Raw genomic sequence first — 230686 nt, forward strand, 5'->3', positions numbered from 1 at the left:
CTCCTCTTACTTCTGTAAACGACACTCCGACAAGGGCACAAGGACTTGATGGATGGCCAGATGGAAGAATCAAGCGATTTATCAAATACCGTGTTAGCTTACTAGAGACCGCCTTATCAATTTCACGCTCAAGCTTAGCTGTTGGTTATTTTCCGACTTTTCTAGTCGATCTACATAATAAGAATGTTAAAAGTGAATTTAAACTTCATGAAATAAAGATTTCTAAACTTGATTCAACTAAGCAACCAATATATCTTGTAAAAAGAAAAGAAGATCAGGAAAATAGAATTACAAAAGTACTTGGTAAAGTACTACGAAAACTTAAATAGAGTAACTTGAATCAAGAATAACAAGAGGGATAATGAAAAAATTAGTTTTCTTCGTACCAAAAGCAAATGCTGAAATGGTTAAGAATGCAGTATTTGATGCTGGCGCAGGGACAATTGGAAATTACGATCGCTGCTCTTTTGAGGTTGAAGGTATTGGACAATTTAGGCCAAATCAAAACGCCACCCCACATATAGGAAGAGGTGGAGAGCTAGAAAAAGTTGTAGAGTTAAAAGTTGAAACAATTTGTCCTGATAATAAAGTAGATGAAGTAATCGCGGCATTAAGAGCGGCCCACCCATACGAAGAGCCAGCAATAGATCTCTACGACCTTATTAATTTTTAATAGATAAAATCGAGGAGTATCGATGAGCACATTAAGTGAAAAAAGCTGTATTCCATGTCAAGGCGGAGTTCCACCTCTTCCACTTGATGAAAAGCTACAACTAAAAGACCAGATTGATCCACGTTGGAGCTTTTCAAATGATAAGAAGCGCTTGTGTCTTGAACTAACATGTGAAAAGTTTGAGCAACCAATGGCCATTGCAAATGAAATAGCAAAGGTTGCGGATAAGCAGTGGCATCATCCTGATCTGTATATAAGTTTTGGAAAACTAAGAGTCGACTTATGGACACATAAGATAGATGACCTCGTGGAAAGTGACTTCATATTTGCGAGTAAAATCGATCAGATCCTAAAGTCACATAAGCTTTAAAATAATATTGTATACGAATGGTATAACTTCAATAGCAATAAGAACAATGATGACAATTTCCATCAAATGACTTTTATGGTTATTTACTTCTGCCATATACATTTGTGAAACATCAAGTAAGTTTTTTAGTTTTTGATCCACAAGAGATTGCCATTGTTCTACTTGTAAACGCTTCAAACAAATACGAAATAAGCGTGCATAGTAAATATCTCCAATAACCTTAACGGAATTCTCAATTCGATCGACAAGTTCACTTGTTTCAAAATATAACTGACTTGCATCCTTAGCTAAGACAGAAATTTTACTAAAGACAGAAGGATTTTTTTCCACGACTTGGCGATATAAACCTGAAAGTTTCTTATCAAGAAGATCATCAAAGTAGCGAAGCTCTAGGAGCTGTATATTTGCAAATTCAATAACATCACAAATATCATGTCCATCAACTTCAGAATAAACGAACGCATTATCCCAATCGATTGCCACTAGATCATCCGGTCCATACGATATCGTACAATCGATAACCGGAGCGAGCATGGCCGGACTAAGTTTTACGTTCTTTTCCATTGCTAATAACTGATAAACAAAAGAGTCTTCTAGCCAATAATCCTTATTATGATATTTTGGAGAAGTAACGAAAATACTATACTCTTCACTTTGTTCCCAAGTCTTAGGCTTAATAAGAGAATCCCCTAACGACTCCACAAAGAAGTTGATTCGTTCTCGACAGAAGTTCTCTACAGAGTCTCCCTGAGACCAATTCTCTACCCATTCAATGAGCTCCTTCTTCTCAACAAAGAAAGGGCATTCGATATCAACAGAAAAAGAAAGCGCACCATAACTCCAAAGTTTAACGGTTACAGCAACTTTCATATTTTCGATTGAATGATCTCCTAAGAAAACCACCAAAGGAGGATCTTGAAATAGCATATTTTTAGAAGGTCTATTTAAGCTAAATTTTTTTAAGATAGTAAGGCTTTTGAGCTTTTCATAAGCTTTGTCTAATTTGACTTCGTGAGCGATATCAAAAATTCGATATACTTTTAGGACACCCATTTTCTTATTCATAAGTCACCAATACCTAATTTATGGAAATAGTGAAATAACACATTTCAACTGTCCACTTCCATATTTTGCCATTTTTTCAAACTCATCAATACCTACAGGGATGTTTATATTATCGACCTTATCTTGATTATCTTTCAAATCAGGATCATTAAAATAAATAAACTCGTCATCAATATTAGTTATGACAATCCAATGCGGAACTTTCGTCTCCGTCAATCGATAGGCACTAATTAAAACTAAGGCCAATCCTCCGCCTTCTATTATCTCACGGATTTTACTGATGCCATAATTTTTAAAGTGAGTTTTTACACCTACTTCCTTGAGTTTCTTTTCAAAATTACTTTGAACTAGCTCAATCACCTGTTTTTTCTTCTTATCTCGTACTGTGTCAGTAAAAAGAGATGACTTTCTATTGATGTAAATTTCAGTTTTAAGGCCGCGATTCGCGGCTGCAAGAGCAATCCCATGAGGGCCACATCCACCATGGCCAGATGCCATATAAATGGTTGTGGCCTCACGCCATAGATCTAACTCTAACTCTTGATTAAGCTTAATTTTTGGACGTAAAAAGCGCAGTGCCATCATCAGTGCACTCGGGCCACAAGTGAAGTCTGTCGTTTGTTGATAATAAGGGATATTTCTCTTTGCCTTGAGCGGAGCTTTACGGATCCTCTTCTCATAGCAAAGAGCATCTTGATGATCCTCATAATAGTCATGTTTTATCTTAAATTCTTTATATCCTAACTTTTCATAAAGAGAAATGGCCCCCTTATTAGTGCGTTTAACCTCAAGGCGCAAATATGAACATGAGTGTTCCAAACCCACTTTCTCGGCCAATAACATAAGTTTTTTTGCCAGCCCCTGCCCTTGATGGCCTTTACTTATAGCAATTGAGTAAATACGTCCTAAAGAAGTCCCTCTGTGAAAAAGAACTAGGATATAGCCAGCAATTACCTTGTTAACAAGGATAACTTTTAAGGCCCCATGAGACTTGGTAATGGCGTACTTAAAATTCGTGGCGCTCAGGCGATCGCCATCAAATGACTCCTCTTCAATTGCAAGGAGTGCGTTCAGATCTTCTAAGGTTGCATCTCTAAAAATATGCATAAAAAACTCTCGCTTTTTTTTAATAATTTATATTATTCTTGTGTAAAAAAATATCTTTATTTTTATGTGGAGATAAAAAAAGATGGAAAAACTTGTTGTCATCGTTGACCGTCTAAAAGATTGGCAACCCTACTTCCCAACTGACCAGGTCATTACGGCCAAGGACTACTTATCAAAAGAAGAGTACCAACAACTTAAAAACTTAAGAGTTTTAAACCTTTGTAACTCTTCCAAGTACTTATCTCTTGGTTACTATACTTCCCTTATTGCCGAGGCACGAGGCCATAGGGTTATGCCAACGGTAAAGACTATTAATGATCTTTGTAAGAAGAAGCACTACACTTATGATCTCGACGAACTACAAAGCTTGGCACAAGAAGTGGCAACGAAGTATATCGACAACAAAGAGGAAGTTCGCTCAATTGCTTTTCGAGTCTTCTTTGGTGAAACCAAAGAGAAGCTCTTTAGGAATATTGGTAAGGTAATTTTTAATAACTACCCTGTCCCTATTTTTGAAGTACGCTTGGCCTTTAATAAGATTTGGAAGATTAACTCAATCGTACCTGTTCATATTTCTGATCTCAGTGAAACACAAGAGACATTCTTCGCTGACCATTTAGAGAAATTTAACAATCGTATTTGGCGTCTTCCAAATGCGAGGAAGCAATACAAATATGATTTAGCAATCCTAGTGGATGATAAAGAGAAGCTTCCTCCTAGTAACCCAGAAGCAATCAAGAAGTTCATCGAGATTGGTAATAAGAATGGACTCTATGTTGAAACAATTTCTAAGTACGACCTTGCACGAATCAACGAATTTGATGCTCTTTTTATTCGTACAACAACATCTCTAGTAAATCCTACCTATGCATTTGCAAAAACTGCTGTTGATGAAGGACTTATTGTCATTGATGATCCAAATGCTATTTTGAAGTGTACGAATAAGATCTATCTACACAACCTCTTTAAGAAGAATGGCATAAATACGATTAAGAGTGAAATTGTTAGTGACTACAACGAAGCAACACTTAACCTTCTTGTTGAAACGCTGAAGTTACCGATGGTTTTAAAGATTCCAGATGGAAGTTTTTCAATTGGTGTGACAAAAGTAGAAACTAGAGAGGAATTAAAAGAAGGCCTAAAAGACTTTCTACACAAGTCAGCTCTTATTTTAGTTCAAGAGTTCCTTTATACAGATTTTGACTGGCGAATTGGAGTGATTAACAAAAAGCCTTTCTATGCTTGTAAGTACTTTATGAGTAAGGAACATTGGCAGATCTATAATCACGCAAGTGGTGAAGAAGATAGCTCAGGAGATTCGCTGTGCTTAGCGATCGGGGATGTTCCACAATATGTAATCGATACTGCGACAAAGGCCTGTGCAAAAATTGGTGATGGACTCTTTGGTGTCGATATTAAAGATGACGGAAAGAAAGCTTATGTCGTTGAGGTCAACGATAATCCAAACCTCGATTTTGGAGTTGAAGACGAATTAATTGGCGACGAGCTTTATGAAATTGTTATCAAGCATTTCATCCATAAAATTGAAGAAACTAAGAATCTTCATTAGAATCATAAGTGTGGCCTAGCCACACTTTCTTTAAAGCTTCATAAAGCGCTTCATTAATATGCATTAACTTAGCATCTGAACTTTGTCCCAAGAGATATATTTGCTTAGCAAAGTCACCTATTACAGGTGCTTCGTTTGGGTCTAACTTCTTTACTTCCTCCGGATACGCTTCTTTTAAGCGCTTACATATACTCATTGTTTTGCCCCCGTTCTTGTCACGGTAAGCAGCTACACCAAATGAGCGACAGACTGCCGGCCTTGTTGAATAATTCATACAATAACCTTTAGTCCCATCTTCAGAGTTACGATGATAGAAGACACAAGTTTTAGAAGGAGTCCCTTCAAGTTCTTCTAACAACTCTTCAACTCTCTCAATTCCCTCGTCATTAAGTAGACGGAATGCACTAGGTAACATTTCTGAAGTTGAAGCAGATATTTCCTGACTCAAGCAACATGCTCCACACCCACTAAGGCAAGGTAGTTCCTTGGTCAATTGATAGCTAGAGAAAGTCTTTGCAGACTCTTCAAAGATTGATTCGATATGCTTAGAGATCTCTTTATTTAAATTCACAAAACCTTCAACATGTAAAAACCGAAGGCCATTCTATTCATAAAAATTTAATTGGCAATAAAATTCGACATGCAAAATCGCTTCAATAAATTCAAGAGCTTAGCGTTTAGTAATTTATACAACACAACTACTCTAGATAAATTTTCTAGAGTATAAAGCATCCATGAAAATCATAATCACTACCCTATTTCTAAGTCTTACGACGTATGCAAAAGTTTTTAATGTTATGGCCCCTCTACTTGTAGGTGATCCAAATAATTTAAACTCTGATTATTCCAAATATCAAATTGAAGACTTTAAAAGACAGTTACATGAAATAAAGGCCCTGGGGGCAACAGGTGTCAGTACAGATATTTGGTGGGGATTAGTTGAAAAAAATGATAACCAATTTGATTGGCAATACTATCAGCTCTTAAGTGACTTAATTATTCAAGCAGGTCTAAAGTGGGTTCCAATTCTTTCATTCCATCAATGTGGTGGTAATGTTGGAGATACATGTAACGTCCCTATTCCAAATTGGCTTTGGAAAAAATACGGACAAGATGCCATGTCAAAATCAGAGCAAGGTAATTACTCAAAAGAATTCTTATCTGTATGGACAACTAAAAATGCCATCGGAGAATTTTACGATGTCATGCACTCGTTTAATTATCACTTTGGTCACAAGATGAATCAAATTTATGAAATTAATATTAGCCTTGGCCCTGCAGGAGAGCTTCGTTACCCTTCTTATAACTCCCACGATTATGGCACAGGATATCCGACAAGAGGAGCAATTCAAGCCTACTCAAATCCAGCAATTGAAAGCTTTCAAAATGCAATAAAAGAAAAATATAAGAGTGTTAATGCCTTAAATAATGCGTGGGGTTTTGGATTACAAAAATTCACACAAGTTTTCCCACCAAATCCGAATTTCTTTTTTTCAAATAACGAACAGTATACTCAATATGGGAAGGATTTTTATCAGTGGTATTCTAATAGCTTAAAACAGCATGGAAAGCGCATACTATCTGCGGCCATTGACGTCTTTAGAATGCACTCACATATTCAACTAGGTTTTAAAGTACCAGGAATCCACTGGCGTGTGGCACCTGGAGGGGATCGCCTAGCAGAGTTAAACGCAGGCTTAATCTCTACAGATAATGATATTTATAGCGATAATACGGGTCATGGCTATAACCGTATCATTGGTCTTGTTAACGAACTTAAGGCCGAGAAGAGTTTTTACAATATCAACTTTCACTTCACTTGCTTGGAGATGGATAATTTTGATGGACCTACACATGCCCAAAGTTATGCTAAGGCCCTTGTGTTTTGGGTTGCTCAAGAAGCAAGTCGACAAGGAGTAAGAATTCTCGGCGAGAATGCATTGGCAGGAACTTTATACTCGCAAAGAGCATGGGATAATATCGCCGATGCCCTTTACTTTGGAAATTATGATGGTGTTACATTTCTTAGAATGGGAACAATTTTAAGCAGTGGACTAGCAAGAGACAACTTCTATCGCCTTACTCATCCACACTAACTTTTTTAAGTAGAAAGTCTGCTCTATCGTCCAAGGCTTTGTAATTTTCGCTTGAAAGCTTCCCTCCAGAAAGAGAAAGCTTTCTCACACTATCTCCGATCACAAAGTCATGATAGTAATTATTTAAATAGATCACATTTGAGCTTACACCTAAAACCATTTGATCTCGCCTTGTAATACGCATAGACTGATCTATTGTTACCTCTTCTAAGTTAGAAAAGAATCTTAAGAAATAATAATTTCCAACAATCCTCCATTTTCCTTGAATAAATTCCGCCTTACTACTAGGCTTCTCCGAATATGAAACTGTTTTAGAGAACCAAGCATTCATCGAATCACATTTAAAATTACCGATAACTCGAGAGGCATACGTATAAAGTCCCTGCCAACGAGCAATGCTTAAAGAGCTTAAATTGTCACATTCTAATTCAGATGAGTTTTCTCTTTCATTTTGTGCAAACTCAAATGGATGATAATCAAAATCAGAAGGGTTATATTCTGTTTTATTAATTACACTTTCAATCCATGCCTTATAGTCTGGTAAGAATGTATACATCCCCTTTCCTGAAGAGCAATCGAGATCCTCAACACCATCAAAAGCTGCTTTAGCATACCCTTGAGTCGCCCCAACTAAGTAAGTTTTATCATCAATCATAACCGTGGCAGGACCACCAGAGTCACCACGACAAGCTCCGTTGTCGTCTTCATAAAGTAGAATTGAACGCTCTAAAAGATTGCGCCTTATATCCATTGCTCTTACTTCAACCTTCTTGGCCCTACCAACAACTCCATTAGCATCTTGACCAAAGCCAGTAAGCTTAATCTTTCTATTTAAAACCTTATCACTTTCTGAAGGATCAAGAATTTCTATAACTTCAGCATTCTGTGGTGCTTCTTCTTCCAATTCAAGAATAGCGATATCAAAGTTATGCCCAAAGTCTCCTCTTACTGATTCGAGGTTATGCATTCTTAGCAAAGTATCCTGTGCCAAGTGGACTTCTTTAATATTAATAAATTTAGTACTGTTAGAAACAAAGGCAACTTGCATATTCTTAAAAGAAGAGCCAATCAAACAATGGGCAGCAGTAATAATGTGATTCTTGGAAATGAGGCTTCCAGTACAAAATGACTTAGCCAGATCATTTTCTTTAGTTATAGCAACCGTATATTTGAGTTCCTCTGCTTGAATCGCTAGGGACTCTCCACCAATAATGGCATTCGCTTGTGCTTTAACTTCCATCGCTCTTTGGGAACAAGAAGTAAGTGAAATTAACAGGGCAATACATAAAGGAATATTTCTCATGCAAAGAATGTAGCAAAAGAGAGCACTCGCAAGTAAAACTTCGTAAAATCTAGATAGTAATTATATGTAAAACTCTTGGCCAGTTATCGTGTTTTCAGCAAGTTAGGCACTCACCGAAGCAAGTAAATCTTATCTGGCACCTATTCATAACTACTTTATTTTATTACAAAGCATTATGACAAAAATAAAACTTCTACTCCTAGCACTTCTACAATTATCGATCTATGCCATATCCTTTGAAGGTAAGGTCCTCTATATCCATGATGGCGACACCATGACTGTTTATAGTGACTTCCTTGGCAAGAAAAAGAATATCCGCATGCTAGGAATTGATACTCCTGAAGTAGACTTTAATGGTAATACTCAAGGACAAATATCTCTTGATGCTAGAGACTATCTAAGAAGTCTTGTGCCAATTGGAAGTATGGTAACAATTGATCTTGGAAGAGATGGGGACCTTAATACTCGCCGTCTACTTGGAACAGTCTTGTATAAAGGTCAGGACATAAATTATGAGATGCTAAAATCGGGGCTAGCTGTTCCTTATTTTATCGAACCTTTTGATAAAGAAATCATGTACAAATATATGGAAATTTCTGAAAGAGTCTTTCTCGAAGAAATTGGTCTTTATGCACTAGACGTTCAGCTTCCTTACGAGTTTCGCATGAGTGTTCAAAATCGAGTTGGAACAAATTACGTTGGTGACCTTAAGACGAAAATCCTTTATTCACCTGAAGATGGCCATCTTGTACCACCTTATCGCAGACTCTTCATCCGTTCTTTTGAAAGAGCGATGCAACTGGGCTACAAATTATTTACAAATTAATTATTCACAAACGTGCCTAACAATTTCGCTTACACCATCACCTGATTCAACTTCAGTTGTGTAGATAAATTCGTTATCCTTTGGCCCGTATGCGATAGCCTCCTGTTGAGGAAGCTCTTTTGTTCTAACAATTCTAAAGTCAGTCTTTGCTTCTAATTTTCTTGAATTAAATTCCGCTAACGAATTAAATTCAATATTAAATTCGAAAACTGCCCCATAAGTTAGAACAAGTAGTGTTTTCCCATCTTTAGAGATATCCATTGCTGTCGCAATCCTTCCCCAAAGATTGTAGTTGTACAAATGAAATGGAAGATCAATAATTGCAACTTCCTTTAATTCCATTTTTTCTTCTTTCTTTACACCTTCTTGGATTTTTTCTTTTTCGATTTTGAATAGCTTCGCTGGCATTGCACGACGGTTTTCTTCATCGACAATTTTAGTTAAAATATAAATATCACCACTTGGATGAACAACCATACTTTCAGCATCGTACTTTTCTTTATTTGGATAAACTAATCTCAAAACAAATTCAGGATCAATCTCTTTGGCATCATCTTTAAGCTTTGCTTCATTAAGAGCTACGACAGAAAGGAACTTTCTCTTCTTCTTATTGTCTCCAATGTCGGCGATGTAAACACACTTTTGCTCACCACATGGACCTAGAGACATATCTTCCATATCATATGGTCGGAAATTATTGATTTTAACTTTCTTTGTATTCTTCCCTGTGAGAGTTGTCCAAAAAATCTCAGGGCCTGATCCTGAATCATTTAAGTTATACATTCGATCATCATAAATCTGAGAGATTGCAATTCCAGATGTCTCATTTAAAACAGTATTATCAAGCCTACCAATTACCTGTGGTTCAGACCATTTCTGACAAATAGCAAATGTTGAAATTGACACGAGCGCAATTGTGATTAGACGTAACATAGATCCCCCAAAATGTTGCTGGACTATTAAATCACCCGTCGTTTACTATGACAATACACATGCATGGAGAGATTAAATGCTAGACTTTAAGGCAAAACCAATAATTGCAGTTATTTACCTTCGCCCTCTACTTGGCTACCCGAGTCATCCTGGGTTAAATAAAGTCATCGACTATGCTCTAGAAGACCTTGAAGTCTTAAGAAATTGTGGAGTTGATGCTGCCCTTTTAGAAAATGAGCATGACAGACCTTATACTGTTGAGGCTTCAAAGGAAGTCATCGCAAGTATGAGTGTTGTGGCCAACATGGTTCAAAGACAAGCAGGTAACTACCCTATAGGCTCAGAGTTTTTAATCAATGATCCAGAAGCTTCACTAGCTATTGCTAAGGCCGGTGGAAACTCATTTATTCGTACAGACTACTTTGTCGATCGCATGGCACGAGAAGAATACGGTGGTGAAATGAAAATTGATCCACAAAGCTTACTTGATTATCGAAAAAAGATTGCGGCAGATGACATTCAGCTCTTAACAGATATTCAGGTTAAGTATGCGACGATGTTAGAAGAGAAGTCTCTTGCCCAATCAGCTCGAGAAGCTTATGAATACAAGAGTGCTGCCGCCGTAGTTTCTGGGCGCGAAACAGGAATTGCTCCTAGTGTTTCAGAAATAATGGAGGCAAAAGAAGGCGCACCAGATCTTCCAATCATTATTGGTTCTGGCCTTTCTCATAATAATCTAGATGAACTCTATCCTGCTCTTGACGGCGCTATCGTTGGAAGCGCGCTTATGACAGACACTCGTATGGATTATGAAAAGATTGCACCATTTATGGATATCGTAAGAAGGCTTAGACAATAATGTATACCTTCATTGGTGATGCTGGATTTGATGTATATTCAACATCAAATGAAAAATTTCTTGGAGGCTGTTCCTTAAATGTAGCAACCCACTTTAAGAGAAACTCAAATTTTAGAGCAAGCCTTATTTATCCTGCTGCAAGTGATGGTCAAGAGATCATCAGTCATTGCCAAAAAGAAGACATCCAAACTCATCCACTTGAACGAAGTGGTAAGACACCAATTCAGTTTATCGAAACCCTTGAAAGTGGAGAAAAGAATTTTACAGAATACCAATCAGGCGTAATTGAAGATTTTGCATTAACAACGCAAGAAAGGCATATGATATCTGCCCTCGAAGGCTACATCATTTGTCCATTATATACTCAGATCCTTCCATTTATTGATCAACTTATTGCTTGTTCACCTAAAGCGAAATTCATTTTCGATTTCCACGATGCGAGTGAAATTGATATTGAAAAATATCTAAAACATGCAAGTCTCGCTCAGTTCGGCTTAGTTAATGGCCATCCTCTCGAAGACTTTCTCTATGACTATGTAAAGAGTCACGAGATTGAAATTTTAATAACAAGAGGAAAAGATACGATTAGCAAGTTATCAAAAAAACAAATTGAAAACTACAACCCAATCCCATTAGAAACAGTGGTCGACTCGACCGGAGCTGGCGACGCATTCCTAGGCGCATACCTCGCCCTCAACAATATCGAAAAAGCATCTCAATATGCAAAATCTATTTTATCTGTGAGGGGCGCGGGTACCAATCGAGAATTCAAAGACTTATAGTTAAAAATTAACCAATCCAAATACAAGTGCCTAACTACTTATTAGTGGAAATCTTCATTTGTACCCGCGCCCCATTTTGAAAAATATTAATATCAAAATGAAAATAAAGTGCGCAATATCGGTGTAAGACTTATTACCTCTAAAAAATAAGTGAGGTAAAAATGAATCAATTACTAATTAATTTTAAAGAATCAAAAACATTAAATGAATTAACAGAAATTCTAGATAGTGGATGGCAAATATATAAATCTAATGCATTGTTATACAGCAGCTTCACATTAGGTTTTTCATTATTACTATGGGCACTTTCAATTATCCCATTTGCCTCCGGTTTACTAACACCATTTTTTTTAGCATCGTTTTACACAGCAATCATCAAATCAGAAACGAAAAAAGAAATTACAATTTATGATTTCATTGCAATTCCTAAAGAAAAATTCAATCTAATTTTTATTAGCGGCTCCTTGTCATCATTGATTACATTCTTTGGTTTTATTCTCTTTATCCTTCCAGGACTTTACTTTTTCGCTTCTTATCTTTTTGTTATGCCTTTAACTCTAGAGAAACAAAATGATAAGTCTAGTGCATGGGAGATATTAGAAGAAAGTAGAAAAATATTTACAAACAATTATAAAATCATCACAGCTGCAGTATTTGTTTATATTGCTCTAGCACTGCTTGGAGCACTAGCACTCGGTCTAGGACTTTTTATCACAATACCTTTAATAACTTGTATCAATTATCAACTTTATAAAAAAATTAAGTAACAACTTATGGCGCTTAATGCGCCATTTTTTTTAGCGAGGTAATAATGCCTAAGAAAAAATTAATCCGACAAGGAGAATTCCCCTACCACGTTACAACTCGTAACAATAACAAAGACTGGTTTAGCATACCTATGCATGAAGTTTGGGATATTTGTAAAGAGTCCCTAATTTATGCACTAGAGAAAGAAAAAGTCGAAATAAACTGTTTTGTTCTTATGTCAAATCACTATCATTTACTTCTGACTACTCCTGATGAAAATATCGATCGTTTTATGATGCATTTCAATTGGAGAATTAGTTATTTAATTTCTAAAAAGACAGATAGAATTAATCACAAATTTAGCAATCGCTATAAATGGTCAATCGTGGCAAATCAAAGTTATCTCTATAATGTTTATCGCTATATTTACCAAAATCCGATACGTGCAGGAATCTCTGAAGCTTGCATTGATTATCCTTACACATCACTACATTTTACTAGTTTTGAAGCACAGCTATTTAAATATCGGCCTCATATAAATTATACTGGAGCTAAACAACTTATAGAAAGGAAGTACGATACTGACTTTGATAATTGTATCAGGAATTCCTTAAAGAAAAGCTACTTTACTCCAAAACAGAATATATCTGCACTTTATCTAAAAAGATTAAAAGGCATTAAGATTGGAATGTAACAAGTGGAAATCTCGATTGGTACCCGCGCCCCTTTTTAGGAGGCATAAAGAGGCTTAAGTTTTATTTCACCATTTTTCAAATGCTATCTCATGAATTGAAGAAATAAATCGTCGCTCACTTCCTGATTCCTTTTCTTGAAAGATGATATATTTGAAAACCTCAGAAACTACCAAAGCAGCTTCTTCTAAGTTATATCCATATGAAGAAACAACAGACTGTCTGATCAAACGATCAATTACATTTACAGGACCACTACCACCAGCACAAGCAACTCCAACAGAATTATTTCTAACAAGATCAATATATGGATAACTCAATCTTTCATCTAAGTAACTAAGTGTAATGTAGTCACCTCTAGATTCTTCCGCTGCACTCATGACCTCGGTAATTGAATCAGCATCTTTTCCACGTGGCATAAGTCTTGTGACTAAATTTCGATAAAAAACTATCGATGGCGTTGTTTCGATAGAAACGAGTGTCTTCTCTTTTGGTAAGAGATTTAGAATCGTATTATAAAGAGTTGTCTTGCCTGAACCAAAGTCTCCTGCACAAAGAATACCTTTATTTGATCCAACAATTTCTGTAATAATATCTTTTCCTTTTTCTGTAAGCGCATTTAAAGAGACATAATCCTCAAGAGATAAAATTTTCTTAGGAAGTTTTGTTAATTTAAGCGAAGGGCCTTTAATCGATATCGGAGAAAGAACAACTGAAACAGTTAGAACTTCTGTTATATATCTAGAGAAGGACACTTGATCTTTAGTTATACTAAAACGATCTTTAAGTGCGTTGATGACACTTTCATACTCATCTTTACTATTGAAGCATTGTACAGGGTGCCAGCTATCATTTTTTTTAACTGATACATCGTGATAAGCACCAATGCTAACTTCATCAATAGATTCGTCACATACTAATTTATATAAATTTCCAAGTACTGCTTCTAATTGATCGTTCATCTTCTCTCCTACAGTTAATATCTACTGTAAGCTTATTTGTTATCTTAAAATAAATCACCTAGGGACTTCCCTAGGAGGCTACTAACCACCTGAATTTAAGTGCATTAGTGACGGCCTCTGTACGCTTACTTGCTTGAGTCTTTTTGAAAATAGAGCTCATATGGTATTCAATAGTCTTTTCAGATATAGAAAGAGCATTGGCGATCTCTTTATTCGTGTAACCAAGAGAGACCAAATCTAGTACTTCAGCTTCTCTTGCAGTCAAAGGATTCTCAGACGAAATCGCCGATTGATCGACTGATTTTGTTAAAGACTCCAGGGTTTTAGCGACTCGATTAAGGCACAGTGATTGGTTTTTACCTCGTGAGTAAAGACGACATTCTTTTGCTAAATTAAGTAATTCTGCCTCAAGGGTTTTGATAGCTACTCCCCAAATTAAACTAAATTATTAAAAACCAAAAAATCCGTAGTATTCCTATCGGTTAATATCCTTGAAATAATTAGCTTATTTGATCTTTGGAGAGAGTTAAGTTACTGAAGTCTCGATTGGTACCCGCGCCCCTTTTAAGTAAGAATTACAGGAGGAGATGTCATATGGTCTAAATAGAGTTAATTAAGTTGAATATTGAATAAAAAGGGACAAAGAGGGGCAAATGAAGATCTTATCACTACTTACCATTCTATTTACTCTAAATGCCACAGCAGGCTGTCTTGAAGACCAAACAAGCTGTGACTACGAATTTCAAGGCTGTGTGAATTTTGCGATTCAAATGCCATATGAAAAAGATATCTCTTCAATGCTCTATCGCTGTCAGGAGAAATACTTAACAGTAATCACTTATGAACAATGTATGTCAGTGGCAGAAGAAATGATCTTCATGAGAGACAAGAATAAGGCCCGCGCAATATGTGGAACACAATTTGGTGGTGCATTTAATTTTGATCAATGCCTAGCTCATGCTGAGGCACAAGCCTATACTGAAGATATCACTCGCCTAGGACTTGAATGTTTTGAAAAACAAAAAGAAACAATCACACTAGCACAGTGCTCACAGGTTGCTGCACTTATGCACTTTATTAAAGACAAGAACTATATCAATCGATACTGCTTTGAAAAGCATTTCTAAATACAAAGCCTCCGAAAGGAGGCTTTTTTATTTTCGCACTAATTCAAGATATGCATACATTGCTCTTCGCTTGAGCTTCTTCGAAAAACCAAGAACTTCGTTGGTTGAAGAGACCCCCGCATAAATCGAAACTTTCTTTTTCTTAAAATATTTCAATGCTTCATAGTATAGCAGTTTTGAAACACCACGGCCTTGAGCATCCGGATGAACTGAAATTGACATTATATGACCTATCTTAGTTCTTGTAATACTTGGAACGATGAAACCAATTGCCTTCCCGTCCTCAACAGCAACTAACGCATCCACATCATACTTAATAAGACCATCCACAAAACCCAAAAACATCTTACGGGGAAAATTCTCACAGCGTGAAGTTGCACTAAACTTGTGAGCAAGGTACTCAATATCGACAACCTCATCTCTTAATTCTTTATTGAGTTTTACGATTTTAACATTCTTATCAAACTCATATTTTGAAAGGTACTTTAGGCCATCATCAACACTTGCCAGAAGCTCCTCTCCACGGCTTCGGCCGCCTAACTCGAGCAATTGATTATATATTTGTGACTTTACTGGAACATAGAAGTGTGCTCTTTTAATGCGTTTAACATTTTTAAACACATCCTCGACCATGTCTCTAGTTTCAAGTACAGACCATTTTGGAGCAATTTGAACATCAACTTTTATTATTCTAAGACCTATATCATTTGAAGCAAAGAACTGATAAAGGTATTCATTTTTCTTCTCATCATGACGTGTGAATTTAGAAATATCACTTAAACTCTCTCTAATATCATTTTTACGAGTTGAAGTGTATTTTTTTGGTACAGGGATGTCCTTGCTTTTGCAAAATTTCACGAGAGCAGAATTATCATATAACAAATCAAGGAGCTTTCTATTCATTAATAATCCAATAAACTTTTAATAGTTGGATGATCTACTTTTTCTAGCTCTGCCTTGATATACTTCATCGAAGTTGCAAAACTACCATCATTCCAAATGCTAGAAATATTAGCTTCTTTTTCTTCTATTAATTGTTTTGACGTTAAACCAATTTTCTCAGTTTGAATTCTTGTGATGATACCAACCAGCTCACCTGTTTCACGATCAACTAATGGAGATCCTGAATCACCACCTGAAGAATCACAACCTGTAGCAATTGAATAAACCTTATCAAGCTTTCTTACTCTATCATCTCCAAAAATAATCTGACAGTCATGAGAATTCTCGTAACGTGCTAGTCCAAGCTTCTCATTATCAAAGAAACCAAATCCGACAGTAGTTAGAGGAGTTCCCTCAACGGCAACTTTATCAAAATTTAACTTCACAGCTGTTACAGTTTCCATAAGAATTGATTCCTTATCCTCCATGTCGATTGAAACAATCGCAAAGTCTAAATCATCACTATAGAAAACAAGCTCTTTTGCTTTTAAAGAAAATTTTGGTCCGGCAATAAAATGAAAAAGCATATCTTTAAAGTTTTCACGATCAATAACATGGGCAGCAGTAGCAACAAGATGCTCTCCTGCAAAATGGCCGAGATAAAAAGCTGTACCAACATTCTTCAGTGTTAATTTATTGGCAGTATTTACTACGCCGAGTCCAGTGATTAAGATTGAGCTCTTTAGTGCTTCTACATCTGGCGAATCATTTTCACTAATATGAGTACGATTCCATTCATCACCAATAATATACTCTTTAATATTTAGATCTCTTCTCTGATTCGAAAGTACATATTTAAGATAAACGCTTGGGTAATTAATACTTTCGTAGAGCTTAATAATAGCTTGATAAACTGACCTTGAAGAACAAGTACGCTCGATGCGATTAACTTTAGTTACATAAGCTCTAATATATTCTTGTCTTAAATCCATGAGATTCGTTATATATACACCGTCATCACTCATATTCTTAGTGATGCTTGTAATTTCGACCAGAGAGCTTCTTTCTTGCTCCTCACTACACAATTGTGCTTGAGTATTGAAAGTGATTAAGAATAAAATTAGAATAATTGGTAAATTAAAGCGCATTTTCTATTAGACCTTTTTTAGCGTTTAGTTTCTTTTTAGTTAAACGAATTAGACGATTTAAGGAGATATATCTCTCCTTTCCTTTACGCATACAAAGTTCATTACTTTCACTAGCAATTTCAATAACGGCATTGCGAACTTCTTCATATGAATAATTTGAATTCTTATATTTACGATTGACTCGTTTTACAAATGTATAGAATAGATTATTGTCACGACTATATTTATTCTCTTGTAACTCAAGTACTTCTTCTTCGATTTTAGAATCTATATCCTGATTAGCAATTTCTTCTTCAGAGAGCTCAGACATTTTTAAAATAATATATGTTCCAATAATTCCTTTTTCATTTTGTAAAAGATCAAAGAAAGAAGCAACAGCAGTAATCCCAAGAACAATTGGGATAGAGAATGGAACAAACGCCACAATAAATACAGCAATAGGATGACCAACAACTTTTGCTAACCAGTAGTAACCTTTTAACTTATATACCCAATCTTTATCCGTCTGATTACTTGACTGGTCTTTAGGATAGAATGTCTCAATTTTATCTTTATAGGCGTCCATACACTGATATTCAAAAGTGTTTGCCTGGGCAGTACTCCATAAAATCGAAATACATAAGAATAGGGTTTTAAGTATTTTCATCATATTTGTAGAAAAGAGAATAAATGAATTTTTTATAAAATACTTAAGTATTGAAATAAGTATCTCGGTGTTCAGGTAGTATACACCTCCACACTTACCTATAATATTAACTACTTAGACTCAATCCATATTTAAACATTCTTTAATCCAATCTAATTATCTCAATACCGAAAAAACCAATGTGGAAAATAAACTTAACCTAGACATTCTACTCGAAAATATTGATGGCATTGCCTATCGCTGCTTAAATGATAAACAGTGGACAATGCTATTTATGACTTCAGGAGTAGAAAGGATTCTTGGGTATAAACCTGAAGAATTAATCAATAACAATGAATTATCGTTCGCTGATATCTACCACCCTGATGATGCTCTTAGAGTTTGGAATGAAGTCCAACTTGCTATTGAAAATCACACATTCTTTACCATTGAATATCGAGTTAAACATAAGAAAGGTCATTATATTTATGTGTGGGAGCAAGGCATCGGTATTTATGAGAATGGCAACCTAATTGCTATTGAAGGCTATATTTGTGATATCACAATTAAAAAACTTACAGAAATGGAGCTAATGGAGATCGTTGAAAAGCAAGCAAAAGAACTTCTTAAGAAAAAAGAAGGTGAAATTGAAAGAGCGAACTTTCAACGCATTTTAGAGCTCACAAAAGGAATGGCCCACGAATTAAAAAATCCTCTTACATTGACATTAAATTCTTACCAAATACTTAGAGCTGAGATTTTTAGAAAAGAGCGTCGTCCAGAGAGAATTGATATGCTCCTGTCTGTTATGAAAGATGCCAATACTCGAATAAATGATATCGTAGAAACAATTGATTTAACTTTTCGTTCCGTATCTAATATCAAAGAAATTTTCAATGTAAGTAAACTAATCGAAAAAAGTTTAACTATCGATTATAAGCAAGAAATAAAAGAACAAAATATACACTTATCAATTTCCGAAGAAACCTCTAACTATAACCTATTCATAACCGGGCAAAACTTTATTCAAGCTCTAAAAAACATAATAAAAAACTCAATCAATGCACTTCAAGAGAGTAGTAAAAACAACAAGAGAGAAATAAGTATAAATATCGAAATTGATAATAACAATCAATCGTTATTACTTAAAATTAAAGATACGGGAATAGGCATCTCACAAGAATATGTAAAAAGTGTCACTCTCCCCTTTTATTCTGCAACCTCACAAAAAACGAGTGGTGGATTGGGGCTGGCAATTGCAAAATTCTTACTACATAACGATAAAATTGATATTTCATTTAAAAGCGATATTGGTAATTGGACAGAAGTTACTTTAAGTATTCCAAAGGAAAGGTGGAGGCATAGCGATGGCGATTAATATACTCTTTGTTGATGATGAAGAAGCTCTACTTGAACTTATCGAAATGATATATGAAGAAGATGTTCTAGCAGGAAAACTAAGTACACAATTTGCATTATCAGGAAAGGAAGCTCTTACAAAACTAGCTAGTGATAAAGGTATAAACATAACTGTACTCGTCACCGATATAAATATGCCTGACATGAATGGTATAGAACTTGTAAAAGAAGTTAAAAAGAAATATCCACATATCATCATCTATATGATGTCTGCTTATGGTGATCAAAAAACACTAGAAGAAGTGAGTGAACTTGATATTAAGCACTACTTTAATAAGCCTGTGGACTTTAGTGAACTCAAATCAACTATTGAACAAGATCTAAGCTAAACATGTAGAAGATAAATATTGCAATCAGTTCTTTTCATTATATCTAAAGTAACACTACCAAGAGAAAGGTGTTCAAAAATATAATGCTGTGGTTTTAAAACCACAAGATCTGACTTTTCTTCTTTAAGTAACTCTTCAAGACGACGTGCTGGTTCAGCATTGAGAATCATCTTTAATGTATAGCTCGCTTCAACACCTTGTTTCTTTAACAGTGCCTGTGCCTTTTGAAGCTCATCCTCGGCCCCCTTATGAAGCTCAGACATCTCATTAGAAAGGACTTCTCGAGGAAATAGCCCATCAGGGAATACTTCCAAATTATAGCTCACAAAATTAATTGGAACGATACAATCCATATGAACTTTAGCGTTGTTACATTTTGCAAGATTTGCAACTTTTGCCAAATCATCTTCATCAATTGACTCATAAGGAATAAGATAAGTTATTTTTTTAAATGTATCGACTCCAGATTTATTGATAAGAACATCCTTATTCAAATTAAAAAGAGATTTTTCTGCAAATGTATTGAGAAAGAATCGATGTAGGTCACCGTGATGACTGGCACCGACAGACAGGACCTCCATTTCAGGGTCTTCCTTCAAATGCTCAATTCCTTCATTTATTGATCCCTCGAAGTTTTCAAAATCAATATCTTCTTTATCAATATCAAGACGTCCAAGGGTTGCGTTCACCATCTCTAAAGATGTTTCTTCAATTCTCTTTTTCCAAATAGGATCTTCAATTCGACGCGACAGGGCCGAAGACGTGTGAAACTGTTTTTCTATCTGAGGAGAAATTGTATCGATATGGTAGAGAGAAGGTTTTAATCCTAGGGCCTTAGCAAAATTAAAACCTGAACGAATATTTTTTTCAGAACCTTCATGAAGGTCTGAGCAGATAACCAGTTTTTTCATGCTGCCTCCAAGTATATATTATTTGGCAAATGGATTTAATAAAACTTAAATTAACTCTATATATTCAAAGATTGGACTGCTATCACTTGTACTTTAGAGCCAGTTAACTTGGCGCTAGACTTGCTATGATAATACTCATGAAGTTGATGAATACTAAAAATCACATCCTTAGCGTGATGTACGTCTTATTTTTATGTCTAATTCTTGGTCAGAAGTCTACATATTGTGCAATTATTGACAATAATAGCGAGGACAATATCTACGCTTCCCAAAAAGACAAAGAGCGTTTTGAGATAAAGAATCTAGTTAACGAGACGGGATTTGATTATGGGATAGACCTCAGTGATCAAGACCTAGAAGAAATTGCTGAGAGTGTTGGAAAATTTAAAATTTCTACACTAAGCTTTTCAAAAAGTCGCTTTAATCGTGAAGGTGCCATCGAGTGGTATCATAATATTCGTAACGTTAGTAAAGTATTTTACAACGTTATAACTGATCATAAACACTACAATGAGCATACTGCGGTTAGAGCTTCAATAAATATGGCCCATCAGCTTGTTTCATGGTGGATAACTCGAATAAATTACACCCTAGTACATGAAGTTGCTCATGGTGAGGCAATAAAAGAATTCGGCGGAAAAGATATCAAGCTATGGGTTGGAAACGACTCTTTTGATAGTGTTGGTGCATTCTATCTAGCATTCATGTCAACATATAATCGAGGTGCTATTAGCTACACAGTAGATACATTAAGTCCTGAGCAAGAAGCAGCTATTTCAGCAGCTGGCATTAACTCACAACTGCGTTTAGCAGAAGAGATTGCAGAAGAAAGTATTATTAATCGCAGGTTTGATCAAAGTGATGCCCTTCACTATATATTGAATAAAGTCATCTCGACAGTTTACTATCAATACGATCCAAATTCGAATATGAGTGACCTCGCCCACTACGCGCAAGCACTTCATCAGCAAGGAATCATCCATGCAGATGAAATTGATTCTACAAAAGAGTATATCTCGAATATTTCTTTCTTAGCGACACTCTTATCAGGTAGAACCTGGGAGGCCGTAAACGCTTTTAGTGACGAAATTATGTTAAATAAACACTACACTGACACGTATGCATTCAAAACACCAGTGGGCGAAGTAACATGGCCAGAATTTGCAGCATTCCTAAACAATAAAGGAGTTAGTGGAAAAATCTCAGCGAGCCTTCTAACAGAATCTCGCATGACATATCACTTTTCATTTGAAACACCACTAATTGGAGAAACAGCTAACGAAGTAGGTTTAGGATTTACATATAAGTCAGATAGTTGGCAAACAACAGTTAAGACATATTTTAACGATCAAGATGGCCGTGGTGCTACAATTAGATCTCAATACGATGTTGGAAGAAAAAATGGATTTTCTTTCTTTGCTGAGGCCAAGGCCGAAAATGGTACACTTAACCAAAGAAGGCATCAATACAGCCTAACAGGACAAGAAAGTAACGAATTTGAAACTAGTTTTAATATTGGGGTTGAATACCGTTTCTAAGAACGATAGAAATTTACAACGCGTCCCTTTTGCTTGCGGCTTTGATGAGATTCTAACTTCTCAAGGCCAGCAAGATTGTCCAGTGCATTCAGCATAATTTCATCCCAACCAGAAATAAATAGCAGATAAAACTTGGCCCCAGAATCAATTAGATCCTTAAAGTGAGCAATAAGCCTTGGAACGTTATCTGTACCAACTGAATCGTAGAGATAGTAAACATCACGGCCGGCAAAAGCCTGAGGATTTTCTAGGAAATCACAAGTTTCAAATTTAACATTATCTAGTTTAAAATAGCTAGCAACTGATTTTGTGAACTCAACTCTTTCCTCAACTAACTCAAGACCTAGATAATCAAGCTTCTTATCCATCATTAAGGCCATATAGAGCAAAGCACGTCCTGTTCCAGAACCAAGATCACATACACTTTTTATATCACTTCTAGAATTGATAAAACTAATCAAGAGATCAAGATCATCATAGCAGGCCGTATAAACGTGATAATTTTCTCCAAAGATAACATTATCATCGTCACCATTACACTCATTCCCCTCTTCATATTCTTCAGGATAAAGATGTTCAATATCTATAATACGAAGAAGCCTGTCATAAATTAAATCACGGAAACTTGGATCAAACTCACCACGAGCAATAATTTTTTTAACAGATTTGAAGATCTCGGTCATGAGTGGGAACTCAATATTATCAAAGAACCTCTCTCTTAAAACAAGAGCATCTCGACTATTGACCTGACAAATCTTATTTAAAAACTTACTTTGTTGATCGATCGGTCCTGCTAGAACCTTTTTCCATTTTTTATCGGCTTTTTGAAAGAACATATTTTCAAACTAGCACTTATTTTTGGATGAGTTAACTAAAACTTTTGAAGAAACACTTAAACATTGAAATTATTCACTGTATTTCAAGTTCTAAGTTCAGGATAGCGTTCACTCATTAAATTAATGAGTTTATCGAAATCCACAGGTTTTTCAAAATAATCGAGGGCACCTAGCTCTTTTGCCTTATTTCTGTATGCGTTACTTGAATAGCCTGAAATCATTATCGTATCGATATTTGGAAATCTATGATTAACTTCTTTTAACAATTCAAAACCATCAATACCAGGCATATTGATGTCTGTTAATATCAAAATAATATCCTGACCATCTTCACTCTCCAAAATCTCTAAAGCATGGGCACCAGAAGTTGAAAAAGAAAGAAGCATTTTATTGGCCTTAACCCAGTCTTCAAAAATATGCTCAAAGATGAATAGCACATCCTCTTCATCATCAACTAAAAGTACATGAACCCTAATCACGAAATCTCCTTAGGAAAACGAATCTTAAAAATTGTAAACTCGCCTTCTTTTGACTCGACAAAAATCTCACCATTATTCTTCTCTATAATCGATTGTATGATAGACATACCAAGCCCAGAACCTTCCCTTCCTGACTTTGTCGTAAAAAATGGCTCAAAGATATTATTTAGGAATTTTTTTGGAATCCCTTCACCGTTATCTTTAATTTCGATTAGTATATAATGATCTTGATCAAAGGTTTGAACAGACAACAAGGCCTGACCATCTATATTCTTAAACTTCTTATCTAGAGAATATATTGAGTTTTCGAAAAGATTTAAAAAGACTGATTGAATATCATTAGTGAATACATGTAAATCTTCACTTGTATTTAGAGAGTATTCAAATTTGAGATCAACACCATCCGTTTTCAATGAAGAAGCATGATAGGCATACTTGAAAGACTCTTCAATAAGCTTATGTAATGAATACTTTTTCTTTCCATTAACCCTGGTATCCAACATAACATCTAGGATATTTTTAATTCTTAAGCTATGGGTTGAAATTATATCAAGCGCTTTACTCAAATCTTTTGAAACTTTACTATCATCACCACTCAAGCGCTCATTAAGAACCGTAGCAACCTTACTTGCATTTAAAATGAGATTTAGAGGATTCCTAATTTCATGAGCAATGCCTGTAGTTAATCTACCAAGCGCGGCCAACTTTTCTTGTTGAAGCATTGTCTCATGAGACTTTTTTATGAATTCTTCTTTCTCACTTACTTCTTTTTCAATAATCTCATTTAAGTCAGCAATTTTTTGATTTGCGTTCATCATAGCAAGCTCGACACCGATGCGACTTGCAAATAAATCAACAGCTGTTGCCACAAAAGTAGGATCTTTTATGGGAATTGTACTCAATAGAACAATCAAGCCGAGAAAATCGCCAGAAGGAAGTAAGACAGGAGCACCAATATAAGCGTCGACCTCCATATTCTGAAGCATTAGATCTTGTGGATAGTCTACGCATACATTCTCAGGATGCATGCAAACTCGTTTCCCCGTAATTACATCATGACAAGGAGTACCCTCAAGATCATATTCTAAATTATCAATAAATTGCCCATTAGATATAGCAAAATCTGTAAGAATAATATTGGGGTCACCTTCTTTAGGGCGACCGACAAAAATAAAATCAATCTCTAGATAGGTAGCAATATTCTTTAAGAGACTCTTTATGTAATCTGCACCACTTAAGTGCTGATTTATATTATAAATCTCTTTAATAATTTTAATTTTATCTTTCTCATCCATTAGGCTTACCATGACGCCTCACTTTATTAACGATATTTCATTATAAAAGAAATGCATAAGACATGGGTTTAAGAAATCTAAAGAAAAGTTTGGATGATATTAGCGCCTTCGACGACCTTTGTATCGTTTCTTGGCCTTAGGTTTAGATAAAGGATAATCATGATGAAATGGATGATCTAATACTTGAGAAATATTCTTTCCAATAAGCTTTTGAACATTACGAAGAAAAGGCAAATCTTTTTCACTACATAATGATAGTGCCACCCCCTCTCTTCCGGCCCTTGCTGTTCGTCCGATACGGTGAACATAGTATGTTGCATCTTCCGGCATATTATAATTAATAACAAGATCTACATCATTGATATCAATACCTCGAGAAGCAATGTCGGTTGCCACAAGAACTCGAATGGCACCAGAAGTAAAGTCTTCAATCGCCTTATTCCTCTGTCCTTGCGTTAAATTACTATGAATCTCCCCAACACTAACATCGCTGCGTGCAAGAAGTTCAACAACTTCAGAAACAGCATACTTGGCCTTACAAAAAATTATAATTCGCGATTTTGTTTTATCCTCTAATAAACTTAAAAGGAGATAATTCTTATTTTCTGCCAATGTAAAATAAACAGATTGTTCAATCTTATCTACTGTTGAAGATTGCGCAGCGACTTCAACTTTTACAGGTTTATTTAATATTTGATTTGCTAGTGTCTCGATTTCTTTTGGCATAGTCGCTGAGAATAGAACTGTCTGATGTATACCTGGAAGCCTACTCGCTATATCAACAACACCTTCATAAAATCCCATATCAAGCATCATATCCGCTTCATCAAGGACAAAGGTTTCAACTTGGGATAATTTAATGAATCCTTGCTCCATTAAGTCGATAAATCGCCCAGGAGTTGCTACGACAATATCGACGCCTTCATTTAGAGCAACTATTTGCGGAGCACTACTGACCCCGCCCATGATAACAGTCGAACGAACGTCGCCATTTTTTGAAAAGGAGAGAATACTTTCGTTAATTTGAGTTACCAGCTCTCTCGTTGGAGCAAGAATAATAGCACGACAGTGATTAGGCATAAGTTGCACTTCACATGTCATGAATTTTTCAATCATTGGTAAAGAAAATGCCGCGGTTTTCCCAGTTCCCGTTTGTGCGATTCCCAATAAATCACGGCCTTCAAGTAAAGTGGGTATCGACTTCTCTTGTATAGGAGTAGGTTTAACATGGCCAATATCAACAAGTGCATCCTGAATACATTTGCTTAGCTTAAAAGAATTAAAATCTACCATAGAGATTTATCTCGCATTTCACTCTTCTTGAAGAAATAGATTACTTAGAAACAGCTCTTGATTTTCGAGCAGGTACAACTTCTTGTTCATCAACGACATGACCATTTTCATAGAAGTATCTAAGAACACCTGTCTCTTTTGTTGAAGGCCTATAAACGCGGCCGTCAGCTGTCGTACACTCTGACTCAGAAGCGTTTGGCTCACAGAAGACTTGGTGTTTGATTGATTCTGTCAGTCCACCGTACTCTTTTTGTATTTCTTTACATTGAGGATCTTTAGTTGGTGCAAGTTTCCCACCTTTATAAACAAACCCACACTTATTAGAAAAATTCACACCATTGATAGATTGTGTGACAGAGTTAACTCTCCCCTCATTGTCGTATGTGAATTTTGTCCTGACTTTATCAACTGTTTCCTCTAAGAGATAGTCACCGCTTTTCCAATTTGCAATTTTAAATGAGTACTTAGGATGAACCTCGCCATTGTCGGCCACACAACTAAATGTCGTTGTCTTATTCTTACCATTCACTTCGGTAAGCTTGTAGAGATAACCAGATGGACACTTTTGCGAGTGTTTATAATGATCGACCTCATTTCTGGCAGTGACTGATGTGGAAGTTATTAAGATAAGAAGAATACTTAGTTTTTTCATAAGTACTTTATCGGTTCAAAATTCAACTTACTTTAGCATTTTAGTCAATCATCTTAGTAAATATATGAAATTATTAAGTTTAAAAAAATTATGTAACAAAAGATGCTAATGCTTCGAAAGACTAGAAAACATAACTAATAAACCTGATAAGAGGAAGAAAATGAAACAAATATTATTAATTGGTCTAGTATTATTCACATCCTGCAAAACGACAAGGCCACCATTATCCGAGTTTTTTGGAGAGAGCTTAAATAAGCTCACTTATTTTGGTGAGAATAAACCAAAAGAAGAAGTTATCTCCTTAGGGCAAAAGCTTTTTTATGACACGCGCTTAAGTAAGGATGGGACTGTTAGCTGTTCAAGATGTCACCTACCACAGCTACACTTCTCTGATGGCCTTCAAAAGTCTAGAGGGACAAAAGATCGTTCTGCTCCTAGAAATGCACAAACGTTAATAAATACTGCAGGTCAAATCTCACAACATTGGGATGGAAATAGACAAGATGTTGAGGAGCAAGCAGCAAAGTCATTCTTTATCAAAGTCCCTTTTGACCTTGATAATGAAGAGCACTTAAAAGAGAAGTTAATTAGCAATAATTATGCTCAAGATTTCTTTAGAGCATTTAATGTAAAACTAGAAAGTGAAGATGCGAAGTCTCTTGTTAACTTATCTGCAAAAGCTATTGGTGCATTTGAGAGAACACTTGTTGGGCCATCTCGTTTTGATGATTATCTTGATGGAAATGTTAAGCGTCTGACAGTACAGGAAGAGAGAGGACTTAAGAAATTCATCGATTATGGCTGTATTGGATGTCATAGTGGTCAACTTGTTGGTGGTGAGATGTATCAGAAATTTGGTGTTGTTGAAGATCCTTACAAGTATACAAAATCCGAAAAAAGGGACCTAGGCCGTTATAATTTTACAAAGAATGAAGATGATAAAGAGTTCTTTAAGGTTCCACCGCTTAGAAATGTAACTAAGACTGCTCCATATTTTCACGATGGAAGTGTTGCAAATCTTGACCAGGCCGTCTACATCATGGGTAAGGTTCAGCTTGGAATCGATATTGCAAAACAAGATCGTGACGATATTATCGCTTTTCTATCTACTCTTGAAACAAAAGAAGAGATTATGAAGCAATTATCAGAAATACCAAGTTTGCCTTAACTTAGTTATTCTTTCCAATTTGGATTGATTTTACTAGTGAGAACATGGTCTTGCCAGCTTCCTGCAATCATAAGGTAGTTTCTAGCAATGCCATGTTCTTCAAATCCAAGGGATTTAAGAACTTTACTACTTCGAATATTTTCAGGAATATAATTGGCCTCAACTCGATGAAAATTTAGTTCATTAAACATATAATTGATCCCACAAGAAAGTGCTTCGTTCATATATCCAAAGCCTTGAAACTTCTCACCTAATTTATAACCAACACGACAATTCTGAAAAGGTCCACGCTCAAGTGTTGTGAAGTTAACCATACCTATTAATTCACCACTTTCTTTCAAAAAAATATTGAATCGAACCGATGTCTTATTTTGAAACTCATCTTTGGCATCTTGAATCTTCTTTGCCCAGTAATCTAACATGAAAAAGTCATCGGGTTTCTTGGGATCCCATGGAGCAAGATGGTTTTCATTATTTTTGTAAAATTCAAGAGTGGCAACTTCATCACCAAGTTCAGGAATTGCTAAAAGAAGTCTTTGTGTTTCAATTTTCATTAATAAAATATAAACGAAACAAGAACTCATGACAACGAAGTCCTAATATTTCTTAAGTTCTTACTTTACCAAACTTGCTTTGAGAAAATTTCAATTTTTCAATAATCTATACTCATGAATGAGTTAATTAAAAATCATCAAGATCGATTTATCGCTCAAAATACTGGCCTATCAGAAGAAGTGATCGATGCTTATTACCGAATTCCTAGACATCTTTTCATCTCTAAATTTAAGGATTATCCAGATAACTGGGTCGACTTAGATGATGATAATTTGGAGCGCTACCTTCCTCTACTCTATGCCGATCACCCACTGGCGATATTTGGCAACCAAGAAGTTGTCTCAACAATTTCTCAACCTTCTTTCGTTCTAACAATCCTCGATTTATTAAATTTGGAGCCAGGTCAAAAAGTCTTTGAACTTGGCTGTGGAAGTGGATGGAATGCTGCCTTGATGGGACATATTGTAGGAAGAGAAGGAAAAGTTATAAGTGTTGAAATTATTCCAGAACTAGTTAAGACGGCCAGAATATCATTAGATAAAATGGGCATTAAAAATGTAAAAGTAATTGAAGGAGATGGAACAAAGGGCTTCCTTGAAGATGCTCCTTATGACAAAGCAATCTTTACGGCCGGAGCTTATGATCTACCTAGTGTTTTTCATAAACAATTAAGAGATGATGCTACTCTCGTTTTTGTTCTGAAAGGAAGTCTTGAGGCGGATGTGTTATACGTATTAAAAAAAGATGATGTAGAAGGGTGCTTTATTTCAACCAAAGCAATTGCCTGTAGCTTTGTACCAGTCATAACGAGTTCAAAGCATAAAGTTTCAGAATTTAATCTTTCGATGGCCCTAAATCATACTCTTAAAATCTATCCAAATATAAAAGAAGTGGATGTCCCCTGCCATCACATGATGAAACAACACGATTCTCTTTTTGTTTGGGTATAAATATTTTATTAAGCGATTTCTTTGGAAATAATTACTTTTGTACCACGACCTAGCTCTGAAACAAATCTTACATTAAGACCTAACTCGCGACATACTTTTCTGATGATAAAAAGGCCAAGGCCTCGCCCTTGTTCACCATGAGTTCCAAGAGTACTTTTAAAGAGTTTATCCTCATTTCTATTAATTTCGTTAACAAGACCTGAATCAATCCCGATACCACTATCTTTACATGAAAGGAAGAACTCGTTATCAGTCATTTCAATTCGAAAACAAACCTCAGAATCTTCAGGCGAAAATTTAATTGCATTTTGTAGGATATTACCCAAGATACTATCTTTAAAAGCCTCTTTATTAGTTCTGATAGTAAAGCTCTTATCAATCTCTGATTCAATTCTTAACTTAATATTCTTCGCTACTGATTGATCTTGGTATTCAAAAATTAATTCTTCTAATAAGTCCCAAACAACAACATCAGTCATCAAAAATGAGCTAGAATTATCATCAACCACATTTCGTGTATTTTCAATTATTCCCTTAACCGACTTATAATAGATATCTAGTTTTTGACTGGCCTTTTCAATTTCGCCACGTGCGATTAATCTCTTCACATGTTCAACAATGAGCATTTTATTAGCAATATCGTGACTTATGATTCTATTGGCAAGTAGAACCTCTTTATGGGCCTCGCGGATTTTCCTTTCGGCCGTCTCAAGCTCTAAATTCTTTTTTTCAAGATCATTAGTATGTTGAAGATTTTCAATTATAAGATTCTTATAATACTTATCGAGCTTAAATAACCTTAGGATAACAATTTGGAGGGATGCAAAGATTGAAGGCGCCCCCATGTGCTCATTAACGTGATAAATTAGAATATTTTTATCTTGGCTTATTTCGACATCCCATGACATCGAATCAGACACTAGCTTTGGCAAGGCCAAGAAAACGATTCGATACATATCCACAAAAACTGGAAAAATATCTTCAGGACGATCAAAGGTCAGCTTAATATCAAATGTGGTTTTGCCTGTTTCTATTAACTCGATCTTAACTGCGTCTGTATAGAACGTCTTAAATGAGTATTTTAAGATAAAGTCACCCACAAAGCGAAAGCTGATCATTCGTGAAAGAATATCTAAGACACGTTTTACGTACTTATTAGTGAGTCCATGTTTCGTCATCGCCTCGTAAAACTTTTCATATTTATCATTTAAAGCTTCAGTAATGAGACGGTAATCATTCCACGTCATATACTTTTTTTCATCGCTAATAATGTCATAGTCATGCCCTAGATTTTCAAAGAAAACCTTTGGATCATCATTATTTTCAACGATGTAATTTATGTATGCATGGACTGCTTTATTGCTGACGTTCAAGTCTTCCCCAAATTTAGTGGAATACTACCCCATAAGACTTATTTAATCTAGAGTATTGAGCAATTCTTATCTCAAGGTTAACCATATAAGTAGCTGATCTTTTGATGAAAAATTAACCAAAATTAAAACTATGAATCTGTTTTACTGCTAATATAAATTTAGTGCTAGTTCTTGTTGGAGAATGACCACTCTGCGTACAGCATATCGTTGCGTGTGCGGCATAACAAAAAAGCCCTTCTCACTGAGTAGGGCTTTTTTATTTCATGACATGCCGAATACCTTACCTTAGAATTTCTAAATGAATTTGGCCCTCTTTGATTTTGACGGAACAATTACCTTCAAAGACACATTTACAGAATTTATTTTCTATTCAGTAGGTCCTAAGAAATTACGTCTTGGAAAGCTCCTACTATCCCCTTTTATTCTTGCTTATAAGTTAAAACTCTTATCAGGCCCAACGATGCGTGCGCTTATCGTTAGATATGCCTATTCAAGACAAAGCACCACAACTCTTAAGCACCAAGGCCAAAACTTTTCTCAATCATTTCTTCCAAAGGTTATTAGAACTAATGCACAAGAAGAGATCGATCGCCATAAGAAGCTAGGAAACAAAATTGTTATTGTGTCGGCCTCTTTGGATCTCTATCTTGCTCCTTGGTGTGAAGCTAATGGTTTTGATCTTATTTGCTCTTCCCTAGAATCTAAGAATGGCAAATATACAGGTGGCTATTACGGTGGGGACTGTACAGGCCATATGAAGGCACAAAGGGTCAAAGAGAAGTATGACCTATCTAGTTTCGATAAAATCTACGCATATGGTGATACGGCCGAGGATCAACAGCTACTAGAACTTGCTGATGAGCGCTATATGTGTTGGACGAAAATCTAAGTTTTCAGTCAATAAATTATACATACATTCAACTCTACGCTGTACTTATCCTAGCCCCCTAATCTATATTAAACAAAAATGGGTTACCTAGGAATTGTTATGATTAGAAAATACATCATCATCTTTGCTCTTTCATCATTTGCATTTGCTAGTGAAAGTGAATTAAGTGTTGCGACTAAAGAACTATGTAAGAAGATTGGTAAAAACCATGCGCAAGACACTGTTCTTTGTAACAAAATTATTAAAAATGATGGGCCTCTCGATATCAATGTAATTCCTGTCTGCTCTGAAATTGCAAACCACTCAGTATTCTATGGCATGACTTGTGTAGAAAAAGCTGCGGGTAAAAAATTTCCAAAGAATGCCACTCAAAACTGCATTAATATCGCAAAGAAAGTTAAAGAGAATTCAGTCAATGCTATTGCTTGTGTTGAAGTTTCTGTAAATAAAGAATTTGATAATAATATTTTAAAAACGTGTGATGTATTGGCAAACTACTCAACGTTTAATGGGTATCACTGCCTAAGTTACGCAGCTAATTCGAATTTTAGTGCCCCTGCTGCTGAATTTTGTACAGCAATGGCAAAAGAGACAAAGGACTTTGCAACTTATACATTTAATTGTTTGGAACTAACGGCAGATAAGAATCTATCTGAAGACGACTTGGCCCCATGTTTTGAAGAGTTACTTAATGGTGGAGAATTCGCTCCATTCAAAGCAAAAGAGTGTCTGCTACAATTTTAAGTAATTAGTAGATCGACTGCTCAGAATAAGTTGTAAATAATTCCAAAGCTTCAATACCGGCCAGAGAGTTACCAGTGGAATCTAAAGCAGGAGACCAAGTTGAGATAGACATTTCATTTGGGATAACGCCGACAATTCCACCTCCAACTCCAGACTTAGCAGGTATCCCTACTCGGTATGCAAAATCACCGACTGAGTTGTAAAGGCCACACGTCATCATTATGGCATTCATTCTCTTATTTTGGCTCTTAGTTAATATCTTTTTTCCATTCCACGGGTTTTGCCCATTTGAGCTAAAAAGCCTAAACGATCTGGCCAGATCAACGCATGACATTTCAATGGAACAAATCGTTGTATAAATATCAATTACCTTCGATACTTCATTATTGATATTGCCATAGCTTTTCATGAAGTACGTTAGCGCATAGTTTCGATTGGCAGTAGCAAGCTCTGACATTCTAACAGATTCATTAATAAAGATATTTTCGTTTCCACTTAACTCACGAATAAATTTTAAAACTTCATTTACAGGATCTTTATAGAGATCAATAAGTGTGTCGATAACAACGATTGCACCGGCATTAATAAATGGATTGCGAGGAATTCCTTCTTCGTTTTCAAGAAGAACAAGAGAATCAAAACGATTTCCAGATGGCTCTAGGCCAACACGTGACCAAAGTTTGGCGTCTAGTTTTTGATAAGCTAGAACAAGAGAAAAAACTTTAGAAATAGATTGAATAGAAAACGCTTTTTGGGCATTCCCAATAATATATTCGTGTCCATCATTAGTACAAATAGACATTCCAAATTGATTAGGATCAATCTTTCCAAGCTCTGGTATATAGTCAGCAACTTTACCTTTTCCGATAATAGGTGAAATCTCGGAATAAATCCTTTCTAAAATATCTGTATAATTCTCTTCCATGACTAGTAATATAGCTTCAAAATCTTATTTTTTTAATTTTAATTTTAAATATTATGAAACTCTTACTTACTACTTACTTAGATTTGAGAAATCAGGCATTTCATGATTCCACTTTTGATAGATTTTTTCGAGCTCTTTTGACTTTAGAAGAGTTTCCATATTCTTATCGAAGATCTTAATTAGCTCTTCAGACTTCTTTGTACGAGCGTATCTAACATAGAGGTTCTTTGTAATAACAGGCTTCATTACGTACTTGGAAGGGTCTAGCTTTAGCGCCTTAAATTTCGGCATAATCGTATTTTTAGAATCAATGAAGAAATCAATACGTCCCTTTTCTAAAAGCCTAAGACCATTATCCGTATCCTGAAGCTCTTTCCAGTCCATCTTAGTTTTTAAATATTTGTGATAATCATAACCACGAACCCAGTAAACTCTTTTACCAGCTAAACTCTTTGGGCCCTGCCAGTCTTTTAAAGTCCCCTTTTTGAAGACGACTAGTGTGTACTCAACATCAATAGGATATTGAGGGTAAATTGACTCTTTAACTGTATTGTATGCTCCAAGCATGGCATCTTTGTGATTTTCATTCACATACTTAACGGCCCTAGGCCAAGGAACGAAGGTATAGTTAACTTTGATATCAGAGAGTGAATAAGCTTTCCTAACAACTTCGAAGTAGAGGCCAGTTCCATCTTTATTTGTAAAATCTTTCCATTCAGGCGTTGAGATCTCAATTGTTTTGATCTCACTTCCAATACTCAGATTAGACCATATAAAGAGAATAAGAAATTGTATTAGAAGGTGTTTTGTCTTAACCATAACAATTCAAAGGCTATATTAACCAAATAGTATTGACAAGAAGGTACGCGCCACTTTTTCAAGATATCAGTATGTTAGATGGATTAATTTAGTTTTAAAAACTTTTCGATCTTTTTTAACTTGGCCTTATCTTCACTAATTCTATCTTTGATTAAGGCCTTCTTCTGTTCAAGATTCTTTTTGAAATTTTCACAAGGCTTACCCTTTTTAATAAAAGAGTCCATCCCACGTTTAATCTCACTTAGTGTAAAGCCCAATTCCTTTGCACTAGAGATAAAACGAATCTCTTTCAAGTTTATCTTTGTATAGATCTTATAACCATTAATATCTCTTTGCGGAGGTGATATTAATGAGATCTTCTCATAATAACGAATCGTATCTCTTGATAAACCACTAATATTCTCAAGTTCAGAAATATTCATATTTTCCCTTTACTGTGGAGTTACTCCATACCCTATTATAAATTCAAAGGAGCTTATATGTTAATAACTCAAGTGCGAAATGCAACAATTTTGATTAGCTACAAAGAAAATCTTATTTTAGTCGACCCAATGCTTGCTAATAAAGGCATGCTGCCACGTCTTCGTTTCTTTGGTTCAAGCGTAAAGAACCCAACAGTTGAACTTCCGGAAACGTTTCATCAGCAAAAGGGACAGATTACTCATGCCTTAATTACTCATTGTCAAAAAGGGCATTTCGATCATCTTGATAGTGCCGGTAGAAAATTTTTAAGAAGAAAAAATATCGCTACATTTGCGACTCAAAAAGATGCAAAATACTTAGAATCAAAAGGAATCAAATCATGGCCACTTGAAAAAGAAGATAAATTCTTTGATGGTTCAATTCGTCAAATTCCGGCCCAACACGTAAGAGGTTTTCTCTATCCTTTTCTTGAGCATGGAGTTGGTTATTTTATTAAATTACCAAATCAACCTTCTCTCTACCTTATGGGAGACACTGTTCTTACACCTCGAATTATTGAGTTTATCAAACAAGAACAACCTGACTATATCGTAGCGCCAACAGGAGTTGCCCAATTTGATATTGGCTCACCACTACTTCTTCCTAAGAAAGACATAAAGAAATTAATCGAGATAAGCACAGGAACAATCATTGCAAACCACATGGATGCTCTTGATCATTGCCGCCTATCACGAAGGGAATTAAAGGAATTAATAGGTAAAGAAGCAAGTAAGAGAGTCATCATTCCTGAAGATGGAGAGAGTATCAAACTAAATTAGGGGGGCGAAATGCCCCCTACTTCTTTATCAGCTCAATCACTTTTAGAGTTGCTTCTTTGGCAGATGCGGGATTTTGTCCTGTAACCAATCTTTCATCGACGATAACATTTTCACTCCAGGCCTTACCATAGATATGCTTTCCACCTCTTTGAGCAAGCTTTTCTTCTAATAAGAAAGGAATGATATCAAGTTGCTCAATCAAAGCCTCTTCTTCTCTTGTGAAAGCAGCGAACTTCTTCCCATCAATAAGATACTTTCCATTTGATAATTTGATATCTGAAAGCGCGGCCGTTCCATGACAAATTGCTGAGACAACTCCACCCATTTCATAAAGCTCTTTTGAGATGCGATTGACTTCTTTATTATTGGCGAAGTCCCACATTGCACCTGAGCCACCACTATAGATCACAGCTGCATAATCTTTTGGATTAATCTTTGCTAGTGGAATCGTGCGAATAACCTTGGCCATAAGACTCGCATCTTTTAAGAAGCGATCATTATAGCTGTCCTTTTCGGCAAAACTATTCATATCAATCGGTGCACTTCCACCTTGTGGACTGGCGATATCAACTTTAATACCGGCCTTAATTAATTCGTAATAAGGATGTGTTAATTCCGGTAACCAAAAACCTGTCTTCTTGCCAGTGTTTCCTAATTTATCATGGCTTGTGACAACAATTAGGACCTTCTGGTTTGTTTTGGCCTGAGTGTTAGTTCCTAGACCAAGAGTAAGTAGTAAAGCTGAAATTTTAAATAACATACGCATATTTTCTCCTTTATCGTTTGTTGATTATGGAGTTAATATAGCGTGGCCATTTTTTGATTTCCTTTACATAGGTTGAAAAGTTGATTTTTTTAAGAACGAGAAGCCTTTTCTAACCACAATTCACCCTTCTGGCGCATTTCTTCGTTTCGAGCAGGGTGCTCTGGATAGTAGATCTTATCATTGTCAGGCTCACACTCCCCTGCACAGAGATAGTAAATAAAGTCGCTAGATTTATTAATAAGGGTGTGGGCAACACCTGAGCCGGCCTTAAAATCAATGCCAGTAAATGGTTTAACAACTGACTCCTGACCATCTAGGTAGACATGAGGCTCACCTTCAAGAACAAAGACAAACTCCTCTTCCACAGAGTGGGCATGAGGCCATGACGTCCTCTTCCCCACAGGAATTCGTTCAAGCCAAATTGCGATATTCTTCATCCCAAATTTTCGGCTTAAGCAAACACCATTTGAGAACGTTTCAGTATCTCCTGGATAAGAAAAGCTATCATTCGTTAGGTTATCAAATCCATTATAGACCTCAATAGAATCATCTCTTAAGCTCTCATCAAACTCTCCCGGCAGTCCATCATGTCCCCCTAGAATTTGCTTGGGCATGTCGTCCCACCACTTATCCCCGCACTCAGCTTTTAAGCTAGGATCTAAGTGAAAGTGGTATTGGTTATCGGGTTTAGTTCGATCCCCCGAAACAAATAGCTCACAAGGAGAATCATAATTATTGATAAAGCAGTGACCGACACCTGTCCCCGCAGGAAAGCCGATGCAGTCACCTTTGCTCATTTTTCTAATCTTTCCATTTAACCAAAGATCAATTTCGCCAGAGATCACATAGACAAATTCTTCTTCTAAGCTTTCTGCATGAGGCTCAGATGTTCGGTACCCCGGTGGAATTTTAAAGTAATGTGCCGCTACTCTTTTTAATCCAAAGTGCTTTGACATATTTGCATTTGTTCCACCAACCTTTAATTCTTCATTAAAGTGATCATCATTGATCTCTGTAATATCAACAAAGTGGCCCACATCTTTCAAATCTCTTTCCAAATCTAAGTCCTAGTTAAACTAATTTCTCTTAGTATAACCGAAACAGAAAATTTTAGAAATTAATGCAAGAAAACTTTTGTTCAGCAGTCGCCATTATACTTGGTGATTGGAAGTCAATACGATGATGAAACTTAACGTCGTCATGTAGCCTAAAGCTCTCGCCCCCACAAATATTAACAATAGAATCAAGGGCCATTTCAAATGCATCTAGCTCAGCATGCTTACCTGCTAATATATTAGCGACTCGTGAATGAGTGTGAAAGTACAGGGCCTTCCCCTTAGCGGTGAAAATATCTTGTGCAAAAGTATTTAGTGATAAGAGCGCACAGGCCATGATAATGATAGATTTCATTCTTTCCTCCATTTAGTTGAACTAATAATGATCAAACTTTATGGATAAGAAAAATAAGTATTAAGTGATTATATAATAAGATTATTTTATTTCTTACGATCGTAGCAACACTATATCCAGAGGAGGTAATGGAACCCTATTTCTGGCATTCAAATTGCTCTATATATAGCTAAACTACCTATAATTAAGGGATTTATATGAAGCTTTCACTTATAAATTTGATTAGTTTAATGACAGTGTTTACTTTTAATACACTAGCAAGTGACTGCGATTTTAATAAGAAGAGCATCGACCCTTCAGCTGAGATCATCGGAAATATTAAGCTTATAGAAGTTGCGACAAATGCCCTTCGTATTAAGAGAGGCAATCTTGATATCAATACAGACCTAAGCGAAATTAAAAAGATCGATCGTAGAAAGCAAAAGAATAAGAACTCACCAAAAATTTTAGATGCGGTAGGAAGAATTGATATTCGTTTTTCAAATGGAGATAGAGCGAGCTGTTCGGGAACATTAATTGCGGCCAAACCGGGACAATCTAGCCGTACAATTAGCTCCGCTGGACACTGCTTTGGAAATACAAAGACAAAGTCAAAGTATGATATCAAATATATCACATGGATAACGACGACAAAGAGTGGAAAGAAAATCGCAGCAGACCTTACTCTAGAAGACTTAAACCTTGACCATGACAATGCTCTACTTTCTATGAAGTACAAAATTCCATTTTCAACGATTACACCTGCTCTTTATGAGAATGAAGTGGCCTTCGACCCAAGTGATATGATTTTCTATAATGAGAAATCAAAAATTATCGCTGCCGGTTATAGCACTGATGACTACCTTGGAAAGAATGGAGAGGTCTTAACTTACGACGACCAAATTACTTACAACCACCTTAATAGGTCTTTATCAGACGAGTTTAATCACATCTCAAGTATTACTTTTGAAACTGTTTCATTTTCTGGTGCAAGTGGCGGTGCTCTTCTAATCGATACAGATCTTTCTGAAGAAGATATCGAAAACCCATACAAGCAAACATATTATATCGGTACACTCATTCAGGTTGGAGGTAATGGTGCTGAGATATACGGATACAAAAATAGAAGCACAGTGGGAAGTGATATGACAATTTCAAGATCGTATCAAATGCTTAACCCTGAAATTATCAATCATTTGAATGACAAATAATAAATTTAGAGTAATAAAGACAAATGAGTTTTAATGATCACCTGGTCCTCGCCCCTATTCGCGGCGTAACCAACTATGTTTATCGCAATGCCTTGGAGCAGACCTTTTCTGGCGCCGATAGTGCCATCGCTCCCTATATCGTGACGAAAGAATCAAATGAACTCAATGAGCGTCAACTCCACGATGTTCTTCCAGAAAAGAATCTCATTCCTACCACGGCCCAAATTCTTACAAAGGAAATTGATCAATTCCTATATGTAGCCAATATCTATAAAGACTTTGGTGTTAAGAAAGTTAATTTGAATATGGGCTGCCCATATCCAATGGTGGCCAATCGAACAAAAGGCTCAGGACTTCTTCTTCATCCTCAAAAAGTAGAAAAGCTCTTAACGGGAATTAAAGAAAAGTGTCCCATCGAATTTACGGTTAAGATTCGCCTTGGGCGTGAGGATGTCTCAGAAATTAAAGAGATCATTCCCATGATTAATAAATTAGAAATTAATGATTTCACAATCCATGCTCGCTACGGAAAACAGATCTATGTTGGCGGTGTTGACCTTGATGCTTTTGAAGAGTGCCTACCTCTTTTAAATACACCTCCTTGCTATAACGGTGACATTAATACAGTTGAAGACTTCAAGACTTATAAGGCAAGATTTCCGCAGATTAATCGCTGGATGGTAGGACGCGCGGGCCTTTCAAATCCTGCCCTCATGGCACAAATCAAAGGCTCAAAATTTAATGAGCAAACTTATCTCGCAAAATTCATTGAAATGCATAAGCTTATGACTGAAGAATACCTCTCAATGGATAATGCCAAATCAGACTACCTACAAAAGATGCGAGGCCATTGGCTCTACTTCAAAGATATCTTTGAAAACGAACATAAAGTTTATAAGAAAGTGAAAAAGGCCAAGTCCATCGAGCACTACAACGACGTTGTAGAGTGGATCTTTGAGCAGGATCTTAATCCTGATTTTTTAGATTAAACTTTGGTACCAAGTTTCTAAGATAGCCTCTTTAATATTTTATCAATCTCTTTCAAAGCATTCTCTTTTTCTTTTATCTCTTGTCTTATCTCTTTTTTCTTTCGGCCAAGGTCATCTTTTACACCATCACAAAGACGACCAAGTTTTCTCATATTTACCAGGGCCAATCTTATTTCATCAAGAGATAACCCTATTCGTTTGCTACTTTTAATGAAGAGAAGGTCATTAACATGATCTTTGCTATATTCACGATAACCATTCATGCCCCTTGCTGGAGAATTAAGAATCTTAATCTTCTCGTAATATCGAATGGTATCACGTGTAAACCCTGATTTTTCTTCTAATTCTTTTATTTTCATATGCACCTTGACTATGGAGTTACTCCACACTTTACCATAGTTCTGAAAAAGGAGAAACTATGAAAACAAATTCAGGAATTCAACAAATTAGAAATGCAACCGTTATCATTAACTATGGAGGAAAGAGAATCCTCGTAGATCCTATGCTCTCAGACAAAGAGTCTTTTCCAGGATTCGAAGGAACGGCAAACTCTCACCTACGTAATCCATTAGTAGAACTACCTCTACCAATTAAAGAGATCACTAATGTAGATGCTGTCATTCTTACTCACGTCCATCCGGATCACTGGGATGAAAAAGCGAGTAATAGCATTTCAAAAGATCGTCTCATTTTTTCTCAAAATGAAAAAGAGAAGAGCTTCTTAGAAAGCAATGGATTCACAAATGTACAAGTTCTTGATGGTGAAACAACATGGGAAGGGATTACTATGATTAAAACCTCAGGCCTTCATGGAACACCAGAGGTAGTAGAAGCTGTTGATCTTCTCGATGAAGTATGTGGAATTGTATTTAAACATCCAGATGAAAAAACATTCTATATTGCGGGTGATACTGTTTGGAATAAAGACGTACAAGAGGTCATCGACACTCATAATCCAGATACCATTCTCTTAAATGCTGGTGGTGCCGTGATTGAAGGTCTCCCTCCGATCATTATGGATGAAAAAGATGTTGAAACCGTTGTTGACTACACAAAGAATGTTCAAATTATCACGACACATCATGAGGCAGTAAACCACTGCCTAACGACTCGTGAAAGCTTGCATACATACCTTAAAGAAAGAGGAAAAGAAGATCGTGTTCAGTCACCTAAAGATGGCGAATTCGTAGCATTAAATTAGGAATAAGATTAAAAAGGGCACAAATTAAGTGCCCCTTTTTTATCTATAGTACGTGATACTTTTTCGTTAAATTTCCAAAAAGGCCGATTACTCTGATTACGATGATTACGATGATTTCACTTTCATTTTATTTTTAAGTCACTTCTTAAATGATTTATGACAATTTCACTTTTGCTTTTAGGTACGCGGACACTTTTCGCAAAACCAATCACTTACTTGCTCCCATGACTATAATCTAGAGCTATTTTATTATAATGTTCATTCAAATGAAGCTTTCAGCTTAATTATTCAGCTCTTTACTCTAGTTTAATGGGCATTTTTTTAATTCTTAACTAAAAAAATGATCTAACTTGCTGAAAGTGCAAAAGGTGTCCGCGTACCAAGTTTACCTGGTTAAACAGGATCTCTCCAATCAATAATTTCGAGACCTGAAGTATCGATCGAACCTTTAACAAAGATGTGCGGTACCTTACCCCATGCAGGTGCACTTCTCTCGCCTCTGCTTTTCCAATCTTCAAAGAAGCTCAAAGCTTCAGGAGGTACGATTTTAATTTCTTCATAAGTATCATGATTGATAATTTCAAAACATGAATCGGGGTCTGTCTCTAGTCCGAATTCATACTCTGGTCTATTCATATCAAAGATTACCAAGTCTAACTCTTTTAAGCTTGAAACTGGAATCTTAAAGAATTTTACTGACTTATTAATATCAGGAAAGACTGACTTTAATGCTTGAAATACTAAAGAAGGGTGTATGGATGAACAATGAAGCACCTCTCCTCTGCGACAGTTCAACTTAGGAATATTCTTGAGGGGAAGCTTTTTACGTTTAGGATGATCATCATATTTTTTTATTTCCGATTCAAAAACATGCGGCATTCTCTCTTTTAGATCAAAGAGTGGGTGCAGCCACTGACCTTCAAAATCCACTGGTACCCCGTGATATATAAATGATGCCATATAATCCCTCTCTTCTAAACTAAACTCTTAACAAGTAATAGGCACGGATTATGCTCATCCCATAGAGTTGGAAAAACTTCGAGTTTCTTAAAGCCTAGGGCCTCATAGAAGAGCCTCGTCTTCTTATAGTACTCATCTTCACTTGAGCTATCGACAGTCTTCACTTGTAGAAACTCAAATTTCTTTTGCGCCATAACTTTTTCAGCTTCGGCGACAAGTTTTTGACCTATACCCTTGCGATGATAGCTTGAGAGAATTCCCATGACATAAATTTCACAACTTAATTCACCATGTTCTTTGATACTTAAGAAGCCTATTGCCTCATCACTTTCATAAGCAACAAGCATGGCCATTTCTTTAGACTTATTTACATAATCAACAATCGCCTCTTCAATTCCAAACCACTTTGGAAGTGAGCGCAGGATTGTGTTGCAGATTTCAGGGTTTCCGCTTACTAAGAATTTGATTTCCATAAATAGATTATAACTTAAATCCCATAATTGTCACAATTCAGTCTAGACCCAGGTTACTAGAAACCTGTTTTAAAGCTTATCAGCTATTAACTTAGCCGTTTCATTTAACTTGTCTCTTGATGACTCATCAGGATCAGTGCCTGAAAAGCCCATTCGATGCCCGTCGCCTGTGAACCTTGGAGCGATATGAAGATGAGAATGTGGAACTTCTTGGCCAGCGATTTCTCCGTCTGAAAGAAAAAGATTCGCTCCCTCGCAAGATATGTCAGACTTCTCTATGGCCTTTAGTATATTTTGAGCTACATTAAACATCTCTCCGACCATATCGCTATTCACTGTAGAAAATCTCTCATGGTGCTCGTTAGGGATAACCAATACATGCCCTTTATTAATTGGATTGAGGTCCATGAATGCCGTGACCTTGTCATTCTTGTAAACAAAGCTAGCATCAGCCTCACTTTTTAGGATTTCACAAAATATACAATTACTCATTACAGCTCCGAAAGATTAGGTTAGGTTCTTGGTGATTTTCCAATCCCCTTGCTTAAAGAAAGATATATGGAGCTATGTTTACAAATCGACGGAGCTTTGCAAACAATTAGAACCTAGCCTAGAACCTTATTTAAAAAGAAAATAATACAATGATATTATTTTCTTTCCTTAATTATCATTCTTTGATGTTTTAACAAGTTTAAAATATCATTATATTGATTATTATCTTTAAAGAAAAAAAATCTGAGGGGGCTCTCTTTACCAAAAGCAGACTTAAATAAAAGAGCATAAATTACATAAATAAATGATACTCCTATTGATAAAATAATAATTTCATCTATGCTATTTACCATTTGTAAAACACGATTAAATGCTGATGTAAAAACAATAATAATAAAAGCTGAAATACCATCAAGCCCCAATACTTTAACTGGCTCTGTTTGTTCACATTGAACAATCACATCCTCTATTAGTAAATCTATTTTCTCTAGTTTATAAACCTTATTCTCTTCTAGTATTTTTTTCATTAATTTAGAACGATACTGAAATAGTTCATAACAATCCCAAGGCTGCCATCCAGTATCAATTTTATAATTTTCTTTGATATGCCTACTAATCAATCTCCCTGAAACAAATCCACTAAAGAAAGAAGAGAGTAAAAACAAATAACCATACTTATTCATCTCCCTCAAGTCTCCATTAACCTCTATAAAGAAGTATACGAAAAGTATAAATGAGATAAAAATTGATGCAATTGATATTTTTATCTTAATTGGTTTATATATGATACTTTTGAAAGACACATTATTTTTGTAATCTTCCAAAATCATATTAGTAAAACTATAAACACTCTCCATTACGCTTCTCCTCGAGAACATCATAAAAATAGAATTTTGCTTTAGGTGAATACTCATTAACCTTGCATTAAGAAAGAGCACATGGTGCCTTTTTCTATTTAAATGTATATTCCTCATTAGTTCTAACAAATTAAAAAGAAAATAAATTACTGTTATACCTATTAATTTCAGTTAATAGCTCACTATAACGATCTGCAATTTCTCGATAGTCTCTATCTCCATTATTGAGGTATAAATCAGTTATTTTTTGATAATCTGATGAAATTTTTTCTTTAAAGCTATCTGTTACGACCCCCTCTTTTCGCTTGAAATCTTTGAAAAGCTCTTGATATCTATCTAGCTTTTGAAAAAAATCCATAGGGTCCATAATTCTCTTACTACCTCTTATTCCCCGTTTAGACTCATACTGAATTTTTCGTTGAAAAGAGCTTATTTCACTAATCTCCCCTTTTAGCATTTCAATAATTTCAAAAACTTGTTTTGAGTTGAGCTGAGTATCTTGAATCTGAGCAGGATTAGGAATCGAGAGTAATTTAATCAAAGAATTTATGTGACCATTTTCTTGAACGTTCTTCATTGTATCATTAATTCTATCAGATATTTCTTTCTGATCTTCAAGTACATTTTTATATATCAAGGAAGAACTATATTCATAAATTCTTAAAATATTAATATCAAATATCTTTTTCGTATTTTTTTCTTGAATCAATACAACAGGTTTATCAAATGCTTGTCTGATTCCTAGCTCAAACAAAACATTAGGGTTCCTCGTTGATAGATCACAAATTGCTAGCGGTGCTTCAATTATTCTCTTAATAATATCTACATGTATCAAGTTTGTTGACTTAACATCATCTGCCCTAATCGCTTTAAACCCCGCGATATCACAAGCAGGTCTAATTATATCATGATAAACCGAAAGAAAATGGTCCTGACTTCTATCATCATTTCCTGATATTGGCATTATAACAAAACATTCTTCCTTTTTATTACTCATACTTAGTCCTCAATATATTGAATATTATCTAATTCAATTACTTTTATTATATTTGAAGTTTGGTTTCCAAATGCTTTTCCTCTACTTATTGTCAACGATAAAGCACATAAGACATCTAATTCGTTAGGAGTCATAAACTTACTATTTCATCCTCTAAGCCCCCCACATTCAAAACAAACTCTTTTACCTTAGCAGGATTCTTTAACTTTGGTTCTTGGTGCCCTTCCATCACTCTGCGAAAAAACACCTGGAACCATACTATTCAAAACATAATGGCCAACTAACAAGCTTACACAAAAACAGAATTAAAGCTACGCGATAATCAAAGAAGAACTCGACATTCATAGTTTCTTTCTTTCTAAATAGCTACCAATCTTACTGTATAAAAGGTCTGAAACTTTTCTTTCCAAGTTACAACCAAAGTCTTTTATTGCAAAACCAAAATATGAGAACGCTATACCGATGACACTGGAAGCATGCCCCCATTCTTCATAGCCAGAGCCTTTGGTTGCATAATATCCAGTTAGCCATACAATAGCTACCGTAACAAATTGAAGAAGTCCCCTGATCGACAAAGCACACAAATCACATACCTTTCTAAGCTTTCCTCTATATGAAAGGATTATATTTCCTTGAGATTCAATCGTTGTATCTTTCCTTTTTAGAACTCGATTCTTTGTCTTTTCCATTAACTCAAAGACATGCTCATCGTTGTAACTCATCCCTTCTGTCACAGAAAGAATTTTAACAGACTTCTTTAAAAAGAAGTCTCTTCTTACAAGATCATAATCTTCTTTCGAGATCTTCTGCGTATCTCTTAGCATTCTGAATCTATTTAAAAACTCTTTCCAAAATCTATCATCCTCATGAATTATAGCTTGATAATTAGACACTACTAAATGTTCCGCCCAATCAGGAAACAAGTCAGGGTTCATCATCCAGCACATATTTGTTACCCAGATATCATTAGCGATAACAGGAGAAGATTCTTTATCAAAGTCATTTTTTAAAAATTGATTTACATTAGAGACCAAAAAGTTGCTTGTAGTTACAAAAATATGGCTCTTGTCTTTTAATGTCGACTTACGCTTGTACTCTCTCAACTGGATTACTTGTCCGACGCATCTCACATCATGATTTACGGCTAAATATTCATTATTCGCTTCCGATTGTAAAAAGTTTATTAACCCTTCGGAATCAATTTGATAATCTTCTGTAAACTCTGGATTTCTCACCACGGAAATATTTTTTTTACTTAGAACAGAATGATAGCGACTTAAATAATTTCTTAAAAACTCATGATCCCACATATTCATTCGGAGCAACTGAAGAGTTGAGTCCCTAAAGTTTCTTAAATTTTTACTTTCAAGATCGTTTGCCCAGGCTTTTAATATGTTTTCAAACTCAGTCCTAGTACACTCAAAGATTGCCATCTTAGCTTTAAGACTATTACAAAGTTCTACCATCTCTTCAATTACGACTTGTTTACTCTCGCCACTAAAGCCCAATAGTCCTAAAATGAGAGGAGTATCTAAGTAAAATGTAACATTACTCAGATTACTTTGGTTATCTCTCATATCTGATGAAGTCATATAATTCTTTAAAAATATACCTTTAACATGAGAAATGAAATACTTAAAAATCTCTGGTTCTTTTTCATTAATATGCTTTAAAAAGCTACTAAATAAAAAGCTTATATTATTTAAGGACTTACCTTTAACTTCGACCTCCCCACCAACGGCGAAAAAATCAATAATCTCAACTTGATACTTTGAGAGATATGCTACTAATGCTTCCTGAGCTTGATCAATTGACATATCTTTTTCAAAATTTGATTTTACATAGCTAACAAAGCTTTCAAGTAACTTAGTATTTGATCTTAGAACCTCATTCTTTACATCTATAAAGTCAGATGTCGTATCTACAATTTGGCTTCTATTAGGAGTATAAACACCTTCTTTTTTAGAAAAGAAGTCGAACTTCTTTTTTGCTCTATTTAAAATCAACTGAACTACAGAGACCGGTAAATCAAAATTTAGGTAATTTAAAAAAATCTCCTTACCCTCCTCAACAGTAAATGGATTAAACATGTTTTGAGTATTTAACGTTGCAGCAAATAATAATGCACAATTATCGTAAACATCACCCTTCTTTCTGACGTTGATACTCTCTAACATTGCATAATTAACTAAGTAATGATTCACTTTAACCTCTATTATTAGTATACTGAAGAGTTTCCCTAACCTCTACTATAAGACTCCTATCACTCTACTGTTGAATTCTGAGTTTTAATTCCAGGTGCCTTTTCGTTAACCTTACGAAAAGATAAAATACCTGGAACCTAACTTATAGATTCTAAATTTACTCACTAAATCTTTTGATCTTAGCAAACTGAAATATCTCAACAACAAAGTCTAACCAAGGAGCCGACTTTCCTAAAAAACTATTGAGACTATTAAAGAATACCTCTCCCATAGATGCTATATTAATTCTGACCTGTTCATTATACTCATGTGCTCTTTCTTCAAGGTCAACACAATCAATTATCTTTCTTATAAGTTCTTTAGAAAAATATTTTTTGAACTTTGTATTATTTAATAAATAGATTAAGCTCTTCATTAATTTATCTTTGTGAGCTTCCACATTCCTTTTATTTGAAAGATCATATTTAAGAGATAACAATCTCTTTATCTCGCGGTTACAAGCTTTCAATTCTTCGAAAAGCATATAAAACATATAATCAAATGCCTTCGTAGCCCCATTATTCTCACTCGAAAACTTCAATCTTTGTAACTGATAAGATGACCATAAGTCTTCAAAGAGTTCACTCTTCTTTGAGGTAGAAAATAAATTTTTAAAAAAGTTTTTTCCAAGTTCATCTAGGCTCGACTTTGAATTGAAACGCTTATAATACTCTTCCATATGTTTTGAAAATTTAAGAAACTCATTTTTAAATTTAGTCTTAGATACCTTAGTCATACTTCTATCTCCCAACTCCCCATCGCCATTCCCCACCCAAAACTTAACCCACACACACCACCAAAACCTCTACAATTCCAATCACATACACACCATCTCAAACCACCCCAATAACAAAATGAACACCTTACAACTCCAACCTAAACTGGACCTCAAGACTTTAAAGTCAAAAAAAATTTTCGAAAATGTTAAGTTACTCCTCACACAAAAGAGGATTTTCAAAGTGCCAAAATTACCAGAGGAAAAGGCAACGGTGGACCTAAAAGGTTAGAATCGTTTTGGTCTGTGGTCAATAAAAGGAAAAGCCATTTCTCAATGGCTGTAACTATTTATATTACTTTCTTATCATTTATTAAAGTTGGGGCTATTGGGACTAACAATAGTCATGTACAACGACACTCGCTACAAACCTCTCACCTCTATTCTTCACAACAAGACCTAAAGCAATCAATGCTAAGATATTCCAACCTAAAAAAATTAGTACTCTATGAATATCAAAGTCATAAAATATTATTAAAAATATTGGTCCAAGAATTGTAATAGAGAGTAATGCTGCAAACGAATCTCTAAGAGATAGATACTTTTTATGTAATTCAAACACCATAGGGTCGTACTTATACTTTTTATATATTTTCATCCAAAAAGAGTTTTGTTTTCGGCCCTCACTCGGAACAGGTGAATAGAAATCAATTAGCTCATCATAGTCTATACGATTATCGCTCTTTAGAAGCTTTGAAAATACTCGACATCCCGGAAGCTCATCTCTCAAGCGCAGAAATATTATCTTCTCTTTTATTCCAGGGAAAAATATATGCGAAACGATTACAGTCAATAAAAGAAAAACACTTTGAGGTACTATATCTTCTATATATAAAGTCTTATAACTTCCTGTCCTGAGAAGATTTATAAACATTATATCTGCTAACAATATAGAAGAAATAAAGCCCCAATAGATGGGGCACTTTAAGTTCCTGGTTTCCACTTTATAACCTATTTTCAGAATACGAAGAAGAGTCTATTAATAAACTAATCGACGTCCCCTGAATTTTGGCAACACAACCGATATAGTATGCATCTTCAACATTGCTATAGAAACTGTTTTCAAACTTTTCAGCAAAGCTCTTATTTGCTACATATATACTGATACTGTCAGAACTAAATTCTAGAGTTATGTCTCCAGCTTGATTATTAGTTATAATACTGCCATATTTCTTATATTTATCATAAGCAATGTATTCAGATGGAGCATTACCTATTAAGACTAACTTAGGTTTTAAGACATCAATAAAGTCCCATTTTCTATCAGACTTTCTACCATGGTGAGGTGCTATTAATACGTCAACATCCTTAACAGTTTCATTCCAATTTTCAAGAATATGATCCCAAGTCTTATTTTCAGAGTCACCAGCAAAAATCATTTTAAACCCTGCTGAAAGATAAAGGATGACATATGAGCAATCATTAAAATCACCCGAAGTATTAGCTTGTTCAACTAGCTCACTTGTTGGTGCTAAAATATATAGTCCGTCACCATTGTCAACAACAGTACTTCCTTCGTTATAAAATGTACCAGTTGCTCCGGAATTGAGGCAAAGATATGTAAGGCCCTCATATTTACCACTTCTTACTGCTTGATATGCGTCCCAATCTTCTTTAGCATACGGTGAATTATCCCAGCTATCTGTATCAATCTCCTTATTGTTTTTTGTATCCCAAAAGTTAGAAACATCAACAGAGTTTAAGAGCTTAGCAAGCCCTCCCATATGGTCCATATCAGGATGAGTTAAAATGAAACGAAATAATTGATTGATAGATTTTCTTACCATAAACTCTAAAGGGTCTGTTGGATTTGCCTTTTGATTAAAGTTTCCAGAGACACCTCTACTATCTGATAAATTGACAGTTGCATCTTTTGACTTGATGCCTCCTTTGTTTATATCAATCATAGTGTTTCTTCCACTATTATGCTCTATAATTGAGCAATCTCCATCACCGACATTTAAAAAGTGTACCTTAGACAATTTGTTCTCCTTATTTAAACAGTTAATATTACAAAGGTGCCAGCCTTCTGTTACAAGATGGTATCTTGATAATTTTTGTCAACCTTTCCTAAAGAAATAAAAATACGTTTTACATGTGATTACCTTATTGTCACAAAGTGTCATTTGAAAACAAATAAATTAGAAGAATTATTACAAGAAGAAAGTATCAAACAAGATTCCAATGAATTAATAAAGTATGCAGAGCAAGTCATAAGAAGAGAGATTGGCCCAAGGGATGTTCTAGCGATTTTACTCCGACTACAAATTCAATATAAATAATCATATTAACGACATTCAGGACAATTCAAATGTACTTAACATAAGTAATTATAAAAAGAGAGAAAATGGGTCTTAGGGCAGGCTCTGGATAAAAGCCTTAAACCCATGCAAATCACTCGCGACTCCACGAACAATGACTCGACTATTTCTTATAGACATTTCGACTAGCTTTGGGATTAGTTTATCATTCGTTATTGTATTTTGCCTTTTCCAAACATCAATTATCTTTTTAGCACCAGTAGCATTAGAATGTACCTTGATGGAACGGTACTTATGAATTAATCGAATTTCATCAAAGTTTACATTGTATGAGCTAAAGCTAGTGTTCCAAAGCTTAACACCATCTTCCAGTTTATAACCTTCTTTAGTGAAAACATACTCAAACATCATAGCTGCGTTAACAATAGGACTTTCTTCAGGATTTATGATGTTAGGTATCCCCATTTTTACAACTGTGAATTGATATGAAGGAGCTTCTGTTATTACACGTAAGAAATAAAAGAATAACTTTGTAATCAAATCATCTGCGAGGGATACTTTAAAGGCTTTTTCAACAAGCTCATAGTTTGTTTTTAAATCATCTAACATCGTTGAATCTAAAATATTTTGATTCTTTTCACCTTTAAACACTCCAGTCCAAGGGGCAAGATGATTAGACTTATTACCATCTCTCGTATTATAAAACAGCTCTCCTCCTACAACAAAGTAGTTATCAAACAAAATTGCCAAAGCAATACTCAGCAAAGAGCATGTATCTAAATCAAAAGGATTCGAATTATGGTCAAATGATGAACTCTTTGATTTCAGTATAACTTCAGAATTCGCTAGTTTCTCAGGAAGAGAAGAAAGCCTAGGGAATTTATTAAAAAAATGATCATGAAGCATATAGTGGTCTGCACCAATATTCGATACATTGTATGTATGTACGTAGCTAGTATCTCGATGAATAGATAAATTATTATTAACAACCAAGTCTTCTTCCAACACAATATTATATGTCTTAAAAATACTTATATAATCCAAACAAATCACCTCGAAACAATTTCTATTTACAACAATATTAATCACCATAAGAAACGAAGTCAAATTTGTTCGTCCTGTTTACCTGTGTTAAAAGGGTCTAATAAGGACTAATTAAAGTAACCTAAGATAAATATATTAATAATAACAATAAGCTAGGTACACATTGCCAGAATTACCAGAAGTCGAAACCATCAAATCACAACTCTCCCACGTTCTCCCAATGGAGATCGAAGACGTCGAATACTCGGACGTGAGTGATTCGATTGTGAAAGATAAGGACTTCAATCCAAAAGGCATGACTCTTGAGCGTGTGGAGCGCCAAGGAAAAGTTCTGCGCTTTTTTTTCACTGATCAAGACGGAAATGAATGGCGTGCAATTTCAGGTTTAGGGATGTCGGGATCGTGGCGAATTGCCACGCAGCCAATTACAGAAAAGCACACGCATATAAAACTCATTGGCACAAATGCCAAAGGCCCACTTCACTTGGGCTACATCGACCCAAGACGCTTTGGAGTCTTTCATCTCTACTCTCCACCAAATGAAGCGACTTGGCTTACGCGCTTAGGACCAGATGTTTCTAAAGCAGAGTTTACACTTGAGTATCTTTTGATGCTTAAAAAAGAGCGTCCTAATAAAGTTTTAAAACCGTTTCTTTTAGAGCAGAACTTTTTTTCAGGTGTGGGAAATTATATGGCCAGCGAAATATGCGCACGTGCGGGAGTTCGCCCAACTCGTAGGATGAAGACACTTACAAAGCTTGAGCTTGAAAAAGTTTTTATGGCAGTAAAGATTGTTTTAGATGATTCCATTAGCACTGGAGGCACAACTTTTTCTGGTGGCTATCAAGATGCCTTTGGTGAAAAAGGTGAAGGTGTAAAAAATCTTGTGGTGTTCTATCAAAAGATTTGTGGACTTTGTAAAGAGACAGAAGTTAAGAAGATCACACTTGCTCAGCGAGGGACTTACTACTGTCCTCACTGTCAGAAATAAGACTTACTCCACAATTAGATAATCTTCAATCTTATAGTGATTTAATTGATTTACTAAATAGAGTCTTCCCTTCTTTGTGATGATACGAAAGAAGTCATTTCCTATTTCAGGGTCACGAAGTTTTTTTCGAAGACGACTAAGGCTTACATCCATTGTGTTCTCACTAGTTGAACCAAAGAGAATGTCTGAAAGCTTTCCCTTTTCTCCATTGCCCGCGCGATTGATGAGACGAAAGAGTTCCATGTCAGTTCGGCTTATGATGTGAAAGAGTTTGTAAATTTCCATTAAGTGAAAGCGGCCATAGAGGGCGTCGATATACTCCTGCTCCCCCATGCTCTTTAGCACACACAGGTTTCCGCCAAGCGGTAGAAAGCGATTTAGGTTTGGCTGAGTAAAGTCATCGATCACATAGACAAATTTTAGAGTGGTATATTTGATTTCTTCAATGAGCTCATCTGGAATTGTATCGAGTTCAATAATAAGAAGTTCTCCAACTCCTGTTTGAGAAGGTAGGACATCTAGGTATTCAATGGTAAGTCCGAACGCTTCTTCAATAGCATCCGCATGAAAGAGTTTTCTCTTCTCACTTGTGTAAGCCAATATTTTCATTTCTACCTCTAAGTAATTTTACTTGAAACGACTAGGTAGGAATCTTAATTTTTTCTAATAAATGTTTTGGTATTTCGTAATTCGTTAAACGACTGACCACATAGAGTCTTCCGCTCTTTGTGATAATACGAAAGAAGTCATCGCCGATATTTGGATCACGCAGCTTCTTTCTTAAACGACTTAGATTAACATCCATTGTACTTTCACTAGTAGAGCCAAAAATAAGTTCACTTAATTTAGACTTCTCTCCATTGCCTGCCCTTAGAATGAAGCGAAATAGCTCCACATCAGTATGACTAACTAAGTGAAGTATCTTAAACATCTCCATTTGATGAATACGACTTGTTAGAATTTCCATGAAGTCTTCAAATGGAGTGCCCTTAACAGCAAATAAATTTCCACCAATTGGAAGCAAACGATTTAAGTTGTGCTGCTTGAGCGTATCAACAATTGTTACAAATTTAACTCTCGTATACTGCGCCTTCTCAATAATATCATCAGTGATCTCATCGAGATCTAAAAGCAGAATTTCTCCAGGGCGAAGATCAAATGGTAATTCATCTAAATACTCAAACTTGGCACCATAGAGGGCCTCGATTTCCGCTTCCCTAAAGATTTTCTTATGATTAGATGTGTAAGCCTTTAATTTTATTGACATAGTAAACCTTACGTATTTGTAAGTAAATAATATTGCCTAAACATATTATCATCATGTTGTACCAATAACAATAGTTGGTAAATAATAAAACTGGAGGTTATGGATGAAAGAAAGAAGAGTGTTTGAGAACATCGCTGAATTAATTAGAGTCAAAAGACGTTCTTTATCACCTAAGGTGTCACAACAAGGATTGTCGTACCGCCTAGGTTATAAGAACGGGCAATTTATAAGTAATATTGAACGTGGGCTTTGCTCAGTACCACTACGTTCACTAAATACTGTATGTAGTGTTCTAAAAGTATCTAAGGAAGAACTTAAAGAAGTACTACTAAAAGACTATGAGCAAACTATTGATAACTACTTTGCAGAAGCTGCCCAAGAAGAGGCAAGCACTATTGTAGAAGCGAGGGACGCTTCTTCTAAAGATAAGGAACGAAAGGGAAATTTTGAATTTGCCAGCAGTTTAGTAATCTAAGTAAGTCACTAGGAAAGGTGACTAAATTCCCCTCAGGTGTACTTAAAAAGCACTTCGATTCAATATAATCTGAGTACACCTGAGGAACTTTTTTCAAATTGAGAATAATAGGCCATAATGCATACACATAAAAGTACACGCATACGAGGTCTAAATGGAAACTCAATCCCCATTACAAAAACTAATCAATCATTTTAAAAATAAGCGCGGCCAAATTTATACGGCCTCGTTCTTTTCAGTTTTAAATAAAGTATTCGACATTGCTCCTCCCCTTTTAATCGGTCTTGCCGTTGATACAGTCGTCAAGCAAGAAGACTCATTCCTTGCAGGTATGGGAGTGACAGACAAAGTTGAACAAATCTACATTCTAGGTTTTCTCACATTTGTGATTTGGGCCCTGGAGTCATTATTTGAATACTTATTAAAACTATGGTGGCGTGGACTGGCCCAAGAAGTTCAACACGATCTTCGTATGGAAGCCTACGATCATCTTCAAAACTTACACATCTCTTTCTATCAAGATAATAACTCTGGGAATTTAGCGACAATTCTAAATGACGACATCAACCAACTAGAGCGCTTCTTAGATGTTGGAGCCAATGATATTATTCAAACCCTAACAACAGTTGTCTCTATCGGTGGAATCTTCTTTTATCTTTCTCCGCAAATTGCCCTACTATCATTAACACCTGTCCCATTTATTCTTTGGGGAAGTTTCTACTTTCAAAAGAAGGTACAACCTCGCTATCAAAATGTTAGAAGTGAGGCCGGACTACTTGCGAGTATGCTTGTAAATAATATTGCAGGGATGATGACGATTAAGTCATACGTTGCTCAAAGATTCGAATATGACCGCTTAGAGAAGCAATCAAATCAATATGCTAAGGCCAATAAAGATGCCATTCGCGTCTCTTCTTCTTTTAGTCCAATCATTAGAATGGCCGTTCTTTGTGGATTCCTCTTCACTCTAATCATCGGTGGTATCGATGTTCTTGATGGAAAGCTAGAAGTTGGTTCTTACTCTGTTCTAATCTTCTTAGTTCAAAGACTACTTTGGCCACTAACAAGACTTGGTGAAACTTTTGATCTTTACCAAAGATCAATGGCCTCAACATCTCGAGTGATGGAGCTAATTGAAACAGAAGTTAAAGTAACTGATGGTGATAAAGAGCTTGAAGAATTTAAAGGAGCTGTTGAATTTAGTGGTATTAACTTTAAATACGATGAAGAAGACAACACTGGTCTTAAAGATATCAATCTTAAAATTGAAGAAGGACAAACTATTGCACTTGTTGGGCCTACAGGCTCAGGAAAGTCCACAATGCTTAAACTTCTTCAGCGTTTTTATGATCCACAAATTGGTTCCGTTAATTTTGATGGCCACAATATTAGAGAGCTAAAGCAGAATTCACTGCGCTCTCACATTGGGTTTGTCTCACAAGAAACTTACCTCTTTCATGGGACTGTCTTAGAAAATATCATCTACGGCTCTCAAGGAGCATCTGAAGTTGATGCCATGAGGGCCGCAAAACTTGCAGAGGCACATGACTTTATCGAGCTTCTACCTAACGGCTATCAGACAATCGTTGGTGAGCGCGGCCAAAAACTTTCAGGTGGTCAAAGACAGCGTATTGCCATTGCACGTGCCATCTTAAAGGATCCGAAACTTTTCATTTTTGATGAGGCCACAAGTGCCATTGATAATGAAACAGAAGCGGCCATTCAGCGCTCTCTTAAAACGATCACAAAAGGACGCACTACTGTCATGGTTGCCCATAGGCTTTCAACAATTATTCATGCGGATCAGATTTGTGTTTTAAATGAAGGCAAGATTGAACAACGTGGAACTCACGAAGAACTTATCGCTCAAGAAGGTCTTTATAAAGCACTATGGAGTGTTCAGACAGGAACTGCTTAGAAAGCAAACTTTAGAAAGCAAATTTTAAAGACGAATAGATGGTGTCGTTAGCTCGGTAAGCCGACCAATAAGAATTCTTATTTGGCGACTTAATCAGCTCGGCACCTAAATTTAAACTAGCAGCGCCACGCCAAAAAGCATAAGTCGCTTCAGCTTTTAAGATGATATCATCGCGATCAAAGTCATACTTTAAGTCCCCCATCACATTGATGAAGTCATTAAAATAATAACGCCCACGCATACCAAGAGCATTACTCCACTTCGCAGTATCAGAGAAGAAATCATCTGATCCACGCTCATTATTTGTCAGAAGGTTGATATAGTTTAAAGAAAACATATAGTAACCTTGATTGACGTTAAATGAGACAGAGGCGTAACTTTCTTTTTCGTAGTTAGGCTCAATATTGAAATACTCAGATTCGAATTTCTTATTTTCTTCACGGCTAAAGTCAACAACCTTAAAGTCGTTTCCAAAAGTCGCCGTCGGATCACTCATATCAACACCGGCAACCATTTGCACGTCACCTAACTGCTGCTTATATTGAATCCCATAATAAAGATGGTGGTTAACAACCGGTGAAGCATCAACTGCAATAACGTCGCGATCTTGGTCAAAGCGAGCATCAGCATTCATCTGAAGACTATTTTGTGGCTTATAGATAAAGAAGGCCGAAAGCTCAGAACTCTTCTGCTCATTCGTTCCAGAAAGTCTAAAACCAAGAGACTTATTCTTTACAACATCATTATAGATATTAGGCATATCGATCGTGTAATAAAGAGGAAGAACATTTCCTTCAAGCACAGTGTACTTTGGTGGAAGTCTTACCCACTCACTCTTACTCGACACATTCCCATCTTCAATTTCAAGCCCTGGATTCATTCCTGGAACAAAGAAGTATGAGAAGAAAACTGAAAAATTTAAATTCTTATTAAATTTGCGATCGTATTGAATACCAACTAGACCTTCTTTCTTTTCAGAAAGTAAGTAGAAACCTTGGTTTGGATTTAGAGTACTAAGTAGCCAGTAATCTTCGTTCTCATTCCATCTAAGAAGCTGGCGGCCAAGAGAGATACGATTATCTTCATCTTTAAACTCAATATAAGCTTCAGGCATTGAAAAGTTGAAAGCAGGCTCTTTTGTAACATAGGCCCTCGCAGCAAATTCACCATAAACCTTACCATTCCACGCTCTTGTCTCGTAATTTCCTTCGATTTGGGCCCAGTCGTCATACTCAGACTTTTTAGCTGGGTCATTTAATCGTTGAAATTTCTCATATGACACACTTCCATCTAGCTGTGCGTAGACAGCAAGGCCAGAAAGCGACACGCATAGTAATGTAATTTTTTTGATGAATTTATTCATTAAAGTTAATTAAATCAGAAAAGATTCGTAAATAGAAGTCTTTAACTCGGATTTGGTATCTATTACCTTGGGTGTTAACACTTTTGACAGTATAGTGTTAGGAATTGTGCACACTTTTAACGCATTACGTAAAAACATTTCAAAATATTCGGTTATTCCTTTTCATTTAACTAGAAATTTTCTAGAATTTGGGTGAGGGAATTATGATTAAACACAATAAGCTATTGAAATTACGAGATTTCATTACCTACCTTCTGGTAGTACTACTAGTTTCGTCTTGTGGTTTCGTCAACGATGACCCTGTCGAAGGTGCAGACATCGCCGAGTATGACGGAATTTCAGCTAGTTGCAAAATCGACACGGATCGTATCAAAAAATTATTCGAAGTTAATATCGAAAAAGACCTTAATTGCGTTCAAGATACACTAAATAAATTCAAATATGTTGAGTCCAGAGATAATCGTTTCTTCTTCCGTGAAGATATCGTGAAATTTGCTCGCAAGTATATGGATAACCCAGCAGGTTCTGCTGACGATATTATTGAAGGCCTTGATCTTCTTTTTAAATTAAACACTCTTTTACAAAGAGATATTCCGGGACAAATGTCTCGCACGAAGATTGATTCTTTCTTTCAAATCCTAAAAGAGTTTAACCGTTCAGCCGTTAAAATCGTTGCAACAGTTAAAGACCTACAAGATGTTAAATCAAAAGAAGATTACTATAAGACCTCTGCCATCTTAAGAGCACAGGCCGATGCGTTTTCTTCAAACTTAAATGAAATCCTTCAACAAATTCCTGGACCTGCACAGGCCATCGATATTCAAAGTCTAATCCTCGACATTACAAGAGACCTAAAAGACTTCAAACTTGGTAAGGAACTTCTAAACTCTCTTCTATTTGCTAAGAAACTATTTCTTGGTGGTTCACGTATCTACGTTGACTCAGATGAGTTTGCCCAACTTTTCACTTTCTTCCCAGTTTTCCTACAGAATACAATCGATATCTTCTTCCTTAAAAAGGAATACTTCGAAGATGGATCAGAATACTTCAACAAGCTTGCTAATAACCTAGAAGAGCTTAAGCTCTATGTTTACGAGCACCAAAAAGAAGAAAATATCATCACGATTGCCGATATCAACAATATCATTGATGAATTCTTTAACGAAGATGATGACTTTATTTCAACAATTCTCGGTACGACTAAAGATACCAACGTTAAACTTAAGTCACTTATTCGTTTTGCAAAGAGAGATCTAATTCGTGGAAACCCAGAAGTTTTCTCTTATGCAGACGTTGAGCTATCTCTTGGAGTTGTTAACGTTGCACTTAGATCTTTTGAGTCAGTAAATGTCTTAAATGATCTAGTTAAAGACATTGAAGAGAAAGACTTCAATAGAAAAGTTGAGATTAAAAAGCAATTCCGTGCCGAAGTTGGGCGCCTAAGTGAGAATGCAAAGAAGTTATTAGACGAAGATATTTCAATCCCTCGTGACCACGAGATGAATGTTCTTAAGTTCGCTAATGATACGATCAAGCTTTATGACATCGACCTAATCGAAGATGTTGTTAAGTCATTTATGGCACTGAAAGTAGTAACAACTGGTGGTAGCCGTGAAACTCTCCTATTCCCAGAGTTAATGACACTTCTGACAAAGACAGATCCACTTGCGGCCCTATTCTTTGACCTTAAGTTTCTTGCAAAGGAATACCTTGAGAAGACTCCACTAGAAAAGAACAACTTTTTCTTAGCTCAAGTTAGATCAGTTCAAGACCTTATTCTAAGTGATCTTGAAAATGACCAAGTAATTACTGTTACAGATATTAATAAGCTAATTGAACAATTCTTTAGTAAGCCAGAAGACCTTGATAAGGGAATCGCCATTAAGAATCTTGTTCTTAACTATAAAGATAATATTCTAAGGCTTGCTCCAGAAGTTGATTATCTTTCATTTAAGCAATTTAAATCAACTGTAAATGTTGTTGCAATCGTTTACCGCTACCTAGCATTCCTTGATATGCACATTGAGAATGTTAAGCTATTTAAAGACGAAGACTCAAAGACAGCAAGAAAAGTTATTTCGAGAAAGGAATATGTAAATCAATTCCTTTCGATTAAAACGGAACTAGCTAATTACCTACTGGATAAAGACTTTGTTAACCAAGATGGTCTTATCAAGTCACTTATTGCTCGTCTTAAAGAATCAAGCGGAATGTTTAAAGAACCATTTAACTGGAAGCTTTACTCAGAGGCCATGGCACTTAAAGGTCTAGTACTAGGTGGAAATAACCTTATTCTAAATCGTGATGATCTTTATTATTTAACTGAGAAATCAGAATCTCTAGCAGAAGTACTTTATGATGCCTTCTTCACGGACTTCTCTGATGATACTCAATCAGTTCAAAATATTGCAAAAGTTCTTGAGCTGCTTCGTAAGACTCGCTCAATCTTCCACCCTATTGAAGAGAAGAAGAATTACTTTACAGCAAAAGAGATCCTTTCATTTGGTGATGAGCTAATTAAAGAGCTTAATCGCAAGTCGGATAATCCAAAGGATGAAAGTGAACTTCTTAAAGTTTCAAATTTTAAGCGTACACTAATCGACTTTACTCAGCGTATTTTTGATCCAATCCCTCGCTCAGAGCTGATGTATCCAATTCCATGTAAACCAAACCCAGCTTACGATGCCGATAAGCAAGGTAGTTCTAAGTGGATTTGTTCAGAGCTTGATCCTCCGGGAAGTGAGAATTTTGACCTAATGATTACAAGTGATGCTGTTAATCGCATCCTAGATATTGCAGATAGTGCATTTGAGACACTTTTATTCTCAGACTCAACTTTCCAATTCTTTGACGATAGAATGAATTCGCCTAAGCCACTTTATATCGATCGTCGTGAGTACCCAACGGAGAGAGAAGTTCCGGAGTATAAGTACATCACTAAGAAATCATATGTTGTTCTTATTGAAGAGTTTACTAAAGTTGCTCGTGACTATCGCTACTTTAGAAATAAAGACGGATTCCCTACTTATCAGGCGAATATCGTAAGAAACAAGACTGGTTTCAATTCGATCATGCTCTTTAGAAATGTGCTTCCACACATGCTAGAGGGTTATAAGACAGAGGGTGATACAACTCCTCCAAGACAGTCAAAAGGTTTATCAGATAACCAACTTAACAACGCACTAGTTGGACTTAAGGCCGCTCTTGAAGAAATGGGACTTTGGACTGAAGACTTTAAAACTTTTGGTGAAAATATTCTTCTTCTATCGGATCTTTTCCAGGCAACTTCTGGTGGTGACCTATTCATTAACCTAGATGAAGTAAGTGAGTTTATCGAACTTATCTTTACTGCAGCTAAGATCACGACTCTTTTAGAAGAAAATCTTTATGAGAAGAAAGAGTGTGACACTAGAGTTGATGAAGCAGGCTTCTCTGTAATGGACTCAAAGTGTATTCGTACAAAATTCTTTGATAAATTATTTGGTGAGAGCGAGCTGAATCTTTCAAAGTACTTCCCTCGCCTGAAAGAGTATGTAAAGAACAACAGCAGAGAGCATGTTGTTGAATTTATCAAAGGTGTTGAGATCTTCTCAAGAAGTGTTGAAGATGTTGATAAGATTTGGTGGAGAAAGAAAGACTTCACACTTGTTATTGGCGCAATGTTAAATATCGAATCGACTTATATTCGTTTTGATAGAAATGCAGATAATAAACTAGACCGCGGTGAATTAGATCGTGGTTATAAGGATGCATATAAGAACGCAATCATTAGTATTGCTAAACTAAAAGGTAAATTAAAGACCTTTGGACGTACAGCATTTTTCTACCTATTAAAGTACCATAAAGACCCAGGTGTAGTTAATATCGCTTGGACTCACGTATGGTTTAAGAAATACTTCAATGATTTTGAGGCCAAGCGTCTTGATATCAGTGAGCTATTGAGATTCTTAGTTGACAAGCGTAAGCCAGAAGATCCTTCTATTATGTTTAAAGAAGAATTAGCTGCTTGTGCTCTAGGTAGATCTGACGTTGATGAAGATGAGCTAAACGAGATTTTCAAAGGAATGAGTATTGAAATGATCGAGGCACAAATTAAGAAATGTCACGCTGACTACGTTCAATCAAACGGAAGTGAAGCATTTTATGGAAATTTTCATTAATCAAACTGTTGCCATCCTAATCGATGGCAACAATATCGAAAGAAGTATTCACAGCGTAACAAATAACTCAAATACCATGGTTAATTTTGATACGCTCATCCCAAAACTCTTAGATAATCGAGGGCTAAATCGCCTCATCTATTTTAGAGAAGGAAAGAATATCTCTTCTAAACTAACTGAGCGTCTGCACAATCACTACTATGGATCAGTAATTCCATGTCATAAGAGTGCCGATATCCCTCTGACAATTAAAGCGACACAGCTTGCCTCGAAGGTTGATACGATTATTATCCTTTCAGGTGATTCTGATTATATCGAATTAGTTCGCCACTTAAGAGCAGAAGGTGTCCGTGTTGAAATCGCCTCAATTCCTGAGACGACTTCGAGCCTGCTTGTTGAAGAATCAGACTATTATCACGAAATTGATGAAAGTGATTGGTTTGAACTTCAAGGCCAGACAAGACAAACAAGACCTAAGAAGTATAGCAAGAACAAAAGAAACTAAGACTTAAGTAGGTATCGACTTAGACAAAGCTCCGAAAGAGAGTGATCTATTTCCTGTAGTTTATCTTTTAGATCATTTACAGCAACAAGCTCTAGCTCGATATCTTCATCTTCATCAAAGTTTTGTTTCCCATCTGGGCGACAATTCTTTGCGAGATAAAAGTGAGCAGTATTGCTCATAAAGGCTGGGTTAACACTTACAGGCCCTAGACTTTCCCACTCGTCACTAATATAGCCAGTCTCTTCTTCTAGCTCTCTTTTAGCTGCAGCAAGTGGATCTTCTCCTCGCTCAACTGCACCGGCAGGAGTCTCGATTGTGATTACATCTTTTCCAAAGCGATACTGCTTAACAAGAACGACTTTATTGTCTTCGGTAATGGCAACAATATTTACCCAATCAGCAAGACGGATAATATCATAAGGGCCAGCACCAATTGGTTTTGTAGGATGATTGGCAACAATGGTTTCATACAAAAAGATATTTCCGCGGTAAACGTTCTTTCTCTCTTTAATAATCCATTTTTCCATTACGGCCCCTAAAACTCCATTAGCATGGCGGCGTCATTTGCCTTTGTCGCCTCTAAGATTTTCTCATTTGTGCGATCTCTTAGTTCAAGATACTTAATGAAAGCATCTTTTCCAATTTTTTGAAGTAGAAGATCGTCATACTTTTTTTGAATTTCACGATCAAACGCCATTTCTTCTTCAGTTGGATTATAAGTATAGTTTTCACCATACTTTTCTTCTAATTGATCATGCATTTCTTCAAATGCTGAAACCTTATCATTGAAAAGACCCTCTCTCATACTGAGGTAATCTTTATATTCTTTCTCAGTAAGCCCAAGGTCATTAATAAATAACTCTTTTACATTTGTAAGCCACTCTTCTTCAAGGCGATCAAATTCTTCTTCTTTTGCCTCTAGCCTTCTTTCAAGTTCTTCATCATCAACAACATCAAGATCTAGGTTAGGAGTTCCCTCATTGGCACCAAGTGCTTGGGCCTCCTCACTTCCTGCAGCAACTTTCTTAGCAGGAGTATCCTCAAATTCGACGACATTAACTTGAGAAGTCATCACTTCTAGAGAGTTTTTATCGTTAGCAATATTTGTCTTAGATTGTTTTGTATTGAAAAAGTAGAAACCACCAGCTGCGATGGCAAGTATGATAATTGTAATTACGATTTTTTTCATAAATTAACTCAAGGTTTAATATTCTCAAATATAATATTAGCACCTAATCGCTTAGCTGTCCTCATTTGTTCTTTAGTTCTTACTGTCCAAAAGACAATATTATTAAAAGTAAAATGCTTGATGATGCTAAGCTGTAGCTTTGAGTATGTATCGATATCTAGTCCAATATAATCTGGCCTGATAACTGGAATAAAAGTCATATTCTCAAGAATCTTTTGCTTGAGAGGATTAAGACTTGTATCACTAAAATCTCTTGTTACAAGTAGGCCCAAAATAACGGCCGGATAGTGCTTTCGAAACCACTTTAAACAAAATGGATTAAAGGATTGAATCGTATAATCCCCTTCATAGCCTTGAAGAAGTTTCATGACTTCAGACTCAAGCTCTCCATTGTGTTCGATAACCTTCAGTTCAATGATAAGAGGAACTTGTCCATTAACAAGATCGAGGACTTCCTTAAGAGTAGGAATCTTCTCTTTTGTTTCTTTGATATAGAGCTGTTTTAGGCTATCGAGAGTGTATTGAGATACTTTGCCATTGCTGCCCGTTAGACGCTCTAGGGTTTCGTCGTGAAAGACCACGACATGGCCATCACTTGATAAGTGTACGTCTAACTCAATAGCATAATTATGTTTAATGGCCGCCTTAAAAGCGGCCATCGTATTTTCAGGTTTTTTTTCGTCGTGTAAACCACGATGAGCAATATAAGTATCGAGATAAAATGTCATTATAATGTTCTTAAGAACATACGAAGATCCGATTTATCCTCATCACTAAGTAGTTCATTACCCTCTTTATCCGTAAAGATTCGTTCGTAGTGACCTGAGTTTGAAAGCCCTGGTAACTTTGTATTGTAGTAAGCTTCTCTAATTCTGCGCTCCTCAGGAATATCCATTCCAACAGGAAAGCCATTACAATCATAATCAAAGTCTAGCATCGGATCAACTGCTGGGATCTGATAGAACTCTTTTACTCTTTGCGCTGGCGGAGTCATTAGCTCACAAAGATTTGGAATTGAATTATTGTGCATATATGGCCAACGGGCCCAGATTCCGTTTAGTGGTGGTGGTACATATCCTTTTTGTGGCTCCACAACAGTCTTCATCCATTTAGAAATTGCTAATTCATTTAAAGCCTCAGCAAAGTATGCTGTACCTTGATAGCGAAGAGGATCTGTTCCAACATCCTTAACAGGTGTCTTTTCATGATAGATAAGCTTTTTCGTCTTAATTTGTTCACTCTTGGACATAAGTGCAGAAAAAGGAAGATCCCAATTCTTCTGGTATTCTCCGTGACATTTCTGACAACGATTCTCAAAATGCTTTTGTCCTCGCTTTGCTGATTCAATATCAATACGTGACACATCAAAGAAATCATCAATACGTGGTGCTTTTGTTGAGAAGGCAGCTGCCGTAAGCTCTTTGATAATTTCAGGATTATCTTGTAACCATTTTTCTAATTCATATAAATCTGTTCCACGCCCAAGCTCATTCCATAGGAAGTTTGTAAAGATTGGGTTACCTGCAACAATTGATCCATCTGATAGCCAACGAGTTTTATACTTAAGCGTCCACCATGGCATTGGCTTAGAGTCGGCAACTGTTGAAACAAGAGGATTAAATCTTGGAAAGACTTCATTAAGTTTAGACTTTGATGCGTACTCATCTTGTTTACGATGAGCAAGAGAGAGAGCAACTTGAGGAAGTGAAGTATCAAGTCCAAGTACCATTGGTGATGTTGCTCCAACAGAGTGGATATTCTTCTTTGTTCTCTTAAGCATTGCAACTTCACCATCTGTTGCATTTGTTACTTTTTGAAATGTCTTCGTCGGAATAAATGGAAGAAGTTTTTTTGCTTTAACAAAAAGTTCATTGGCCTTCACTGTTTTATTTGTTAGGCCCATAACAGTTGTTCCAAAAAGGCTTGCTGAGTGACAAGTGGCACAGCTAAAAGTTAGCCCTTTTCCCCACTCAGTATCAACAATACTAGCTCCCATATAATAATCAGGCTTATGCCCTTCTGGATAAGGGATACGATAAATCCCCGTTGCATCTTCATTATTATATGGATTAAGTCCTAGCCATTGATAGAAAGATTCAACACTATTAACACCAAATTTCTTTTCACCAAGTGTCGTTAAAACAAAGTTTACAAATTTTTCGTCGCGTAGTTCAAAGAAATTATTAAAAGCTTCATATGGAATAAGAAGTCCTGTTACACTAACTGGCCAAACCAGTGCGTGCTTTAGTCCATCTTGAGTTACTTGTTCGTATTCATCTTGAGATAGTTGGTAGAGGTTTTCGCGATTCTCACCCTTTTCAATTTTAGCATCACGTCCCCAATCTGGTGCGTATGAAAATGCAGATAAACTAATTAGTAGTAAAAGTAGTGATTTCATCCTCTCTCCCCTCTAAATTTTTAGAATAAGATTAACTTCTTTCGAGTGTAATCTTCCATCGCATACGCGATCCCCTCACGTCCAAGTCCAGAATCTTTTATCCCTCCATAAGGCATGGCATCCATGCGAAATCCTGGGACGTTATTGAAGATAATTCCTCCAACATCGATTCTTTGACTTGCTTCCTTCATATTTACTAAGCTGTTTGTAAAAACACCAGCTTGGAGTCCATATTTTGAATCATTTACAAGCTCAATGGCCTCTGAAAATGAGTCATAAGGCTCTAAAATCACGACAGGACCGAAGATTTCCTCTGAAACAACCTTCATATCCAAATCTGTATTAGTTAAAACTGTTGGAGCATAAATATGGTGGTCTTCATCAATAATATGCCCACCACACAGAAGCTCGGCCCCATTTGATATGGCCTCTTGTACCCACTGATGAATTCTCTCAAGAGCACCTTCATTGATGACAGGGCCATTAATCACACTCTCATCTTTTGGGTCACCTGAACCAATTGTCTCGACCTGCTCAAGAAATAATTCAACAAATTCATCAAAGATTTCACTGGCAATAAAAACTCTCTGAGTTGAGATACAAATTTGTCCTGAATATAAGAAAGAGCCATTAACGATTTGAGCTGTCACAGCTTCCATATCTTCAACGTCATTAACGATAACGGCCGCATTACCACCAAGCTCAAGAAGACACTTCTTCTTTCCGCTTAAGGCCTTTAGCGCCCAACCAACTTTTGCACTTCCCGTAAAAGAGAAAACACTAATTCTTTCATCTTCTAAAAATCTTTGTGCAAGAGCATCTTCACAAATAACAATATTCACAACTCCTTTTGGAAAACCAACTCTTGAAAGTAGCTTTGCAAAAGCAAGTAGAGTAATTGGAGTTTGTGGTGATGGTTTAACAATAATGCTACATCCGACAGCAAGTGCAGGAGCGATTTTATGAAGTGCAAGGTTTAGTGGAAAGTTAAATGGAGAGATACCAAAAATAATCCCTTCCGGTTCATGGCGAATCATGGCCATCTTATCTGCACCAGGCCCATATGAAAGGTCAGGCGTTTCACTGCTGTGATGACGAGCTTTTTCAGCAGAGAGCCTAATTGTTTCCACACAACGAGCAACCTCACCCTTTGCATACGATATTGGCTTTCCCGCTTCCATACATATTAAATGAGAAAAGAACGAAGCCTCTTCTTCTAAAAAGTCAGCAAGCTTAAATAGTAATTTACTTCTTTGGGCACTATCAAAATTTTTATATTCTTCGAATGCATTTTGTGAAGATTGAATAACCTTTTCGTATTGGTGAGAAGCTAAGAGATCAACTTCATTTAAAATACTTTGATCGTATTTATTAAGGACTTCAATAGAGCTTTCACCATAGAGAAATTCATCATTCACGAACGAGGAACGAAATTGCGAAAAATTTTGCATAAAAAAACCACCTTGCTAAGGTGGTATTGTATCTATTCTAAAAATAATGGGTCAATTAATATTGCTTAAAAATCAAATTCACTACCAGCGTGTTGAGTCGATAATTCATAACTTAATGAAGGATTATCTTTTAGAAAGAGTTCTTCTCCACCCATAAATAATTTGATGGAACACAGATAGCAAAGTTTAATTTTAACTTCTCTTCCATTGAAGCTTGAGTATAGTCTTGCCTTAATCATTTTACTTCTGCGAGGTCCGTTGGCCAAAGACCAGTTACGCCCTGCAGCTGAACACGCATCACACATAGCTATCACCTTCATGTTATTTCAGATACATAAAAACTGTTTAACAACGATTTCTATAGATTTTATCGTCATTCTAAAATAAAACTTAATAAATTTATAGTTACTGTATTTTCAAGCATTTAGGTTTTACACATTTGGCCTAAAGTGCCAATCTAATGGGTCAGCAAATATTCTCTGGCCAGAAAAAATTCCCTCATGATACCTTTTATAAGTTATTGAAAATCAACGAATTCGGAGAAGTTAATGACTGCAACTATCAGCCCATTAAAAGTAAAAAATCATCTTGCAACGGCACCAACAAATGCCCCAATCTATGCAACTAAAATTCATAACTTAGCGGGAGAGGAAATCACTCTTGCAGACCCAAAAGCAACAAGAGCTCTTGTGGCCCTAATGAATCAACACGCAGTTATTGGTGGAGCAGCTTGCCACTGGGGTGGACCTGCGGCCTTCGCAGAGATGATGAGTGCTCTTCACTCGATTATGTTCTCACAAGGACCAAATTGGTTTGAGAAATTTAACTTCGTAAACGATGCTGGTCACGCAGAAAATGGAATTTACGCTCTTCGTGCAAATCTTGGTTTTGATGGACTTACATTTGAAAGTCTAAGAGGCTTCCGTTCAATAACATCAAAACTTACTGGTCACGGTGAAGCTCACTTAAATCCAGAAGGTGTTTTCATTTCAAATGGCCCACTTGGTTCAGGACTTCCTCAGGCACAAGGTCTTGCTCTTGCAGATAAGGCAATTGGAAATGATCGTGTAACTGTTTGTACAATCTCTGATGGTGGTTGTATGGAAGGTGAAGCTCGTGAAGCGATGGCCGCAATTCCTGGTCTTGCACAAAAAGGTAAAATGAATCCATTTGTTATGATTATCAGTGATAATAATACAAAACTTGGTGGGCGTATTACTGAAGATAGCTTCGATATGAAAGGAAGCTTCCTTGCTCTTAGAGAAATGGGTTGGGATCTTGTAAGAGTTGAAGAAGGACACGACCTAGAAAGAGTTTATCAAGCAATCGAAGAAAATATTGCAAAAGCAAAATCAAATGAACTTAAGCCAATTGCTCTTGTTATCAAAACAATCAAAGGTTACGGTGTAAAATCAACTGAAGAAGCAAAGTCTGGTGGTCATGGTTATCCTCTTGGAGCATATGATGAAAAATTAATTTCATTTCTTGATGAAATTTATACTGGTGAAACTTGTCCAGAAGAGTTTAAAAATTGGGCAAATGAAATCCTATCTTCAAAGCCAGCTCCAAAAGAAGCTTCTAAGTCTTCGGCCCCTTCAGACAAGGTTCAGCCAGGTCTTGCAAATGCTATGATTAAAGCAACAAAAGAAGGGCTTCCAGTTTTTTCTGTAACTTCAGATCTTGCAGGTTCAACTGGTGTTTCAGGCTTCCATAAAGAATTCCCTAATCACTATGTTGATATTGGTATTGCAGAATCGAATATGGTTTCAACAGCAGTTGGTATGGCAAAACAAGGATTCATTCCTGTTGTTGATACTTTTGCACAATTTGGTGTAACAAAAGGAAATCTTCCTTTAATCATGTCTCAGCTTTCACAAGGTGCTGTAATTTGTTTGTTCTCACATACAGGTTTCCAGGATGCTGCTGACGGTGCTTCACACCAAGCAACAACTTACTTCTCTGCTGTAGCAGGAATTCCAAATACAACAGTCATTGCTCTTTCAACGAAAGAAGAAGCTGAAAGCCTAATGTATCAAGCAATTAAGAGATACGAAGAAGCAGTAAACAAAGGAAAAACACCAGAAACAACTGTATTTTTCTTTGGCCGTGAAAAACATCCAGTTTCATATATTGATGGTGCAAACTACGGTTGGGCCAAAGCTCAAGTTCTAAGACAAGGTACGGACGGAATTATCGTAACTCACGGTCCACTTGTACAACAAGCTCTTAAAGCTGCGACAGAACTTGAAGCAAAAGGTAAAAATATTACTGTTATCAATAATCCATTTATTAATAAGATTGATGTTGAAACATTCAAGGATCAGCTAGCAAAGAATGGAAATAAAATTGTAACTGTTGAAGATCACCAACTAACAGCTGGTGCTGGAGCAATGCTTTGTCATGCTCTAAAACAAGAAGGACTTGAATTTAATCTGAAGTCACTTGGAAATGATGGCCACTTTGGTCAGTCTTCATACACTGCACTTGAGCTTTATAAGAAATTTGGCTTTGATGCAGATGCAATGATTAATCAATTCTAATTAAATATAGGCCTCAGAAATGAGGCCTTTTTTATTACCTTTCTTAGGCCATTTTAAAATACGTTAAAACCGATATCCCCTTCAAGTAACTCTAATAATGCAATAAGGAGGAATCGTGTTTCATTCCAAAAAATTACTCTATCTCATTACCCCCGCCCTACTCTTAATCTCACTACTAGGTTGTACCCGAGCTGAAAGATATTCATTCACTAATGATCCTAAGCCTGCATCAAGGCACACTCTGGATTCTCACAAGGCCGTTTCCCAAGAGTTAAACTTTGATGATGATCGAGACTTTAAAGATTCTCAAAAGGGTTTTATTGCAAAACTTGAAGGGCCAATTAAATCAAAAGATGGAATGAAAGAGATTTTTGATCCTGCTAAATTTCCTTCCCTCACACAAGGAAAGCCACCTGAAACAGTAAACCCAAGTCTTTGGCGTCAATCACAGCTTACGTCAATTAATGGGCTGTTTCGCGTCTCTGACCATATTTACCAAGTCAGAGGAATTGATCTTGCAAATGTTTCCTTTATTCGTGGAAAAAAAGGATGGATTGTTATTGATCCTCTCATGACAACAGAGACTGCAAAGACAGCTTTAGAACTCGTTAGAAAGAATGTAGAAAATCTACCTGTAACGGCCATTATTTTCACACACTCTCATCTTGATCACTTTGGTGGAGTCTATGGAATTGCCAGTAAACGCGAACTTGAAAGCGGCAAGATTCAAATTATCGCTTCCAAGGATTTTGTGTATGAATCAGTAAGCGAAAATGTTATTGCAGGAGCGGCAATGAGTCGACGTGCAGAATATATGTATGCACGAACATTAGATTTTGGAGCGCAAGGATCTGTTGGTACAGGACTAGGAAGCTATACGGCCAATGGTGAATATGCCATTGCGAAGCCGACGACAATTATTGATAAAGACAAAAGCTTAGTTGTGGACGGCGTAACCATTGACTTCATGTTTACACCAGGCGCAGAGGCACCAACAGAAATGATGGCCTATTTTCCAAGAGACAATGCACTTTGTGGTGCAGAGATCTTAAGCCATACAATGCATAATATACAGACCCTAAGAGGAGCTCAAGTAAGGGATAGTCTTGCGTGGTCTAAGCATATTCAAAGGGCCCTTGAAAAATATAACAAGGCCGAAATTCTTTTTAATTCACATCACTGGCCGACCTTTGGAAATGATCGCGTTGTCTCACATATGGCCTCGCAAAGAGATCTGTATAAATTCATTCATGACCAGTCCGTCAATCGCTTAAATAAAGGTCTTTCTGGAACCGAGCTATCTGACAGTATTAAATTAAATAGAAACCTCGCCAAAAACTTTGCCAATCGTGGCTATTACGGAAGCCTAAGTCACAATACACGTGCAGTATACGATAAATACCTTGGCTTCTTTGATGGTAATCCTGCTCACCTAAATCCGCTCCCAGAAGTAGAATCAGCAAAGAGAACGATTGCTTATATGGGAGGAGCCGGAGACGTCTTAGAAATGGCCATCAAAGATTATAAAATTGGTGAGTATCGCTTTGTTGCAGAAGTCTTAAATAAGCTTGTCTTTGCACAACCAAAAAATGTGAAAGCAAAGCAACTTCTGGCAGACACTTATGAACAATTGGCCTATCAATCCGAGAATGCGACTTGGAGAAATTTCTATGTTCAAGCAGCTCAAGAATTACGTTACGGAGTTGGTCGGCCAGCACCGGCAACGGCTTCACCTGCAATTTTATCTCAAATGGATACTGAATTACTCTTAGATTATCTCTCTGTTAGAGTTAATTCTGAAAAGGCCAATGGCACAGACTTAACACTTGAATTAAATATTACAGATAGGAATCAAAGGTACTACTTAACCCTTAGAAATAGTGTTCTTAACTATTCAAAGAAAAGACCTCAAGAACAAAATCGCCAGCTCGCTTCATCTGATAATGCATCAATTAACTTAAAGCATGGACAATTAGTTAAGCTTGCAATGGGAGCAGTTTCCTTTGCTGAGCTTGATGAGAAAAATATTAACCATAGTGGGGATAAGAAAGTTTTCGATGCCCTTAATGAAACATTAGATACTTTTCCTAATACATTTAATATCGTGACACCTTAAAAAAAAGCCTCTGTTTTACAGAGGCTTTTTATATTCTACGACCATTTTTTCTTCTAGATCTTTATAACAAAAATTTTCAGGTGTAATAGAAGGTAGAATAACTACTTTGATTTTTCTACGTTTTAAAAAATTCCAACGGATTCCTTTAAAAACACCTTTTCCAGAAAAAGAATAGAAACTTCCCCATAGACCTTTAATAACAATTGGAACGACTTGAGCATTCGTTTGCTCTACAACCTTCTTAATACCAGGCTGATACTTTCTAGGCTCACCATCACGAGTAATCCACCCCTCAGGAAAGAAGCCTACACAGCGCTCTTCATTTAGAGTGCTATTTAGTTTTGAATAAGCTTCATCAAGAACCCTTGGGTCCTCTCTTCTTGTAGCGATCGGAATCAAATGTCCCTGCATAAAGAATTGCTTAAGCCCTGGAATATTATAATAGCGGTGGTCAATTACCCAGCGAATAGGTCTTGGAGAAAGACTCATGACAACACCCCAGTCAACAAATGATGTGTGGTTGGCAGCAATAACAAGCCTTCCTTCTTTTGGAATATTTTCTTCACCTTCAATTTGAATATCATAAAGAAAAGTCGTAAAAAGCTGCACAACAAAGCGCCACATTTCTTCATGGAAGAAGTAGTAGCAAATTCCTGCATAGATCAGATTAAGGGCACCAAGAATGAGTAGATTATCTAGAGCCGTTGCGCCAGCACTCTTAAGAAGAATAATTGAAACAGCTGCAACAACCATAAAGATAGCATTCCAAATATTATTGGCCGCGATTGTTCTCGCAAGCTTCTCAAGAGGTGCACTATGCTGCATAAAAGTTAATTGTGAGATATAGAAATTCCCACCAAATATTGTAATAAGTAGAAGATCAATAATTGCTCTTAGAGCAAGTGGTTGTGCAAAAAACTCAGCAGGAGGCATCAAAGCGCCTGTCACTGACATTGGCCACTGTGTAGAAACATAGTAAAGATCAAAAACAGCTAGCGACATCCCCACTGCTGCAACAGGAACCATTCCCACTTCAATTCTCTTACCAGATAGCTTTGAGCAAATCCAAGAACCAAGCCCCATCCCTACTGTAAATGTCGCCATAAAGATTGAGGCAACCATTTCACTTCCGTAGAAAACATTTTTAATAATGGCCGGCATAACTGAAAGAACAAATGAGCCTAGAAACCAGAACCATGAAACTCCCATCATTGCACGGAAAGAGTTCTTCTCTTTTACAGAGTTAATGAGAAGTTGAAATGTTGGTTTAACAAATGTGTAATCAATTTTTACATCATTATTAATATCGTTAATTTTATTTTGAAAACGTGCTGTAATAACACCAAGTACCGCAAATATTAGGATTGCAAAAGCGGCCGTATCAGTAGCATCAGGTGCTGCAGCGGCAAGCCCTCCAATGATTGTACCAATAAGAATTGCAATAAAAGTTCCCCCACCAATAAGTGCTGTTCCTGTCGTTAGCTCTTCATCTTTTAAAATTGTCCTTAAAGACGAGAACTTAACAGGTGAAAAGAATGACGACTGAGCACCCATTAAAAAGAGTGTAAACATTAGCAGTCCGTAACTCTCTGTAACGAAACCAATCGCTCCACAAAGCATAAATGCAAGCTCAGTAAATTTTGTTACCTTAATAACTTGCGCCTTGTCGTAGTGATCTGAAATTTGACCAGATGTAGCAGAAAATAAAACATAAGGAAGAATGAAAGCACCACCAGCAAAAGCAACTAATGATTCTGCACCAAGTCCAAATAGAGAGACATTCTTATATGTAATTAAGATAATTAGAGCATTTTTAAATACGTTATCGTTTGCGGCACCAAGGAACATCGTCCAAAATAGAGGCCAAAATTTTCTTTCTTTATAGAGCATTGCTAATGACATTGTTTTTCCTTAAATAATTCTTAACAATATTGTACTATTATTTACTAATACGTAATGACGCATAAACCCGAAAGGAATTTATATGAAACTATATCACTATATCCATTGTCCATTTTGTGTAAGAGTTCGCATGGCACTTGGTTTCTTTGAAATCGAGTATGAATCAATTGTACTAGATTACAATGATGAGAAGACACCTGTCGAGCTTACTGGCACAAAGATGTTACCAATTATGGAAATTGATGGCGTCATTATGAACGAATCACTTGATATTATCAAGGCCCTTGCAATTCACAGCGATAAAGATTTGAATCTATCAAAATTAGATAGCGAAAGCTTTAAGCTGCTTAATGATTACCTCGATCAACTTGGAAAAGATGTTCATAACTTATGCATGCCTTACTGGGCGTGGTCAAAAGAGTTCACTCCAGAGGCAAGAGAATACTTTATTAATAAAAAGTCTGCTAAGCGTGGCCCATTTCACTTACTTGCGCAAAATAAAGCAGAATACTTACATAGCTTTGAACAAACGCTGACTCAGCTTCCAGCAAAACTTTTACCTTACTATGAAAGCGACAAGTTTACGATTCTAGATATCCTTCTAGCATCACATATTTGGGGAATGTACATCTTTCCAGAGTATCAATTTCCTCCGCAAATTCACATCTACCTTCAAAAGGTGAAAGAGCTAACAAACTTTAATTATCACGAAGATTTCTGGCGCAACTAGCGCTAGGACTTCTTACCTAGAAAAATCCAAATAGGTCCAATAAGAAGGAATTGAAGATCTTCAAAAAAAGAAGGCTTCTTTCCTTCTATTTTGTGACCAATAAACTGCCCAACCCAAGCAACAACAAAGACAACAATCCAAGTAATAAAAAAATATTCCGCTAAAAAATTAACAAGAAAGAATTGTGTTAAGAGCATAAATGGAATCACTAAGCTAAGAGCGACAGTGATGGCCTTTAAATTTTTTAGTGAAAGATAGAAAAGACTAGCAAGAATAACAAAGGCCCATGCCCAATTAAAATAGCCAAAGATCGCAGGCTTTGGAATCGCCCAAAGCATTCCCAATAGTGACCAAGTAATCAATGGAACACATACTTCGTGAATGCGTTGATTTGTTTTATTCTGATGAGATTCACCGTACATCTCAAGCCACGTTTCTAAACTTCTCATTGAGTATGCTCCAAAAAACAAAGGGAGACCATTTGGTCTCCCCTCATTATATCATAATTGATTTTTAAATTATGAAGCTGCTTCTTCTTTTTCTTCAGCTGCGTCAGCGTGAGTCTCAACAACCATTTCAGTTTCTTCAACTTCTGGCTCAACGACAACTTTTGGAAGGTGACAAGATACAACTGATGCAGTTGGATCGATAGACCAAGCTAGACCAGTTGGTAGAGAGAAGTGCTCAAGTGCCCAGTGTCCATCAAGCTCAAGACCAGTGATATCGAATTCTAAGAATTCTGGCATATCTTTTGGTAGACCTTCTACTTCAACTTCATGCATATTGAAGTTAACTAGACCACCAGCTTTTGTACCAATAGCTTCACCTACAAAGTGGATTGGAAGAGAAATAACTACTTTCTCTTTTGCAGATACTTTATGGAATGAGCAATGTACAAAGTCTGTCCCGAGGTGACCTCTTTGAACATCTGCTAGAGTTACAAGGTGCTTCTTACCTTCAAACTCTACTTCAAATACCTTTCCAGAAGTATGTAGGAATTTTGAAAGACCCTGCTTTGGAACCATAAATTGAGCTCCTGCAAAACCTTTTCCATAAATAGTTCCTGGAATATATCCGTCTTTTCTCATTTGAGTTGTTGATCTTCCCGGTTTTCTTGTTTCAACTTTTAAAATACTAGTTGTTGACACATTTTCCTCCTGTGTTCCGTGGATTCAATAGATAGTATTCTATCGACCGTTCATAAAAAAAATTTAGAATAAACTTGAATAAAAACACACAATCACCTATTTTTCTCCTATGAAAACTGACTTAAACACACAACTACTAAACTCTTTTTATATCCCTGCAAGTGACATCACACCTACTAATGCCCAGAAGGTTATGATTATCTTACACGGCCTAGGCGATAGCCTTGAGTCTTACAAAATATTCACACAAGAAATAAATGTAACCGGTCTAAGTTACTTGCTCTTAAACGCGCCAAAGAAGTACTACTTCGGTTACAGTTGGTACGATATTCCACCTAATAATCCAGTGCCTGGTATTGAAAACAGCGTAAAAACTCTAACGAAGATTATTGATGAGATCGTAGAAAAAAATAGCAATATCGACTACTCGGACATCTTTATCGGTGGCTTTTCTCAAGGTGGTTGCGTGAGTCTTGAGACGGCCTATCAACTCGATCACAAACTAGGAGGAATTGTTCTAATGTCCCCTAGAATTTATCCAGAAAGAAGGCCTCAGCAATTGTCAAAATGCCTCAAAGAAACGGCCATTTTTTGCGCTCATGGAAGCCTTGATCCAGTAATTGATATTAATCAAACAAAGGCCGGAATTGATCATCTTGTAAGCCTAGGGGCCAATGCACAATTCCATGCCTATGAAATGGAGCATGAAATTGATATTGATGAAGTGATTCAGCTACGTAACTGGTTGAATGAACATCTATAATTTCTGACACTTGCCCTAAGCTATTTCCAAAACTACCATTATTAGGTAAGATAGGAGCAAATGAAACTCAGGAAATAAAGGAATCAATATGAGCGATAATCCATTCAACATTCTAGGTAAAGAATCTACTCCTATCAATCAAGGAGAAGCTGTTTCTGGTGCCGATAAATCAAAAGAACTAAATGAGCAAATCGAAGCACTAATTGGATCTGCTGAGCTTTTCTTATTCATGAAAGGTACACCTGATATGCCAATGTGTGGTTTTTCAGCAAATACAATTGCAATGCTAAACTCTGTTGGTAAACCTTATAAGACTTTTAACATTTTAGAAGATATGGATATTAGAGAAGGTGTAAAAGTTTACTCTAACTGGCCAACTTACCCACAACTTTACTTCAAGGGTGAGCTTGTAGGTGGTAATGATATTATCACTGAGATGTTCCAATCAGGACAACTACAAGAAGTTCTAAATAGCTAATTGATTATTTAAGCATCGACGCTAGGCCTTACTATGTTTTGGCCTAGCGATATTGAAAACGTTGTATACTCAAAGTCTTTTTCAAAATCTAAAATCATATTATTTTCTAATGCTAACTTTTTCGAAATACTAAGGCCAAGACCTGTTCCCTCACCGACATCTTTCGTTGTGAAGAATGGTGTGAAGATATCTTTAGCAACATTATCTTTAATCCCATCACCACCATCCTGTACGTAGATAGTGAACTGATCTAGCATTGACTCTTCAACCCAAATTTTTATCCAACATTTCTCAAGAGATTCAAATTGATGAACCGCCTGATAAGAGTTAGTGAGCAAGTTTAAAATGATTTGATAGAACTCATTTTTTTTACACGCTACTTCTAAGTCACTAAACGGATTTTTAAAATCAATATAAATTTCTCGACCAGTTTGGGCCTGAAATAACCCCAATGAATCCTGTATTAAGTTATCAAGGTTATGTATCTCTTTAGTAATTGAGTTTGAGGAGCGAGAGTAAATCTTTAAACTATTAGCAATATTTTCAATGCGATCCACTTGCTTAATAATACTCTCTAACTTTTTCATATAAGAAGGATCGGAATCCTTGATCTTACCAGCATAACGATCTTTCAACTGTTCGGCCTGAATGCGTATAATACATAATGGATTATTTATTTCGTGTGCAATTCCTGCAGACATTTGTCCAAGAGAGCGCCATCTTTCAAATTCTTCAAATTGCTTTTCTTGCATTTTCAAAGTTACGCGATTGATATGTTCTTGATGAACATCGCGAATTTGAACCATATAGCGACCAACACCTTGAATAACAATATAGGTTACACTAATACGACAAAATCTTTTTTTAGAACGACGCTTGCGATAAATAGGATGAGTAACTTTTAAGGCCACGCCGTCCAAACGTTTTGCTTGTTCAAAAGTATTTAAGAAGAACAAATACTCTTCATCATCAAAGATAACTTCTGAAAACTTGTTTCCCACAAGACTTTGCTTTGTCACCTTATTAATATCTAAGATCACAAGTTGATTATTAAGAATGAATAAATCATCATCGGTGGCGGTATAGAAATTTTTGAACAGAGTCGAGATAAAATTCTCAGATCCGGCATTAATATTACGACTGTAAACCTCAATAAATGACGGGCTTGTCCCTGTAGCTGAATAACCTGGCTGTAGCCAAATCTCCCACTGATCTCTTTCGCCTAATAAATTGATTGATTCAGAAAAGAAGTGGCAAGCTTCACCATTCTTTACTCTTTCGACTTGATCAAGAAAGAACCCCTTCTTTTCATCAGGAGTATATTGAAATAAATTAGTGCCAACAGTTAACCCATAACCGAGATATAAATCATTCACATAAATGCAATCTCCATCAAAATCGATGTGACAGTAATGGATATTCGAATTTAATAGCTCCTTGCGAAAGCTACTATTCGGTTTATTCACTTGGCGTCTCGTCTCAATCATAGCGATAATGATTGTTTTAAATCAACTTCTTCTAAATATAAAATCGCCTCTATTTTATTAGAGGCGATTTATGTAAAAAAATATTAATATGTATTTTCTGAAACAGAATTATCACTGTCATTAGAATTAGATGAAACATTTGACTCATCTGAACTTGCAGCTTTTTCATATGTATCAGGAATAAGTGACCACTTACCGCCACCTTCTGAACGAATAATATAACCGTAATCATGAAGCTTTCTTCTTAGGTTATATAAGTGAACATCCACTGTTTTTGGGTGAACAGTTGTATCTCCCCAAACATTATCTAAGATATCATCGCGACTTACGATACGATGTGGAGAATTAATAAATAGTCCCAGTAGTTGTTTTTGTTTACTAGTTAAGTGCTCTACTTCTTTACCATCTAGCAGCATCGACTTGTGAGCAATTGGTTGAACCATTCTTCTTGGACTACCATTGAATACATTCTCAATCTTAACGATTAACTCATTTTTCTTAAATGGTTTTGTTAAGTAATCAAGTGCACCTTCCATAAAACAGAATCTCAGTGCATCAATATCATCGATACTTGAAACGATGATAAATGGAATCACCATTAAACGACGATCTTTTGAATGATTTAAGTAAGTCATGAAGTTACCATCATCAAGCATAAGATCTGCAATGATTAGTGCTGGATTCTTTTCAGTATTTGATAGAGCATTTTGAAACTCTTCAATAGAAGTAAAAAATCTTAAGTTGTTGTAGCGGTGAACGAGAGTTTGTTCGTAAACAAAACGACATCCCTCATCATCCTCTAAAATCCAAATTTCCTTGTCCGTTGCCATTGTCATAATTCAAACCTCACCGATAAATTGTTGTCCCCATCAAGAATTTCGTAATCCTTTCCCTTAGCTAAAAAGTTATGAATTCCGATGTATCTTCTTAATGATTTTTCGTTTTCGTCACCTAAGTTTAAGATGGAATCTAACTCTTGTCTTAAGTATTTGTTTAATTCTGACTTAATAAAAATTAATTTTCTTAACTCGTCTTTAATTTCTAAGGTGATATGGAATGTATCTCTTCCTTCTTTTTTTGCCAAAGTTGAGAATAAGTGGGCAAAAGAGAACAAGATTTCACATAAATCGTTAGCTTGTGAACCTTTTACGGTTACATCATTAGCAATATTCCAAGTTAAATCTGCAAAATGTTTCTTTAAGTAGATACGTGCTTGACCGAAGGCCCTAGTAGCGATTTTGCTAATTGGAACTTCTTCATCTAAGAAATAAGGTGTTGATTGCTTAAGAAGATTTAAATCATTCTCAAAGCGTTCAAGACCTTGATTTAATTTTTTAACAAATGGGTTATTTTCATCCTGATCCTGCATCAATTCATCAATACAAAACCTAATTAAATGCATATGACCCGAGTAATCATGGGATAAAACTCTTAGCGTTTCGTTAAAAGCTTCTCCTCTATCCAATTCATTATTCATAGAACCTGCGCTGTTTTTTAATATATATTTTGTTTACATACCAATAAATATTGCTTATTCATAGTAAAAAATCACGCATATCAGTAAATCATTGAAATTAAAGAAGAAAGAAGGAGTATTTTTTATACTAGATTGGACAATATCCAAAAGATATTCTAGTTTCGCCACATGGAAAATAAATTTTTAAACGCTGGCAAAGACGAAGTTTTTGCAAAGAAAATTGAAAAAATATCAGATTTTGAATTCAATCAAGATGTGGCCTCTGTATTTGATGACATGGTATCGCGAAGTATTCCAAATTATCATGAGATTCATAAAATCATCATCGACCTAACAAGACGCTTCTATCAATCTGGAACAGTTTATGACTTTGGTTGTTCGACAGGAACGACGATGCTTTTAATGGCCGATTACTTTCGCCAAAACGACAAAGAGCTTCCACAATTTATCGGTATTGATACTTCAAGACCGATGCTTGAAAAGGCGGCACAGAAGCTTAAGTCTCACGGTCTACAAGATAATGTTGAGTTATTAGAAGAGTCGATCACTGATGTAAAAATTGAAAATGCCGGTATGGCAATCATGAACTACACTCTTCAATTCCTACCAGTTGAAGAGCGCCTTAATGTTCTTAAAAATATCTATAACGGGCTTAATGATAATGGCTGTTTTATTTTGGCCGAGAAAATTATCTGCCAAGATGAGCAAATTGATAATCTTTTGATTGATCTTTATTATGATTTCAAACGTAGAAATGGATATAGTGAGATGGAGATTGCTCAAAAACGAGAGGCCCTAGAAAATGTCCTGAGGCCCCTAACTCCACAACAACAACTTAAAATGTTAGATGAAGCAGGCTTTAAGAAATCTGAAATGATTTTTAGATGGTATAATTTTGCTTGTTACCTATGTATCAAATAGGAAGAGAATGGATAGTTTAGAGTATTTAGAAAAATTTGGTAATCGTGTTGATATTGAATCTTTAAGACAACTTAAAGAAGACAAGCTTCAAATGTTTCGCACAAAATATCAGAAAGAATACAAAGAGATCTTTGATGTCATCCCATCTCTTCAAGAGAACTCGAGCGAAACCCTTGAAACTGCGACAAAGCTTATTCCATGGCGAAAAGGACCTTTTCAAGTTGGAGAGCTTGATATTGATGCCGAATGGCGCTCAGATAAAAAATGGGAAAGACTAAAAGAATCTCTTCCAAATTTAAAAGATAAGGTTGTTTTAGATGTAGGCTGTAATAACGGCTACTATATGTTTGAGATGGCCAAACAAGAACCAAAGTTAGTTCTTGGAATTGATCCTGTCTTACACAATCAGGCCCAATTTGAATTCATTAATCACTTTAAGAAATATGATAATTTAAAATTTGAATTATTTGGTATCGAAGATCTTCCAAATTTTAGATCATTCTTTGATGTTGTTTTCTCGATGGGCGTTCTCTATCATCACCGTCATCCACTTGAGCAATTAATCTCGATCAGAGAATCTCTTGTTCCTGGAGGAGAAATGATTATGGAAACAATTGGTATTCCAGGAGAGGAGACAATCTGCCTATTCCCAGAAGATCGTTACTCAAAGATGAGAAATGTATGGTTTCTTCCAACTCTAAGCTGTCTTAAGAATTGGATTAATCGAACAGGCTTCATTGATATGGAAGTTGTCTCTGTTTCAACGACAAATTTTGAAGAACAAAGACAAACGAAATGGTGTCCTCCACCACATCAATCCCTTGAGGACTTCTTAGATACTGAAGATCAAACGAAAACAGTAGAAGGCTATCCTGCTCCAGTAAGGTTTTGTATTAGAGCAAAGAAAAAGCCGAATTCACCAATAAAGACTTTTTAATGATTAATAAGAGCAGAAAGGCCATTTACCTTAGTTTCGGAATTGCATTTGTGATTCTTGCTTTTATTGGTATTTTTCTTCCTCTTATTCCAACAACTCCTTTTCTTCTTTTAAGTGCCTACTTCTTTTCGCAAAGTAATGAAAAGTACTATCAGTGGCTACTAGATCATAAGATTTTTGGCCCAATTATTACTGACTGGAATAAATATGGAGTTGTGAGTGTAAAATCTAAAATCATTGCCATCTCAATGATCGTAGCACTCTTTTCATATACGCTAATTTACGTTGAAGTGAATCCGACGATAAAAGTTATCGTTTCATTAATTGGTATTGGAGTTATTGTTTTCTTGCTAACAAGACCGAGTAAAAGAAAGTTATAGTTTATATTTTTGGCCCTTTTCAAAAATATAGCACTCTCCATGAACAACAATTTCTTCATCAGTAACGACTAGGCCACTCCCATCAGGACAAGCATAAATTGGAAAACGAGAGAATATAGAATGTCTCTTTAACTCGTCATCGTAGCGTTTTGATTTACGATAATGAGGAAAAAACTCGAAATCAATAATATTCATGGCCTTAAAGTCTGTGACATCATCGTCATTATCATCACGATCCCATGGCGGAAATGATGCTGTCATAATATTTGGAGTCGTAATAATTGCACCAGCTGAAAGGCCTGTTAAAATTCCACCATTTTCGACATAATCGATGAGTTCTTCAAACATCCCACTTTCTTTTAAGTGCTTTAAGAAATAAAACGTATTACCTCCACCGAGATGAATCACGTCACTTTGAAGTGCCTCTTCTTTGAGAGTTCTGTCAAATTCATGATCAACAGGAAGATGGATAAACCTTTTAAAACCTATTTTCTTATAGGCCATAATTAAATCGATAAAATCTAATTCTGATTCGTAGGAACCTGCTGGAATAAAAGTTATACTTGGAGATTCACTATTACAAAGCTCTAAGATATGTTCGTCAATTTCGACATTATCACAAAAGTCGCCACCACCATATAATCCAATTTTCATTTCTTAGATGCCTTCTCTATAGTCTCTTACAATTTTAAGAAGTTCTTTTACAATTGGTTTTAAATGTTTTTTCTCGTTTGCCACACGATCACTCTTTGGACTTACATTATCAGGGTCAAACGTTTGGTGTTCTCTAAAGTCACGAACAACATTGAAGATAGTAAGTGGGTCAAATTTCTTATACTTCTTCATCATAGAATCGACGATACGAGCAATACTATCACCTGTTACTCTTTCAAACTTGTTTATAATCGATGAGCGCATAACAACTTCAAGAAGAATATCATCAAATCTCTTCTTAGATTTTTTAGCAACAAGATGTAATAATTCAATATAGGAATCTTGAAATGCATCGATTTTATTTGCACGATATGTATTAATCTCTAAATCAGATTGACTCGCATAACTAGACTTAGCGATATTGATAAATTCATCTCGTGTAATCCATTCACCACGGCTTAAAATAAGCTGAGGATATTCACGTAGAATATCTCGCATACTAAAAATGGCATCCCAGCAAATACCATCACTCACCTCATAAAGACCAAAGCTAGATTTTGCCTTTTCAAAGTAATAGAATGGCTTTTGTAAATTTTCAATCTTATGTGAGTGCTTCTTTACCAGCCAATCATGATACTTCGGAGAAATCCCAATTTTAGAAATTAGGTTATACTTCTTTTGAGTTTCAAAAATTTCATCAAATTGTTCAAGGTACTCACTAGTTGAAAAATCAGCTATCGCTTTCTTTTCTTTTGTTTCTAAAAAGTCCACAATTTGAATAAAGGACTGAACAATATACTTCGCCTTATCTTTTTGTTCTTTAATGGTAGTGGAATAACGTTGAACATCATCGAATCGGTATTCATGATGATAAAGACCAAACTGTCTAATCGAACCATAATCGATGATACCACCATTCATAAGAATATTATCGCCATCCCAATCAAGCCAACAAAAGATATAATCATCTTCAAAATTAGCAGCAAGCTTTGCAAATACTTCCACCTGTTTCTTTAAAAAATAACGATATCTTGCCTTCGCAGTTTTTGGGACTCTTTGCCATTCACCATTAATCTTTTGGCGATCAATATAGTAATTAACAATATTTTTTAAAGCATCATAATTGGCCTGCTTTAGATGATTAAACATATGAGAAGGTCTAATTAAGTTACTATTGGCCCTAACATTAATTGAAATATTGTCTTTAAATTTAATGATGGCCAAACATCTCTCTGTCTCATAGTTATTCTTTTGCATAACTTCAGAGAACATTAGAGTTGCTAGTCCTTCATCAAACTCAGAGTAGCCACATCCATACGAAATAGATGGATCACCTGTTTTAAAGTATTTATTTTGTATATGGGTTGCAGGTGATAACTTTGTTGCTCCAGTCCCCTGACTCGAGATATCCCAAGTAAGCCCATTGTGCTCAACTGTACCATTCCAGATCGAGCGTCCATCACCCGAAGTCTTTCCCTGCTTATTTGGATGTTGTAGCTGCAAGTAGCGAGTTGCCATATAGCGATTTGGTAGAATCTCATCTTCTGGATACTCGATCCCATTTTCAATATCGTATTCATTGATAATCACAATCGAGAAAGTCTCAAGAATTCTTTGGGCCAAATCTTTAGTCAAAGTATTATCATGGCCTTCAGAAATTAAACCCATCTCTTTTGCCAATTCAAAATTAAAGTAAGCAACACTTCCCCCATGTCTTTTTCGGACTTGATACGTGATAAACGAATCCGGACAACTTTGCTGCAGAGGATGTTTTCCATTAATTTGACTAAATTTAGAATAATTTAAATTCGATTTACTAGATAACTTATTATTTGTTTTGCTACTTATCTTTAATGAGCCCATACCCAGATTATATCTTAACTAAATCAGCAAATTCTTCCCTACGAAGAATTTGCTATTTATAAATGCCATATCTGAGTATTTTGGTTTGTTTTGAGAATTAAGGTAGGACGTAAACCTTCTTAATCTCAATATTTGAAGCTGGAAGATTTTGAAATGGACCATTTCTTCCAGTTTTTGACTTCTTGATTCTATTAACAACGGCCATTCCACTAACAACCTTTCCAAATACAGCGTAACCATACTGAGATGGAGTCGGCCCTGAGTGATCCAGGAAGTTATTATCTTTTACGTTAATAAAGAATTGAGAAGTTGCAGAATTAATCACAGAAGTTCTTGCCATTGCAATTGTTCCAAGAACATTACTTAGGCCATTTGTTGCTTCGTTCTTAATTGGCTTTTCTGTTTTTTTCTTCTTAAGACTTGTATCGTATCCCCCACCTTGAATCATGAATCCGTCAATAACACGGTGAAAAATAGTTCCATTGTAGAATCCAGAATTAACGTAGCTTAAAAAGTTTTTTACTGTTTCGGGTGCCTTTTTATCATACAGCTTAATAGTGATGTCCCCATAATTTGTCTGCATCATAACCTTAGTGTCTGCATGAACGCTTAGGCCAATTAAGATAATAAAAAGTAGTTTTAATTTCAATTTCATTTTTCTTCCTCGAAGAATTTTTTAAAGTTAATAAATTCTTCGTGTTCATTATAATCTAAAAATTTATTTTTAGCGAGAAAGTCTATATTGTGGTTCCCCCAATAAAAATCATCGTCAACTTCAAATGTTGGAACACCAAAGACGCCTTTATCAAACGCTTCATTGATAACAAGCTTTAATTCTTTCTTCAAATTACGATCACTATCTAAACGTTCATACTCTTCTAGTGTCAAACATTTTTCAGTAATAAATTCTTTAAACTGATCATAGTCATTAAAATCATGACCGTATTTCCAACCAAAATGAAATGTATTAAGAATAAAGTTTGCCTGTTTTAATTTATCATCCCTAAGTCCAAGGGCCATTCTTAAGTAAGGTAAAGAATTGAACGGAAGCATTTTTGGTGAAGTAAGTTTTACTTCCATTTTATCCGCTGTCCTTAACGCCTCTTTAAATAAGTAGAGTGCTTTATTCTTAGTTTGTGCAGGAGCACTCATCTCATTTAATGCAAATAGCCTTCCCACCATCACTGGACAGAAGTTAATTTCATATTTCTCAGAAAGAAGCCCTGCGTCTAACTGCAACATACTTAAGTATGAGTAAGGAGATGTAAAATCAAAGTAGAAATTTAAGTTTTTTTTCATTTATATACACAATTGTTATTTAAAGATTGGTTCAAAAAAATTATACTCTCTTCGTGATCAAGTTCATTTATCGTTTCTTATTATTGCTTCTTCTTTTCATTCCAGCAAAAGAAATTCTCGCTACAGAGTCAATTGTACAAATTAATAAAGAGACTTTCAAAGATCAAAATCATAATATTTCAAAATATGTTGAATATAAGCTATCTGATAATAAAGAATACACACCAGATGGATTCACGACGAACGATAAAAGTGTTTTAAACTTAGAATACACAAATAAAAATATTTATCTTCGCGTTCAATTTAAAAACTCACTCGAGCATTCTGTACATAAAGAGCTGTATTTTAATACTCACACTTTTAGATTAAATGAAGTTTACTTTCTCAATCAAGACAGTAAGCAACTTTCTAATTTTCCTAAAGATAAAATCAATTCAAATACGACACTCCATAAATCGCTAAGTATCGATCTAAATCCAGGAGAGAAAAAAACGATTGTTATCAAAACTCATAGTCTTCATAAGTTTGATACAAAGGCCTTGCTTGCAGATACTAAATATATTCAAAAAACAGAGCAAACCAGGATAATTAGCTTATCTATTTATCTAGGCTTTATGTGTACGTTATTAATATATAACCTGATTCTTGGAATGATAAATAAAGAATCAATCTATATTGTCTACTCAGTGTTTATCTTTTTTATGATTAACTCTGTCTTAGCATTATCTGGATACACACAAGGAGTTCTTTCTTTAGACAACCATATTAAATACCTTGGTGTCTATGCAATGATTTCATGTAACTACTTATATAAGTTTACAAAAGATCTCTTGAGTATCGACTTCTTTAAGAAGCCTATTATTAAGAAGGCAGAAAAAATTTATGCTCTGATATCAATTACTCTAATCACCTCAACCGTCTTCTCTTTCTTTGATTCATATAATTTTATCATTGGACCACTTGTCGATATTTACGTCTTAACACTTGTGATCTTCATTATTTATATTTCGATATATACTAATATTACAAACCCAACGATTGAATCAAAAGTCTATCTTCTTTCATGGCTCATCATGAACGTTGGAATTTTTGCTTATTTTGCGACTATCTATGGATTCTTTACCGATAACGACTTCACTCAAAACTCTATCCTCTTAGGAAATATGGTTGAATCATTTACTCTTTCAATTGCCTTAAGCCTTAAGATAAATAGGCTACAAAAAGAGAATGAAATTAGCTTTATAAAGAATCTAGATAAGCAGAAATATATTCGCTTACTAAGAGTTCTTTCACACGATATTGCAAATTCTTTATTTGTTATCATTGGTTATTCAAGCCGTTATATTCGACGTGGTTACGTTGAAGAAGCTAGAGCGTGGCCAAAAGTCTATTCGGCCTGTATGCACATTAAAGATATTCTCGATAACGTTAAGGCCGAACAGGAATTAATTAATAATGAGCCACAGCTTGATTATGTAGAGATTAAGAGTTTACTGGATAATATTCAAACTATCTTTACACCTCAATGTGAACGAAAGAAAATCTCAATCGAGGTTCCTGAGGTTAAACAAGAGCTTAGAGTTTATTCAAATCTTGCCATCCTTACTCATCAGATTCTTGGAAATATCATCTCCAACTCAATAAAATTTACTCAAAACGAAGGAATGATAAAGATCTCATGTACGCAAGTGGATCAAGCTTTAAAGCTAGAAATACAAGACAACGGTATAGGGATAAGTAAAAAGAAGCTTGAACAAATCTATAATAAGATTGATACGGGAATAAGTTTTGGAACTTTAGGAGAAAAAGGTTCCGGTTTTGGTTACTTCATTATTCGCTCATATTGCGAATTACTTAAGATAAAGTTCACAATTGAGCGAAAACCCGTAGGTACTCTAGTCGCACTTTATATCCCCCTTAATAGTCCACAGAAGCTATAAGTTCAGATAGTTGTATAAATTCCTAATTCACCATAAAATTAAACTAATAGACTTTATTATTAGTTTTAATGAAATAGGATTTATGAATTACTACCCTCTAAGAATCACAACGATTGAGCCAGAAAGCGTTATACCGTTTGATTTGTATATTTACTTCAAAGAGACTTATCTTAAATATCAAGATGCTGGTACGGCCATATCACAAGAGAAGCTCGAAAAGCTAAATAAACAACAAGTTGCAAAGTTCTATATTCTTGAAAATGAAGTTGATAAATATCAGCAATATATTAAAGATCTTCTTGATTCGAAAGTTCAAGACTTTGATCTTCCTCTAGAAGAGAAAGTTGAAATTGTAGATGGTGCTTGTAAAACAGCGATTGAGCAGTCACTCAATGCACCAGAAAAAGAAGAAAATTACCAAATGACTGAGATAGCAGCAGTACAGCTTAAAAAAGTTCTCTCATCTGGCCCTGATGCTTTGAAGAAGTTCTTCGAAAAGAAAACAATCGATTCAAATTTAATTATCGAACACTCAATGAATGTTGCGACTCTTGCAACGAGACTTGCAATAAGAGTTGGTTGTAATGATAGTGACATCTCAAATATAGCCACAGCTAGCCTACTACACGATGTTGGTATCACGCGATTAAATAGCCAAGACCAAGAGCTATTTAAGAAACCAAAAGATGAACTCAGCGATGATGAAAAAAGAGTTTACGGCCTTCACGTAAAAGATGCAGTTAGTGCATTGAAAGACAAACCATGGGTAACAAAAGGTGTTCTTGATCTAATCGTAAACCACGAAGAAGTAAAAGGTGGTTCAGGACCAAATAAACTTAAGACATTGAGTTTGCCGATCATGATTATCTCACTCGTAAATACATACGACAAAATGGTTACAGTAAGTAAAATGAATGCTCGAGACGCACTTACAGAACTTACAATGAATCAACTTAATCACTATGAGCATGATGTGATTAATAAATTTAAGGATGTCTTAATTGATGAAGGTATTGTCTAGTCTATTCGTTTTAGTTCTTCTTCTCTCATCTTGCGACACAAAAGTCGTCGATGAGAATACTTGTGATATTGAGTCGATGAGATGCTATCGCGGTTATCCTCAATCATGTGACTTTATAAAAAAATGTAGTGGAATAAAGCATAAATTTACAAAAGCAGTATGTTCTAATGCTTTCAATGAACTCTTTAGAGGAGCAAATTCTAAAGATGTAATAAAAAAATACTCCCCTAAGATTCTTCATTGTTTCAACGATAAAGAGTTTCACAACTTCAATATCGATATGAAGCTAAGACCTAAAGATTGAATCTCTAAGTCTTTTAAATAGTGATCGCTGAGTTTTGATACGAGTTCTCGACTTGAGCATATTTTTAGATGAATCTAAATTAACAAATTCTTTTTCACGATTTTCAATATACTGATTAATCTCTAACTCTTTTTGTGCACTTGTGAAATTCTGACGAAGCTCTTTTGCGTGCAATTCATTTTTAGCAGTTATTTCTCTAGCTCTTTTTACGGCCTGATTAGCAACAGAACTCTTTTGGGCCTGAAATTTTCCGTCCCAAGGCCTTTGCTGCTTCTCTAATACTTCCTCAACGGCCGAAACAACTTCAACTTTCTTGGCCTGCTTCTTAGCTGTAATATCATTTAAACCAATGGCCATAATTAAAACCTATTACTTAAATTTCCAAAGTTAGCTTGCCCAAGTCCACCAAAAACTCTTGCCTGATGGGCCGGAAGTTCCTCTTGCTCAGACTTTCTAGTGTGATAGTTCGAAATCGCATGATGAATTTGCTTAAATAGCTCGACTGTATCCTTTGCAATGGGCTTTCCTGCTGCATGTTCTGCAATTGAAAGATTAAGGGCCATTGCCTCTTCAGCAGATACAGACTCTTTAATACCAACAGTCGTACAGCCTGCAACATTCTGATAGTACCAATTTAGAATATCGTTACTAAGTTTCTTATTCGTAGAATACTTAGTTGGAACAAAAATTGATTCAAAATCGAGTCTCATTTCATCTTTAAATTCTTTTAAAAAGTGAGAGAAAACTCTGAAGTTTCTAAAATTATTAATTTTACATTCAAGTGGAGAAACAAGAGCATCACTTGCTACAAGAGCATTAGTTGTCAGCTTATTCCAGTTTGGTGAACAGTCCATAATCACAAGATCAAAGTGTTCTTTTAAAGGATCGATAACTCTTTCCTTTAACCAAAATTCACGACGGTTAATATTATTAAGAGAGTCGTTTAAGGCAACAAGCTCTGGCGTCTCAGGAATAATAAAAAGATTTGGTAATCCAAGCTGAACAATGACTTCATCAAGAGTTGCCTCACCAGAGAAGTAATCACAAAGACCTTTTGTTTGATCTAATTTTTGAATTAATTCATCAAGGCTACCACTGTCATCAGACTCAGTGTCATAACCAAGTGACGTCGTCACATCTCCTTGAATATCAAGGCCTACGACACAAACGCGCTGTCCGTGAAGAGCAGCTGTGCGTGCAAGATTTAGTGCTAGAGTCGACTTAAGAACTCCACCTTTTGTTGTGAATACACAAACAGAAGTAGGCTTATCAAATTTTTTGAAATAACCAATTTGTTCACCAATTTGTGGAAGTAAATTAACCGGCCAACCTTTTCTAAAAATTGCTCCACTTCTATACTTGCGAGAAGCTGGAATTTGACCAGAAGATTCAAGATCTTGAATATCAAATTTTAGATTTGGGTCACCATATATATCGGCCACTTTTTTAAGTGGGTAGAAATTATCCATTATTAAGTCTCCTCCATAAGTACTTTACTTATAATTTTACGCATTTAGTGGAGGCTGTGTCAAAAAAATCATACTCACAAATAAAGCTATGATACTATTTGGATGTGGAAGCTCTAGCTCTTGATCATATTTACGACTTTAAAGGACACAAGGCGCAGATTCGCGAGATTAGTCCATTTGACAAGAAAATGCTTCTTGAAGGTCTGCACGAGATGGAGCCCAAGTCTATCTATCATCGTTTCTTTGGTGCAAAGAAAGGTTTAACAGCAAAAGAGCTTATCAATTTAACTGAATTTGATAAGAGATTTCATTATGCCATTGGCGTGGCAACGATTACTTCCCCTGCTCATCCAATGGGGGTTGCCCGTTTTGATATTCACCGAGATAATTCAAAAGTTGCAGAATTTGCGATAACAATCATTGATAAGTATCAAGGACTTGGTATTGGAAAGGAGCTACTAGGTTTATTAATCTTAGAAGCAAAGTCTCGAGGGATTAAAATTCTTGAGGGTGAGATGCTCAATACAAATACCCAAATGATTGCCTTGGCCCAATCCATGACAAAGACGCATGGATGTGAGCTCAAGTTATCACGAAGTGAACAAGGAGTTCAGACAATAAGCCTGATCCTTCCCTCTTAATCACCTACTGGCGGTTACGCCCTTTAAGAACTTCTTTTCCGCCCATATATGCTCTAAGTTTTTCAGGAACATAAACAGATCCATCTTCTTGTTGATGATTTTCAATAAATGGAACAAGAATTCTTGGCGTAGCAACCATTGTATTATTTAGCGTGAATACGTGCTTAACGTTTCCATCTGCATCTCTGTAGCGAGTATTTGTTCTTCTTGCTTGCCAGTCATGAAGTGCTGAACATGAGTGTGTCTCACGGTACTTTTCTTCACTTGGTACCCAACATTCAATATCGTACATACGGAATTTACCTGCACCCATATCACCCGTACAAACTTCAAGGATTTGATATGGAAGCTCAAGCGCCTTACAGAATTCTTCTGCTGCTTCAAGAAGTGACTTGTGCCATTTTTCAGACTCTGCTTCATCACCTTTACAGATAACGAACTGTTCTGTTTTTTGGAATTGGTGTACACGGATTAGGCCCTTTACATCCTTTCCATAACTTCCTGCTTCCCCTCTAAAACATGGAGAGAAACCTGCATATAAAATTGGAAGATCTGATTCACTTAGAATCTCACCACCGTGTAGACTATTTAATTGAACTTCAGCTGTTCCTGAAAGATAGATATCGTGCTCAGGAATATAGTAAGCATCTTCTCTTCCTGTCGGGAAGTGACCTGTACCATATAGTGCATCTTCTCTTGCCATCGATGGAGATGAAACAAGTGTAAATCCCTTTTCAGTTAGCATATCTAGAGCAAGACGGTGCATGGCCATCTCTAAAAGAACCATGTCATTTCTAAGAGAGTAAGAACGTGAACCACAAACTTTTGCGATATTTTTAAACTCTGCCCACTCATTCATTTCTAAAATTTCAACGTGGTGTCTTGGTGCAAATGAGAAATTTGGTTTATCACCTTCAACACGACTAACTACGTTTTCACTATCGTCTTTACCAACTGGTGCATCTTTTGATGGAACCATTGGAACAACGTACATCAGTGCCTTAAGTTTTTCTTCAAGATCACTAATTTCTGGATTCATTTCCTTAAGCTCGTTGGCAATTTCCTTACCTTCAGCAATAAGTTTTGGCCTGTCTTCGTTAGATGCCTGAGGGATTAATTTTGAGTGAGCATTTCTCTTCTCTTGTAAATCCTGCTGCTTTGTCTTTAATTCAGAGAGTTTCGAGTCAATTGTCAGTAGCTCATCTAGGTCTAGACCGATACGCTTATTTGCAATTACCTCTTTCATTAAATCAACATTTTCTCTGATAAATTTGATATCTAACACTATGCACTCCAGTTTATTTTTATAGTTGTTAGAATAACCTAAAACCACTAAAATTGACACTCTAAATTGCTTTAAAATCAGGGAGTTACTCATGGCATCATGTCGTTATTGTGGAAAGGAAATTACTTGGATGAAAGATGGGCGTAAAAACGTTCCAGTCGAAGGAGACGGTGCTGTCCACAAGTGTGAGAATATGATCAATGCCCGTAAGAGCTTCCGCAAAATCACTCCAACAGAGATCGATCCAGAACTACTTAAGCAGTATGAGAACGCGATAAATGAGAAGGCCAAAAAATAATAGCGGCCCCAATCAAAATCATTGCTAGACAATAGAATTGTCCCACAGAAAACAGGTTAAAGAAGAGCCCAATTTGTGGATCAGGAGTTCTAAAGAACTCAACAATGAAGCGACCAATTCCATAAATGATAAGAAAAAGGCCAGAGTTTAAAGCTGGTCTTTTTAAATTCTTTTTCAAAGTAAATAAAATGAGAAATAGGACAAATCCTTCGAGGAAGGCTTCATAAAGCTGTGAAGGATGGCGAGGGCTTGAGTCGTAAAGTCTTGGAAAAATCACTGCCCAAGAAACATCTGTCACTCTCCCCGCAAGTTCTCCATTGATAAAATTTGCGATTCGCCCAAACATAATGGCCGGGCCTACACTTGTTAGGACAATATCTGTTAGGGCAAAGAATTTAAGTCCGTGCTTTTTAGCGTAATAATATGTCCAAAGAGCTCCACCAATAAGTGCACCATGAAAGCTCATGCCACCTTGCCAAAAATAGAAAACGCGCTTTAAGTCTTGTGCATAGTAATTAAAATTATAAAAGAAGATATAAAAGAGCTTTCCACCTGCAAGCATCATAAAGAAGCCAGTGAATAAATAATTTAGATAGTGATGAAATGAGACACTTAGTCCCTCTCTTTTTATGAGGTATTTTCCTAAATAAAGTGTCCAGAAGTAGCCAAAGAAGTAGGCCAACCAATACCAAGCAATCTTAACTCCCAAAAAATCGAGAGCAATTGGATTAAGATTGTGGACATAGTATTGCATTAATTAACCGTGAGATTTGTGATTAGCTTATTACACTCGTTAGTTAAATTATCCATGTGTTTGTCTTCAATTGCAAATCTCTCTTTATCTTGTGAGAAACGCTCTTGTTTTGATAGCTCTTTTCGAGATTGGTGAGTTGGGAAATGTTTAATTTCCTCATACATTGAAAAGATAATCGGATACTCTTCGTTTTCAACAAAGTCCACGCGGTCAATAAGCATTCTTAAACGAATACAGGCTTCACTTGCCTCACATTGTTTTTGAACAAAGGCACGAGCAATTGTAATAAGACTATCGCGCACGAATGCCTGGCGCTCTTTTTCCTTTGCTTCCATCTTGTCATGTTCAGCAATGCGCTTTCTCGTCTCTTCTTTAAGCTTAATATAGAAAAAGCCTACCCCCATTGAAAGGATAAATACTAAAACTGATAAAATGATAAATGCGATATTGTACTGTTCTTGAGTCATGGCCAATTTATACTGCTAAATCCTACATATGTGAAGGTTTTGGTGGATATGTTCCCTCTGGAGCTTCAACAAACCACTGCTTAACCTGCTGAATTATCGTGGACTGATCTTGAGGAAGACTCCCTCCAATTGGATACATATTTGAGACGTGATTAATTCTAAGTAAAATTTCTCGAGAGGCTTTTATCCCAGAGAGAATGTCGTGCATCTCCCCTAGTATCTCCTTAGTCGTAAGCATTTCAAAGCCTCGTTGTACCATTCGGTAATACGGAGTCCCCTCAACCGCCATTGTCGTAAGAAATGACAGGTAATCTGGTGAAATTTCAGAAAGAACTCTCGCCGTCTCCTTTACATGAGTTTCCGTGTGCTTCTTTCCACCAAGCCCCAACATGGCAATCACCGATAATTTCATCCCTGCATCCATGACTTTTTTTGATCCATCAATCATATCTTGGGCGCTATTGCCCTTAACCGTCATATGGAGAACCTTGTCACAACCAGACTCCATCCCAAGATAAGCGATTCCTAGTCCTGCTTCCTTTAGGTAACGAAGCTCTTCTTCAGTCTTATCCAGCATATTCTGTGCTGTTGCGTAGACACCGACGCGAATATCGCCAAACTCCTCGCCAATTGCCAAAAGACTCTTATAAAGGTCTTCAGTTGGGGCCCCAAGCGCATCTCCATCACATAAAAATACTTTAGAGGGACGCATTTCAAATCGACGATAGTAAGCTGCCGCCTTTCTGATATCCTCGATTACCTCGACGCTGTTTCTCTCTTTATAAGTCTTAGATCGATACATATTGCAATATGTACATTTATTATTGGAGCAACCAATGGTTTGTTGTATAAGGAGAGAACGTCCTTCAGAAGGAGGACGGAAAACAGGTTCGTGATATTTTATCGGGAAATCGTAAAACATGGCGCTACCTTAATCGATTTGGATTATTTATGAAAGAATATATCATTGAATCATATGCAGAGAAATACCTAGTTACTTCTAATATTGAACCTGAGTTCAATATTCTTTGTGATACGAAGTCGATTGCTCACCACCTGGCCCTATCTCTTAATTTAGGAACAATGGAGACTCCTCTTCAAGGCCCTGAGCTTTTCACATTAATTGGAAATGTTCGCGGTATAAAAACATATAGCCTATCTCTTGTTTCACCAAACCTTAGAATTGATGAAGAGGCCGATATTAATGACTGTTGCCAGAGTGGATGCAGCGGTTGTCCTTACTTTAACGGGTATTAAATTATGACTAAATTTAGCATTACGGCCAAGGCCAATACAGATACAACAGCAGCGGACCTACTTGCAGAAAAATGTGCGAAGTCAGGAATTGAGCTTTCAAAAATTAAGATCAAAAATCTTATGAAACAAGGTGCTTGTTGGACAAAGACTGCAAAGCCAGAACGTATTCGCAAGGCCAAGACAGAAATAAAGCGCGGCCAAACAATTAAATTATATGTCGATCCAAATATCGGTGAATTCGATATGAGTTCAGTTCAATGTATGCATGAAACTCACCACTATGGCGTTTACTTCAAACCTGCTGGACTTCTATGTCAGGGGACAAAGTATGGCGATGAATACACAATTCTTCGCGAAGTTCACAAGCGCACTGGTCGCGAACCTTTTCTCATTCACAGGCTAGATAAAGAAACAGCAGGCCTTATGATGATTGCATATACAAAGAAAGCTGCTCGAGCGTTTTCTGATCAAATTAAGAATCACAAAATTCAAAAGACGTATCAGGCCGAAGTCAAAGGGAAGCCAGAAAAAGTTAAGCGTCTTGAGAGTGTTATTGATGGAAAAGATGCTGTTCTAGAATATGAAGTGAAGAAATACCTCGATAAAACTGCTCTTGTAGAAGTTAATCTTATCACAGGCCGTAAACACCAGATTCGTATCCAATTTACTGAACTTGGTTTTCCAGTTATGGGAGATAATCGTTATGGTAAAGGTAATGGAAACGACACAGGTCTTGCCCTTATCGCTTCAAAATTAGTTTTTGATGATCCGTGGAGAAGTGGAAATTTAGTGACTGTTGAGCTTCCTGAAGAAAAGAGATTATTTTAATTACTTCTTTGTATTTTTAATACTATCTAACGAGATATTCTTAACTTTCAAGTTAAGCTCTTTCGCAATTGATTTTTTAACGAGTTCATTTTTATAGTCGACGATTGGATTCTTACTTCTTCTATTGATTGGAAATAAGTATTGGTCTTTTTCAAAAAATGCGATGTCGATTCTTCCGGCTTTCATACGCCAAAACTTAACATAGATTAAACTGACGTGCATCTATTACTTAGACTTATGCTACGTGTTCATTTTTAGAATGTAATATCAAGCTATTGAACATTGAATTCTAAATCAACTTTGTCGTGAATAACCTTATCTGCCACAGTGCCCAATAAAGATGATCGATATTTAATGCCAAATTTTGTTCGGTCAAAGCTAACTTTCCCCGTGGCCTTCTTTCCATCGTAGATCATATCGAATGTTAGTGGACGTGTAATTTTCTTAATCTTAAAGTCAGCAACGACTTTATATTTATTCTTTGCAATCTTTGTAATTGATTTTGTTTCCATCATCGCCGTTGGATATTTTTCGATCTCAAAGAAGTCACTTTGGCGAAGATGATTTTGTAGCTTATCCTTCCACTCACCTTCAAGATCACGCACATCGATTGTATTCATCTGCACAGTAAAAATTCCCTTAACAGGTTCTCCTTTATCATTGTGCTCAATCGTTCCTTTTTGAAATTTAACATGGCCCCAGTGCTTGCCACCAACTTTACTTGCATGCCATTTCAAAAAGCTTTTATCTGTATCGATCTCTTTAGCGAACGCTAGAATAGAAAGTAAAATACAAAAACCGATAATCAGCAACTTCATTCACTATCCTCCAAAAACATAACAACGTTAATAGTTGTAAGTATTCTAAGAGAAAACGAGATACGCTAATAACTAAGTTTTCTTAAAGTTTGGTTAAACCGGTAAAAGAAAGGCATTCTCAAGATCAATAGCTAGTTTAACTTGAGAGCCAATGCTCACTTGAGAAGAGTCGGCCAATTGGAATCTTAGAATTTTTGCATTCATTGTCGCAACTTCAACAAAGTCATACTCTCCGTGCCTAATTATCGACTTAACTCGTCCTTTTAGTTGTCCCTCACCTTCAACAAGCTTTAGGTATTTTGGACGAAAGGCCAGATAAACAAATTGATTATTTGTTTTGAGATTATCAGTTACTTCAAATTGACCAAAGTCGTTCTTAACAACGACACGCTCACCTTTCCTCTCTGTGATTGGTCCTGCAACGAGATTAATCATTCCCCCGAAACGAGCGGCATCAATTGAGAGTGGCCTGTCATAGAAGTCTTGAGGCCTTTGATATGTTTGAAGTTTTGCTCCACTAAGATAAATAATTCGATCACTTAATGAATAAGCTTCTTTCAAGTTGTGAGTGACAAAAAGTAATGAGATTTCATTTTCTTTGAAAATTTCAAAAATTTCATGGCACAAGGTAGCCTTTAGAAATTCATCAATATTAGAAAATGGTTCATCTAGTAAAAGAACGTCTGGTGCAACAACCATTGATCTCGCAAAAAGAAGTCTTTGCAATTGTCCCGCCGAAAGTTGATCGAGCTTCTTATGATCTTTATATTCAAGGCCAAAGATTTCAATCATATCACGTACGCGATTCGTATCAGCACTTGGCTCATGGGCCAGTAAATGACTTTCAATATTTTCAAAAACCGTTAGGTCCCAGTTAAGATTATCAACACCTGAAACCATCTCAATTTTTAAGTTCTCGGCCTTCTCAACTTCTCCACTTAAGGGAGTTAGCTTTCCCGTAAGAATATTAAATAAAGTCGTCTTGCCTGTTCCAGAAGGACCAAGAAGAGTTAAAACCTCACCCTTATGGAGATCGAAAGAGATCTTATCAAACTGACAAATTGATTTTTGATCAAAATTATAAGTTAAATTATTTACCGCTAATACTTTCATTAACCCTAGACTCTCCCAATGAAGACAATCTGTAAATACAGGGTTTAAGCAGAATTTAAGAAATCTTTGTTCAAAAGAAAAAATGTTGCCTACGACAAGTAAATTAAACCCCTAAGGAGTCTTTATGAATTTTGACAAGGATCTGATTATTGAATCATTTGCGAGAATTGAGCCCAATTTAAAAAATTTCACAAATGCTTTCTTTGATAATGTCGTTATTCTCGAACCAGGTATGCAGAAAGTATTTGCTCATGCTGACCGAGTGCAACTAAAGGCATCCTTTATTAGGGCCCTAAGTATAACAGTCAATAATTTAAAGAACCCGGAATACCTGAAATACTACCTGCAGGGACTTGGCGGAAACCAGATTAAATACGAAGTTTCAGAGACTTATTTTCCAATATTTGAAGAAGCCTTCATTCAAACATTAATGCTTTTTCATATGAATTCTTGGACTCCTAAACTAGAGACAGCATGGCGCGATTGCTTCTACTATATCGCAGAGTATATTTCTGACGGCATGGTGGATGCGACCCTGCGTAGAGAGTTTGAAGAATTTTTAGAGAAGAAAGAACATGTCGACTCTTTTAAAAAGGCAGCCTAACTACTTTCTAAAAAGTGTTGATTTGATTGTTAAATAATCACTACCTTCTTGCCACGTTTCACTTACTTCAACTTCATCTTCTGCAACGAAGTAGAAACGTAAAGTAAAGCCGTCTTCTTTTGAATAAATTGTAAGCTCGTCATTGTTAATGAAGCCAGAAACCTCTCCTTTGTAATAAAGAAGCGGCCCTCTTACCTCAAAGACAGAATAGGGATATTCAGCACTAAGGCCATTACAATTATATCCACCCTCTTGTATTTTAAATTTCGAAGCATCGTAAAAAAGCTTAAAATAGATTTGAGAACATTTTTGAGTTGATTTTGGAGTTTTTGCAACACCTTCACCAATCCATTTCCCACCAATACTAGCAAATGATAATTGAGTAAATAATAAGAGAGTGATTAATTTCATGAGTTAATTATCTCTAGCTCTTGCCCTATAGTCAAAGGCCAACGACTTAAATATAATAATTGCTATGAATAAATTATTCCTTACCACGCTAATTTTTATTTTAACTTCTTGTGGCAGTTCAAAAACATTTTTGGGCCAAGAACAAGGAAGTGTCTACTCTTCGACAATATTAAAGAGAAACCCTAGTGATGGTGCAGAAGTTGCTTTAAAAGCACGAATTCATAAGAAGCTCAAAAATAACTACTACCTCGTTCAAGACCAAGAGGGCATGATTCTCGTGAGAATTCCTGAGAAGTTATTTGGCCTAGATACTGACTATAATTATCAAACCCTCTTTCTCCTGAAGGGTGAAACAGATAACGAATCAAAGCACTTCTATGTTGAAATAGAAGAGCTTGAAGTCATTAAGCCTTAGTCAGCTATTTGCCTACTAATCCTCTGAGCGACAAATATCATCTCCGTAGCGACGACATTCACCGTCTGAAGCACGAGAATCGCAATAAGGAGTACAGGCCGCATTGATTCCACAGAAATCTTCTTTATACCTACGACATTCGCCGTCAGAAGTTCTTGAAGCACAATGGGCAACGCATCGCCACTGACGATCCTGAGGTGGCCTGCCATCTTCAGTACAATAATAGCGAGTACCATCCACAACGACAGTTACATCTGCACTCACATTGGAGGCTAAAAAGAATAGAAATGTAATAAGAATGAGATTTTTCATCCATCCATTAACTCACAACCCTGACATTTTGTTTAGACTGGCCGCACATAAAGTTATGAATGACACTTTAGCTCAGGCATTTTATATTGAGCGAAACAATAAGGAGATCACATGGTTTCAGATATTTTTGACCCAAGTGCTTGGAAAGAAGTTGAAGGCTTCGATTTCAAGGACATTACATACCACCGCGCTGTAGATCAAGGGACAGTTAGGATTGCATTCAATCGCCCAGAGTGTCGCAACGCATTTAGACCTCAAACTGTTGATGAGCTTTACCGCGCCTTAGATCACGCAAGAATGTGGAGTGATGTTGGTGTTGTTCTTATTACAGGAAACGGGCCATCACCAAAAGATGGTGGTTGGGCATTCTGCTCAGGTGGCGATCAAAGAATTCGTGGAAAAGACGGATATAAATATGTTGATGGTGACGGAACTCCAGACCCAGCAAAACTTGGAAGACTTCACATCCTTGAGGTGCAAAGACTAATTCGTTTTATGCCAAAAGTAGTTGTTGCAGTAGTTCCTGGTTGGGCAGTTGGTGGTGGACATTCACTTCACGTAGTTTGTGACATGACGATCGCTTCAAAAGAGCATGCAATCTTTAAACAAACGGATCCAGACGTTGCTTCATTTGACTCTGGTTACGGTTCAGCATATCTTGCTCGTCAATGTGGACAAAAACGTGCACGTGAAATCTTCTTCTGTGGTTTCAACTATAGCGCCGAAGAAGCATTTCAAATGGGTATGGTAAATAAAGTTGTTCCTCATGCAGACCTTGAGAAGGTTGCGCTTGAGTGGGCCAAAGAGATGAATTCAAAGTCACCAACAGCAATGCGTATGCTTAAATTTGGATTCAATCTTCTTGATGATGGTTTAGTTGGTCAACAGCTTTTTGCTGGTGAAGCAACTCGCCTAGCTTACGGAACTGCTGAAGCACAAGAAGGCCGTGATGCTTTCGTTGAAAAGCGTGAAAAAGACTTCTCACAATTTCCTTGGCATTACTAAAATAAAACGGGGGCCTCCATGCCCCCTCGTTCTCTCTACTTCCATGAGAAAATTGTTGATAAATATTCTTTTGTTGCATTTTGACCTCGATCAATTATTGTCACCCCTATTTGATAGAACCCCTCAAGATCATATTTTCTTTTAAAAAAATTCTCACTGAAATGATTTGATACAGTGAACTCATCAATCGTTTTACGGTCCAATATTTCGGATTCATTTTCACCAGAGAGGATCACTTGATAAAGAGTGTACTTATAAAATAGTTTATCAGCACTCACACAATTATCATCGGCATCTTTAAAGTGGAATTTTGGTAATTGTTTTCTAAATAATGGTGAATAATCAATTCGAGCAACTTCTTTTTCATCAGGAGGGGTAAAATCAAAACGTATAGGATTTGTCTCGATAATGACTGATTTTCGATTCCTCTTATCAACTGATTGAAAGTATACTTGAACCTCTTCACACTCTTTATAACCTAATCTAATTAAATCATGGCCATCAAGAAGTAGTTGATTTGTATTTTGCGGGAGTTTCTTCCATTCAACTTGTAGATAACTTTCTTTAGAGTAGTATCCGTAGTAAATCTCATTTACCTCTGACTTGTATTGATGATTCCAATAAAACCTTAACGGAGCCACCTTTGAGCCCCAGTTAGGAACCGGAGATTCATGAATAAAGCGATATGGAAATGCGACGGAGTAATTATAGTTAACATCAATCACCTGCTTTGCACCTTGATAACTTTCAAAGAGATTTACTTCATAAATTTCATATTGATTTCTAGAAAGCATATGAGAACTAGAGTTGATCATCGAGTAATGTCCATTAAGACAATTAACCTGTTCAACATTTTCATTGCTCACATCAAGTAAGCGAACATAGCTCCCTTGAGAACAGTCGCCTTCGATTAGATGATCCATCGAAAAGATATCAATTCCCTTAGGGGCAAGTCTAATATCATCTGAAGGAATATAATCAAATGAAGTTGAAAAATTATTTGTTTTATAATCAATATAGAAGTCATGGCATTCTGCAAAGATGGTTGTCTCCCCCTCAAGATCATATTCTTCAGGATAAACAATAAATGCGCCATCATCTTGTCTTAGAGGGATGTTATGGCCATTAAGAATAATATTCTCTGATTTTTTTGTGTATAACCTTACATGACCATTGAGATAAGAGCGACCACAGGTCCCACTGATAATATGACGACCTCTTGCCCCTTCATCGTACTTTCCTTTAGGAGCAATAAAGTGAGGTGAAGTTTCGGCTTGCTTAAAATAATAAAACAACATTCTAAGATTTGATCGAAAGTCCCCATTTAACCCTTCGATAGGAACCTGGTAAAGCATTTGTCCAGACTTCTTTCGTGCCAAAATATCAAGTTTATAACTGAAGTTTCCATTGAGACAGTCAATAATATTCCCATCAACACTAACGCGATCAAAACCTTTACAAGTACCGATGATATCGAGGTTATCATCAAAGACACCGACGATAGTCTCACTTAGAAAAATTGAATGATCATCATTTCTAAATTTAATTGGCCTAACAGTAAAATCAGAACTGTTACCATATTCATCAACTTGATTAATATAAAGATAAGTCTCAATACTTTCGGCATTGATTTTTGAAAAATAGATTGGCGCAAGAAATATACCGTTAGAACAACCTGCAGTTTTCACAAAGTCTGCAATATAGCTACCTCTTATAAAGACCGTTCCTTTTTTCTTACATCGACCAGAAACGTAAATAGTACGCCCGTAGTAATATCCGGCCATCGGCGTATCAACGACAACTTTTCCAGGCTTCTTTGTCACCACATTAGGAATTGAAATGGTAATTGAATAACCATCTTGAGTAATAAAAACGTCCTGGCGACCTTCGATATTATCTTGAAAGAATAAAACCTTGCGATACTTGTCATCAAAGCATTGAGAAGAGTATGCCTGATCTCTTGCCAAGTTATTTGAAAAAAAAGATATCAAAAGATTATTTGTACATTCCCCTTCAATAACAACTCTTTGTCCATTTAATCTTCTAGAGACTAAATGTGCTGTAAGGGATCCTTTTACAAGTTGCTGAGTAGTATTGACAGAACTAATCGTACGACTACGTTCTTGGCAGCCTTCAAGAAGAAAGATGAGAATAAGAATGGTGTAAATATACTTATATTCCACACCATTCTTATCGAGATTACGTCATTTTATCGAACTTAAAATTGATTAAAAATTGCCGTTAAAATTAATACGATAATTAAGTTACCAAAGAAAATTATATCTCTGAGGCTTATCGTTAAATTCAAGGCCTTAACAATCTCACTTTTTGAAGGAGATTTACCATTCTTTAACTGAAGTTGTTTAAATAGCTTTGATTCGATTTTCTTTTTAAAGTGCTGATCTTTAAAAAAAGCGATCCTGAGTCCAATTATAAGACAAACAAAGTATAACCACAGATTAGAAATTCCTAAATCTTTAGCAAAGATGTAAGTGATAATCATTGGTATTTGAACTACGATCAAATAAACAAAGAGAGTTAGAATATTATTTTGTATGCCAATAGTGAGCATTACATTAGCCTTTTAACGACTTCTAAAAATAAAAGCCAAGTCTTTTCAACTGAAGCAATTGAAACTTGCTCATCAGGAGAATGGGCACCAGTAATCGTCGGGCCAAAGCTAATGATGTCTACATCAGGCATCGCTTTAGAAAGGATTCCACATTCAAGACCTGCGTGAATAGATGAAATCTTAGGAGCTTTACCTCTTAAGTCTTTAAAGACCTCTCCTGTAATTGAAAGAATCTTAGATTCTGGATTTGGTTTCCATCCAGGATATGCTCCTTCAAGAATGGCCTTCCCATCGAGATCTTTTTGAGCTGAAATCATTTCTTGAGCAAAGTTATCTCTCGCCTCTTCACTCGCACTACGAATGAGATTTGCCATATTAAACTTTCCAGCTTCAAGAGTGATAACACCTAAGTTTGTCGATGTCTCCACGACACCTTCAAAGTGTTGATCCCAAGCTTTTACACCGTGTTGACAATTACTAATTGCAGATAGAACTAGCTTAGAGTCCTCAATTGAAAGAGCATTTGCTTCTTCATTTAAAGTGGCCAATTCAAATTTTAGGCCACCTTCTGCATGTTGATTTTTCTCCCAAAGAGATTCAAAGTTTTCACGAATCTTTGGAAGGTTCACTTCGCTTGTATAGAAGTCAACAAAAGCTTCTCTTGCAATAGCATTTCTTAAAGAGCCGCCCTTTATTGATACAAGTTGGATATCATCAACGCCTGCAAAAACATTTGGGATTAACTTATTTGCATTAAGACGGCCACGGTGAATATCAATTCCAGAGTGCCCACCTTTTAAACCTTTAATTGCAATTCTTTGACGTACGCCTTTAGCAGCTATTTGATTAAATTCTTTTTCAAAAATTAAATCAACACCACCGGCACATCCAATAATTAGCTCATCTTCTTCTTCAGTATCAAGATTAAGCATAATCTTACCTTCGAAGTGATCACCCTTTAGCCCAATTGCTCCATGCATTCCTGCTTCTTCACAAGCTGTAAAAACACATTCTAATGGAGGGTGTGCAATATCTTTACTTTCAAGAAGTCCCATCGCAAAGGCACAACCAATACCATTATCCGCACCTAGAGTTGTTCCATTTGCACGTACCCAATCACCATCGATAATCGTCGTGATAGGATCTATTTTGAAATCATGTAAGTTACCTTCATTTTTTTGAGCAACCATATCAAGATGGCCTTGAAGGATAATAGGAGCCGAGTTCTTCCCCCCTAGCTGACCAGGCTTTTTGATAATGACATTGTTTACTTCGTCACGATATGTTTCTAAACCTAAACTCTTTCCAAATAGAAGTAATAAAGTTTGTACTGCCTCTTCGTGGTAGCTGGGCCTAGGAGTATCTAGTAATTTTTGAAAATTTGACCAAACATATTTTGGACTTAATTGATCGACACGTGATTGATTCATAAAATAACCTACTTGTTATGTTTATAAACAATCTACTATGAAGATCAATTTTAGCAAAGCCCAAAAGCTATGCTGCTTCTTCGCCATCATCTTCCTGTGAAAAAGGAAAATGTGGAAATTGAGGGTGATTTTGCGCTTCTTCAATTAAGTACTTATCGACAATATGTGGACGCCAACTCAAGTAAACACCATCAAATTTATCGAGACTTAAGTTTTCATCGTAATGGGGGCTTCTCTTCACATCCATATGATAGATATCGATACTGCCTTCTTTTTCAAAGTAATTTCTAAGGTTAGAGCCTCGAGATAAGTAGAGTTTGCGCACCGTCGACACGTCTGCAGCAGATTCAATATTCAAAATGATATTATAGTGGCGATAATCCACTGCTAGATTGATCGAATTACACTTTAAATCTGGCTTATAGTCATATCTTTTACAATCACTTGTCCCCAAATTATGAATGAGCAATACTTTTTCAAAGATTGCTCCACCATGCTTTTGTGCTGCTCTTGCGCGAGATTTCGAAATCGTTATGGAAGCGGCCCCTTTATAGCGCAAAAAGTCAAAATCAATTCCTGCAACAAAACCTGGTCGCAAGACATCATTAAGTAAGAGAGTAAAATCACTCTCATCTGACATGGCCACTAAGTGAGACAACTTAGAAGTGCTTATGGCCAAGTAGCGTTTTTGGCCATAGATATTCTTTAGCTCAACAATCGCCTTTGTCCCTGCATAAACTTCAATCCAATTTACTTGTTTTCTTGTTTGAAGCGCAATGTCACCAAAGATACCTGAATCAGGCCCTCCCATTAGGACATTACAGCCAAGACTTTTCATTAAGAGCTTAGAAAAATGCTGCACATAAGATTTATGTACATTTATATATTCTAACAACTCCTCTTTAAAAAAGATTTGTTCACATAATTTTTCCAACTCTAATTCGAATTCTTGCTTTTTCATGTCTGACCTATCGTCTTCCAAACGATACGCACTGAGTTAAAAAAAGTTAATTTAGTCAAGCCTCCTTAAAGCTGATAACGACTAGCAAAAGGCCCGAAAAGATGATAAAAAAGCATGTATAAATCAAATACAAAAAACTGAATTTAACTCAAAAAGTCGAGGATCTATGTCTAATTTTCTAGAAGATTATCACGCACATGTTGAGGAAAGGGCCAAAGAAGGTATTCCTCCATTAGCATTAACAAAAGAACAAGCAACAGAAGTTGTAAAACTTCTTGAATCTGAGCCAACTCAGGAGCTTTTAGATCTTTTAAAAGATCGTATCAATCCAGGTGTTGACCCTGCTGCACAAGTAAAGGCAAGCTTTCTAATTGGTATTACAAAAGGTGCACACACTTGTTCACTAATTTCAAAAGAATATGCAGTTGAATTATTAGGTACAATGGTTGGTGGTTTCAACCTTCAAGGCCTAACTGATATCGTAGCAGGAAGTGATGAAGCACTTGCAAAGCTTGCTGCTAAAGAATTAAAAAACCTTCCTCTTGCAGTAAACGTTTTTGATGACGTTAAAAAACTAGCAGATGGTGGAAATGCTATTGCTAAAGAGATCATCGAATCTTGGGCAAACGCAGAATGGTTTACTAATAAGCCACAAGTTGATGAGTCAATCAAAACTGTCGTTTACAAAGTAGACGGTGAAATCAATACAGATGACTTCTCTCCTGCTCCATTTGCATTTACAAGAGCGGATATCCCTCTTCACGCAAATGTTATGGGTGGATCACTTTTCCCAGAAGGTCCAAAGCAAATCTCAGACCTTAAAGAAAAGTTTAACCTTCCTGTTACTTTCGTTGGTGACGTTGTTGGTACAGGTTCTTCTAGAAAGTCAGCAATCAACTCTCTTCTATGGTGTATTGGTGACGATATTCCTTTCGTACCTAACAAGAGACGTGGTGGTGTTATTATCGGTCAAACAATTGCTCCGATCTTCTTTAACACTGCTCAAGACTCTGGTGCTCTTCCAATCCACGGATTTGATGTATCAGCGCTTACAACAGGAACAGTAATTGAAGTTCGTCCACTTGAAGGAAAGATCCTTGATGAGAAAGGTAGCGAACTTGCAAAGTACGATGTTGCTCCAGAAACAATTCTAGATGAGTATAGAGCTGGTGGTCGTGTTCCTCTAATTATCGGAAAAATGCTAACAGATAAAGCAAGAGCGTCTCTTGGACAAGGAACTGCTGATGATTCAGGAATCTTTGCTAAGCCACACACAACTCTTGCACACGAAGGTCAAGGTTATACTCTTGCTCAAAAAATGGTTGGGAAAGCATGTGGAGTGACAGGAATTCTTCCAGGTACTTCATGTCTTCCAAAAATGACAACAGTTGGTTCACAAGATACAACTGGGCCAATGACAAGAGATGAGATGACTGAGCTTGCATGTCTAAAGTTCAATGCTGATCTTGTAATGCAATCATTCTGTCACACAGCTGCTTATCCAAAGCCAAGTGACGTTATCACTCACGCAACTCTTCCAGAATATATCAGAAACAGAGAAGGTGTAGCACTAAGACCAGGTGATGGTATTATCCACTCTTGGCTTAACCGTCTTCTAATTCCAGATACTGTTGGTACTGGTGGTGACTCTCACACTCGCTTCCCTCTTGGAATTTCATTCCCAGCAGGATCAGGGCTTGTCGCATTTGCTGCGGCACTTGGTGTTATGCCACTTGATATGCCAGAATCAGTTCTTGTACGTTTCACAGGAAAGTTACAACCAGGTATCACTCTTCGTGACGTTGTTAACATGATTCCTTACCAAGCAATTCAAGAAGGCCTACTAACTGTAGAAAAGAAAGGTAAGAAAAATATTTTTGCTGGTCGTATTCTAGAAATGGAAGGTCTTCCAGATCTTAAACTTGAGCAAGCATTCGAACTTACTGATGCAACTGCAGAAAGAAGTGCTGCTGGTTCAACAATTAAACTAAGCCGTGAAACAGTAGTTGAATACTTAAGATCAAACGTTGCTCTTATGCAGTCAATGATCGCAAACGGTTTTGGACACGTTGGAACACTAGAGAGACGTATCGCAGAAGTTAATGATTGGATTGAAAATGGTGAGCTGATGGAAGCGGATGCAAATGCTGAGTACGCTGCTGTTATCGAAATCAATCTTGATGAAATGAAAGAGCCAATCGTTGCTTGTCCAAACGATCCAGATGACGTTAAGAAACTAAGCGATGTTCAAGGTGATAAAATTGATGAAGTATTCATCGGTTCTTGTATGACAAATATCGGTCACTTCAGAGCGGCAGCAACTGTTCTTGAAGGTCAAGGTCAAGCTGATGCAAGACTTTGGATTTGTCCTCCAACAAAAATGGATCAAGATCAACTAACAAGAGAAGGTTTCTACGCGAAGTTCGCTGCTGCTGGTGCTAGACTTGAAATGCCAGGTTGTTCACTATGTATGGGTAACCAAGCACGTGTTAAAGATGGTGTAACAGTGTTCTCAACTTCAACTCGTAACTTCAATAACCGTATGGGTAAAGATGCTCGTGTTTACTTAGGATCTGCTGAGCTTGCTGCTATCGCTGCAAAACTTGGTTACCTACCAAAACCAGATGAGTACCTAGAGATGATGCAACCACTTCAAGGTAAGGACGATTCAATCTATCGTTACCTAAACTTTGATCAGATGGAAAATTTCTCAATTGATGAAGCTTAATAAAAGCAACATAGATAAAAAAGAAAGGGAGCTTAATAGCTCCCTTTTTTTTATTCGCAAAATTCTTTAATTACTTTCTTAACTCTTTTGATCTCAACTTTCCTTCCCGTATACGGAGCAAACTCTCCATACCAACGATTATAGTGAAAGAATTTATCTCCATAATTGTAGCGAACCTTTTGCAGCTCTCCAGGAAAATTACTATCAACTGCATAAAGAGTATAACCTGTTCTCGTCTTCTTCATATCCACAACAAGCCAAGCGTGAGCATCGATTCCCTTAATTTGTAATTTCTGATAAGTCACATCACCTTGATTAACAACGCGATCATAAAGTCCATCCATCATCTTTCTCATACCATTTTCGCTTCGCTTAGCTGTTCCAAGTAAACCAATCACCCACTGCTGATTAATAAACCCATCAGTTCTTTGCCAGGCCTCAAGTTCATTTTGAATTAAGTGATCATTATCAATTGAGAACTCTCTTAAGTTTCGATAACCAGGAATCTCAACGACACTACGGCCTCGACGAATTGCTTTTATGATAGTCTTCGCTTCATCTTCTGATGGTTTCGAATACTCTGGCCTAAAGATTCCAAGATAAAGGGCATTACGATGAAAGCGCGAGTGCCACCAACAAACACCACCATTAAGAAGGCCTCCGTAATTTCTAAAGCCCATGTGAGCACTTATCTTTGTCATCATCTGATTCCTAACAAAGTGCTTATTTTCTCTTTCTTTACAGAATTTCTGCTTAGTCGTTTGGGCCATGGCAGAATGTGCGCTAAATGTTGTTAACGCTATCAAAAGTGATAGATAAATAGATCTCATAGAATCGTCCCGTGTTTTTGTTCTAGATGGATTTCTATAACGCGTCGCCGCCAAATTCAAGGGAGCCTATAAAATCTTCTGTAAAACCATGGGAGTCTTTTGTAATTACGACTACTTAGATTGTTTGCTTTGACAAATCTTCGCTTTCGGATTCATTTCACAAAGAGCTTGCTTAAGCATCTGATTCTCTTCTTCAAGCTTTTTAGTTCTGGCCTCAAGAGAAGCAATATCTCTTCCCTGATCCTTTGAAATAGAAAATAAACTCTTAACAGCTTCAATAAGCGGCGCAACTAATTTTGCGTAAGCAACACTTAAATAACCATTCTCATCTCTTGATACGGCCTCAGGAAATACCTTCTCTACGTTTTGAGCAATAACACCGATATCTCTTCCTTCTTTAAAGTTCTTTTGAGGAAATTCATCTTTTCTCCACTCGAAATAAACTCCATCTAGAAGAGAGAGCTTATCTAAAATTGAGATTTCACTAGAGATCGATGTCACTTTCTTTTTGAGACGCTCATCAGATGTTGAGTCAAAGGCTGCTGTCCCTCTAACTGATCCATTTACATCTAAGGCAAAGGACCCACTTGGCGTAGTTGTAAGAATCCCTACGTTTCCATTTGTTCCGTTTACATTTAGCACATCAGTAAGAATGGCATCCCCAACTGATAGATTAATGTCTCCAGCAAATGCATGCATGCGCATTCCATTAGCTGTTTCAGGTGCTGAGTGAAATAGCATGACATCAGACCATGAAGCATCAGGAAAATCTGCGGCCCAGTCATAATTTGAATTAAGAAGCGCAAAACCGGCTTCTGAACCATCCGCAAGGAGTGTGAAGTTTACTTCAGAAGAAATTCCAACATTAGAATCTTGAATTTTCATTTCCGCATGAGAGTCCGAAATATGAAGATCGGCCGCTGGTGTATTTGTTCCGATCCCAACATTACCACCAAGGTTTACATAGAGACCTTCATCTAGACCAGAATAAGAAATATAATTGGCCCCAATTTGAAAGTTCTGCGTGGCCATGTGACTTCCAAGATCATCACCAGATACTGTAAGATCCGCAGGTTCCCACTCAGAAAAAGTACCATTCCAAGTTAAGACTTGTCCGTTAGAAGGAGGATTTGGAGATACACTTCTAGATTGTAATGTCGTATCACTTGCAGGAAGATTATACAGGTTTGTTGCATCTAAGGAAGGCAGTTTACCATCTAATTCAAGACGAAGTAACTCTCCACCCGCATTTGATGTTAATAGAGTTATGTCGTAATAGTCACCAACATCAGAAATACTAAAGTCAGTGCTAAAGTTAAAACCTTTGAATTGAAGTTCGCTACCATTCTTTTGTGCAAATACCCCGTAAGAACCACCGAGATTACTGGCCGTATTGACTTCACCTGCGGCAGCAATACCTGTTAATTGTGAACCATCGATAGCAGGTAGTCGTCCAGAAGCATCAAGACGTAGTAATTGGTTTGCTCCATTAGAAGTATTAACTCCCACTTGAACATCATTTACATTTTCAGTAATAGCAAGGTCACTCGTTACTGTCAGACCTTTTAATTCAAGATCAACACCTGTCTTTTGTTTAAATAAGCTAGCACCACCGACACTAGAAATCGTATTAGACTCCCCACCTGCTCCCGCACTTATTGTTTGCGGCTCCCATTGAGAAGCAATGTTATTCCATACAAGGGCCTGCCCATCAGTAGGAGCAGTAGAAGCAACGGCACGAGATTGAATTGTATTATCCGATGTAGCAATACCAGTTAACTGTGAACCATCAACAGCAGGCAAACGTCCGAAAGCATCAAGTCTTAGAAGCTCGTTGGCCGCATTTGCAGTTGTTACATTAATTTGAACATCATTAGTATTACCTGTCAGAGTAATATCACTTCCACCAGTTAAACCTTTAAAGACGAGATTCGTTCCAACTTTTGCTTGGAATAAACCTTCTCCTCCAGCACTAGAAGCAGTATTGGCTTCACCACCGGCACCACCAGTAACAATTGTAGTTGGCTCCCATTGAGAGCTTGTACTATTCCATAAAAGAGCTTGTCCATTGGCAGGAGCAACAGCAGATACTGTACGAGATTGAATTGCTGTTGCATCAGAGCTTCCACCAGCAATCCCTGTTAGAAGAGATCCATCAATCGCAGGTAGACGACCAGAGGCATCCAGTCTTAAAAGTTGATTTGCACCATTTGATGTATTGATCTGTAGATCAACAGTATTCGTACTACCAGAAACAGTGAAGTCTGTAGATCCTTGAAGACCTTTAAGAATTAAATCAACACCCGATTTTTGCTTGAAAAGTGAAACTCCTCCAGCACTTGAGATTGTGTTATTCTCACCAGACCCACCACCAGAAATAATCGTTTGTGGCTCCCACTGTGAAGTTCCGTTATTCCAAACAAGCGCCTGTCCATCGGCAGGAGCAGTTGTCGCAACATTGCGAGTCTGAAGAGTTGTCGCATCAGAGCTTGCAGCAGCAAGTGTTTGAGGCTCCCACTCTGAAACAGAATTATTCCAAGTAAGAACCTGGCCATCAGTTGGCGCAGTTGATGAAATATCCCTCGTTTGTAAGCTAACAGCATCACCTGATGCAGAAGCCGCAATACCAGTTAAAAGAGATCCATCTAGTGCAGGAAGACGTCCGAAAGAGTCAAGACGAAGAATCTGTCCCGCTCCATTTGAAGTATTTATTCCGATTTGAATATCATTTGCATTTCCTGTTAAAGAAATATCAGTAGTATTTGATAGCCCTTTAAAGACTAAGTTTGAGCCTACTTTATTTTGATAAATTGCTTCGCCACCTGCACTTGAGGCCGTATTAACTTCACCACCAGCACCTCCAGCAGTAATAGTGGCAGGCTCCCACTGCTGACTTACATCATTCCATAAAAGTGCCTGACCATTTGTAGGTGCGGCAGCAGAAACATCTCGTGATTGTAAAGTTGTATCCCCACCACCTGCTGCGATTCCAGTTAGCAAAGAACCGTCGAGTGCCGGAAGACGACCAGAAGAATCTAATCTTAGAAGTTGATTGGCACCGTTGGCCGTATTGATTTGAAAATCAACTGTATTTGTACTCTCATTAATAACGAAATCAGATGAACCTAAAATACCACGCATAACAAAGTCCACACCAGACTTTTGCTTAAAGATAGAAGCACCAGATGCCGTCGACATCGTGTTAGTTTCACCACTTCCACCACCTCCACCAGAGATGCCTGTTAACTGCGAACCATCAAGAGCAGGTAGTCTTCCAAGAGAATCAAGTCTTAGAAGTTGGTTTGCACCATTTGCTGTGCTTATTTGAAGACCAAGAGAGTTTGATCCTTCAGTAATATTAATATCAGAAGATGGAGAAAGACCTTTAAACTGAAGCTGACTACCAACTTTTTGTTTGAAGATTGAAGTTCCACCAGTTGAGTAAACTGTATTGGCCTCTCCAGTTCCACCTCCACCACCGCTTGCGATAGTTGAAGGAACCCAAGAAGAATTAGTACTGCTCCAAACAAGTGCCTGGCCATCAGTAGGAGTGATATTCGAAACGAGTCGATTGTGAATTGAAGTTGCATTTGTTGAAGAACCGCCTTCATCTGTACCAATAACCCAATTTGTTCCATTGAACTTTAAAATTGAGCCTGAGATTGCTCCACTTGTATCTGTATCGTAAAGATCATCAACTGTGAGATTAACCGCACCTAACTTTCCATTAACAGAGGTAACGCTAGAAGTTGGTTGATTAGCAGGTGCCCACTTTCTTGTGATGGCATTGTATTGGAGTATCTGCCCATGAGAAGCACCAAGATCTGGAAGATCAACATTAATCGTAAACGTGCTTGCACCATTTGCACTTTGCAAAGTCATCGTAAGAATTTGATTTAGAGGAAGAAGAGTATTCGAAAGAGCATCTGCAATGATTTCTCCCTCATTTTGCGATCCAATTGAAAAGTCTGAAGTCGTCCCACTCTTATCAGTGATGCGAATATTTTCAACCTTATGAAGACTTGAACCTACAATTCTAAGCTTATCACCTTGAACACTAATATTGCTTACCTGAACTTCTCCACGTGAATTTTCACGACGTTGAATCTCAGGCACACAACTAGTAACCAGTAGCTGTAGGCATAAAATATGAATGTATGATTTCTTAAATATCTTCATCATTTCGCCTCTTTATCGACGAGCTCAATTAAATTCGTATGAGAATTTTAATACAAATTAAAAATCGGCAAATAAAGTACTGAAATGATAAGAGGTAGACTAAAAAGATGGGGCATTGCTGCCCCAAAAATACGGCATTTTAAATACTTATAAAATTATGAATTTGTACAAAGACGCTCTTCCACAATGAGATGAGAAATATTGTACTTAGCTAAAATTTTCTCGCGGTAGTATTCACTCCCCTTCAAATTACAATTGTAAATCATCACTTCACAAGCATGAGCATTTGGAGCAATTCTCCAGAGGTGAAGGTCTGCTATTTCTATATCATCATCGTGAGAGAAAAGTTTTCTAATCTCTTCCTCATCAAATAATTTAGAGTTCCCATCAAGTAGTTCCCAGACTGTATCTTTAGCAAGTCCCCATGCCCATTTTAAGATAACGATGGCACCTAGAATTCCAATAATAGGATCGGCCCAGTTCCAACCAAAATACTTTCCAGCAAAGAGTGCAGCAATGGCCATGACAGAAGTTAGAGCATCGGCAATAACATGAAGAAGTGCTGAGCGGTGGTTGTGGTCATGAACATGGTTATGGCCATGACTGTGATCGTGACTGTGACCGTGATCATGTCCATGATGATGATCATGGGAGTCCCATAGAAGAACTGCACTTAGGATATTTACAATTAAACCAATGATGGCCACAAGGATGGCCGTTTCAAATTTAATTTCCATTGGATTTAAAAAGCGGCCAATAGATTCAACTCCCATCACAATAGCAACAATTCCCAACATAAGCGCACTTGTGTAGCCTCCCAAAGGAATCATCTTACCTGCACCAAAGCTAAGCTTTTCATTAATTTTTTCAGAACGTGCCAAGCGGTAAACGATAACAGTTATCCCAAGTGCACCAACGTGAGAGCCCATATGCCAGCCATCAGCAAGTAAGGCCATTGACCCCGTAAAATAACCATAGCCAATCTCTGCTACCATCGTGACAAATGTTAAAAGAATAACAAGCATCGTTCTCTTTTCATTTGAGCCTAGACGATCATCTTCTAGGACATAATTATGTGGTTCTAAATGTTCTTTATGTTTCATACTTTACTTCCAATAAGTTTTTATTAAATTTACTAATTCAATTGCAGCTTCATCCTGAGGAGTCTTTGGGTCAAGTGGTGAAACCATCACATGGTTCTTCACATGTTCTTCAATCAACTCTCCAGTTAGGCCATTAAGTCCACCGCGACACGCGGCCAGAGTTTGTAGAATGCTGTAGCAATCCTTATCTTCTTCAAGAGCACGCTCAACCGCTTCAAGTTGTCCCTTGATACGTCTTATTCGCGTGATAATTTTTTTCTTATTTTGATGAATATGGGCCATCGTTAACCTCCGCTCACTATACTATACCCCAGTATAATATATAAAGATAGAGCGAAGAAACACCATGTAAAATCAGCTACTTAACAAACGTTGTTAATCAAAGCTTTGTCTAAAGTATGAACGAGGAAATTTTAAAAGCTCAAGTTTAGGAATATTGAAGTCCCCAATTTTTGTATCATTGAGTGTTACGGCATAGAACTCATTCTTGCCTTCTTTTCCAATAACGAAAACATTTAACTCCTCACCTTGCATGAAGAGCTTGTGTTCACCAAACTTACGGTATTCACCAAAGGTAGTCTTTTGATCTTCAAGTGGAAGTGTTTCCGGTCCTAAAGGTAGACGAAAACGATAACTACTAACAAGGTTTCCAGCAACAATCATGGCATTACCGCGATTAAGTTTCGTTGTGGCCTTGTTAATGAAGTAATCCATAATATAAGCGATAAGATCGACATCTTTTAAATTAAGGTCATAAATCTTTTGTTCGTTACCTTCTAAACGAGACTGACGATTTAAAATCACTTGTGAAATAAAAACATTTCCTGAAGGATGTAAAATACGAACCGTATTACCTTGATCCTTTGAAATATCCCAGGCCCATTCTGTTGTTGGAAAAAGTGGTGTTAGTGTTACAGTTTTTGAATTCATATTTGGATCCTAATCACATTGTTCCAAGTAGTAAAGATCTTGGTAAGTTTCTCGCTTTCTTATTAAACGATTTTTATCGCCATCAACAAGCAACTCACATGCTCTTGGTCTTGAATTATAATTACTAGACATCGTAAAGCCATAAGCTCCACAAGAGCGAATTGCTAACAACTCTCCCTCACTTAGTTCAAGCTCCCTATCTTTTGCAAGATAATCCCCTGTCTCACATACTGGGCCAACGATATCAAAATTTTCTTTTATTCCTCTAATTGATTGATCGACTTTGATGACTTCTTGCCATGCTTGATAAAGGGCTGGTCGCATTAAATCATTCATTGCCGCATCAACAATAGCAAAATGCTTCCCCTCATTTTCCTTAATGTACTCAAGCTTTGTCACAAGTATTCCCGCATTAGCAGCAATCGCTCGACCAGGTTCAAAGATAAGTTCTAACTCAGGATAGTCCTCAAGGCTCTTAATTACTTGAGCAAGATATTCACTTGGATGAGGAGGAACTTCATCACGGTATTTAACTCCTAATCCCCCTCCTAGATCAATATGCTTAAGGGGCGTACCGTTTTTTCTTAGAGTATCAACTAATTGTTTTAGCCTCTCTAATGCCTCTAGAAAAGGACCGATATTAGTTAGCTGCGAACCAATGTGGCAGTCAATGCCTTCGACACTGATCGAGTCTAATGAATGTGCGATGTCATAGACTTCTTGCGCTTTTTGAAATGAAATACCAAATTTATTTTCTTTTAAACCTGTTGCAATATATGGGTGCGTTTTAGCATCGACATCTGGATTCACTCTAATTGAAACCGGTGCCTTCTTTTTCATTTTTTTAGCAACTTCATTAATTCTTCTAAGCTCAGCTACTGATTCGACATTTAAGCATTTAATACCTTTTTCAAGTGCAAACTCAATTTCATCATAAGACTTTCCTACCCCAGAAAAAACCGTCTTTGATGCTTGTCCACCTGCTGCCAATACTCTTTCAAGTTCACCACGAGAAACGATATCAAAACCACTGCCCATTGCGGCCAGTTCTTTTAAGATATTAATATTTGAATTCGCCTTAACTGCATAACAAATTAAATGACGATGTTCTTTTAAAGGTTCTTGAAAAGCTAGAAAGTGTCTCTTAAATGTTTTCAAAGAATAGATATAAAGTGGAGTTCCATACTTTTGAACAAGATCGGCTACTTTATTATCCTCTGCAAATAATTCATTTTCTCTATAATTGAAAAAATCCATTTTAGTCCTTATCTACTTCTCTAGTTATTAAGCTGCATTCATACAGCATTCCTAATCCGCCATTAAATGATATTTTTAAGAAACCTTGGCCTTCTTCTTTTAATTTAAAACCGTACTTCTCATGCATCTTAATAGAGGTTTTATTTTTTGCATTAACAACATAATAAGCTTTCGTTGAAATTTGCCCAATGTGTTTAAGTCGCTCTTGAGTTAAGAGATCACCAATACCACGGCCACGATATTCTGGAAGAACAGTAAGTCCCATAAGATACCAACCGACAGGTGCTTTGTACTTATACTGATTGACCATTTCTTGTGTATAGAGAATTGATCTTCCATAACCAACTATTTCTTCATCAAGAATGGCAACAATCAGATGAAAACCTTTTAAGTTTCCACCACGGGCCAACTCTTTTTTCGTTCTTTCAAAAAAGAAAGAATAATCAAGGTTTGGATCAATATTATTTTCATTAATAATACGAGCAATAGCCTGAGCATCATCATACCTAGCATATCGTGTTTTTATTTCGTCAGGTACAGGCCTAGACTTGTGATCCACAATATAAGGACAGTATGAATTATACTCTTTATATGTTTTAGACGATGACTTCAATGTTTGAGTAATTAACTTTTTAAACATAATTTAATCTATTATAGCTCATCCATAAAAGTGGTGGAGATTATTAATTCAATTAATAAAGTTTTTATTTTAGATGATGTTCTTATGTGTTTTAATTGTGACAAATACAAACTATTTAACAATGACCGACCAATTTACTCATGAAAAAAATATATAAAAAGATATTCATAGGCTTGGCCCTTACTTTCATCACTGGCCTAGTCATTCTTATTCTAAATTATAAATGGGTGATCAAAAAGTCTCTTGCCATGGCGGGAGTAAGAATAGAGCAAGTTGAAAAAATCAGTATAGGCCATTGGGCCCTCCATAACTTGAGCTATCAAATAGATGAAAAGAATATATTAAAAATCAAATCTGTTAATATCGACTTTTTAGAAATTGATGTCGATGCTAAAAATATCGATCGCTATTTGCAGGCGCTAAATTCCAAAATAAAAGTGAGGGCACAAGAAATTCAATTACAAAAATTCAAACTAAAAAGTATGAATTGCTTTGTTCATAAGAAAGAAGGAACAATAATTGAAGTAAGCCAAATTTTTATTCCTGACTTTGGTTCTAAGAATCGAGGTAACCTAACTTTTAACTTAGTAAATCTAAAAGATATTCGTTTCAAATATAACGATCTTGATATTAACAATGTCATTAAATACTTTGATGCATCTTTAGGGCTCTCTGGATTAATTAACATCAATGCACAAGTGAATGGTGATATCAAAGCAAGTGTTTCAGGAAAGAACTTAGTCTTAAAAGGCTTTAGGGTTGATGATGTTATTACAAATTTTTTAGACACTCGCAATATTGGAATCATCGACGCCGCGGCCGTCTTGGCCTTAGGACCAATAGGCCTTCTCTATACAAGTGCGGCCAGTCTTGGACAAACGATTGGAGGTTTTCGAGGAGGAGACACAAACCTTAAGCAAGTCAATGCTGCAATAACACTTACGGGAGATATTATAATCTTTGAAGATGTTGCAGTGGCAACACAAGAACACTTAATCGTTGCTCAAGGTGGAGCCAATATTGAGAAGCAAACTTTTAAAGATCTCGTTGTTTCAGTAATTGATGAAAAATATTGCCCGGAACTGCAACAGATTATTAAGGGAACATTTTCAAAACCAGAAATTTCAAAAACCAAGGCCTTCCTCGACACGGCCACGGCCCCAGTCTCAAGTGTAACTAGTTCAACATTCCAATTTGTCGGCGTTGGAAAATGTAAGCCAATCTATAAAGGCGTTGTTAAGCATCCTGAGCTAGAGTGAACAGTTTTTAAAGAGCGCAAAATTTAAAATGACACATTACACATAGTGAGAAAAATCATGGAGGAAAGCGGCTCCTTGAGGTATATTTGATTCTAATTGTTAAACTTAAACGAGGATAAGACTATTAGCGTTATATCTGTACTTATTTTTCTCTTTCTTTTTGGTATTGCCTCAATGGGCTATGTCTACGCTTACCGTGGAACAGAAAGATATGAGAGCTTAAACTTCTATCTCCGCAAAGGCTGGCCAATTTTTGCACCACTTAACTGCCTACTTTATATGTTCACTAAGAAGAGAGCAGCTAAGCCAATAATGAATCTTGCAGACTTTCCAGAGTTAAAACTAGTTCAAGATAACTGGGAAACAATTCGCGATGAGGCGGTAAATCTTAGAGAAAATGGATATTTTGATAAAGTAAAAGATCCAACTTCAAGTGCATATTACGACATTGGTTTTAGAACTTTTTATAAATACGGTTGGTCTAAATTTTATCTTACTTGGTATGGAACGACTTTAAAGTCAGCAAAAGAGCTGTGTCCAAAAACAGTTGAACTTGTTTCTAAAGTTCCTGGTGTAAACGGTGCCATGTACTCAATTCTTCCAGTAGGATCAAAACTAACAAAGCACTTAGATCCAGTTGCCACATCACTTCGCTACCACTTAGGTTTAAAAACACCTAACGATGATCGTTGTTATATTAATATTGATGGAACTGACTATTCTTGGCGCGATGGAGAGGCCCTACTATTTGATGAGACCTATCTTCACTTTGCTTTCAACAATTCTGAAAATGAAAGAATTATCCTTATGCTTGAAGTTGATCGCCCAACGAATATCATAGGAAAAATCATTAACTTTATCTTTAAGCTGATTATGAGAATTACTCTCGTTCCAAATGTTCCGGGAGATCAAAGAGGACTAGTTAATGCCATCTTTGGAGCAGTAACACCTACTCTTTTAAAAGTAAGAACTCTAAAAGAAACAAACCTGGCGCTATATAAAATTATTAAACATACAGTAAATCTAACATTACTAGCAATTGCATTTGGTTTAATTTACTTAGTGCTAACTTTTATTCAATCGTTATTTTGAAAAACTAGAAGCAACATAAGCGGCGACGTATTCTTCAAAGTCTACGTCGTCTAATTTCTCAAAGTCCACCTGACGCTGCATCGATGCATTCTTCTCAAGCTCTAATTCTTCTTGAAAAACATGATTTACTTCTACAGCGGCCAGCTCCTTACGATGCTCTAGCGCAAGATCCTTCATCGCCTGAATATGACCTTTCTTTGAAACAAGATCAAATACTTTTTGTGAAAGAGTGTTAGCAGGATCAATTAACTTACGTTGCTCTTCAAGAGCAAAAAGTAATGCTTTCTTACGCTCACCATCTGATATAGCATCAATGACTTCGGCCATTTGATTAAAGAATGTTGCTAGATATTCTTGGTAATTTCTTTTCTCACCATCAACGCTAATTTCTAGGCCAGGCTTTCTTCCCTGCCTAACAATAAGCTGATTATTATCCTCAATCTCATTATAAATTTCACGATTGCATCTATCCGCTCGCAAGAATAGGCACGACAATAAGAACGCATCTAAGAAGTCCATTTGAACTTTGGTAATTCCATTCTTTGCAAATGGGTTGAGATCGAGAAGTCTAACCTCAATATATTCAATCCCCTTGCTTCTTAGGCTAGCAAGAGCACTCTTGCCAGGAGGAGCAATTCTTTTAGGTCTAATGATTGAATAGAATTCATTTTCAATTTGTAGAATGTGAGTGCTAATTTGCTGAAGCTCTCCTTTCTCATTCCTTAAACCAATCTTATCAAAATCTGCAAAATTCATTTGCAGAGCTTCTTCTAAACTATCGCAATAACTATCAAGACCGTTATAACAAATTCGAATACCGTTTTGAGAAGCACCTGTATAACCAAGTCCCCCCATCCTTAAGCATGTCCCTTCTTTCGAGCCAAAAGTTTTGCCATATTTCTCATCTTCATGAATCACATCTAGTGAATGTTTCTTACCACTAAGGAAGGACTCATGAACAGAAACAGAGTTTCCAAAAAGATATAAGAGAATATTTGAATAACTTCTAAAGTTTCGACAAAGATTTAAGTATTCCTCATTAATAAAAAGTTGAAGCGATAAAAAGCTTCCACTTAACTCATGCCAATTTTTCCAAAATTCATCTGTCATTGAAAAATTGTAATGAAGTCCCGCAATCGCCTGCATTGATCTTCCATAGCGAAGGCCAAGACCAGAGCGATAAAGAGTCTTTAAACGGCCAGAGTTACTCTCTCCGTAGTAAGCAAGCTTAATATCTTTATCTTCCGGTAAGATACAAGGCATTGATGATGGCCAGATGACTTCACTTGAATCTTGTTCTAAAACATAGTGTTGAAGATTTCCCAGAGTTTTTAAAGTTTCATCATTTGATTTTGAAACAGGAGTGATGAACTCAAGAAGACTTTCTGCAAAGTCGGTAGTTATCCATTTATGAAGAAGTTTTGAACCAAATTTTGGGTCATGATCGGAACTTGCAAGCTTGCCATCTTCAACCATTACACGAAGGCCCTCTTTCTCAAGTCCTTTATTTACATTAAGGATTGAATCACTTCCGTATTTTTCTTGATAGTTTTTGAGTGCTTGCTTATTAATTTTAACCGTCATAAATCGTCCTATATTTCGCATCTATAGTACGCTTTCAGCATTACGCAAGCAAGCTAATCTTAACCTAGTTAAGATTCCCAATACTTATTGGCAGCTCATAATTTATTCCAAAGGCAAAGTCATCATTCTTCGTTTGCCCTAGCATTAGAGCGAAGTTAGACGCGCTATCAGCATAGAAATGAAATAATGCAGGATATAGATTTAAACGAACCCTAAAGTCTTCAGAACTGTTCATTAATAGTGACGCAGCTTGTCTTCCCATGGTTTCAAGAAAGTAACCATAAGCAAAGCGCCCCTTCTGCTCTAGTGGATCAGTAAAGGCCATCCCCGCAGCAACAGAATGAGAAAGATCTCCGTTATCGTAAGTAAGCCCTACTAGATTCATCATTCCCATATAAAGGAGCGGCCTAAACTTATTAAAGTGTAGAAGCTTAGGACGCATAATATAATTTAGACCAACGTTAAAAAAGTCCTCATGCTCAACATCATAGACTGGCATGAAGTGCCAAGTTGTCATCCCCATTTCATCAACCATGAAATTCATAAATGGATCATTTAATCCAAGTAGAAATGCCGCCACGTCATAGATATATAAGTCTGCAATATGATCAAGTGCAGATACTTCAGGTTGAGTTGTTTCATTGGCCTCATTACCAAAGTGCATCGCATAGGTCACAATAAACGAAAAAGTCTTGGCCCATTTAATTCCATAGTAATCAGAATATTCCATGAGCTTCTTAGTCTCGTAAGCTCCACCGAATGTATGTAAAAAAATATTAGGTAGGACGCGATTACTTAGAAACTCTTCCTTTAATAAAGTATCAAGGCCACCATTCTTCTTAATCGAATGAATAGGATCTTTTACCTTGTTCCAAACAATCTTATGTTTCTCAAAATAGTCCTTCTGATTGAACCAGTAAGGATTTTGAATGACATCAAATGAACCGTTAATATAGAGCTGAATTGGAAACCAAGGACCATCGGTTTTCTCATTAAAAATAAGATAATTTGAGCTTTGAGCTATAACTTGAACAGAGGTAAATAAAATTATTAAAGAATAGATTAATTTTTTCATATTTATGATTAACTGGCTTAATTATCGCAATGTATTATTGGCCATAATGTAGCTTAATTTATATAAGAACACATCGTGAAAAGCTTTATTATTTCTATATCTTTTACATTACTTGCCCTGTCACTGCAAAGAACTTCTTTTGCAAAAACAGAGTATTTCTACCAAGATCGAGACCATACTAAAGAAGAAATTTTTAAAGATGTTGGATTCGTCTTTGGTATCTCTTTAATCGCTTATCCACTAACTCAATGGGATACAGTAAGAGAAGAAGGTTCATGGGATGTTTACCGAAGTAATTTTGGAAAAATAGTTTTTGATCGTGATGAGCCTTTTTGGAACTATATGGTTCACCCTTACACAGGCTCTCAAATGTTTCTTTACTATCGAGCCCGAAATTATCGATACGCTGATGCTCTGGCACTAACTTTTGTTTCAAGCACAATCTTTGAGTTTCTCATCGAAGTTTATACTGAACCAGCTTCTGTTCAAGACCTTTATCAAACACCTGTACTAGGTGCGGTTATGGGCTATGGATTCGAAAAACTATCAATGCAACTTCTTAACGGAGATAGTAAAGTTGGGCATTTCTTTGGTCACCTTATTAACCCGATGACTTTATTTCCTTCAATTTTTGAAGGGACATCATACGCAGTCATTGCGCCAAATATTGATAAGAAATCAATTGGATATTACTTTCATGCAGAATTTTAAACTGATCATAATATTCATACTTTCTATAACTTCTGCCTATGCACAAAAAGGACCTTATGAGTTTTATCTAAGAGCAGGGGTAACTTTTCAAAATACTATCTTTAACGAGCTAGATGACGATCAGTACGAAAATAAATACGATATCGAAGACCGTGAAGAATCAAAAGCGCTTGGAATGTATACACAATTTTCATTTCGCTTAGAAAGAATTGAGATTGGACTTGAGTCACATACAACATTTGGGCGAGGACGAGACTTACGTTTCGCATACGAGAATAGAGTTCTTGAAGGCGAAGGAAATTTTAGATCCTTTAATATCACTCCTACGATACGAATTAACTCAGATGTTTACGAAATTGATTTTTTAGACTTTATTGGATTCAAAACTTTCAAAGCATATATCAAATTTGGCCCTAGCTGGCTTCTAAACTCACTTGACCTAGATGACTTTAATATTAATACTAATGGTAAGTCACTTAAGATTAATTATGATTCATTTGGTGGAGCACTTGCGATCGGCGTTGAACAAGTAAAGACAGTTGATCACTTTCCATTCTTTGCAGAAGTTTCAGTTGCCGCTTATCGATCATACAAGGCGACTTTAGTCGATCGTACAAACCGAACGAAAGTAGAAATTCTGCAAGAACAAAGTGCACGAGAAGATATTAATTCATTCTCAATTTTTTACACAATAGGAGCATCTCTATTTTGAACACACAAGTAACTGATAAAGATATTGAACAAATTGAAGCTTTTCTAAAAAGAGAGGCCAGAGGTATTCTTGAGGTTTCAGCAAGAACAGCTGATGCAAGGCCTGCTTCAATAAAGGTTACTCCAGTTGTTGATAAGGTTCCATTTCCAACAATCTACTGGCTAGTTGATCCTGTTGTTTACAAGGCCATTAGTCAGATTGAGGGACAAGGATTTACAAAAGAACTTCAAGCAATGATTGATGCAGATGAAGAACTTAAAGAGAAAGTTAAAGCTATTCATGAATCATATCGTGATGAAAGAGTAAAACTCTTTAAAGAAATGAATCTCGAATTACCAGATAATATGATGCCGATGATTACAGATACTGGAATCGGAGGACTTAGAGACTTTTATCACCTTAGGTGTCTTCATATGTTTTACGCCTACCACTTAGTTCGCCCTCACGTAATTGGTGAAATGGTTGATCGTAAACTAAAACAGTCTTAATTCAATTTAACGATTTGCTGTTATGTGATGGTAAGTAAAGCCAATACTCCACACTAAAGATACTCCTAGGTGGATATAGGCCGACCATTGCCTTAAAAGATCATTATCACTTACCTGAATTAGATAACCCGATAAACTCATAGCAACAAAGAGTCCTATAAGAAAAATTCCTGATGTACGAGATTTTTTATAACCACTTAGAATTCTTTTGTAGATATGATTTGAAAAGATTGTACCGACAAAGAATAGTAGAAAAGGTACCGACAAGATATGTAGTTTTTGCATCCAAATAGAAAGAGGATGAGTTTCAACTCCCCACTCTCCTTGAATCTCCATAAAGTACTTGGCCACAAAATAGATTGTACCAGTAACAACAATGAAGTAATTTGAGGTAAATAGGTTATTCTTTTCTGAAGGAGTCATAGCTTAAACTAGATTATATCTTTTTGGAGATATAGCGACAACCATACTAAAAATTTTGTACTATTTGAAGAAAGCGTTGCCCCCGAAACAATATCAATTGAATCGGGCTTCTGAGATTTAAATCGAGATAGCCAATTTGATTTCACCTTATATTCTGAAGGCTCTTCAAATTTAACAATCGCTAAACTTTCAATATTATTTTTAACCACGTGAACATGGAGAACTTGATTCTTCGTTCGAACAGTATCTGTAAAGACGAAGTCATAAGACGTTTCATTCTTACATTCTCTCTTAAAAAACGAGTAAAAACGACGAATATCACGTGTAGGATACTTCGATTTGATTGTTTCAAACTCTTTATCTGTTAAGAATTTAGACTTCTCAACAAACGAACAACCAGGATACTTCTTTGAAAGAGTTTCCTTGATTCCAGCAAAAGCTTCTCCCTTTGCCAGAAATAAAAAAACAGTAAAGAGGAAAATCCCCTTTACTGCCTTTATATTGAATAGATTTGAAAATCTTAGTATTCCCATCCGATCCCGAAGTTTACTTCTTCTGATTCACCTGCATTAGATGCATTGTTTAGTTTTGTGAAATCAGCTTTGAAAGAAACTTTATCAAGTGGCTTATACATAATACCAGCTGTGATATTTTCTTTATCGTTTGCTTTATCAGCTACACCAACAGATGAGTCAACTTCATCTTGAGTGTTATAACTTTCGTATCTTACATATGGCATAATTGAGTAAGTTTTACCATGAGTAATATTGTAAGCTAGATCAACATAATAACCTTGCATTACGTCAGCTACAACTTTTGATGTTGCTGCTGAGAATTCTTTACCATCAAGAGTTGAGTAAACATATAATGCCTTCACTGTTAGGCCTTTGTAGTTATATGCTAAATGAACATCGTAGATATTGTGCTCACCTTGTGCTGCACCGTTAGTTGTACCTACATAGATTGATGTCCCTAGATCTAGACCAAAGTCAAAACCATAGTCAACTCTAGCAACGTGTGACCAGTGACCAGCAAGAGCTTGAGCACCTTTTTGACGTCCACCACGTACACCTGTCTCAGAGAAACCATTCGTTCCATCCCAAGACTTTAGAGAGTTCATGATATAGTACTTATATTCAAGATTATTCCAAGTACCGTAGATACCTAGACCGTTTTCACGCATTGTTGTTGGGATAATTGCATTTTCAAGTCTTGGACGCTTAACACCAATAAAACGAGTTGGCTCGTGCTCAGTGTTTACGATACCGATTGGAGTAAGTAAAAGACCTGCTTTAAAGTTTAAAAGATCAGAGTGAGCATAACGAATTTCTGCAAATTCAGTATAGATTTCATCAGCGTGCTCAATTTCGATCTCAGTCATGAAAGACCATTTGTCGCTAAACTGATAACCTACGTAAAGAACGTTTCTTAACGTGTCCCACTGTGCAGTACCTTCACTATTGTCAGTGTAGATAATCTCACCGTAACCACCAAGGCTAACCTTTGACGATAGGCCCTTAGCTTGCATACTTTGTACTTCTTTAGAAAGAATATCAATTCTTCTCTCTAACTCTTGTGTTGTAGCAGCACTAACTGTAGTTGCTGCAATTAAAGCGATAAACAACTTCTTCATTTATTCTCCTATTAAACTTTTTGTTTGAATTACCAAACGGATGTTAATGAGAATTAAATAAAAGGTCAAGTCACTAAACTAGACAATATTTTTAGTTGTTTCTATTTGCGCTACGCTCGAGAATGAAGACAAATAAGAAGCCGATGACAACCAGCATAACAGCAAGAATATCTTCTGTTGTCAGCGCCGTTGGAAAATAAAGGCTCTCTGATAAGACCTTCGTCTTGCCACGAATCACAACAGACTTTGTCACTTCTCTCCAAGGCCAAACCTTAGATAAAGTTCCAAGAAGAATCCCTACTAAAAATGCCATTGTGCGCTCGCGGAAATTCTTCATAAAGAAGTTTAAAACCTTAGAAAAGCTCACAAGACCAGTTAAACAGCCAAGAGCAAAGACACCAATGATAACGAGGGCACCTTCTTGAAATGGATTTTTTAGAGCACCTGTTACGTATTCATACTTTCCTAAAATTAAAAGAATGAATGAACCTGAAATACCAGGAAGGATCATGGCCGTAATTCCGATAAGGCCACAAATATAAATAAACCACAAGTCAGTTGGAGTTGTTACCGGAACAAGTTGTGTAATAGCAAAACCAATAGCTCCACCTAGGGCCACCATCGCTAGGGCCACAGGGCTCTTACGATCCTTTAAGTCTCTTGCAATCACAATGATTGAAGCTGAGATTAAACCTAGAAATAATCCCCATGTAGGAACAGGGTGATAATTGATTAGATAGTGCATTAGCCTTGCTAAAGAAAGCATGGCACCGAGTATCCCTATTGCCAAAGGTATAATGAATTTTAAATCAATCTTCTCTGAAACATTTTTAAAATTTAATGTCACCACATCTTTGATAAGATTTTTATCAATGGCCGCAACAGTCTCAAGAAGCTTGTCATAAATACCAGTTATAAATGCAATTGTTCCCCCAGATACACCTGGGATTAGGTCGGCAATGCCCATAAGAAAGCCCTTGCAAAAAACAAGGGCCATATTTTTATTGATCATATTATTTACTCTTTATTCTCTTGTGCTTCTTCTTTTGCAAATGGAGTATCTTCCCAATCAACAGAGTGTTTACACTCAGGACATTGAAGCTGTTTTCCCCATCTCTTTGTTTCTTTAACGCCCATTACGCCAAATCCACAAGCAGGACAATCCATTACTTTAGGCTCATTCCAAAGAGCTGTTTCACATTCAGGATAATTCGTACATCCGTAGAAGATCTTCCCATAACGAGATTTCTTCTCAGCAAACTTTCCTTTTTTACATTTTGGACAAGTTACATCGATTGTATATGGAAGTGTCGTTTCACATTTTGGATATTCTTCACAACGAACAAAGCGACCAAACTTACCTTTTTTAACCTCAAGACGTTTTCCACACTCAGGGCACGGATCTCTAAACCAATCTTTTGGAAGTATTTCAATTTTACCGTCAAGGTGCTTTTTAAAATCGTGAGTAGAAGTACAATCCGGGTAGTTACGACAAGCAAGGAACTGACCATTACGTCCCCACTTAATCAGATACTCTCCGTCTTCACATTTTTCACAGTGAATTCCAGTTGGGATTTCTTGCTTCTTGAGGTTTTTCATTTCCTCTTTTGCTTTTTCAAGAGTCTTTTCAAAACCTTGCCAGAATTCCTTAAGTACCTTCTTCCACTTAATTTCACCGTCTTCAATCTTATCAAGTAGCTTTTCTACATTGGCCGTAAAAGCAACGTTCATGACATCTGGGAATGATTCGATAAGCATTTTACAAACAACAGTTCCAAGCTCAGTTGACATGAAACGGTTTTCAACCTTTTCAACGTAACCACGATCTTGAATATTTGAAATAATTGAAGCATATGTCGATGGACGTCCAATTCCCTGCTCTTCTAAAGCCTTAACAAGTGAGGCTTCATTAAAGCGTGGAGGAGGAGAAGTCCAATGTTCCTGCTCAGCAGGTCCATTTTTTGCTGGCATTTGTTCGCCGACCTCAATAACTGGTAGCTCACCTGTTGCCTTTGGTGTGTCGTTATCATCCTCATCATCATTTCCACCACGACGAGAAGCTTTCTCTGCAGCAGCTTCCATATAAACAGTTCTAAAACCTGGAAACTTAATGATTGAACCATTGGCCTTAAAGAAGTGACCTTCACATTCAAAAGTTACGGCCGTTTGATCAATAACAGCTTGGCTCATTTGAGAAGAGATGAATTTATTCCAAATAAGCTCATAAAGTTTTTGTTCATCTGGCTCTAAATCACCTCTTAGCTGATTTGGAGTATATTCAAGAGATGTCGGTCTGATGGCCTCGTGGGCATCTTGAACCTTACTACTTCCCTTCTTCTTATATTCAATAGGCTCCGGTGATAAATACTTTTCACCGTATTGATCTTTTACGTATTCGCGTAGTGCATTTAATGATTCAGGCTCAGTTCTAACAGAGTCCGTTCTCATATAAGTAATAAGACCGACTGTACCAAAGTCAGTTGTTGCAATCCCTTCATAAAGTTTTTGTGCAACCATCATTGTTCTTTTTGCTGTGAAGCCTAACTTATTGGCAGCTTCCTGTTGAAGCTTTGATGTCGTAAAAGGAGGTGTTGGGTTTTGTTTTCTCTCACGTTTCTTAACGTCAATTACTTCAAACTCTTTCCCATTAACATCTTTTACAATTTGTTTTGTGAACTCTTCATCAGTTAGTTCTGTTTTCTTCTTGGCATCTTCACCATAGTATTTGAATTCAAAAAGAGTTCCATTTTTTTCCATTTCACCATGGATAGAAAACCATTGCTCTGGAACAAAAGCTTTAATTTCGTCTTCTCTTTCAACAATAATTCTAAGGGCAACCGACTGAACTCGCCCAGCAGAAATACCACGTTGAACCTTATCCCAAAGGATTGGTGAAATCTTATAACCCACTAGACGATCAAGAACTCGACGAGTCTTTTGGGCATCATACATATTAACATTTAGCTCTACTGGATTCTCAACGGCATTCGTTACAGCATTCTTAGTAACGGCGTTGAAGATTACTCTTCTAATTTTTTTACGCTTACCAATTTCTTCAGCAAGATGGAATGCGATGGCCTCTCCCTCACGGTCCAAGTCGGGTGCCAGGAAGATTTCACTTGCATCTTTTGCTAATTCTTGAATTCTTTCGATTTTTGCTGCTTTACCAGCTATAGGAACAAGGTCGATCTCGAAGTTTTCTTTGATATCAACACCTAGTTTAGACTTTGGAAGGTCTTTAATGTGTCCGTTTGAAGCAACAACTTGAAAACCACGGCCAAGATATTTCTTAATCGTTTTGGCCTTTGAAGGTGATTCCACGATGACTAGTTTGTAGTCTTTTTCTTTAGATGAAGAAGCTTTCTTTGCTGTTTTTTTGGCCGTTTTTTTAGCAGCTTTCTTTGCTGTTTTTTTGGCAGTTTTTTTGGCAGTCTTCTTCTTTGTTGTTTTCTTTTTACTTGTTGTTTTTTTTGCTACTTTTTTCGAGGCCTTGTCAGAGGCAGCATTTGTTGTAGCTTCACTCACAACTTCTGATTGTGTCATGACGTTCACTTTCTCCTGTTATAAAAAAACAAGGTGCGTTACAGGAACGCACCAAGGGTATCTTAACATATTTTTTGCTAGCATAGATTAATTTGAGTCACTATTCAATAGTTCTTCAATTTCTTCGATGTCATATGGAGTCAATCCGTAAGGGTTTTCCTTAGTGTTCAGATCTTCATCCATATATTTTAGACCTTCTTGTGATTCAATTTCATTCATTGAAGGTAGTGCGTTAGGATCTTTAGCCTTCACACCTTTCTCAATTAAATTCAGGTCTTGACGCTCTAAGTAAGTATCTTCGTCGATCTTTTGCTCATTTAATTTTGTTTCAGCATCAATCAATTCTTTCTCAAGCTTCTCTAGTTCTTTAAGATCTCGAGCTTGTTCCTTAATGATCGACTTCTCTCTTTCTTGGCGTTCAAGTTCTTCAAGTTCATCCTCTTCAAGACGAATTTCATCAACTTGTTTAAGCAGATCTTCCCCAAGATTGTCTAAATTTAGCTCAACATCAAGTTCTTCAAGAGCAAGGTTTTCTTGCTTACCAAGATTCTTTGCACGTGTGTTATTGCGTAACTGCTCGGCCATCTTTGCTGTCGCTTCAGATTTTGTCAGAGCAATATCTCCAAGATCAAGCCCTGAGTTACTATAAGAAACAACTGCCGTAGCAAAGTTATCAGTTACAGTAATAACAGTTGCCTCACCTTTTACATAAGTAGGTTGTGAACTAATTTGTTTTCCTGTTCCTCTATCCATAAAAGAGTAAACTTCAAAAACATTTCCAAGCTCAACTCCGTCAACTCGACCTCTGTCTAAATAGACAACACTTCCAAGGGCAAGCCCACGATCTTGTTGCTTATAAGAACCGATAATCGCAGCTTCAATACGACGTGGGTTATAAGTCTTAAAGATCTTAGCAATCTTTGGAGTATAAACAGTAAGCCTAGCTCCACGCTCAATAGTTTCAACAATTTCGTCAACAGCAACTTCCCACTTATTATCTTCTAACTCACGAATTGCCTTAACTTGACCAAGAATTGTATAGCGTAAACCTTCACGATCCGAGATACGGTGAGATACTTTTCCATCTGGTTGATAAATTGAAAACTTATCACCTGGCCTAACCTGTACACTCTTATCAAACTTAACGTAGATATGTTGGTCTTTGTGAATTAAAACCGACTCGTCTTGCTTATCTGAGATATAACCTAAATCTTGAATATGATTAGTTGTAAGAAAAGTATTTAAATAGAATCCATGAGAAACAGTGATCTCTTGTCTTTCAATCGAAGAAATACCATTTTTGTCATATTGAGTATCTGGCTCTTCAATAATGATACGAGAAATTGGTGGCGCATACTTTTTATAATCAGTATTTAACTCAATCTCAGTCATTGAAAGAACATCATCATAAGAAGACTCTGTTAGTGATTGAAAGAATGCACCTTTGTTTACAAGTGTCCTTCTCTCTTTTAACCAATCTGATTTTATATCGTCACCATATGCTGAGAATGCACCAGATGAAGCAACCTTAACGTTCTCAGAACGACGAACTTGACTTCCATCATCCTCAAAAGAACCAAAGGCAACTTTTGGAAAAGAACTCTCACTACCAGTAGAAAATACTAGAACTTGTCCTGGCTCAATTTCGTGTGGATTTGTAATCTGAGGGTTCATCGACCAAATTTTTGAATAATAAAAACCTGATCCAAAAAGATTTTGTGAAATCTTCCAAAGCCAGTCGCCATCTTGCACGATATACTTATCGACTTTTGCAGCTGTTGCAAGCTCATTCCACTCTTCTTCTGGAATTTTCTTTTCAACAAATTTTGCAAGATCGAGAAGCTCTTTCTCTTCCTTTCCTACATTAAAAAGATTTTTATCAATTGTTACATTTTGATTACTAACATTTTTTTGTGCAGCTTTTTCAGGCTCTACAATATCAACATTAGACTCTTGTGTTTTTGTATCAACATCTTTTGCAAGTATATCAATCTCTTCAAGATTATCTGCGTTCTCTAAATTATTAGCATCAATCTTTTTAAGATTTTCATCAGTAAGAACTTCCTCGCCAGGAAGTGTTTTCTTTTGATCACTTTTAATTGAATTTAATTCGTCTGAAAGGACTTCATCTGAAACATCCGTTTGCTGAGGCTGATCTGTTTCTTCCTCTAAAAGCATAAGAAGGTCTTTATCATCTAAAAGCTCTAGATCCTTAAGATCATCTTGCGCACGCACTTGTCCCATGCTCATGAGAAGAGATACGATACAAAAGAATAAGCTTAGATTTTTCTTCTTCAAACTATGCCCTATGCTTCACCAAAGAAATCGTGAAGGATTGAATAATACTTCTCTTTCTTCTTTGCTAATTTTAATTTATCTGTACAAACAATTAGTCTTCCTAAACTCTTAATAACAAGACCTGAAAAAGCGTGTTGTCTAAGAATTTCTTCATATAATTGCATAGCAAGATCAAATTCTTGTTGTGCAAAAAGCATTTCTGCTAGATAAAACTTTGCTCTTACTTTAATTTGGCTATGTCTTGACCCCTCAAGATCTTTTAAAATTGTTAACGATTGATCAAGGCGATTTTGGGCCATTAAACCTTCGGCTTGTTTTAAAAGATTTAATTCTTTTTGTAGAAGAACATCGTCAGTTTGTTCTTGCTTCTTTTGTGCTACCACTTCATTAGCAAAAACATCTACAGTCTCAGCAACATTATTACCTTTTGCACCTTGTAGATCATCAATCATACTCAGCTGTACTTGCTCGGCAGACTCTTTGCCACCTTTGGCCTTGTATTGCTCTGCTAAGCTTGGTGCTTTAGTATCTTTTAAAAGCTTATCGTACTTTTCTAGAAGTTGATCGTACTGGGCCTTTGGAACCATTTGTTGTTTAGCTGCTACTTGCTTATCTTCTTCAATTGGATAGCCTTCTTCATCAAAAAGAGTTTTTCTTTTTGACCACGAACAAGATGTCGTTGCCAAAGCTAAAATTAATACTGAAGTGAGTGGAAATCTCTTCCTGAAATCTTTCACTTGTAGTCCTCCATGACTTGATAAAAGAGTGGCCTTTAATAATATTTTAGGTTACAAAGCGTTTAAGTCAATGAAATTTCGTGCATAGGCAAAGACTGCCAAGCCAAATAACTAAATAAAAAACAAACTTGTCGAGTATTTTATGAGTGAGATATTTAAAACAATTGTAAGAGTACCAAAGAAAGAATCAGCATATTTCTACTTTCAACTTGAAGCAAATGAAGGCCTATGTTTCTACTCAACAATCGAAGGCGACAAGCACGAAGGCCATCGCGACATTGTTGTTCAAGCACACCCTAGTCTTGTGCCTGAAGTTAAGTACTTACTGAATAAATTAGCTCAAGAAATTGATCTTCAATTTATTGACTAAATTTTGTACATCTACGAGAAGTTTTCAAACCCGACTAACTCAATCAAATTAAATGATATAACTCCCAAAAAACCGTAAACCAAAAAACGGAGAGAGATTATGTCACCAGCAATTAAAAAAGTTGCTAATACTACCCTATGTGTATTGGCCTGCCTTCAAATGGCATCTTGTAAGGTCGTTACCAATAAAGGCATTAACAATCATTTTAATGATTTCAAGCTAAGCCTTGAAAGCTCTGAAAAATCAAACTTATCTGACTCTAAACTTATGATGGCAAATGAGTTACAGATTAAATCTGAGCAAATTGCGAAACTCATTAATAGTGCTCCAAAGCTTGAGACATGGACTGATTCGAAACAAACTTATGGCTCTAACGATCGCAAAAGAAGAGTTCGTACAGTTGAAAAATATAATGAGAGTAAAGAGAAAATTCGTAATTGGATGAAGCAAGTAAAAGATCTAACACTTGATATTCACGCGATTACTTTTGATGCTGGAAAAGACTCTTACCGTAAAGATGAAAATAATCGTCTCATTAATACACCAGAACAAATGGCGCAGAATGAAGTTCTTGCACTCTACTCTCTTACTTATATGAGAAATCTAAGTGAAGGTTATTCAAAACGTTCAATCGGTTATATCGAAGAGATCTCTTCTGATAAAATGCAACGTTTTACTGAAAATGATGAAGCATTCAAACTTGAAGTTCTTCAACAGCATATGGCCTATATCGGAATGATGAAAATCATCGACCAAGATGCTAAGAAGACTCTTACTAAGCTAAAGGCGATGAGAGATGCAAATATTCTTTCTCCAGAATTAAGTGAAAATATCAACAATCTTCTTAATACTGGGAAGCAAGAAAATGCTGAAAAACTTGAAAAATTCAGTGAGTATAAAAAAGAAGCTCTAACACAAGAGCAAAGAGCTGAATTTGATAAGGCCCTAATGACTTACGAAAATGTATTTGGAAAGAAGTCACTTTTATTTGATCCAGCGAATCCAGATCACCCTCTTATGCACCTATTTGTTGTTGCCTCAAACCTTTCTTGGGGTCTAATTAACACAATGGTTGGTGGAGCATTTGTTGCAACTAAAGTACTACTAGTTCCAGTAAGCCGTGGAGTTAACTTATTCATAAACTTCCTTGAAGCAGTAACACCATACCGTTATGCAAGAATGATTGAATTTGATCTTCCACGTATCAGAATAGCTGCTTCAAAAATGCAGATCTACGCTGACGTATGTGGACTTGGTATTGTTCCAGGTAAAATGTCTGCAGGACTTTTTGAATTAGACTTCTGCTCTGGATACCGTTTCGCTTCTGGACACGAAGCTGGTCATGCTAAACAATCAGCACTACTTGGACCTCTATACTTCCCTGCTGCGATCCTATCTTATGCACTAGTTGGTGGACATGGTGGTTTTATTGAAGCATGGGCAGATATTTGGTCAGCTCACTACCACTAAGAAATGGACTAACTAGCTAAATGATTTTCAATAAGAAAAACATATTTAAGAATTCTCTAAGGGGCCAACTCTGGCCCTTAGGGATTTTCGCTATTTCGATGCTTTTTGCAAAAAGTGCATTTTCAATAACTTTCAATCTCATTTCTATTAATGAAAAGCTTCGCTATACAATTAATCAAACTTTCATAGAAAAAGATGTGATTAGAAATGATAACTACTTCATCTTTCTCGATCAAGACTTCGATGGAATCCCAGATGCTATGGATAATGACATTGATGGTGATGGTTACGACAATATCATTGATGAATTTCCAGAGGATAAATCAAAAGTAGGAAGTGATATCAATAACAATGGCATTATCGACTTTGTTGATTTTGAGTTTAGCGACAATATTACTGACGAAGAGAGATCTGAGGCAAGTTCATTACAACTTGAGATTTATGATGATTATAATGTCCTAATCATCCCAGCTGCAGAAATTAGTTTGAAACAAATCCGTCTTGTTAAAGAGTTACTCGACATTGGCTTTACTGAGACAACGCAAAATTTAAAATTCGTCATTTTTGAAACAACACATCCAACGAACTGGCTTACAAAAGGTAAGTATGATGAAGAGTGGAAACAAGTTGTTATCTATAAAGATCAATTAAAGAATGATGAAGAAATTAATCTAACACTTACACATGAGTTCTTTCACTTTGTTCAAAAAGAAAATCCAAAGCTATATCAAGATTTCATCAGCTCTGTTGGTTGGTCTTTAAATGAAAGATACTTTACATATCAGCATAATAACGACCAACATTATCCAGAAATTAATCTTTCTGAAGCCAAACTAAGATTAACAAATACTAATGATTTATTAGTGTATGATAACTTCCCTTCTGCATACTCAACAGTATCACCTGAAGAAATGTTTGCAGAAGCTGCAACAGCTTACCTGTATCAAGAGAATTCAAAAGAAAAAAGTTTTGAAAAGAGATTTACTAACTTTGAAGCATTCACAAAAAGTTATGCTTTCAAAATTTTTAATGATTTATTCTCTATTTTTTAAAATCACTATTTAAAACAAAACGCTCCCATTTATTCTTAATGAACCATTCAGTTACACTTTTAAATGGGGGTAAATTCTCTCGTTTTCGTGCAGCATTTAGCTTTCTTAGATCTGGCCTATAATAGGTACCGATGACCTTTCCAGAGCGCTCGATAACTTGAAACTCGTTTGAAACTGGATTGTAGCGATAAATATCATTCTTACTTCTAAATGAGATGATGTTATCATCACTAGAGCGAGCAAACTTCTCTGCATTTTTTAAGTATTGCTTATCACTTACAAAGTTAAATTCATCACCGTGCTTCTTTGCGTGCCCCACAAGAAGGCCTTTGTCTTTAAAGCCACTTGTTTTGAACCCTTTACGATAAATCATCTGTTGAAAAAACATTGGATCGATCTCAACACCTCGATCAAGAAGACTTGTCATCTCCTGTCTAATCTCGCCTTTAATTCCTCTTTGACTCATTATCTTTTGAGACTCGATCGCTCTTGTAACCTTTTCATCTAGGTCCTTGCACTTCTTTCCTGAAGCAGCAATATTGAAACTAGAAGTGATGAGTATTGATATAATTAAAGCGCGCATGCTGCATACTCCACTGTAAGGTTTACGTAATTAGCTGATGAAAGAGAATTTACCTTATCAAGACCCTCTTTATTATTTGTCGTAAGAACTTTATTAATCAATTCCCCGACTTTATCCTTTCCTAACTTTCCAACATTCTTTAACTGATCAAGAAGTTGGAGAAATTTTGCTGATGATGTCACCCTTTTTGATAAGTCCGCTAACGAAGTCATAGCATTAGCAAGACCTAGTGGACCTTTCATAATAACATTAAGAAGAACGTTAGATCCTAAATTCCCCACAAGTGCACAAACTAATTGAACTTGCGACTCAACTGACATAGCACCAAGGGCATCCCCAAGAGCGGCTAATTTCTCATCTATTTGCGTAATGAATTCTTTTGTTGTCTCATAAGTATCGACTGCACTATTCCAAAATTTCTTTGCTGACTTAACTGGAGATTTTATAAAATTCCAAACCCCACTTCCAACATCTTGAACAAGCCCGCCAGTCCTTGCCCATGCAGCACTAAGCGCCTTCTGTACACAGCCACTTGCTTGTGACATCAGATAGTCTTTATTGAACTTATCAATTGGAGCTTGGAGATCATTGATATTAACAATCTCTTCAAGCTGATTTTCACACTCTAATGCGTGGGCCTTTGGAATAATTAGATCTAAGAGAGTGTACTTCTTAAAGCTACCTTTCTTAATCTGTTTTGCAACAAAGCCCTTTACACTTTTTACGATCTTATATTTTTCAACTTTTGAGATATTTTCAAAATAGATAGATACTGGAGTGCTATTAACATTGAAGTTTACAACCTCTCCTCTTTCAAGTTCTATAAATTTATTTAAATGATTAGAATCTGCCTCTAGTCCAAGCTTAATTAAGAACCTTTCACTTCCTTTAGTAAAAACTTGATTGGCCAAGAAGTGCTCTGAGTAGTTTTGATAAAAGCCACTGAAGTCCTGATACTCATATTCAGCAATAAGGGACTTAGCTAACCCTTTAAAATCATTCGAACGATCTTGGTATTTAAAGTCATTTGATGAATATGCACATAGGCCGTAAATAGTTAAAATTAGAATTAAAATTCCCCTCATTCAACTATTTTAACTTAATTTTATCTGTAAAAATTGAGGAAATATATTACCGCCATCTAACTGTCTAAAATTTGTAGCCCCTATGTAAATACAACAAAAACACACTAGTGATTTACCTATCAAGATATAATGGCACAAATATAATTTTGTTTAGGGAGAATTTATGAGAGGACGTAAGTTTTTAAGAATATTGGCATGCCTAGTATTCGTAATTAATGCTCAAGCCGAATGCTTAGTAGAAGATTTCTTAAGAGATGGTCACTGCCCAGGAATGGGAGAAGATAGTGTATTTCAACCTCGCTACGCCGAAGATGGAATTATTAACCGTTACGGTGAATATACTTTCGCTCCTTCTTATCAAACGCTTCCTGTTGGCCTTACAAATGGCGAGCTTGCACTGATTGGAGCAACTGCTGGTACGGCAATTTTACTATTTAATAACGATGAAGAGTTAATGCAATTTGCTCAAGACAATCGTACAGAAGTTTCAGAAGAAATTGCTTTTTGGGGTGAAAAAGCTGGAAGTTACCCTATCCAACTTTCTGCCGCAGGTTACGCTCTGGGTGTTGTTATTCAAAATGATGAGATCAAAAGAATCTCAAAAGTTGCACTTAAGGCAACTGTATTATCGGGACTAATCACAAGAGCTGCTAAGATGACTTTTAGCCGTGTTAGACCAAACAAAACAGAAGATAAGAATGATTTTACTGGATTTAATTGGGATAACGATAACGTTTCATTTCCTTCGGGACATACTACGACAGCTTTTACATTTGCGACAGTAATTGCAGAACACTACAAAGATGAATCAAAATTCATCCCTGTTCTTGCGTATACAGCAGCAGCTATTGGTGGTTGGTCACGTGTTCACGACCGTGCACACTGGGCAAGTGATGTTGCTATTGGTGCTCTTGTAGGTCACATAACAGGTAAACTAATTTATGCAAGTGAGTACAACCCAGAAAGAAACGAAAAGTGGGATATGTCGATTCACCCAGTTGTTGCTCCTGATTACGTTGGTTTTCACTTTGAATTTCGCGGAAGAAAAAAGAAAGATACTTATGCTCAAGACTTCATGAAAAAGTGTAAGGATTTCTATCAAGAGAACCCAGCTGGTGTTGATCCAGTTAGAGAATGTACAAGACTATATTTTAACAGCGTATTTGATAAATAAAAAAAGGCCCTTTTAAAGGGCCTTTCTTTTTTTAGTAATTTAATTCGAAAACAAGTGGAAAGTGATCAGAATATCCAGCCTTAGCTTTCTTAGTTGCTAAGTGATCATAACGATTCGGTGCTGTTTGCACTTTCTTTGTCTCTACTTTAAATCCGCGATCTCTCATCTCTTCAATGTCTTCTTCATAAACACTTTGAGGTTGAGGTTGGCGAATAAAATCTGGTGCATAAATCTTGTAAGATTTTAAATCAACTCTAATAGGATGCTTATCACCTAGCATAACCTTTGGTACAAAGACGCGGTCTAAGTGATTCCACTGAGAATTTTTAGCATAGTAGTAAGTCCCCGGTGGCATTTCTTGCACTTTCTTTGCATTTGATTTTTCTGAGCGAAATACCTTTTCAACATCCACTATCGTTCCATCCTTTAAAAGAACGTCACGCATTGGGTGCTTATTGCCAGCTTCCTTTAGCTCTGGAATCGTATTGAAGTCACCGACAGCAAGAACTGATGCCTTAGCATTTTTCTTCATGATTTCATCAATTCTAGATTTTAAAGTTGTTGCCGCTGTTACTCTTGCCTCATCAGGGTTTCCTAAACTTGGCCAGTGGTTAGCAAAAACATATAAGTCATTATTTCCTAACTTAAATTGTACTTCAAAGATATTACGAGAAGGTCTCTTCTTTAAGTAATCACTCTTTAGAACATGCTCTCTTTTTGAAACATACTTGAAATCTTTTGTTTCATTAAAAAGAACAGCAAGGTCAACTCCACGGTAGTCCGGTGAATTAGATGTATAGAATTTCTTATAACCTAAAACTTTCGCAAGTTGTCCGATTACGTTTTCATTTTCAATTTCTGAAACTACTAATAAATCTGGAAGTTTTTTTCTTTCTTTAAGAACAACGTCTTTAATTTGAGATAGCTTAAGATCAAGTTTCTCTTGAGTCCAATCTGCAGAATAACATTCTTCACGACGGTACTTAGATGAAACCTTCTTACAAGCTTCAACTTTTCCTTTAGTATTCTTTGGAAGGTATGACCAGTCGTTCTTTCCTTCATCTTTTTGCGTATCGAATAAGTTTTCAACGTTATAAGACATCACTTCAATTGTTGCTGCATAAGTCGTTGAAAATAATAAAAATAAAATTAGGGCCTTCATATACTTCCTCTTCTAAAAATTCAAAGACAGAGTCTATAGATTCTCTTTAATCCAGTTAAGTACGTCTTCATGGTGTGACTTAGTTTTCACTTTATCCATTACATATTTCAGACGACCGTCTTTGCCAATAATAAAAGTCGTTCTGATAACACCCATGTATTCTTTACCCATGAATTTCTTAAGTCCCCAAACACCATACTTATCCATCGACTTGTGCTCTGGATCTGATAGAAGGTCAAAATTCAGTTTTTGTTTTTCAATAAATTTCACAAGACGTGCTGGCTCGTCTGGAGACACACCCAAAACAACTGTATCGGCCTTTGCGAACTCTTTCTTATAATCACGAATACCGCAAGCTTGTGTTGTACATCCTGGTGTCATCGCCTTTGGATAGAAATAAAGAACAACGTTCTTCTCACCTTTAAAATCTTTAAGGCTTACTTTTTGCTCATCTTGGTTAAGCATTGTAAATGCTGGCGCCATATTTCCAACTTTTGGAAAACTCATATCAACTCCTTTAATTGTTTTTAATTTACCAATTATCTCTTTTCTTTCTTAAGTCTTTAATTCTTTCTTTATCACTCGTCATCAAGAAGAGGTTAACTCTCCTTTCTGTTTCAAAATTGGTTTGAAATCCAATGCTACCTTCAGATTGCACTCGCTCAAGTAACTCTTTAGCTGCCTCATTCTCTGGGTCATTGGCCAAGGTAAAGTTTAGATTGTTAATAATGTAATCATGGCCAGGCCATAAAATAACCTGATCCTCGACTCTTTCATTAAGTGCTAAAATAGTCTTAACGAAGACTTCAAGATTGCCGCCATTTTTACAATTTCCAATGCCTGCATTAAAAATCGTATCCATTGTAATGATCTCAACCTGCTTAGCTGATTCAAAAAATAGAAAGCATAAGTGGTCCATCGTGTGTCCTGGAGTCTCGATGACTTCCATTTCCCCTAATGCGGTTGAAATTCTTTCTCCATCAACGAGTATGCGGTCAATTGTTTCAAAACTATCTTTATGGCCCCAAATCTGAGCGCCATGCTCTTTTACTAATGCCTCAACACCTGCCACGTGATCATAGTGTCCATGCGAGAGTAAAATCACTGCAAGTTGACGATCATTATTGGCCAACCATTCGTTGATTAATTCGGGATAGATAGGATCAACTACAGCAACTTCTGCATTGCCCATTTCGACAATGTAGTTGTAATTGCGTAGAGGTGAATCGGTATAAATTTGGTGAACATTCATAGGCAAATACCTTTTTTTTTGTCATGATATAGAGGTCATAACAAATATAGAAGTTAAAAAAAAGGAAGCATATGGTCAATCTTACGATCGCATCAAAAGTATTTATTTCAGTCCTTTGTATCAAAGGATTAATTGAGGCTTACCTAGATAAGAGAAATATTAAACATATCGGTAAACACTTTAATGCTGTACCGGAAGAATTCGCTGACAAGATCTCACTAGAAGAGCATCAGAAAGCTGCTCGCTACACTATGGAGAAGCTTAATAAGGGACAACTGTTCAACTTCCTGGGCTATATTATTCTTGTTGTTTGGACTCTAGGTGGTGGACTTGACGCACTTAATAAATCAATTCTGACACTTGGATTATCACCGCTATTAACTGGAACGGTTTTCATTTTGGCATTCAGTTTCATTAATTCAATACTTGGCCTACCAGAGGCCCTTTACTCAACTTTCGTTATCGAAGAAAAGTATGGATTTAACAAAACAACTTTTAAAACTTTCGTAATGGATATGATTAAAGGCTCACTGCTAGGACTAATTATCGGAACTCCACTAATCTATGGAATTCTTTGGATCATGGAATCTTTAGGACAGTATTGGTGGGCATATGCATGGGCATTTCTAAGTGTGTTCCAACTATTACTTATGTGGATTTACCCAACTTTTATCGCACCAATTTTCAATAAATTTACAGAACTTGAAGAAGGAGAGGTAAAAGAGCGAATTCTTGATCTTCTAAAGCGTGTCGATTTTGAAAGTAAGGGGCTTTTTGTGATGGATGCTTCACGTAGGAGTGGACATGGAAACGCTTATTTTACAGGCTTTGGAAAGAATAAGCGTATCGTCTTCTTTGATACTCTGATTAATACATTAAGCGCTTCAGAAGTAGAGGCCGTACTTGCTCACGAGCTAGGTCACTTCAAGCGTAAGCATATCCTTAAAATGATGATTAAAGCTTTTGTCTTCAGCTTCATTGGTCTTTTTATCCTAGGTCAGCTGATGCAAACATCATGGTTCTTCGAAATGCATGGAGTACATACAACTCAAACTTACATGGCCCTAACTCTATTTTTACTTGTTAGTGGTATCTATACTTTCTTTATTACTCCAATCTCATCTTGGGCATCGAGAAAGTATGAATTTGAAGCTGATGAATTTGCATCAATTCATTCAAATCCTCAGGAGCTTATTAACGCTCTAGTGAAGATGTATAAGGATAACGCTAGTACATTGACTCCAGATCCAGTTTACAGCTCATTTTACCACTCTCACCCACCAGCACTGACAAGGGTGAAGTTTCTAGAAACATTTATCAAAAAATAATAAATATTCAGGGTAAGTTTGGCACCGCTTAAACTTACCCTCACTCTTAAAAATGTCCTCTCCATTGTAAGAATCCCATCTCAATCTTACATGTTTAAAAAAATTACTACACCGGACCGATTCTCTTTGTCTAAGGCCTAAATCCTTCCTATTCTAAGCATAATTCTATACGTGAGGAAATTATGAAACTTTTACTAGCAATGGCCGTAATCGCATGTCTTGGTATTAACATGAATGTATCTGCAACTGAGATCTTAAAGAGTATTCCAGTTGAAGACCAAGGGCCTGAAAAAGATGAAAAAGATTCTAAAAAAGAGGGTGACTCAAAGAAGACAAAAGAAGATAAGCTACTTCAAATAGCAAGTCGCTAATTCCAGCTTATTTTACGGACCTGGCCTTCTCAAGAATCTTTTCAATATTAGAAAAGTCTTTAACAACTTTCCTCATTTGAAGAAGATACTTCTTAGACTGTGGGCTTTGTTTGTGAATTGCATGAATATACTTATTCAGCTCGCCCTCAAGTAGTCTGGCCTCAGATACAAAAAGGGCGATTAACTTCACCTGTGCCTCAAGCACATCCACTTCAGTTGAACTTTTTGCTAAATTTAAGATTTGTGTATGAGTGATATCGCCTACTGGCTTAGCACTTAGATCAAGATTATTTAAACTACCAGTGCTCTCTTCAGAACTTTCACCTAACTTTGATAAATCAACACTTTTGATCTGATTCGTAATCGAAAACTCTAGAACATTAGATGGATTTTCATCTTTAGAAGAAGCTGAAACCTTTGACACTTCTGCAGAAGTTGCTGGCTTCTCAATATTGTCTTGATCTAATTTCTTGGCAGTTGACAAGATATCCCCCCGAATTAATCTTAATTTATTTATCGGTTAACTCTTAGCTTAACTTTAACCTGTTTTTAGTTAGATTCTATATAAAATTAGCCCTTTAACTCATATCAACAAAGTATTTTTTTTTTAGATTCGAGACAAAATTGAAAGGTATTGAATTCACATTTAGGCCCTACCAAGTCTTGGTAAGTTATAAATTTCAAATGTTTTTCATTGTATTTAAATATTTGGCCTTTAAAAATACTGATTTTTCAAACTTTAATTTGAAAAGTGCCAAAAGTTTGAGGAGTAACGGAACTTATTAAAGTGTCAATTTTCATAAGAAGTAATTTCTTTTTTCGACAAACTTCTTTTAGCTTTTTAACAATTTTGTTAGATTATGCCCTCATTAATTAACGCATTTTTATTCGAGCTTAGAAGGTGAAATTATGAAGAAGCCTATTGCTATCATTGACTGTGCTATCAACAATCCGTCTTACAATTGTATGAATCAAATGATTCAAAATTTTAATATACCGACGACATATCATTGGGTATCTCAATTTGGATGTGACTCACTAGATAAAATTGAAGAGGCCAGTGGCTATATCATTTTCGGCTCAGACTCAAACGTATACCAAAGACTTGATTGGCAAGTCGATCTTGCTAAACGTATGAAAGAAAAATTAGAACAAGATATCCCTGTTATGGGAATTTGCTTTGGCCATCAACTGATTGCCGACATCTTTGGCTCAACAGTTGATATGGTTAAACCTGATAATCAGCTTTTTGAAGGGACCAGAAAAACAAAAATTCTCATGGATAAATTTGGTTTTAATAAGGGTGAAGAATTTAGTCTCTTTATTACCCATCACTACGAAGTGAAAGAGCTTCCAAAAGGTTTTGTTCACCTAGCAACTTCAAATGATTGCTTCCTTGATGGGATCGCTCATGAGACTCTTCCATTCTTTAGCTTCCAAGGCCACCCTGAGGCATCGCAAGATTTTGTCGATAGTCATATTGAGATGACTCTTTCAGATGAAGAGCTAAAGTCAGGTTACGAAGGTGGACGTAAAGTAATCAAAAATTTTATCGACTATATTCAAACTCGTTAGAAAATTAGTTTTTTAACTATTTCCCTAAGATAGTTAAAATAAGGTGTACGATACTTTTCAATTTCTTGATATTGTTCGTGTCGTGCGCCTTCTATCTTTGTAATCGTAAAACTTGTGTCTACTTCCTTTAAGTACCTTTCAAGTTCAGGAACACTAACTAGCTCATCAGCAGTTCCATAAGAAATATATTTCTCCACTTCATCATTAATAGGCTTTGAAAATACCTTCTTACTACAGGAAACCATTTCAAGTAGAAGTTTAGTGTGAAGCTTTTGAAGATTAAACGGATCGTTCTTAAATTCTTCAACAACTTGATTACGGTGAGATAATGTATTTAAGTCAACAAGGCCACCAAGTGGTATCGACATTTTAATCGAGGCCAGCTTGCTAAAGTACTTGCCTTTCACTTTATTAACAAACTTTGCGAAGGGACCACCTACTCCAACAGGAGGAGCGTTTACAATTATAGCTCTAGGTTTTGGGCCATCTTTTAAGTTATTCTGAGTGAAGCCACAAGTGATTAGAGCACCCATCGAATGTCCATAGAGAATATAATCTTCCATTTTATAATTCTCTCTTAAATGCTTAATGCAATCTTCAAGGTCTAACATATACTGCTCAAATGGATCGATATATGCTTTTTCTCCACCACTTCGGCCATGACCACGAAGATCATATTGAAAAACGTTTACATCAAAGCCAAAAATTTCTTGTAGGTATTTATGTCGACCTAAATGCTCACCTATTCCATGAGTCGCTATTAGCCAGTACTTAGCACCGTGCTCAACGACTTCGGTATACAATTTGACACCGTCACGCATAGGAATCGCTCTTTTAATTGGCTCCATATTTTACCCTTTGATTAATTTTTATTTAGCTTTTATAATTATACTTAAATTTAAGGAAAAGTAATGTTTTGTCCAAAGTGTTTAAGTAACAGTGTACATCTAAAAGAAAAAGGCGTCATTCATATATTAGTTAATGGCCGCCAAAAAGATACTGGCCGCTTTCTATACAACTTAGAAAGACGTAGTGAAATAGCTCAGAATATTTCAAATAAGATTCTTGAGCATTTCAAATGGATGGCAAGCTTTCAAAATACGAAGCCAGTAGAACATGTGAATATCATCACTTCTGATGCTAAATGCGACAATGGTTGTGCGATTCCTCTAACGCAGAAGTTTTCGCTTCTTGACCATTTAGTTTCAACAAAAGAAGTGAGGAATATGGTTCAGCTCCACGCTAAAGAATGTGGCCTAGACGTCGACCTCGACATTTAAAAAGTAACCACCATGCTTTCGCATATTCACACAACCTGTATCTAAAATAAGATACTGACCTTTTATTCCCATTAAAGTCCCCTCAATAACAGGATTCTTATCGAAACCAAGAGACTTAACCTTCTTTGGAAATTCAATTACTGGATATTCAATATGAGTCACCTCTTCTTCAATATCATCAAGACCAAAACTATCAATTAAGTCTGCAAAGTCATCATAGATCTGATCGCGAAGCATTTCTAAATCTTCATCTGCAACTTCATTCATAAGCATTTTGCGCCAATTAGTCTTATCCGAAAATGCCTTTGCAATCTCAACCTCGATCTCTCCAGAAGTTTTTCGATCAGGCACCTCTAAAATAGGTAGAGCATACGATGCTCCTTGATCAATCCAACGAGTAGGAATTTGCGTGTGACGTGTGATCCCTACTTTCACATGAGATGATACAGCAAGATAAACATAGTGAGGAATCATACAATTCTTCTCTCCCCACTCTGGCTCGCGACATGTTCCTTTATGAAAATGGCATAGCTCAGGCTTTACGATACACGTGTCACATTGTGCAAGTGTAATCATTTCTTTATAAGAGTAGCCTTGGGAATATGATTTCTTAATTAACTCACCAGAATAGACAGAGTTTATCTGACCATCAAAACTTAGCTTGATCTTCTTTTCAAGAAGATCATTCATATAAAGAAGCTCATCACCTAAAGGTAAATGATAGTGAGCTAGTCCGTCCTCAAGAGACGTTTTCATTTTGCGAATATTTCCACTTAACATATTTCTACTTTCCTAAAAAATCTTTTAACTTTTGAATAACTGGCATTGGTATTTCATGGCCACCTTGGAATGGATGGAATTCATATTCATTAACCTTCTCAAGATAACTCTTAAGCTTCTCACTCAGAAAATATGGAAGAATAGGATCAACACTTCCATGCGATTGAAAAATTGGAATATGCTTAATATGCTTTGTATTTTCTGCAATATGCGCTTCATCAAATAAAGTAGATGAAAGTAAGAAGAGACGCTCAATTAAATGAGGTTCTTTATATGCAACGGCAAGACTTAGCATTGAGCCTTGTGAGAATCCCCCTAGGAATACTTCTGTGCTATTCTTTTTAATCTCTTTGATCAAATGAACTAAGCGATCACGCATATCTTCGATTCCATCAGGAACACTCTGAGAAAAGAAATCTTCGATTCGTCCTTCCATCGAAGCTTGTTGAAGTCCCATCATATCGATTGGAAACCAGGCACTTCCCTTCATTCCCATTCCAATATCAACTTTCATCGGTCCATCGACAAAATACCAATTGAATTCATCCTTTGGATCTAGATACTGATATAGAGGAGCTAAATCTTGAAAACTTGCTCCATATCCATGAAGTACTACGATTGACTTATTTGTACTTCCTTCTTGTAGTAAAATATCAAAATCATTAATTCTTGTTACTCTCATTTCTTTGTCTCTACTTTTGATTTACGATTTGGATATACATAGCGACAGATTGGACATTCGAGTCCAAAACATGATCTCGCCTTACAATATTCGCGGCCATAGAAGATAATTTGCAAGTGAAGTTTATTCCAAAGATCTCTTGGAAAGAGTTTCTTACAATCCTCTTCTGTTTGTTCGACATTCTTTCCCTTTGTTAGGCCCCAACGCTGAGCAAGCCTGTGAATATGAGTGTCCACAGGAAAAGCTGGTACATCAAAAGCCTGGGCCATAACAACAGAGGCCGTTTTATGACCGACACCAGGAAGCTTTTCAAGATCTTCAAAACTTGCTGGAACTTCTCCATCATGTTCATTAACAAGAATTCTTGAGAGATCATAAATGGCTTTAGACTTTCTTGGAGAAAGTCCACAAGGTTTAATGATTTCTTTAATTTCTTCTTGTGTTAACTTCATCATGTCGCGTGCGTTATCGGCCTTTGCAAAAAGTGCCGGCGTCACCTGATTAACTCGTTCATCTGTACATTGTGCTGATAATAAGACAGCTATCAGTAAGGTGAACTCATTCGTATGATCTAGAGGCGTTGGAGTCTCTGGATAAAGCTCCTCAAGTGCCTCGACAATATAGTCTGCTCTTTCTTGTTTTAACATCTTCTTTCCTATTAATTTGAACCATAAAAATTTAGCAAATTATCCATGAAAATGCTAAAATAACGCGTAATGAGATACATTTTCATCAAATTAATCCGCTTTTACCAAATAGCAATCTCCCCATTTCTCGGGGCAAATTGTCGCTATACTCCAACATGCTCTCAATATGGAATTGAGGCCTTTTCCAAACTGCCATTTCACATAGCATTTTGGAAAACAACAAAACGTATTGCGAGTTGCCACCCATGGTCAAAAGGCGGATATGATCCTGTAACTCTAGACTGTTGCCATAAGGATAAGCACAAATGAAGTTTTTAGTTTTAATATTTTTTTCTCTAGCATCTCTTGCCACAACATCAATCGACAATTTAAAGAAAGAATTTTTAGATAAGGGTGACGAATTAAGTTACTTCTTACAATGGGATAGTGGTAAATCAAGATCCCTCGATTCAAAAAACTCTTTTATCCCCGCTTCGATTTTTAAAATATTTTCGGCTTATTACATCCTCGATAAATTAGGTACAGACTATCGTTTTAAAACATCGATTGCCTCAAGAGGACATATTTCAAACGGGACACTAAAGGGAGACCTTATCCTAAGTACTTCAGGTGACCCCTACTTTCTAACAGCACAGGCTTATGATCTCATTGATGCAGTAAAGGCAGCTGGAATAAAGAAAGTTGAAGGAAAACTCATTGTTGTTAATAATTTTGTCGATCTAAATCGTATAGGAAATGTTGGACTAGATGACCAACCATATAACCAAAGTATTTCAGGCCTTAACATAAATTTTAACCGTTTCAAGTCGATCGGACGTGACGATAAAAATATTTTCCCAACTCACAATGGCCTAGAAATTAAAAAGTCACCTAAGCCACTAGGACCTGGAGAAGTTTTTCGTCATATCAAAAATAATGAAAAGGAATCATGGGTTTATACAAATTCCAAAGATTACTTTCTAGAAGTACCTATAAGAGACTCACTACAGTTTAATGCTAATTATTTTAATCATCACTTAAAGATTGCGGGCATTGAAACAAAAGGCGTGGCGTTTGAAGAAAGTTTTACTAAGTCTAAAATTTTAAACACTGTCTACTCTGTGCCTTCTTTAGATATGGTAAAATTATCTCTTGAGTACTCAAATAACTTATTTATTGAAACACTAGTCTTAAAAGCGACAAAGAAAGATAATTTGAAAGATGCTGCTCAAAAAATGGTTAGCGACTTAAAGCTACCTGTTAAAGGCGAGCTTACTAATAGTTCAGGACTGAGTGTTAACATAGAAATGTTAGCTCAAGATATTGTTAATTTCATCAATAAGAACGCATATAAGAAATTTGGCAATAACTACTTCATTAACCTACTTTCAATTACTGGTCACAGTGGTTCTCTACATCGCAAGTATTTAACTAATGAAGGGTTTGAAAAGTACCGCTATAAAACAGGAAGCCTCGACTTCGTTTATAATATTTGCGGAAGAAGCTTTGAAGCCGATCCTGTTACTTTTTGTGTTATGATCAATAATCCAAAAAAGAGACAACTTCTAATGGGTCCAAACTCTGCAAAGAATGAGAAGTTAAGACAAGAAGCAAAGGCTTGGAGACGCTCTAAAGAACGTTTCAGTGAGCTTTTAATGTATGAGTTAAACTAAAGATTTGAAAACTGACGACAACAAGGTCTATCTTTAATTAGCTTTAAGAAATGATAAAATTTTTCGTTTGTGATAATAGAATCTTGAGTGACTAATGCTCGGTGAGAATACTCTTGATCGTAGTGAGTAGAGATAATGAGTTTATCTTTTAAATTTTTATTATCTTCCAAAAACTGAGTTAGGTAAGACTCTGTTACGACGGCAATATCTCCACGTCCCTTTAAGATACTTAAAATATTTCCTTCATGTGAGTTGGTATAGATTAATTTCGCATCGTATTTCTGATCAATATCAAAATCAAGAAATCCATAGTGATAACCATCATACAGCAGAATGTTCTTCTTTTTTAAATCCTTTAAGTAAGCATGAGTTCTATTCTTATCTTTTTTAGCGATAAATTTTTCGCCACCTTTTAAAAAAGAAGGAGTCATATCATATTTTATGCCACGTTCTTCCCATCCCCACCTAGGGCTTTCAAATAAAATTAAATCAAAGCGCTTCGTTGTAAAGTCTCGATAGCGACGTCTTGCAGATGTTTCCACAATCTTAAATCGATATTCACTCTGAACCTTATTAAGCTCTTTTATAACTTCATAAACTAGTCCAGACTTCTTTCCATTTTTAGAAATATAAAATGGTGGGAATTGATAAGCACCAACCTGAACTTCCTTGGCAGCAAAGAGAGAAGTAGAGAAAGCAAATATTAAAGCGTACTTAGTGAAGTAATTCACTAGCTTCTCCACTATATCTAGGTAACGATAAGATAAATTTCGTATTTTCAGACTTCGAATCATATCTAAGATAGCCATCATTATTTAACATCATCTCATAAGATAAACTAAGTCCTAATCCTGTTCCCTTATTTACATCTTTAGTCGTGTAAAAAGGCTCCATAATACGGCTTTCGATTCTTGGATCAATCCCTTTTCCACTATCAATGACTTCGATATAAAGATTTTCGAAATCTTGTTTTATAGAAACGATAATTAATCGTTCGTCTAATTCCTCAATCGCATCAATCGAGTTATTAATTAAATTAACAAGAACTTGGCTAATCTGAGTTTTATTAGCATAAATTAAATTATCAATAGAAGATTTATCGTAAGAGAATTCTAAACGAATATCTTTTTCCGCTAAACGTCCTCGACAAATAGATGAAACAATTGATTCTAATTCTTCACACCTAATAATTGTTTTTAAATCCTTTTGACCATCACGAGACATTGTCGACATACTCTTAACAATATCGGTAATTCGATCTGCAGCAAGCTCAACCTTTTCAAGAATGTATTCACACTTCTCGCCGTTAACACATTTCTTTAATCGATTTAGATTTCCAAGAATAACAAATAATGGGTTATTAATCTCGTGAGCGATCCCAGCGGCCATTTGCCCTAGGGCAGCGAGTCTCTCTGATTCGTGACTTCTTTCTCTTTGCTCATATAATTCCTGAGTTCTTGTCGTAACTATCGCCTCAAGCTCTTCATTATATCTCTTTAGCTTTACGTCTCTTAAAATAATTTCGGTTAGAGTTTTATTAAGTGTTTTTGCAAAGAATGATAATTCATTAAGAACAAATTTTTCACGTATTGGGCGGAAGTCACCACTGGCAATACGGCTTGTTCTATTTACAAAGTGTTTTAGAGGATTAAAGAATAAATAATAGTAAGCAATTGATGTCACAATCAAAGATAGAACAAGTCCTGATATAAACCATACCCCAATCATCTTCATGATATTGTGAACATAGATAGCATTTAATTGATTCGAAAATCTAATTTCAACACTTCCTATCTTCTTGCCCTCATATATAACTTCAAAATTTTCAATGACTATTTCAGGGCTTACATATTTTGGGGCCGCTGCTTCAACTAATGAAATCTGACTCAAAAGACTTTCATTCTCATCTCTAACAGTAATAGCAGTAACGGCCTGGTCGCTTGAGTTAACAAAGACATTAGAAATTTTCTGAATATATTCTTTATTTAAGTTCCAGATAGGAAGTTTTAGAGAATTTACAATCTGTCTTGAAATGATTTCTCTATCATTCTCAAAACGAACCCTTTCCTGATTACTATGAATACTGTAAGTAGCTGCGCCCATGACAAAGAAGCTTATTGTTAGTACTACCCCCATAACAATCGGAATAATAAATGAAAAGCGAACAGGAGACTTGTGCATGTCCAATATCTACATGCGTTATTTAGATTTAGCAAGTACTTTGTAAATAGAAATCGTTTTAAGACAATTAGGTTAGACTAATACAGCTAGTAATATTAACTACTTAGAGATAGAAGTTGAAATCATCCAAATCCCTACTGCGATTAATAGGATACTAAAAAAGTACTGGGCCTTCTTCCCGCCTAAAACGTGGGCCAGACGATTGCCCATAAAAAACCAGAGCAGATGAGCACTTGCTCCACCAAAAAAAATCACGGCACTAAAAAGTGTTAGAAAGAGTTTCCCCTCATTTAAAAATGGTGAGTAAACACTAATTGTGAAAACTAGGAATTTGGGATTTAGGGCCTGAAAAATAGCCCCTTCTAGAAATGAAGGACCTTTATTATTTTCTTCCTCATTCTTCACCTCTACTTTCTTCACATTAGTAAGGCTTTTATAGGCCATAAAGAATAAGTATAAAGCTCCAAAAACAGGAAGGTATCTCATGAGCTTCTCATGTTTCATGATGAAGTCTGTTGCACCATATAGACAAAGTAGAAGTCCTGAAATAGTTGAAAGCCATAACCCAAGTATGAAAGGTAGAGTTTTCTTAAAACTATAAGTTCCCCCAAGGCCGGCCAAAGTTATATTTGCAGGGCCAGGTGAATAACAAAGAGGGGCCACGATAAAGAAGAAGCTAGTAATTATTTTTGAAAGCATAAATTAAGTATCCATTGGATCGACATCGATTTTTACAGAGAAAGAATAGTCGATCTTATTTTGAGCGCGAAAAATCTGCAATACTTGATTGAGCTCGCCCCCATTCTTACACATTAAAGACATGCTCCATGTGAACATATTCGCACGCCTTTCAATCATAGCAGGAGTAGGGCCCCATACTTGGCCATCGATTCCCAACTGTTCCATTAACCCACGAAGCTTTTGAATTTCACTTGAGAGATTGGCAATTATTTTGTCGCGATCTCTACCAGAGACATGAATATTTGCCATCTTTGTATAAGGAGGAAATAGACCAAACTCACGCGTTGTTAATTCGAAATCATAAAAACCAGAAAAACTATGTGATTTGATAAAATCGAACATTGTATTATCTGGAAGCATCGTTTGAATTGCAACCTTAGCGTGATTTGAATATCGCCCTGCTCGTCCTAAAATTTGGACAATCATTTGATAAGCTTTTTCCATGGCCCTAAAGTCAGGGAAGTTTAGCATTGAATCAGTTCCTAAAATTAAAACGAGATTAACTTTTTTAAAGTTGTGACCTTTAGAAAGCATTTGTGTTCCGACAAAGATATCAATATCACCTTTATGGAAACGCTCAAGTTTATCTTCTAGCTTATCAAGATTTGTGATCTCATCGCGATCAAAGCGCTCAATCTTCTTAGTAGGATAAAACTCTTGTAAAACTTCTTGCAGTCTTTCTGTACCGAATCCCTTTTGTAGCAGATTCATATTTCCACATTCAGGACAAATTTCTGGTCTTGGAATTTGATAGTCTGAATGAGAGCTTGAAAGAATATTTTTATTTTTAAAATACCTTAGTGGTACACCAGTATTAGGATCTTCGAATTTATAACCACAACCTCGACACTGAAGATAATTTGAAAAACCTAGGCGATTTACAAAAACGAGAACTTGCTCGTCTCTATCTAAAGCTTCACTAATCATATCTAAAGACTTCTTTTCAAATGGCCAAATCGATAAGGCATCCATATCTTTCTTAGCACCATGAGAGCGAGAGTCTAATAATTCAATCTCCGGAAAGCCGCCGGCAACTCTCTTTTCCAGTGAAAAGTAATTCTCTGGTTTAAGCTTTGAAAAAGTGAAGTAATTTTCTAATGAAGGCGTCGCACTACCAAGAACGACAGGTGCATTGAATAGCTGTGCTTTCTTAATGGCAACATCGCGCCCATTATAAGGACAACGATCTGTTTGCTTAAATGAGCTATCATGTTCTTCGTCAACGATCACAAGGCCTAGGTTTTCAACAGGCAAGAAAACACTAGAGCGCACTCCCATTAAAAGAACTGGCCGATCAGATTTCTTTAAAAACTTCCAAATAGCATTCTTGTGAGAAGGTGTTACACCCGAGTGATACGGAAGAATTGGACAATCCAAATATTTTTTAAACGTCTCCATAAACTGAGGCGTCAGGTTAATTTCAGGTAGCAAGAAAAGTACACTCTTTCCCTTCTTTAATACATTCTTTATCAAGTGAAGATAAATTAATGTTTTTCCTGATCCTGTAACACCATGAACGAGAAAGCGATCAAATCCATTATCAAGCTTAGCATTGATACTTTCATATATGGGCTTTTGTAGCGGAGATAGTTCATGTTCAAAATCTTGGTTATCACCAAATTGAGTTTCAACTTCGCGAGGACGTTTTAAAATTTTTGGTAAGCAGTCCCAAGCAAGTTGCCCAAGATTGTAGTGATAGTAACGAGACATCCAATCGTAGAGCTTCATCTCACTTTGTGATAATGAAAACTCTGGCGCGAGAACTTCGTTGATTGGCCTAAGCTTATACTTAGTAATCGTTTCTTCTAATTCTTTTTGCGTAATTGTAAATGGTACGACAACACCTTTAGCCTTCCTTCTACCAAGAGGGACTTCCACAAGGGTACCAACAGGAATCTCCTCTCCTAACGTCTTATAAGTAAGAACACTTGGTAGTTTTGGATAATCAACCGCGACTTGGCAATAATGTTGAGCGTTTAGTGTATTAACGTCTTGCATAAGATTTTAAAGTAAAAAGTAAGTGTAAAACCTACACTATCATCATACAATAAGTATATGATTACATGGAATGTTGATCCAGAAATATTTAGAATCGGACCTATTGCCGTTCGTTATTACTCACTAATGTTTATCGTTGGTTTCTTTATTGGTGAGCGCTATTGTCGCCGCTACCTAATCAAAGAAAAAAACTTTACTAAAGACGAAGTAAGCTCATTATTAAACTACATGATTGTAGGTTGTGTCGTTGGTGCACGTCTAGGTCATTGTCTCTTCTATGAGCCAGGTTATTATTTAAGTAATCCTCTTGAAATTCTCTATGTATGGAAAGGTGGACTTGCAAGTCACGGTGGATTCCTTGGTGTTATCGTTTCAATATACGCCTTTAAGAAAAGAGTTAAAGATGTCCCACTGATGTGGCTTCTTGATCTTGTTGCAGCACCGGCCCTTATGACAGGTGGATTTATTAGACTTGGAAACCTAATGAATTCTGAAATCTTTGGTCATCCAACAAATCTTCCATGGGCGTTTAAATTTGTTCGTGCAGATAATATTGCTCGCCACCCTACTCAGCTCTACGAAGCACTTGGCTTCTTTGCTGTTTCAGGACTTGTTTACTACCTCTATTCAAAATTTCACAATAAGTGGCAATCTGGACGCTTTTTAGGAATTATCTTTATTGGTGGTTTTGCATGGCGATTCTTTGTGGAATTCTTTAAAGAAAACCAAGTGGCATTTGAACAAGGTATGGCCCTAAATATGGGACAAATTCTAAGTATCCCACTTATTATCGTTGGTATTATCTTAGTTCTTTATAAACCTGTTACTAAAGGTTAAGCCCAAGTTCTAAACCAGTACCAATTTCTTTATTTTCTGTTGCATGAATGTAGTGAACAAATGGCTTAATACGTACTTTTTCATATAAGGTAAAAAGTGGATAGAATTGGCCATAAACTCCAGAACAAGATTTAAAATTTGCACGGAAGCTACTACATTCGACAGAGCCATACTTATCGGTACTAGAAAACATATAGCCTCCTCGTACACCTAGGCTTATTTGTAAACTCTCATCAGACCAGCTAAGCATTGTCTTTTCAATTCCAATATTAGGAATAAAAACATTGTCATCATCTTTAGATTCTTGAAAGTCCATAACAGAATTTAGCATCAATCCAACACCCCAGCGCCAACTCTTTATCGATCTTGAAAAGTCGTCAATTGCACGAGTGTACGAAATTTCTGCAAGAGTTCCTAAATCAATTGAGAAGTACGACTCATAAGGAATGTAGTAAATAGAATCAAGATAGGCTTTTGAACCTAATTTTGCGACAAATTTTTCGGTAGCGTTGAGTTTATCAGTATAAGACTCAATAGATGTATGTAGTTTGTTTATAACCAAATATGGCGCATCACTTCGATTTATTCTCTTCTCTGTTTTATGAAGCTCATTAAAGAGAAAGTCTTCATCCTTTAGTTTTCTAAGTGTGTATTGAGTTATATTTTCTTTTTCTTTGAATCTAAATTCCCCATATCGATTTTCATATAAACGACTCTTTTTAAATGATTCCGTTCGATGACACAATTTTAGCTCTAGCTCTTGCTCACAGTTTTCAATAACCTTTGCTACAGAGATTTTTAAAATTGTCTTTAAATTCTTATTAAGTCCTTCAAGACAGATATGATTAAAGTCCTTTCTTTCAACAACTTCAACAATACAAGCTTCATCTTGATCAAATTGGATTCTTTTAGGCATCTTAAATTTTCGTCCCGAGTGATTCTTTGCAATATAGTCACTAGTAAACTTTTTAGAATCCGCATAACCAACTAAGAAATCAAAACGTCTGAAATCTTCTTCAAAGAAACCAAAGAAGGCATACATCGGAGAAGAGGCCAGAGGCAGTGAAACAGTTGAGCTCATAGAATTAGAAAAACTAGGAGACTCATAAAAAGCAATTGTTTCACGAGAGCGGGCCGTTCCTATAAAGCTATCAAAAATATCAAGAACATACTTTGCGACTTCCTTTCCATTCTCTTGAAACTCACGAGTTTCATAAAGTAAGTGTTCATCGCTTGGATCAATAATTAAAAGCAAATTATCCTTAGCGACTTTGTGCCTAGATACCTTATTAACGATTGTTAATGGAATATTATTAAACATCCCACCATCGATAAATGTTCTTTTTGTAATTGAACTCAATGGACACTTTTTCTTCGATTTAAAGTCCTCGTACTTACAATACTCAATATCAACCGGTTTAAAGGCCAAAGGAAAGGCTCCAGAAGCCTCGATTACCTGTAAGAGTTTTGTTAAGTTATCATTTTGATTCTTAGTGAATGGTAAGTAGATTTGTCTCGTCGAATTTGTGGCAATTGGATAGTTTTCGATGATAGGAGGCTTCCCCTCACCTTGACCACGAATTCTAAAAATGGCCTCATTTAGCATTTGAGGAAATTTTCTTCCACCTTTGTATACTTCAATAATCTCAGGCTTCTTTTGAGTAAGAGTGATTCCAAAAACAATATCGATATCAGCTCGTAAGCCTTCATTCCAGATTTGGCGTGCATCTTTATACATTGATTGAATCGGCTTTTTAGATAAAAAGTTAGTCATGGACATTTGCTTATTATCCGCTAGTCGATCAATTCCTAAAGGCACCCAAAGTCGCCAAAAGAGTGAGTCCTTTACAATATACTCTCCACCGTGAACTCTTCCGGCTTCAAGAAAAGTAATCAAAGCGTTCATACTACCAGCAGATGCTCCAGCATAAATTTGTGGCGTACGCTGTACTTGATAATTTAATTTTTCAAATTCAGTTAGATAACTTAAGAATCCGCCCTCATAAGAGCCTAGTGAAACACCACCACTTACAACAAGGGCCGTATTGACTTGTTTTGCGAAAGGTTGAAAACAAAAGAGGAAGCTCAATAGTAGGATAAAACGTTTCATTCTAGTATTGTATTTGCTTCCTCTATTTGTGCCAAGTAAAGCTTAAGCTTACTTGCAATATGATAGATCTAAGTCATTCAAATTTTTGTAAATACTTGGACTAAATGCTTTATCCCAAAGATCTTGGCCGGCCATTTTATCCAGCGCTAGATCTGTTAATTTTAAGTTTTTATTATAAGCAAATGTATTTGCCAGTGCTCCAAATAGAGATCCGCCTTGTCCTTCGACTGCGTTACCATAGCAATTCATATCATCTTTAATATAATCGTAGATATCGATCATACGCTCTTTACCCATACTATCTGCTGAGTAATACTTAAGTTCTCCACCTTCAATTACAGTGAACTTTTCAATTAGGCGATCGACCATCTCTTGCGAGAGCTCTTTACAAAGCCTCTTCTTCTTACTCTTTGACCCATTCACATGAAGATCTGCAATCACTTCATTTGTGGCCTTAACAAAGCAGTCTACAAATTGTTTTGAGTTAATTTGGGCCATTGAACTTGATGAAATAAGTACTAAAGCTGTTGAAATTACTAGATTTTTCATAAAAATCTCTCCTCGTGTCAATTGCGTATATAAATAAAATTACCACAAGGAGAGAATATAAAGGTCTTTTAAGAAACAATTACAATAGGTGTTCGGTCATTAGACACGAACAGACCACGTCACTTCATCACCACTTTCTTGGAAATCAATTCCTAAAGCGTTTAATTCGTCACGGGCCGCATCTGCTGCATCCCAATCCTTAGCAGCACGTGCATCCGCTCGCTTTGCCAGAAGCTCATTAACTTTATCAAGGGCAATCCCCTTTCTTCTGATTTGAACTTCCTTAATTTCATTTAAGAATATCTCAGGATCCATTGCAAAAAGAGCACTCATCTTTCCATACTTTGCAATCCACTGTGAAAATGCAATTGCAGTAGGTGCAGAGTTTACATCCTTTGCTTTCTTTTCAAGATTTAATGTATTGAAAGTTTTAACTGCTTCATAAACCGCAGACATCATCTCACTTGTATTGAAATCGTCATTACATGCTTTCTCAATCTTTGCATCTAAACGCTTTAGGTCTTCTGCAAGTTTCTTATTAACTTTTGCACTTTCATTAGTTTCAAAAGTAGCTGCATGTTTGGCCACTTGAAGTGCGCGGTAAACACGAATTGCACCACCAAAAGCCTGATCAATTTTTTCATCAGTCACATCAAGCATTGAACGGTAGTGAGTTGAAAGCATAATATATTTTAAAATTTCTGGATGATACTCATCCATGAAAGCGCGAGCAGTGATGATATTGCCAAGGGACTTACTCATCTTCTCTCCACTCATATTGATGAAGTTATTATGCATCCAGTAGTTTACGTATTTACAAGAATTACATCCTACACCTTGAGCTATTTCGTTTTCATGATGTGGGAAAATTAAATCAATTCCACCGCCGTGGATATCAATAGATTTTCCAAGAATCGACTTGATCATCGCCGAACATTCAATGTGCCAACCTGGACGACCCTTCCCCCATGGAGAATCCCAAGACGGCTCACCTGGTTTAGCAGGTTTCCAAAGAACAAAGTCCTTAGGATCTTTTTTGCGCTCATCAACTTCGACTCGCTCTCCCGAATTGAGTTCCTCTAGATTTACACCTGAAAGCTCACCATATGATTCAAGCTTTGTTGTTTCGTAGAAAACTTCTCCGTCCACAACATAGGCCATACCATTATCGATGATACCTTGAACGTATTCTATAATTTCAGGAATATAATCCGTTACTTTTGGATTATGTGTATGAGGACGAAGTCCTAGGCGGCCAAAGTCTTCTTGAAAGTATTTAATATAGCGCTCTGAGATTTCAAGGGAATCAACACCTTCCTCATTTGCTTTATTAATAATCTTATCATCAACGTCAGTGTAATTATAAACGAAGTTCACATCGTAACCGATATGCTCCATCCAATTTCTTGCGAAGTTAAAAAAGATAGGCCCACGAAAGTTTCCAATATGAAGCGGTCCATAAACAGTTGGTCCACAAAGATAAAGCTTAACTTTGCCTTCTTCTAATGGCGTAAAAGTTTCTTTCTTCTTTGTTAAAGTATTGTAAACTACTAGTGACACTATCAACTCCTCTATTTTTTTATGCAGATAGAATAACCGAAAAAGGGAAAACTGTCATGAATATCCGTGAATTCGACCTAATCATCAAAAACGGCACTCTACACTCTTCACAAAAAAGCTGGCAAGAAGATATCGGAATAAAGGACGGTAAGATAGTAAAATTAGCTAAATTTAATGATTCTGATCTAAAAAGCGCTGCCGAAGTTATTGACGCACAGGGACTCGATATTCTTCCAGGACTTATCGATACACAAGTCCACTTCCGCGAGCCAGGTCTAACACATAAAGAAGATATCGCTCATGGCTCAAAGGCCGCCGTTCTTGGCGGAATTTGTACTTTCTTTGAAATGCCAAATACAAAACCTGCAACAACAACTGTTGAGGCAACCCAAGTTAAAGTTGATATTGCAAAAGAAACTTCATATGCAAATTTTGGCTTCTTCATTGGAGCAAGTGGAAAGAATCTCGACGAGCTTGTAAAGTCACAGGATATGGTTGGATGCTCGGGAGTAAAAATCTTTCTAGGTAGCTCAACAGGTGACCTTCTCCTTTATGATACTGACAAACTAGTTGAAATCTTCAAGACTTTAGACTGCCATATTTCAGTTCATAGCGAGAGTGAGGAAAGACTTCATGCCAATGTTGCCATTCGTGATAATGCCAATGGAGACGTTCACGCTCATTATAAGTGGCGTGATGCTCAGACGGCCCTCGAGTCAACTAAGATGATTATTGAAGTTGCAAAGAAAGCGGGACGCAAAGTTCACATCCTTCACTTAACAACAAAAGATGAAATTGAATTTTTAAAGGATCAAAAAGAGCATTGTACAATTGAGGTCACTCCTCAACACTTAACTCTCTTTGCTCCAGATATCTATGACAAGATCGGAACTCTTGCGCAGATGAATCCACCAATTCGCACAAAGGATCACACAGATGGACTTTGGGAAGGACTTAAAAGTGGTGTGATTGATGTTTTTGGAAGTGATCACGCTCCTCACACTCTAGAAGAAAAAGCTCAACCCTACCCAGCTTCTCCTTCGGGAATGCCTGGTGTGCAAACAATGCTTCCAGTAATGCTTACTCACGTTGAAGCTGGACGACTAACTCTAGAAGATATTGTTAAGTATTTAGCAGAGAATCCGGCCAAACTTTTCAAGCTTAACAAAGGCTTTATTCAAGAAGGAATGGATGGTGATCTGACAATCCTTGATATGAACAAGCGCTTTACTATCAGAAACGAAGACCAGGCATCTAAAGTCGGTTGGACTCCTTTTGATGGAATGGAAGTAAAAGGATGCCCTACTTATACAATCGTTAGCGGACAAGTTGCTATGGAGCATGGAAAGGCCATTAAAGTTCAGGCCCAGCCGATTGTAAGGACAAAGTAAGCGATAACCAAATCTTAACAATTAAGAACTACTCGATTCATTACGAAGTTTGTCATAATAGGATATTATTTAAAATATAGGAATGTAATGAAGAAGAATATCCTCTTTCTATGCACAGGAAATTCATGTCGCTCGCAAATGGCCGAAGGCTGGGGCAAGGCCCTAAAAGGCGAAGAGTATAACTTCTACTCTGCTGGCACAAAGAAGCATGGACTTAATCCTTATGCCGTGGCCGTTATGAAAGAAGTTGGTGTCGATATCTCAAATCACGAATCAAATACAACGGACGAAATTGAAGCAAAGATGGATATTGTCATCACAGTTTGTAGTGACGCCAATGAGAACTGTCCCTATTTCCCTGGTGGCAAGATTATACACATCGGCTTTGATGATCCTCCTCGCCTCACTAAAGACTTTAGTGACGAAGAGGAAATACTTCAGGTTTATCGCCGCGTGAGAGATGAAATAAAGACAATGGTAATTAATTTAGAAGAGAGAATATAAGATGGGATTTTTTGAGCGCTACTTAAGTATTTGGGTAACTATCTGTATCGTCGCAGGTATTATTCTAGGAAAGGTCCTTGGCCCATCAATTTCAATTTTAAGTGAAATGAATATTGCAACGGTAAATATCCCTGTTGCAATTCTTGTGTGGCTGATGATCTTTCCAATGATGGTACAAATTGATTTCAATTCCATTGCTGACGTTGGAAAGAATCCCAAAGGCTTAAGCTTAACAGTTGTCATCAACTGGCTAATTAAGCCTTTTACTATGGCCTTCTTTGCATGGTTATTCTTCTCAAAAATTTATGCTGCTTACTTAAGTCCAGAGCTTGCACAAGAATATATTGCAGGAGCAATTCTCTTAGGTGCTGCTCCTTGTACGGCCATGGTCTTTGTTTGGTCTTACTTAACAAAAGGTGATCCGGAGTACACACTTGTTCAAGTGGCCATTAATGACTTAATTCTTTTAGTGGCCTTCATCCCTATCGTTCAATTCTTACTAGGTGTCACAAGTATTTCAATTCCATACGATACACTCCTAAGTTCAGTCGTGATCTTTGTCGTGATTCCTCTACTTGCAGGTTATATCGCAAATAAAGTCTTAATCAAAAAATTTGGTATGAAATGGTTTAGTGAAGTTTTCATGGCCAGACTTAAGCCAATTTCAATTGTGGCCCTTCTTACAACTCTTGTTCTACTCTTTGCTTTTCAAGGCGAGAAGATTTTAGCTAATCCACTTCACATTGTCCTGATAGCAATTCCTCTTACAATACAGACTTACTTTATCTTCTTTGTAAGCTGGGGAATTGGCCGCAAGATGTGCTTACCACATAATATTTTATCACCAGGCTCTATGATTGGTGCCAGTAACTTTTTTGAACTTGCTGTGGCCGTTGCCATCGCCCTTTTTGGCCTTAATTCAGGAGCGGCCCTAACAACAGTTGTGGGTGTTCTTATTGAAGTTCCAGTCATGCTTAGTCTTGTTAAGATTGCAAATAAATGGCGCTATTAATTTAAGAAAGTAGAGATTTTATTTCTACTTTCACTTCAGTTAAGTCAAGATCATCAATATTAGTCGTATTAACAGTGAGGCTTTTACAATCTAATTCTAACTTTTCAATCTTACCTTTTGAAAGTGAGTCTTTGAATTCATCGAAGTTTAAGTGATCTTGATGCCCTGGATGTCTTTTCCCAGACAAGGCCCTAGTCTTAAAACGTTCAAATAAGACGGAGCCATCACACTCACAATAAATCGCAAGCACCCTTGCATCATACTTTGAGATAAAGTCTTTTAAAATTGGTGTATCGAATTGATTCGAAAAATTACTTTCTACCAACAAGCTTTTATTGGCATTAAGCTGTGCTTTAATAAAAGAATATAAAATTGGGTAACTTGCTTTTCCAAGTTCTTTTGACCAGGCCCTATCCTTCACTCCCAAGCTATTAAATAGGCTTTCTTTGATTATATCTTTTCCGATCAATGGTAATGAAAACTCTTTTACGAGTTCTTTTGAAATCGTCGTCTTTCCTGTTGCAGGTAAGCCTGATACGATAATGAGAAGAGGACTATTCATTTTAATTCTCAACAAGCTTGGCAACTCCTACGAGCTTTCCATCATCGTAGTAATTTGCCATCTTCATTCCACGATCATTAATGAAGTGAAGGAATGTATTATCGACGATACGAATAACAAATGAACCATCGCTACCTTCTAATATATTGCGATTGCCACCGGTACCTCGAGAGTGAGAGTAATTCTTTCCATCTTCATCATACAAAAGAATCTCTGACTGGCCATCTGTTCCCTTTCCTTCACTATCTTTGAAATATTCAATATTGATGACAATACGGTGGGTTTGACCTTTGTACTTGCCTTCTAAAATTTTAATATTTCCTGCATATGAACCATTCATGCGTTTGAATCTTTTTTCATCTTCAATGACTTTAGTTCGCGCTAAATAGACAAGGGGCTCTTTAATGGCCGGGATCGGAGAGAATTTTACATTCTTATATATTGAATCAGCGACTTTTGGTTTTACCTCAACTTTTTCTTTTTCTCTTCTCCAACGTGATTCATTCTCAAACACAGGCTTATTTTTATTAGGTGCTAATTTTTCTTTTATTGAATTTCGAGCAATAAAGCCCGTTGGATCTTTCATGATCTCATTTACTTCATCTTTATCTACCTTAATTTTTTCAAGACCAAGGGCCGCTAAGAATAAAGTAAAGGCCTGTGCCAAGGCTTCATCCCCGGCCTTATCAATGACAGGAACTTCCTTAATGACTTCAACTTTCTTTTCTTTGATGACTTCGACTTCTTTGATTTGAATTTCAGGATTTTGTCTTTGGGATTTTCCAACAAAAAAACCAACCGTAAGGCTGGCGATGACAGCAATAATTAATGTGTACTTCACTTAATCTTCCTTAATTAAATTAGTTCAGTATGTGGAGTGTTTCCTCAGTTCCATAAGTGCAGTTTTCACAAGTCACCTCTTCATGGATATAGAGGTTGTCGTGATCGGCCAAATGAGTAACAGTGAACTTGGCCCCACATTTAGGGCAACACTCAATCTGTTTTTTGACGTCCTCAATCTCACCAAAGTATCTGATGAAATTTTCGACTCTTAGGGATCTTTCCTTCATATCAAGCTCCTCGTCACATTCCATTTTACCTTATTTAAAAAAAATAAGCTTATTAAATGAGGTTATTTCCCAGAAATCAATAACTTACGTTCATAAAGAACCTATACAAGTAGTGTATAGCCTTATAATTACTACGGAGTTCGTTTGCCAAAAGTGCTTGAACACGTTAAAACGTGCTATTATTAATGAAACCAAGGGTTGGACCACACCTACCTCTGTATAAGGAACAAAAGGACTCACATGAAAAATATTGAAGCACTTAGAAATAGCCGCGAAGATATCCTTAATTGCCAAATCAAAGATGAAACAGGTTTAAATGACTTTCAAAAGACAGCTAATGAAGTTCATATCGCCATTCCAAAAGTTGGTATTGAAAGATTTCGCATCCCTCTAAATTTTGAGCACAGAGATGGAAGCGTTAGATCAACTGACGCACAAGCGTCGATGTTCGTATTTCTTGAAGCACATAAGACAGGTGCAAACATGTCTCGCTTCTGTAATATTCTTCAAGCGGAAGGCTTAGAGAAAAATGTTAACAATGAATTCTTTGCGACAGTACTTAGAAGATACCGTACAGATCTTCGCGACTACGATACTGAACCACTAATTCCACAGGCCCACCTAACTCTAGACTTTAACTACCCTGTTAAACAACAGTCACTAAAGTCAGGAAACTGGGGATGGCAATACTATAAAGTATCAATGGAAGGTGTTGAAGGACGCGATGGTATTCCTCTAATCAATCTAACAATGGAATATGAATACTCATCAACTTGTCCATGTTCTCTTTCAATGTCGAAGCAGTACGAAGAACAGTATAGAAATGGAGAGACAACTGAAGGAAGTGGTATTGCTTCTGCTCACTCACAAAGATCTGTAGCGACGATTACTGTAACTTATAAGGCAGAGTCAAAGTTTCACTTAGAAGATTTAGTAGATCTAATGAGAATTGCTCTTCCAACTGAAACTCAGTCTCTTGTTAAGAGACTTGATGAGCAAGCATTTGCTATTCTTAATGGCGATAATCCAATGTTTGTTGAGCACTCAACAAGACGTATCTCAGAAGTTCTAAACTCAGCAGAAGAGATTCTAGACTGGCAAGCAAAGGTTGAGCACTTAGAAAGTCTTCACAGCCACAATGCTGTTGGTTATATCAGAAAAGAAAATCCAAAAATTTAATCATAAAAACAAAGGCCTCTAAATAAGAGGCCTTTATATTTCAAAAAAAAATTAATTTTTTTTAAAACTTTTTAAATTTTAGTATTGACAAGTTAGAGTGAAATCCTTATTCTAACTCCACTTCAAATCGGAGGGCGATTAGCTCAGCTGGGAGAGCGCTACCCTTACAAGGTAGATGTCGGCAGTTCGATCCTGTCATCGCCCACCACTTTTTTTGTGGTACATTCAAAAGAAAAAAATCGGAACTCTACAGAGTTCTTTTTTTTTGCCTTTTTTCTTCCTTAAATATTCAGCCTCGAAAAATAGATAACCTCATTACTATCGACTTAGTATTTTTACAAAAACAAACTCAATACAATCCATTTGTCTTCTTTCGAGCCAATTTGTCATAAAGAATTTGTCACAATTGGACATTGTCGAACGAAATAACATTCAAACAGAGAAAAAATTTACGGCCAATAATAACTATTTTAATTTTTCCTCATCAAAACAACTAAAAAATATAGAAATTGATAAATCAATTTTTGATAACAAACTAACGGAGGAATTTATGAAAAAAATTATCGCACTTGCTGCTGCACTACTAAGCGTTTCATCTTTTGCACTATCTGCAAACGATTCATGGGATACAATCAGAGCTGAGGTAAAAGCTAACCCAAGCCTAGAAATCTCTTCAGGATACTCAGTATTTGTTGGTCGTATCGTAACTGCGTTTGATGTATGTGTTGACGGTGACAACTTTGTTACACTAAGCCAATACCCAATTTACGAAAGAAAGTGGATCGGTGGAAGTAAAGAAGGTGACAGATATAAAGACATCGTAGTTGGTTACGAAACACTAACTTTCCCAATCTCAAGAGAAGTAACAAGAAAAGTATGTCGTGGTAAAGAAGATAGAAACTGTAAAACAGTTACTTCAACTGAAACTCAACAAGTTGTTAGAGATATCACTGTTTCAAAAATCACTCGTGTTGCGGGACGTGACAGAGATGACAAGAAAGTTGAGCTTTTCTCAAAAACTTTCGAAATCCCAGCTTGTCTATAATTTCAAGTATATATAAAGTTTGAGGCCGAGTTTATGCTCGGCCTTTTTTATTTTCTACTGACATCCTCCTTGGATGACAGTTAAAAACCCTACTTCTACTGCCGTTGTCACAAAAAAAATAAATATCCTTTGTGTTTTTTAGACATCTTATTTCATCAAAAATATAACCTCTACATCAAAACAACTTAATTAATTAAAGGCTTCAAACTAAAACTGAATGTCTAATAAACCGGAGGAATTTATGAAAAAAATTATCGCACTTGCTGCTGCACTACTAAGCGTTTCATCTTTTGCACTATCTGCAAACGATTCATGGGATACAATCAAAGCTGAAGTATCTGCTGATTGGGATCTTTCATTCACTGGAACAGCTGTATTCGTTGGACGTCCAGTTAGCGCATTTGACGTATGTCTAGATGGTGACCAATTTGTTACTACTAGAGAATTCCCAATTTACGAAATCGTAAAAGTTGGTAAAGGTCACCCAGAAGCTGATGAAGATGGATATGCATCTGTAATCGTTGGTTACGAAATCCTTTCTTTCCCAACTACTTACACTTCATACAAAGAAGTTTGTAGAAATGATGACAAAAACTGTAAAAGAGTTGCTTATACTGTAAACCAAGATCTTGTTAAGAACGTATCTGTAAAAGAAGTTGTTAGAAGAAACGTTGGTAAAAACGATCGTACGATCGAGAAAACACTATTCTCTAAAGAATATGTAATCCCAGCTTGTAACTAATAAATTCAATAGCTTAAGTATTTCCCTAAGGTACTTAAGCTATACTTTTTATAGTATGAGTAGATAACGGCATCTACTCATGCTATTCAAGCCATCTATGGATAAAATGAACACTCCACAACTATCTCAAGCGCCTCTTGGGCCTATTGAGCAAGTAAGCTTAGACCTAGCTAAAAAGCTAGATGAGTATAAGAGCGTAAAAATTGGAGTTCGTCTTTTATCTGAAAAAACAGGAGTTAGTGAAAGAACACTCTATCGAATCCTGGCCAAAGAGAATAAGCCTACATATCAAACACTTTATAAAATCTATCGAGTCATTCACAACACAAGTAACGAGTCTCTCCTCTTAAATCTTGTTCCAGATGTTATTCGAAAGGAAATTGAAAAGTGTAATCCGAATAAAGTCTCAGAAAAAATACAGTATCACCAAGATATCGAAACTCAAATGAGTTACGATCGTACTTTTGCAGAGATTTATATACTGGCGGCATGTGCACCTATAACTAACGAATTAATTCAATATCGTTACGGAATGAGTGGCATGTTAACAGTGGAAAAGATGCTTGAAATGAAGGCCCTTAGAGTCACAAAGAGTGGTCACTATAGTCTAGGGGAAAACCAAGCTAATTTTAGTGCTAAGACCCTAAAGCGTATGGGTCTATCACTAGTAGAAAAATATAGTAAGGTACAGAATGCAGAATCATATGGTGAAAATATCATCGCATTCTTTGCAGAAGGCTTAAGTGAAGAAGCTTATGATCGATGGCTACAAGTAGATGCAAAGGCATTCGAAGAAAAAGTTGCAATTGCAAATGAAGACAAATCAAAAGGAACAAAGAGGGCCTTTACCTTTATGGTAACGGACACTTTGAATGAAAAATGAAAAATAATATGAAGAACAATATTAAGAAATTTATAGTAATAGTTTCGACTCTTTCGATTTACGCAGGAGTTGGAGGTGTTTCAGGTGGCCCTAAACCAACTAAAGACGACTTCTCAAAGCTTGGACCACAAACTTCGTGGCAAAAAATTATCGATGTCACAAAGAGAAATGATGACGTTAAGCTTGAAGGAACAACTGTTTTTGTATCAAGACCAGTTAGCGCTTTTGAGACATGTATTAATGGAGACGAAATTCAAACAACTAGAAAATTTCCTATCTATAAGACAAAATACGTTGGTAAAAATCAGATGGGAGCCGATAAAGATGGCTTTAAAACGGAACTAGTAGGAAGCAAGTACCTAACATATCCAATTAACTACAAAACACGCGAAAAGGTATGTAATAACCATGGTAAGCGCTGTCGTGAAGTAATGAAAGATGTATCTACTGAGACAATCAAAAACGTTAAAGTAAAGAAAGTAGTTGTCTATAAACCAAATAGTGATCGACCAAGAGAGGTCGAGCAAGACTCTTTTAACAAGGAATACATCATTCCATATTGCCAGTAAAATTCAGATTAAATAAATAAGAGGGCCGCTAATGCGGCCTTTCTTGTTTTATAAGAGATTGCTAAATCTCAACAAATTTGTCCATTTGTCATGATAAAGGCCACTAATTTGGACAATGTCGGACAAAATTCTCATGTGAATTAGAAAAAATTGTCACCTCATATCAATCAAATTAATTTCATTTCATCAAAACAACATAAAAAAGTATTGAAATTGATAAATCAATTTTTTGATAACAAACAAACGGAGGAATTTATGAAAAAAATTATCGCACTTGCTGCTGCACTACTAAGCGTTTCATCTTTTGCACTATCTGCAAATGATTCATGGGATACAATCAGAGCTGAAGTAAAAGCTAACCCAAGCCTAGAAATCTCTTCAGGATACTCAGTATTTGTTGGTCGTATCGTTACAGCATTTGATGTATGTGTTGACGGTGATAACTTCAATACACTAAGCCAGTACCCAATCTACGAAAGAAAGTGGATCGGTGGAAGCAAAGAAAGTGACAGATACGAAGATATCGTAGTTGGTTACGAGTACCTATCATTCCCAATCTCAAGAGAAGTAACAAGAAAAGTATGTCGTGGTAAAGAAGACAGAAACTGTAAAACAGTTACTTCAACTGAAACTCAACAAGTTGTTAGAGATATCACTGTTTCAAAAATCACTCGTGTTGCGGGACGTGACAGAGATGACAAGAAAGTTGAGCTTTTCTCAAAAACTTTCGAAATCCCAGCTTGTAACTAATTATAAGCCAGGGACTTGGTAAGCGTCTTTCCCTAAGGGACGCTTACTTTATAGAACGATTGGCCGAGGCATTGCTTCGGCCTTTGTAATTTTTACTGCTTAACTGCATAAAATTATGAATAGTGCTAAACTCGCCAAAAAATACTGAGGCATAATGAGAGAAGAGAACTCCAATATAATCAATGAGTTACCAAAGAAGGCATCCCCTACACTTGGTCTCAAAGAGCAAGTAGCTCTAGATTTAGAATCGCATCTAAAGCAATTTAGAAGTGAATCTATTGGTCTTCGTAAACTTTCTGAAAAATCTGGTATTCACCAAAGAACACTTAAGCGTCTTTTGGCCCAAGAAAATAGACCTGGTTATCAAACTCTTGTAAGACTTTATTCATGCTTAGTTGATAGTCCAAATGGTGGCCTTCTCTTAAAGAACCTTCCTGAAAAAGTTGCTAACGAAATTCAAAAGAAATCTCCTACTTCAACAGCAGGAAAACTTGAATATAGTGAAGAAGCTAACAAGGAAATGCTTTACGATAAAGTTTTTGCTGAAATCTATTGTCTGGCCTCGATGTCTCCTATAACTAGCGAATATATTCAATATCGTTATGGCTTAAGTGGAGCTGAAACTGCAGATCGTATGTTAGACCTTGGCGTTCTCAAGCTTACAAAGACAAATATGTTCACTACTGGTGACAAACAAATTGAATTCTCTCCGAAACTTGTAAAAAGACTTGGACTTAATTTAGTTGAAAAATATGTAAAAACTCAAGATGTCGATCTTGCAGAAAAGAACCTTATTGCATTCTATGCAGAAGGACTAAGTCCTGAAGGATATCGTGCATGGTTAAAAATCGATCAAGAAGCTTTTTACAAGAAGATTGAAGTAACAAAAAAAGAAGGCATGTTAGGTGATATAAAAACATTCACTTTCATGGCCACAGACACAATGAGAAAGGAATAAGGTTTTATAATGAAATCAATAATGACTATATTATTTCTGGCCCTTGCAATTAATGCATTCGCAGGAACAGGCGGAATTAGCGCATTTACTGGAAATAATGGTGGCGTTGATGCTGGTACAGGTGGAATTGTTGGCGGAGTTGATGATTTAAAAGATTTAAAACAATACGACTGGAAAACGATTAGAAAGTACGTTAAGAAAAACTACGATCTAGAGTTATATGGAGATATTGCTTATGTAGGAAGAAATATTTCTGTATTCGATGTTTGTATTAACAATGATCAAATTCAATCGATTTCAAAGTATCCAGTTTATAAAAGAGTTTGGCTTGGTGGAAGTAAAGAGTCTGATCGCTACAAAGATATCGTTGTAGGAAAAGAAATTCTAACTTACCCTCTAGAAGTCGAAAAAGAAGAGAAGATCTGTTACGGGCGTAAGGATAGAAACTGTCGAATGGTAAAGACTGTTCATAGGCAAAATCCTACTCCAGAGATCGCTCTAAAAAAAGAAGTTAGCCGCAACGGAAGACGCGGTGACAGAGAATACAAAGAGATATTCACAAAAAAATATGACATCCCATATTGTCAGTAGTGTGTGTTAAGCCTAGGCCCTTGCGCCTAGGCTTTTTTCCTGAGTAAGAATCTCTACTTTTATTTGCCCATTAGAAATTTTAAAACGAAGTCCTTTCTTAAACTTCCCTTTAACATTATCTCTTAACAATTCTTTTGTTAGCTCCGTATCACAGCGAAGATCACCAAGAGTACTAATTCCAATAGCATTTTCTGAAGTTACATTTATTTTAACTTCATTAATTTTCGAGAAAACAAATGGTAGTGATTCTATATAAGCAGCAACTTTAACAAGAATATTCTCATCACGAATTAAAATCAAAGCATCATCTTCAGCAAATAGATTTGCATCAAATTCAACACGAGTAAGGGCCATCTCTAATTTATTTAAAAGATTTCCTGCTTCAACTTGTCTTTCAACATATGCCAATTCATCAACAGCTGGCTTAATATTCTCTTTTAAATTCTCTAGCTGTTGTTGCTCATTTAATTGTCTAGTTTTTAAGTCTCTCGCCTGACTTCTAAGAATATCAATTGAACTAACAATCGACTTAGACTTCTCCAGTTCTTCATTATAGCTGATCTCAAGTTGGCTGCACTCATTCTTAAGACTTGAAATTTCTAGAGATAAACCTGTTAGTGTATTACGACTTTCTCTATTTGCATCTCGGATCTTAGAGATTTCCTCAGACAATTGATCTTTCTTTAGTAACAGTTCACCTTTAAACTTAGTTGAGTTCTCAATTCCCTCTTCAAGCATCTCTTTTTCAGATATAGCACTACTCAGTTTACTCTCAACTTCACCTAAAAGTGTTTTAGCTACATTTAGCTTATTTTGACGAGTTGAGTGTTCTTTAGTGACAAGCTCTTTTTCAGCTAATTCTTTCTGTAATATGTCTTGTTTTACTTTATGTTCTTCTTCAACAAGCTTAAGTTCATTAACACTTTGCTCGATTTCTGAGTTAAGCTTTACAATATCTGCTTTAGCAATTCGAGTATCATTTTCAAGCTTCTTTGCTTCCTCACTTAGCTGGACTTTGCGTAAGATATTTGATTCTAAATTCTCTTCAATTGTATTAATTTCTTTTTCTAAATCAGACAGTGATACTCTTAAAGAGTAGCAATCATTTTCAACTTTTGTTAATTCCTCATTGCTTACAATTTGCTGATTATTTAAGTCTTTATGTTGTTCCAATAGACTTAATCTAGACTTTTCTAATCTATCTAAAACTATGCCTTGGTCAACAATTGAACTCTCTAACTGCTTAATTGTTTTTTCATCACTTTCAATCATTGCTTCTATCGAAGAGATTTCAGCATGAAGTTTAGTAGATTTTTCTTGTCTCTGAGATACTTCCAAATTTAATGAAGATAGCTCATCATCAAGCTCTCTCTTTCTTGATAGGGCATTATTGTAAAGATTCGTTTCAGTTTCGATACCTGAATTAAGTTCACTCAACTCAATTTTCATATTCTCTACTAATGATACTTTCTTATTGGCCAATCGCTCATATTTCTTTCGTGAAGATGAGATGGCCTTAAGTCTATCCGTTTTACGAATAACACTGTCCTTAAGGTCTAAAGTTATGGCATCCATCTCTTTTATTTTCAATAGAGCATCGTCGTATGATGTTTGATTAGTTTTTATCTGAAAGTCTAACGCTTTAATCTGACTTTCAAATGTTGATATTTTCGAATCCAATGACTCAATCATTCTTACCGTTTTATTCAATTTATCACATAGACTCTCTGAAATATTATTTAGGCGTTGGTTTTCTTTAGCGAGTTCTTCAATTTCAAGTCCCTTGGCTTCAATTCGATTCTCACCAATTTGAATGCGCCCTTTAAGACTTCCAATTTTTAAAAGTAATTCATTATTAGTATCACTTAATGAATTCTCATCATCAGCAAGTTCTTTAATAAGATTATTTTGGGCTTCACAGTCAGAGTTTAATAACTCATATGCTGCTTGAGACTTTTCAATTTTCACATTTAAAAGTTCAATACTTTTTCTTAAATTATCGGCCTGATCTTGAAGTACTTGCTTTTGGTACTCTACATTTTTTTGCTCTAGACCAAGATCAATTAAAGTTTGTCTTGCTTCAACATCACGTCCATTTAATTCTTGAATCTCAAGACGAATCTCACTTAATTGAGAACTCCCCTCTTCAATTTGTTTTTGAAGCGTGATAATTTTCATCTCACGATTTTCATTATTAAGAATTGCTTTTTGTTTTTTAGTTAAAAGTTCTTCAACACTCGCATCTAAGCGGTCAACTTCGCTCTGATAATTTTGAACACTTTTTTCAAGCGCAAGAGATTGAGTAAGAACAGCATCATGTTCTTTCTTAGTTTTTTTATACTCTCTATCAAGACGATCTATTTCAATTAATGAAATACTTTCTTTTTCTCTAAGCTCATTTATCTGAGCTTCTAATTTCTCAGACTTTGTCGTATTTTCTTCGATCTTATCTTTAAAGTTTTGTGATTCAATTTTAAGAAGTTGAATATCCTGAATTAATTCTTGCTTCTTCTTTTCTCGAGAAGCTATTTCTGATTCGAGGCTAGCAACTATCTCGAGCTCACTCATCTCTTGTGTGCGTAGTGTTTCAGATTCTCTTTCTAGCTTTTTAATACTAGTTTCAACTGCAATAATATCTTGATTTATCTTTGCTTGCTTAGAAGAGATCATTTTAAGATCAAGAATCTGTAATTCTAAATCCTTTTCTAAATTTTGCTTATCTTGTCGAACATCTTTAACTTTAACTGATAATTCTTCTAGTCTTTGAGTTTCCTTATGCTTCTTTTCGACAACCTCTTGAGTTTTTTCAATAAGCTTACTAATTTCAGTATCTAGTTTTATTCTTTCTGATTCTAATTCTGAAATATTCATATCACATTTTTTAATTGTGTTACTATCTTCTTCAATGGACTGTCTTAATTTTGAAATACGCTTATTAGCTTCTTCAATCTCCACCTTCAAGTGAGTACGAGAATCTAGATGATAGGCTTTATCACCGTTAATAACTGATGCCTTATTCTTTAGTGCAAGCTCTTCACCTCTTAAATTACCTAACTCTACTCTAATGCGACCAAGTTCATCTAAGTTTGAGGAATGTGATTTATTAAGATTTGTAATCTTCTTTTTCAACTGAACAATTGAACTTAAAATGAGTTGTTTCTCTTCAACTAGTTCTTTTAAGTTCGATTCCTGGTTATCATTCAATTGTTGAATTTTTACAATTCTCTTTTCTAGGATTTCCTTATCAGCGTGCTCATCAGTTAAAGCACTCTGTAATCTCTTAAGCTCTACTTCAGTTTTTTGAAGCTTTATCTTTTGTAATTCAACTTCTTTTCTTAGAGATTTATTAATCTCTTCATACTCTCCAATTAGCTTCTTCTCTTCACTAACTTGAATATCTAAATTGGCCTGTGTTGTTTTAATATCAACAATAGAGTTTATTTGAGATTGGTTATTTTTAGTTTTACTTTTAAATAGATTCATAAGGTCCTCACTAACCTCTATTTTCTCATTAAAAGCCTTTAAAATAAGCATGTGGCAACTTTTGCGTTGACGCAGACCTAAGTAAAAATATGTTTCGAAGAATCAATAATTTCTCCTCAATCTCTGACAATAATGAACAAGTATACTTCTTGTCTTACCCAATATATGAGTGCATATTGATAGCATGATTTTCTTACTATACTTACTTGTTGGTGCATTTGTTGGAACTCTTTCTGGCCTTTTTGGTATCGGAGGAGGAGTTGTTATTGTCCCTACTCTCTTATTCTTATTTCAAAAACAAGGTTTCTCACCAGATATTAGAATGTATATGGCCCTAGGAACATCGCTTGCGACAATTGTTATCACTGCCGCCTCTTCAACACTTAGACACTATAATATGGGAAATCTACTTACTGATGTAACAAAGAGATTTATTTTACCAATTGTTGTCGGTATCAGTACTGGAGCTTATTTGGTCAATATAGTCGAGGCCCAAACACTTGAGCTCATCTTTATCTGCTACCTTTATCTTGTTTCATTAAAGATGATTTTTTATAAATCTAAAGTGGAAGAGCCAAAAGAAACTTCTAATATGCTTTTTAACTTTACTGGCTTTATTATTGGTCTCAAATCAGCAATCCTTGGAATTGGTGGTGGTACGATAAGTGTTCCATTTCTAACTTGGAGAGGCTACCAAATGAAAAATGCAGTTGCTATCTCGGCTTCAATTGGGGTTCCGATCGCTCTTTTTAGTACTTCATTTTATATTTATAACGGTCTTAGTAAACCTACTCCACAATACTCACTTGGCTATGTTTACTTACCGGCCTTCCTTGGGATCTCAATCGCAAGCTTCTTTTTTACTAAGCTTGGAGCAAGAATATCAAGTGTTGCCAACCAATCAATACTAAAAAAGCTCTTTGCTCTTCTCTTAATCGGAATAGCCCTGAAGAAGACATTGACTTATTTAGGTCACTAAACGTTTAAGCTCTTGTTAATCACTTGTTTTAAACTAATGAAAGATTCTGTTGATTGAATTTCTTTAATCATTTGAATCTTACCGATAAGAAACTCGTGAAAATGATTTATATCCTTAACGATGATCTTCACAATTAGAGCATAATCCCCTGTCGTATAATAAGCTTCAACGATTTCATCCATCTTCTCTAGCTTCTCAATAACCTTGTGAATATCACGTGCATTCACTAGGTGAAGGCCAAGTAAAACAACTACATTATGTCCTAATTTTGTATAATCGACCTTAATTGTACTTCCGACGATTACACCGGCCTCTCTTAGTTTTTCAACTCGTTGATGAATTGTACCGCCGGAAACCCCTATTTTCCTGGCCATTTCAAGAAATGGCATACGGGCATCCTTTTCCATCAATTTGATTATCTTCTTATCAATACTATCAATTTCATAATTATTGGCCATATCTCACCTCTAAAACTATCAATTTATCACCATTTTATAGTATTTATTAAATAACTCATAGTTTTACATGTTCAATATTGAGAATTTATTAAAAAAAGCCGAATATTACTAAAAATATGGAGGTTTTCATGTGCGGATTTAGTGTATTTACGGGAAAAGTTGAAGAAAAAGAATTTGAAGAGAAATTTGATCTAATCTCTCACCGAGGGCCAGATCAAAGAGCAATCCACAAGTTAACAGAAGGAACAATGGGCTTTCATCGTCTAGCAATTATGGACTTAAGTGAAGCCGGCTCACAACCTTTTATCTCAAAATCTAAAACACACCTTGTTTGTAATGGAGAAATCTACAATCACCGCACTTTAAGAACTGACTATATTGACCGCTATGACTTTAAGTCTGATTCAGACTGCGAAGTTATAATTCCAATATTTGAGGAGTATGGCATTGAAAAGCTTCTCACATCACTTGATGGGGAGTTTGCATTTGCAATTGAACAAGATGGTAAATTCTATGCTGGCCGTGATCCAATTGGTATCCGTCCCCTCTTCTATGGATATGGCCTTGAAGATGGAAAGATAGCATTTGCTAGTGAAGTAAAAGCACTACAAGGTCTATGTAAGGATATTAAACCTTTTCCTCCAGGACACTACTATGCTGATGGTGAATTTACTCCCTACTTTGAAGTTCGAAAAATTAAGTCTCGTGCAAAAGAAGATTTAGAACTTGTGTATCAAGGTATTCATGATCACTTAGTTGAAGGAGTAAAAAAACGCCTTGATGCAGATGCACCAGTAGGTTTCCTTCTTTCAGGCGGACTTGATTCGTCACTAGTATGTGCCATTGCGGCCAAACTTAGTGATCGACCTATTAAAACATTTGCCGTTGGAATTGACACAAACCCAATTGATTTAAAGTATGCACGAATTGTTGCAGACTACCTTGGCAGTGAACACCACGAAGTCATCTTTACAAAAGAAGAAGCCTTTGAGCATCTTGGAGAACTTGTTCACAAACTTGAAACATGGGATATCACGACAATTAGAGCATCAATGGGAATGTCTCTAGTTTGTAAATACATCAAAGAGAAAACTGATGTTAAGGTTGTCCTAACAGGAGAAGTTAGTGATGAGCTCTTTGGCTATAAGTATACTGACTTTGCACCAAGCCCATTAGAGTTTCAAAAAGAAGCACAAAAACGAGTTCACGAATTATATATTTACGATGTTTTAAGAGCTGATCGCTCGATTAGTTCTCACTCACTTGAGGCCCGTGTTCCTTTCAGTGATAAGGCCTTTATCGAGTACGTCATGGGAATCGCTCCTGAGCTTAAAATGAACTGGTCAGGAGAGGGTAAATACCTTCTTAGAAAAGCTTTTGATCATAGTGGTTATCTTCCTGATGAAATCCTATGGCGTGAAAAAGCGGCCTTCTCAGACGCTGTTGGGCACGATATGGTTGATTGGCTTAAGGCGCTTGCTGAAGAAAAATATAGTGAAGAAGAGCTATCAAAAGCGAGTGAAAAATATCCGTATGCAACTCCATTTACGAAAGAGTCTCTTATGTATCGTGACCTCTTTGAAGGGCACTTTCCAGGGCTTTGCGGCCTTATTACAGACTTTTGGATGCCTAATAAGGAATGGGAGAACTGCCAGGTTGATGATCCATCAGCTCGAGTTTTACCTAACTATGGAAATTCTGGTAATTGAGAAATAATCACCATATAAAAAACTAGGGTTACAAAGAAGAGCTTTATAAAAAGCAACTTCCAGTATTCCTAAGTTCTTACTTATAGAGTCATTATAACTATTAAACAATTCTTTAATTAGAGTATTTGTTCCTGAATAAAGAAAAATACTTTTTAAATAACTAAGTCTATCAGTAAACTTTTGAACTAATTTCATAGAGTATAATTCATTGAGAGAGTACACCTGAAGCTGCATCTCCAATCGACTTAAGAGTTCTTCATTATTTAGAGGCTTTACTTTTATTTTGAAATAAAAAACTGAGTCAATAGATAATAAGGCTTGAAACCACTCCAACTCACAAGATTCATCAAAATATGGATGCAGCAGCTGTTTGTTCTTAGCTTCAGCAACATATGTATCCTTTTCAGAGTTACACCATGAACAAGAGGGATACAGATTTGCAGGTAATACGGCAAGACAAGGAAAAAGAGATTTAGGTAAATAATGGTCTAATGAACTTACGATACAAATTCCACACACTGGGCATGTTTTACCAACTACACTATTCAAAATTATTAAATAGCAATTTCTTCTTGGTAATTCTTTTTTGACAAACTGGTCATTATATAACTTTTTCATTAGATCCTTATCAAATAGTACGTTTTTTTGATAAGTAAATAACTCTTTACTTCTTCCTAATTCTAAATATTTTCTCTCTATATTGTTTATATGCGGGGTATATTGTTCATATGTTGACTTGAACTTTACTGATTCATTTATACTTGTATTAAAACTATACTCATGACTTATATTTATTAAAGAAAGAGACTTCATTTGTTAATTAAAAGAGACATTAATATCCCTTTCCCTTCATCGCCAATATCATTATTTATGGTATCCATAATAGACTCATAATTATCATTTTCTTCAGATAGCTTTCTTAATAAACTATGATAACCTGACTCAATAACCTCTAGTCCAAATACCTCCCGAGTAAGGATACCTACATTTTCTGCAAATGGTTTAATATTCAATCGCTTAAATACTTGACTTCCCCCTTCTCTCTCAATTTGCCAAACACAGCTTGATGGAACCTCTTGCAAAACTACAGGTGAATGAGTAGAGATAATTGCTAAGCCATTCTTCTTCTTTAATAGGTTAGATAATGTCCTCATAAACGCAGCTAACAATGGAGGATGGAGATGTCCCTCTGGCTCATCTAAAATAACGAGAGACTTTTCACTAACCATCTCGACAAGTGAACTAATTGTTAAAATAATAATTTTATGTCCCGAGCTTAACCTATCGAACGCGGTACTCGCTTCAACAATGAAATCTTCTTTACTTCCGTTAAAATCAACAAGTCTTCCAATATTCACACTTTTGAATATTGGATCTGTTTCAAGATTTTTAATACATTCAATCCAAAGCTCTTTCTTACTATCATTAATAAGTTCAAATACTAAATCCGCAAACTCTGAGATTAAATCATCAGTATCTTTATTTACTTTCTCGAGTTTATTTTTAGTATGATTAAAGAAATCTTTTTTTAATCCAATATACTTATAAGCTATATTATTCACACTAGGAGCCGTGAGGCTAACAGGGTAATATTTATCGAAGGCACTAAACGACGAAACAACCAATGAAGCGATGTTAACATCATTTAAAAATAGTCCATTATCTGTGAGATTATATAGAATATTTGAAACCATTGAGTTCATTAAAAATGATTTCCCTACACCATTTCTCCCTATTAATACATGAATATTAGAACTAAGCTTAGAGTTAGGGTCAACGTGAAACTCTAAAATATTCATATCTTTATTGAAGCCTTTAGGCATAAATGAAAGTTCATATCCTGTAAACTTATCTCCACCATTTGCAATTCGATGAAACTGCTCTTTTACAGTATTTTCAAAAACATACCTTAGCAGAGATTTTTTTGTTACATTCTCATTTTTAACTTCTTCAAATATATTTAAATCAAATGCAACATCATTCATATTTCTAAAAAAAGAAATGATTTCGCTCGGACTTAATACATTTTTCAAATTATTATAGTATTCCTCAGACTGCCCTAATGAAAAGAGGTTCTCCGGTAACTGATTTAAAACAATGTTTTTTTCAATATTAACATTTCTATTTGTCTGGCCTTTCTCACCAAGCTTAAGTGTTCCTATATAATTAGTCTCTTTACTATGTGCTTTTTGTATATTTAATGAATACTCTACTTGAAACTCAAAGTTATCGTCCCACTTAGTATTAACGAGTATATACATATTCTCATCGTAAACATGTTTTTTATCAAAAAATGATTCCAAAATAATAAAATTCATAATATCTCATCAAGTGTTAACTATTTAAAACCACATTTATTGTATCAGAAACTAAATAAAACTCACCACTTATGTCATAGAATTTTATAGAAATTGCTTCTAACTAAATTATTAAAGAAGTACCTATCTACAAAAGAGATTAATAAATTCACAAAGTTTTATAAGAGAATATAGTTATACATATCATTCCAAATATTTTCGTAAAGAGTTAGCACTAATTGAAATATAAAAATAGATAGATACAACAGTATCCATCAGCGCGAGTTTTACCTAACTATGGTGCATCTGGAGAATAAAAAAACACCTCAAAAGAGGTGTTTTTTATTTATTAAGTTTTTCTAAGCTAACACAAATTAATCGATCGCCTTTTTTTGCCTCTTGGCACTCTCCACTTATAGATTTTTCTTTTACTTGATAAGTACAGGCTGAGTTCACTGACTTATCAAGGCAAGCTTTTAACCTAGAACGATAACCGAAATTCTTAGGTAAGCTAAAAGCATTACTAGTGGTCACTAGAGAAATAATAATTAAAAGCTTCTTATTCATATCAACTCCTATTCCACCTATTATACGCGATATTTCGCTATTTCTATAACTTCTTGAAATAAAAAAGGCCCCGCATAAGCAGGGCCAAATTTAACAAGTATTAATTTTTTTAATAGGAGGCAAGCAGCTTAGTTAGCTACTTCCATCCCTTTCCCAGAGTCAATAACCTTCAGCCCTACATGCTGCATGAACTTTTCTGGCTCAGATAGATTTAGAGCAAGCTTTAGTACATCCTCAACATGTGAAACAGGGTGAATTGATAGTCCTTGCTTGATTTCCGGTGGAATCTCAAGAAGGTCTTTCTTATTCTTTTCAGGAATAACAACTGTTTTTACTCCTGCTTGCTTAGCAGCTAGCATCTTCTCTTTTAGGCCACCAATTGGAAGAACACGTCCTCTAATTGTCACCTCACCTGTCATTGCAACATCTTGCCTTACAGGAATTCCAGAGATTGCTGAAGTAATCGCTGTAACCATTGTAATCCCCGCAGAAGGACCATCTTTAGGTGTTGCTCCTTCTGGTGCATGAATATGGATATCATGCTTATCAAACCACTCAGAATCAATTCCTAAGCGACCTGAAATTGAACGAACGTAGCTCATTGCTGCCTTCGCTGATTCAGTCATAACCTCACCTAGCTTACCAGTGATTTGGATACCACCTTTACCAGGAACTGCAATAACTTCGATATGTAGAAGACAGCCACCAACTGAAGTATAAGCTAGACCATTTACTAAACCTACTTCTGGTTGTTCTTCAATTACATTATCATCAAATTTAACTGGACCTAGATACTTTTGAACTAGTTTCGAAGTGATTGAGAACTTCTTACCTTTCTCAACATCTTTCGTAACAACGTCTGTAGCAATCTTTCTAGCAATTGTATTGAACTGTCTTTCAAGCCCACGTACACCAGCTTCTTTTGTATAACCACGAACAACTTCCATGATTGTGTTATCAGTAATTGTGTATTCGTAATCTTTAAGTCCGTTATCTTTCCATGCACGTGGTGCAAGGTACTTCTTAGCGATCTGAGTTTTTTCAATTGGAGTATAACCTGCAAGGTTAATGATCTCCATTCTATCTCTAAGTGGCCCAGGGATTTGTCCTAGATCATTTGCAGTCATAACAAACATTACTTTTGATAGATCGTATTCAACTTCAATATAGTGATCACCAAAGTTTTTATTTTGAGCTGGATCTAGAACTTCTAGCATTGCTGCTGCTGGATCCCCTCTCATATCAGATGTCATTTTATCAATTTCATCTAAAAGAATAACTGGATTTGATGTTCCTGCTTTCTTAAGTGCAGAGATGATTTTACCTGGCATTGCACCTACGTAAGTACGACGGTGTCCGCGAATTTCAGATTCATCTCTTACACCACCAAGTGAAACTCTTTCAAACTTTCTACCTAGTGATTCTGCAAGTGACTGACAAATTGATGTCTTACCAACACCTGGAGGACCTGCTAAACAAAGGATCGTTCCCTTTCCTTCTGCACCAACAAGACTTCTTACCGCAAGATATTCAAGAATTCTTTCTTTAACATCTTTCATTCCAAAGTGATGATCATCAAGAACAGTTCTTGCATGAGTTACATCATTGTTATCTTCTGTATACTCTCCCCATGGTAGAGAAAGCATCCAGTCAATATAGTTTCTCACAACCGCAGATTCTGCTGACATTGGAGACATTGACTTAAGTTTCTTAATCTCTTTTTGTACCTTAGTAACAGCTTCTTCAGGCATTACTTTCTTAGCTAGGCGCTCTTCCATTTCTTGAACTTCAGATTTCTCATCTTTTTGTCCAAGCTCTTTTTGAATAGCGTTCATTTGCTCATTTAGGTAGTACTCTTTCTGAGACTTTTCCATTTGAGACTTAACGCGAGTTCTGATTCTTCTCTCAACGTTAATGATCTCGATCTCTCCTTGCATTTTTTCAAGAAGAAGTTGAAGACGTGCTTCAATATCTACAGCTTCAAGAATTTCCTGTTTTTCAGGAATCTTCATTGAAAGGTGTGCAACGATAATATCAGCTAATCTTGATGGATCAGTGATCGATGAAATGCTCATAAGTAATTCTGGTGGAATTCTCTTATTAAGTTTCACGTACTGTTCAAATACATTTTTGATTGATCTTACTGTTGCTTCAATTTTTACTTGTTCAGGAACAGCTGGAACACACTTAGTTACATCTGCCCAGTAACCTTCAGTTCTTGCTTCAAATTCCTCGATTGTTGCTCTGTACTTCCCTTCAATAAGTACCTTTACAGTATTATCTGGGAGTCTAAGCATTTGAATGATATTTACAACAGTTCCTACGTTATAAACATCTTCACGATCTGGGTTTAGGATACTAGCATCCTTTTGCGTAACTAGAAAAAGCTCGTTACCATTTTTTGATGCTTCCTCAAGGGCGTTGATTGACTTCTCTCTTCCTACAAATAGTGGAACAACCATGTGTGGAAAAATAATCATGTCTCTTAGTGGAAGTAACGGTAGGCTCTTCGACTCAGTTGACTTCTTGTCTGACATAGCACCTCCTGCACTATTAATACTTGTCAAAAAAATTCTGGGAAAAGGAAAGATTGGAAGACTTCATGTCTAATCTCTAACCCTTTTATAAATTGTATCAAGAACCTATAAATATTTTGAAACTTTTTTTGGTCGGAATCTTATGCCCCTCAATAAATTCACAGTGCATAGGCCTATATTTACAACCACTTAAGTTATCCGACAAGAGAAGACCGGTTAGCTAAAATATTCTGACATTTGAAAACTAGTGTAATTTCTACACCGCTTAAACGAACAAGGGCCAGACAAAATGCCTGGCCCTCTTTACTTATTTATTAATTTTTAAATAATTAACTATTAAGCTGATTCGATATCTTTCTTAGCTTCTAAAGTTGAGCTAGCAGTTGATTTCGTGTCTTTTCTTGGACCCTCTTCAACGCGTGGTGATTCCTTACCTGCAATAGATGCAGCAGTAATCACAACTTTATTGGCCTTATCATTTGCTGGAACATCATACATTACTTCAAGCATTGTTTGCTCGATGATGGCACGAAGTCCACGCGCACCAGTTTTTCTCGTAAGAGCTGTTTGAGCAATTGCTTTCAGTGCTTCTTCTTCGAATTCTAGTTCGATTCCATCAAATTCAAATAGTTTTTGATATTGCTTAGTAATCGCATTCTTTGGTTCAGTTAGAATTGAAACAAGTGCTTCTTCATCTAGCTCTTCAAGAAGTGCGTTTACAGGAAGACGTCCAATGAATTCAGGAATAAGACCAAACTTTGTTAAGTCTTCTGCTTCAATACCACCAAGCTTTTGAATTACTGATTCTTCGGCTTCAACAGTTTGTTTTGCAACAAGCCCCATTGGTCTCTTCGTCATACGTTTTTCAATAATCTTATCAAGACCTACGAATGCACCAGCTACAACGAAAAGGATATTTTTCGTGTTAACTTGGATGAACTCTTGTTGAGGGTGCTTACGTCCACCTTTAGGTGGAACAGATGCGACAGTCCCTTCAACGAGCTTAAGTAGTGCTTGCTGAACACCTTCACCAGATACGTCTCTAGTGATTGATGGGTTTTCAGACTTACGTGCAATCTTATCGATTTCGTCAATATAAACAATTCCACGCTCTGCTCTTTCTACATCGTAGTCACATGCTTGAAGAAGGTTAAGAATAATATTCTCAACGTCTTCCCCTACGTAACCAGCTTCAGTAAGTGAAGTTGCATCAGCAATAGCAAATGGTACGTTTAGAAACTTTGCTAGTGATTGAGCGATAAGAGTTTTACCAGAACCAGTTGGACCAGCAAGTAGAATATTCGACTTTGCAAGTTCTACTGAGTCGTCTTTTCTTTTCGTATCACCGTGAGCAATTCTCTTATAGTGATTATGAACGGCTACAGAGATAATCTTTTTTGCACGATCTTGTCCAATTACATATTGGTCAAGGTGTAGCTTAATCTCGTGTGGCTTTGGAACATTATCAAGAGCGGCTTTAGAAACAGACTTAACCGTATCTTCGTAAATGATTTCATTACACAATTCAATACACTCATCACAGATATAAACACCAGGTCCTGCAATTAGCTTTTTAACTTCTTTTTGAGATTTCCCACAGAAGTTACAAGAAAGTGAACTATTGTATGATCCATCTTTTTTAGTCATTCATTGTCCTTTAGTTTTAATTCTAAAATAGAATTATATCTTACTTCTTATTTGATTCAATAACACCATCAATAATACCTAGCTCAATTGCATCTTGTGGAGATAGGTAATTGTCGCGGTCAGTTGCTGCAACAATTTTTTCCATCGTCATATCAACTGACGAGTGCTTAATATAGATACCATTTAGTTGGTCTTTTAGTGTTTGGATTTCATTTGCCTGGATCTGAATATCAGAACACTGCCCTTGAGCTCCACCTAGTGGTTGGTGAATCATAATACGAGAGTGTGGAAGTGAGTAACGGTGTCCCTTCTCTCCAGCAGTAAGAAGAAGTGATCCCATTGAAGCAGCAAGCCCTACACAGTAAGTATAAACTGGGCAAGATACGTGTTGCATAATATCGTAAATACCAAGTCCAGCATAAACGCTTCCACCTGGTGAATTGATATAGAAATGGATTGGATCTTCTGGGTTACTCTGCTCTAGAAACATCATCTGAGCAATAAGTAGGTTGGCAACTGTATCATTAACTTGTGTACCTAAGAATACAATTCGATCAAGAAGTAGTCTTGAATAAATGTCGTATTGTCTCTCACCTCTTGCCGTTTGCTCAATAACAATTGGGTTAGGTATATGTGCCTTTGGATCCATCATTTTTTCTCCCTAGATATATATTTGGACTCTTTTCCAATTAATTTGTCTAATGCATTCAGCATTTCGGTGGGTTGGGACTATTTCTTTAGATAAATATTTGCGATTTTCTGATTAAATTCCAGCTTAAGCAACTGAAATTATTTACCCTACTATTTCTATATTTAACAAAAAGATGAACAGATTTTAACATTGCAGGTCTTGAATTTCCCCCACCCCTGCGGTTTAATTTAGCGCAAGAATTTATAAACTATTCAATAGTTATACGCGCAGAAAACAGGAGAATATTATGACTGAAACAGTTTACCCAACATCATTAGTTTCAAAAGCAGCACCAGAATTCAAAGGTAATGCAGTAGTAAATGGTGAAATCAAAGAAATTTCACTTTCAGACTTCAAAGGAAAGTGGAAAGTTCTTTTCTTTTACCCACTAGACTTCACATTTGTATGTCCAACAGAAATCACAGCATTTTCTGACAAGATTCAACTTTTCAAAGACCTTAACACTGAAGTTATCGCTTGTTCTGTTGATTCAGCTTTCTCTCACCTAGCGTGGACTAAGCAGTCAAGAAATGAAGGTGGACTTGGTGATATCAACTTCCCAATCCTTGAAGACCTTACAAAAGAAGTAGCTAGATCATACGGTGCACTTATGCCATCTGGTGACGTTGCGTTTAGAGCAACTTATATCATTGATGACAACAACATCGTTCAACACGTTTCAATCAACAACCTATCAGTTGGTAGAAATGTTGAAGAAGTTGCAAGACTTGTAGACGGTTACCAATTTACAGCTAAGCACGGAGAAGTTTGTCCGGCAGGTTGGACTAAAGGTGCTGATACAATGAAGCCAGATCCAAAAGGATCACAAGAATATTTCAACAAGCTATAATTTTAGCTCGAAATATGAAGGCCCTCAAATGAGGGCCTTTTTTAATAATAAAATCCTACTCCGATTCCCAAGCGAGTGATACTCAATTGTCGATAATCATTTTTCAATTCATGACGTTTGGCAAAGATGTTGTACCACATATTCTCACTATACTTCTGACTGTAATTGATCTGATAACGTTGACCGCTTAAGCCTCTTTGCGAATTCACAGATTGAGAAAAGCTCAAATTAAGTACAAAAGGTGTAATTATCTTTTGAGCAAATGTTAGTCCTAAGGTGCCATAATAGATGCGCTTAACCTCAGTATCTAGAGATTCACCATCCAAGAATTTACTTGAGTTATAAAGATTGAAGACTTCGTAATCAACACCACCAAAAAAACCTGTCGAATTGCGATGTGTATAAGACTTATGAGCATAAAAACTTGCTCCAAGCTCTGGTTTAAGCTTTAAATTATTTGAAAAACTACTTCCACTATCACTCTCAATTTCTGAGGCAACAAGATATGAAATACTACCAAGGGCGACAAGTGAGAGCTTCTCAATTGATACAGGAAAATACGAAATCCCTGCTGTTAATGTCATTGGTGAATTCTTTTGTGTTTTTAAAACTCGATTAGATGTTTTTTCTTTAAACATTCCAAGAGAAGCAGAGGTTTGAATAAAGTAGTTATGGTTGTCCCCTTTAGACTTTAAGAAGAAGTCCAAGCTCTTTCCATATACTTGGTTCGTATTTAAACCAATGTAAAAAATAATGAGTGATCTAAAAATTCTCTTTTTCACGGCCCTAATATTACCAGAGAAACACCTTAAATTTGAGAGAGGAAAAATACGCTGATAACTAATGCATATTGAATCAAATTAGGATATTCTTAACGTAATTTTTTTACAGTTATGCTAGGAGATAAAATGGAATTCATTGATCAGATCATGCTCTATATCAACACTCACGTGCACATGGCGCCATTTATAATTTTTGGACTACTCCTCTTAGCAGGCTTTAACATTCCAATTTCTGAAGATGTAATGTTATTTACTTCGGCCATTTTAGCGGCCAAGAACCCAGACTACCTATACCCACTTTTCTTTGGGGTATTTCTTGGAGCATATCTTTCAGATTTAATTTGTTACGGATTTATTGGACGCTACTTAGGCCCGAAAATTTTTAAAATTAAATTCTTTGCCTCAATGGTTACGCCAGAGCGCCTTGATATGGTTAATGCCTTCTTTAAAAAGTATGGTGTATTCACATTAATTTTTGGTCGTTTTGTTCCATTTGGATTTAGAAATGCACTCTTCCTATCAGCGGGTCTAGGACGCATGAATGCTTGGAAATTTGCCCTGTCAGACCTGCTGGCAGCAACAGTATCATGTGTTGTTTACTTCACTGTTTATTATAAATTTGGTGAGACAGCTATTGAGTATATCAAGAAGAGCAATTACGTTATCGGTGCAGTAGCACTTGCTGTAATTCTTGGTGTAATCGTCTCAAAATGGAAGAAAAAGAACGTAAACGCCTAAAATCATTAAAGTCAGAAAAAATTACAAGGCCCGTCAATTACAGTTTACAGCACGGGCCTCTTCCTCCATAATCCCGCTTGTTCACAAAAGTTGTGAAAAAAAATGAACAGTATTTGATTATTGGAGTACCGCTAAATGTTAAATTCAATCACGCAAAATAAAGTTATCAGTTTCAACGCATTTAAGAGCGAAAGAGCTAGCCGTTGTGAAAGTACTGTTCAAAGAGATTATTTCTCTAAGCTAGACTTCTCTGCCCTAATCAATGAGACAAACTCTCTTGTTGCAGAAATCAACAGTGACGACGTTATTAATAACGAATTATTAATTAAAGTAGATCAGCTAACAGCTGAATTTAAAAGCCGCATCCTTGATAATGAATCGCCTATCGACAAATATCTTTTAGCGACAATCAAGGATCTTAAGTATTCGATAAAAGCAAAACTATAGTTTTGTTCTTTATATTCTTCTCTTTTTATTTTTTGTTTTTTTGTTTTAAGGCCCGTCATAAGATGGGCCTTATTTTTTTGCTTCCAGCAGACTTTAGAGGGATTCTAGCGATTGATAATCGTGTAGAACTTTGGCCCTAAGAAGTGGCAACTTCATTTCAGAATCATATCCTAGCAATGATGCCGTCTTTCTAAGATGTACGATATTCCCATTTTTCTTAGAAGAATTCTCAAATTGAGTTAGTAAGTAAATCATATTCTTTGAAAAGGTTGTCACGTATGAGCGTATCAGGGCCATATTCCCTGAAGTTACATGTGAAAACTTAGCACCGATAGATGGTAATAAGATTTTTTCTACTTCCGACAATCCTTCAAATGAACGAACAATATCAACTTCACAACGAATAACTTCAATATCAAAAGCGCTGTGGTCGATACTAATAAGTTTTTGAGAACTTAACTTTGAAAATTCTGGATATTGAATAAGAGATACCATGGTATGAAAGCGTGTACTTGAAGGTACACGCCCCATATCGGTAATTAACATTCCACCTTCGGAAATATTAGAACAGCGGCCCTTTAAAACATAGTCATCACAAAGATAGAGCATCTCTTGATTTACAGGTGCTCTTAAATGTTGACGATTAGCTCTCGACACTCGCTATTCCTCTATTAAAGTAATTTTGAAGCTGTTTCAGAAAGCGCAGAACGCTCACCAACAGTTAACTTCGTATGAGAGATAATCTCTTCTGTTTTCAGTCTTTCGACAACATAGCTTAGACCGTTATTAATCTCATCAAGGTATGGACTATCAATCTGCTGAGGGTCACCTGTTAAGATGATCTTAGTTCCCTCACCTGCACGAGTTACAATTGTTTTAACTTCGTGTGGAGAAAGGTTTTGGGCTTCATCAACAATTAAGTACTGACCAGGAATAGAACGACCACGAATATAAGTTAGTGGTTCGATATGTAGTAGTCCATGATCCATTAGATCAACATATGAAGAACTTGTTCCAGCTCTTCTTTGATCAAATAGGAAGTCCATATTATCAAAGATTGGTTGCATCCAAGGACCTAACTTATCGTTTACATCACCTGGAAGATAACCAAGGTCTTTCCCCATTGGCTGAATTGGACGAGAAACAAGAAGTCTTGAATATTTTTCTTGATTAATTGTCATCTCAAGTCCTGCTGCAATTGCAAGAAGAGTCTTACCTGTACCGGCCTTACCAACAAGTGATACTAACTTGATATCGTCATTTAAAAGAGCATCAAGAGCAAATTGCTGTTCCATATTTTTTGGATAAATTCCCCAAACACCTTCTCTCATTGGAATTAAAGGTACAACTCCAAGTTTACTTTTAGAGAAACGTCCCAGAAGTCTTCTTCTATCATTTCCTTCTTCATGAACAACTAAGTATTCATTTGGAAAAATTTCAAGTTCTTCCCAGTTTTCAAGCTGTAAGAAGCGATTCTTTTCATATTCTTCAAGCTTATCTTTTGGAAGTGGTAGAAAGCGATAACCTGAGTAAATTTCCTCAAGCTTAATATCTTTCATTCCGTAGTCTTCAGCATTGATACCTAAGATATCAGATTTAATTCTTAAGTTGATGTCCTTAGTGATAAGAACAACATCTTCTCCCTGCTCCTTTAAGAAGATAGCTGAGGCAAGAATTAAGTTATCATTAATAGTAAGATCAATTGTGTCGTGTTGATTTTCAATTGTCTTATCAACAGAGATGATCAGGGTTCCACCATTGTCTAACTCAACACCATCCATAAGTGATCCCTTCTTACGAAGATCATCGATGATTCTTGAGAAATAACGAGCGTTACGCCCATTCTCATTCTGATCTTTCTTAAAACGATCTACTTCTTCAACTACAACTAGTGGGATGAAGACGTCGTTAGGACCAAATTTGTTAATAGCGTTAGGATCAAATAATAATACGTTCGTATCGAGTACAAAGGTTTTTCTTGTCAAAATGCCCTCCATGACATTTAGATTGATGCGAGGAAGCCTCTCTTAATTAAATTTTAAGTTATGGTAAAAAGGGATGTCAAAGAAAAAGGGCCGTTCACCTTTGTGCGTCATGAAACTCACACAAAAGCCTAAAAAATATCCATGGATGTATCAAATAAAGAGATAAAAACAAAAAGGCGATCACCTTTTGTTTCTTGATACTCAGAACCTATTTCTACATTATTAAATCCAGCAGTAATCGTAACTGGCCATAGGCGAATCTCAGCTCCATAATTCAGATAGCCTTCGCCAAGTCCTGCAAAGAAACCAAAGAAAGGGATATTGAGCTGGGCCCCAAAGTGAATCATTCGACCAAAGCTCAAACCTTGATTGATTGGCTTAACATCAAGAGCAAGAGAATAATCAAATGCCTTCCAGTCTTGTTTTACAGCAATTCCAGTGTTAACGGCCATATTGATGCGAGGAACTTCCCCATCCCCTTGAGTCTTTTTAAAGTATGTATCACCAATATCAAGAACTGCCATTGATGCGACAAACTCTGTATTTCCCCATCCATTGGCATATTCAATACCAATATCGTGACCTGCACCAGAACCTTTGGAATAGCCAAATGTATTTTTAATATCATCAATTGAGCCTAGGCCATTTTCAATTTTTGTAATGATATTTGTCGAGAAAATATCAAATTTATCTCGCGTCCCTTCTCTTGTTAAATATTTGAAAGAGTATCCTAGCGAAAGACGCTTACCTTTCATAATTTTCTTTTTCTGCTTATTGCGACTGCCACCAATTAGATTGAAAGCAAAACCAGCTATAAATCCACGATCATAAGAGTAATCAACATTAAAGGCCGGATTTACACGGTTCTTCAAAACGATATTGGCACGATTCTTAGTAAAATAAGAAAATGAAAAATGATGGGCCTTAATCGTTGAAAAGTTAGAAGCTTCTAAATAAAGAGGGTAACCCATTAGCTGATCAGCAATACCAGCAGCATCACTTGGAAGATTATTAAAGCGATCCATATCATCGATCGCATTTGGCCCAGCTAGAATAAAATTAACAGGAGATATATCAACATCATAATTTGCACCTAAGCTAGCAGGATTGTAAAAAACAGTAAATGAATCCTGATTAGCAAGCCCCATCCATGCATTTCCCATTAACATGGCACGAGGACTCTGACCTAAAAAGAATTTCTCAAAGGCCAAAACATTGATGCTCAAAAGAGTAATGAATAGGAGCTTTAGCGTCTTTCCCATTACCTACCTTGAATGAAGTGTTTCAAAAAGTGCTGCCATATAGTAAGCAATTTGAAGTTCACTACCTGTAAAATCTGTTACACATTGAGTTTGATTTTTTATTGTCACAAGACTATTTGAAAAGCCTTTAGGTGTAATCACATTGTCGACAAAGTCTTGCCTAACAGTACTAATGTCGGCCAGAAATGTTGTTAAATCAACATCAGTAATATCACCAAGAGTGATATTTTCAAGAACATCTAATAAGTTATTAAAGTCAGTAACCAATGCGCAAGCACGTTCTAGATGTAGGCTTGAATCACCATTAGTTAAATCAATACTACCTGTATCAGCACCATCATCACATGCACCTGTCACGCCACCTGCTTGAATATATGCATCAAGATCGCCATCTCCGAAGTAAGAGTATGCGAAGAGACATTCATTAGTTCCAACTGTCCCCGCTCCTTTCGAACCAAGCGCATCAGAATTTCCAAAGAAGGCCATGCTCATACCGTTTCGAACAAAGAGCATATACATTAGAAAAGAATTTATATCGGCCGCTCCATAACTTCCAAATGTTGCTTTACGAAGCGTAGCAGACGGATCTTTTGTTGCTGGGCCAACTCCTCCAGAATAAGTTAAAACATCGATTGCTTTGCCAAGATAATAGTAAGAAAGATCATCAATGTCAGTCATGGCCTGGGCCAATGTAAATGTTGACATTGAACTTAGGAGATCTCCACCCGTTGTAATTTTTGTGATTTCATTTAAGAAGAACTCTGTTACAGAAAAGCCTGCTTTACATGCATAAGAAGAAGCAAGTAACTTATAATAAGTTGCATCTCCACTCTGCTCTTTCATCGCAAGCATTTTACTGAGGGCCTTATCACAATCCCCAGTCGATAAATGATCTTCAACAGAAAGATAACTTCTTTCAAGTTCGATATCTTCATCGACACCACAAGAGGTGAAAAGAATTGATGTTAAGAGATAAATACTGAAAACAATTAGTTTATTCACAGCTTAATTATCTCTTAACTTAACCTTTAATTCATAGTGGGAATGAGATACCAATCTTAAATAGCTTATTCCTGAGTTAAATACTCGGCGACACTAACAATTGCGTCTTTAAAATCATCTTTTGGTAGAACAAGAGAAATTCTGGCACAATTTGGAAGACCAAAATCCCCACTCGGGACCATTGCCACACCTTTTTGCTCAAGAACTTGTTCGCAGATCTCAACAGAGTAATCCGACAGATCAGTATCCGATTTTTTAAATCGGCCAATGACAGGAGCGCTTGAGAAATCAAAGAGAAAATAAAAAGCTGACGTTACCTGATACCAGCACTTTTCTAACTTATACTCTCTTAGAACTTCTCTTAATATAAGAGCATTCTCACGTAAGTGTTTTTTAACTGGAGTTAGATACTCATCAACATGATTCATATTATAGCGAAGTAGCGCACGCTGAATTAATGAACAAGAACCTGAAGCTGTATGGCCTTGAATCTTTTTAACAGCATCAATCACATCTTCGTGTGCAATACAGTAGCCAAGTCTTAGGCCAGTTGCTGCAAGACTTTTTGAAATACCGTCGACAATGATTGTACGTGACAATAACTCACGATCATATTGATAATAATATGTTGGTTTTGGGTCGTAATAATTTAATTCGTAATATATTTCATCAGAAATAATAAAAGTATTTTCATATGGCTTCACAATTTCAGCAAATTGCTTCATCCACTTTTCATTATAGAAAATCCCCGATGGATTATTTGGGCTATTTAAAACAATTGCTTTCGTTTTATCACTAATCAATTCTTTTAATTCCTCTAGGTCTGGTTCAAACGCATTAAAAACGGAAGCCTTAACTTCTTTTAAGACACCACCATTAAGAGAGATCATTTGTGGATATGAAATCCAGTATGGAGCAAAAACTATTACTTCATCACCTGGATCAACAATACTTGCAAAAATATTTGCAAGAACATGCTTTCCACCATTACCTACAACGGCCTTGAAATTATGGTCAAACTCATCAAAGCTAATGCCTCGAGAAGTTTCAACATATTCGATAATTTTTTCTAGTAACTCACTATCGCCTGCAACTGGGCTGTATTGAAAACTTTTTAGAAAGTCTAACTCTCCCCTTATTGATTCGACTAACTCCCTTGGTGGTCGATAAGGTAGTTGTCCTGCTGTAAGGTTGTAAACTTTCTTACCTTCTTGTGCCATAGCTACTGCTTTGGCATTAAGCTTTAAAGTAATACTCTCATTAATTTCTTGTGAACGCTTCGAAACATTCATTAGATCTTCCCTTTTTTAGCAATCCAGTTATAAATTGTATCTGGAACGAATTCCTTAATTACTTTTCCATGCTTATGAATTTCTTTAACAAGCGAGCTTGAAACATAGTAGTTATCTCTTTCAGTAATAAAGAAAACTGTTTCAATTTCTGGGTATAGTCTCTTATTCATTGAGGCCATCTGAAACTCTGCTTCGAAATCCCCTGTAGGTCTAAGTCCTCTAATAATTGAGCCAATGTCGTTTGCTTTTGCATAATCGACAATTAGTCCTTCCCACTTATCTGCTTTAATACGAGGCTCATCTTTAAATGTTTCATTTAACATCTCAACTCGCTCTTCAGCTGTGAAAAGAGGTTTCTTATTGCGATTGTGGGCAACAAGTATAATCACCTCATCAAAGACTGTTAGTGACCTCATTAAAATATCCTTGTGGCCATTTGTGAATGGGTCAAACGTTCCTGGGTAAATTGCTCTTTTCATTGAGTACCTAATTCCTATTATAAATTTAAATCAATTTTATACGACACCGGATTACAATGCAATTTTTGCAATATAACTTGTGCCTTGCTTGTAGACTTTAGAGAAAGTAAGAGAATGTTTTTTTAAATCTGCTTCAAGGATTCCCTTTTGACGATCGGATTCAATCCAAATCTCTCCAGAGAATGAAGATTCTTTAAGTAATTTGAGACATTCTAAGTAGACATCCTTTAATTCATATGGCGGGTCGATGAAAATGAAACTCTCATCGTATTCATCTGATGTTGACTCCAAATAACTTATACTTGTTTTTAGATAAGCTTGAGCTTTTTGCTTAATAATTGATAAATCTTCTGTGTCTACTTTTTTAGAAATCTCTATCTTATTCTTTTTTAAGACATTAAGAACTTTTGGATGGTCATCAACAAGTACGACTTTCTTCGCCCCTCTTGAAAGCGCTTCAAACCCCATAGCACCACTACCTGCGAACAAATCCACAAACAGACAATTCGTTAAGTCTTGATGAGCATCAAAGAATTTTCGTCGAAGCATAACACTCGTTGGACGAGTAATTGATTCAGGGGGAACAAAAAGGGCATGCCCTTTAGCATGCCCACCAAGTATATTTATGGCCATTTATAACCTTTTTAGTTTAAACAACATCAAATAATGTTAAGCGACTTTCTTCGCTTCTTCGGCCGAAGGAAGTGGAATATTAAAATTAGCTCCACCTTCAATACATGCCTTAAAGCCTTCTTCAGTTATTGAAACGTCTACACCATTCATTGTCAGAGTAAAGCGTCCATCAACTACACTTAATGTTGCTTGCGACCCAGCGATCGTCAAGTTTACATTAAAATTCATATTACCTGCTGCACTAAAAGTAACGTCACCACTTTCGCTAGTTGTTGGCGCAACATGCGTGAAAGAAGGCGCAGGAGTTTCTTTAGGCGCTTGATTTATCACAAGTATATTTTCATTGTCTTCATCTTTTATCACTGTTGATTGTGCATTCGCTGCCGGCTCTTCTTCCATTTCGAGAGTTGTCGTAGGTGATGCTGCGTCAATTTCTTCAAGATCTTTCATTATGGCATCCATTTCAGCTTCATCAAAGCCTTCAGTAAATGCTTCTTCGAGTGATGGAGAAGAATCCCCAGCAACTGCTTCTTCAATATCTTCTTGAGCAACGATTTGTGTTGTCTCTTCTTCGAATACTTCTTCCACTTCTGCAACAACCTCATCAAGAGGATTTGACTCAGCAACCATTTCATCAAGAGGATTTGATTCCGCAACCATCTCATCAAGAGGATTTGATTCCGCAACCATTTCATCAAGAGGATTTGATTCCGCAACCATTTCATCAAGAGCATTTGATTCCGCAACCATTTCATCAAGAGGATTAGCTTGCGCCTCTAGGGCATCTAGCGGGTTTACTTCTACAGCAAACTCTTCTACTGGTGCAGATTCTGCAACGCTTTCTTCGACGACCTCTGCTACTGGCGCGCTATCAAGTTGTCCTGACAGTTCTTTATCCAGACTTGCAAATTCTGCCATGATGTCATCTAGTTCATTCTCAGAAAATCCACTTTCTACACTTTTTGCTGCTGCATCTTGAGGTTTATTTCCACCCATATAAACTCCGTCTATTGATCCAATATCACTTGTGCTTTTCGACACAGATGACAGAAACTTTAAGAAATAAACATTGTTATAAAATCAGCAACTTACAAAGCTTAAGTCGAGAATATCTATTTTTAAGCATGACAATATGAGTGGCCATCGTTATATTTTACTACCAATTTAAAAGACGCAACACACGACTTTCCTTACATAGTTTAGAATGTTAACCATCTTAAAGTTTTGAGGACTGTCGATTATTATACGGAACAACAGGCGAAGTGAAAGATTCATCGTTTTCAGCTAAGAATTGGCTGATTAACAATATTCCTGGTCCTAGTACCGAGGCAGATAGCCTTGAGGAGCCTAAGCATGCAGTAAATGCAAGCGGACCTACTCCTGTTCCTTCAATTCAAAGCGGACAATTTCTTGTTAGTGACCACATTATTCCGAAGTGGCGTGGTGAAAGTTTACTAACTAAAGGAAGCATGAAGTTCAAAAAAATTGTATTTGAACTTTTCAATGAAGCAAAAACTCAGGTTAAGTCTTTCAAGCACCGCAACCGCAGTCTTAAGCAATCTTTATTTCAAGAATTTATTGAATATACAACTCACAACGGTATTCACCCTGAGGGAGTTAGCGACTTTAACCAATTTTGGGCACAACTTGATGACAAGAACGGTCCAAGTTACGAATGTATCCAAGACTTTTTAAAAGTTTACTGCCTTCGTTCTATTAGCGTCTATATCTTAAAGGTTCGCTTTCTAACTCAACTGAGCTCTTTCTATTCAAAGACTCTTACTAAGAATGAGATTTTGAATCCAAACTCAACGCTAAGTAAGATCTTTAAAGTATCAAGCTCACGTGAATTATCGAGTCGTGCACTAGGAACTAATGAATACAGCTGGTTTAGACCAAATGAAAATTTTGGTGACAGCATTTTAGAACTTAGCTCTATCCTTAAAGACCTTAACCCTATTGAGTTCTTTAAAGTTCTAAATCATGAAATTCCGAATGAGTTATCAGTAGTTTTATTCCACAACGAAACTGATAAGTATTCTCATGCTTTCAGTAATCGTAACTTTGGACTAATGACTAATAATCTTTTAATCAACTTTCCAAAGTGGATTGAAAATCATGGTGGGTATTTCAATTTTAATACTCAACCACAATGTTTAAGTACCCTATTTACAGGTAACTTTCTAAACTCACTAACGATCTCTCACTGGATTGCTCAAGAGAATAATTCAACAGAGGCTTGGCAAGAAATTATCTGCCCAGAGTTTAGAGGTGATAATTATGTTAACGGACAATACTTAAAGATATTCCAAGAAATTCAATTCATGACTTTCTTAGTATATCTAGCTCCAAGACAGAATAAAGACCCTATCTCTTTAATCGTTTCTCTTTTTAAGCAGAAGTCGAATAAATCGAGAATTACGGCCAGCGGTCAATTTGCCCTGCTTGATGCTACAGAGGTACAGCAAAGTATCTACGATAGAATTCTGGTTAACTTAGTAAATATTCCTAAGAAGAACCCACACCACTACCTCATTACAAATATAATGCAAAATGGGGAGCATCTATCTAATAGTGGTTATATGTATGTCTTCTCTAATCAGAAGCTCTTTGTTCCTTCTCATGCAGCAAAGAACGAAGCACTATTTAAGCAGTACAAACTACTGATGCGCTTTAATCTTGAAGGCCTTAAAGGTAAGGGTGAAATCCCACGCTACTTCTATATCTTCTCGAAGCGTGTGGTAGAAAATAAATTAGATATTTTTGGTAACCCAGATGTTAACTCAACTCTTCTTAAGGAGTCGTGTCTTTCTGTAAATATGAATGGTGATCTGACTCACTTTTCGAAATTTGATTTCTTCGTTGAAGAAATTGATAAGCTATTTGCAAATAAGAAGGCCATTGATGCTCCACTTTTTTCAAATGAAACAAAGTGTGGATTATCATTTGAGTTTCACCAAGATGCTATCCTTAACGGAAAGCTTCTAAGTAACAACAGTGAAAGTGATAAGATCACTCACCCACAATATTTTAGAAACCTAACAAAGAGTTGTATCCCATTTGATCAATTCTTTAGTGTTGAGTCTCTTTCAAATTACCGTGAAGATGACAACTACGACCTACTAGGCTTCAACCTTAACCCTCAAGAGAGATATCCATATCTTCTGATTGTGGACTTCACTAATGAGAACGATATTAAGCTTGAGCTGACGACAATTGATTCACTTAAGGCGAAGATTGAGGAGTATGGTAACGCTTACTTCCAATACTTTGGATTACTACCAAAGATCTCAAATCTAAATATCAATCTATTTAGAGAGTTCTTTAAGACGACAATTGGTAAGCAGATTACTCAGCTTACTTTTAATGGTGGACTGAAGAAAACGAAGGCAAAACTAAATGCCATGTTAATTCCAAAATTCCTTGAGAAGACGGAATTCTTACCTTCACACCATATTGAGTCTCTACAAGATATCACTCTTTCGAAAGAAGATGTCCAGACAACGGATTTTTGCATGTACACGCAAAAACTTGCTTCTAAGATCGATACTATCAACTTACTTGCTAAGCGCTGGCCATGGCATACAAGTTGTATCCTTTCTCACCTAAAAATTATCATTGGTAATTACCGTGATCAGGTAAATAGTGGAAAGGTTCAAATGAAGTATGATTACTCTTCAAGTGCACTCATTGGAAAGATTGTTGGTCTGCCAAAGACACCTATCTATCCAAACAACCAAGATATTTATCTTGAAACACTTATCACTGAGAGAAATGATATTCACCTTCCACTAACAAGTGCAATCTTTGAAAAGTCTGAACACACAACAAAGCTTAGACTTATTTCAAATGATAGAGAAGTTCTTAACCTACATGGTGAATTACAATTACTTCAATTCATCCAGTTCATTCTGACAAGTGCAGTTGGAACTCCTATTTCAACTATCGTTCAATCTCTTGAAGTTCCTGCAGCAAAAGAGCTTAATTCCCTACTTGCAGAGCAAGATCAGGTAGCACATAACGTGAATGAAACGTTTGCACTAATTAATAACACTCTAAACAATATCATTATTGGTCAAATAAATAATTAGTGATATCATAGACTTATGCAATTGAAAGTCGATGAGACTCACTGGAGTATCTACCGCTATTTTAAAAATAAGGCCAACTCTCTTGAAGGAGAGCCTTCAGCTTTACTAAAAAAATATCGTCAAGATCAACAGCGCTACGCTCGCCGAGACTTTCAAACTTCAAGCGTCAGTCAACTTTATGATTCAATTGATACCTCTGATATCATCTACCTTGGAGACTTCCATACTTTTGACCAGAGTACGAGAAACCTCGAACGTATCATTCGCATCCTAGCAAAGAGTGATTATCAATTTTCAATTGGTGTCGAATTCATTCATATCAATCATCAATTCTACATTGATTCATATCTTAAAGGGGCCATTACTGAGCTCGAATTTCTAGAATCAATCAACTATAAGAATTCATGGCGCTTCCCTTGGACCTTTTATAAGATCTTCTTTGATCTTGCTAAGGATCACAATATTTCAATAATTGCTCTTAATACTAAGGGAAATCTGGAGCAAAGAGACAAGAAGGCCGCAAAGAAAATTGCGACTTATCATAAAGAAAACCCAGAACAAAAGTTACTTATTTTATTTGGAGAACTTCACATTGTTCCAAATAAGCTGCCACAAAAAGTTTTTGATCTGGCAAATAAGGATATTGTTCAAACAATCATTCATCAAAATACTGATGAAGTTTACTGGAATTTAGTTAAAACCAATAAGCTAAGATCTGATCAAATTGTTAAGTACAATATGAGAGAATTTGTTCTGGTAAACTCTCCTCCTTGGTTAAAGTATGAATCTCAAATTTACTGGTATGAGCACTTAGCTGATGATCCTGACTTTGACATTCACGAGTATATTATAGAGACAGGTGCACTTAAGTTTTCAGACAATATCTTGGATAACTTTGCTTACTTTTGTCATGAAATTAATAATACCCTTAATCTTGATATACCAATTGGTGAGATTGAAGATTTTAGAATCTTTGATCAGCAAAACCTAAAAAAAGTAAAAACAACAATCAATAAACTAAAGTCAAAGAAGGCCATTAGTTTTTACAATAAGCTCATCGAACATGGTAAGACGTTTAAACTTCCATGTAAGAAAGCTTATTACTGTTCAAGTTATTCAATTAATCGCATCTCGTACCTAGCAGGGATTCATATTCATCAATCAAAGTTAAAGATTCCGGAAAAAGAGATTGTTGACTTCTTTAATAAGAGAGATCGTACGAATTTATTTGTTTATCTTATTCATAATTATATTAGTGCTTACTTCTGTTCGAAGCTTTTTAACCCCTATCGAAAGTGTAATATGTATAAAGACTTTCAATACATGGCACGTAATAATAAACAACTTAAGAAGACTGATAAGATGGTCTTTAAAGCATGTTTAAAGCTTTGTAATAAACGAGCTAATGTTAATGAAGAACTAAAAGGACTAACTCTCTACCAGCTTCATAAAGCTTCACGTAAAGTATCACACATGCTTGCAGATATTATTTTTGACTACTTCTTCGCTGCTAATCGAGTTGAGTATAAAGATGTATACAGGCTTGTAGCATCAGATGATTACTCAAATGAAAACTATCAAAGCCTGTTGAATGAAATTGGAAATTTAGTAGATATTAAAAAGCTAAAAAAACGCGAATTCTAATTACATTAGTCTTTGCATAATCTCGCGCTTAGTACCTTTTTCAATACGAGTAACTTTCTTAGAAGTATCTTCCTTCACCTCTTCAGTCACTTTATTAGCACTTTCTACTTCAGCTACTGGAGCAGCAGTAACAACATCTTTTGTTTTAAAGATTATCTTGTACTTACGTCCAACTGGTTGTAGATCGTCATTGTAAAGGTTTGCAAGCTCTAGACGTCCCGAAATGTCTTTTAAAAGCTCTCTTACGATTTGAACTGAAGTTTCAAGTTCAGTTGAATTCTTACTCTCACCGTACGAAGAAATACTTAGATAGTAGATTGCTCCAAGTGTCTTACCTTGAACTTCAATCGTTCTCTTATCTTCATCAGCATTAATTGAGTTCTTAGCTGCATCTAAGAGAATATTATATTGAATTTGCTCAATCGTTTCTCTCTCACCGATGATTTCTTTTTCATTAGTATCAATTTTAAATTCGATCCCCTGCTCTTTGTACTGATCTTGTACTTTACAAGCAATAAAGCGGTTTACCGAAGAAATCTCACAACTTTGTACCATTGGTACATTAGTTTCATTTTCACTACTTTCATTTGATTCACTCATAGACCAAATTTGATCCGCAACTTGTTTTGCATCTTGATCATCATTAGAAAGAACCATTCCGAAAGTTTTATTTTCATTAGAAGAGATCGTCGCTTTTCTCTTCTCTTTTCTGAAGTTTTGCTTTTGTGCAGAGTAAAGCTTTGAGCAATGCTTCATCTCATTAAGCTCAAGTGCATTAATGATAACGCTTTCAATCTCATCGAAGTTATCTTCTTGATTAAGCATAAGAAGACTTAACGCCTCATCTTCAAGTTCTTTTCTTCTTTGCATAACAATCTTCTTGAAAATTAATTCCCATGCAAAAGTAAATAAGAACACTCCTGCAACAAGAGCAAGAGAGATTTTAATATTTGAAAGTGAACTTGAAATCGTTTCGAAGTGATTTTCAATAAGAATTGAGCCAGCATCTGCAGCATCTTCAAACTGAGAGAACTTTTCGTCGATATTGCTAGAGAAATTCTTGTCTGTTACAGAAAATCCCTTCCCTGTACTTCTAAGACTCTCATGAAACCAGTGAACATTTGAACTTACTGTATTAAATTTTTTAACGATTGCTGAAGAGAATTTTCCATACTCAGTCATTAGGTCAGAGACTTGAGCAAAGCATTCTCCTGTTTGCGCCGTAAAGTTACTATCTAAATATGTTGAATTCATATCCCCTGCAACTGCAGCAGTGTAGGTTTGCTGAACTCTTGTACTACAAATTTGAATTCCGTTTTGAATTGTTGAGACCAGTTTATAACTATTCGATACACCACTTAGCATATAAGCAATGACTAAAATTGAGACAGAAGATAGACCTAATATTCCTAATCTCACCTTTGAAAATTTGTATTGAACTGGTTTACTCATCCATAAGTCCTTAAAATTGCGTAATTCATTTACTTTTGCGCCAATTAGCACACTTTAATTCTACCTATTGATTCAACTAGAAGAAAGAGTAGACAAATTTTACCAGTTTAAAGGAGATTCCTTTGTCCCAAACCAAGTAAAATGGTACAATTTTTATAGATAAATCCGGCCGGAGAAAAATGATCAACTATATTACAATCCTATTTTCCCTCGTTTTACATGCATTGGTACTAAGTTTAGTACTTGATGCTGACAATTCGAAGAAACTGGCCCAGGAAGAACCAATTAAGCTCAAGTTCAAACAAATTGAAGTTAGAAAGATTGGACTCGATAAGGCCCAGGATAACCAAAACCTTTTTGGTCAACTTGCCTATGGAAAACCTTCTTATACTGAAAAAGAAATCAAACGCGTTGATCAGGAAGTAAAAAGTCGATCTTCTGCCCTATCAAAGAAAGAAGAAAAAAGAATTGTTGAAACAGTTAAAAAGGAATCCGTTCAAAAGAATCAGATTACCCAAAGAAGGATTTCAAAAGAAAGCTTCAAAGAAGCTAATTGGACTAATGAACTATCACACGTTCAAGAAGCAACTGTAAGTTTTCTACCGCCTAAAGGTATTAGCCCCGACAAACTGAATGAGTTCGAGAAGGTTTTCTATGCTTTCTATAAGCGTGTTGCTGTTCAGTATATCAACTCTGTTCAAATTTCGGTGAGAAATCGAGTAACAGAAAGGCCTTATGTTCAAGAGAGTCTACGCTCAGCTTCAGCTCAAGAATTAAGGGCCGTTGTACGTTACGATGAAGAAGGAAATGCTGAAATTGTAAAAATTCTTAAGTCATCAGAAGATGATGATATCCATAAAATCTTTGAAACAGCTTTAGGGAAAATGAATAAGATTCCTAATATTGTAAAAGATCTAAAAGACGATGATGGAAAGTACTATGCTATCTTCACTCTATCAGTAAATACACGCCGCTAAGATTATCGTTGCCACAATAATCAATTGTAATTTTCTTGGAATACCAAAAGTAAGAAAGATAAAGAAGTCTTTTACTGAGAGATTGTACTGACGCTTTTTTAAGACAGGACTCCCCTTTATTTGTTCTTCTTCTAAATCAGGTATCAATTCATCTAACTCTCTAAAAAGCAGCTCCTCAACCTCAGAGTTAGCTTTATAAGAATTAAAATCATTGATCAAATCTTGTTTTTTTAAATCGTACTCAAGGAGTTTTTGGCGACAGTCTAGACATTGAGAAAGATGTTGTTCATTTTTCACAAAGTCACGACTTTCTAAATAAGTCATTTGCTTTGAGAAGAAGCACTTTTTAAAATTATTATTAATTAATTGTTCTTCCATCAAAGCTCTCATTTAAATGTATTCTATTATGGGATAATTGATCAATATAAGATAGAACCTCTTGTTGAGAGATCTTAAGAGTTTGTGCAATACTCTCAACACTCTCCCCTTTGAACTCAAAAAGATAAACACAGGCCCTTTTCTCAACACTATCGATTTCGCTATTCTTTTTATTTAAGATTTGCTCACTTCGTTGTTTAGCTAGACCAATTAATTTTATTAGAAATTGATGTTCAAAATATTCGTTATCTATCTTGTACAGAACTTGATTACCTTGTTGAACATGGCCAGTGGCCACATCAATAATAAGTTGCATTGCCTGCAATTGATCTTGAATCAAGTAATTTGCCACTTGATAAAATTCATCCACTAATTTTCGAATAAGTTCTTTTTTAACTAACACATGATAATTTTAGCAAGCTTTAGAAAAAATGCTACTGCGATTTTAAACACTTAAGTGAAGATTAAAGTATATTCAATAGATTACCGATAAAATAGTGAGGAAATGTAAGAACGAGGATTACATGAGAAAATTTATATTATTGGGAACTTTAGTACTCATGACATTAACGAGTTGTACTCAACCGACTAATTCTAGAGCTAATTATAATAACTCTAACGGAAATGGTTGGGATAACGGTAACTCAGGAAGCGGCGGAAATGGCGGCTGGGACTGGGGTAACGGTGGAAGTGACGGCGATGATAGTGGCAATAATGAACAAACCGATAGTGGTGATGGTTATGGAGACGGTAACGAAGAAGGAACAGCTGATGGCGATGGCCAGACGACAAACTTCTACACTGTAGGAACTATTGTTCTTCGTGGTAGCTCACGTGTATCTTCTGGATCAAATGTGATGTGGTCTTCGACTTCTCTTGGAAATGGTCAGGCCATGCTCTATACAGACTCTCGATTTAATATTCGTGTACGTCCAAGAACAGCTCCTACACAGGGAACGACAGATGCCTATGGAGAAAAATGTCACTATAATCCACAACAATATAAGAAATTAAGAATTAAGTTATGTATTCGCGCTCAAGGTGAAAGCTGTGAATCAAATATGATTAGAAGTGTAACTTTTGGTGATATCGCAAACGAAGAAGTTTCGAAAGTTAAAGAGTTTTCTAGCTACTCACTTCCAACAACAACAGGCCCAATCATTGTGGATGTTCTTGATGTTCAATGGGACTGGTCTTGTCAGTTCTATTTAAATCAAGGTTATAGTCAAAGTAGCGCTGAAGTGAATGGTTACTGCCCAATGGCCCGAGTATGGGATAATGACTGTGTAGGCTTCGATCTTCAATTTTCAACTGACTATACAAAAGACTTTCCGGCTTCAGCTCCAAGAATGTAATTATCTAAATAATTCAAGTGCGAGGTTTCTTTTCATAGCAGAAGAAACCTCCACCATTAATCCCGGACACGTTACGTTTACTTCCGAAATCTTTCCACCAAGAATATCAAAAGCAATTAAATCAACTCCGTCGGCCATAAGCTTTTCGCAAATATGCTGACATTCTGCTTTTACTTCAGGATCTAATTCGACGGCAGAATACTTTGCTCCTTGAGCAATATTGGCAAGGAACTCGCCTTCTTTTGGGACCTTTAGGATTGTTCCCAGTTCATTAGCACGATAGAAAATTGTGCGAATTTCACCTTCAATAACAGAAGCATCAAACTCTTGTACAACAACTGGCCCTTTAAACTCATCGCATTTGGCCTTAAAATGCCCTTCAAATCCGTCCAAGCCTACTTTTTGCACACCGATACCCTGATAAAGATCAAGAGGCTTTAAAATCAATTCTTGGACCCCACGAGAAGCAAGAGTTGCAACAAACTTTTTAGCACCAGCAAGAGAAGTTCCTACATAGCTATCAAGGCTAAGCTCTCTTGTATAGGCCGAAAGCTTTTCATTATGTTTCATAATTCCTAATGGATTATTTAAAACCTGAACACCATACATCTCAGTTAAGAAATTAAGCATCCAAAGGTAGCGCTGATAGCGCGAATCATATGGTGGATCAATTCTCATATGAATTGCTGTATTTGAATCAATTGAAACAACTTGTGAATCATCTTCTACTTTGAAATCTTCAACATAGAAACTTTCATTGATCTTTCCACTAATGCGGTAACAGTCAAACTGAATGCCATTAGCATTTTGGACAAAGAAGTCTTTTTCAAAAAGAACATAAACATCCTCGCCTCTTTCTTGCATCGTTAGAGCAATTAAGATTGTCGAATCTTTCTTTGTGACAAGTTTTTCAATTGGATCAATAAAGAATAAGTGTTTCTTGTTTTTCATATCAAGAAAGATAACATTAATTCAGCGATTTGAAATTAAAAAGATAGTCCTCAAAGCTACCTTCCACGTCATCTTCAAGGTACTTTTGATAGCGTTGTTCAATATTTGCAAAGAGTGCTTTTAGATCACCATTAAATCTCTTAGCATATTCGCCAATTTGAGACTGACTTTTCTCATAAGTCATAAAAGCTGCCAAAGATGCTGTGTTCCACTCCATTTTTGCAGGCCAACAATTTGTGACCTCAAGACTAGAACAAAGCATACTTAGTTCTTTGGGCATTGTTATCGTAAGATAATCTTTCTTCTTACTCTCCCAGGCATCTTGTTTAAGAATTTCCTTGAGGTTTTTAGCGTGAATCGTAACGGCCTTCTTGAGCTTTGCATTTAACTCGAGATTCTTGAAATATTTGACCAGTTCTTTATCATTCTTGTAATACTCAATAAGCATTTGCTCACCAAAGTAGTTGGCAAGGTTTTCATTTAGGTCGACTTCATTCTTAGCAAAGAAGATTGTATGAAATAGTTCATGAAAGACTGTTTCAGTTAAGCTGTACTTTCCATATTCAAAAAAAGAAGAAAGTATTGGGTCATTGAAATTTCCAAGTGTCGAATAGGCCAGTACATCTCTTGTATAAGTTTCATAACCGTCTCTTTCAAGCTCCTTTGCAAACTCCATTGCAGATTCCTCTTTGAAAAATCCAAGATAAGGAAAGCATCCATAGAAAGTGAAGCACTCTTTGCGGGCCTTTATCTCATTAGGTCTAGAAGCTATAACGAGATAAGTAACTGCACGAGATTTTAAAAGTGTCGTCTTAGAATAAATATCTGTAGTAGGCCTTTTCCAGTATTCATAGAAATACTTTTTATAGGTTTCGATTTGTTTAATTTTATTCTTATATTCTTCACTAACCTTCGGGTCTTTTAAGACATCCTGATTAGCTCGAGCACTCCAAAGAATATCAACTTGTCCTATGCCCTGCTCAGTTAGATAACTTATTTTGGCACAAGATAAACTCGTGAATAAAATTAAGAGAAGAAAAAGTCTGTTTAGAACAACCATGAGATCCCAGCATTGTAACTTAACTGATCTCTCGCTTGTTCAAATTCAAAAGCACGAAAGACCGTTCTTACTGAGCCCTTTATTGAGAAAGTTCTTGTTAGCATGACCTTTAAAGCAAATGCCCCAAACATTGCATCGTAACTAGACTTCTCTTTTCCGGACTTGATGAGATATTCGGTCGAAGTATCTAAGTCCTTAACTAAAGTTGTTGAATAAAGAGTATACTGCTGGCGACTCCAACCAAGAGAGATTAGCGGTTGAAGAAATGATTTACGACTTGAAAGAGCTTGTCTTATCCCGATACCAAAGCTTTGAGTTTTAATATTGGTGTATTCATTTTCAATTACAAGTCCTGTTGAAAGACCTGAGTTATCATATTTTCCGATAATTTCATTTTCTGACTGAGAAATATTAAGTTCGATACCTGTCTTTGAAAGAAAGTAGAAAGTAACAGAGCCTGCATACATACGAGTCGTTTCGTAAGACTCACGATCGAGACCAAAAATATTCTTCTTGTAATTAAAGTCGAGATCAAGTTCTGTTAAGGCCTGTGAATTAATCGTTAACAAAGCTAAGAACGTCATTTTGCAAAGTAAAAGTAAGCGTAATTTCATAATATCCCCAAAAAATACTCAAGGATATTTTACAACTTAGGAAGTTACTAATGCTTATTTAGGCAAAGAACTCCATTTCACTTCGTAATTACAACTACTTACTTAAGCGACGGCCATGATCTTGAAGTAGTTCACCCTGACAAGAAAGTGCAGTAGTCGACGTACACTTAACATCAACCCAGTGCCACTTAAGGTTTAACTCTTCATTTTCCTTAGGACCTTTAAAGTGAATCAGACGATTACAATTCGTTCTTCCCTTCCATTTAGTCTCGCCTTTCATTGTATTTGAGCCTTCGACTAATACGCGGTATTCATTACCGACCATCTTAGCGCGAATCTTTTCTTGAATAGCAAGTTGAAAAGCTTGTACTTCGTGAAGACGTGACTTACGAATCTCTTGAGTTAGGAAATCTTCCATCTTAGCTGCACGAGTTTTACTTCTTTGAGAGTAAACATATGAGTAAATGAAATCAAATTGTGCTCTTTCTAGAAGATCTAAAGTCTCTTTGTGTTCTTCATCAGTCTCATTTACGAAACCACAGATAATATCTGTCGAAAGAACGATATCTGGTTGAGCGGCACGTAGTTTTTCTAAAAGACCTAGGTAATGCTCTTTTGTGTACTCACGATTCATTCTTTGAAGAACTGTATTTGAACCAGATTGAACTGGAAGGTGTAAATGTTTTGATAATTTCTTTGCCGCTCCATGAGCTGCGATTAGATCATCGGATACATCGTAAGGATGTGATGTTGTATATCTTAAAATCTCTAGGCCATTGATTTGATCTAAATCCATAATTAAATCAGACAGACGCTCCCCATTTTCCTTTCCAAACGAGTTTACGTTTTGACCAAGAAGCATCACCTCTTGAACACCTTGATATTCTACAAGTCTTCTTACATCCTCAACAATCTCGGCCTGCTTTCTTGAACGTTCGCGTCCACGAGTATAAGGAACAATACAGTAAGTACAATATTTGTCACAACCCTTGATGATATTAACGAATGCTTGTGGAGTTCCATGATTAATTTTTGTTTCAATTGAAAAGTTACTAGAACGATCCCAAGTATTTACTGAAAATTTATCATCACCTGCATAAGTGCGATAAACCATATCGTTAATTGTATCAATTGTATCTGGACCAAAGGCGAAGTTCAGGTGCTTGAATTTTTTTACAAGATCTTTTCCCTCTGTTTGGGCAACACATCCACCAACTCCAATAACCAGGTCATCACCTTTTTGCTGCTTTAGATGTTTAAGTTCACCTAATTGTGAATAAAATTTATTATTTGCTAGTTCTCTAACTGCACAAGTATTGAAAAGAACCAGACTGGCCTCTTCTAATTCTTCAGTATGAGAGAAATTTAAGTTTTTTAAGTGAGAAAGAATACGTTCAGTATCATGATAATTCATCTGACAACCGTAAGTTTTCATCCAAACCTTACGTGGAGGAAACGATACATCCCCTAGTTGAACAATGCGATCACCTGACTTTTCATCTATAAATGATGAAGCTACGTGATTTTGCTTACTTACGCCTAAACCAGTTGGAGAAATATCTGTTGTCATGAATTTTCCTTCTATCGCCTTTCTTTTCATTTTCCCTGCCCTACCTACGGGCAAAATGAGGAGATGAAATACATATAAGTAGCTGAAATAACGACAAAACCAAGGAAAATACTACAACGTTAAAAGTTGTAACATGTTGAAATCATTGAGTTCTTTTTATCGTAACAGCTGTAAAATCTGGCGATAATATGGTCTTTTTTTAGATGTTTTTAGGTGGAATGTAAATAGATTTGAAAATAAGAAGGCCCGCTATAAGCGGGCCCACTCATTATTGAATTAAGAAAAGTGCTTCTTACTTCTTTTTAGCAACTTTTTTTGTAGCTTTCTTAGCAGCTACTTTTTTAGTCGCTTTTTTTGCAGTTGCTTTCTTAGCTACTTTTTTTGTAGCTTTCTTTGCAACTTTTTTTGTAGCTTTCTTAGCAGTTGCTTTCTTAGCTACTTTTTTCGTAGCTTTTTTAGCTACTTTTTTTGTAGCTTTCTTAGCAGTTTTCTTTGCTGCTTTCTTTGCTACTTTCTTAGTTGCTTTCTTTGCTACTTTTTTAGTAGCTTTCTTTGCAACTTTCTTAGTTGCTTTCTTTGCTACTTTCTTTGTAGCTTTCTTAGCAACTTTTTTCTTAGTAGCTTTTTTAGCTACTTTTTTTGTAGCTTTCTTTGCAGTTTTCTTTGCTGCTTTCTTAGCTACTTTTTTTGTAGCTTTTTTAGCTACTTTTTTCTTAGTTGTCTTTTTAGTAGTTTTCTTAACTGCCATTGACATCCTCCTGGTTTTTTCAATACTTATGTTTATGGTAAACATAATTTTATTTGTGTGCAAATAAAAAATTACTTTTTGATAAGCATAAGCATCTTTTTTATTTCCCTATGTTCTTTTTTAACTTCGGATTAATTTTGAAATTACTTTACATTATTTTTAAAGAAAACGTCGAAACGAGCCGACAGCACGGCTTTTCATAAAAAGATAAAACATTCAAATCTTCCTGATAGACGTTAGTTTCGAGCTTACTCTTATAAAAAAATTAAGCGAAATTTTTTTTCATTTTTTTTTCAAAGAATAAGCAAAAACTGCCCTTTCAGGGCAGTTTCATCATTTAAAAAATGTAAGTTTGATTGTTTTTAGAATGTTAAAAAGATTAGAATTTCAATTTTAAGTCATCATTTTCAACGACGACTTCTATTTTTCCACCTTGAGTTAGACTTCCGAATAAAACCTCAGTAGAAATTGGCTTCTTAAGCTTCTGATCGATGATTCGAGCGATTGGTCTAGCACCCATTTTCTCATCAAAACCATTTTCTGCTAGCCAAATTTTTGCATCTTCACTTAAAACGATCTCAATATTCTTGGCCGCTAACTTAATTTCCAGTTGTGAAACGAATTTTTCAACAATTTTAACAATGTATTCTGTAGAAAGTTTCTCAAAATGGACAATTCCATCCAAACGGTTACGAAATTCTGGGCTAAAAAAGTTCTTAATGGTCTGATCTCTCTTTCCAATATTCTTTGAAGATGTCTTGGCAAGGCCAATAGAGCCACTATCCATCTCCTTTGCACCAGCATTTGTAGTCATAATAATGACTGTATTAGTAAAGTCTGTTGTTCTACCTTGTGAATCTGTTAGTGATCCATGGTCCATAACTTGTAAAAGAATATTATAAATATCGACATGGGCCTTCTCAATTTCATCAAGTAAAAGGACAGAATGTGGGTTTTTCTTAACAGCATCTGTTAATAATCCACCTTGATCATGACCAACATAGCCCGGAGGAGAACCAATTAACTTACTGACAGAATGTTTTTCCATATATTCTGACATATCAAAGCGTTCAAGGTGACAACCAAGCTGAATTGAGAGCTGCTTCGCTAGTTCTGTCTTACCCACTCCAGTCGGCCCTGCAAATAGGAAACTCGCAATAGGTTTGCCTTCATCACCAAGACCAGACTTAGACATATAGATGGCCTGTGATACTTCATCAACTGCATGATCTTGTCCGAAGATAAGCATCTTAAGATTTTTATTTAGATCCTTTAGCTTATCTTTTTCAGTAGTTTCAACTGTTATTTTTGGAATATTGGCCATTTTAGCGACAACATCCTCAATATCCTTCTTTGTAATTGAAGACTTCTTTTTATTTTCAGGTCTAATTTGGTTTAAAGCACCTGCTTCATCAATGGCATCAATCGATTTATCAGGATTTTTACGATCCATAAGATAGCGCGATGTTAAAGCAACGGCTTCTTTAATGACACTGTCTGAGATTTTAACTCCGTGATAAGACTCGAACTTTGGACGCAATCCTTTTAAGATAGCAATTGTGTCTTCATTTGAAGGCTCATCCACATCAATTTTTTGAAAACGACGATTAAAAGCAGGATCTTTTTCAATAAACTTTCTATGTTCTGCGTAAGTAGTGGAACCAATAATTCTAACAACTCCACGACTTAAGGCCGGCTTTAACAAGTTAGATGCATCCATACTACCACCAGAGGTAGCACCTGCACCCATCACGGTATGCATTTCATCGATAAAAAGTATGGCCTTCTTACCATCTTTATCTAAATTCTCTAGATCTTTGATGACACCTTTTACTCTTTGCTCAAAATCACCTCTAAATTTTGCACCTGCTACCAAGGCGGCCATATCAAGATTAAAGATAGTTGTTCCCTTTAAAATATCTGGAACTTTTTCTTCTACAATCCTCTGGGCCAGTCCTTCAACAATTGCTGTTTTCCCAACACCAGCTTCACCAACTAAAAGAGGATTATTCTTACGACGACGACAAAGAATTTGAACAATTCTTAAAGCTTCTTCTTCTCTACCAACAAGAGGATCTATTCGATTTTCTCTGGCAAGTTCATTCAAATTCACAGTGAACTTAGCTAAGAAAGAGTCGCCTTTCTTATTTCGTGATTGAGGCTCCTCGCCTTCAACATATTCAATGCGAGGAACTTCTTCTTCATCCTCAGGGCCAAGGCCGTGTGAGATGGCCTTAACAATATCAAATCGTTCTATTCCTTGTTTTTGAAGAGAGTAAAGTGCGAAACTTTCTTTCTCTTGGAACAGAGAAACTAATAAATTAATTCCTAATATCTGACTTTTTCCGCTTGATTGCACATGAATCGCGGCCCTTTGAATCACTCTTTGAAGAGACATTGATATTTCTGGTTGATAGACAATACCATTTTCACGTGCCAACTCTCTTAACTCATCGTTAACGAATTGTTGTTTAGAAAGAGTTTCAATTTGATCATCTGATAGAATACTAAAATTTGAATCATCGTGGATAAATTCATTTAGCTCACTTTCAATTTCTTCAAGATCGCCACCACAATATTCAATTACTTCTCTTACATTTTCATCTGCAAGAAGAGATAAAAGAACATTCTCTAGAGTCAAATATTCATGCTTCAAAGAATTTGCTCTTTGAATTGACTCATTAATGATGGTTTCTAGCTTTTTTGACATCATTTATATTTCTCCTGTGCCTATTCAGGCTCAACAGTACAAAGCAGTGGGTGACCCTCTTTCTTTGCTTCTGACATAACCTTATTCATCTTTGTCTCAGCAACCTCGTATGAGTAGGTTCCACATACTCCTCGACCATTATTGTGGACATCTAACATTATCTTCATGGCCTCTTCTTGACTCCTGTTAAAGACATGCATCAATACCCAAATGACAAACTCCATTGTCGTATAGTCATCATTATGTAGGATGACATGATATTTTGAAGGCTTCTTTACCTTTACTTTATCTTCTAGTGCTACATCACCATCCTCTTGTGTACTAAAGATGGTATTCATTTTTCTAATGTCAATATCGCCAACTTCAAACTTATTCAAATTACTTCCTCGACTTTGCTAAATTTATTTTCTTTTTTTCCATTATCGCCTATCTGTGTTACTCTTTACAAGGTATATACGACTGAAAATCTCTAAAAAAGGTCCATAATGAACTTCTTCGAATTTTTCAAATCTCTGAAGGCCGATCACGAATCAAATTCGATTAATCAGATACATTCCTATTTAAATAAGAAATTTCCTACAATGAACGATGAAAGGAAAGTTATTATATCTTGTATTTGTGGATTACTTGCTCGTATTGCCTACTCTGATTTTCACGTTAGTCAGAGTGAGAAAACGAAAATGCAAAAGATCATTACAGGAATGACTCAATTAAACTCGCAAGAAGCTGAGTTAATAACTGAATACTCAATTGAAAAAATGAAAGAACTCTCGGGCCTTGATACGAGAAGTTACTGTAAGCCTCTTGTGGATATCATGTCTCAACAAGAGCGCTACCAAGTCCTAAAGGCCCTCTTTGCAATTGCAGCAGCTGACGGTGAAGTTGATAATGTTGAATCAAATGAGATTAGCTATATTGCCAATGCACTCGTTCTTGAAAAGAAGTATTTCTTAAGCGCGCAAGCGGATGTGAAAGAGTATTTAAAAACTTTTCAAGTTTAAAACTATTCTCTACACTCTTTAAGTAATTAAAATTTATGACAAGGAAGTTTAATGAAAGAGAGTGTTGATTCTAAGAGAAATCTAGAAAACTCGTTAAAAAAAGCCGCACAATTTATGAATGATGATTTTCAAGGGAATTTCAACTTTTCAAGCCTGCTTGAAAAGAATGAGAAGAAAGCATCAAGTGGCCCTATTTCTAATCTATTACAATCCACAACACAAACGGTAATCGCTTCAGATGTTGAAACTCATGTAGCTAATATAAATAGAGAAGATAAGAAAGATAATCTCTATAAAAAGATCGAAGACCTAGAAAGAAGATTCGAAACAAAAGAAGTAAATGAAAAATTTGAAAGACTTGAGTCGCTTCTTCAATCTATTATCATTAATCAAAAGAATGTTCGTGAACAAATTGAGATGAAGCCAGCTCAAGAAGCTGATTCTTCAAATCGCCAAAAAGATCAAAAGCCCCTTTATATAGCGGCTTCAATCATTGCGACTTCGCTATTGGTTAGTGCAATGATCTTTAAGTCTGAACCAAAGACACAAGTTATTACCAAAGAGATAGTTAAGCCAGTAGTAGCAGCTGTTGAAAAAAAATATCATACGCCAGTTAAGTATCTTAACCTTAGAGCAATCCCAAGCACAAAAGGTGAAAAACTAGAGGTTGTCGCACCAAATACACGCGTAGAAATCATAAAAACTGATGGTGATTGGGTTCAAATTGAATTCAAAAACTATCTTAAAGGCTCAACTCATAAAGGTTGGGTTTACGATTCAAAGAACTTAAAATCTATTTAATTTCAATAAGATAACAAGGGAATTTCGAGCTTTCGAAATTCCCAACCTTGACAATAATTTCTTTCATCCCATCTTATAGGTACACAAAAATAAATGAGGTACCATGTTTCCAATATTAGTAATGTTATTCACAGTTATTCCAGCAATTGAGATTTACCTACTCTTTTCGATAGGTGGTCAAATTGGTGGAGGAAATACTTTTCTACTAGTTCTGATTACAGGTGTAATTGGAGCAGCACTAGCGAAGTCACAAGGAGCGGCCCTTCTCGCAAAAATTCAAGGAGAACTTTCTCAGGGGCGAGTTCCAGCAAATAGTTTTATCCATGGACTACTTGTCTTTGGTGGTGGGCTACTGCTCTTAACTCCGGGTTTTTTAACAGATGTTCTAGGTCTTTCAATGGTACTTCCGTTAACTCGCCATCTTTGGCTGATCTACCTAAAGAAGTTCTTTATGAGTTCAATCGAAAGTGGCAATGTTCAATTCTATTCATTTAAAAATGGTGGTGGTTTCTCGTCATATTCTGGCAACGCCTATAATGCTCAGGCCCGTCATGAGGGGACTAAAAATGGCCCTATTCAAATTGATGAGAACACATTTGAAGTTGATTACGAAAAGAAGTAAGATCTCCTTATGACAACAACCAATGTAACGCTAAGTGATATTCAAGATGCAAGACTTGCAATTGAAAATCGTATTATAAAAACACCACTAACCTACTCGACAACTTTAAGTGAGAAGTTTGATTGTCAGGTTTATTTGAAGCTAGAAAATCTACAGTTAACTGGAGCCTATAAAATCAGAGGGGCCCTTAATCGTCTTTCTAAGCTTACAAAAGAAGAAAAAGATAAGGGAGTCATCGCATCTTCAGCAGGAAATCATGCTCAAGGTGTTGCTCTTGCGGCAAAACAGCTTGGGATTCAAGCAACAATTGTTATGCCAGAGTCCACTCCTCTTGCAAAAATTCAAGGAACAAAGAAATTTGGTGCTGAGGTTATCTTACACGGAAATTTCTATGATGATGCTTATCAAAAAGCCTTGGAGATTCAAAGAGAATCCGGCCAGGTCTTCATCCACCCTTTCAATGATAAAGATATTATCGCAGGACAAGGAACTATCGGTTTAGAGATTTTTGATGAACTACCAGATGTTGATCTTGTAGCCATTCCAATTGGTGGAGGTGGCCTTATCTCGGGAATCTCAACCGCCCTTAAAGAAAGTGGTAGCCGAGCAAAAATTGTGGGCGTTGAAGCAGTTGAAATGCCAGCAATGAAAACATCAATTGAACAAGATAAAATTGTTACAATTGATAAGAGAAAAACAATTGCTGATGGAATTGCTGTAACGACAGTTCTTGAAAATACATTTAATACTGTAAAAAAATATGTAGATGAAATTGTAACGGTTAAAGAAACCGAAATTTCACATGCTATTGTTACACTCCTTGAGTATGAGAAGGTTCTTTGCGAAGGTGCTGGTGCAACTTCAGTAGCGGCCCTTTTATATGATCAATTCAAGGATATTAAAGGTAAAACAGTTGTCCTCGTCGTAAGCGGCGGAAATATTGATTTAAATATCTTAGATCGAATTATCGAAAGAGGTCTTATAACTTCTGGTCGCTCATGTTCGATTATTGTCAATGTTCCAGATACGCCAGGAACAATTGCTAAAATTTCTAATATTATTGGTTCTAAACAAGCTAATATTCTTGAAATTCACCACAATAGAGCATTTACGACTAGTGTACTTGGAGAAACAGAAGTTGAATTTTCACTTGAAACCAGAGGACATCTTCATATAAAAGAAATCGTTGATGAACTAACCTCAATGGGCTTTAGTGCAAAGAGAGTCTAGGAATTCTAATGAATGAATTAAATTTCTTAAAGCTTACTCGAAAAAATGAAAATGGACTTGCGCCAAAATCATTTAATTCTAAATTTAGTGAATTTGAAATTCATGACACGGGTATTATTGAAGTTACACCAAAGTCTATTGAGACAGATGATACTTATATTATTTCGTGTGGAATTCACGGAAATGAAACGGCCCCTATCGAATTTACTAATGAGATATTAGAGAAAATATACAATGACGAGCTCGTACTTACTTCACCTACCCTTATTTTCTTTGGTAATCCGAGAGCGATGAATATTGGTGAGCGTTTTAGTGAATATAATCTAAATCGCTGCTTTAACGGAGCCTATAAGAAATTATCTGATAATTATGAAGTAAGAAGAGCACAAGTGATTGAAGAAAATTGTTACAACTTCGTAGCAAAGTATAAACAAAAACAGCTCTTTCACTTTGACTTACATTGCGCCTTAAAGAAGAGTGAAATGGAGCGCTTTGCATTAGTGCCAAAGTCTAAAGATCGTAAACGAGATGAAGAGTTTAATCTGGCCCTGGCCAATATGGAAGTTGAAGCATCTCTATTTTCACATAAAGAGTCGACGGTCTTTAGTTCGTTTACTTTCGAAAAATTCAATGCTTTTAGTGCAACAGTTGAACTTGGAAAAGTGTATCCTTTTGGCAAAAATCCAGAAGGTAAATTTAAAGCAGCACAAGAAACTATTGAAAAGCTCTTAAGTTCAAAAGAACTCGTGCAGAAACCTTTTCCTAAAGCTTTTTCAATCTATGAATCAATCAATAAAGAATATGATGACTTTAGTTTCACATTTGATGAAGAAGAGAGTGCAAATTTTACGCCTTTTAAAAAAGGACATCATATTTTTACCCAAAATAACGAAGAGTACAAAGCTCCGGAAGACAATTTACGAATGATTTTTCCAAACTCTAAGGTTATCTTAGGGCAAAGAGCATTATTACTTATAAAAGAATTAGAATAACGAATCAGGAGAGAAAATGAGTGATTTTTTAATCGTCACTTCAAGTGACGGAATGAACCTTAAGATGGCAGATAAGATTCTTGAGCTAGCACAAGAAACGGGGAAGTCATTTGAAATCGTAAAACTAAGTGACTATAAGTTACCTCTATATACAGCTGAAGAAGAAAAGAATGGAATCCCGGCCGACGGTGTAAAGCTTACTGATAAATTTATCGCTGCAAAAGGATTTGTTTTCTTAACTCCGGAGTACAATGGATCAGTTACTCCTTCATTTATTAATGCAATTGCATGGATATCTCGCTCAGGTGGTGAATCTTGGCGTGAGGCATTTGTTGATAAGCCAGCAGTATTAGGAACTCACTCTGGTGGCGGTGGTCAATACGTTATTCAGGCAATGCAAAATCAACTGTCATTTATTGGTCTACATATTGTTGGACGTAAACTTCTAACAAACTACAGTAAACAATTAAATGAAGATGGTGCAAGAGATGCACTAGCTAGCCTAGTAAAGCTTGCTTAAATTTCTGATAAACAAAAAGCTCCGAAAGGAGCTTTTTTATTTCTTACATGATTTTAATAAAATTAGTTTCTTTGCAGGCTCTATGACTGACGCACAACCATCACCTTGCTGTGCTCTTTTTGAGACATTAATGTAGAAGCGAATGCTATCTTTCACGACACTCTTCTTCCCTTTTAAATCTTCCACATTAACAGAGTAATTTGCTTCATATGCATGAACATCTTTATCAATAAGCTTCACATCTGAAATCTTTATTGCTTTTTCTGACGTGGCCAAATATTGTAATGATTTTGGCGCATCGTAATCAGGGTCTTTATTGAAACGATAATATTTTTGATACTTTGATTTCAGACAATCATCTTTAGCACCATCTATTAACCTGATACCGCTCATCTCAATCTCTACTAATTGTGCTGCGACCTTTTTAACATCCTTATTAGATGGACAAATATCGTTAGCAAAAGCAAATTGAGCTAATATAAATGTAGCAAATAATAACCTAAACATTTTTTGCCTCTTTTAATTTGTCTTGAAGACACTGATTAATACAGCTCTCACCTTTAAGTTTTGCCGGTTCATCATAGTAGCATGCAGCGTCTTCAGAATTATGTCTTAAAATACTAAAACGTCCAGACATCATCTCATTTGAATATTCTTGTTCAGCTAAAATTGCCTTACATGAGGCAACTGCTTGTGCTCTTAAATTAGCAAACATAGTCGAACGATGAGTTGCATGAGTTCTTGCATCAACTCTTGCCGGGCCATAATTCTTTAAGGCCCCACTATGAATATAAGTGAAATTAAAGTCACTGATTGTAATATCATCACATCGACCGAGTTCAGAGAACTTTCTAATGGCCAGAGGGTCTTCCCCAATCGTATCAACCATAATTACGTGGCTCCCCTTCACATTAATGATATCACCTGATCGAATTGAATATGGTAATTTAAACTTAACCGGCTTAATACATGAGTTCTTACTTCTAACAGTATCATGCAAAGAAGTTGTCGTTAGTGAACGATAGTCTCTATCGTTACTAGTAAACTTAAGCCCCTCTGCTGCATATGCTGCTGAGATGAATTCTGAACAATCAATTCCTGATGCCCTAGCACCTTCTCTTGATACCCCTTGGCCTCGAGTGAACAGGTTAATCTCATTACTGCGCAGTCCTTTACGTGAGCCATAACCGTAAACAGGTGGAACCTTAGTTGCATCAATACAACCCTCACCAGGATAGCCTGGGTCTTCATCAAGTTTTCTTAAAACCTCATGTGAACGAACCATTGCTCCTACATCATGAACAACTCTTTGCTTAAAATCTGTTCCATCGCTGAAAGTCGCTTCTTGAGTTGAAACACCACTTAAGCTAGGAGTGCGCGAATCAATAACTGTATCAATTGGCTCACATGACTGATAAATCGTTGCCAAGACTTTACGTGCTCCAATAGATCCTGTTCCAACACTTTTAACAAATGACCACTCTCGCTCATGATCAGTCATTGCACACTGTGTTCCTAGTGCACTGACATTACCATTGATGTAATCTGTAATATCGTAAGAAGTTGGAAAGTTTGTATAATTATCAGTGAGGCCACGTAGGTCTTCATTAACACCCTGGCCTTCTTCTTCACGCACGACATCGTCTACAACATCAAGGATATCACTTTCACGTGAGACTCTCTTTGCCATTCCCTGTGCCTTTCCACTTAAAAAATCACCACTCGTTAACTGACATGATGTATTTAAGGTAGCTAAAAATATAAAAGTTAAAATTGTATTTTTCTTCATAAGTCTCTCATCTCAAGGACTTATCGGCTTCTCGTCCATTGAACTTTAGACGTAATTTTAAATAGTTATAAGCAAGCATAAATAATTTACATATAATGTAAGGATTTGTAATTTTTTATTGAGGGCCCTTTTCTGTACTTTTTAATGTGTCATTGATTTAATGCGCCACTCACATAATAAGGATAAATAAATGAACTTTTCACTTGCCCTGCTAGCTGCTGTTTTTACTGTTAACTTTTCAACGATGGCCATTGATAAAGTTGTTTACGGTGAAGATAATCGCCTTGATCAATTCGAAGTAACGGATCAAAACAAATTAGATGCTCAAATGTCTACTTTAGCGATGATCCCTAAGTCTAAATTAACAAAAAAGACTGAAAACACTTACCTTGCTGATGATTCAAAAATTGAATTATGTGATGGTGAGAGATTTAATAAGCAAGTTGATGTTGCTGACTGTTCAGGCTTTCTAGTAGAAAAAGATAATAAGCAATATGTTGTTACTGCTGGTCACTGTATGACTTCAAAAGCAGACTGTTATGATAACTTTTGGGTATTTGATTATTCAAAAAAATCTCCAAAAGATGATGCTAGAACAATTCTAGAAAAAAATGTTTATAGCTGTAAGAGAATTGTTGCTCAAAGACTTGGACGCACAAGTGGTGAAGACTTTGCTGTTATCGAACTTAATCGTGAAGTAACTGATCGCAAGCCTCTTGAATATCGTAAAAGAGATGAAATCCAAAAAGGTGAACAAGTATATGTTATCGGTCACCCTTCTGGTCTACCATCAAAAGTTGCTGATGGTGCATTTGTTCGCAAGGCAAATGAATGGTTTAGCTTTTCAACTAACCTAGATACTTTTTCTGGAAACTCTGGTTCAGCAGTATTCAATGAAAAGACAGGTCTTGTTGAAGGAATCCTTGTTCGTGGTGATCAAGATTATAACTATAATCCAAGAAAACAGTGCTACGAAGCAAACAACTGTCACATGAACGGTTGCGGTGGAGAAGACGTTTTCAGAATCACAAGAATTCTATTCTTAAGAGATCCAGTTCAAGACTAATTTTAAAAACTAAATTTACCATCCAAGCAAGAGTTCACTCGTTCTTTTGCTTGGTTGATATCTTCGTTAAAGACTGCCCCAACTTCCACAGTTAAATTCTCTAAAAGCATTTCTAAATACTTTGATTCGGCCGAGCCTTTGTCCGTTATCTGAAGTAATTGTTGGATATTATCAATGAACGTTTCAATATCTTGTTTTTGAATATTTGATTTAAAGAAATTAATTCGATCCTTTTTAGAATCAAACTGCCTAATCTCTCTGTCTTGCGAAAGCTTATCGAGAGTTTCTTCTAATTCTGTTGGACTACTCAATGGTCTAAACGCATCCTTCTTAACAGTTGGAATCATTGTTGTTGATCGACCTTGAGATGATTCAATAATATAAAATTCTGAACCGCTCATATCCTTGATTTCAGTAATTACGCCAACTCCAAAGTTAATCGATACTACCTCTTGTCCTATTTCTAATTTTGGCATAAATCCCCTTTCGTTAGATATGTATTATAGCACAAGTAAGTTAGAATTTCTTGAAGGCAATCTATTCGTTAATAAGCAGCGTCAATTGACGCTCAATCCTTTTTACTTCATTACATTGGTGGTATAAACCTTCTAAAATACTTTATTTTAAGGGGATTTAAGAATGAGTACTAATAGTTTTAAAGAAGCTATATTAGAGGGTATTCCTAAGACTTTACCAAAATATAAGAAATATGAAGAGGATATTAACCACGCTCCAAAACGTAAACAAATTCTATCTCAAGAAGAAGAAAAGCTAGCGTTAAGAAATGCACTTCGCTATTTTCCAAGTGAGCTTCATGCTGAACTACTTCCAGAATTTAAAGAAGAATTAGAAAAATACGGCCGTATCTATATGTATCGATACCGCCCTGATTATAAAATTCACGCACGCTCAATTGAAGAATATCCACATAAGTCAAAACAAGCAGCGGCCATTATGCTGATGCTTTCAAATAACCTTGATTACGCTGTTGCTCAACACCCGCACGAGTTAATTACTTATGGTGGAAACGGCGGCGTTTTTTCAAACTGGGCGCAATATCTATTAACGATGCAATACCTTGCAACAATGACTGATGAACAAACGCTTGTTCTCTACTCTGGTCATCCAGCAGGATTATTTCCATCGCACAAAGATGCACCAAGAGTTGTTGTCACAAACGGGATGATGATTCCTAATTACTCTAAGCCAGATGACTGGGAAAAGTTTAATGCATTAGGAGTAACTCAATACGGACAAATGACTGCTGGGTCATTCATGTATATTGGGCCACAAGGAATTGTTCACGGAACAACAATTACTGTACTCAATGCTCTAAGAAAAATTTCCAAAGAAGCTATTACTGAAACGGCCGGAAAAGTTTTTGTTACAGCAGGACTTGGTGGAATGTCGGGAGCACAACCAAAAGCTGCGGTTATTGCAGGTTGTATTGGTGTCGTTGCTGAAGTAAATCCAAAAGCAGTTAAAACAAGACATGAGCAAGGATGGGTTGATGAAGTTTTCACTGACCTAGACGAAATCATTGCTCGCATTAAGAAAGCTCAAGAAAATAAAGAAGCTGTCTCTCTTGCTTACCAGGGTAATATTATTAACCTATGGGAGAAGATTGCAGAAAGTGATCTGCATATTGACATTGGTTCTGACCAAACTTCTCTTCACAATCCATGGGCCGGTGGTTACTACCCAGCGGATCTTTCATTTGAAGAATCAAATGAGATGATGGCAAGTAACCCTGAACAATTTAAGAAAGAAGTTCAAAAAAGTTTAGTGAGACACGTAAACGCTGTTAACAAACTTGCGAATAAAGGAATGTACTTCTTCGATTATGGAAATGCATTCTTACTAGAAGCATCTCGCGCAGGTGCTGATATTATGAAAGAAGGAAGCACTGAAGACTTCAAGTATCCTTCATATGTTCAAGATATTATGGGGCCAATGTGCTTTGATTACGGCTTTGGACCATTTAGATGGGTTTGTACATCAAGCACACAAGAAGATCTTGATCTAACAGATGAACTGGCAACACAAGTTCTAGAAAAACTAATGCAAGAGTCTCCAAGTGAAATCACGCAACAGATGCAAGACAATATCACGTGGATTAAAGGTGCAAAAGAGAACGACCTAGTTGTTGGCTCAAAAGCACGTATTCTTTATGCTGATAGTGATGGAAGAATTGAAATCGCTCTTGCTTTCAACAAAGCACTTCGCGAAGGAAAACTAAAAGCACCTGTTGTTCTAGGTCGTGACCACCACGATGTTTCGGGAACAGACTCTCCTTTTAGAGAAACTTCTAATATCTACGACGGCTCACGTTTTACAGCAGATATGGCCGTTCAAAACTTCGTTGGTGACTCATTTAGAGGAGCTACTTGGATTTCACTTCACAACGGCGGTGGTGTCGGTTGGGGTGAAGTAATTAATGGTGGCTTTGGAATGGTTCTCGATGGAAGTGAAGACTGTGATCGTCGAATCAAGTCAATGCTATTTTGGGATGTAAATAATGGGATTAATCGTAGAAGTTGGGCCCGTAATGAAGGTGCAACTTTTGCAATTAAGAGAGCTATGGAAAAAGAGCCTCTTTTAAAAGTTACACTTCCAAATTTAGTTGATGATTCTTTATTATAAGAAAAAGAAAAGCTCCCACTATGGGAGCTTACTCTTATGCCGCAGTTTTGTAGTTTAAACTAAAGGGGTAGTAAATTTCCTGGGCATCTTTATTAATAATATCCTCGACCAAGGATATAAATTCAAATTCGTCTAGGCCATTTAATGAAGCTGCTGTCCAAATTGGCGATAATTTTTCAGAAAAAAGGTCTGCATTGAAATCTCCGTCTGATGTTGTTTCTAAATAAATCCCTTGCACCTCATTTCTTGTTTCATTTAAAAAAGTTTGTTTAAAATTGTCTTTTTGCATTCGAACGTCCCCCGTAAAGGTAAGTAACAAAGAAAAGTAACGTGTACTTTATTACTACTCATCCATTTTGCAGCAATTTTGAATTTCTAAGAAATAATTCATGCAATTCAATAAATTCAACGACTTAATTTAACTCAGATGAATAAAAATACATGATATTATCGTGAATTATTGTCAGCTTTCCTTGGCAATAAATAAAAACTAATGAACTCGTCCATCTGTCGAAACTCTTCATTGTGTTCTTTTTAAAAGCGAACTATATTGAGGCCATGAAAGGTATCATTTTATTAAGTATTGCTTGTGCAATCTGGGGTCTTGGCTTTGCCGGAACTCGATTTACACTAACTGACTATTCTCCTGTTTGGTCAAATTCGCTACGCTATATCTTTGCTGGTTCATTTGCCTTCGTGATTTTATTTTTTAGAAATGATTTCAAAAAACTAGCGGGTAATAAAAAAGAAGTTATGGGTGGTCTAATTTGCTCTGCACTTCTTATGATGGCCCTTCAGCTCCAAACTGTTGGTATTGCCATGACAACAATGGCAAAGGCCGGCTTCTTTACTGTTTTCTACGCTATTATTACGCCAATTATCTCCGTTCTCTTTCTTGGTCAAAGAGTTCGTAAAACATTCTGGCTTCTACTATCAACTTCTATGCTTGGAATTATGATGATGAACGGAATGGACTTTAGTAATTTTAATATGGGAGATATTTTTGTTATTGCTTCGGCAGTCTTCTTCTCTCTTCATATTATTGCTACAGATCGCTACGCTAATGATGTTGAAGCTGTTCGCTTCAATTTTCTGCAGTGTATTTTTATGGGACTTATGGGCCTAGTATTTGCTCTGATCTATGAAGGGCCGACTAGCTTATCTGTTCTTTATACAAACTCACCATTTAACTTCCCATCACCACTATGGGGATTCTTAATACTTTCGATCTTTTCTTCTTTGATTGCATTCTCGCTGCAAATAACGGCCCAAAGAAGTATCCCTGCTCACATTGTAGGGTTAGTCTTCTTAAGTGAATCAATCTTTGCAGCTTTATTTGGTTATATTTTATTTGGGGAAACGCTAGATCCTACAGCGATTGCTGGATCGGTGGTTATTGTTATATCTGTCGCACTTGTTCCAAAATTTACTAATATTAAAAAAGATGAAAGTGAATCTGAAGAATTATTAGAAAATACCGGGGCATCGTCTGTTGTCAACGATACCCGAGCATAAGTAATAACGACCTTAAGCCGCTAATGGTATATCGTTTGAAAATGGAAAAATAACGTTATCTATTTGAGTTGGGATTACTTCTTCAACGATAGTTGCGAACTCGTCCTCTGTGAGGCCATTGATTTGTGCCTCCGACCAAATGATTTCTAATTTTTCATTAAAGACATTACAATTAAACTCGCCTTTAATTTTCGATTGAGAAACGATTGATTTAATCTCATCTCTTGCATGGGCAATAAACGTCTCTCTAAAGTTTTCAATATTCATTTGTGTTCTCCTCGTCATTTAACCAAGGGGCAACCCTCTCTGGAACCCTTTTGGCTATTTAGCTATTATGCAAAGGTTTCGCTAAACTCTAACGAGAAAAATAATTTGATCTAATTTCAGATAGTTAAAATATGAACAAAGAGGTCAATCGTAGTGATTTTATTGAATTAGGTAATTTAAAAGTGCCATAGTAATATGCCAGCTTCAATAAAAACATAGACTTATAAATTCACGTAAATTTATAGCGAACAACTCGTAAGTCCTTTCTTTTTCAAGTACTTTTGGTGGTACTCTTCGGCAATGACATAATTATTCAATAATTCAAGTTTAGTAACAATTGGATTTTTAAAGCAACCACTTTCTTCAAGCTCTTTAATGGCCTTTGCTCCAGCTTCTTTTTGTGCTTCGTTACTATAAAAAATCACACTACGGTATTGAGATCCAACATCAACGCCTTGGCGATTTAAAGTAGTTGGATTATGGTTATTAAAGAAGATATCTAATAGGTTTTCAAACTTTATTATTGATGGATCATAAGTAATTTTAACTACTTCAGCGTGACCAGTTGTATCAGTACAGACTTCTTCATAAGTCGTTTGGTCGCTTTTTCCACCTGCGTAGCCAACTTCAGTTTCAATGACTCCCGCAAGCTTTCTAAAGGTTTCTTCGACACCCCAAAAACACCCTGCTCCAAAAACTGCGACTTCGATATTGTTCATTGCAAACCTCCGATTTATTTCGTAATTTAACCGACATATGAGCAAGAAAACAAGAAAATTCTTAGAAAAGAAATTTGAAAAAGAACTAGAAATAGCAAAAGAAAAGGCCGTTCACGGACGACATGAGATCATCATTATTTTAGATCATCTAAAGGGTGGCTTTAATATTGGAAAGATACTTAGGTCATGTGAGATCTATAGTGTTCACGAAGTTCACATTGTTGGAACAAAGTTCTTCGATGTAACCATTGCCAAAGGTGCACTCAAAAGAGTAAAGACATTCTTCTATGATAATATTGAAGATTCGATTGAGCGAATTAATGAACTTGGCTACACTCCTCTTACTCTCGATTCAAATGCACAGACATTTTTAAATGAAAGTGAACTTCCTAAGAAGTCTGCCTTTATCTTTGGCCATGAAGAATTTGGTCCACTAAAAGAAATGCCTGGAATTGAAAGACTAAAGATCAAGCAATATGGAATGACAGAATCTTTAAACGTCTCTATTGCTGCAAGTATTGTCATGTACGAATACACTAACCAACACGCTAGCGAGTAAAGTAAAAATGATTGAAACAAATAACCTCACAAAGAAATTTACTAGTTATAAAAAAGAAGAAGGATTTAAAGGAAGTATTAAATCGTTCTTTAATCGTAACCCTATAACAAAATATGCCGTTAATGACTTTAGCTTCAAAGTTGAAAAAGGTGAAATTAAAGGCTTACTTGGTCCTAACGGAGCAGGAAAAACAACACTTATGAAAATGCTTACGGGAATTATTGTTCCCTCAAGCGGAGAAGTTACAATTGCAGGCTACAAACCTTGGCAACGTGACAAAGAGTTCAGAAAGAAGATAGCTCTAGTTATGGGGCAAAAATCTCAACTTTGGTGGGACATTCCGGCCATGGACTCTTTTCAATTACTTCAAAAGTATTATGAAATCCCAGATGACCAATTCAAAAAGAAGCTTGGTTACATGGGTGAACTTTTAGATGTAACAGAATTATTTCATATTCACGTAAGAAAGCTTTCTCTTGGGGAAAGAATGAAGCTTGAGTTAATGGCATCTCTACTCCATGAACCAGAAGTATTATTCTTAGATGAGCCAACGATTGGACTAGATTTAGTAGCACAAGAGAATATGAGAAATTTCTTAAAAGAATATCACGCAAAAAATGAGCTATCGATTATTCTAACATCACACTACATGGCCGATGTTCAGGCGCTTTGCAAAGACCTCGTTCTAATCTCAAAAGGTCAAAAAGCATATGATGGCCCACTTCAGAATCTTGAAAAGATCCTTGGAGATAAGAAATCAGTATACTTCAGCTTTGATAGGGCCATTGATACAAAAGAAGAGTTCTGGTCAAAGCTTGATTGCGACTTCTTAGATAATGCTTCAAGTGTAGAGTTAAGAGTTGATAAGGAAGAGCTTTCAGAGATTTCTGCGGCAATTCTTTCAAAATATCCAGTTGTTGATTTTCATACGGAAAAACTTCCAATTGAGAAAGTAATGAAGAAGATCATGGAGAATCCGGAGATTCTAAGTAATGTCTAATCTTATAAAATGGTGGCAAACCATTAAGATCTCCATTGTAAAGTACACGGCATACCGCCTAAATTTCTTCCTCCAAATAATTGGACCGGCACTGGTGTTTCTCTTTATCAAATACAACTTGTGGACGGCAATTTTTGAAAGTACAGGAAGTGATACAATTAAGGGCTATACGCTTAAGGCGATGCTTACGTACCACGTCTGGGCCTTTGTGGTTTCACAACTTGCCCAAGGTCATACTGCACTTAACTTGGCCCTTGATATTCGAATGGGAAGGATTTCAACATATCTAATCTACCCTTTTAATTTTTGGGAGTTTCATACCGCTTCATTTATTGGCTTTCAAATTATTCAATTATTTGTAACAGGTTTTGCAATATTCTTGTTTTCGATAATTGGTATTTTACCAAGTGTCGACTTACCGACACTACTAAATGGTGTTGGGGTTTGTCTTTTTGTAAGCCTCTTTTGGTTCTCGCTACAATACTTAACGGGTGTTATGGCATTTTGGTTAGAAGAAACATGGATATTGAGAGTTATGCTTCAGATGATCACAGTTTTCTTATCAGGTGCAATTATTCCGCTAGAACTATATCCGGATTTCTTTAGAGAAATCCTTATGTATACACCATTTCCCTATCTAACTTACTATCCAATTAAGGTTTTCATGGGAGAGGCCGTAAGCTATGCAACTTTTTTTAGTGTCCTATCTCCATGGCTAATCCTTGTTAGTGTTATCAGTGCATTAACGTGGCGTCGTGGGATTAAACTTTACACAGCGGCGGGGATGTAATGAGTTTTAGTTCGGAAATTAAACACTATCTTTCAGTATATAAGAAATTTATCTCTACAAGTACTGCCGTGGCCATGAGCTTTCGTACGAGCTTTGTTCTTATGGTTATGATGGATCTTATGTTCTTTGGTTCGGCTTACTTCACTGTTGATTTTATTTTTGATCACGTGGATATGGTCATGGGTTGGAATCGAAACCAATTCATGCTCTTTCTCTCATATGTCTTATTAGTTGATGGCTTCCACATGATTATTTTAAGTCAGAATTTTTGGCGCTTTAGCGATGATTTAAAATCAGGTCAGCTAGACTACACAATCTTAAGGCCACTAAGTTCTATCTTTAGTGTCTTCTTTAGGAATGTAAGGCCTTCCTCAATTCCGACTTTAATTCCTGCAATTGTAGTATTTAGTTATTATGCAAATATAAACAATTTCTCTCTTTTTCAGTGGTTATTAGTTCCTCTGCTGTTAATCCTATCTTTGGCCCTACTGGCAGTTGTCGAGTTTGTCATAAGCTGTGCAATGTTTTGGTTGGTAGAGGGTGTAGGTATTAACTTCTTTAGAATGCAGATGCAGCAACTTTCGCGTTGGCCGGATCTGATATATGGTGCCGCAACGAAGAGAGTCTTTTCAACTCTTGTTCCAATTTTACTTGTAGGCTCGGCCCCTATTCATTTCTTACTAGATATGAGTAAGTGGCACTACCTACTTTTAATGGTAGTTGCCACTGGTGTATTTTGGTTTATCTTGTTAAAGCTTTGGGAACGTGGACTTCAAGTCTACGACTCAGCTTCTTCATAGGCCATATTTAAGCAGCTTGTCTTCTTTCACTTTCTTCACCCAAGAAGACAAGCTCGATCTCTCCAATTGAACGATTCACAAAGCTAACTTCATTTAAAAGCTGATCTGCGATATTTGATGCTCCTTTAGCAATTCCAGTATTTGACTTAGAAGAGACATCGATATTTGAAATTGAATTTTGTAACTCAGAAATCCCCTTTGATTGCTCATACGTTGCAGTAGTAATTTCCGTAATTGAGTTAGTAACATTCTCAACACTATCGACAATTTCTTCAAGAATTTGCCCACACTGATTTGCTACTTCAGAGCCAGAAGTCACACTATTTCTAACTTTTTGAACAAGATCAGTAAGCCTCATATTAGACTCTTCAACAATTGAGTTTACTTCATTAACACTTGTGCTAACCATATCTGAGATTTCAATTGAAGCATTTCCACTCATTTGGGCCAATTTACCGACTTCTTCAGCAACTACGGCAAACCCTTTTCCAGCTTCTCCTGCCCTTGCAGCTTCAACCGAAGCATTAAAAGATAAAAGCTTTGTTTGAAAAACGATATCATTTATAATTTGAGTTCTTTCCTCAATGCGATTAATTAACTCAACGATATGAAGCATCTTCTTATTGTTATCCGTAAATTCACCAACCATCACATCAATATCACTATCAATACCATTCATAGAATGAATCATTTTCTTAACAATTTTCTTACCGACTGCTGCCTTACCTAAACTCTCCTGTGCTAAATTATTTGAAACCTTAGCATTATCAGCAGTCATCCTGACCATAGAACTAATCTCTTCTAGAGAGCTTGAAGATTCTTGTAATGATGAATCTTGTCTTTCACTAGATAGCGATAGTTCATTAGATGTCGATGCAATACTCTTTGCACTCTTTGTCAGTGATCGAGATGTATTAGTTAGAGCAGTGATCGTTGCCTTTATTTTTTGCGATATATTAGATGCATAAGCAACACCGATAGAGAAGCCAAGGATAATTCCAATTAAAGAAACGACGACTAATGTAATTTGCAAGTTACGAGCTGTTGAACTAACCACTGATGCAGAAGTGAGAACTTCTTTAGACAGTCGCTCATTGTATTTATCTAAAACTCTTTGATAATTTTCAGCAGCTTCTGGACAGTGAATTAAGAAAATTTCTTGAAGTTCAGATCTCGCCTTCTCGTTATTAATCTTTGCAAGTTCAACTGCTCTACCACCAACTTTCTTGAAGTCATTCCACTGCACTTGAAGTTCATTAAATATTTTTTGTTCTTCTGCATTAGAAATAAGACGACTTAGTTTATTAGCTGCTAATTCATAATTATCAATCATCTTTAGAGTGTTAGAAATAGCGCTTTCTCTATTTCTTCGATCCAAGTCCTCAAGCCCAAGAGTTCTAACTTGAATTCGCGTTTTCTGATAACTAACGTCCATTTCACTTAATAATGAATTTCGAGGAATAATATTCTCGCTAAAGAAGCTTGATTGCTCACTCAATTCACTTACACCGAAGTAAGAAACAGTACTTATAACAATACTGACAACTGATAAAAAGAAACATAGTAGAATTAACTTAACTTTAAAATTCTTATTCTTCATTTATCCTCCATAACCACTTGAAGTATCGTACAGAGGCAAGTTTAATTAAAGTTTAGCATTTAAACTAAACCTATACAGAATAAAAATAAATAGAATTGGATATGTTGAATTCTAACTATTTAGACAATAAAAAAAAATTTAAAAAAACAAAAGTAAAATTAGTGGGACTCAATTTTTTCGCACGCGCCTTGATGTTTTATTTGCACTTTTTGGCAATTTGCGTTGCAAGCACTACCGTAAGTCTTTCCATCAACTCCACACACTGGCATCCAAATCATCGGACAGATACATGGTGCTTTCCCCTGTGGATGATGAGGCTTCATCGGAGAAGTAGCGTCGGGCCTTAGTTGTTTTTTATTTGTAGTCTTATTTTCTTTATTATCACATGCACCGTCAGAGATTTCAGTGGCCCCTGATGCTTGTGCCATACAACGATTTGAGTAAGTCTTCCCATTCCCACAAACAGGACTAAATTCTTTTGTACACTTAAATGCGTAACTATTAATTGTTAGAACAATCGCTAAAAAGAATTTCATATCTACCTACTTTTTTCGAAGTTTACACATGTACAAAGGACCTATTTCTCCCTTCGCATCCGGTAGAAATATTGTACCATATTCAGTTTTTTCTCCAAAACCGAAAGTATTTAGTTCTTGAACAAGCTCAACTTGGTCAGCTCTTTTTTTAAGAACCTTAGCTATAACTTCATCATTTTCAAGACTAGATATAGAACATGTTGAATACAGAACTTCTCCGCCACTTTTAAGGGTCAAAAGGGCCGAACACAGAAGCGAGTATTGAGTGGCCGCAAGATTCTTAGTTCTCTTCTTAGACCACATATTGAGATATTTTTGATCATTTAAAGTATGACGCTCTCCGGAGCATGGTGCATCGAGAAGAACAAAATCGAATTCATCTTTTAGGTTTAGGCCATACTTATTGCCATCAAAGCCGCGAATATCAATGACATCCCTCATCTCTTCTGGCACATACTCTGAAATAACACGGCGTAGGCGCTCTTTTCGATTTCGAGAAAGCTCGTTTAAAACAAGATGTCCCTTTCCTTGCATTTCTTCAAAAAGAACTAAACTCTTACCTCCAGGGGCCGCACACATATCAAGAACTTTGGATCCCGGAGTTGGATTTAGATTACGAGCAACGATAACGCTAGCAGCATCCATGATATAGTGTGACTTAATTTGCTGATTTTCACTCACTTCGCCATTAGCATAAACACCTGCAATGATTTCATCGGAATCAATAAAATCACCTTTAAACCAAATATTACGACGATAGGCCTTTTCCTCTT

At 36.2% G+C, this 230686-nt stretch carries 237 protein-coding genes and 1 tRNA gene (2 of these 238 running past the window's edge); 98 read left to right on the forward strand and 140 right to left on the reverse strand.

Annotated elements, in window-relative coordinates; all coding sequences use genetic code 11:
- The 3 genes in view from ABMA70_RS04780 to ABMA70_RS04790 are tightly spaced (at most 32 nt apart) and all read left to right on the forward strand, a layout consistent with a single transcriptional unit that may run on beyond the window.
- Window positions 1-329: the 3' portion of a LysR family transcriptional regulator gene (locus tag ABMA70_RS04780; RefSeq protein WP_103216664.1), read on the forward strand. Its footprint begins 562 nt before the window's first position; only the last 329 of its 891 coding nucleotides appear in the window; its start codon lies beyond the left edge, outside the window; the stop codon is at window positions 327-329.
- A gap of 32 nt (window positions 330-361) precedes the next feature.
- A complete protein-coding gene (locus ABMA70_RS04785) occupies window positions 362-673 on the forward strand; it encodes an NGG1p interacting factor NIF3 (protein WP_103216663.1) in 312 nt (103 codons plus the stop codon).
- Between the two features lie 22 nt (window positions 674-695).
- Window positions 696-1043, forward strand: coding sequence for a 4a-hydroxytetrahydrobiopterin dehydratase (locus ABMA70_RS04790; RefSeq protein ID WP_392991255.1), 348 nt, complete (start codon window positions 696-698; stop codon window positions 1041-1043).
- Here the strand turns inward: ABMA70_RS04790 and ABMA70_RS04795 are convergent.
- Both ABMA70_RS04795 and ABMA70_RS04800 read right to left on the reverse strand, forming a co-directional pair.
- Window positions 1029-2108, reverse strand: a complete 1080-nt coding sequence (locus ABMA70_RS04795) for a hypothetical protein (RefSeq protein WP_103216661.1) — start codon at window positions 2106-2108, stop codon at window positions 1029-1031. The two genes, ABMA70_RS04790 and ABMA70_RS04795, sit on opposite strands and share 15 nt — an antisense overlap.
- 18 nt (window positions 2109-2126) lie before the next feature.
- Complete coding sequence (locus tag ABMA70_RS04800) at window positions 2127-3215, reverse strand: GNAT family N-acetyltransferase/peptidase C39 family protein (protein WP_103216660.1); 1089 nt, start codon at window positions 3213-3215, stop codon at window positions 2127-2129.
- A gap of 82 nt (window positions 3216-3297) precedes the next feature.
- Between ABMA70_RS04800 and ABMA70_RS04805 the strand changes: the two genes are divergently transcribed.
- Window positions 3298-4785 carry a RimK family protein gene (locus tag ABMA70_RS04805; RefSeq protein WP_392991253.1) on the forward strand — a complete coding sequence of 496 codons (1488 nt, stop codon included), beginning with the start codon at window positions 3298-3300 and terminating at the stop codon, window positions 4783-4785.
- On the opposite strand, the gene ABMA70_RS04810 is transcribed toward ABMA70_RS04805, so the two are convergent.
- Complete coding sequence (locus tag ABMA70_RS04810) at window positions 4769-5356, reverse strand: YkgJ family cysteine cluster protein (RefSeq protein WP_392991251.1); 588 nt, start codon at window positions 5354-5356, stop codon at window positions 4769-4771. The genes ABMA70_RS04805 and ABMA70_RS04810 overlap by 17 nt on opposite strands.
- A 163-nt stretch (window positions 5357-5519) precedes the next feature.
- Here ABMA70_RS04810 and ABMA70_RS04815 point away from each other — a divergent pair, with 163 nt between their 5' ends.
- On the forward strand, window positions 5520-6881 hold the full coding sequence (locus ABMA70_RS04815; RefSeq protein WP_392991250.1) for a family 14 glycosylhydrolase: 1362 nt from the start codon (window positions 5520-5522) through the stop codon (window positions 6879-6881).
- On the opposite strand, the gene ABMA70_RS04820 is transcribed toward ABMA70_RS04815, so the two are convergent.
- A complete protein-coding gene (locus ABMA70_RS04820) occupies window positions 6865-8184 on the reverse strand; it encodes a S1 family peptidase (RefSeq protein ID WP_392991248.1) in 1320 nt (439 codons plus the stop codon). The two genes, ABMA70_RS04815 and ABMA70_RS04820, sit on opposite strands and share 17 nt — an antisense overlap.
- A gap of 175 nt (window positions 8185-8359) precedes the next feature.
- On the opposite strand from ABMA70_RS04820, the gene ABMA70_RS04825 reads away from it, so the two are divergent.
- Window positions 8360-9010, forward strand: a complete 651-nt coding sequence (locus tag ABMA70_RS04825; protein WP_392991246.1) for a thermonuclease family protein — start codon at window positions 8360-8362, stop codon at window positions 9008-9010.
- Here the strand turns inward: ABMA70_RS04825 and ABMA70_RS04830 are convergent, their stop codons facing one another.
- Window positions 9011-9943 carry a hypothetical protein gene (locus ABMA70_RS04830; RefSeq protein ID WP_392991245.1) on the reverse strand — a complete coding sequence of 311 codons (933 nt, stop codon included), beginning with the start codon at window positions 9941-9943 and terminating at the stop codon, window positions 9011-9013. It abuts the gene before it with no gap.
- 76 nt (window positions 9944-10019) lie between these two features.
- Between ABMA70_RS04830 and ABMA70_RS04835 the strand changes: the two genes are divergently transcribed.
- The 4 genes from ABMA70_RS04835 (at window position 10020) to ABMA70_RS04850 (ending at window position 13025) form a co-directional block, all read left to right on the forward strand.
- Window positions 10020-10802 carry a BtpA/SgcQ family protein gene (locus ABMA70_RS04835; protein ID WP_392991243.1) on the forward strand — a complete coding sequence of 261 codons (783 nt, stop codon included), beginning with the start codon at window positions 10020-10022 and terminating at the stop codon, window positions 10800-10802.
- A complete protein-coding gene (locus ABMA70_RS04840; RefSeq protein ID WP_392991241.1) occupies window positions 10802-11584 on the forward strand; it encodes a PfkB family carbohydrate kinase in 783 nt (260 codons plus the stop codon). Before ABMA70_RS04835 ends, ABMA70_RS04840 begins: the two co-directional genes overlap by 1 nt.
- A gap of 161 nt (window positions 11585-11745) precedes the next feature.
- Window positions 11746-12351, forward strand: coding sequence for a hypothetical protein (locus tag ABMA70_RS04845; RefSeq protein WP_103216651.1), 606 nt, complete (start codon window positions 11746-11748; stop codon window positions 12349-12351).
- A gap of 44 nt (window positions 12352-12395) precedes the next feature.
- A complete protein-coding gene (locus ABMA70_RS04850) occupies window positions 12396-13025 on the forward strand; it encodes a transposase (protein ID WP_392991239.1) in 630 nt (209 codons plus the stop codon).
- A 66-nt stretch (window positions 13026-13091) separates the two neighbouring features.
- Here the strand turns inward: ABMA70_RS04850 and ABMA70_RS04855 are convergent, their stop codons facing one another.
- Together ABMA70_RS04855 and ABMA70_RS04860 are read right to left on the reverse strand one after the other, a co-directional pair.
- The gene (locus tag ABMA70_RS04855) at window positions 13092-13985 is read right to left on the reverse strand and encodes an ATPase, T2SS/T4P/T4SS family (protein WP_392991237.1); all 894 of its coding nucleotides are present in this window, start codon (window positions 13983-13985) and stop codon (window positions 13092-13094) included.
- A gap of 70 nt (window positions 13986-14055) precedes the next feature.
- On the reverse strand, window positions 14056-14250 hold the full coding sequence (locus ABMA70_RS04860) for a response regulator transcription factor (protein WP_392991235.1): 195 nt from the start codon (window positions 14248-14250) through the stop codon (window positions 14056-14058).
- 388 nt (window positions 14251-14638) lie between these two features.
- Here ABMA70_RS04860 and ABMA70_RS04865 point away from each other — a divergent pair, with 388 nt between their 5' ends.
- Complete coding sequence (locus ABMA70_RS04865; protein ID WP_392991233.1) at window positions 14639-15112, forward strand: hypothetical protein; 474 nt, start codon at window positions 14639-14641, stop codon at window positions 15110-15112.
- 27 nt (window positions 15113-15139) lie between these two features.
- On the opposite strand, the gene ABMA70_RS04870 is transcribed toward ABMA70_RS04865, so the two are convergent.
- From ABMA70_RS04870 to ABMA70_RS04880, 3 genes are read right to left on the reverse strand one after another with little or no spacing between them, the layout of a single operon-like run.
- Window positions 15140-16015, reverse strand: coding sequence for a GNAT family N-acetyltransferase (locus ABMA70_RS04870; protein WP_392991231.1), 876 nt, complete (start codon window positions 16013-16015; stop codon window positions 15140-15142).
- The gene (locus tag ABMA70_RS04875) at window positions 16015-17142 is read right to left on the reverse strand and encodes a serine protease (protein WP_392991229.1); all 1128 of its coding nucleotides are present in this window, start codon (window positions 17140-17142) and stop codon (window positions 16015-16017) included. Before ABMA70_RS04875 ends, ABMA70_RS04870 begins: the two co-directional genes overlap by 1 nt.
- Entirely contained in the window at window positions 17132-17707 is a 576-nt protein-coding gene (locus ABMA70_RS04880) for a hypothetical protein (RefSeq protein ID WP_393022129.1), read from the reverse strand. Before ABMA70_RS04880 ends, ABMA70_RS04875 begins: the two co-directional genes overlap by 11 nt.
- 262 nt (window positions 17708-17969) lie before the next feature.
- On the opposite strand from ABMA70_RS04880, the gene ABMA70_RS04885 reads away from it, so the two are divergent.
- Both ABMA70_RS04885 and ABMA70_RS04890 read left to right on the forward strand, forming a co-directional pair.
- Window positions 17970-19145 carry a PAS domain-containing protein gene (locus tag ABMA70_RS04885; protein WP_392991225.1) on the forward strand — a complete coding sequence of 392 codons (1176 nt, stop codon included), beginning with the start codon at window positions 17970-17972 and terminating at the stop codon, window positions 19143-19145.
- Window positions 19135-19515 carry a response regulator gene (locus ABMA70_RS04890; protein WP_392991223.1) on the forward strand — a complete coding sequence of 127 codons (381 nt, stop codon included), beginning with the start codon at window positions 19135-19137 and terminating at the stop codon, window positions 19513-19515. The genes ABMA70_RS04885 and ABMA70_RS04890 overlap by 11 nt, the downstream gene beginning before the upstream one ends.
- Here ABMA70_RS04890 and ABMA70_RS04895 read toward each other — a convergent pair.
- Window positions 19512-20426: a universal stress protein gene (locus tag ABMA70_RS04895; RefSeq protein ID WP_392991221.1), complete on the reverse strand. Its 915-nt coding sequence runs from the start codon at window positions 20424-20426 to the stop codon at window positions 19512-19514. The genes ABMA70_RS04890 and ABMA70_RS04895 overlap by 4 nt on opposite strands.
- Before the next feature lie 137 nt (window positions 20427-20563).
- Between ABMA70_RS04895 and ABMA70_RS04900 the strand changes: the two genes are divergently transcribed.
- Window positions 20564-21964: a hypothetical protein gene (locus tag ABMA70_RS04900; RefSeq protein ID WP_392991219.1), complete on the forward strand. Its 1401-nt coding sequence runs from the start codon at window positions 20564-20566 to the stop codon at window positions 21962-21964.
- On the opposite strand, the gene ABMA70_RS04905 is transcribed toward ABMA70_RS04900, so the two are convergent.
- The 5 genes from ABMA70_RS04905 to ABMA70_RS04925 all read right to left on the reverse strand — a co-directional run bounded on the left by ABMA70_RS04905 (window position 21961) and on the right by ABMA70_RS04925 (window position 26519).
- Window positions 21961-22800 carry a methyltransferase domain-containing protein gene (locus ABMA70_RS04905; protein WP_392991217.1) on the reverse strand — a complete coding sequence of 280 codons (840 nt, stop codon included), beginning with the start codon at window positions 22798-22800 and terminating at the stop codon, window positions 21961-21963. The two genes, ABMA70_RS04900 and ABMA70_RS04905, sit on opposite strands and share 4 nt — an antisense overlap.
- Window positions 22801-22883: 83 nt before the next feature.
- A complete protein-coding gene (locus tag ABMA70_RS04910) occupies window positions 22884-23279 on the reverse strand; it encodes a response regulator (protein ID WP_392991216.1) in 396 nt (131 codons plus the stop codon).
- Complete coding sequence (locus ABMA70_RS04915) at window positions 23276-24586, reverse strand: sensor histidine kinase (RefSeq protein ID WP_392991214.1); 1311 nt, start codon at window positions 24584-24586, stop codon at window positions 23276-23278. The genes ABMA70_RS04910 and ABMA70_RS04915 overlap by 4 nt, the downstream gene beginning before the upstream one ends.
- An 87-nt stretch (window positions 24587-24673) precedes the next feature.
- Entirely contained in the window at window positions 24674-25867 is a 1194-nt protein-coding gene (locus tag ABMA70_RS04920; RefSeq protein WP_392991212.1) for a DEAD/DEAH box helicase, read from the reverse strand.
- A 40-nt stretch (window positions 25868-25907) separates the two neighbouring features.
- Window positions 25908-26519 (reverse strand): hypothetical protein, encoded by a 612-nt coding sequence (locus ABMA70_RS04925; RefSeq protein ID WP_392991210.1) that lies wholly within the window; start codon window positions 26517-26519, stop codon window positions 25908-25910.
- Window positions 26520-26679: 160 nt separating this feature from the next.
- On the opposite strand from ABMA70_RS04925, the gene ABMA70_RS04930 reads away from it, so the two are divergent.
- Entirely contained in the window at window positions 26680-27687 is a 1008-nt protein-coding gene (locus tag ABMA70_RS04930; RefSeq protein WP_392991208.1) for a cytochrome-c peroxidase, read from the forward strand.
- A 5-nt stretch (window positions 27688-27692) separates the two neighbouring features.
- Here the strand turns inward: ABMA70_RS04930 and ABMA70_RS04935 are convergent, their stop codons facing one another.
- Window positions 27693-28241 carry a GNAT family N-acetyltransferase gene (locus ABMA70_RS04935; RefSeq protein ID WP_158246771.1) on the reverse strand — a complete coding sequence of 183 codons (549 nt, stop codon included), beginning with the start codon at window positions 28239-28241 and terminating at the stop codon, window positions 27693-27695.
- 114 nt (window positions 28242-28355) lie between these two features.
- Between ABMA70_RS04935 and ABMA70_RS04940 the strand changes: the two genes are divergently transcribed.
- A complete protein-coding gene (locus ABMA70_RS04940) occupies window positions 28356-29192 on the forward strand; it encodes a protein-L-isoaspartate O-methyltransferase (RefSeq protein ID WP_392991207.1) in 837 nt (278 codons plus the stop codon).
- A gap of 8 nt (window positions 29193-29200) precedes the next feature.
- On the opposite strand, the gene ABMA70_RS04945 is transcribed toward ABMA70_RS04940, so the two are convergent.
- Window positions 29201-30565, reverse strand: coding sequence for a HAMP domain-containing sensor histidine kinase (locus ABMA70_RS04945; RefSeq protein WP_103216631.1), 1365 nt, complete (start codon window positions 30563-30565; stop codon window positions 29201-29203).
- A gap of 298 nt (window positions 30566-30863) precedes the next feature.
- Between ABMA70_RS04945 and ABMA70_RS04950 the strand changes: the two genes are divergently transcribed.
- Together ABMA70_RS04950 and ABMA70_RS04955 are read left to right on the forward strand one after the other, a co-directional pair.
- Complete coding sequence (locus ABMA70_RS04950; protein ID WP_392991206.1) at window positions 30864-31454, forward strand: HAD-IB family hydrolase; 591 nt, start codon at window positions 30864-30866, stop codon at window positions 31452-31454.
- A gap of 99 nt (window positions 31455-31553) precedes the next feature.
- Complete coding sequence (locus ABMA70_RS04955) at window positions 31554-32198, forward strand: hypothetical protein (RefSeq protein ID WP_392991204.1); 645 nt, start codon at window positions 31554-31556, stop codon at window positions 32196-32198.
- Between the two features lie 4 nt (window positions 32199-32202).
- Here ABMA70_RS04955 and ABMA70_RS04960 read toward each other — a convergent pair whose 3' ends face one another.
- From ABMA70_RS04960 to ABMA70_RS04970, 3 genes are all read right to left on the reverse strand, one after another.
- The gene (locus ABMA70_RS04960; RefSeq protein ID WP_103216628.1) at window positions 32203-33123 is read right to left on the reverse strand and encodes a glutaminase; all 921 of its coding nucleotides are present in this window, start codon (window positions 33121-33123) and stop codon (window positions 32203-32205) included.
- 69 nt (window positions 33124-33192) lie between these two features.
- Window positions 33193-33942 carry a substrate-binding periplasmic protein gene (locus ABMA70_RS04965; protein WP_392991202.1) on the reverse strand — a complete coding sequence of 250 codons (750 nt, stop codon included), beginning with the start codon at window positions 33940-33942 and terminating at the stop codon, window positions 33193-33195.
- A gap of 83 nt (window positions 33943-34025) precedes the next feature.
- A complete protein-coding gene (locus tag ABMA70_RS04970; RefSeq protein ID WP_392991200.1) occupies window positions 34026-34364 on the reverse strand; it encodes a MerR family transcriptional regulator in 339 nt (112 codons plus the stop codon).
- A gap of 57 nt (window positions 34365-34421) precedes the next feature.
- On the opposite strand from ABMA70_RS04970, the gene ABMA70_RS04975 reads away from it, so the two are divergent.
- Window positions 34422-35183, forward strand: a complete 762-nt coding sequence (locus tag ABMA70_RS04975) for an MBL fold metallo-hydrolase (RefSeq protein WP_392991198.1) — start codon at window positions 34422-34424, stop codon at window positions 35181-35183.
- 16 nt (window positions 35184-35199) lie between these two features.
- Here the strand turns inward: ABMA70_RS04975 and ABMA70_RS04980 are convergent, their stop codons facing one another.
- From ABMA70_RS04980 to ABMA70_RS04990, 3 genes are all read right to left on the reverse strand, one after another.
- Window positions 35200-35949, reverse strand: a complete 750-nt coding sequence (locus tag ABMA70_RS04980; protein ID WP_392991196.1) for a type 1 glutamine amidotransferase domain-containing protein — start codon at window positions 35947-35949, stop codon at window positions 35200-35202.
- Window positions 35950-36038: 89 nt separating this feature from the next.
- Complete coding sequence (locus ABMA70_RS04985) at window positions 36039-37007, reverse strand: cupin domain-containing protein (RefSeq protein WP_392991195.1); 969 nt, start codon at window positions 37005-37007, stop codon at window positions 36039-36041.
- Between the two features lie 52 nt (window positions 37008-37059).
- Window positions 37060-37359: a hypothetical protein gene (locus ABMA70_RS04990; RefSeq protein ID WP_392991193.1), complete on the reverse strand. Its 300-nt coding sequence runs from the start codon at window positions 37357-37359 to the stop codon at window positions 37060-37062.
- A gap of 197 nt (window positions 37360-37556) precedes the next feature.
- Between ABMA70_RS04990 and ABMA70_RS04995 the strand changes: the two genes are divergently transcribed.
- Both ABMA70_RS04995 and ABMA70_RS05000 read left to right on the forward strand, forming a co-directional pair.
- The gene (locus ABMA70_RS04995) at window positions 37557-38549 is read left to right on the forward strand and encodes a hypothetical protein (RefSeq protein ID WP_392991191.1); all 993 of its coding nucleotides are present in this window, start codon (window positions 37557-37559) and stop codon (window positions 38547-38549) included.
- Between the two features lie 23 nt (window positions 38550-38572).
- A complete protein-coding gene (locus ABMA70_RS05000) occupies window positions 38573-39538 on the forward strand; it encodes a tRNA-dihydrouridine synthase (protein WP_392991190.1) in 966 nt (321 codons plus the stop codon).
- A 17-nt stretch (window positions 39539-39555) separates the two neighbouring features.
- Here the strand turns inward: ABMA70_RS05000 and ABMA70_RS05005 are convergent, their stop codons facing one another.
- On the reverse strand, window positions 39556-39897 hold the full coding sequence (locus tag ABMA70_RS05005) for a MerR family transcriptional regulator (protein ID WP_392991189.1): 342 nt from the start codon (window positions 39895-39897) through the stop codon (window positions 39556-39558).
- 59 nt (window positions 39898-39956) lie between these two features.
- Here ABMA70_RS05005 and ABMA70_RS05010 point away from each other — a divergent pair, with 59 nt between their 5' ends.
- Window positions 39957-40739 carry an MBL fold metallo-hydrolase gene (locus ABMA70_RS05010; protein ID WP_392991187.1) on the forward strand — a complete coding sequence of 261 codons (783 nt, stop codon included), beginning with the start codon at window positions 39957-39959 and terminating at the stop codon, window positions 40737-40739.
- A gap of 393 nt (window positions 40740-41132) precedes the next feature.
- On the opposite strand, the gene ABMA70_RS05015 is transcribed toward ABMA70_RS05010, so the two are convergent.
- The 9 genes from ABMA70_RS05015 to ABMA70_RS05055 all read right to left on the reverse strand — a co-directional run bounded on the left by ABMA70_RS05015 (window position 41133) and on the right by ABMA70_RS05055 (window position 49518).
- The gene (locus ABMA70_RS05015) at window positions 41133-41699 is read right to left on the reverse strand and encodes a hypothetical protein (protein WP_392991185.1); all 567 of its coding nucleotides are present in this window, start codon (window positions 41697-41699) and stop codon (window positions 41133-41135) included.
- 14 nt (window positions 41700-41713) lie between these two features.
- Window positions 41714-42172, reverse strand: coding sequence for a GNAT family N-acetyltransferase (locus ABMA70_RS05020; RefSeq protein ID WP_392991183.1), 459 nt, complete (start codon window positions 42170-42172; stop codon window positions 41714-41716).
- Between the two features lie 69 nt (window positions 42173-42241).
- Window positions 42242-42664 (reverse strand): HIT family protein, encoded by a 423-nt coding sequence (locus tag ABMA70_RS05025; RefSeq protein WP_392991182.1) that lies wholly within the window; start codon window positions 42662-42664, stop codon window positions 42242-42244.
- 155 nt (window positions 42665-42819) lie between these two features.
- A complete protein-coding gene (locus ABMA70_RS05030; protein WP_392991180.1) occupies window positions 42820-43521 on the reverse strand; it encodes a hypothetical protein in 702 nt (233 codons plus the stop codon).
- Between the two features lie 130 nt (window positions 43522-43651).
- Window positions 43652-44518, reverse strand: coding sequence for a hypothetical protein (locus ABMA70_RS05035; RefSeq protein WP_392991178.1), 867 nt, complete (start codon window positions 44516-44518; stop codon window positions 43652-43654).
- Between the two features lie 341 nt (window positions 44519-44859).
- Window positions 44860-46722 carry a hypothetical protein gene (locus ABMA70_RS05040; protein WP_392991177.1) on the reverse strand — a complete coding sequence of 621 codons (1863 nt, stop codon included), beginning with the start codon at window positions 46720-46722 and terminating at the stop codon, window positions 44860-44862.
- Between the two features lie 157 nt (window positions 46723-46879).
- Entirely contained in the window at window positions 46880-47497 is a 618-nt protein-coding gene (locus ABMA70_RS05045; protein WP_392991175.1) for a hypothetical protein, read from the reverse strand.
- A 373-nt stretch (window positions 47498-47870) separates the two neighbouring features.
- Entirely contained in the window at window positions 47871-48266 is a 396-nt protein-coding gene (locus tag ABMA70_RS05050; RefSeq protein WP_392991173.1) for a hypothetical protein, read from the reverse strand.
- A 214-nt stretch (window positions 48267-48480) separates the two neighbouring features.
- Window positions 48481-49518 carry a ComEC/Rec2 family competence protein gene (locus ABMA70_RS05055; RefSeq protein WP_392991172.1) on the reverse strand — a complete coding sequence of 346 codons (1038 nt, stop codon included), beginning with the start codon at window positions 49516-49518 and terminating at the stop codon, window positions 48481-48483.
- Window positions 49519-49662: 144 nt separating this feature from the next.
- Between ABMA70_RS05055 and ABMA70_RS05060 the strand changes: the two genes are divergently transcribed.
- Window positions 49663-49818 (forward strand): hypothetical protein, encoded by a 156-nt coding sequence (locus tag ABMA70_RS05060; protein WP_392991170.1) that lies wholly within the window; start codon window positions 49663-49665, stop codon window positions 49816-49818.
- Window positions 49819-49890: 72 nt separating this feature from the next.
- Here the strand turns inward: ABMA70_RS05060 and ABMA70_RS05065 are convergent, their stop codons facing one another.
- The gene (locus ABMA70_RS05065) at window positions 49891-50841 is read right to left on the reverse strand and encodes a hypothetical protein (RefSeq protein WP_392991168.1); all 951 of its coding nucleotides are present in this window, start codon (window positions 50839-50841) and stop codon (window positions 49891-49893) included.
- A 163-nt stretch (window positions 50842-51004) separates the two neighbouring features.
- Between ABMA70_RS05065 and ABMA70_RS05070 the strand changes: the two genes are divergently transcribed.
- Window positions 51005-51832 (forward strand): Fpg/Nei family DNA glycosylase, encoded by an 828-nt coding sequence (locus ABMA70_RS05070; RefSeq protein WP_392991166.1) that lies wholly within the window; start codon window positions 51005-51007, stop codon window positions 51830-51832.
- Window positions 51833-51835: 3 nt separating this feature from the next.
- Here the strand turns inward: ABMA70_RS05070 and ABMA70_RS05075 are convergent, their stop codons facing one another.
- Together ABMA70_RS05075 and ABMA70_RS05080 are read right to left on the reverse strand one after the other, a co-directional pair.
- Window positions 51836-52441, reverse strand: a complete 606-nt coding sequence (locus ABMA70_RS05075) for a hypothetical protein (RefSeq protein WP_392991165.1) — start codon at window positions 52439-52441, stop codon at window positions 51836-51838.
- 31 nt (window positions 52442-52472) lie between these two features.
- Entirely contained in the window at window positions 52473-53099 is a 627-nt protein-coding gene (locus ABMA70_RS05080) for a hypothetical protein (RefSeq protein ID WP_392991163.1), read from the reverse strand.
- Window positions 53100-53202: 103 nt separating this feature from the next.
- Between ABMA70_RS05080 and ABMA70_RS05085 the strand changes: the two genes are divergently transcribed.
- Entirely contained in the window at window positions 53203-53574 is a 372-nt protein-coding gene (locus ABMA70_RS05085) for a hypothetical protein (protein ID WP_103216611.1), read from the forward strand.
- A gap of 154 nt (window positions 53575-53728) precedes the next feature.
- A complete protein-coding gene (locus tag ABMA70_RS05090; protein ID WP_103216610.1) occupies window positions 53729-55492 on the forward strand; it encodes an ABC transporter ATP-binding protein in 1764 nt (587 codons plus the stop codon).
- A gap of 10 nt (window positions 55493-55502) precedes the next feature.
- On the opposite strand, the gene ABMA70_RS05095 is transcribed toward ABMA70_RS05090, so the two are convergent.
- The gene (locus ABMA70_RS05095; protein ID WP_146037754.1) at window positions 55503-56855 is read right to left on the reverse strand and encodes a hypothetical protein; all 1353 of its coding nucleotides are present in this window, start codon (window positions 56853-56855) and stop codon (window positions 55503-55505) included.
- 203 nt (window positions 56856-57058) lie between these two features.
- Between ABMA70_RS05095 and ABMA70_RS05100 the strand changes: the two genes are divergently transcribed.
- Both ABMA70_RS05100 and ABMA70_RS05105 read left to right on the forward strand, forming a co-directional pair.
- On the forward strand, window positions 57059-61015 hold the full coding sequence (locus tag ABMA70_RS05100) for a hypothetical protein (protein ID WP_392991159.1): 3957 nt from the start codon (window positions 57059-57061) through the stop codon (window positions 61013-61015).
- Window positions 60999-61520 carry an NYN domain-containing protein gene (locus ABMA70_RS05105; RefSeq protein WP_392991158.1) on the forward strand — a complete coding sequence of 174 codons (522 nt, stop codon included), beginning with the start codon at window positions 60999-61001 and terminating at the stop codon, window positions 61518-61520. The genes ABMA70_RS05100 and ABMA70_RS05105 overlap by 17 nt, the downstream gene beginning before the upstream one ends.
- Here the strand turns inward: ABMA70_RS05105 and ABMA70_RS05110 are convergent.
- The 6 genes from ABMA70_RS05110 to ABMA70_RS05135 form a co-directional block, all read right to left on the reverse strand.
- Window positions 61517-62047: an NUDIX hydrolase gene (locus ABMA70_RS05110; RefSeq protein WP_103216606.1), complete on the reverse strand. Its 531-nt coding sequence runs from the start codon at window positions 62045-62047 to the stop codon at window positions 61517-61519. The genes ABMA70_RS05105 and ABMA70_RS05110 overlap by 4 nt on opposite strands.
- 8 nt (window positions 62048-62055) lie before the next feature.
- Window positions 62056-62709: a hypothetical protein gene (locus tag ABMA70_RS05115; RefSeq protein WP_392991156.1), complete on the reverse strand. Its 654-nt coding sequence runs from the start codon at window positions 62707-62709 to the stop codon at window positions 62056-62058.
- 8 nt (window positions 62710-62717) lie between these two features.
- A complete protein-coding gene (locus ABMA70_RS05120; RefSeq protein ID WP_103216604.1) occupies window positions 62718-63437 on the reverse strand; it encodes a glycerophosphodiester phosphodiesterase family protein in 720 nt (239 codons plus the stop codon).
- Complete coding sequence (locus ABMA70_RS05125) at window positions 63437-65107, reverse strand: hypothetical protein (RefSeq protein WP_392991154.1); 1671 nt, start codon at window positions 65105-65107, stop codon at window positions 63437-63439. Before ABMA70_RS05125 ends, ABMA70_RS05120 begins: the two co-directional genes overlap by 1 nt.
- 20 nt (window positions 65108-65127) lie before the next feature.
- Window positions 65128-66558 (reverse strand): aldehyde dehydrogenase family protein, encoded by a 1431-nt coding sequence (locus ABMA70_RS05130; protein ID WP_392991152.1) that lies wholly within the window; start codon window positions 66556-66558, stop codon window positions 65128-65130.
- Window positions 66559-66623: 65 nt separating this feature from the next.
- Window positions 66624-66863, reverse strand: a complete 240-nt coding sequence (locus ABMA70_RS05135) for a hypothetical protein (RefSeq protein ID WP_103216601.1) — start codon at window positions 66861-66863, stop codon at window positions 66624-66626.
- A 243-nt stretch (window positions 66864-67106) separates the two neighbouring features.
- Between ABMA70_RS05135 and ABMA70_RS05140 the strand changes: the two genes are divergently transcribed.
- Window positions 67107-69098, forward strand: a complete 1992-nt coding sequence (locus ABMA70_RS05140) for a transketolase C-terminal domain-containing protein (RefSeq protein ID WP_392991150.1) — start codon at window positions 67107-67109, stop codon at window positions 69096-69098.
- A 115-nt stretch (window positions 69099-69213) separates the two neighbouring features.
- Window positions 69214-71214, forward strand: a complete 2001-nt coding sequence (locus ABMA70_RS05145; RefSeq protein WP_392991148.1) for an alkyl/aryl-sulfatase — start codon at window positions 69214-69216, stop codon at window positions 71212-71214.
- Between the two features lie 15 nt (window positions 71215-71229).
- On the opposite strand, the gene ABMA70_RS05150 is transcribed toward ABMA70_RS05145, so the two are convergent.
- On the reverse strand, window positions 71230-73116 hold the full coding sequence (locus tag ABMA70_RS05150; RefSeq protein ID WP_392991147.1) for an MFS transporter: 1887 nt from the start codon (window positions 73114-73116) through the stop codon (window positions 71230-71232).
- Window positions 73117-73198: 82 nt separating this feature from the next.
- Here ABMA70_RS05150 and grxB point away from each other — a divergent pair, with 82 nt between their 5' ends.
- The gene (gene grxB / locus ABMA70_RS05155) at window positions 73199-73846 is read left to right on the forward strand and encodes a glutaredoxin 2 (protein WP_103216597.1); all 648 of its coding nucleotides are present in this window, start codon (window positions 73199-73201) and stop codon (window positions 73844-73846) included.
- 2 nt (window positions 73847-73848) lie between these two features.
- Here grxB and ABMA70_RS05160 read toward each other — a convergent pair whose 3' ends face one another.
- Together ABMA70_RS05160 and ABMA70_RS05165 are read right to left on the reverse strand one after the other, a co-directional pair.
- The gene (locus tag ABMA70_RS05160; protein WP_392991146.1) at window positions 73849-74295 is read right to left on the reverse strand and encodes a DUF962 domain-containing protein; all 447 of its coding nucleotides are present in this window, start codon (window positions 74293-74295) and stop codon (window positions 73849-73851) included.
- Between the two features lie 69 nt (window positions 74296-74364).
- Window positions 74365-74994 carry a 50S ribosomal protein L25 gene (locus tag ABMA70_RS05165; RefSeq protein ID WP_103216595.1) on the reverse strand — a complete coding sequence of 210 codons (630 nt, stop codon included), beginning with the start codon at window positions 74992-74994 and terminating at the stop codon, window positions 74365-74367.
- A gap of 109 nt (window positions 74995-75103) precedes the next feature.
- On the opposite strand from ABMA70_RS05165, the gene ABMA70_RS05170 reads away from it, so the two are divergent.
- Together ABMA70_RS05170 and grxD are read left to right on the forward strand one after the other, a co-directional pair.
- Complete coding sequence (locus ABMA70_RS05170) at window positions 75104-75757, forward strand: alpha/beta hydrolase (RefSeq protein ID WP_392991145.1); 654 nt, start codon at window positions 75104-75106, stop codon at window positions 75755-75757.
- A gap of 88 nt (window positions 75758-75845) precedes the next feature.
- Window positions 75846-76235, forward strand: a complete 390-nt coding sequence (gene grxD / locus ABMA70_RS05175) for a Grx4 family monothiol glutaredoxin (RefSeq protein ID WP_392991144.1) — start codon at window positions 75846-75848, stop codon at window positions 76233-76235.
- Between the two features lie 8 nt (window positions 76236-76243).
- Here grxD and ABMA70_RS05180 read toward each other — a convergent pair whose 3' ends face one another.
- The 3 genes from ABMA70_RS05180 to ABMA70_RS05190 all read right to left on the reverse strand — a co-directional run bounded on the left by ABMA70_RS05180 (window position 76244) and on the right by ABMA70_RS05190 (window position 79199).
- Window positions 76244-77701 (reverse strand): nitrogen regulation protein NR(II), encoded by a 1458-nt coding sequence (locus tag ABMA70_RS05180; RefSeq protein ID WP_392991143.1) that lies wholly within the window; start codon window positions 77699-77701, stop codon window positions 76244-76246.
- Between the two features lie 104 nt (window positions 77702-77805).
- Entirely contained in the window at window positions 77806-78558 is a 753-nt protein-coding gene (locus ABMA70_RS05185; protein ID WP_392991142.1) for a response regulator transcription factor, read from the reverse strand.
- Window positions 78555-79199 (reverse strand): hypothetical protein, encoded by a 645-nt coding sequence (locus ABMA70_RS05190; protein WP_146037753.1) that lies wholly within the window; start codon window positions 79197-79199, stop codon window positions 78555-78557. The genes ABMA70_RS05185 and ABMA70_RS05190 overlap by 4 nt, the downstream gene beginning before the upstream one ends.
- 168 nt (window positions 79200-79367) lie before the next feature.
- On the opposite strand from ABMA70_RS05190, the gene cmoA reads away from it, so the two are divergent.
- The 3 genes from cmoA to ABMA70_RS05205 are packed head-to-tail and all read left to right on the forward strand — an operon-like array spanning window position 79368 to window position 81437.
- The gene (cmoA, locus tag ABMA70_RS05195) at window positions 79368-80120 is read left to right on the forward strand and encodes a carboxy-S-adenosyl-L-methionine synthase CmoA (RefSeq protein ID WP_103216589.1); all 753 of its coding nucleotides are present in this window, start codon (window positions 79368-79370) and stop codon (window positions 80118-80120) included.
- Window positions 80121-80127: 7 nt separating this feature from the next.
- Window positions 80128-81057, forward strand: coding sequence for a tRNA 5-methoxyuridine(34)/uridine 5-oxyacetic acid(34) synthase CmoB (gene cmoB, locus ABMA70_RS05200; protein WP_392991141.1), 930 nt, complete (start codon window positions 80128-80130; stop codon window positions 81055-81057).
- Complete coding sequence (locus ABMA70_RS05205; protein ID WP_103216587.1) at window positions 81057-81437, forward strand: YbaN family protein; 381 nt, start codon at window positions 81057-81059, stop codon at window positions 81435-81437. The genes cmoB and ABMA70_RS05205 overlap by 1 nt, the downstream gene beginning before the upstream one ends.
- On the opposite strand, the gene ABMA70_RS05210 is transcribed toward ABMA70_RS05205, so the two are convergent.
- From ABMA70_RS05210 to ABMA70_RS05225, 4 genes are all read right to left on the reverse strand, one after another.
- On the reverse strand, window positions 81432-82091 hold the full coding sequence (locus ABMA70_RS05210) for a Type 1 glutamine amidotransferase-like domain-containing protein (protein ID WP_103216586.1): 660 nt from the start codon (window positions 82089-82091) through the stop codon (window positions 81432-81434). The genes ABMA70_RS05205 and ABMA70_RS05210 overlap by 6 nt on opposite strands.
- Window positions 82092-82094: 3 nt before the next feature.
- The gene (locus tag ABMA70_RS05215; RefSeq protein WP_392991138.1) at window positions 82095-83954 is read right to left on the reverse strand and encodes a hypothetical protein; all 1860 of its coding nucleotides are present in this window, start codon (window positions 83952-83954) and stop codon (window positions 82095-82097) included.
- 97 nt (window positions 83955-84051) lie between these two features.
- A complete protein-coding gene (locus ABMA70_RS05220) occupies window positions 84052-84609 on the reverse strand; it encodes a peptidylprolyl isomerase (RefSeq protein WP_103216584.1) in 558 nt (185 codons plus the stop codon).
- Window positions 84606-85253, reverse strand: coding sequence for a DsbA family protein (locus tag ABMA70_RS05225; RefSeq protein WP_103216583.1), 648 nt, complete (start codon window positions 85251-85253; stop codon window positions 84606-84608). The genes ABMA70_RS05220 and ABMA70_RS05225 overlap by 4 nt, the downstream gene beginning before the upstream one ends.
- Window positions 85254-85306: 53 nt before the next feature.
- Between ABMA70_RS05225 and ABMA70_RS05230 the strand changes: the two genes are divergently transcribed.
- From ABMA70_RS05230 to ABMA70_RS05240, 3 genes are all read left to right on the forward strand, one after another.
- The gene (locus ABMA70_RS05230; protein ID WP_392991135.1) at window positions 85307-87193 is read left to right on the forward strand and encodes a 7TM diverse intracellular signaling domain-containing protein; all 1887 of its coding nucleotides are present in this window, start codon (window positions 85307-85309) and stop codon (window positions 87191-87193) included.
- An 82-nt stretch (window positions 87194-87275) separates the two neighbouring features.
- Window positions 87276-88214, forward strand: a complete 939-nt coding sequence (locus tag ABMA70_RS05235) for an HD-GYP domain-containing protein (protein WP_392991134.1) — start codon at window positions 87276-87278, stop codon at window positions 88212-88214.
- Entirely contained in the window at window positions 88195-88518 is a 324-nt protein-coding gene (locus ABMA70_RS05240; protein ID WP_392991132.1) for a hypothetical protein, read from the forward strand. Before ABMA70_RS05235 ends, ABMA70_RS05240 begins: the two co-directional genes overlap by 20 nt.
- Here the strand turns inward: ABMA70_RS05240 and ABMA70_RS05245 are convergent.
- Both ABMA70_RS05245 and ABMA70_RS05250 read right to left on the reverse strand, forming a co-directional pair.
- Window positions 88501-88875 (reverse strand): hypothetical protein, encoded by a 375-nt coding sequence (locus ABMA70_RS05245; RefSeq protein ID WP_103216579.1) that lies wholly within the window; start codon window positions 88873-88875, stop codon window positions 88501-88503. The genes ABMA70_RS05240 and ABMA70_RS05245 overlap by 18 nt on opposite strands.
- Window positions 88876-88877: 2 nt before the next feature.
- The gene (locus ABMA70_RS05250; protein ID WP_392991130.1) at window positions 88878-89987 is read right to left on the reverse strand and encodes a ParA family protein; all 1110 of its coding nucleotides are present in this window, start codon (window positions 89985-89987) and stop codon (window positions 88878-88880) included.
- Between the two features lie 104 nt (window positions 89988-90091).
- Between ABMA70_RS05250 and ABMA70_RS05255 the strand changes: the two genes are divergently transcribed.
- A complete protein-coding gene (locus tag ABMA70_RS05255; RefSeq protein WP_392991128.1) occupies window positions 90092-90628 on the forward strand; it encodes a GNAT family N-acetyltransferase in 537 nt (178 codons plus the stop codon).
- A 4-nt stretch (window positions 90629-90632) separates the two neighbouring features.
- Here the strand turns inward: ABMA70_RS05255 and serS are convergent, their stop codons facing one another.
- Window positions 90633-91913: a serine--tRNA ligase gene (serS, locus tag ABMA70_RS05260; protein WP_392991126.1), complete on the reverse strand. Its 1281-nt coding sequence runs from the start codon at window positions 91911-91913 to the stop codon at window positions 90633-90635.
- Between the two features lie 91 nt (window positions 91914-92004).
- Here serS and ABMA70_RS05265 point away from each other — a divergent pair, with 91 nt between their 5' ends.
- On the forward strand, window positions 92005-92211 hold the full coding sequence (locus ABMA70_RS05265) for a hypothetical protein (RefSeq protein WP_103216575.1): 207 nt from the start codon (window positions 92005-92007) through the stop codon (window positions 92209-92211).
- Here ABMA70_RS05265 and lgt (ABMA70_RS05270) read toward each other — a convergent pair.
- The 3 genes from lgt (ABMA70_RS05270) to ABMA70_RS05280 are packed head-to-tail and all read right to left on the reverse strand — an operon-like array spanning window position 92168 to window position 94354.
- A complete protein-coding gene (lgt, locus tag ABMA70_RS05270) occupies window positions 92168-92965 on the reverse strand; it encodes a prolipoprotein diacylglyceryl transferase (protein WP_103216574.1) in 798 nt (265 codons plus the stop codon). The genes ABMA70_RS05265 and lgt (ABMA70_RS05270) overlap by 44 nt on opposite strands.
- The gene (locus tag ABMA70_RS05275; protein WP_103216573.1) at window positions 92965-93432 is read right to left on the reverse strand and encodes a DUF2489 domain-containing protein; all 468 of its coding nucleotides are present in this window, start codon (window positions 93430-93432) and stop codon (window positions 92965-92967) included. Before ABMA70_RS05275 ends, lgt (ABMA70_RS05270) begins: the two co-directional genes overlap by 1 nt.
- 22 nt (window positions 93433-93454) lie before the next feature.
- Window positions 93455-94354 carry a radical SAM protein gene (locus ABMA70_RS05280; protein ID WP_392991123.1) on the reverse strand — a complete coding sequence of 300 codons (900 nt, stop codon included), beginning with the start codon at window positions 94352-94354 and terminating at the stop codon, window positions 93455-93457.
- A gap of 29 nt (window positions 94355-94383) precedes the next feature.
- Here ABMA70_RS05280 and ABMA70_RS05285 point away from each other — a divergent pair, with 29 nt between their 5' ends.
- Window positions 94384-94689, forward strand: a complete 306-nt coding sequence (locus ABMA70_RS05285; RefSeq protein WP_146037750.1) for a hypothetical protein — start codon at window positions 94384-94386, stop codon at window positions 94687-94689.
- 3 nt (window positions 94690-94692) lie between these two features.
- The gene (locus tag ABMA70_RS05290; protein ID WP_103216570.1) at window positions 94693-95517 is read left to right on the forward strand and encodes an RluA family pseudouridine synthase; all 825 of its coding nucleotides are present in this window, start codon (window positions 94693-94695) and stop codon (window positions 95515-95517) included.
- Here ABMA70_RS05290 and ABMA70_RS05295 read toward each other — a convergent pair whose 3' ends face one another.
- The 3 genes from ABMA70_RS05295 to ABMA70_RS05305 all read right to left on the reverse strand — a co-directional run bounded on the left by ABMA70_RS05295 (window position 95518) and on the right by ABMA70_RS05305 (window position 97448).
- Entirely contained in the window at window positions 95518-95739 is a 222-nt protein-coding gene (locus tag ABMA70_RS05295; protein ID WP_103216569.1) for a hypothetical protein, read from the reverse strand.
- A 50-nt stretch (window positions 95740-95789) separates the two neighbouring features.
- On the reverse strand, window positions 95790-96335 hold the full coding sequence (locus ABMA70_RS05300; protein ID WP_103216568.1) for a YceI family protein: 546 nt from the start codon (window positions 96333-96335) through the stop codon (window positions 95790-95792).
- 93 nt (window positions 96336-96428) lie between these two features.
- The gene (locus tag ABMA70_RS05305) at window positions 96429-97448 is read right to left on the reverse strand and encodes an ABC transporter ATP-binding protein (RefSeq protein WP_392991119.1); all 1020 of its coding nucleotides are present in this window, start codon (window positions 97446-97448) and stop codon (window positions 96429-96431) included.
- A 124-nt stretch (window positions 97449-97572) separates the two neighbouring features.
- Between ABMA70_RS05305 and ABMA70_RS05310 the strand changes: the two genes are divergently transcribed.
- Complete coding sequence (locus ABMA70_RS05310; protein WP_392991117.1) at window positions 97573-98052, forward strand: globin domain-containing protein; 480 nt, start codon at window positions 97573-97575, stop codon at window positions 98050-98052.
- Here the strand turns inward: ABMA70_RS05310 and ABMA70_RS05315 are convergent, their stop codons facing one another.
- Window positions 98053-98463: a hypothetical protein gene (locus tag ABMA70_RS05315; protein WP_392991115.1), complete on the reverse strand. Its 411-nt coding sequence runs from the start codon at window positions 98461-98463 to the stop codon at window positions 98053-98055. It abuts the gene before it with no gap.
- Window positions 98464-98527: 64 nt separating this feature from the next.
- Here ABMA70_RS05315 and ABMA70_RS05320 point away from each other — a divergent pair, with 64 nt between their 5' ends.
- Window positions 98528-98878 carry a NirD/YgiW/YdeI family stress tolerance protein gene (locus ABMA70_RS05320; RefSeq protein WP_392991112.1) on the forward strand — a complete coding sequence of 117 codons (351 nt, stop codon included), beginning with the start codon at window positions 98528-98530 and terminating at the stop codon, window positions 98876-98878.
- A 15-nt stretch (window positions 98879-98893) separates the two neighbouring features.
- Here the strand turns inward: ABMA70_RS05320 and ABMA70_RS05325 are convergent, their stop codons facing one another.
- Window positions 98894-99190, reverse strand: a complete 297-nt coding sequence (locus tag ABMA70_RS05325; RefSeq protein ID WP_103216563.1) for a hypothetical protein — start codon at window positions 99188-99190, stop codon at window positions 98894-98896.
- Window positions 99191-99301: 111 nt separating this feature from the next.
- Here ABMA70_RS05325 and ABMA70_RS05330 point away from each other — a divergent pair, with 111 nt between their 5' ends.
- Window positions 99302-100195 carry a 1,4-dihydroxy-2-naphthoyl-CoA synthase gene (locus tag ABMA70_RS05330; RefSeq protein ID WP_103216562.1) on the forward strand — a complete coding sequence of 298 codons (894 nt, stop codon included), beginning with the start codon at window positions 99302-99304 and terminating at the stop codon, window positions 100193-100195.
- A 35-nt stretch (window positions 100196-100230) separates the two neighbouring features.
- Here the strand turns inward: ABMA70_RS05330 and ABMA70_RS05335 are convergent, their stop codons facing one another.
- The 4 genes from ABMA70_RS05335 to ABMA70_RS05350 form a co-directional block, all read right to left on the reverse strand.
- Window positions 100231-102378, reverse strand: a complete 2148-nt coding sequence (locus ABMA70_RS05335; RefSeq protein WP_392991110.1) for a hypothetical protein — start codon at window positions 102376-102378, stop codon at window positions 100231-100233.
- A 35-nt stretch (window positions 102379-102413) separates the two neighbouring features.
- On the reverse strand, window positions 102414-102767 hold the full coding sequence (locus ABMA70_RS05340) for a hypothetical protein (protein ID WP_103216560.1): 354 nt from the start codon (window positions 102765-102767) through the stop codon (window positions 102414-102416).
- Window positions 102767-104197: a beta-Ala-His dipeptidase gene (gene pepD, locus ABMA70_RS05345; protein WP_392991108.1), complete on the reverse strand. Its 1431-nt coding sequence runs from the start codon at window positions 104195-104197 to the stop codon at window positions 102767-102769. Before pepD ends, ABMA70_RS05340 begins: the two co-directional genes overlap by 1 nt.
- 67 nt (window positions 104198-104264) lie before the next feature.
- A complete protein-coding gene (locus ABMA70_RS05350) occupies window positions 104265-105158 on the reverse strand; it encodes a hypothetical protein (protein ID WP_103216558.1) in 894 nt (297 codons plus the stop codon).
- Between the two features lie 166 nt (window positions 105159-105324).
- Here ABMA70_RS05350 and acnB point away from each other — a divergent pair, with 166 nt between their 5' ends.
- A complete protein-coding gene (gene acnB / locus ABMA70_RS05355; protein WP_103216557.1) occupies window positions 105325-107886 on the forward strand; it encodes a bifunctional aconitate hydratase 2/2-methylisocitrate dehydratase in 2562 nt (853 codons plus the stop codon).
- Between the two features lie 50 nt (window positions 107887-107936).
- Here acnB and ABMA70_RS05360 read toward each other — a convergent pair whose 3' ends face one another.
- From ABMA70_RS05360 to ABMA70_RS05390, 7 genes are all read right to left on the reverse strand, one after another.
- Window positions 107937-108716, reverse strand: a complete 780-nt coding sequence (locus tag ABMA70_RS05360; protein ID WP_103216556.1) for a hypothetical protein — start codon at window positions 108714-108716, stop codon at window positions 107937-107939.
- 111 nt (window positions 108717-108827) lie between these two features.
- Window positions 108828-112898 carry a tail fiber domain-containing protein gene (locus tag ABMA70_RS05365; RefSeq protein WP_392991105.1) on the reverse strand — a complete coding sequence of 1357 codons (4071 nt, stop codon included), beginning with the start codon at window positions 112896-112898 and terminating at the stop codon, window positions 108828-108830.
- Window positions 112899-113050: 152 nt separating this feature from the next.
- Entirely contained in the window at window positions 113051-113998 is a 948-nt protein-coding gene (gene dmeF, locus ABMA70_RS05370) for a CDF family Co(II)/Ni(II) efflux transporter DmeF (protein WP_103216554.1), read from the reverse strand.
- Between the two features lie 3 nt (window positions 113999-114001).
- A complete protein-coding gene (locus tag ABMA70_RS05375; RefSeq protein ID WP_103216553.1) occupies window positions 114002-114280 on the reverse strand; it encodes a metal/formaldehyde-sensitive transcriptional repressor in 279 nt (92 codons plus the stop codon).
- Window positions 114281-114373: 93 nt separating this feature from the next.
- Entirely contained in the window at window positions 114374-114928 is a 555-nt protein-coding gene (locus tag ABMA70_RS05380; RefSeq protein ID WP_103216551.1) for a hypothetical protein, read from the reverse strand.
- 9 nt (window positions 114929-114937) lie between these two features.
- Window positions 114938-116185 carry a diaminopimelate decarboxylase gene (gene lysA, locus ABMA70_RS05385; protein WP_392991102.1) on the reverse strand — a complete coding sequence of 416 codons (1248 nt, stop codon included), beginning with the start codon at window positions 116183-116185 and terminating at the stop codon, window positions 114938-114940.
- Between the two features lies 1 nt (window position 116186).
- Window positions 116187-116825, reverse strand: a complete 639-nt coding sequence (locus ABMA70_RS05390) for a GNAT family N-acetyltransferase (RefSeq protein WP_103216549.1) — start codon at window positions 116823-116825, stop codon at window positions 116187-116189.
- A 140-nt stretch (window positions 116826-116965) separates the two neighbouring features.
- Here ABMA70_RS05390 and ABMA70_RS05395 point away from each other — a divergent pair, with 140 nt between their 5' ends.
- Together ABMA70_RS05395 and ABMA70_RS05400 are read left to right on the forward strand one after the other, a co-directional pair.
- Complete coding sequence (locus ABMA70_RS05395; protein WP_392991100.1) at window positions 116966-118084, forward strand: hypothetical protein; 1119 nt, start codon at window positions 116966-116968, stop codon at window positions 118082-118084.
- Between the two features lie 96 nt (window positions 118085-118180).
- Window positions 118181-119176: an aspartyl/asparaginyl beta-hydroxylase domain-containing protein gene (locus tag ABMA70_RS05400; RefSeq protein WP_199177502.1), complete on the forward strand. Its 996-nt coding sequence runs from the start codon at window positions 118181-118183 to the stop codon at window positions 119174-119176.
- Here ABMA70_RS05400 and gshA read toward each other — a convergent pair.
- Both gshA and ABMA70_RS05410 read right to left on the reverse strand, forming a co-directional pair.
- Window positions 119168-120760: a glutamate--cysteine ligase gene (gene gshA, locus ABMA70_RS05405; protein ID WP_392991097.1), complete on the reverse strand. Its 1593-nt coding sequence runs from the start codon at window positions 120758-120760 to the stop codon at window positions 119168-119170. The genes ABMA70_RS05400 and gshA overlap by 9 nt on opposite strands.
- A 64-nt stretch (window positions 120761-120824) precedes the next feature.
- Window positions 120825-121835 (reverse strand): hypothetical protein, encoded by a 1011-nt coding sequence (locus tag ABMA70_RS05410; RefSeq protein ID WP_392991095.1) that lies wholly within the window; start codon window positions 121833-121835, stop codon window positions 120825-120827.
- Between the two features lie 75 nt (window positions 121836-121910).
- Between ABMA70_RS05410 and ABMA70_RS05415 the strand changes: the two genes are divergently transcribed.
- Genes ABMA70_RS05415 through ABMA70_RS05425 form a run of 3 tightly spaced genes read left to right on the forward strand, consistent with a single transcriptional unit; the run spans window position 121911 to window position 123746 of the window.
- Window positions 121911-122546: a DUF3943 domain-containing protein gene (locus ABMA70_RS05415; protein WP_392991094.1), complete on the forward strand. Its 636-nt coding sequence runs from the start codon at window positions 121911-121913 to the stop codon at window positions 122544-122546.
- Complete coding sequence (locus ABMA70_RS05420; RefSeq protein WP_392991092.1) at window positions 122533-123258, forward strand: hypothetical protein; 726 nt, start codon at window positions 122533-122535, stop codon at window positions 123256-123258. The genes ABMA70_RS05415 and ABMA70_RS05420 overlap by 14 nt, the downstream gene beginning before the upstream one ends.
- Window positions 123255-123746 carry a DUF501 domain-containing protein gene (locus ABMA70_RS05425; protein ID WP_158246763.1) on the forward strand — a complete coding sequence of 164 codons (492 nt, stop codon included), beginning with the start codon at window positions 123255-123257 and terminating at the stop codon, window positions 123744-123746. The genes ABMA70_RS05420 and ABMA70_RS05425 overlap by 4 nt, the downstream gene beginning before the upstream one ends.
- 6 nt (window positions 123747-123752) lie before the next feature.
- Here the strand turns inward: ABMA70_RS05425 and ABMA70_RS05430 are convergent, their stop codons facing one another.
- From ABMA70_RS05430 to ABMA70_RS05460, 7 genes are all read right to left on the reverse strand, one after another.
- Complete coding sequence (locus ABMA70_RS05430; protein ID WP_103216542.1) at window positions 123753-124169, reverse strand: hypothetical protein; 417 nt, start codon at window positions 124167-124169, stop codon at window positions 123753-123755.
- A gap of 8 nt (window positions 124170-124177) precedes the next feature.
- On the reverse strand, window positions 124178-124702 hold the full coding sequence (locus ABMA70_RS05435; RefSeq protein ID WP_103216541.1) for an FMN-binding protein: 525 nt from the start codon (window positions 124700-124702) through the stop codon (window positions 124178-124180).
- Window positions 124690-125802, reverse strand: coding sequence for a hypothetical protein (locus tag ABMA70_RS05440; RefSeq protein ID WP_103216540.1), 1113 nt, complete (start codon window positions 125800-125802; stop codon window positions 124690-124692). Before ABMA70_RS05440 ends, ABMA70_RS05435 begins: the two co-directional genes overlap by 13 nt.
- A 91-nt stretch (window positions 125803-125893) precedes the next feature.
- Complete coding sequence (locus ABMA70_RS05445; RefSeq protein WP_392991089.1) at window positions 125894-126814, reverse strand: DUF368 domain-containing protein; 921 nt, start codon at window positions 126812-126814, stop codon at window positions 125894-125896.
- 5 nt (window positions 126815-126819) lie between these two features.
- Window positions 126820-129345 carry a type I DNA topoisomerase gene (gene topA / locus ABMA70_RS05450; RefSeq protein WP_392991087.1) on the reverse strand — a complete coding sequence of 842 codons (2526 nt, stop codon included), beginning with the start codon at window positions 129343-129345 and terminating at the stop codon, window positions 126820-126822.
- An 87-nt stretch (window positions 129346-129432) separates the two neighbouring features.
- Window positions 129433-131643, reverse strand: a complete 2211-nt coding sequence (locus tag ABMA70_RS05455; protein WP_392991085.1) for a LysM peptidoglycan-binding domain-containing protein — start codon at window positions 131641-131643, stop codon at window positions 129433-129435.
- An 8-nt stretch (window positions 131644-131651) separates the two neighbouring features.
- A complete protein-coding gene (locus tag ABMA70_RS05460; RefSeq protein ID WP_103216536.1) occupies window positions 131652-132380 on the reverse strand; it encodes a tetratricopeptide repeat protein in 729 nt (242 codons plus the stop codon).
- A 142-nt stretch (window positions 132381-132522) separates the two neighbouring features.
- Here ABMA70_RS05460 and ABMA70_RS05465 point away from each other — a divergent pair, with 142 nt between their 5' ends.
- The 3 genes from ABMA70_RS05465 (at window position 132523) to ABMA70_RS05475 (ending at window position 135272) form a co-directional block, all read left to right on the forward strand.
- Complete coding sequence (locus ABMA70_RS05465; RefSeq protein ID WP_392991082.1) at window positions 132523-132750, forward strand: DUF4911 domain-containing protein; 228 nt, start codon at window positions 132523-132525, stop codon at window positions 132748-132750.
- Window positions 132751-132849: 99 nt separating this feature from the next.
- Window positions 132850-134220, forward strand: a complete 1371-nt coding sequence (locus ABMA70_RS05470) for a hypothetical protein (RefSeq protein ID WP_103216534.1) — start codon at window positions 132850-132852, stop codon at window positions 134218-134220.
- A gap of 98 nt (window positions 134221-134318) precedes the next feature.
- Entirely contained in the window at window positions 134319-135272 is a 954-nt protein-coding gene (locus ABMA70_RS05475; RefSeq protein WP_103216533.1) for a thrombospondin type 3 repeat-containing protein, read from the forward strand.
- Here the strand turns inward: ABMA70_RS05475 and ABMA70_RS05480 are convergent.
- Both ABMA70_RS05480 and ABMA70_RS05485 read right to left on the reverse strand, forming a co-directional pair.
- Window positions 135262-135855 carry a hypothetical protein gene (locus tag ABMA70_RS05480; RefSeq protein WP_392991080.1) on the reverse strand — a complete coding sequence of 198 codons (594 nt, stop codon included), beginning with the start codon at window positions 135853-135855 and terminating at the stop codon, window positions 135262-135264. The genes ABMA70_RS05475 and ABMA70_RS05480 overlap by 11 nt on opposite strands.
- Complete coding sequence (locus ABMA70_RS05485) at window positions 135843-136940, reverse strand: hypothetical protein (protein ID WP_392991078.1); 1098 nt, start codon at window positions 136938-136940, stop codon at window positions 135843-135845. Before ABMA70_RS05485 ends, ABMA70_RS05480 begins: the two co-directional genes overlap by 13 nt.
- 163 nt (window positions 136941-137103) lie before the next feature.
- Here ABMA70_RS05485 and ABMA70_RS05490 point away from each other — a divergent pair, with 163 nt between their 5' ends.
- The gene (locus tag ABMA70_RS05490) at window positions 137104-138114 is read left to right on the forward strand and encodes a phosphatase PAP2 family protein (RefSeq protein WP_103216530.1); all 1011 of its coding nucleotides are present in this window, start codon (window positions 137104-137106) and stop codon (window positions 138112-138114) included.
- 31 nt (window positions 138115-138145) lie between these two features.
- On the opposite strand, the gene ABMA70_RS05495 is transcribed toward ABMA70_RS05490, so the two are convergent.
- The 3 genes from ABMA70_RS05495 to ABMA70_RS05505 are packed head-to-tail and all read right to left on the reverse strand — an operon-like array spanning window position 138146 to window position 140528.
- On the reverse strand, window positions 138146-139276 hold the full coding sequence (locus ABMA70_RS05495) for an endonuclease/exonuclease/phosphatase family protein (protein WP_103216529.1): 1131 nt from the start codon (window positions 139274-139276) through the stop codon (window positions 138146-138148).
- A 33-nt stretch (window positions 139277-139309) separates the two neighbouring features.
- Window positions 139310-139783 (reverse strand): thioredoxin-dependent thiol peroxidase, encoded by a 474-nt coding sequence (gene bcp, locus ABMA70_RS05500; protein ID WP_103216528.1) that lies wholly within the window; start codon window positions 139781-139783, stop codon window positions 139310-139312.
- A gap of 25 nt (window positions 139784-139808) precedes the next feature.
- Window positions 139809-140528, reverse strand: a complete 720-nt coding sequence (locus ABMA70_RS05505) for an MBL fold metallo-hydrolase (RefSeq protein ID WP_392991075.1) — start codon at window positions 140526-140528, stop codon at window positions 139809-139811.
- Between the two features lie 71 nt (window positions 140529-140599).
- Here ABMA70_RS05505 and ABMA70_RS05510 point away from each other — a divergent pair, with 71 nt between their 5' ends.
- Together ABMA70_RS05510 and ABMA70_RS05515 are read left to right on the forward strand one after the other, a co-directional pair.
- Window positions 140600-141856, forward strand: a complete 1257-nt coding sequence (locus tag ABMA70_RS05510) for a M48 family metallopeptidase (protein WP_103216526.1) — start codon at window positions 140600-140602, stop codon at window positions 141854-141856.
- A 182-nt stretch (window positions 141857-142038) separates the two neighbouring features.
- On the forward strand, window positions 142039-142227 hold the full coding sequence (locus ABMA70_RS05515; protein WP_103216525.1) for a hypothetical protein: 189 nt from the start codon (window positions 142039-142041) through the stop codon (window positions 142225-142227).
- Between the two features lie 7 nt (window positions 142228-142234).
- Here ABMA70_RS05515 and ABMA70_RS05520 read toward each other — a convergent pair whose 3' ends face one another.
- Window positions 142235-142711 (reverse strand): hypothetical protein, encoded by a 477-nt coding sequence (locus tag ABMA70_RS05520; protein WP_103216524.1) that lies wholly within the window; start codon window positions 142709-142711, stop codon window positions 142235-142237.
- Window positions 142712-143136: 425 nt separating this feature from the next.
- Between ABMA70_RS05520 and ABMA70_RS05525 the strand changes: the two genes are divergently transcribed.
- A complete protein-coding gene (locus ABMA70_RS05525; RefSeq protein WP_103216523.1) occupies window positions 143137-143802 on the forward strand; it encodes a type 1 glutamine amidotransferase in 666 nt (221 codons plus the stop codon).
- On the opposite strand, the gene ABMA70_RS05530 is transcribed toward ABMA70_RS05525, so the two are convergent.
- Window positions 143799-144650, reverse strand: coding sequence for an alpha/beta fold hydrolase (locus ABMA70_RS05530; RefSeq protein WP_392991073.1), 852 nt, complete (start codon window positions 144648-144650; stop codon window positions 143799-143801). The two genes, ABMA70_RS05525 and ABMA70_RS05530, sit on opposite strands and share 4 nt — an antisense overlap.
- A 63-nt stretch (window positions 144651-144713) precedes the next feature.
- Here ABMA70_RS05530 and ABMA70_RS05535 point away from each other — a divergent pair, with 63 nt between their 5' ends.
- The gene (locus tag ABMA70_RS05535; protein ID WP_392991071.1) at window positions 144714-145082 is read left to right on the forward strand and encodes a hypothetical protein; all 369 of its coding nucleotides are present in this window, start codon (window positions 144714-144716) and stop codon (window positions 145080-145082) included.
- Here ABMA70_RS05535 and ABMA70_RS05540 read toward each other — a convergent pair.
- From ABMA70_RS05540 to nth, 3 genes are read right to left on the reverse strand one after another with little or no spacing between them, the layout of a single operon-like run.
- A complete protein-coding gene (locus ABMA70_RS05540) occupies window positions 145059-145862 on the reverse strand; it encodes a DUF2797 domain-containing protein (protein WP_199177501.1) in 804 nt (267 codons plus the stop codon). The two genes, ABMA70_RS05535 and ABMA70_RS05540, sit on opposite strands and share 24 nt — an antisense overlap.
- A gap of 4 nt (window positions 145863-145866) precedes the next feature.
- Window positions 145867-146544 (reverse strand): alpha/beta hydrolase, encoded by a 678-nt coding sequence (locus tag ABMA70_RS05545; protein ID WP_103216520.1) that lies wholly within the window; start codon window positions 146542-146544, stop codon window positions 145867-145869.
- Window positions 146541-147191 carry an endonuclease III gene (gene nth / locus ABMA70_RS05550; RefSeq protein WP_103216519.1) on the reverse strand — a complete coding sequence of 217 codons (651 nt, stop codon included), beginning with the start codon at window positions 147189-147191 and terminating at the stop codon, window positions 146541-146543. The genes ABMA70_RS05545 and nth overlap by 4 nt, the downstream gene beginning before the upstream one ends.
- Window positions 147192-147260: 69 nt before the next feature.
- On the opposite strand from nth, the gene yidD reads away from it, so the two are divergent.
- Together yidD and ABMA70_RS05560 are read left to right on the forward strand one after the other, a co-directional pair.
- Window positions 147261-147500: a membrane protein insertion efficiency factor YidD gene (gene yidD, locus ABMA70_RS05555; protein WP_103216518.1), complete on the forward strand. Its 240-nt coding sequence runs from the start codon at window positions 147261-147263 to the stop codon at window positions 147498-147500.
- Window positions 147497-148843: a D-alanyl-D-alanine carboxypeptidase gene (locus ABMA70_RS05560; RefSeq protein WP_103216517.1), complete on the forward strand. Its 1347-nt coding sequence runs from the start codon at window positions 147497-147499 to the stop codon at window positions 148841-148843. The genes yidD and ABMA70_RS05560 overlap by 4 nt, the downstream gene beginning before the upstream one ends.
- Here the strand turns inward: ABMA70_RS05560 and ABMA70_RS05565 are convergent.
- The 4 genes from ABMA70_RS05565 to priA form a co-directional block, all read right to left on the reverse strand.
- Window positions 148840-149574 carry a substrate-binding periplasmic protein gene (locus ABMA70_RS05565; RefSeq protein WP_392991069.1) on the reverse strand — a complete coding sequence of 245 codons (735 nt, stop codon included), beginning with the start codon at window positions 149572-149574 and terminating at the stop codon, window positions 148840-148842. The two genes, ABMA70_RS05560 and ABMA70_RS05565, sit on opposite strands and share 4 nt — an antisense overlap.
- The gene (locus ABMA70_RS05570) at window positions 149558-151024 is read right to left on the reverse strand and encodes a sensor histidine kinase (protein WP_103216515.1); all 1467 of its coding nucleotides are present in this window, start codon (window positions 151022-151024) and stop codon (window positions 149558-149560) included. Before ABMA70_RS05570 ends, ABMA70_RS05565 begins: the two co-directional genes overlap by 17 nt.
- A gap of 99 nt (window positions 151025-151123) precedes the next feature.
- Window positions 151124-151723 (reverse strand): LysE family translocator, encoded by a 600-nt coding sequence (locus ABMA70_RS05575; RefSeq protein ID WP_392991067.1) that lies wholly within the window; start codon window positions 151721-151723, stop codon window positions 151124-151126.
- Window positions 151724-151726: 3 nt separating this feature from the next.
- Entirely contained in the window at window positions 151727-153763 is a 2037-nt protein-coding gene (gene priA / locus ABMA70_RS05580) for a primosomal protein N' (protein ID WP_392991065.1), read from the reverse strand.
- A 57-nt stretch (window positions 153764-153820) separates the two neighbouring features.
- Between priA and lgt (ABMA70_RS05585) the strand changes: the two genes are divergently transcribed.
- Complete coding sequence (gene lgt, locus ABMA70_RS05585) at window positions 153821-154600, forward strand: prolipoprotein diacylglyceryl transferase (RefSeq protein ID WP_103216512.1); 780 nt, start codon at window positions 153821-153823, stop codon at window positions 154598-154600.
- Here lgt (ABMA70_RS05585) and ABMA70_RS05590 read toward each other — a convergent pair.
- The 3 genes from ABMA70_RS05590 to cysS form a co-directional block, all read right to left on the reverse strand.
- Window positions 154590-156710, reverse strand: coding sequence for a patatin-like phospholipase family protein (locus tag ABMA70_RS05590; protein WP_392991062.1), 2121 nt, complete (start codon window positions 156708-156710; stop codon window positions 154590-154592). The two genes, lgt (ABMA70_RS05585) and ABMA70_RS05590, sit on opposite strands and share 11 nt — an antisense overlap.
- Before the next feature lie 48 nt (window positions 156711-156758).
- Window positions 156759-157259, reverse strand: coding sequence for a hypothetical protein (locus tag ABMA70_RS05595; protein WP_103216510.1), 501 nt, complete (start codon window positions 157257-157259; stop codon window positions 156759-156761).
- Window positions 157260-157358: 99 nt separating this feature from the next.
- Window positions 157359-158819: a cysteine--tRNA ligase gene (gene cysS, locus ABMA70_RS05600; RefSeq protein ID WP_392991060.1), complete on the reverse strand. Its 1461-nt coding sequence runs from the start codon at window positions 158817-158819 to the stop codon at window positions 157359-157361.
- Between the two features lie 56 nt (window positions 158820-158875).
- On the opposite strand from cysS, the gene ABMA70_RS05605 reads away from it, so the two are divergent.
- The 3 genes from ABMA70_RS05605 (at window position 158876) to arsB (ending at window position 161726) form a co-directional block, all read left to right on the forward strand.
- A complete protein-coding gene (locus ABMA70_RS05605) occupies window positions 158876-160210 on the forward strand; it encodes a dihydroorotase (protein WP_392991058.1) in 1335 nt (444 codons plus the stop codon).
- Between the two features lie 87 nt (window positions 160211-160297).
- Window positions 160298-160714 carry an arsenate reductase ArsC gene (locus ABMA70_RS05610; RefSeq protein WP_392991056.1) on the forward strand — a complete coding sequence of 139 codons (417 nt, stop codon included), beginning with the start codon at window positions 160298-160300 and terminating at the stop codon, window positions 160712-160714.
- Window position 160715: 1 nt separating this feature from the next.
- A complete protein-coding gene (gene arsB, locus ABMA70_RS05615; protein WP_392991054.1) occupies window positions 160716-161726 on the forward strand; it encodes an ACR3 family arsenite efflux transporter in 1011 nt (336 codons plus the stop codon).
- A gap of 1 nt (window position 161727) precedes the next feature.
- On the opposite strand, the gene ABMA70_RS05620 is transcribed toward arsB, so the two are convergent.
- From ABMA70_RS05620 to ABMA70_RS05630, 3 genes are read right to left on the reverse strand one after another with little or no spacing between them, the layout of a single operon-like run.
- Window positions 161728-162303 carry an AAA family ATPase gene (locus ABMA70_RS05620; RefSeq protein ID WP_393022134.1) on the reverse strand — a complete coding sequence of 192 codons (576 nt, stop codon included), beginning with the start codon at window positions 162301-162303 and terminating at the stop codon, window positions 161728-161730.
- Window positions 162290-163129 (reverse strand): hypothetical protein, encoded by an 840-nt coding sequence (locus ABMA70_RS05625; protein ID WP_392991050.1) that lies wholly within the window; start codon window positions 163127-163129, stop codon window positions 162290-162292. The genes ABMA70_RS05620 and ABMA70_RS05625 overlap by 14 nt, the downstream gene beginning before the upstream one ends.
- 19 nt (window positions 163130-163148) lie before the next feature.
- On the reverse strand, window positions 163149-163358 hold the full coding sequence (locus ABMA70_RS05630; RefSeq protein WP_021266029.1) for a hypothetical protein: 210 nt from the start codon (window positions 163356-163358) through the stop codon (window positions 163149-163151).
- 240 nt (window positions 163359-163598) lie between these two features.
- Here ABMA70_RS05630 and folE2 point away from each other — a divergent pair, with 240 nt between their 5' ends.
- From folE2 to ABMA70_RS05685, 11 genes are all read left to right on the forward strand, one after another.
- Window positions 163599-164537: a GTP cyclohydrolase FolE2 gene (gene folE2, locus ABMA70_RS05635; protein WP_392991047.1), complete on the forward strand. Its 939-nt coding sequence runs from the start codon at window positions 163599-163601 to the stop codon at window positions 164535-164537.
- A gap of 132 nt (window positions 164538-164669) precedes the next feature.
- A tRNA-Val gene (locus ABMA70_RS05640) sits at window positions 164670-164745 on the forward strand.
- Window positions 164746-165087: 342 nt separating this feature from the next.
- Window positions 165088-165582 carry a hypothetical protein gene (locus ABMA70_RS05645; protein WP_146037747.1) on the forward strand — a complete coding sequence of 165 codons (495 nt, stop codon included), beginning with the start codon at window positions 165088-165090 and terminating at the stop codon, window positions 165580-165582.
- Window positions 165583-165823: 241 nt separating this feature from the next.
- A complete protein-coding gene (locus tag ABMA70_RS05650) occupies window positions 165824-166324 on the forward strand; it encodes a hypothetical protein (RefSeq protein WP_103216501.1) in 501 nt (166 codons plus the stop codon).
- A 97-nt stretch (window positions 166325-166421) separates the two neighbouring features.
- Entirely contained in the window at window positions 166422-167207 is a 786-nt protein-coding gene (locus ABMA70_RS05655) for a hypothetical protein (protein ID WP_146037746.1), read from the forward strand.
- An 8-nt stretch (window positions 167208-167215) separates the two neighbouring features.
- Window positions 167216-167776: a hypothetical protein gene (locus tag ABMA70_RS05660; protein WP_392991044.1), complete on the forward strand. Its 561-nt coding sequence runs from the start codon at window positions 167216-167218 to the stop codon at window positions 167774-167776.
- Between the two features lie 255 nt (window positions 167777-168031).
- Window positions 168032-168526: a hypothetical protein gene (locus tag ABMA70_RS05665; protein WP_103216498.1), complete on the forward strand. Its 495-nt coding sequence runs from the start codon at window positions 168032-168034 to the stop codon at window positions 168524-168526.
- Between the two features lie 154 nt (window positions 168527-168680).
- The gene (locus ABMA70_RS05670; RefSeq protein ID WP_103216497.1) at window positions 168681-169484 is read left to right on the forward strand and encodes a hypothetical protein; all 804 of its coding nucleotides are present in this window, start codon (window positions 168681-168683) and stop codon (window positions 169482-169484) included.
- Between the two features lie 21 nt (window positions 169485-169505).
- The gene (locus ABMA70_RS05675; RefSeq protein WP_103216496.1) at window positions 169506-170075 is read left to right on the forward strand and encodes a hypothetical protein; all 570 of its coding nucleotides are present in this window, start codon (window positions 169506-169508) and stop codon (window positions 170073-170075) included.
- 2750 nt (window positions 170076-172825) lie between these two features.
- Window positions 172826-172888, forward strand: a complete 63-nt coding sequence (gene cas5, locus ABMA70_RS05680; protein WP_393022204.1) for a CRISPR-associated protein Cas5 — start codon at window positions 172826-172828, stop codon at window positions 172886-172888.
- Window positions 172889-173742: 854 nt separating this feature from the next.
- On the forward strand, window positions 173743-174537 hold the full coding sequence (locus ABMA70_RS05685; RefSeq protein WP_392991042.1) for a sulfite exporter TauE/SafE family protein: 795 nt from the start codon (window positions 173743-173745) through the stop codon (window positions 174535-174537).
- Here ABMA70_RS05685 and ABMA70_RS05690 read toward each other — a convergent pair.
- Window positions 174534-174995 carry an Lrp/AsnC ligand binding domain-containing protein gene (locus ABMA70_RS05690; RefSeq protein ID WP_103216493.1) on the reverse strand — a complete coding sequence of 154 codons (462 nt, stop codon included), beginning with the start codon at window positions 174993-174995 and terminating at the stop codon, window positions 174534-174536. The two genes, ABMA70_RS05685 and ABMA70_RS05690, sit on opposite strands and share 4 nt — an antisense overlap.
- Before the next feature lie 128 nt (window positions 174996-175123).
- On the opposite strand from ABMA70_RS05690, the gene asnB reads away from it, so the two are divergent.
- Entirely contained in the window at window positions 175124-176704 is a 1581-nt protein-coding gene (asnB, locus tag ABMA70_RS05695) for an asparagine synthase B (RefSeq protein WP_392991040.1), read from the forward strand.
- On the opposite strand, the gene ABMA70_RS05700 is transcribed toward asnB, so the two are convergent.
- The 6 genes from ABMA70_RS05700 to ABMA70_RS05725 all read right to left on the reverse strand — a co-directional run bounded on the left by ABMA70_RS05700 (window position 176675) and on the right by ABMA70_RS05725 (window position 184404).
- Entirely contained in the window at window positions 176675-177517 is an 843-nt protein-coding gene (locus tag ABMA70_RS05700; RefSeq protein ID WP_392991038.1) for a hypothetical protein, read from the reverse strand. The two genes, asnB and ABMA70_RS05700, sit on opposite strands and share 30 nt — an antisense overlap.
- Window positions 177514-179022 carry an ATP-dependent endonuclease gene (locus ABMA70_RS05705; RefSeq protein ID WP_392991036.1) on the reverse strand — a complete coding sequence of 503 codons (1509 nt, stop codon included), beginning with the start codon at window positions 179020-179022 and terminating at the stop codon, window positions 177514-177516. The genes ABMA70_RS05700 and ABMA70_RS05705 overlap by 4 nt, the downstream gene beginning before the upstream one ends.
- Window positions 179023-179343: 321 nt before the next feature.
- Window positions 179344-179568: a hypothetical protein gene (locus tag ABMA70_RS05710; RefSeq protein WP_392991034.1), complete on the reverse strand. Its 225-nt coding sequence runs from the start codon at window positions 179566-179568 to the stop codon at window positions 179344-179346.
- Window positions 179569-179696: 128 nt separating this feature from the next.
- A complete protein-coding gene (gene lon / locus ABMA70_RS05715; RefSeq protein ID WP_103216490.1) occupies window positions 179697-182105 on the reverse strand; it encodes an endopeptidase La in 2409 nt (802 codons plus the stop codon).
- Between the two features lie 336 nt (window positions 182106-182441).
- Entirely contained in the window at window positions 182442-183752 is a 1311-nt protein-coding gene (gene clpX / locus ABMA70_RS05720; protein WP_103216489.1) for an ATP-dependent Clp protease ATP-binding subunit ClpX, read from the reverse strand.
- 40 nt (window positions 183753-183792) lie between these two features.
- The gene (locus tag ABMA70_RS05725) at window positions 183793-184404 is read right to left on the reverse strand and encodes an ATP-dependent Clp protease proteolytic subunit (RefSeq protein ID WP_021266245.1); all 612 of its coding nucleotides are present in this window, start codon (window positions 184402-184404) and stop codon (window positions 183793-183795) included.
- 286 nt (window positions 184405-184690) lie between these two features.
- Here ABMA70_RS05725 and ABMA70_RS05730 point away from each other — a divergent pair, with 286 nt between their 5' ends.
- Complete coding sequence (locus ABMA70_RS05730; RefSeq protein WP_103216488.1) at window positions 184691-185293, forward strand: peroxiredoxin; 603 nt, start codon at window positions 184691-184693, stop codon at window positions 185291-185293.
- 41 nt (window positions 185294-185334) lie between these two features.
- Here ABMA70_RS05730 and ABMA70_RS05735 read toward each other — a convergent pair whose 3' ends face one another.
- A complete protein-coding gene (locus ABMA70_RS05735) occupies window positions 185335-186075 on the reverse strand; it encodes a hypothetical protein (protein WP_392991031.1) in 741 nt (246 codons plus the stop codon).
- A gap of 126 nt (window positions 186076-186201) precedes the next feature.
- On the opposite strand from ABMA70_RS05735, the gene ABMA70_RS05740 reads away from it, so the two are divergent.
- Both ABMA70_RS05740 and ABMA70_RS05745 read left to right on the forward strand, forming a co-directional pair.
- On the forward strand, window positions 186202-186813 hold the full coding sequence (locus ABMA70_RS05740) for a DedA family protein (protein WP_233189674.1): 612 nt from the start codon (window positions 186202-186204) through the stop codon (window positions 186811-186813).
- 135 nt (window positions 186814-186948) lie between these two features.
- Complete coding sequence (locus ABMA70_RS05745) at window positions 186949-187260, forward strand: hypothetical protein (RefSeq protein ID WP_103216486.1); 312 nt, start codon at window positions 186949-186951, stop codon at window positions 187258-187260.
- Between the two features lie 93 nt (window positions 187261-187353).
- On the opposite strand, the gene ABMA70_RS05750 is transcribed toward ABMA70_RS05745, so the two are convergent.
- From ABMA70_RS05750 to ABMA70_RS05785, 8 genes are all read right to left on the reverse strand, one after another.
- Window positions 187354-187917 (reverse strand): PilZ domain-containing protein, encoded by a 564-nt coding sequence (locus ABMA70_RS05750; protein WP_103216485.1) that lies wholly within the window; start codon window positions 187915-187917, stop codon window positions 187354-187356.
- Between the two features lie 14 nt (window positions 187918-187931).
- Window positions 187932-189257 (reverse strand): PhoH family protein, encoded by a 1326-nt coding sequence (locus ABMA70_RS05755; protein ID WP_103216484.1) that lies wholly within the window; start codon window positions 189255-189257, stop codon window positions 187932-187934.
- 116 nt (window positions 189258-189373) lie between these two features.
- Entirely contained in the window at window positions 189374-190507 is a 1134-nt protein-coding gene (locus ABMA70_RS05760) for a hypothetical protein (protein ID WP_392991029.1), read from the reverse strand.
- A 3-nt stretch (window positions 190508-190510) separates the two neighbouring features.
- Window positions 190511-191509 (reverse strand): hypothetical protein, encoded by a 999-nt coding sequence (locus ABMA70_RS05765; protein ID WP_103216482.1) that lies wholly within the window; start codon window positions 191507-191509, stop codon window positions 190511-190513.
- A 65-nt stretch (window positions 191510-191574) separates the two neighbouring features.
- Window positions 191575-192801 carry a pyridoxal phosphate-dependent aminotransferase gene (locus tag ABMA70_RS05770; protein ID WP_103216481.1) on the reverse strand — a complete coding sequence of 409 codons (1227 nt, stop codon included), beginning with the start codon at window positions 192799-192801 and terminating at the stop codon, window positions 191575-191577.
- Window positions 192801-193280, reverse strand: a complete 480-nt coding sequence (gene coaD / locus ABMA70_RS05775) for a pantetheine-phosphate adenylyltransferase (protein WP_103216480.1) — start codon at window positions 193278-193280, stop codon at window positions 192801-192803. Before coaD ends, ABMA70_RS05770 begins: the two co-directional genes overlap by 1 nt.
- Window positions 193281-193331: 51 nt before the next feature.
- A complete protein-coding gene (locus tag ABMA70_RS05780) occupies window positions 193332-193913 on the reverse strand; it encodes an RsmD family RNA methyltransferase (protein WP_103216479.1) in 582 nt (193 codons plus the stop codon).
- A 36-nt stretch (window positions 193914-193949) separates the two neighbouring features.
- The gene (locus tag ABMA70_RS05785) at window positions 193950-194909 is read right to left on the reverse strand and encodes a hypothetical protein (RefSeq protein WP_393022138.1); all 960 of its coding nucleotides are present in this window, start codon (window positions 194907-194909) and stop codon (window positions 193950-193952) included.
- Between the two features lie 266 nt (window positions 194910-195175).
- Here ABMA70_RS05785 and ABMA70_RS05790 point away from each other — a divergent pair, with 266 nt between their 5' ends.
- Together ABMA70_RS05790 and ABMA70_RS05795 are read left to right on the forward strand one after the other, a co-directional pair.
- Entirely contained in the window at window positions 195176-198004 is a 2829-nt protein-coding gene (locus tag ABMA70_RS05790) for a hypothetical protein (RefSeq protein ID WP_103216477.1), read from the forward strand.
- Window positions 198005-198019: 15 nt separating this feature from the next.
- Window positions 198020-199648 carry a ChaN family lipoprotein gene (locus ABMA70_RS05795; RefSeq protein ID WP_392991024.1) on the forward strand — a complete coding sequence of 543 codons (1629 nt, stop codon included), beginning with the start codon at window positions 198020-198022 and terminating at the stop codon, window positions 199646-199648.
- Here ABMA70_RS05795 and ABMA70_RS05800 read toward each other — a convergent pair whose 3' ends face one another.
- The gene (locus tag ABMA70_RS05800; RefSeq protein ID WP_392991022.1) at window positions 199649-201100 is read right to left on the reverse strand and encodes a hypothetical protein; all 1452 of its coding nucleotides are present in this window, start codon (window positions 201098-201100) and stop codon (window positions 199649-199651) included.
- A gap of 179 nt (window positions 201101-201279) precedes the next feature.
- On the opposite strand from ABMA70_RS05800, the gene ABMA70_RS05805 reads away from it, so the two are divergent.
- A complete protein-coding gene (locus ABMA70_RS05805; RefSeq protein WP_392991021.1) occupies window positions 201280-202077 on the forward strand; it encodes a hypothetical protein in 798 nt (265 codons plus the stop codon).
- Here ABMA70_RS05805 and ABMA70_RS05810 read toward each other — a convergent pair.
- On the reverse strand, window positions 202057-202455 hold the full coding sequence (locus ABMA70_RS05810; RefSeq protein WP_392991019.1) for a hypothetical protein: 399 nt from the start codon (window positions 202453-202455) through the stop codon (window positions 202057-202059). The two genes, ABMA70_RS05805 and ABMA70_RS05810, sit on opposite strands and share 21 nt — an antisense overlap.
- Window positions 202436-202858 (reverse strand): hypothetical protein, encoded by a 423-nt coding sequence (locus tag ABMA70_RS05815; protein ID WP_392991017.1) that lies wholly within the window; start codon window positions 202856-202858, stop codon window positions 202436-202438. The genes ABMA70_RS05810 and ABMA70_RS05815 overlap by 20 nt, the downstream gene beginning before the upstream one ends.
- Before the next feature lie 121 nt (window positions 202859-202979).
- Between ABMA70_RS05815 and ABMA70_RS05820 the strand changes: the two genes are divergently transcribed.
- Complete coding sequence (locus ABMA70_RS05820) at window positions 202980-203810, forward strand: hypothetical protein (RefSeq protein ID WP_392991015.1); 831 nt, start codon at window positions 202980-202982, stop codon at window positions 203808-203810.
- On the opposite strand, the gene ABMA70_RS05825 is transcribed toward ABMA70_RS05820, so the two are convergent.
- The 7 genes from ABMA70_RS05825 to clpS form a co-directional block, all read right to left on the reverse strand.
- Window positions 203811-204761 (reverse strand): hypothetical protein, encoded by a 951-nt coding sequence (locus ABMA70_RS05825; protein ID WP_392991013.1) that lies wholly within the window; start codon window positions 204759-204761, stop codon window positions 203811-203813.
- Between the two features lie 16 nt (window positions 204762-204777).
- Window positions 204778-205821: an aminopeptidase gene (locus tag ABMA70_RS05830; RefSeq protein ID WP_392991011.1), complete on the reverse strand. Its 1044-nt coding sequence runs from the start codon at window positions 205819-205821 to the stop codon at window positions 204778-204780.
- Window positions 205809-206435: a hypothetical protein gene (locus ABMA70_RS05835; protein ID WP_103216468.1), complete on the reverse strand. Its 627-nt coding sequence runs from the start codon at window positions 206433-206435 to the stop codon at window positions 205809-205811. The genes ABMA70_RS05830 and ABMA70_RS05835 overlap by 13 nt, the downstream gene beginning before the upstream one ends.
- A 94-nt stretch (window positions 206436-206529) precedes the next feature.
- Entirely contained in the window at window positions 206530-208035 is a 1506-nt protein-coding gene (gene miaB / locus ABMA70_RS05840; RefSeq protein WP_103216467.1) for a tRNA (N6-isopentenyl adenosine(37)-C2)-methylthiotransferase MiaB, read from the reverse strand.
- A gap of 262 nt (window positions 208036-208297) precedes the next feature.
- Entirely contained in the window at window positions 208298-208753 is a 456-nt protein-coding gene (locus ABMA70_RS05845; RefSeq protein WP_103216466.1) for a histidine biosynthesis protein HisIE, read from the reverse strand.
- A 379-nt stretch (window positions 208754-209132) separates the two neighbouring features.
- A complete protein-coding gene (clpA, locus tag ABMA70_RS05850; protein WP_103216465.1) occupies window positions 209133-211466 on the reverse strand; it encodes an ATP-dependent Clp protease ATP-binding subunit ClpA in 2334 nt (777 codons plus the stop codon).
- 17 nt (window positions 211467-211483) lie between these two features.
- Window positions 211484-211840, reverse strand: coding sequence for an ATP-dependent Clp protease adapter ClpS (clpS, locus tag ABMA70_RS05855; protein WP_255407607.1), 357 nt, complete (start codon window positions 211838-211840; stop codon window positions 211484-211486).
- Between the two features lie 204 nt (window positions 211841-212044).
- Between clpS and ABMA70_RS05860 the strand changes: the two genes are divergently transcribed.
- The 6 genes from ABMA70_RS05860 to ABMA70_RS05885 all read left to right on the forward strand — a co-directional run bounded on the left by ABMA70_RS05860 (window position 212045) and on the right by ABMA70_RS05885 (window position 216629).
- On the forward strand, window positions 212045-212464 hold the full coding sequence (locus tag ABMA70_RS05860) for a TerB family tellurite resistance protein (RefSeq protein WP_158246760.1): 420 nt from the start codon (window positions 212045-212047) through the stop codon (window positions 212462-212464).
- 51 nt (window positions 212465-212515) lie between these two features.
- Complete coding sequence (locus ABMA70_RS05865) at window positions 212516-213265, forward strand: SH3 domain-containing protein (protein ID WP_392991008.1); 750 nt, start codon at window positions 212516-212518, stop codon at window positions 213263-213265.
- Window positions 213266-213368: 103 nt separating this feature from the next.
- Window positions 213369-213887: an FxsA family protein gene (locus ABMA70_RS05870; RefSeq protein ID WP_103216462.1), complete on the forward strand. Its 519-nt coding sequence runs from the start codon at window positions 213369-213371 to the stop codon at window positions 213885-213887.
- Window positions 213888-213896: 9 nt separating this feature from the next.
- Entirely contained in the window at window positions 213897-215117 is a 1221-nt protein-coding gene (gene ilvA / locus ABMA70_RS05875; protein WP_392991006.1) for a threonine ammonia-lyase, read from the forward strand.
- An 8-nt stretch (window positions 215118-215125) separates the two neighbouring features.
- Window positions 215126-216109: a succinylglutamate desuccinylase gene (locus tag ABMA70_RS05880; protein WP_392991005.1), complete on the forward strand. Its 984-nt coding sequence runs from the start codon at window positions 215126-215128 to the stop codon at window positions 216107-216109.
- Between the two features lie 16 nt (window positions 216110-216125).
- A complete protein-coding gene (locus ABMA70_RS05885) occupies window positions 216126-216629 on the forward strand; it encodes an NADPH-dependent FMN reductase (protein WP_103216459.1) in 504 nt (167 codons plus the stop codon).
- Window positions 216630-216665: 36 nt separating this feature from the next.
- On the opposite strand, the gene ABMA70_RS05890 is transcribed toward ABMA70_RS05885, so the two are convergent.
- Both ABMA70_RS05890 and ABMA70_RS05895 read right to left on the reverse strand, forming a co-directional pair.
- A complete protein-coding gene (locus tag ABMA70_RS05890; protein WP_103216458.1) occupies window positions 216666-217136 on the reverse strand; it encodes a hypothetical protein in 471 nt (156 codons plus the stop codon).
- Complete coding sequence (locus ABMA70_RS05895) at window positions 217129-218418, reverse strand: hypothetical protein (RefSeq protein WP_392991002.1); 1290 nt, start codon at window positions 218416-218418, stop codon at window positions 217129-217131. Before ABMA70_RS05895 ends, ABMA70_RS05890 begins: the two co-directional genes overlap by 8 nt.
- Window positions 218419-218608: 190 nt before the next feature.
- Here ABMA70_RS05895 and ABMA70_RS05900 point away from each other — a divergent pair, with 190 nt between their 5' ends.
- Window positions 218609-219484 carry a serine protease gene (locus ABMA70_RS05900; protein WP_103216456.1) on the forward strand — a complete coding sequence of 292 codons (876 nt, stop codon included), beginning with the start codon at window positions 218609-218611 and terminating at the stop codon, window positions 219482-219484.
- Between the two features lie 2 nt (window positions 219485-219486).
- Here the strand turns inward: ABMA70_RS05900 and ABMA70_RS05905 are convergent, their stop codons facing one another.
- On the reverse strand, window positions 219487-219960 hold the full coding sequence (locus ABMA70_RS05905; protein WP_103216455.1) for a CarD family transcriptional regulator: 474 nt from the start codon (window positions 219958-219960) through the stop codon (window positions 219487-219489).
- A gap of 163 nt (window positions 219961-220123) precedes the next feature.
- Between ABMA70_RS05905 and ABMA70_RS05910 the strand changes: the two genes are divergently transcribed.
- Window positions 220124-222127 carry a urocanate hydratase gene (locus ABMA70_RS05910; protein WP_392990999.1) on the forward strand — a complete coding sequence of 668 codons (2004 nt, stop codon included), beginning with the start codon at window positions 220124-220126 and terminating at the stop codon, window positions 222125-222127.
- 34 nt (window positions 222128-222161) lie between these two features.
- Here ABMA70_RS05910 and ABMA70_RS05915 read toward each other — a convergent pair whose 3' ends face one another.
- A complete protein-coding gene (locus tag ABMA70_RS05915; RefSeq protein ID WP_103216453.1) occupies window positions 222162-222416 on the reverse strand; it encodes a hypothetical protein in 255 nt (84 codons plus the stop codon).
- A 269-nt stretch (window positions 222417-222685) separates the two neighbouring features.
- Here ABMA70_RS05915 and ABMA70_RS05920 point away from each other — a divergent pair, with 269 nt between their 5' ends.
- Entirely contained in the window at window positions 222686-223642 is a 957-nt protein-coding gene (locus tag ABMA70_RS05920; protein WP_392990997.1) for a DMT family transporter, read from the forward strand.
- 12 nt (window positions 223643-223654) lie between these two features.
- Here ABMA70_RS05920 and ABMA70_RS05925 read toward each other — a convergent pair whose 3' ends face one another.
- Both ABMA70_RS05925 and msrA read right to left on the reverse strand, forming a co-directional pair.
- Window positions 223655-223909 (reverse strand): hypothetical protein, encoded by a 255-nt coding sequence (locus ABMA70_RS05925; protein ID WP_103216451.1) that lies wholly within the window; start codon window positions 223907-223909, stop codon window positions 223655-223657.
- Between the two features lie 239 nt (window positions 223910-224148).
- Window positions 224149-224628, reverse strand: coding sequence for a peptide-methionine (S)-S-oxide reductase MsrA (gene msrA / locus ABMA70_RS05930; protein WP_103216450.1), 480 nt, complete (start codon window positions 224626-224628; stop codon window positions 224149-224151).
- A 37-nt stretch (window positions 224629-224665) separates the two neighbouring features.
- On the opposite strand from msrA, the gene ABMA70_RS05935 reads away from it, so the two are divergent.
- From ABMA70_RS05935 to ABMA70_RS05950, 4 genes are read left to right on the forward strand one after another with little or no spacing between them, the layout of a single operon-like run.
- A complete protein-coding gene (locus tag ABMA70_RS05935; RefSeq protein WP_103216449.1) occupies window positions 224666-225187 on the forward strand; it encodes a TrmH family RNA methyltransferase in 522 nt (173 codons plus the stop codon).
- 7 nt (window positions 225188-225194) lie between these two features.
- Entirely contained in the window at window positions 225195-226187 is a 993-nt protein-coding gene (locus tag ABMA70_RS05940; RefSeq protein WP_103216448.1) for an ATP-binding cassette domain-containing protein, read from the forward strand.
- Window positions 226180-226977, forward strand: a complete 798-nt coding sequence (locus ABMA70_RS05945; RefSeq protein WP_103216447.1) for an ABC-2 family transporter protein — start codon at window positions 226180-226182, stop codon at window positions 226975-226977. The genes ABMA70_RS05940 and ABMA70_RS05945 overlap by 8 nt, the downstream gene beginning before the upstream one ends.
- Window positions 226977-227777 carry an ABC transporter permease gene (locus ABMA70_RS05950; RefSeq protein ID WP_103216446.1) on the forward strand — a complete coding sequence of 267 codons (801 nt, stop codon included), beginning with the start codon at window positions 226977-226979 and terminating at the stop codon, window positions 227775-227777. The genes ABMA70_RS05945 and ABMA70_RS05950 overlap by 1 nt, the downstream gene beginning before the upstream one ends.
- 7 nt (window positions 227778-227784) lie before the next feature.
- On the opposite strand, the gene ABMA70_RS05955 is transcribed toward ABMA70_RS05950, so the two are convergent.
- From ABMA70_RS05955 to ABMA70_RS05965, 3 genes are all read right to left on the reverse strand, one after another.
- Window positions 227785-229377, reverse strand: coding sequence for a methyl-accepting chemotaxis protein (locus ABMA70_RS05955; RefSeq protein WP_392990993.1), 1593 nt, complete (start codon window positions 229375-229377; stop codon window positions 227785-227787).
- 158 nt (window positions 229378-229535) lie between these two features.
- On the reverse strand, window positions 229536-229913 hold the full coding sequence (locus ABMA70_RS05960) for a Kazal-type serine protease inhibitor domain-containing protein (protein WP_103216444.1): 378 nt from the start codon (window positions 229911-229913) through the stop codon (window positions 229536-229538).
- A 6-nt stretch (window positions 229914-229919) separates the two neighbouring features.
- Window positions 229920-230686 carry the 3' portion of an RsmB/NOP family class I SAM-dependent RNA methyltransferase gene (locus ABMA70_RS05965; RefSeq protein WP_392990991.1) on the reverse strand. Its footprint extends 106 nt past the window's final position, so 767 of the gene's 873 nt are visible here — the last part of the coding sequence; the start codon falls outside the window, past its right edge; it ends in the stop codon at window positions 229920-229922.

It is taken from the genome of Halobacteriovorax sp. XZX-3, assembly GCF_043196495.1.
Taxonomy (GTDB): Bacteria; Bdellovibrionota; Bacteriovoracia; order Bacteriovoracales; family Bacteriovoracaceae; genus Halobacteriovorax_A.

Coding starts and splice junctions, on each gene's coding strand:
- ABMA70_RS04785 (WP_103216663.1), top strand. CDS start 362: ATGAAAAAATTAGTTTTCTTCGTACCAAAAGCAAATGCTGAAATGGTT.
- ABMA70_RS04790 (WP_392991255.1), top strand. CDS start 696: ATGAGCACATTAAGTGAAAAAAGCTGTATTCCATGTCAAGGCGGAGTT.
- ABMA70_RS04795 (WP_103216661.1), bottom strand. CDS start 2,108: ATGAATAAGAAAATGGGTGTCCTAAAAGTATATCGAATTTTTGATATC.
- ABMA70_RS04800 (WP_103216660.1), bottom strand. CDS start 3,215: ATGCATATTTTTAGAGATGCAACCTTAGAAGATCTGAACGCACTCCTT.
- ABMA70_RS04805 (WP_392991253.1), top strand. CDS start 3,298: ATGGAAAAACTTGTTGTCATCGTTGACCGTCTAAAAGATTGGCAACCC.
- ABMA70_RS04815 (WP_392991250.1), top strand. CDS start 5,520: ATGAAAATCATAATCACTACCCTATTTCTAAGTCTTACGACGTATGCA.
- ABMA70_RS04820 (WP_392991248.1), bottom strand. CDS start 8,184: ATGAGAAATATTCCTTTATGTATTGCCCTGTTAATTTCACTTACTTCT.
- ABMA70_RS04825 (WP_392991246.1), top strand. CDS start 8,360: ATGACAAAAATAAAACTTCTACTCCTAGCACTTCTACAATTATCGATC.
- ABMA70_RS04830 (WP_392991245.1), bottom strand. CDS start 9,943: ATGTTACGTCTAATCACAATTGCGCTCGTGTCAATTTCAACATTTGCT.
- ABMA70_RS04835 (WP_392991243.1), top strand. CDS start 10,020: ATGCTAGACTTTAAGGCAAAACCAATAATTGCAGTTATTTACCTTCGC.
- ABMA70_RS04840 (WP_392991241.1), top strand. CDS start 10,802: ATGTATACCTTCATTGGTGATGCTGGATTTGATGTATATTCAACATCA.
- ABMA70_RS04845 (WP_103216651.1), top strand. CDS start 11,746: ATGAATCAATTACTAATTAATTTTAAAGAATCAAAAACATTAAATGAA.
- ABMA70_RS04850 (WP_392991239.1), top strand. CDS start 12,396: ATGCCTAAGAAAAAATTAATCCGACAAGGAGAATTCCCCTACCACGTT.
- ABMA70_RS04855 (WP_392991237.1), bottom strand. CDS start 13,985: ATGAACGATCAATTAGAAGCAGTACTTGGAAATTTATATAAATTAGTA.
- ABMA70_RS04865 (WP_392991233.1), top strand. CDS start 14,639: ATGAAGATCTTATCACTACTTACCATTCTATTTACTCTAAATGCCACA.
- ABMA70_RS04870 (WP_392991231.1), bottom strand. CDS start 16,015: ATGAATAGAAAGCTCCTTGATTTGTTATATGATAATTCTGCTCTCGTG.
- ABMA70_RS04875 (WP_392991229.1), bottom strand. CDS start 17,142: ATGCGCTTTAATTTACCAATTATTCTAATTTTATTCTTAATCACTTTC.
- ABMA70_RS04880 (WP_393022129.1), bottom strand. CDS start 17,707: ATGGACGCCTATAAAGATAAAATTGAGACATTCTATCCTAAAGACCAG.
- ABMA70_RS04890 (WP_392991223.1), top strand. CDS start 19,135: ATGGCGATTAATATACTCTTTGTTGATGATGAAGAAGCTCTACTTGAA.
- ABMA70_RS04895 (WP_392991221.1), bottom strand. CDS start 20,426: ATGAAAAAACTGGTTATCTGCTCAGACCTTCATGAAGGTTCTGAAAAA.
- ABMA70_RS04900 (WP_392991219.1), top strand. CDS start 20,564: ATGAAGTTGATGAATACTAAAAATCACATCCTTAGCGTGATGTACGTC.
- ABMA70_RS04905 (WP_392991217.1), bottom strand. CDS start 22,800: ATGTTCTTTCAAAAAGCCGATAAAAAATGGAAAAAGGTTCTAGCAGGA.
- ABMA70_RS04915 (WP_392991214.1), bottom strand. CDS start 24,586: ATGGTAAGCCTAATGGATGAGAAAGATAAAATTAAAATTATTAAAGAG.
- ABMA70_RS04920 (WP_392991212.1), bottom strand. CDS start 25,867: ATGGTAGATTTTAATTCTTTTAAGCTAAGCAAATGTATTCAGGATGCA.
- ABMA70_RS04925 (WP_392991210.1), bottom strand. CDS start 26,519: ATGAAAAAACTAAGTATTCTTCTTATCTTAATAACTTCCACATCAGTC.
- ABMA70_RS04930 (WP_392991208.1), top strand. CDS start 26,680: ATGAAACAAATATTATTAATTGGTCTAGTATTATTCACATCCTGCAAA.
- ABMA70_RS04935 (WP_158246771.1), bottom strand. CDS start 28,241: ATGAAAATTGAAACACAAAGACTTCTTTTAGCAATTCCTGAACTTGGT.
- ABMA70_RS04940 (WP_392991207.1), top strand. CDS start 28,356: ATGAATGAGTTAATTAAAAATCATCAAGATCGATTTATCGCTCAAAAT.
- ABMA70_RS04950 (WP_392991206.1), top strand. CDS start 30,864: ATGAATTTGGCCCTCTTTGATTTTGACGGAACAATTACCTTCAAAGAC.
- ABMA70_RS04955 (WP_392991204.1), top strand. CDS start 31,554: ATGATTAGAAAATACATCATCATCTTTGCTCTTTCATCATTTGCATTT.
- ABMA70_RS04960 (WP_103216628.1), bottom strand. CDS start 33,123: ATGGAAGAGAATTATACAGATATTTTAGAAAGGATTTATTCCGAGATT.
- ABMA70_RS04965 (WP_392991202.1), bottom strand. CDS start 33,942: ATGGTTAAGACAAAACACCTTCTAATACAATTTCTTATTCTCTTTATA.
- ABMA70_RS04970 (WP_392991200.1), bottom strand. CDS start 34,364: ATGAATATTTCTGAACTTGAGAATATTAGTGGTTTATCAAGAGATACG.
- ABMA70_RS04975 (WP_392991198.1), top strand. CDS start 34,422: ATGTTAATAACTCAAGTGCGAAATGCAACAATTTTGATTAGCTACAAA.
- ABMA70_RS04980 (WP_392991196.1), bottom strand. CDS start 35,949: ATGCGTATGTTATTTAAAATTTCAGCTTTACTACTTACTCTTGGTCTA.
- ABMA70_RS04990 (WP_392991193.1), bottom strand. CDS start 37,359: ATGAAATCTATCATTATCATGGCCTGTGCGCTCTTATCACTAAATACT.
- ABMA70_RS04995 (WP_392991191.1), top strand. CDS start 37,557: ATGAAGCTTTCACTTATAAATTTGATTAGTTTAATGACAGTGTTTACT.
- ABMA70_RS05000 (WP_392991190.1), top strand. CDS start 38,573: ATGAGTTTTAATGATCACCTGGTCCTCGCCCCTATTCGCGGCGTAACC.
- ABMA70_RS05005 (WP_392991189.1), bottom strand. CDS start 39,897: ATGAAAATAAAAGAATTAGAAGAAAAATCAGGGTTTACACGTGATACC.
- ABMA70_RS05010 (WP_392991187.1), top strand. CDS start 39,957: ATGAAAACAAATTCAGGAATTCAACAAATTAGAAATGCAACCGTTATC.
- ABMA70_RS05015 (WP_392991185.1), bottom strand. CDS start 41,699: ATGGCATCATTTATATATCACGGGGTACCAGTGGATTTTGAAGGTCAG.
- ABMA70_RS05020 (WP_392991183.1), bottom strand. CDS start 42,172: ATGGAAATCAAATTCTTAGTAAGCGGAAACCCTGAAATCTGCAACACA.
- ABMA70_RS05025 (WP_392991182.1), bottom strand. CDS start 42,664: ATGAGTAATTGTATATTTTGTGAAATCCTAAAAAGTGAGGCTGATGCT.
- ABMA70_RS05030 (WP_392991180.1), bottom strand. CDS start 43,521: ATGGAGAGTGTTTATAGTTTTACTAATATGATTTTGGAAGATTACAAA.
- ABMA70_RS05035 (WP_392991178.1), bottom strand. CDS start 44,518: ATGAGTAATAAAAAGGAAGAATGTTTTGTTATAATGCCAATATCAGGA.
- ABMA70_RS05045 (WP_392991175.1), bottom strand. CDS start 47,497: ATGACTAAGGTATCTAAGACTAAATTTAAAAATGAGTTTCTTAAATTT.
- ABMA70_RS05075 (WP_392991165.1), bottom strand. CDS start 52,441: ATGAAAATATTGGCTTACACAAGTGAGAAGAGAAAACTCTTTCATGCG.
- ABMA70_RS05080 (WP_392991163.1), bottom strand. CDS start 53,099: ATGTCAATAAAATTAAAGGCTTACACATCTAATCATAAGAAAATCTTT.
- ABMA70_RS05085 (WP_103216611.1), top strand. CDS start 53,203: ATGAAAGAAAGAAGAGTGTTTGAGAACATCGCTGAATTAATTAGAGTC.
- ABMA70_RS05090 (WP_103216610.1), top strand. CDS start 53,729: ATGGAAACTCAATCCCCATTACAAAAACTAATCAATCATTTTAAAAAT.
- ABMA70_RS05095 (WP_146037754.1), bottom strand. CDS start 56,855: ATGAATAAATTCATCAAAAAAATTACATTACTATGCGTGTCGCTTTCT.
- ABMA70_RS05100 (WP_392991159.1), top strand. CDS start 57,059: ATGATTAAACACAATAAGCTATTGAAATTACGAGATTTCATTACCTAC.
- ABMA70_RS05105 (WP_392991158.1), top strand. CDS start 60,999: ATGGAAATTTTCATTAATCAAACTGTTGCCATCCTAATCGATGGCAAC.
- ABMA70_RS05110 (WP_103216606.1), bottom strand. CDS start 62,047: ATGGAAAAATGGATTATTAAAGAGAGAAAGAACGTTTACCGCGGAAAT.
- ABMA70_RS05115 (WP_392991156.1), bottom strand. CDS start 62,709: ATGAAAAAAATCGTAATTACAATTATCATACTTGCCATCGCAGCTGGT.
- ABMA70_RS05120 (WP_103216604.1), bottom strand. CDS start 63,437: ATGACATTTTATCTCGATACTTATATTGCTCATCGTGGTTTACACGAC.
- ABMA70_RS05125 (WP_392991154.1), bottom strand. CDS start 65,107: ATGAAATCACTACTTTTACTACTAATTAGTTTATCTGCATTTTCATAC.
- ABMA70_RS05130 (WP_392991152.1), bottom strand. CDS start 66,558: ATGCAAAATTTTTCGCAATTTCGTTCCTCGTTCGTGAATGATGAATTT.
- ABMA70_RS05135 (WP_103216601.1), bottom strand. CDS start 66,863: ATGTGTGATGCGTGTTCAGCTGCAGGGCGTAACTGGTCTTTGGCCAAC.
- ABMA70_RS05140 (WP_392991150.1), top strand. CDS start 67,107: ATGACTGCAACTATCAGCCCATTAAAAGTAAAAAATCATCTTGCAACG.
- ABMA70_RS05150 (WP_392991147.1), bottom strand. CDS start 73,116: ATGTCATTAGCAATGCTCTATAAAGAAAGAAAATTTTGGCCTCTATTT.
- grxB (WP_103216597.1), top strand. CDS start 73,199: ATGAAACTATATCACTATATCCATTGTCCATTTTGTGTAAGAGTTCGC.
- ABMA70_RS05160 (WP_392991146.1), bottom strand. CDS start 74,295: ATGAGAAGTTTAGAAACGTGGCTTGAGATGTACGGTGAATCTCATCAG.
- ABMA70_RS05170 (WP_392991145.1), top strand. CDS start 75,104: ATGAAAACTGACTTAAACACACAACTACTAAACTCTTTTTATATCCCT.
- grxD (WP_392991144.1), top strand. CDS start 75,846: ATGAGCGATAATCCATTCAACATTCTAGGTAAAGAATCTACTCCTATC.
- ABMA70_RS05185 (WP_392991142.1), bottom strand. CDS start 78,558: ATGACAATGGCAACGGACAAGGAAATTTGGATTTTAGAGGATGATGAG.
- ABMA70_RS05190 (WP_146037753.1), bottom strand. CDS start 79,199: ATGAATAATGAATTGGATAGAGGAGAAGCTTTTAACGAAACGCTAAGA.
- cmoA (WP_103216589.1), top strand. CDS start 79,368: ATGGAAAATAAATTTTTAAACGCTGGCAAAGACGAAGTTTTTGCAAAG.
- cmoB (WP_392991141.1), top strand. CDS start 80,128: ATGGATAGTTTAGAGTATTTAGAAAAATTTGGTAATCGTGTTGATATT.
- ABMA70_RS05205 (WP_103216587.1), top strand. CDS start 81,057: ATGATTAATAAGAGCAGAAAGGCCATTTACCTTAGTTTCGGAATTGCA.
- ABMA70_RS05210 (WP_103216586.1), bottom strand. CDS start 82,091: ATGAAAATTGGATTATATGGTGGTGGCGACTTTTGTGATAATGTCGAA.
- ABMA70_RS05215 (WP_392991138.1), bottom strand. CDS start 83,954: ATGGGCTCATTAAAGATAAGTAGCAAAACAAATAATAAGTTATCTAGT.
- ABMA70_RS05220 (WP_103216584.1), bottom strand. CDS start 84,609: ATGAAATTGAAATTAAAACTACTTTTTATTATCTTAATTGGCCTAAGC.
- ABMA70_RS05225 (WP_103216583.1), bottom strand. CDS start 85,253: ATGAAAAAAAACTTAAATTTCTACTTTGATTTTACATCTCCTTACTCA.
- ABMA70_RS05235 (WP_392991134.1), top strand. CDS start 87,276: ATGAATTACTACCCTCTAAGAATCACAACGATTGAGCCAGAAAGCGTT.
- ABMA70_RS05245 (WP_103216579.1), bottom strand. CDS start 88,875: ATGGCCATTGGTTTAAATGATATTACAGCTAAGAAGCAGGCCAAGAAA.
- ABMA70_RS05250 (WP_392991130.1), bottom strand. CDS start 89,987: ATGGATAATTTCTACCCACTTAAAAAAGTGGCCGATATATATGGTGAC.
- ABMA70_RS05265 (WP_103216575.1), top strand. CDS start 92,005: ATGGCATCATGTCGTTATTGTGGAAAGGAAATTACTTGGATGAAAGAT.
- lgt (WP_103216574.1), bottom strand. CDS start 92,965: ATGCAATACTATGTCCACAATCTTAATCCAATTGCTCTCGATTTTTTG.
- ABMA70_RS05275 (WP_103216573.1), bottom strand. CDS start 93,432: ATGACTCAAGAACAGTACAATATCGCATTTATCATTTTATCAGTTTTA.
- ABMA70_RS05280 (WP_392991123.1), bottom strand. CDS start 94,354: ATGTTTTACGATTTCCCGATAAAATATCACGAACCTGTTTTCCGTCCT.
- ABMA70_RS05285 (WP_146037750.1), top strand. CDS start 94,384: ATGAAAGAATATATCATTGAATCATATGCAGAGAAATACCTAGTTACT.
- ABMA70_RS05290 (WP_103216570.1), top strand. CDS start 94,693: ATGACTAAATTTAGCATTACGGCCAAGGCCAATACAGATACAACAGCA.
- ABMA70_RS05295 (WP_103216569.1), bottom strand. CDS start 95,739: ATGCACGTCAGTTTAATCTATGTTAAGTTTTGGCGTATGAAAGCCGGA.
- ABMA70_RS05300 (WP_103216568.1), bottom strand. CDS start 96,335: ATGAAGTTGCTGATTATCGGTTTTTGTATTTTACTTTCTATTCTAGCG.
- ABMA70_RS05305 (WP_392991119.1), bottom strand. CDS start 97,448: ATGAAAGTATTAGCGGTAAATAATTTAACTTATAATTTTGATCAAAAA.
- ABMA70_RS05310 (WP_392991117.1), top strand. CDS start 97,573: ATGAATTTTGACAAGGATCTGATTATTGAATCATTTGCGAGAATTGAG.
- ABMA70_RS05315 (WP_392991115.1), bottom strand. CDS start 98,463: ATGAAATTAATCACTCTCTTATTATTTACTCAATTATCATTTGCTAGT.
- ABMA70_RS05320 (WP_392991112.1), top strand. CDS start 98,528: ATGAATAAATTATTCCTTACCACGCTAATTTTTATTTTAACTTCTTGT.
- ABMA70_RS05325 (WP_103216563.1), bottom strand. CDS start 99,190: ATGAAAAATCTCATTCTTATTACATTTCTATTCTTTTTAGCCTCCAAT.
- ABMA70_RS05330 (WP_103216562.1), top strand. CDS start 99,302: ATGGTTTCAGATATTTTTGACCCAAGTGCTTGGAAAGAAGTTGAAGGC.
- ABMA70_RS05340 (WP_103216560.1), bottom strand. CDS start 102,767: ATGCTCACTATTGGCATACAAAATAATATTCTAACTCTCTTTGTTTAT.
- pepD (WP_392991108.1), bottom strand. CDS start 104,197: ATGAATCAATCACGTGTCGATCAATTAAGTCCAAAATATGTTTGGTCA.
- ABMA70_RS05350 (WP_103216558.1), bottom strand. CDS start 105,158: ATGAAAAAGCAAGAATTCGAATTAGAGTTGGAAAAATTATGTGAACAA.
- acnB (WP_103216557.1), top strand. CDS start 105,325: ATGTCTAATTTTCTAGAAGATTATCACGCACATGTTGAGGAAAGGGCC.
- ABMA70_RS05360 (WP_103216556.1), bottom strand. CDS start 108,716: ATGAGATCTATTTATCTATCACTTTTGATAGCGTTAACAACATTTAGC.
- ABMA70_RS05365 (WP_392991105.1), bottom strand. CDS start 112,898: ATGATGAAGATATTTAAGAAATCATACATTCATATTTTATGCCTACAG.
- dmeF (WP_103216554.1), bottom strand. CDS start 113,998: ATGAAACATAAAGAACATTTAGAACCACATAATTATGTCCTAGAAGAT.
- ABMA70_RS05375 (WP_103216553.1), bottom strand. CDS start 114,280: ATGGCCCATATTCATCAAAATAAGAAAAAAATTATCACGCGAATAAGA.
- ABMA70_RS05380 (WP_103216551.1), bottom strand. CDS start 114,928: ATGAATTCAAAAACTGTAACACTAACACCACTTTTTCCAACAACAGAA.
- lysA (WP_392991102.1), bottom strand. CDS start 116,185: ATGGATTTTTTCAATTATAGAGAAAATGAATTATTTGCAGAGGATAAT.
- ABMA70_RS05390 (WP_103216549.1), bottom strand. CDS start 116,825: ATGTTTAAAAAGTTAATTACTCAAACATTGAAGTCATCGTCTAAAACA.
- ABMA70_RS05395 (WP_392991100.1), top strand. CDS start 116,966: ATGAAAAAAATATATAAAAAGATATTCATAGGCTTGGCCCTTACTTTC.
- gshA (WP_392991097.1), bottom strand. CDS start 120,760: ATGACGGTTAAAATTAATAAGCAAGCACTCAAAAACTATCAAGAAAAA.
- ABMA70_RS05410 (WP_392991095.1), bottom strand. CDS start 121,835: ATGAAAAAATTAATCTATTCTTTAATAATTTTATTTACCTCTGTTCAA.
- ABMA70_RS05420 (WP_392991092.1), top strand. CDS start 122,533: ATGCAGAATTTTAAACTGATCATAATATTCATACTTTCTATAACTTCT.
- ABMA70_RS05430 (WP_103216542.1), bottom strand. CDS start 124,169: ATGACTCCTTCAGAAAAGAATAACCTATTTACCTCAAATTACTTCATT.
- ABMA70_RS05435 (WP_103216541.1), bottom strand. CDS start 124,702: ATGGGAATACTAAGATTTTCAAATCTATTCAATATAAAGGCAGTAAAG.
- ABMA70_RS05440 (WP_103216540.1), bottom strand. CDS start 125,802: ATGAAGAAGTTGTTTATCGCTTTAATTGCAGCAACTACAGTTAGTGCT.
- ABMA70_RS05445 (WP_392991089.1), bottom strand. CDS start 126,814: ATGATCAATAAAAATATGGCCCTTGTTTTTTGCAAGGGCTTTCTTATG.
- topA (WP_392991087.1), bottom strand. CDS start 129,345: ATGACACAATCAGAAGTTGTGAGTGAAGCTACAACAAATGCTGCCTCT.
- ABMA70_RS05465 (WP_392991082.1), top strand. CDS start 132,523: ATGAGTGAGATATTTAAAACAATTGTAAGAGTACCAAAGAAAGAATCA.
- ABMA70_RS05470 (WP_103216534.1), top strand. CDS start 132,850: ATGTCACCAGCAATTAAAAAAGTTGCTAATACTACCCTATGTGTATTG.
- ABMA70_RS05475 (WP_103216533.1), top strand. CDS start 134,319: ATGCTTTTTGCAAAAAGTGCATTTTCAATAACTTTCAATCTCATTTCT.
- ABMA70_RS05480 (WP_392991080.1), bottom strand. CDS start 135,855: ATGCGCGCTTTAATTATATCAATACTCATCACTTCTAGTTTCAATATT.
- ABMA70_RS05485 (WP_392991078.1), bottom strand. CDS start 136,940: ATGAGGGGAATTTTAATTCTAATTTTAACTATTTACGGCCTATGTGCA.
- ABMA70_RS05490 (WP_103216530.1), top strand. CDS start 137,104: ATGAGAGGACGTAAGTTTTTAAGAATATTGGCATGCCTAGTATTCGTA.
- ABMA70_RS05495 (WP_103216529.1), bottom strand. CDS start 139,276: ATGAAGGCCCTAATTTTATTTTTATTATTTTCAACGACTTATGCAGCA.
- bcp (WP_103216528.1), bottom strand. CDS start 139,783: ATGAGTTTTCCAAAAGTTGGAAATATGGCGCCAGCATTTACAATGCTT.
- ABMA70_RS05505 (WP_392991075.1), bottom strand. CDS start 140,528: ATGAATGTTCACCAAATTTATACCGATTCACCTCTACGCAATTACAAC.
- ABMA70_RS05510 (WP_103216526.1), top strand. CDS start 140,600: ATGGTCAATCTTACGATCGCATCAAAAGTATTTATTTCAGTCCTTTGT.
- ABMA70_RS05515 (WP_103216525.1), top strand. CDS start 142,039: ATGAAACTTTTACTAGCAATGGCCGTAATCGCATGTCTTGGTATTAAC.
- ABMA70_RS05525 (WP_103216523.1), top strand. CDS start 143,137: ATGAAGAAGCCTATTGCTATCATTGACTGTGCTATCAACAATCCGTCT.
- ABMA70_RS05530 (WP_392991073.1), bottom strand. CDS start 144,650: ATGGAGCCAATTAAAAGAGCGATTCCTATGCGTGACGGTGTCAAATTG.
- ABMA70_RS05535 (WP_392991071.1), top strand. CDS start 144,714: ATGTTTTGTCCAAAGTGTTTAAGTAACAGTGTACATCTAAAAGAAAAA.
- ABMA70_RS05540 (WP_199177501.1), bottom strand. CDS start 145,862: ATGTTAAGTGGAAATATTCGCAAAATGAAAACGTCTCTTGAGGACGGA.
- ABMA70_RS05545 (WP_103216520.1), bottom strand. CDS start 146,544: ATGAGAGTAACAAGAATTAATGATTTTGATATTTTACTACAAGAAGGA.
- nth (WP_103216519.1), bottom strand. CDS start 147,191: ATGTTAAAACAAGAAAGAGCAGACTATATTGTCGAGGCACTTGAGGAG.
- yidD (WP_103216518.1), top strand. CDS start 147,261: ATGAGATACATTTTCATCAAATTAATCCGCTTTTACCAAATAGCAATC.
- ABMA70_RS05560 (WP_103216517.1), top strand. CDS start 147,497: ATGAAGTTTTTAGTTTTAATATTTTTTTCTCTAGCATCTCTTGCCACA.
- ABMA70_RS05570 (WP_103216515.1), bottom strand. CDS start 151,024: ATGCACAAGTCTCCTGTTCGCTTTTCATTTATTATTCCGATTGTTATG.
- ABMA70_RS05575 (WP_392991067.1), bottom strand. CDS start 151,723: ATGCTTTCAAAAATAATTACTAGCTTCTTCTTTATCGTGGCCCCTCTT.
- priA (WP_392991065.1), bottom strand. CDS start 153,763: ATGCAAGACGTTAATACACTAAACGCTCAACATTATTGCCAAGTCGCG.
- lgt (WP_103216512.1), top strand. CDS start 153,821: ATGATTACATGGAATGTTGATCCAGAAATATTTAGAATCGGACCTATT.
- ABMA70_RS05590 (WP_392991062.1), bottom strand. CDS start 156,710: ATGAAACGTTTTATCCTACTATTGAGCTTCCTCTTTTGTTTTCAACCT.
- ABMA70_RS05595 (WP_103216510.1), bottom strand. CDS start 157,259: ATGAAAAATCTAGTAATTTCAACAGCTTTAGTACTTATTTCATCAAGT.
- ABMA70_RS05605 (WP_392991058.1), top strand. CDS start 158,876: ATGAATATCCGTGAATTCGACCTAATCATCAAAAACGGCACTCTACAC.
- ABMA70_RS05610 (WP_392991056.1), top strand. CDS start 160,298: ATGAAGAAGAATATCCTCTTTCTATGCACAGGAAATTCATGTCGCTCG.
- arsB (WP_392991054.1), top strand. CDS start 160,716: ATGGGATTTTTTGAGCGCTACTTAAGTATTTGGGTAACTATCTGTATC.
- ABMA70_RS05630 (WP_021266029.1), bottom strand. CDS start 163,358: ATGAAGGAAAGATCCCTAAGAGTCGAAAATTTCATCAGATACTTTGGT.
- folE2 (WP_392991047.1), top strand. CDS start 163,599: ATGAAAAATATTGAAGCACTTAGAAATAGCCGCGAAGATATCCTTAAT.
- ABMA70_RS05645 (WP_146037747.1), top strand. CDS start 165,088: ATGAAAAAAATTATCGCACTTGCTGCTGCACTACTAAGCGTTTCATCT.
- ABMA70_RS05650 (WP_103216501.1), top strand. CDS start 165,824: ATGAAAAAAATTATCGCACTTGCTGCTGCACTACTAAGCGTTTCATCT.
- ABMA70_RS05655 (WP_146037746.1), top strand. CDS start 166,422: ATGGATAAAATGAACACTCCACAACTATCTCAAGCGCCTCTTGGGCCT.
- ABMA70_RS05660 (WP_392991044.1), top strand. CDS start 167,216: ATGAAGAACAATATTAAGAAATTTATAGTAATAGTTTCGACTCTTTCG.
- ABMA70_RS05665 (WP_103216498.1), top strand. CDS start 168,032: ATGAAAAAAATTATCGCACTTGCTGCTGCACTACTAAGCGTTTCATCT.
- ABMA70_RS05670 (WP_103216497.1), top strand. CDS start 168,681: ATGAGAGAAGAGAACTCCAATATAATCAATGAGTTACCAAAGAAGGCA.
- ABMA70_RS05675 (WP_103216496.1), top strand. CDS start 169,506: ATGACTATATTATTTCTGGCCCTTGCAATTAATGCATTCGCAGGAACA.
- ABMA70_RS05685 (WP_392991042.1), top strand. CDS start 173,743: ATGATTTTCTTACTATACTTACTTGTTGGTGCATTTGTTGGAACTCTT.
- ABMA70_RS05690 (WP_103216493.1), bottom strand. CDS start 174,995: ATGGCCAATAATTATGAAATTGATAGTATTGATAAGAAGATAATCAAA.
- asnB (WP_392991040.1), top strand. CDS start 175,124: ATGTGCGGATTTAGTGTATTTACGGGAAAAGTTGAAGAAAAAGAATTT.
- ABMA70_RS05700 (WP_392991038.1), bottom strand. CDS start 177,517: ATGAAGTCTCTTTCTTTAATAAATATAAGTCATGAGTATAGTTTTAAT.
- ABMA70_RS05705 (WP_392991036.1), bottom strand. CDS start 179,022: ATGAATTTTATTATTTTGGAATCATTTTTTGATAAAAAACATGTTTAC.
- ABMA70_RS05710 (WP_392991034.1), bottom strand. CDS start 179,568: ATGAATAAGAAGCTTTTAATTATTATTTCTCTAGTGACCACTAGTAAT.
- lon (WP_103216490.1), bottom strand. CDS start 182,105: ATGTCAGACAAGAAGTCAACTGAGTCGAAGAGCCTACCGTTACTTCCA.
- clpX (WP_103216489.1), bottom strand. CDS start 183,752: ATGACTAAAAAAGATGGATCATACAATAGTTCACTTTCTTGTAACTTC.
- ABMA70_RS05725 (WP_021266245.1), bottom strand. CDS start 184,404: ATGATGGATCCAAAGGCACATATACCTAACCCAATTGTTATTGAGCAA.
- ABMA70_RS05730 (WP_103216488.1), top strand. CDS start 184,691: ATGACTGAAACAGTTTACCCAACATCATTAGTTTCAAAAGCAGCACCA.
- ABMA70_RS05740 (WP_233189674.1), top strand. CDS start 186,202: ATGGAATTCATTGATCAGATCATGCTCTATATCAACACTCACGTGCAC.
- ABMA70_RS05745 (WP_103216486.1), top strand. CDS start 186,949: ATGTTAAATTCAATCACGCAAAATAAAGTTATCAGTTTCAACGCATTT.
- ABMA70_RS05755 (WP_103216484.1), bottom strand. CDS start 189,257: ATGGAGGGCATTTTGACAAGAAAAACCTTTGTACTCGATACGAACGTA.
- ABMA70_RS05760 (WP_392991029.1), bottom strand. CDS start 190,507: ATGGGAAAGACGCTAAAGCTCCTATTCATTACTCTTTTGAGCATCAAT.
- ABMA70_RS05770 (WP_103216481.1), bottom strand. CDS start 192,801: ATGAATGTTTCGAAGCGTTCACAAGAAATTAATGAGAGTATTACTTTA.
- coaD (WP_103216480.1), bottom strand. CDS start 193,280: ATGAAAAGAGCAATTTACCCAGGAACGTTTGACCCATTCACAAATGGC.
- ABMA70_RS05780 (WP_103216479.1), bottom strand. CDS start 193,913: ATGGCCATAAATATACTTGGTGGGCATGCTAAAGGGCATGCCCTTTTT.
- ABMA70_RS05785 (WP_393022138.1), bottom strand. CDS start 194,909: ATGGGTGGAAATAAACCTCAAGATGCAGCAGCAAAAAGTGTAGAAAGT.
- ABMA70_RS05795 (WP_392991024.1), top strand. CDS start 198,020: ATGCAATTGAAAGTCGATGAGACTCACTGGAGTATCTACCGCTATTTT.
- ABMA70_RS05800 (WP_392991022.1), bottom strand. CDS start 201,100: ATGAGTAAACCAGTTCAATACAAATTTTCAAAGGTGAGATTAGGAATA.
- ABMA70_RS05805 (WP_392991021.1), top strand. CDS start 201,280: ATGATCAACTATATTACAATCCTATTTTCCCTCGTTTTACATGCATTG.
- ABMA70_RS05810 (WP_392991019.1), bottom strand. CDS start 202,455: ATGGAAGAACAATTAATTAATAATAATTTTAAAAAGTGCTTCTTCTCA.
- ABMA70_RS05820 (WP_392991015.1), top strand. CDS start 202,980: ATGAGAAAATTTATATTATTGGGAACTTTAGTACTCATGACATTAACG.
- ABMA70_RS05825 (WP_392991013.1), bottom strand. CDS start 204,761: ATGAAAAACAAGAAACACTTATTCTTTATTGATCCAATTGAAAAACTT.
- ABMA70_RS05830 (WP_392991011.1), bottom strand. CDS start 205,821: ATGGTTGTTCTAAACAGACTTTTTCTTCTCTTAATTTTATTCACGAGT.
- ABMA70_RS05835 (WP_103216468.1), bottom strand. CDS start 206,435: ATGAAATTACGCTTACTTTTACTTTGCAAAATGACGTTCTTAGCTTTG.
- miaB (WP_103216467.1), bottom strand. CDS start 208,035: ATGAAAAGAAAGGCGATAGAAGGAAAATTCATGACAACAGATATTTCT.
- ABMA70_RS05845 (WP_103216466.1), bottom strand. CDS start 208,753: ATGGCAGTTAAGAAAACTACTAAAAAGACAACTAAGAAAAAAGTAGCT.
- clpA (WP_103216465.1), bottom strand. CDS start 211,466: ATGATGTCAAAAAAGCTAGAAACCATCATTAATGAGTCAATTCAAAGA.
- ABMA70_RS05860 (WP_158246760.1), top strand. CDS start 212,045: ATGAACGATGAAAGGAAAGTTATTATATCTTGTATTTGTGGATTACTT.
- ABMA70_RS05865 (WP_392991008.1), top strand. CDS start 212,516: ATGAAAGAGAGTGTTGATTCTAAGAGAAATCTAGAAAACTCGTTAAAA.
- ABMA70_RS05870 (WP_103216462.1), top strand. CDS start 213,369: ATGTTTCCAATATTAGTAATGTTATTCACAGTTATTCCAGCAATTGAG.
- ilvA (WP_392991006.1), top strand. CDS start 213,897: ATGACAACAACCAATGTAACGCTAAGTGATATTCAAGATGCAAGACTT.
- ABMA70_RS05880 (WP_392991005.1), top strand. CDS start 215,126: ATGAATGAATTAAATTTCTTAAAGCTTACTCGAAAAAATGAAAATGGA.
- ABMA70_RS05885 (WP_103216459.1), top strand. CDS start 216,126: ATGAGTGATTTTTTAATCGTCACTTCAAGTGACGGAATGAACCTTAAG.
- ABMA70_RS05890 (WP_103216458.1), bottom strand. CDS start 217,136: ATGTTTAGGTTATTATTTGCTACATTTATATTAGCTCAATTTGCTTTT.
- ABMA70_RS05895 (WP_392991002.1), bottom strand. CDS start 218,418: ATGAAGAAAAATACAATTTTAACTTTTATATTTTTAGCTACCTTAAAT.
- ABMA70_RS05900 (WP_103216456.1), top strand. CDS start 218,609: ATGAACTTTTCACTTGCCCTGCTAGCTGCTGTTTTTACTGTTAACTTT.
- ABMA70_RS05905 (WP_103216455.1), bottom strand. CDS start 219,960: ATGCCAAAATTAGAAATAGGACAAGAGGTAGTATCGATTAACTTTGGA.
- ABMA70_RS05910 (WP_392990999.1), top strand. CDS start 220,124: ATGAGTACTAATAGTTTTAAAGAAGCTATATTAGAGGGTATTCCTAAG.
- ABMA70_RS05915 (WP_103216453.1), bottom strand. CDS start 222,416: ATGCAAAAAGACAATTTTAAACAAACTTTTTTAAATGAAACAAGAAAT.
- ABMA70_RS05920 (WP_392990997.1), top strand. CDS start 222,686: ATGAAAGGTATCATTTTATTAAGTATTGCTTGTGCAATCTGGGGTCTT.
- ABMA70_RS05925 (WP_103216451.1), bottom strand. CDS start 223,909: ATGAATATTGAAAACTTTAGAGAGACGTTTATTGCCCATGCAAGAGAT.
- msrA (WP_103216450.1), bottom strand. CDS start 224,628: ATGAACAATATCGAAGTCGCAGTTTTTGGAGCAGGGTGTTTTTGGGGT.
- ABMA70_RS05935 (WP_103216449.1), top strand. CDS start 224,666: ATGAGCAAGAAAACAAGAAAATTCTTAGAAAAGAAATTTGAAAAAGAA.
- ABMA70_RS05940 (WP_103216448.1), top strand. CDS start 225,195: ATGATTGAAACAAATAACCTCACAAAGAAATTTACTAGTTATAAAAAA.
- ABMA70_RS05945 (WP_103216447.1), top strand. CDS start 226,180: ATGTCTAATCTTATAAAATGGTGGCAAACCATTAAGATCTCCATTGTA.
- ABMA70_RS05950 (WP_103216446.1), top strand. CDS start 226,977: ATGAGTTTTAGTTCGGAAATTAAACACTATCTTTCAGTATATAAGAAA.
- ABMA70_RS05955 (WP_392990993.1), bottom strand. CDS start 229,377: ATGAAGAATAAGAATTTTAAAGTTAAGTTAATTCTACTATGTTTCTTT.
- ABMA70_RS05960 (WP_103216444.1), bottom strand. CDS start 229,913: ATGAAATTCTTTTTAGCGATTGTTCTAACAATTAATAGTTACGCATTT.